Genomic DNA, 230,686 nt, shown 5'->3' on the forward strand with positions numbered 1-230,686 from the left:
GACGTCTCCTTGTTCTGCTGGCTGGATGGGTTCCCGTGAATCGGGCGATGGAGAACATCCTAACGACGCATTGACATTGACGGATTTGATAGTTGAAATGAAATCATTTACGCCGCAAATGGGTCGCCAACATGGTCAATATCCCCACCGAGCTCCTCAGGACCTTCCTGAAGGCCGTCGACCTGGGAAGCTTCACGCGCGCCGGAGACGCCGTCGGACGTACGCAGTCGGCGGTCAGCCTGCAGGTTCGGAGGCTCGAGGAACTGCTCGGGGCGGAACTCTTCGTGCGCGGCAGCCATCGCATGAAGCTCACCGACGAAGGCAGCACGCTGTTGGAGTACGCAAGGCGCATCCTCGCGCTGAACGATGAAGCGGTAAGCAGCCTGCGCCGGCCCAAGGTCGCGGGCAGCGTGCGGCTCGGGGCGCCGCACGAATACACGGCATCCCTGCTACCGGTGATCCTCGGCAAGTTCGCCCAGGCCCATCCCGGCGTGATGCTCGAAGTGACCTGCGACCTCAGCAAGAACCTGCTGGCGCGTCAGGAAAAGGGCGAGTTCGATATCGTGATCGCCCTGCATGACAATCCGATCACGGGCGGCGGCACAAAAGTTCTCACCGAGCCGCTCGTCTGGATCACCAGCGTCGACCACGGGCGCCACCAGCGGCGCCCCCTGTCGTTGGTCGTCGCCCCGCCCCCCTGCATCTACCGCAACCGCGTGCTGCAGACACTCAGCCGCCTCGAGCGCCCGTGGCGCATCGCCTACACAAGCTCCAGCTACAGCGGGATCATTGCCGCAGTGCGCGCCGGCCTGGGTGTGACCCTGCTCGCGGCCAGCACCGTCCCCGAGGGCGTGCGGGCGCTCGAGGAACGCGACGGATTTCCGTCCATGGGCGAATTGGACGTGCGCCTGCACATGGGACCGGAGGGCGCGACCGAGGCAACACGTTGCCTCGCCGACTACATTGCGACGAGTTTCTCAACGCCGTAGGTGATGCAGGCCGACTCCGACCACAAGCGAAGATTCAACTTCTCCGAAATGCAGCCATCTGAACGGCTGTTGCAGCCTGAGACCTGCCTGACGAGCTGCGCGAACAATTCGGCCTGAACGGCCGTTGGAGGTTTTACGCGGAAGCGGACGTTGAGCTGAACCATACACCGGTAAGCCGCCAGTCGCCTTGCTACGCCACGTATTGGGTACGACGGGCAGCTTCCTGAGCGCTCCCAATGTTGGCCAGCGCCTTGGCGAGCTCTCTGTCCGGCCAATCGAAGACCGTCGAATTTCAGCTCAACAGCGGTCATTGACTTTCGCCGTGCCGGCTCCTCGCCCCAAATGGAGTGGGCCCCTGGATCGGCATGGCGTGACCGCATGCTAAACAATGACCGAACGGCTGGGCGCAACGTCCGAAAAGTCAGAACGAATGACAATGAGGACGTCTACAGAGAAATCAATGTACCGTATGCGATAATGCAAATATTATGCCGATAAGCTTGGAGGAGAATATGACAGTAGTCGTCTTATGGTATCGAAAATCCCTCGGTGAGTTGTGGTGCGCAGCTGACACAAGGATATCTAGAGGAGGCGGGACTGCTACGGACGGAGGGCCAAAAATTCTGCCAATACCGGTGGTTTGCCATAAGAGCGAAGGCAATAAAAAGTGGAATTCATTTAGACGTTATAACTTTGGCTTTGCATACGCTGGATCAACTCTGTCGGCAATTAGCACGCACGCATTGGCGACCGCGTGCACACAGAATCTTGCCGCAAACCGAGGCTATGAGAAGCCGGTTACGCTGAAAGCAGTGGCAGAGTTATTTCAGTCCGTTGGCGAGCATTACATTTGTGACATGTCGGCGCGACTAGGCGTCTCGGACAACAACAAGTCATATTTCTTTGACGCACTGGTTTTTGGCTTCTGCCCAGTCGAGCGAGTGTTTAAGGCATATATGCTTGTATCGAATATCGCTACAGGGACGTTTAGAATGCTGCTAGCGGAGATGCTGATAGGGCCAGACCGCTATCATTCAATCGGAAGCGGTTCAACCGCGTTCGAAAAGCTTCATGTAGAATTGGAGCAATTCCACCATAATCCCGGGGTATTGACGACTTTGGAGGAAATGCTAAAGAGGGAGGTCCAGCCGGACGTTGGGGGCCACCTACAAATTGGCGTGAGCAAAACAACCGGCTTTCGAATCATTCCAGTTCTTAATAGAGGGGACGGACCTGGAAAGGCATATGTTAGTTTTTTGGGGTGGGACACAACTTCTGCAAGAATGTTTGAGGGGTATTCCGTTGGGTACGAATCCTGCGGAAATTTTCAGTAGTAATCTGTGTTTCGGTCTCTTCAGCTCTGGATCGAGTGCGATAGCGCTGTTTTTCAATTTCTTCCGCTTATCCAAGAGATTGGATGTCTGGTTCTGACTCGTCCAAACAACTGGATTGTGTCGGCTGCCGTCCGCCGGGTGTAGCAACTCAACGGCTGTTTGCAAACTCAAGCTGTCCGCCAGGCCGTCAAGAGGCGAACTTCCTGCACTACGGACCAGAGTAGTCAGAAAGTTGCCGTCCAGCCTCTTCAGGGCTCCGTCCGTGCCCGACCCGAAAGTGACATTGGCCGTCTCGGTGCTCCAGCGGCAGGTGACTGCGTGGAACCGCCGTGCAGAGCGGGGGGCATGCAACGTATTGCATGAGTTCCGACGAAGGTGAAAAGGGCGGGACTATGCATCGACCGCACCAATGTATCGCCGTGCATAACGATTGCCGAGGCTGGTCAGGATTTCGTAGCCGATGGTCCCCGCCCGCCCGGCCATCTCGTCCACGCCGTTCAGCGGGTCAGCCAGATCGATCAGTGAGCCCTCGCCCAGTCGTCCGGCCGGCACTTCGGTAACGTCTATGGTGATCGTATCCATCGAGACATTGCCGACGATGGGCAGACGAATGCCCTCGAAGCCGGCATGGCCGCGATTGCTCAGGCTACGCAGGTAACCGTCGGCGTAACCGACCGCAACCGTGGCGATACGCGATGGCCGCGCGGCTCTCCAGGTGTGCGAATAACCGACCGCCGTTCCGGTTTCGATGCGGCGGGTTTGCAGTACCTTACCCTGCAGCCGGATGACCGGGCGCATCGGATTTGGCTGCCCGGCAACAGGCGCAACGCCATACAAGGCAGCTCCCGGGCGTGCCAGATTGAAATGGAAGTCGTTGCCGAGAAAGATGCCTGACGAGTTGGCCAGGCTGGCCCTGGCGGCCGGCAGACGTTGCAGTGCGGCGCGAAAATTCGCCAGCTGGATCATGTTGGCCGGGTTGGCCTGATCTTCGGCGCTGACCAGGTGGCTCATGATGAATTTCAGTTCAATGCCCTGCAGGCGCCCGTGATCGGACGCGACAATCGCGAGTTCGTCTTCCGACAGACCCAGGCGAGCCATGCCGCTATCGACCTGAAGAACGCCCGGCAGGACAGTATCCAGCTCCCTGGCAAGCTTTTGCCAGGCCGTCAGTTGCGGCAGGCTGTTGAGGACAGGCACGAGACGATGCCTGACGAATTCGCCCTCGGCGCCCGGATGAGCCCCGTGCAGCACATAGAGGGCAGCATCGGTAGGCAGGAAGGGGCGGAGTTCGATGGCCTCGTTGAGATGGGCAACAAAAAAATGACGGCACCCCGCGCCGTAAAGGGCTGGCCCGACCTGTATTGCCCCGAGGCCGTAGGCATCGGCCTTGACGACAGCGGCGCACGCGGCAGCGCCAAGCCTGCCCTTGAGGCTGCGCCAGTTGTCGCAGATGGCATCGAGATCGATGCTCAGCAAGGCGCCCGCCCGCGTTTGGTGTTGATCGGACATGTTCAGGTCCTTGGAATGTCATCGATGACGTCTTGTGGCCTTCTTCCCCCGACGCTCGCCGCCGGGGGAAGAACGACCGAGCGGCGCCTGATCAGGCGGCGGCGCCAGAGAGCGCCGGCTTTGCCTGCTTGCCCATGCGATAGCCGATACCCAGCAAGGCGAACCACACCGGCGCCACATAGAGCGCCACACGGGTACCCGGGTCGAGGGCCAGGAGGGCGCCGACGGCGACCATGAAGGCGACCACCACCCAGTTCATGTAGGGCGCCCCCGGCATGCGGAAGGACACCGCCTTGGCCTGCCCGGCAGCGACCGCCTTGCGGTAGCCGAGGTGGGCGATGACGATGATCGACCAGGTCCACAAGGCGCCGATCAGCGAGACGCTGGTCACCCAGGTGAAGACCTCCTCCGGTACGAGGTAGTTGAGGACCACGCCGATGCTCATCAGGGCCGCCGAAAAGGTGATGGCGTTGGCCGGCAGATGATTGCGGTTGACCTTGCCAAAGGCCTTCGGCGCCTGGCGGAACTGGGCCAGCGTGTAGAGCATGCGGCCGGTGCTGAAGATGCCGCTGTTGCACGACGAAGCGGCCGCCGTGATGACCACGAAGTTGATCAGACTGGCCGCGCCGGGAATGCCAATGCGCTCGAAGACGAAGACGAAGGGGCTTACGCCGGGCTTGAGTTCGCTCCACGGCACCAGGGCCATCATGACGACGAGGGCGCCGATGTAGAAGGCCAGGATGCGCCAGATGATGCTGTTGGTGGCGCTCGGCAGGACCTTCTCCGGATTCTGCGCCTCGCCGGCGGTGACGCCGATCAGTTCGACACCCTGGTAGGCGAACATAACCATCTGCAGGGTCATCACGACGCCGAGGATGCCGAAGGGCATGAAGCCCTGGTAGCTCCACAGGTTCGAGAAGCTGGCGGTGCGCCCAAGCGGCGTGATGTCGAAGAAGATGATGGCCAGACCGATCACGATCATGGCGACGATGGTGACGACCTTGATCAGGGCGAACCAGAACTCCAGTTCGCCGAACAGCGCGACCGAGATGCGATTGACCGCGTACAGCACACTCAGGGTGATCAGCGCCGGTATCCATTGCGGCACATCAGGGAACCAGTAATGGACATAGACCGCGACCGCCGTGATCTCGGCCATGCCGATCGTTACCCAAGTAAACCAGTAGGACCACCCGGTTGCAAAGCCGGCGAAAGGCCCGACGAATTCCTCGGCATAGGTGGCGAAGGAGCCGGCTACCGGACGGTAGAGCAGCAATTCGCCGAGGGCACGCATGATGAAGAATATGATCAAGCCGCCGAGGGCATAGCTCAGCAACAGTCCCGGACCTGCCACCGAGATGGCCCGCCCAGCGCCGAGGAACAGGCCTACGCCGATGGCGCCGCCGATGGCGATCATCTGGATATGCCGGTCCTTCAAGCCGCGATGGAGATCCCTCGCTTCGTGCGCCCGCTCTTCGGCAAGCAGTGTTCTTACATCAGTCATGAAAAACTCCTTTCAGTCCGGCGCCGTAGGGACGTGTTCCACCCTGCCGGCGCCCAGCATTTTCGATCCGGACCCGCCGGATCAGACGATGGGAAGAAGTATCAGCCCAGGCGGGCGACGACCTCGATTTCGACCTTGGCGTCGCGTGGCAGACGTGCGACCTGAACGGTCGAACGCGCCGGCTTATGGCTACCGAAACGACGCTCATACACGGCATTAAGACGCGCGAAGTCGTTCAGGTCCTGGACGAAGACCGTGCTCTTGACGACCTGGTCGAGCGAGGCGCCGGCCGCCGCCAGCACGGCCGACAGGTTGTCGAAGACCTGTTCCGTCTGAGCCTCGATATCGAGATCGAGCAGCTGGCCACTGGCCGTGAGTGGGATTTGTCCCGAGCTATACAGCCAGCCGTCGACCACGATGGCCTGGACATACGGGCCGATGGCTTGCGGCGCGGCTGATGTTTCAATGACTTGCATTACTTCGTCTCCTCCGTGCTGTGATTGGGGTGGTTTTGATCAGGCGTAGCGGGCGACACTGAGGTCATCGACAGCGATTTCAGGAGTCCTGCCACTGAACATGTCGGCAATGACCCGGCCGGTGCCGGCCGCCATCGTCCAGCCCAGCGTGCCGTGGCCGGTGCTGAGCATCAGGTTGTCGTACCGGGTCTTGCCGATGATCGGCGTGCCATCCGGCGTCATCGGCCGCAGGCCGGTCCAGAACTCGGCCCTGGCGACATCGCCGCCTCGCGGAAAGAGGTCGGTAACGACGAATTCCAGCGTCTTGCGTCGACCGGCATCGAGATTGAGGTCAAAACCCGATAACTGGGCCGTGCCACCGACGCGGATACGATCGCCAAGACGCGTCACGGCGACCTTGTGGGTTTCGTCCATGATGGTGGATTCCGGCGCCATGGCAGGATCGGTGATAGGCACGGTGATCGAAAATCCCTTGACGGGATAGACCGGGATGTCGATGCCGAGCGGCTTGACGATCTGTGTCGAATAGCTGCCCAGGGCCAGCAGATATTGATCGGCGACGAGCGTGCCGGCATCGGTACGAATACCGGTGATCCGCCGCCCGTCATGCTGAATGCCGGTGATCGTGGTGCCGAAGCGGAATTTCACACCCAGGCCTTCCGCCATCCTGGCGAGGTTCTGCGTGAACTTGAAACAGTCGCCAGTTTCATCGCCTGGCAGACGCAAGGCGCCGACAAACTTGTCCTTGACCATGGCCAGGGCCGGCTCGTACTCGAGGTAGCCGGTGCGGTCCAGCACCTGGAACGGAACGCCGTACTCCTTGAGGATATCGATATCCTTGCCGATGCCATCGAGCTGCTTCTGGGTCCGGAACAGTTGCAGGGTGCCCTGGCTGCGTTCGTCGTAGGTGATGCCGGTATCGGCTCGCAGCTGCTTCAGGCAATCGCGGCTGTATTCGGCAACCCGCACCATGCGGCTCTTGTTCACCTGGTAGGCGGCCTCCGTACAGTTGCGCAGCATGGCCAGGCCCCAGCGCCACATGGCCGGATCGAGCATGGGCTTGATGACCAGCGGGCTGTGATGCATGAGCATCCATTTGATCGCCTTGACGGGCACACCCGGACCTGCCCAGGGGGCGGAATAGCCGGGCGAGACTTCGCCGGCATTGGCGAAGCTGGTTTCCAGCGCCGGCCCGGGTTGCCGGTCGATGACCGTGACCTGGTGCCCGGCCCTGGCCAGATAGTAGGCTGCGGTGGTGCCGATGACTCCACTGCCGAGGACGAGGACATGCATGCTGCTTCTCCTTTCCATTATTTCGGTCGATTGCATGACCCATTAGGAATACGAGCAAACTAGCAACGCCCGTGCCATATTTTTTATTTGTTTAAAAACAAATACTTAAAACAAAGCCTATCTCTCAGCGCATCAAACTGTATTTATTTCAATACGAAAAATCTCAAACCGGCCCGGATTTATTCATAAATAGTTTATTTATCAGCATATTAGATCGAATGTATTGTTTACGTTACACTGTATAGAACTAAATACAGGCTGCGGAATGCGTATTGACGTCTTCTTCTCCGACCGTGTCGGCATTGCCCAGGAAGTCCTGGCCGAGCTCGCCCGGCGCCGGCTGAACGTGACGGCGGTCGAAGTGGAGCCGCCGCACATCTACATCGAAGCGCCGGCGGTCGACGCCGCCGGGCTCAGCGAATTGCGTACCCAGTTGCTGCAGGTCGCGGGAGTGCGCGCCATCGAGCCGGTCGGCATGCTACCTGGCGCACAGCGCCGGCTGTACCTCGATGCCCTGCTCGCCTCGCAGCCCGATCCGGTATTGGCGGTCGACGAATCCGGCATCGTCGTCGTCGCCAACAGCGCTGCCGTGGCAGCCAGCGGCATCGGCGAGGGCAGCCTGATCGGCAGTTCGATGCAGGACCTGATCGGCAACCCGGCTCTGCTCGGCGAGTTGATCGACGGCGGCTACCATCTTCCGGTTTGCGAAATCGTCATGAACGGCGAGCCCTACATGCTGGAGACCATGCCACTGCATGAAACCGGTGGCCGAGTCGCCGGAGCCGTGATGACGCTGCACGCGCCGAGCCGCATGGGCGAACGCCTAAGCGCCCTCCATAACTACGACGCCGGCGGCTTCGATGCCATACTCGGCAGCTCCCCGGAAATAGAACAACTCAAGCAGCGCGCCGCGCGCATGGCGATGGTCGATGCGCCGCTACTGATCACCGGCGAGACGGGCACTGGCAAGGAATTGCTGGCCCATGCCTGCCACGCCGGCAGCGGGCGCAGCAGCGAACCCTTCTTTGCCCTGAACTGCGCCGCCCTGCCGGAAAACCTCGCGGAGAGCGAGCTCTTCGGCTATTCCGCCGGCGCCTTCACCGGCGCCCTGCGCGGCGGCAAGCCCGGCTTGCTTGAACTGGCCGATGGCGGCACGGTATTTCTGGATGAAATCGGCGAAATGTCGCCCTACCTGCAGGCCAAGCTGCTGCGCTTCCTCAACGACGGCAGCTTTCGTCGGGTCGGCGGCGATCGCGAGGTCAGGATGAATGTACGCATCATCAGTGCAACCCACCGCTCGCTGGAGGACATGGTGAGCAGCGGCCATTTCCGCCAGGACCTACTCTTCCGCTTGAACGTCCTCAGTCTGCATGTGCCGCCCTTGCGTGAACGCCCTGGCGACATCCTGCCACTCGCTCAGTTTTTCCTGAGCCGTGCCTGCGCCCAGGCCTCGCGCCCCCTCATGCGGCTCACCCAGGCGGCCTGCGCCGCCATGCTCAGCAACCCTTGGGTCGGCAACGTCCGGCAGTTGCAGAATGTGATTTTCCGTGCCGTGACGATGACCGAACGGACCATCATCAACGTTGACGACCTGGAACTGGCCCAGGTTGCGACGCCTGTGCAGTCTGGCGAAAGCACTGACGTCACCAGCCTGGACCAGGCGGTCGCGGATTTCGAGAAGAGCCTGCTGCAACGCCTGTACCGGGAGTTCCCGTCCAGCCGCCGCCTGGCCAAGCGGCTCGGCACCTCGCATTCGGCCATCGCCAATCGCCTGCGACGGTACGGAATTTCCTAACTGCCTGCAGTATGGGTGAGCTCGTCCGGCGGGTTTCCGATTCGAGCGGCCAGCTGAATGTCGGCACGAGCGGAAGGACGAATGACGGTAGTTGGCCGATACGCCCCTGCCAGCATCGATCCCGCAAGCGGCCGCCCGTCGCTCCGAAGGCTTTCTGCGAGCGGCCGCCGGCGCGGTCAGATCTTGATCTGCTCAGAGATCTCCAAGGCATCATCGACCTCGATGCCAAGGTACCGGACCGTGGACTCGAGCTGGGAATGGCCAAGTGGGAGTTGGACGGCCCGCAGGTTCTTCGTCCGTTTGTAGATGAGCGTCGCCTTCGTCCGGCGCATCGAATGCGTGCCGTAGGCCGCAGGATCCAGACTGGCCGCCGTCACCCATTGTGCGACGATCCTTGCGTACTGTCGGGTGGACACATGCGGCGAGTCATGCAACCGACTTGGGAAGAGGAAGTCTTCCGGCTTCAGCTTCGCCTTCTCGATCCATTTCGCCACCGTCGTTCGCTTCGGCTCTGTCAATCGCGAACGCGAAGGCTGACGAGATCACATCCACGCAGCTTGCTGTCGATGGTCAGATTGAACATCGCCAGATCGCGAACATGGTGGGCGTTCTGAAGGTGAATGCGGATCGCCCAGATGTCCTTGGGTTTCAGCGGCGCCTTCTGACCCACCAGCTTTCCCTTGTTCCAAGGTTCCCGATGCTCGTAGGATTCCATTTCAGACTCCTTGGCTGTTAATCGGAACCCGATTGTTACCGGTCGGCCGCGCGGAGCGATCCGAGTCATTCCAACAACGACCAACCGCTGATGGACTACTCCGAGATACTGGCGCAGCTGAAGGCGGCCTCCGCCTTCGATCTTTATCGGCTTCGGGCAGCGATCGATCGTGCGCTCGACGAGCCGGCCTGGGTGGTCGCAGTCCAAGCTCGGCTCCATGTTGGGCAAACCGTGGAGTACTTTGACCCACAGGCAAACGCTTCGCATGTCGGGCAAGTTCTCGAGTTACGGCCCAAGCAAGCTGTCGTGCTCGACAAGACGACGGGTCAGCGCTGGCTGATCTCCTATGCCGCGATCAATCTTGATGGTGCCGACGTCGAGATCCGCGAAAAACCGCGACAGGGGCTCGGCCGCAACGAAGTGGCCATACCCTCCAACGCGGGCGGCAGCGCGATCAGACGTCCGGGCTCCAGCGGCTGGTTACGGGCGCTATGTCGATAGAGTCGTAACGGCCAGCAGCGGTCTGCCATTGGAGCGGTCAGTGGAGCCGCGGCTGTGCTCTGACACCCGCTGTTCAGACCGCTGCTGCGCTCCCCCCTGCCAGCATACTTCATACAGGAGTTTCACCGCCATTCATTGGCCAGCGTTTGATATCAACTGACCTTACAGATATTATCTTTTTTTGATAACTTCTGTAATATTGGTATAGCCATGGATCCCGTTCGTAACCCATACGCCCCAGGAGCCGGCTCTCCGCCGCCTGAGCTAGCCGGCCGAGACGAGTTGCGCCGAATCGTCCGAATCGCGCTGCAGCGGATTCGGATCGGCAACCCGGCTAAGAGTGTCCTCATGGTGGGGCTTCGGGGAGTCGGCAAAACCGTACTCCTCGAACGGATACGTGTCGATACTGAAGCCGACGGAATGCAAACCGTCCGCATGGAAGCCCCTGAGGGGCGGTCATTGCCGGCGCTCCTGGCCCCTCAGTTACGAGTCGCTCTGTTGCGGCTGAGCCGAGTCGAAGCCGCAAAGGACGTGGCGAAGCGAGGGCTAAGCGCCCTGGCGGGTTTTGCCAAGGCTTTGCGGATCACATACCAAGACATCGAGGTCGGCCTCGATTTCGAACCGGAACCCGGACTTGCCGATAACGGCGATCTGGAAGCCGACTTGGCAACCCTTCTGGAACAGGTTGGGATCGCCGCGAAAAAGGCCGACACGGCAGTGGTAATGTTCATTGATGAACTGCAGTACATCAATGAAGCGCAATTCGCGGCATTGATTTCTGCGCTGCATCGGTGTGCCCAACTGCGCTTGCCGGTCATGCTCGTTGGCGCGGGTCTCCCTCAGCTACGGGAACGAGCCGGCAGTGCGAAATCCTATGCCGAACGGCTTTTCGATTACCCGGAGGTCGGCCCACTTGGCAGCGCGGATGCACGCAAAGCTTTAGAATCACCGGCCGAGGCTCTGGGCGTCAAGTTCGACGACGAGGCGGTCAGGGCAATCATCTCTCATACGCGGGGCTACCCGTACTTCCTGCAGGAATGGGGAAAGCACGCTTGGGATTTGGCCGATGCCAGCCCTATTACGCTGTCCGATGTGGAGCGAGCCAGCAGTGTGACCATCGCTGCCCTTGATGAAAGCTTCTTCCGGGTGCGATTCGACCGCATGACGCCGCTGGAGCGCCGTTACCTTAGAGCGATGGCCGAACTAGGGCCTGGACCGCACCGCTCCGGCGATATTGCCGCCGTCCTTGGCCGAGAGGTTTCGGCCCTTGCCCCCACACGAGGGAAGATTATTAGTAAGGGGATGGTGTGGAGCCCATCTCATGGAGATACGGCCTTCACCGTCCCTCTCTTTGACGAGTTCATGAAGCGGATCATGCCGGGGGACTCCTGGCGGAACGAATCGGCATAATACGTGACGCTGCCCGGACTTTGGCCACATCTGCCGGCCGCGGGACGGGTCCAGGCGTTGGCCAGATCGACGTTGATCAGTGCCGGCTTCTTGCCCTCACACGGACCATCCAGTTCCTCAACGCCTTAGATGGCGCTCGAAGAGCGCCGCGAGCGGCTTCGCGGCGACGCTCAGGGGCACACCACGCAGACTCAGGATTCCCAGCGACATCGGCGGCGGCAGCGGCTCGACCGCAAAGCGCTGCAACCCGACTCCGAACAGCGGATCTTCGATGAGCTCGACCGGCCCGAAGCCGACGTGGTCCGTGCGGCGCATCAATTCGAGCATCAGCGTCGGAGATGCGCAACGCACGGTATCGGCCGGCAATTCGATGCCATTCGCGGCGAGCCAGCGCACGAGGTGATTGCCCTGACTCGCCTCCGCCAGGTTCAACACCCAGCTTGCGGCACGCAGTTCCTGCCAGTTCCGCGCCTGCGCGAGGGGATGGCCGATGCGGCCGGCTGGGGCCGCGGGCACCTCCGCCAGCGCCTCGAAGCTCACCTCGTAGGGCAAATCCTGCGGATTCGCCAGCGCCACCGCGAAATCGAGGCGCCCTTCGATGAGCCCGGGGAGCACGCTCGTCAAGAGCCCCTCGTCGAGCGTCAACGCGGCGTCCGGCTGCACCCTGCGGAACTCGTTCAGCACACGCGGCAGCACCTTCGCTGCCACGAACGGTGTCAGCGCGATCGCGATGCGGGCCCCGGCACCGCCGCGCAATAGGCGCACCTCCTCGCGCGCCTTTTCCAGCGTCGCGATCGCCAGACGCGCCCGCACCAGCAGTGCCTGGCCGGCGGGCGTGAAGGCAATGCCCTTATAACTGCGCGTCAGCAGTTCCGCGCCGACGTCTTCCTCCAGCTCACGCAGCGCCTTGGTCAGCGCGCTCTGGCTGAGATGCATCGCCCGAGCCGCGGCGCGGATTGAGCCCGCGTCGGCCACCTGCACGAGCGCCTTGAGCTGATGGTCCTTCATCGCGGGAGGTGATCACCGTTGGTTGTCATTACGGAAAAACTACCGCCTTCCATCGTTCACCGCAAATCCTATTATCGATTCATGAATACCGCACACCGATTCCTCCCTGACGAAGCCGCGATGAAGACCTGGCGGCGCACGATCCATCAGAACCCCGAACTGGGCTTCGACGAGTTCGCGACGAGCCGGCTGGTGGCCGACTCGCTCGCGAAGTGGGGTTTCGAGGTCCATACGGGCATCGCGACCACTGGCGTCGTGGGCACGCTCAGTTGGGGCAAAGGCGGGAGCGACGGTGGCCCGCGGCTCGGCCTGCGCGCCGACATGGACGCCCTACCGATCCAGGAAGAAACCGGTCTGCCGTGGGCAAGCCGCAATCCCGGTCATATGCACGCCTGCGGCCACGACGGCCACACGGCGATCCTGCTCGGCGCGGCAGAACTCTTCGGGCGCCTGCACCGCGAAGGCCGCATGCCGGGCAGCGGCACGCTCAATCTGATCTTCCAGCCGGCCGAGGAACTGGGCGGCGGCGGCGGCGCGAAGCGCATGATCGAGGAAGGCCTGTTCGAGCGCTTCCCTTGCGACGCGTTTTTCGGGCTGCACAACTACCCGGGCGTGCCCACCGGTCACTTCCGCTTCCGCACCGGCCCCTTCATGGCCTCGTCGGACAAGGTGCTGATCCGCTTTGACGGGAAGGGCGGGCACGGCGCGCTACCTCATATGGCCATCGATCCGACACTTCCCGCGGCGGCGACGGTGCTCGCGCTCCAGAGCATCGTCGGACGCAATGTCGATCCGGTGGACATGGCAGTGATCAGCGTCGGGCGCATGACGGCGGGCAAAACCTACAACGTCATCCCGGAGACGGCCGAACTGGAACTAAGCGTGCGGGCGCTGCGTCCCGAGGTGCGCGACCAGCTGGAAGAGCGCATCGGCGAACTCGCCCGCGGACAGGGGGCGGCCTACGGCGTCGGGTGCGACATCCGCTACGAGCGCGGTTATCCGGTGCTCGTGAACAGCGCCGCCGAAACGAGCCTCGCGGTTGAGGCCGCGCGCGAGGTGGCGGGCGCGGCGCAGGTCGACGACGACGCCGCGCCGCTCTCCGGCAGCGAAGATTTCGCCTTCATGCTGCAGCAGGTGCCAGGCTGCTACCTGCTGATCGGCAACGGCGACAACGGTTTTGGGGGCGGCGAGCACCTCGGCCCCTGCAGCGTGCATAACCCGCACTACGACTTCAACGACGCCTGCCTCGCACCCGGCGCCGCCTTCTGGGTGGCACTCGCGAGGCGCTTCTTCGGCGACTGAGCGGCGCACGGCGTCGGGAAGAACGGCAGCACAAAACCACAAGAGGAGACAGGCAGAATGAGCAGCAACAAGGCAGCCCCCCGTACCATGCAGATCGTCGCGGCCGTCATCGGCAACGCTTTGGAATGGTATGACTTCATCGTCTTCGGCTTCCTCGCCGTGGTGATCTCGCGTCTGTTCTTTCCGGCTGACAGCGAATACAGCTCGCTGCTGATGGCAACGGCGACCTTCGGCGTCGGCTTCTTCATGCGTCCGGTCGGTGGCATCCTGCTTGGCATCTATGCGGACCGCAAGGGGCGCAAGGCCGCGCTGCAACTCATCATCGGCATGATGACGGTGGCGATCGCACTGATCGCCTTCGCTCCCCCATACGCGGCGATCGGGGTTGCCGCACCGCTGCTGATCGTACTCGCGCGCCTGCTGCAGGGTTTCGCGACCGGAGGGGAGTTCGCGAGCGCGACCTCCTTCCTGATCGAGAGCGCCCCACCCAACCGCCGTGGCCTCTATGGTTCGTGGCAGATGTTCGGACAGGGTCTCGCCGTGTTCTGCGGGGCAAGCGTCACGGCACTTGTCACGCGCAACCTGTCGCCCGAGGCGCTCGACGCGTGGGGCTGGCGCATCCCCTTCATGATCGGCCTGCTGATCGGCCCGGTCGGCTTGTGGATCCGTCGCCACCTGGAGGAAACCGAGGCCTTCCTCGAAGCGCGCCAGGCTCCCGCTGAAAAGCAGTCGCTCGGCCGCATGCTGCGCAACCACCTGCGTGAGGTCTTCGCGGTGATGGGCGTCACCGTCTGCGGCACCGTCGGCTTCTACGTGATCCTCGTCTACATGCCGACCTTTGCCACCAAACAGCTCGGCATGGCGCTCTCCGATGCCTTCACCACCCAGGTCATCGCGGTTGCGCTGCTGACCGCCCTGATGCCGGTGTTCGGCGCGCTGTCGGACCGGGTCGGCCGCAAGATCCTCGTCGTCATCGCGACGGCGGGCCTGCTTGTCGCCTCCTACCCCCTGCTCTCGTGGGTCCATGCCGCCCCCTCGTTCGAACGGCTCGTCACGATGCAGATCGTGCTGTGCGTTCTGCTCGCGGTCTACTTCGGGCCGATCTCGGCGGTGATGGCCGAACAGTTCCCTGCCGGCGTGCGCTCGACAGGCCTCGCGCTCGCCTACAACGTCGCAGTGATGGTCTTCGGCGGCTTCGCGCAGTTCATCGTGACCTGGCTAATCCACACCACCGGAATCGCGATCGCCCCGGTGTTCTACGTGATGTTCGCCTCGGCGCTCGGCTTCGTTGCCGCGCTCTTCCTGACGGACCGCACGCACGTGGCGCACCTTGCGGCGGTCGATGAACAAGGCGCGGCCGAAAACACGGCGCGCCCGACGGGCGCTACAGCGATCAAACGGACGGCGCACCAGGCCGCATAAAGCGACAGGGCCGGAGCTTGCGGGCCACCGGCAGTACTTGCGTCCGGAGTGCTCGCGGGACGACATGCCTAAACGCGTCCTCAGGCGCGGAAATGGGTGCGGGCGAGGTCGGCGATTCGGTCGAGCGCCGGCGAGCTGCTGCGTCCGGGAAGCCGGACCAACGCGTAGCTGCCGGCCAGCACGGCCGGCATGACGCCGAGCGGCACGAGGCCACCGGACTCGATCTCGGCGCGCATGATCGCCACCACACTTAGCAGGACGGTGTCGCTGTGTAGCACGACTTCGCGCTGGATCTCGTAGCTGTCGCACCGGTAGGTGATCAGCCGACTCGGATGGGCCCGGGGGCCGAAGGCAGCGACCAGCTGGCGCGCGAGCGTGTCGCTGACCGCCGAGCAGGCGATCGGATAACGCAGCAGGTCGTCGAAACCCACGCGCGGCATCGCGAGCAGCGGATGCCCGCACCGGCACATGAAGTCGCCCGGAAGCCTGGCGAGCGGTTCGATGTCGAGACCGCCGGGGTTCACGATGTCTGTCGCATCGACCACGACCATGTCGAGCTTTTCCGCGTGCAGCTCGTCGAGTAGTTGCGGCGTGCGGCCCATGACGATGTTCACGCGCAGCTGAGGACGCTCGTGGGCGAGCGCGATGAGGCAGGGGCGGACCAGCATCGAGGCGGGCGTCGGGCTGACGCCGAGCCCGATCTCGCCAAATTCGCCGGCGCGCGCCAACGCCAGTTCGCGTTGCAGCTCGTTCTCCTCGAACAGTACCCGGCGAGCGCGCTCGGCCAGTGAGCGGCCAAAGACGGTGAGCTGCGTCCTGTGGCCGACGCGGTCGAACAGCGGCGCGCCGAGATCCTGTTCGAGCGCCTGGATGCTGCGGCTCAATGCCGACTGGCTCAGGTGCACCACTTCTGCAGCGCGATGGAAGGTGCCGTGCTCGCACAGGGCGATGAAGTGCTTGAGTTTTCGTGTGTCCATACCGCCCCCCGCCTGACGATGCGTAGTTTGCATCAAATTAATGATAATTATGCGCTTGTGTAATCAAACCTCGATTTCCAGAATTCGCTCACACAAACACATAAAGCCCAATGAGGCAGGAGACGAGCATGGACGAGACGACAATCCGGGCGGGCGCAGGCGGGGCGCCGGAAGCAGCTCAGGGCATGGGGCGACGGGATTTCCTGCGTCGCGCTGGCCTGTTATCGATGGCGGCAATGGTGCCAGGCAGTTTCGCCGGCGCGGGCAAGGCGCTCGCGGCGGGCGGAGGGCGCGCAGCTTCCGACATCGTCATGGCCGATGCGCTCGAGCTGTCGGGCTGGATCAAGGCACGCAAGGTTTCGTGCCGCGAAGTCATGAGTGCTTTTCTCGACCACATTGATCGCATCAATCCGACCGTCAACGCCATCGTCTCGCTGCAGGATCGCGGAGGCCTGCTGAAACAGGCTGACGAGCGCGACGCCCAGCTCGCGCGAGGCCAGTACCTCGGCTGGATGCACGGCATGCCGCAGGCGCCGAAGGACCTCACCGCGACGGCCGGCATTCCGACGACGCAGGGCTCGCCGATCTTCAAGGACTACGTGCCGAAGCAGGATTCGGTCATCGTCGAGCGGGTGCGCCGCAATGGCGCGATCCTGATCGGCAAGACCAACACGCCCGAATTCGGCCTCGGCTCGGTCTGCTACAACAACGTGTTCGGCACGACGCGCAACGCCTACGACCAGAGCCGTAACGCCGGCGGCAGCAGCGGCGGCGCGGCGGTGGCGCTGGCAACGCGGATGCTGCCGGTGGCCGACGGTAGCGACATGATGGGCTCGCTGCGCAACCCGGCTGCGTACAACAACGTGTTCGGCTTCCGGCCCTCGCAGGGTCGAGTGCCGTTCGGACCCAGCGGCGAGGTCTATTTCCAGCAGATGGGCTACGAAGGGCCGATGGGGCGCACGGTGCGCGATCTCGCGCGGCTGCTGTCGGTGCAGGCCGGCCACGACGCGCGTCTGCCAATGTCGATCGACCAGGATCCGGCGGTCTTCGCGGCGCCACTGGAGCGCGATTTCCGCGGTATGCGCATCGGCTGGATGGGCGACTACGGCGGCTATCTGCCGATGGAGCCGGGCGTGCTCGCGTTGTGCCGCGAGGCGCTGAAGGGCTTCCAAGCGATCGGCTGCCGGATCGACGAAGTCGTGCCCGACTACCCGATGGAACAACTGTGGCAGACCTGGCTGACGCTGCGCCACTTCACGATTGCCGGCCTGGCCGGCGGCCTCTACGCCGACCCCGCCAAGCGCGCGCAGATGAAGCCCGAGGCGGTGTGGGAGATCGAGGGCGGGCTCGGGCTCACCGGGGCGGAAGTATGGAAAGCCAGCGCGCAGCGCAGCAAGTGGTACGACGCGCTGCGCAAGCTATTCGAGACCTACGACTACCTCGTGCTGCCAAGTGCTCAGGTCTTCCCCTTCGACGCCGGCCTGCACTGGGCAACCGAGATCGCCGGCAAACGGATGGACACCTACCACCGCTGGATGGAGATCGTCGTCGGCGGCACGCTCGCCGGCCTTCCCATCCTCAATGTTCCTGCCGGCTTCAATGCCCAGGGGCTGCCGATGGGCCTGCAGGTCATCGGCAAGGCGCAGGCCGACCTGGCCGTGCTGCAGATCGGCCACGCCTACGAACAGGCGACGCGCTGGGTTCAGACGCGCAAGCCGACGCTGATCTAAGCCGCACTTTCCGACGACCGCGAAGCGACCGGCACGGCCCGCAGGCCGTTGCCGGCGGCCGCGTGCGTCTCCGGATTTACCACGCAGTACCGACAACAAGACCACATGAAAAGGAGACAACCATGCGACACAGACTTGCGCAGGGAGCGACGTGCGCCGCGATCAGCGTGCTGCTCGGCGCAGCGACGTCGGCCCGGGCTGGCGACGAGGTGGGCGAGCTCAAAGCCTTGATCCGGGGCCTGCAGGCCCAGATCGACGAGCTCAAGCAGGCCAAGGCGGCATCCCCGGCCGCGGCGCCGGCGGCGCCAGAAAAGAAGTACGTGGAGACCGGCGACCTGCCGGGTTCGTTCAAGATGCCGGGCAGCGACACATCGATCAAGGTGTACGGGCATGCACGCTTCGACTCCACGTACGACTTCAAGGGGCGGCTGTCGAACATCAACACCGTCGGCTGGGCCAACAGTCTTTTCGTGCAGCCGCAGGACCACACGGCCGCCGGCAGCCGTCACGACCAGACTTACGTGACCGCGCGCGGCTCGCGCTTCGGCCTGCTGGCGTCGACGCCGACCGGGACCGAGGCGGGACCGGTGCTCGCGAAAGTCGAGGCCGATTTCGATGGCCGCAACGACCTGGGCGGAGAAACGCAGACGACCGCACGCTTGCGCGAAGCCTATCTGAAGGTTGGAGGCCTCCTCGTCGGCCAGAGCTGGAGCACCTTCGTGGACCTGCGCGCCGTTCCCGAACTCGTCGAGTGGAACAGCACCGGCATCGTGCCGACGATCCGCCAGGCGATGGTGCGGTACACGAAGCCGCTGGACGAGCGTTCGCGTGTCGAACTCGCGGTGGAGAACTCCATCGGCAATAGCTGGGCGCGCACGCCGAAGGCCGATTTCGACACCTCCTACGATCTGGTCGCCCGTTACGACCACGATACCGATTGGGGCCATTTCTCGCTGCGCGGCGTGACGATGGAGTACAAGAACGACCGCCACTTGAAGCGCGGCTACGGACTCGCGGCGAGCACGCGTGCGAACCTCGGTCCGCGTGACAGCGTCGTACTGCTGGCGGCCGGCGGTGACGGCATCGGTCGCTACATATACAACGGTCTTGTGCAGCAGGCAGTCGAAACGCCGAACGGCATTCGTCTATGGGATGCCTGGGGGGCGCACCTGGGCTACACGCACGTGTGGACAGACACGCTGCGCAGCACCGCCGCTTTTGCCTACACGCACTTCCAGCGCGACGACGCCGCCAATGCGGCCCAGCTCGCGGCGGTCGGCGGTGTGAACTCGGATTTCGCGCCGAATCGCACGCTGCGGCAGGTCTTCCTCAACACGTTGTGGAATCCTTACCGCAGCGTCGACGTCGGCCTCGATTACACCTTCGGGCAGCGCGAGACATTCCAGGACAGCAAGGGCACGATCAGCCGGCTGAGCGCGATGGTCCGCTACCGCTTCGAGTAGGCATTCGCTTCGCCTCCAATCGGCGGGGGCGATCGGTGAACAAGATCGCCCTTCGCACCACGCGCATGAAAGATGAACCCGATGCTGTTCATCAGCAGTTGCGCGGCGAGAATCGAGGTCGTGCCGGTCGGGTCGTAGGCCGGTGCAACCTCGACGAGGTCCATGCCCACGATGTTGCCCCGGCTGCGTTTGGCGAGCGCCTGGATGATCTCCAGCACTTCGTAGTACAGGAAGCCACCATGACTCGGCGTGCCGGTGCCCGGTGCGATCGAGGGATCGAAACCGTCGATGTCGATCGTGATGTAGTACGACACGCCCTCCGGGATCTTCGCGAGCACGCCTTCCGTCCCGAGCCGGCGCACGTCGCGCACCGACAGGATCTGCGATCCGGCTTCGCGCGCGGCCATGTAGTCGTCGCGGTTCGACGAGGAGACGTTGCGGATGCCGATCTGCGTCATGCCGACAATGTGATCCATCTCGGAGGCGCGCCGCAGCGGGTTGCCGTGCCCGTAGCGCACGCCGTGGCGCTCGTCGACGAAGTCGAGGTGGGCATCGACGTGCAGGATGTGGATCGGCCCGCGGCCCTCGAAGGCCTTGATCACCGGCGCGTGGATCGAATGGTCGCCACCCAGCACCAGCGGCATCGCGCCCTTCTCGAGAATCTTGCGCACGGCGAGTTCGATATTCGCGTTGCTCTTCGCCATGTCGGTGTGGACGATGTCCGCGTCACCGACGTCGGCGATGCGCACCTCGTCCTGCGTGAGGTACATGACATCGTCTTCGAAGTCGTACGCGCCGGAATGACCGAACGAGAACAGCGTCGACGCCTCCCGGATGCCGCGCGGCCCGAAGCGCGCGCCCGAGCGCCATTGCGTGCCCATGTCGTTGGGCGCGCCGAGCACCGCGACGTCGGCGTCGAGTTGCTCCCAGTCGAGGCACGGGGGGGACTTCGCGAAGGTGCAGTGGCCGACAAACGGCAGGTTGAGGCGGCCGGACTCATACGAATTCTTTGACATGTTGTGTCTCCTGTCGAAGCTGAGGGGGTGTCAGAAGTTGTATTTCAGGCCGAGCACGATCGTGCCGCGGCCGAGGTTGCGGGAGTCGCCGGTCATGCCGGCGCCCGGGTTGTAGAAGGAGTGGTGCGCGTTGGTGGTCATCAGCGCGATGCTCGGCACGAGGCCGTTGAAGTCCTTCGAGAGCGTCAGCGCGACGTCCGCGTAGCTCGCATCGCTGGAGAAAGGGCCGCTGATGTACTGGTAGCCGACGTGCGGCACGAGGGTGTAACCGTCGCCGAGATCGAGCGTTGCGCTGAGCTCCGCGTACCAGCTCTTGCCGCTGTCGGGAATCGCGAGGAAGTTCTTGCTCACCGTGCGGCTGAACTTCAGTTTCGCGACACCGTAGCTGAGGCCGGCATAGAGCTCGGTGGTATCGGCGCCGGGGTGGAGGTTGTTGTCCGGAAAGATGTAGCGCAGGAAGCCGACATCGTATCCGAGCCCGTCCACCAGATCGCCGGCATAACCGCCGTACAGGTCGAGCTCGTAGTCGGCGTTGCCGCCGGGGATGTCCTTGATCCATTGCGTCGTCGACGCGAAAGCGCCGAGGTAGAGGCCGCCGTTCGTGTAGTCCGCGCCGGCCTGAGCGGCCGGATTGAAGCGGGACTGCGACAAGCCGCGGGCGCGGTACTCGCTGACGCCGGCGACATTCAGGATCAGATCGGCATGCGCCTGACCGGCGGCAAGAACGGCAGCAAAACCCAGTGCGCGGGCGATGATTCGGAGGTTCATGGGAAATTTCCTCGGATCTTGGGCGTAGTGATCCCCCCGGTGACGCTCTGGCCACCGTCGGGGTACGGCGATGAGTGGGATCAGCGGATGCGGATCAGCAGGCGACGCGGCGCATCGGATTTCGAGTGCGCTGCTGCGTCTCCCAGCCCTCGACGAGGCCGACCGGCGCATCGTCGGACGCGAGCATCCGGCTTCCTCGCACGAGATCGGCGGCGCGCTCGGCGACCATGATCGTCGGCGCGTTGAGGTTGCCATTCGGCTCGGTCGGGAAGACCGACGAGTCGATCACCCGCAGGCCCTCGACGCCGCGCACGCGCAACTGGGAATCGACGACGGCCATCTCGTCTTCGCCCATGCGGCAGGTGCCGCAGGGATGCATCGTCGACTCCATGTTCTCGCGCACGAAGGCGTCGATCTCGTCGTCGGTCCGAACATCCGGCCCCGGCGCGAGTTCCTCGCCGCGGTAGCGGTCCATCGCGGGCTGTCCGACGATCTCGCGCGTCAGACGCACGCAGCGGCGGAAGCCTTCGCGGTCGGCTTCGTGCTCCAGGTAATTGAAGCGGATTTCCGGATGCACGTAGGGATCAGCTGACGTGAGCTGGACATGGCCGCGGCTCTTCGGTTTGTTCGGCCCGGTCAGGACCATGAAACCGTGCCCCTTGATCGGCTTGTGCCCGTCGTAGCGCATCGCTGCCGGCAGGAAGTGGAACTGGATATCCGGCCAGCGCAGCCCGGGCGCGGAGCGGATGAAGCCGCCCGCCTCGAAGTGATTGCTCGCGCCCAGACCGTCGCGGAACATCAACCAGCGCGCACCGATCGCCGCCTTGCCCATGAGCCCCATCTTGCTGTTGAGCGTGATGGGTTCCTTGCATGCCCACTGGATATAGATCTCGCTGTGGTCCTGCAGGTTGGCCCCGACGCCGGGCAGGTCATGATGCACCGCGACGCCGGCACGCTGCAGCACCTCGCCGGGCCCGATGCCGGAGCGCTGCAACAGGTGCGGCGAACCGATGGGGCCGGCCGAGACCAGCACCTCGCGCCGAACGCGCACCGTCTGCACGCTGCCGTCGACCTCGTAACGCACGCCGACCGCGCGCTTGCCTTCCATGACGATCTCGCGCGTCATCGCATGCGTCACCACCTTCAGGTTCGGACGGCTCATTGCCGGACGCAGGTAGGCATTCGCGGTCGACCAGCGCACACCGTCCTTGACGGTCATGTGCATCGCGCCGAAGCCTTCCTGCATGTGGCCGTTGCAGTCCTCGGTCTTGATGTAGCCGGCCTGTGCGCCCGCCTCCACCCAGGCGCCATACAGCGGATTCACCATGTTGTTGCCGTTGTTGGTGTGCAGCGGCCCGGAGCCGCCGCGGTAATCGTCCCCGCCGAACTTGAAGTGCTCGGCACGCTTGAAGTACGGCAGGCAGTTGCGGTATCCCCAGCCTTCCGCCCCCAAGGATTCCCACTCGTCGAAATCGCAGGCATGGCCGCGGATGTACACCAATCCGTTGATCGACGAGGAGCCTCCCAGCACCTTGCCACGCGGGCAATGCAGGCGGCGGCCCTGCAGATGCGTCTCGGGCGCGGTCTCGTAGTGCCAGTTGTAGCGGCGGGTATTCATCGGCAGGGAGAACGCGCTGGGCATCTGGATGATGACGCTGCGGTCGCTGCCGCCGTATTCCAGCACCAGCACCGTGACGTTCGGATCCTCGGTCAGCCGGGCGGCCAGAACACAGCCAGCCGAGCCCGCGCCGACGACGACGTAGTCGAATTCATTCATGATCGTTTCCATTCAAGGGTCGTGAGGCGGCGCGCTTACCAACCTTCACCGGTGGTAAACCAGGGGGACGTCTTCTCGATATGCCGGATCACCCGCTCTTCCCTTTCGAGATCGAGCGTCAGGCAAGCGATGTAGTACGCCACGCCGGAAACGATCAAACCCACCAGCCATGCCATGTCGACGCTGCCGATCATCCTGGCGAGCGGGCCGACATACACTTCTTCGGTACCGTTGAAGATCGTGAAGAACGGAATCATCGCGACGAAGCCGATCACGTACGCGATCAGTCCGCGGCTGCCCCAATGCCCGTAGAGGTTGTCATCGGGCAGGAAGAAGTGCGGGATCGCATAACGCCCTTTGCGCACGAAGAAGTAGTCGGTCAGGTTGACCGCCGTCCAGGGCACCAGGAAATACAGCATCACCACGAGGTAGATGTTCAACACCGACAGGCCGGAGCCGGAGGTGTAGATACTCATTGCCACCCCTACCTGCAGGAACACCACCGCGAGGATTGCCCATACGCGAACCTTCACGGTCGGCGTGATCTTCCTGAACGAATCGATGCCTGTGATTGCCGTGAGCTTGGCGCTGTAGATGTTCATCGCGATCACCGGCAAGAAGGCGAGGATCGTGATGGCGACGACGACCGAGCCCAGTTGCGGAGCCACGTTCGCGCCGACGCTGTTGAGCGCCACCAGCACATCGGTCGCATGCAGGTGCTCGGCAAGCCAGCCGCCGACCGCGATCATCCACGCTCCCGAGATCGAGGCGCCCAGGAAGACGGCCGCGATCAGCTTGCCACTCGGCGTGTTCTTCGGCAGGTAGCGGGAATAGTCCGATACGTAAGGCGCATAGGCGATGTTGTAGCTGGCGCCGGCAGCGAATTGGGCGACGAACCCCGTCCAATCGAAACCCAGGGGAGGAGCGGCATCAGCGGCCTCCGCGACAGCGCCCGGTGCATCCTGGATCCATCCCATCACCACGGCGACCGTGACCAGCCCGTACAGCGGCAGCGACAGGTACAAGGACCATTTGAAGGTCTTGTGCATCCAGTCGTGGCCCATGATGGCGAGTAAGGTTGCCGGCACCGACACGGCGAGCGCCACCTGCATCGGCCCCCACTCGAACAGCGTGTTGAGCCCCTGCATCATCAACACGAGGTTCACGATGTTGAAACCGGCGAACACGAACAGCGTCGCGAACAGCACCAGCACGACACCCCGATACCCGAACTGTGCGCGCGACTGGATCATCTGCGGCAGACCGAGATGCGGCCCCTGCGAACCGTGGAACGCCATGAAGAGCGTGCCGAACATGATGCCCAGCGTGCCGGCGATCGTGGTCCACAGGGAACTCAGGCCTACGCTCGGCCCGACAAAGCCGATGGTCATCGTGAAGAACGTGAAATTGCCGACGAACCAGAACGGTCCCTGCGCGGACAGCTTGTCCGTTCGCTCATGGTCCGGGACAAAGTCGATCGAACGGCCTTCGACTTCCAGTCCGCCGCGATCCTGAGGCGTCGATTCTCTTTGCGAATCTGACTTCATTTGATGTCTCCTCTAACCTTCTTATAGTTTGGTTTTCATCTGTACGTCAGTGCATCGTCGGACCTCAAGGCAAGGTGATCCACACCGCCTTCGTCTCGGTGAGGAAGTCGAGCTGCTCCGGCCCGAGGTCGCGCCCGAATCCGGACTGCTTGAAGCCGCCGAAGGGCATCGCCGGGTCGAGGGTGCTGTGCGCGTTGACATAGACCGAACCGGCCTTCAGGCGCGGGATCAGGCGATGGACGCGGCCGAGGTCGTTCGAATAGATCGCGGCGGCCAGTCCAAAGGGCGAGTCGTTCGCCTCGGCAACCGCCACCTCGAGATCGTCGAAGGGAGCGGTCACCAGCACCGGCCCGAAGATCTCCTCGCGCACGACGCGCATGTCGCTGCGGGTATGGGCGAAGATCGTCGGCTCGACGTAGCAGCCATCCTGCGGCCGACCGCCGTAGGCAAGCTCTGCGCCCTCGGTGATCCCGGCGTCGATGTAGCTGGCGACGCGGCGTTTCTGCTGCATCGACACCAGCGGGCTGATGAAGCATTCCGGATCCAGCCCGGGCGCCATCTTCAGCGTGCGCGTGACTTCGATGAGCTCGTGCATGAAGGCGTCGTGAACGTCGCGCTGGACGTAGACTCGCGTGCCCGCGTCACACACCTGCCCGGAATTGAAGAACACGCCGTTCGCAACTGCGCGCGCCGCCGCCTGAAGGTCGGCATCCTCCAGCACCAGCACCGGCGACTTGCCTCCGAGCTCCAGCGTCAGTCGCTTGAGGGTGTCGAGGCCCGCCCGCCCGACTTCCTGCCCGACCGGGGTCGAACCGGTGAAGCTCAGCTTGTCGATGCCGGGATGGCGGCACATCGCAGCCCCAATGTCCCGGCCGGAGCCCGTGACGATGTTGATGACACCTGGAGGGAAGCCCGCCTCCTCGACGAGTTCGGCAAAACGCAGCGTCGACAGCGAAGTCAGCTCGGCCGGCTTGACGACGACGGTGCAACCGGCTGCCAGCGCCGCCGCGAGCTTCCAGGCCATCGTCTGCAGAGGGAAGTTCCAGGGCACGATCGCGCCGACGACGCCGACCGGCTCCTTGCGCGTGAAGGCGACGTATTCGCCCGGCAGCGCAGCCGGCTCGACGGTGCGGCCATGCAGCTTCGTGGCCCAGCCGGCGAAATAGCGGAAGGTGTCGATCGTGCCCTGAACGTCGACGTCACGCGCACTGGTGACCGACTTGCCCATGTCCACCGACTCGATCTCGGCAAGCTCCGTCGCGTTCGCCTCGATCAGGTCAGCGAGCTTGTGCAGCAGGCGTTCGCGCGCCAGCGGCTTCATCGTGCGCCAGGGGCCGGAGTCGAAGGCTGCGCGGGCGGCGGCGACAGCACGGTCCAGGTCCGCCACGGTGGCGAGCGGAATCCGAGTGATGCAGCCGAGCGTGGAGGGCTCGATCACGTCGGCGATGGCGCCGTCGCTCGCGGCCATCCACTCGCCGTTGATGTACATCTTCTGCGTCTTGCTCAGGAATCGTTGCGCGCCGGGTGAAACCTCGTAGCGCCGCAGATAGGCTTCGACGATGCTGTCCATGCGTTGTCTCCGTGATTGTGCGCACTCTGGTCGGTGCGCTAGGTTGGCCCGGGGGTCAGGCATGGACGGACTATATTTCCGGGCTTGTTTCGGAAAAATAGTCGCGACAAGATGTTCAAATCGGAACTTCCGATGCAATCCGGGGAGGTGAAATGAAGCAGCTCCACGACGTCGATCTGAAGCTGGTGAGGGTTTTTGTGGCGGTGGTTCGCCATGGGGGTTTTTCGGCTGCTCAGGCGGCGCTGAACGTGAGCCAGAGCACGATCAGCGAGCAGATGACGACGCTGGAAGCGCGCCTCGGGCTGACGCTATGCGAACGCGGACGGGGAGGCTTCCGCCTGACCGAGCACGGCCACGCGACTTACGAGGCGGCCCAGCGTCTGCTGCTCGCGGTGGAAAGCTTCTGCATGGACACGAGCGTCCTTGCGCAACGCATTTCCGGACGCCTGCAACTGGGCCTGATCGACAACACGGTGACGGACGAAGCTTCGCCGCTTCCGGCCGCATTGCAGCGCTTCCTCGCGCTCGGCCACGACGTGCAGATCGACATCTACATCGGCAGCCCGGCAGAACTCGAAGCGCGCGTGCTCGACGGCCGCCTGCACGTTGCCATCGGCCATTTCCCCTTGCAGGTGGCGGGGCTCGATTACACGCTGCTTTACGACGAAGCAGACGGCCTGTTCTGCGGCAAAGGGCATCCGCTCCATGCCGCAGAACAGGAGAGCGACGCACAGCAGGAATTGATCTCCGCCAGCCGCGTCGCTGCCCGCGCCTTCCTGCAGGAAAGAGATCTGCGCCTGCTCAACGCGCGCGTAGCGTCGGCAACCGTGGACAACGTCGAGGCGCAGGCGATACTGATCCTGTCGGGGGCCTATATCGGTTTTCTGCCCCTGCACTACGCGCAGCGCTGGGTCGATTCAGACCGCATGCGCCGACTGCGTCCGCAAAGCCTTGAGACGAGATGGCCATTTACGGTGGTGACCCGCCGGGGGATGGCGATGCCGGCCTTGCTGCGCGCCTTCATCGATGGGTTGCGGTTCGCAGGAACCGCAACCGGTTAGAAGTCACGGTATGCGCGGGGAGATCACGCGCCCCCAGGGACTTTTGCCCCCGGGGTTGCTCAGCGGCTGCCGAATACCAGCGCTGCGTTGGTGCCGCCGAAGCCGAACGAATTCGACAGGACGGTACGAATCGGGCGCACCTTCGCGAGGCCGGGCACGAGGTCCATGTCGCCGAATTCCGCCGGGGGCGCCGCGAGGTTCAGGGTCGGCGGGGCAAGCTGGTCGCGCAGCGCGAGGATCGACAGGATGGCTTCGACCGCACCGGCCGCGCCCAGCAGGTGCCCCATCGCAGATTTCGTCGACGACACCGACAGCCCATCCTCCGCGTGCCGGCCGAACACATCGCGGATCGCCCGCAGTTCGACCAGGTCGCCAAGCGGGGTCGATGTTGCGTGCGCGTTGACGTAGTCGACCTCGTCGGGAGCGAGGCCCGCCCAGGCGAGCGCCGCCCGCATCGCGCGCGCCGCGCCGTTGCCATCCTCGGGGGGCGCTGCGATGTGGTAGCCGTCGCCGGACAACCCGTAGCCGAGCACTTCGGCATGGATGCGCGCGCCGCGGGCACGCGCGTGCTCATAGTCTTCCAGCACCACGACGCCACTGCCCTCGCCCATCACGAAGCCGTCGCGCTCGGCGTCCCACGGGCGGGAAGCGTCGTGCGGGCGGTCGTTGAAGCCGGTCGACAGCGCACGGGCCGCGCAGAAGCCCGCGATGCCCAGCCGCGATACCGCGGCCTCGGTGCCACCGGCGACCATCACGTCCGCGTCGCCCAGCATGATCATGCGCGCCGCATCGCCGATGGCATGGGCGCCGCTGGCGCAGGCGGTCGCGACGCCATGCGTGGGCCCACGCAGGCCGTGACGGATCGCGATGTGGCCGGCGGCAAGATTGATGAGCGTCGAGGGAATGAAGAACGGCGAGATGCGCCGCACCCCTTGTTCGCGCAGCGTCACCGCCCCGTCGGAAAGCGCCGGCAGGCCGCCGATGCCGGAGCCGATCAGCACGCCCGTACGTTCGCGCGCGTCCTGCGTCTCAGGTTGCCAACCCGCGTTGTGCAGCGCCTGATCGGCTGCACACAGCGCGTACATCGCGAAGAGGTCCATCTTGCGCTGGTCCTTGACCGGCACCCATTCGTCGGCACTAAACCCGCCGTCGGCGCAGCTGCCCTGCGGCACCAGACCGGCGATCTTCGATGGCAGGTCGGATACGTCGAAGCGGTCAATCCCGCCGATACCCGACGCTCCCGACAGCAGCCGCGACCAGGTCTTTTCGACCCCCACGCCAAGCGGCGTCACCAGCCCCATTCCGGTCACCACCACGCGCCGCAACACCCTCGGACCGGCTCCCGCGTTCGCCATCTGCTTTACCCTTGCGTATGAGTTTGCTACGAAGGGGCCGCGCCACCCCGCGGCCCCTTCCCGTCGCTCGCGGCGCCGGGATCAGCCCTTCATCGAATAGAGGTAATCGACGCAGCGATCGACCGACTCGACGTCCGCGAACTTGGCGTCGATGTCGAACAGGTTCCATTCGACGGCGCCCGGCACGCGGTCACCGATGCACTCGCGCACGGCGATCGTACGGAAGCCTTCGGCAAGGCCGTCGCACAGCGTCGTGCGCACGCAGGCCGAAGCGGTCACGCCGGTCACGAGGATGGTGTCGACACCGGCGGCGCGCAGGAAGCCCGCGAGGTAGGTGCCATGGAAGGAGCTCGCGCGCTTCTTGATCAGCACCTGCTCGCCCGCGATCGGCGCGATGCGCGAGTCGATCGCCCAGATGTTCTCGTCTTCCTGATTGACGACGTCGACCGGGATCTTGTTGTGCCACAGGCCCATGTCGGTGTGCGGATTCTTGCGGTCGGTGACCTGATAGCAGGTCGTCACGTGGATCACCGGGTGGTTGTTCTCGCGGCAGGCCTTCAGCAGGCGCTGCACGCCGGGGATGATCTCGTCGTCGATCTTCTCGCAGGTGAAGGGGTTGCCGGGACGGGTCCAGGCGTTGGCCAGGTCGACGTTGATCAGTGCCGGCTTTTTGCCGAAACCCACACGGCGCTGGAAGCCGCGCTCCTGATACAGCTTGGTGGCTTGGGCAAAGGCTTGCTTGAGCATCGCGTTCAGTTCGTTATCCATTTGAGCTTCATCTCCAGTCGGTGTCTATCGTTTCGGTTGCGACAAAGATGTCTTTGTCTGGAGAAATACTAGCGGATACTATTGACTCGTCTATTTACAATTAATCGCCTATTATTGCGTTTCATGAAAGCACATTCGAGCAACCCACCCGGAGCAATCCCCCCATGCGCTTCGAACTTCGCCACATGCGGGCCTTTGTCGCGGTCGCCGAAGAGCTGCAGTTCCGCCCCGCGGCCGAGCGGCTGTACATGACGCAATCAGCGCTCACGCGCACCATCCAGCACCTCGAGGAAGCGGTCGGCGCGGAGCTGCTGTCACGGACCACGCGCGTCGTGCAGCTCACCGAGGCCGGGCGCACCTTCCTCTACGAATGCCGGCTCGCGCTCGGTCACATCGAGAAGGCGTCGCTCCTTGCGCAGGCCGCGGCCGACGGCAAGGTGGGCTACCTGCGCATCGCCTACATGGATTTCGCGATCAACGGCAAACTGCCCGCGATCATCGAAAAATTCCTGAGGACGCATCCCGGCATCAAGGTCGAGCTGTTCCACATCCCCAGCTCGAAGCAGAAGGAGGCGCTGCTCGAGTCGCGCATCGACATCGGTTTCCTGATTGGGCCATTCGAGTCTCCGACGATCAGCCAGCTCGCGGTCACACGCGAGGAGTTGGTCGTGCTGCTGCCGGAGGCCCATCCGCTCGCCGAGAAACCCGCGATCTCGATCCGGGACCTCGTGAACGAGAAATTCATCCTCGGCTCGAAGGATTCCTGGGAGGCCTTTCGGGCGCATTTCTTCGCGCTCTGCCACGCCGCGAACTTCTCGCCGGTGGTCGCGCAGGAAGCTTCGACGAGCGACGGCATCTTCGGCCTCGTCGCGGCCAATATCGGCGTCGCGCTATACACGCGTTGTGCCGAGAACATCCAGCGCAAGGGATTGGTGATCCGCCCGCTGGTGGGGCGGCAAAAGACGCTGGAAACCCTCGCGTGCTGGCGCAAGGACATCCTGACGCCGACGGTCGAGCGCTTCGCGCAGTTCCTGCACGACAACGCCGACGAGTTCGGCATCGCGCAGGAAGCCTGAGCGGAAACGGAACTGCACCGGGGCGGCCGACGTCGCCCCGGTGCAGTGGTTGATCACGCTACCCCGGCTAGAACTTCACGACCATCATGATGTTCGGAAAGCTCTCGTTGAGCCCTTCAATGCCGTACTTGTTGCGCCAGTACTGGTACTCGGTCCCGACGTAGATCGCATCGCGACGTCCCGACACCAGCTGGCCCAGATCAAACCGCAGCTGCGGCTGGCACAGCGTCTGATTGACGGTGCCCTGCCCGCGCGCACCGATGAAGTCGCAGAAGCCCTCGAAGCTCCACTGCGTGCCGCCGATGCTGAACGGCAGGCGCCACACCGGGGTCACCTGATAGCTGTTGCGATAATGGGTCTGCACGCCGTTGAACTGCGAGCGGTCGTCGTAGGCGAGCAGATCGACGTTCAAGTAGCTGAAGCCGGGCACGGTGAAATCGAGCGTCACGCCGTACAGCAGGATGCGCGTGCCCGCACCGCCGGTTGTCGCGCCGGCGTTGACGCCGGCGGTCAGGCTGACGTCCTTCAGCACGCTGCCGCCGAAAGTCGCGCCGGTGGTCTTGCCGAGGCTCAGGTAATGGTAGTACTCCCCGTAGATGTCGTTCGCACGCGGCGCGTTCTTCGTCCCCCAGTAGGAATCGATGAAGAAGTAGTTGCGTCCGTAGGCATAGCCGCTCACGTGTTGCAGCGTGATCGTCGTCTTCGTGACTTCGTCGTGAATGCCCGGATCGCGGAAGCGGGTGCCGTTGAGCACCTGCACGTCCGTCTCGCTCCACTCCGAGGCCACGGCGGAACCGAGATGACCTGCGATGACAAACGCAAGAATTCCGCCAATGACGGCTCCGACGCGACGAAGTCCGATCTTCCCTGAAAGCTGTTTCATGTCACATGTCCCTAGTGTGATTCAGTGATGTTGTAGTTATCTGCTTGTGTTACTGCCAATGCGCCACGGCGCCCCCGGTCAAACCCTCTCGACCGCGAGGCCACGGCTCAACCCGGCGGTCTCCGGGGCCATCAACAGCCGGTAAGTCCCCATGGACAGGAACAGCCCCACGAACCACGCGTAGTTGTAGAGCTCCGTGAAGAACCCCGGGACATCGGCAAATGCCACGGGAAAAGCGGCGTGGAGGAATCCCGGCAGGTTTGGCAGGACGCCGATGGCGAATGCGATCAGCGCCGACACGTTCCAGCCGTTCCGGTACGCGTACCGCCCGTTCAAGTCGAAGAGATCGTCGACATCGAGCCGCGTGCGGCGGATCAGCCAGTAGTCGGCCAGCATGATTCCCAGCACCGGCCCGAGCAGCGCGCCGTAGCCGATGAGCCAGGTGAAGATGTAGCCCTGGGTGGATTCAGCGAGTTTCCACGGCATGATCACGATGCCGATGACCGCCGTGATGTAGCCGCCCCGAGCAAAGTTGATGTGCCGGGGAAAGATGGCGGCGAAGTCATAGGCCGGTGCGACGGTATTGGCCGCGAGGTTCACGCACAGGGTATCGAGGGTGATGATCGCCAGGCCGATGGCCACCGCGATGCCTTCCATCCGGCTCGCCAGATCGACGGGATCCCAGATCGCCTTGCCGTAGATGACGACGGTGGCCGAGGTCACGGCGACGCCGACGAAGGCCAGCAAGGCCATCGGGATCGGCAGGCCGACCGCCTGACCCACGTAGTGCTCGCGCTGGGATGCGGAAAAGCGCGTGAAGTCGGGGATGTTCATCGCCAGCGTCGACCAGAACCCCGCCATCGCCGTGAGCGAGGGCCAGAATACCGCCCAGAACTGACCCGCCTTCGGGCCGCCGGGAGCGAATTGGGACGGCGCCGTGAACATCTGGCCGAAGCCGTCGGCCTTGTCGTAGGCCCACCACAGCAGCGCGAGCACGATCACGACCTTGAGGGGAGCGGTGAAGGTCTCGATCTTCCTCACCGACTCCGGCCCCCGCGCGATGAAGTAAAGATGCAGCGCCCAGAAGATGAAGAAGCACGTCAATTGCCCCGCGTTGACGCCGGCCCACGCCATCTTCGGCCCGTCGAGCGCCCCGCCGCTCAGGAGATTGCCGATCGCATAGATGGCGCTCCCCCCCACCCAGCACTGGATGCCGAACCAGCCGCAGGCGACGAGCGCCCGCAGCAGGGCCGGCAGCTTGTTGCCCTGCACGCCGAAGGACGATCGCACCAGCACGGCGAAAGGCACGCCATAGCGGGCGCCGGGATGACCGATCAACAGCATCGGCACCAGCACGATGGCATTGCCGGCGAACACGATCGTGACCGCCTGCATCGCCGACATGCCCTGGTCCATCAGCCCCGCCGCCAGCATGTAGCAAGGGATACACATGACCATGCCGATCCACAGGGCGGCGTAATCCTGCCAGCGCCAGGTCCTGTGAGCCGGGTCGGTCGGCGCGAGATCCTCGTTCCAGATCTCGGACTGGGTGTTGTTGTTCATGACGCAACTCCTCCTCGATGACTCGATATTTGTTGGAATGACGAACAAAGGCCTGGGGGCCTGCGCCGGAACACGCGCGCACGCCTCCCCACCCGGCCTTGCGGCCGGGTGTGATGGAGCTACTGACTAAAGGGAGGGAACTGCCGCGCCTGTCAGGCCGGTGCGGTCACGGACGCTTGCGGGGAAACAAGCATCTGCCGCTCCAGGCGGAGCAGCGTGCGGTGGGACTGGGTGGCCGCCGCGTCGAGGACGAGGTCTTCCGAAATGATCACGCCATAGACTTTGCGGGCGTGCTCGAGGGTGCAGAAGTCGTCCATCACGTCTTCCAGCACCTGGCGGGCCGGACGATCGAGCGGGTCGCCGTAGCCGCCGCCGCAGGGCGCGTAGTACGACATGCCGCCGCCTGCCGCCACGCGCAGGTTCGAAAACTTCGCGTAGGTGTCGTACTTCGTACCGTTTGCGTGGAAGATCTCGACCCGGCCTGCGACGCCGTCGGTGCCGCCGAATGCGCCCCAAGGCACGTCGTGATGGCGCTCGGACTCGTGCGTGATCGCGCCGTCGGTGAGCAGGCGCTGCGTCTTGACGACCCCGATGCCGCCACGGAACTGCCCGGCCCCGGGCACCACGTCGTCGCGCAGTTCATAGCGGTCGCACACCATCGGCAGGTGCATGCCGAGGTCCTCGATCGGGTTGTTGCGCGTGTTGGCCATCAGGTTGTCGATCGAGTCCGGACCGTCGGAATGCGGCCGGCCGCCGTAGGCGCCCTCATTGACTTCGAGGAACACCCAGTAGTCGCCGTCGGGCTTGATGCCCGAGTAGGCCGCGAAGGACAACGTCGCCGAGTTGCCCGCGGTGACGCGCTGCGGGATCACCGGCGAGAGTGCCTTGATGATGAGGTCGATCATGCGGTTGCACTGCGTGAAGCGCGCTTCGGCCGCCGCCGGATAGATCGGGTTGAAGATCGACCCTTTCGGCGCCGTGACCTTGATCGGGCGGAAGGAACCCTCGTTGGGCGGCAGCTTCACTTCCATCAGCGCGGTGTCGGTCAGCATCGCGCGGAAGGCGCAGTAGCAGGCCGGCTTCGTCGAACCCTCGAAAGGCACGTTGAAACCGGTCGGCACCTGGTCCGCCGAGCCGGTGAGATCGACCTCGACGCTGTCGCCGGTGACGCGCACGCAGACCTTGATCGGCAGACGCTTGTCGCGGTTCGCGCCGTCGTCGTCGAGATAGCCCTCGGCGAAGTACTCGCCGTCGGGAATTTCCGCGATCCGGGCGCGCATCATCGACTCGGTGTAGTCCATCAGCTGGTTGGCCGCGCCGAACACCGTCTCCTTGCCGTAGGTGTCGAGGAGCTCCTGCATGCGCTGCGCGCCGAGCATCGCCGACGCGATCTGCGCGTCGATGTCGTCCTTGGTCTGCTTCGCGGTGCGGCTGTTGTGGCTGATGTACTGCCACAGGCCCTCGTTGCGCTTGCCGCCCTCGTAGAGCTTGATGCCGGCGAAGAGCATGCCCTCGGCGAAGACGTCCGGAATGTCGATGATGAGGCCCGGGGTCGCCGCGCCGATGTCGACGTGGTGGGCGGTGTTCGCCGCAAAGGCGACGAGCTCGCCGCGCCAGAATACCGGCACGACGATGCACAGGTCGGGACTGTGGCTCGATCCGTAATAGGGGTGGTTGTGGATGACGACGTCGCCCTCGTTCCACACGCCGCCCTGCAGGCATTGGTTGATGCCCCGCAGGTAGGCCGGGATCGAGCCGATGTGCAGCGGCGAGCCTTCGGATTCGGTCAGCGTGTTGAACTGCAGGTCGAAGAGGCCCGCGCCGATGTCCTGCGACTCGCGGATGATCGACGAGAAGGACATGCGATACAGGACGTGGCCCATCTCCTCGGCGATGGTGTGCAACGCGCCGCTGATGACCTGCAGGGTGATCGGATCGACCTTGGTGCTGGACGGATTCATCTGGTTCTCCTTAGACGCGCTGCGCATTGATGTGGATGTTGCCCTTGGCCGACACCTTGGCCACGTAGCCCGGGGGCACCAGCGTCGTCGAATCGTGCTGGACGATGATCGCGGGACCGGAAAGCTGGTGACCCGCTTTCAGCTTCTTGCGGTCGTAGCGCGGCGTCGCGTAAGTTTTCCTGTCATCGAAGATCGTCGGCCGCTCGTACATCAGGGCCGCATCGAGGCTGCTCCCCGCGGCATCCTCCAGCGCCGGCCACGCGAGCGGGCGCGTGCGGGCGATGCCGATGATGCGGATCGTCACGATCTCGACATCCACGTCATCGAAGGCCCAGCCGTAATCCCGCTTGTGCTGCGCCTGGAAGCTCGCCTTGACCGCGGCGAGCTTCTCCCCGTCTAGCCGGCCGTCGGGGATATCCGCGCGCAGCTCGAAACCCTGCCCGTGGTAACGGCACTCGGCGATGCGCACGAAGTGCTGGTTGTCGGCGGGTACGCCGTCATCCTCGAGGCGCTCGCGGCACAGCGCAGTCAGGTCGTCGATCACGCAGTTCAGCTTGTCGAGCGCGGGCTGCTCCACGTTCTTCAACACGGTCGGAACAGAGCGCATGAACTCGTATTGCATGTCGGTGACGAGCAGCCCGATCGCGGCGGTGATGCCAGGAGCCGGCGGCACGATCACCTCGCGCGCCGACACGGCCTCCGCGAGTGCCACGCCATTGAGCGGACCGGCGCCGCCGAAGGGCGCGAGCGCGAACTTGCGTGGGTCGTAACCCTTCGCGACCGAATTCGCGCGGATCGCGAGCGACATGTTGGAGTTGAGGATGCGGATGATGCCCAGCGCGGCCTCTTCGACAGTGAGCCCGAGGGGCTCTGCGACCTTCGTGCGGATCGCTTCACGTGCGAGCTCGGCGTCGATCTGGATGCCGCCGCCGAGGAAATGGTCCGGGTCGAGACGCCCGAGCACGACCTGCGCATCGGTCACCGTCGGCTCCGTGCCGCCCTTGCCGTAGCAGGCCGGCCCGGGATCGGCACCCGCCGAACGCGGCCCGACGCGGAAGGCGCCGCCTTCGTCGATGTACGCGATCGAGCCGCCGCCCGCGCCCATCGTCGCGAGGTCGATCATCGGCGCGAGGATCGGATACGCACCCACGTAGGTATCGCGCGGGTTCATGATCTTGACCTTGCCGTCGGGGATCGTGCTGAAGTCCGCCGACGTGCCGCCGATATCGACAGTGATGATGTTCTTCTCGTCAGACAGCGCGCCGGCCCAGCGTCCGCCCATCACGCCCCCGGCAAGCCCCGACATCAGGATCGAGACCGCCTCCTTCGAACACTTCTCGACTGTGGACACGCCGCCGTTCGACTGCATGATCCGCAGGTGCGCCTTGATGCCTGCATCGAGGAGTTTCTGTTCGAGGTTCTTCAGGTAATGCGAGGTCTTCGGGCCGACATAGGCATTCATCGCCGTCGTCGAGAAGCGCTCGTACTCGCGGATGACGTTCGCGACTTCGGACGAGCACGACACGTACGCGTCGGGCAGCACCTCCTGGATGATCTCCTTGGCCCGGCGCTCGTGGGTATCGTTGAGGAAGGAATAGAGGAAGCAGACGATCACGGACTTGATGCCGCGCGCCTTGAAGAGCTCGGCCGCGGCGCGCACTTCGTCCTCGGCCAGCGCCTGGGTCACCTCGCCGTGCGGCGGCATGACGCGTTCACTGATCGCGATGCGGTTGCGGCGCTTCACGAGCGGCCGCGACTGCCAGGGCACGTCGAACTGCAGCGAGAAGTTCTCCGGCCGCTTGTGCCGGCCGATGTGCAGGATGTCGCGGAAACCGCGCGTCGTCAGCATGCCGACTTCCGCGCCGTTGTGCTCGATCGTGATGTTGGTCGCGACCGTCGTGCCATGGACGATCATGCGCACGTCGCTGGGATAGATGCCGCCGATGCGGCAGATCTCCAGGATGCCGCGTAGCACGCCCTCGGACTGATCCCAGGGCGTGCTCGGCACCTTGTGAACATAGACGCGATTGGCGCCCCGGTTCTCGCCTTCGATCTCGAGAACGAGGTCGGTGAAAGTACCCCCGACATCCACTCCGATTCTTGCCATAACTGTCTCCTTCATTCCTTGGTTATTGCGTTTTCGTCTCACCCAGGGGTGGTGGGCTACCGCTTTCCAGATGACTCCCCGTGCTGCAATGGGTGGATTGATAGGGAATCGCGGCTTGAGCTGGATACTAGGCGCCAGATTCTTGTCGGTCTATTGAGTGTTTTCTGGCGACTATTACCATGCTGATCAATAGTCTATTTCGCAATGCAGTACGCAGCCGCGCCAGCATTTATCCAGGCGGGATGCTGCGTGTCCCCGGAGGGGGACGCTCTGGCGCGATGGGATTGGCGGATGGGGGAAGCGACGTCGAACCGGCTGACGTCAACGAGGGCGCGAGCGACAGTGCTGCGGTGCGGAAATTGTTCCGCCAAACGGAAGCGGAAGAGCGAGCGCGAACAGCGACAGCAGCGATTCGGAGGCTGTATTCGGATGCCCGAACCGGTGAAAGCCCTTCGCGTCTCCAGGCCGGAAGAGGCGTTCCGCCGTCGGCCCCACCCGACGCGCCGCGGGCGTCAGGCCGCGCGGCGGCCAGCCGCCATCACCCCACGATCGCGATGCTTGGGGTGCTGACCCCGGGGTGAGTTACGAAGCGGTCGAACCGACCGCCAGACCTCACGAATTCGTGCGGCATCGTTGAGGCTGAAGAAATGCAATCCCGACGCCCCGAGCGACAACAGCCGCTCGTACGAGCGGCTCATGATCTCGATGCCGAAGGCTCGAATCGATGCCCTGTCGCCGAAGGCCGCGAGTGCGCCACGGGCTTACAAGGGCACGACGGCGATCATCCAGCCACGCTGTCGAAGGCCTTGCCGTCACGCACCTTCGCGTACATCAGCGCGATCAGCGCCACCACGGCAGCGGCGACGAGGTACCACGCGGGGGCGAAAGCATTGCCGGTCTGCTTGATCAGCCAGGTGCACATGAAGGGCGCGGTGCCGCCGAAGATCGTGTTCGCGAGATTGAAGCTGAAGGCGAAGCCGCTGTAGCGGATGCGCGTCGGGAACATCTCGGCGAGGAAGCACGCGAGCGTGCCGTCGTTCATCGCGAGCAGTGCGCCGAAGGCGATCTGCACGCCCACGAGGGTCATGAACTCGGCCCCGGGCAGCAGCTTGAAGAGCGGCACGCTGGCACCGATGAAGACCAGGGAGGCGACCACGAGCATCGCCTTGCGGCCGACGCGGTCCGACAGCGAACCCATCGCGAAGATGAAACCGATGTAGGTCACGAGCGAGATCGTCGCGGCCAGGAAGGAACTCGACTCCGACAGGCCCTGCTCGGTGCTCAGGTAGGTCGGCATGTACGACAGCAGCACGTAGAAGCCGACCGCATTCAGGCACGCGACCCCCAGCGAGACCAGCACCGCGCGGCGATGAGGGCCGAGCAGCTGGCTGATCGGCGCGGCCTCGTGCGCGTGATGAGTCGTCGATTCCATCTTGCGGAACGCCGGCGTGTCCTCCAGGTTGTTGCGGATGTAGCGCCCGATCAGGCCGAAGGGCGCGGCGAGGAGGAAGGGCAGACGCCAGCCCCAGTCGTGCAGTTGCTCGGCAGTGAGCCACGAATGCATCCCCGCGACCAGCAGCGACCCGAAGAGGAGGCCCGCCGCGGTACTCGCCGGCACGAGGCTCGTGTAGAAGCCGCGGTGCTCGGGCGGCGCATATTCGGCGATGAAGGCCGATGCGCCTGCATACTCGCCCGACGCGGAAAAGCCCTGGACCATCCGCACGAGGAGCAGCAGGACGGGCGCCCAGATGCCGGCGGTGTCATAGCCCGGCAGGAAGGCGATGGCGACGGTCGATGCGGACATGATCAGGATCGAAAGCGACAGCGCCTCCCGGCGCCCGACGCGGTCCCCGATGTGGCCCCAGATGATGCCCCCGATGGGGCGGATGAAGAACGAGATCGCGAACACCGCGAACGTCGACATCAGCGCGGTCGTCTTGTCTTCCGACGGGAAGAACACCGACGCGATGATTGTGGCGAGATAGCCGTAGGCCGCATAGTCGAACCATTCGACGAAGTTGCCGATGAAGCTGCCGGCGGCGGCGCGGCGTAGGACTCGTTGTTCCTCAGATGTGTTGGTGTACGGTACTTGCAGCGTCGCTTCTTGCGTTGCCATGGATGTCTCCTCCGGTATTCGACCGTTGCCGTTTCGCTTCGGCACGGCCGGTCTCCTCGAATATTTGTTTTGGTCCCCGAAGCGGGGATAGAGTCGGCGCGGCCCTCTTACCGCGCCGGAAGTTCAGTGGTGGAAAAAGTGCGCGGCAGCGGCAGGCCACGAGGCGACGACCGAGTCCCCGGGCTGCACACCGAGCGCGTCATAGGTCCGCTCCGGCAGGATGACCTTGAGGTCGTCGTCGATCCCCGGTACATCGAGGAACAGCGTGACCATGTTTCCGACGAACTTGTGGCTCAGGAAACGCGCCCGCACATGGTTCTCGTGCTGCGGCGCGTCGCCGATGGCGATATGGTCGGCATTGACGTAGAAATCCGCCTGGGCCCCGTTCGATGCGGCAAAGCCGCCACGCGACACCGTCATGCCGCCGGTGGGCGTATTCAGGCGAATCGACTGGTCGCCGGTTTCGGCCACGCTGCCGCGCAGGATCGTCACGTTGCCGATGAACTCGGCGACGAAACGGTTGGACGGATGGCGATAGATCGTCTGCGGCGAACCGATCTGCTCGACCTTGCCGCGGCTCATGATCACGACACGGTCGGCCATCGAGAAGGCTTCGGTCTGGCTGTGCGTGACATACACGAAGGTGATGCCCAGTTCGCGCTGCAGCGAGCGCAGCAAGGCCTGCATGCGTACGCTCAGATGCGCGTCCAGTGCGCTCAGCGGTTCGTCGAGCAGCAGGACCTTCGGCTCGGTGACCAAGGCGCGCGCAAGGGCGACCCGCTGCCGTTGCCCGCCGGAGAGCTGCGTCACGTTCCGGCTCGCGAACTCGCTGAGTTCCAGCTTCTGGAGCCAAGCCAGCGAACGGCGGTCGCGCTCGGCCTTCGCCACGCCACGCATCTTCAGGCCGAAGCCGACGTTGTCGAGCACGCTCAGGAAGGGAAACAGCGCGAGGCTCTGCCACACCAGCGGGAGCTCCCTTCGCCACGGAGGCAACCCCTTCTGCGAGCGCCCCTCAAGGCGGATCTCGCCCGTCGACGGCTCCTCGAGCCCTGCCAGCATGCGCAGCATCGTCGTCTTGCCGCAGCCGCTCGACCCCATGATCGCCAGGAACTCCCCTTCGCGAATGCTGAACGAGGTCTCCGTCACCGCGGTGTAGTCGCCGAATCTCTTCGATACGCGATCGATCTCTACCAGTGCTTCACTCATGATGAGCCTCACAAAGACAATCCGTTGTTGGAAGCGAGGGCCGCCGCCGGCTGTTCGGGGCCGTTGTCGGCGGCAGCGCGCTTCGCCTTTCCGATGCCGGAAAACCCCATGCCGATCGCGACGAGCAGGATCGAGGAGCTGAACACCGCCGTGCCGATCGCGTTGATCACCGGACTTACCTGCCCTTGCAGGAACACCAGCACGCGCACCGGCACCGTCTCGTTCAGGCCGGACACGAACCACGCGACCGCGAACTCGTCGAAGGACACCGCAGCCGTGATCAGGAAGGCCGCGAACAGGCTCTGCTTGCAGAACGGGATCACGACATGCCACAGCGTCTGCGTCGGGGAGGCGCGCAGGTTCCATGAGGCCTCTTCGAGCGCGCCGTCCATCTGTGCGAGACGCAGGCGGATCATCGCCATCGCGAACGGCAGCGCGATCACGACGTGGCTGATCAGCACCGCACCGATCTCCCCGGCAAGATTGATCCGCGAGAGGTACGACAGCATGCCCAGGCCCATAATCACCGCCGGGATCGTCGGCGGCAGCAGCATCAGCAGGCTGAACAGCGACTTCCCGCGGAAATTGAAGCGGAAGTCGCAGTAGGCCGCGCAGAAGCCCAGCACCGTCGATAGCAGCGCGACGGGCACCGACACCATCACGCTACGCTGGAAGGCCTCGATGACCGATGGATCGCTGAAGGTTCCGCCGTACCACTCGGTCGTGAAGCCCTGCAGCGGCAGCGACGGAAAGCGGTCGGCATTGAAGGAAAAGACCAGGCTGGCGGCGATCGGCGCCAGGATGAACAGGAAGGTATAGGCGGTGTAGGTCCAGCCGAACCAGCGGGCAATTCGTAGCATCACTTCCGCCTCCCGTAAGCCAGTCGGACCGCGGCGAGGGATGTCGCGACCAGGGTCAGGATCATCACGACCGCGACGACCGCCGCGCGCGGCCACTGCTGGCCGGACTTGGTGGTGTCGATGATCAGGTTGCTCAGCGTGGGAGGGGCTCCGCCGCCGAGGTATGTCGGCGCGACGAAATCGCCGAACGCGAGGATGAACGCGAACAGCGCGCCCACGACGAGCGAAGGCTTGCCGAGCGGGATGATCACGCCGAAGAGCGTCCGGACCGGGCCCGCGCGCAGGTTGTGGGCCGCCTCGATCAGGCTGCGGTCGATCTGCGCCAGTCCCATCGTCTGCACCAGCGTCACCAGCGGCAGCGCGAGCGTCACGTACCCGACGAGCGAACCGAAATCGGTGTTGAGCATCGGCAAGGGGGCGACCCCGACCAGCCCCAGCAGCGCGTTGACGATGCCGTTGTCGGACAGGAAGGCCTGCCACGAATACACGCGGACGAGGTAACTCGTGAAGAACGGCACCACCAGGAACATCAGCGCGAGCTTGCGCGTACGCTCCGACACCGTGAACGCCAGACTGCAGGCGGCGGGAAAGGAACAGCAGGTCGTGACGACCGCCGCCCCGAGCGCCAATGTCCAGGTATGTCCGTAGGCCGACCAGAACGAACTGCGGCTCAGCATGAAGTCCCAGTTTTTGAACGTCATGTCCGGTTCCAACCGGAAATTGACGACGCTCCAGAACGAGATGACGAGGAGAAAAAGGAGCGGTAGCAGGAAAAACGCCAGCTGCCACAGCAGGGGTGGCAGCAGCAAAGGCCACCGCCGATGACTGGTGTGCGACATGGTGAGGACTCCGGGAGTCACCCCGGGCAGACGCAAACGCCTGCCCGGTGAAGGGCAAGGCTCAGGCTTTTTCCTTGTACTCGGACCAGAAGTCGTTCCAGTCCTCGATACGCTGCTGCACCGGCAACTGCCGGAAGGTGATCTTCCCGGAGCGGATGTCGTCCATCACGCTATGCCCCTGCAGCACCATGCCCTGCCGCCGCGCTTCCGCGGGATCGCTCTGCGCCAGCAGTTCCCAGCCCTTGCGGTTGGGAATCAGCGCCGGATAGGCCGCCATCTTCGCCGACTTCACCTGCCCCTGTGCCGACGTGATGTACTGGATGAAGGCATTCGCGAGATCGCGGTTGCGCGTGCCCTTGCCGATCGACAGTGATTCGGTCCATTGCAGACCGCCCTCGTCCGGTACCACCGAACTCACTTTGGCGCCGGCGCGCGCCAGCGTGCCGGTGATCCAGTCGCCAATGCCGCACGCTAGGTGGAGTTGGCCGTTTTTGAGGCCGCTGAAGGTGCCGCCGTAATCGAAGAAGCCCGCGACCTGCGGACGCAGCGACTTCAGCACGGTTTTCAGCTTCGCGAACTGATCCGCCTCGAGCTTGTAGGGCGCCTTGTGGCCGGCGTAGAGGCTGACCTCCCCCATGTTCGGCAGATACCAGTCGAAATGTCCGACCTTGCCCTTGTAGGCCGGATCCCAGTACACCTTGAACGAACGCGCCTTGCTTTCCGGCACCGCGTCGGTGTTGTAGGCGACTCCCAGGAATCCGAAGCGGACCATCACCGCATACAGGTCGTTGCCGTCCCAGTGCCCCGGAAACTTCTGGAACTCGGGGAAATAGTCGTCGAACGTATAGTCTTTTGCATCGAGGCGCTCGAGATAGCCCGCCTTGCGCAGCTGCGGCACGTACTCCGCATCGGACAGGATCAGGTCGTAGGTGCCGGCCGGCGACTGCGAGATCAGCGCGAGCATGTTGTCGCCGCCGGTGTAGTACTTCGGCTTCACCTTGACGTTGTGCTTGGCTTCGAACTCCGCGACGACGTCCGGCTCGGCATGGCCGTACCACGCCAGCATCGTCAGGGTGCGCGGCTGGCCGGCCGCGGTTTGCGCGCTACTCGGTACGGAAACCAATGACAGCGGCAACGCGCTGCCCACTGCCAGGGCGCTTCCACCTTGCAGCAACCGACGGCGGACTGGGGACTGCAGGGTCTTGTCTTCGTCTTTCATGGCGATCTCCTTTGGTACGAGCGGCTCGGACGGCCGCCCGGAGGAAACTCAGAAGTTCCAACGCACCTGCAGCGTCGGCGTGGTGCGCGAGTACGTACCGCCGCCTTCGCCGGCCGTCTTCTTGTACGTCGCGTACTCGTGCCGGTAGCCGATGTCGAAGTGCTTGTTGAGCTTCAGCCAGAGGTCGGGCTGAACGAAGACCGTGGTGTCGCGATCACGGTTGTTGAAGTTGACCAGCAGCAGCGGCGACCAGGTGAACTTGAGCCCGCCGACCTCGAACGGCAGCATCGCGAATGTGCGCCAGAACAGGGTCTGAATGGTCTTTCCCTCGTCGCCGGTGAAGCGCGCGCTGCGCGCGTAGAAATCGGTTTCGAAGAAGCTGAAGCCGGGCACCTTCAGATCGAAGGCAACGCCGAAGTTGTTCGCGTGGAAGTTCGCATAGGAACCGCGCTCCAGGCGCGCCGCAAGATTGACGTCCTCAATGAAGCCGAACGAGAGCTTCGCGCCGGTCATCTTTGACAGGCTCAGACGCGGATTCCACACGGCGAAGTATTGGTCCTTGGTCTGCTCACCGAACGAGCCCGCGCCAAACCCGAAGAAGGTGCCGACTTCCTTGCCGTGATACGTGTCGACAAAGAAATAGTTGTCGCCGTATTCGTGGACTCCGAAATGCTCGAGACGCACCGTGGTCAGCTTCTCGTCCGCAGTGCCGGTGCCGAAGACCGGGTCGAACTTGGATTGCGTCGTGTAGCCCACGGTCACATTTGTGTTCTGCCAGCTTTCCGTCGCGAAGGCACTTTGGCTGCCCGCCATCCCGAATGCAACACAGCAACTGGCAATCACGGAGGTGCCAGATTTCCGTCCAATCTTTTTGCTGCTCATCCGCTTTCCTTTGGTCTGAATTCATCGTTTTCATTAGAATTTTTTGGCCTGCACGCGAATCGGTTTGCGCGATTTCCTCCTCTCTTTTTCGAATCCCGTTGAGGCAAGTATGGAAATGGTCGGGACCGACCAATTTCCTGATATCGACAAGCCTTATCGTGCTGACGACATCGAACGGATATTCCGAAAACAATGAGATAGCGCGATGTAAACGGCAATCGGCCCTGCCAGCGTCATCACCAGACGCCGGCAGGGCCGATTTCAATTCAGCGGCTACGCCGGAAAGGCGGACCGCAGTGGGATCACTCGAAGGCGTGCATCAATTCCCCGATAGCAAAGGTATTTCAACTCAGGCTCGGCTCCTTGCCACTTGTAGCCCTGCTGCTTGTACCCTTTCTGCATGTCCCCTTGCAGCTTGTGAGTAACGCAGCGCGTACCGCCGGCCCAGCAAGTAGTAGAGAATTGCAGAGCTTAGGCCACCGGCGAGCCAGGAGAGATCGACCCCACCCATTGCCACGGCAATGGGGCCTTGAAACAGCGGAATGATTCCGTACATGAAAAGGTAGGTGCATCCCAGACCGCCAAAGAATGCCACCATCGCCGCCGGATTGAATTTGCGCATGTGCCCGGATTCCGGCCCCTCGAAGAGGAAGTCGAAATTCTTGGTATTGCGTTCAAAGACGAAGCAATGCACGGCCATAATGCCGCCCCAGGCCGCGACCCATGCCACGATGGAGATCAACCACGAATCAAGCGCGTGTGCGAAGTTGTCCTGTTTCATGAAGAACATGACCGCCAACATTGCGAAGACGCCAACCATGATCGACAGCTTGTGCCTGGAGATCTTGATATCCATGGCTTGAGCCGCCACGCCAAATGTATAAAGGTTGATGATGTTGGTCGCAATTGGGCCGTGAATGACGAGCGCCAGCACAGGGATCGCGAGTACCCCGAAGTTGGAGACGATCAGTGCCCCGGGGTCAGCGCTTCCACTCTTCGTTGCCAGGGTTGCGCCCAGCACGCCCAACCACACCACCGGGATAAATTGACCGAGCGTACTGGCAAGATAAAGGCGCGTCTTGCACACAGAGGTCGAAACAAAGCGCGAATAGTCCGGTGCATAGGTGAACCAGCCAATGCCCCAGCCAATGCCGATAGCGGTCATAACAGCACTCATGGCTGCGAGCCGCGGCATGCCGGTCAGCACCTTGCCTTCGGGTCCTGCGTAGGCCCAATTAATATCGAACTGAGTCCAGGCAACAACGCTCATCGCCACCAGCACCAACACCGTAGGTGGCACAGTCCATTTTTCGAAGGCTGCAATTGCCTGATAGCCGATGTAGCAAATGACGACTTGGGTGGTCATGATGGTCGCTGCGGTTGACAGACGCCACCAGAAATTTTCTGCGGTCGGATCCACCCAGCCAAGTTGGCCGAAGAGTGCCATCACCAGATCAAGAATGATCCAGGTATTCACCGCTGACCAGCCGACTGCCAGCGATGCTTGGATGGCGGCCGGCAGGTAGGCCCCGTACCGACCGAAGGCGGCACGGGAAAGCACCATTCCGGTGACGCCGGTTCGTTGCCCAAGCAGCACAAAGGCGCCAAAGCCAAGCATTCCAAGCAGGTTGCCGGCCACCAGGACCGTAATCGTGTCTGCGAGCGAGAGTCCGAGATTTATCCCGAGTGCGCCCAGAATCCAGTTGATGGGCGCTACGTTTGCCCCCGACCAGATCCAAAATTGCCCCCAAACCGATTTGGTTCTCCGATGCTCGGGGATCGGTTGCAGCATCTCTTCAAGGTCAGCTGCATCGCTACCATGGTTAGTCATTTTCTGTGTCTCCAATAATTCTTATAACTCGCGTGCTGAGTCTGGACGAGACCGCCCCGCGGCATTCATGACCACAATGAACTTCGGTCGACCTCCCTGATATAAAACGGTGGCGCAGTGTCGCCGGCGTTCAGTCGAAGGCGCGCGCCAATTCGCGGCTGATGCCGTCGACGCAAACTTTCAGCAGCGTCTCGCCATGCTGCGCGCTCGCACGTTTCGCCGACGACAGACAACCGGAGGCAGGTGTCCATTCCGGCTTGACCGGGAAGAAGTCATACGGAGGAAACTGCGCCGGCGCGTGATCGCAGACCTTCTCCATATCCACCAGGTGCGGATGCAGATGGAGCATCAGCGAGGTTTCCAGCACGCCGCCGTGCTCAACCGCCCAGCCCGGGAAGTCGCCCTCGTAGATGGCGTCGATCGCCTCCTGCGTGACGAAATCCCAATACGAGAGAACCACTGTGGAGAAATCGCGGATGCCATCCCAGCGCAATTCGCGTTGGGCCAGATCAACCCCTTCGACGATGAATGCTGAATTCTCGTAATGGCCATTGACGAGCACCGTCCGCCGTACGCCATGACGTGCAAGTTCCTTCAGGACATCACGGATTGTCGAGGTTACGGTGAGGCCATCCAGACTCGTCGTCCCCGGCATGTGGTTTCCGCCACCACTCTTCTGTTGCGACTTGTAGCCGTAGGCGATCGGAGGTGCGACGAGCGCGCCGATGCGGTCGGCAACGCGCTCGGAAATCGCAGTCGGGAGCAGCACGTCCGGGTTCATCGACATGTGCGGGCCATGCTGTTCAAGCGCCCCGACTGGAATCAGTACAGGCGTATTGCCGTCACGGACTAGTGCATCGTATTCGGGCCACGCGAGTTCGGAAATGTGAACACTTTTCATCTGGTTATCTCCTTGATTTGTGTCGCCCCTTTGGCCGCCGTGCCGAGGTGGTCGTCCGGACTCCCTCATGCGGGGCCGGCGCGCCGGCCTCGCATGAGGGAGTTATGCTGCTTTAGCGCTTGATGATGTTGTGCTCGGGACCGTAGGCGAAGCCGGTGATGTTATCGGCGCCGTCCTCGGTCACGACGAGGATGTCGTGCTCGCGGTAGCCGCCCGCACCGGGCATGCCTTCGGGCAGCATGATCATCGGCTCGATCGACACCACCATGTTCGGCTCGAGCACCGTCTCAATGTCCTCGCGGAATTCGAGGCCGGCCTCACGGCCGTAGTAGTGCGACAGCACACCGAAGGAGTGACCGTAGCCGAAGGTGCGGTATTGCAGCAGGCCGTGCTCGGCGAAGATTTCGTTAAGCTGCGCGGCGACATCGCAGCAGCGCACGCCCGGCTTCACGAGCTTGAGGCCGGCCTCGTGCACCTTGACGTTCACTTCCCACGCCTTCAGCGAAGCGTCGTCGCAGTGGTCGAAGAACATCGTGCGCTCGAGCGCCGTGTAGTAGCCCGAGATCATCGAGAAGCAGTTCAGCGACAGGATGTCGCCCTTCTGCACCTTGCGCGTCGTCACCGGGTTGTGCGCGCCGTCGGTGTTGATGCCGGACTGGAACCAGGTCCAGGTATCCATCAGCTCCGAATCCGGGAAGCGCTTCGCGATCTCGCGCACCATCGCCTGCGTCGAGGCGAGCGCCACTTCGTGCTCGGGCACGCCTTCATGCACCGCCGCCGCGAGCGCCGCTCCGCCGACGTCGCACACCTGCGCGCCGTGCTTGATCAACGCGATCTCCTCGGCTGACTTGACCATGCGCATGCGCATCGTCGGCGCGCCGATATCAGTCAGGGTCACGGCGGGCAGTGCGGCCTTGAGCTTTTCCAGGCGCTCGAAGGGAATGTGGTCGTATTCGACGCCGACGCGGCCCTTGTTTGGGATCTCCTGCTGGATCGCGCGGAAGTAGTTGTCGCGGCGCCAGTCGGTGTAGACGATGTTGTAGTCGCCCACCGTGCGACGCCACGGCTGGCCGCCGTCGATGTTGGCGCTGATCGAGACGACCTTGTCCTGCGTCACGACCAGGCCGTAGGGGCGGCCGAAGGAGCAGTAGAGGAAGTCGCTGTAGTAATTGATGTTGTGCATCGACGTGAACAGCACCGCATCGATGTCATTGGCCGCCATGTACTGGCGCAGCTTCGCCTGACGATTACGGAACTCCTGTTCCGAGAAGGTGTGCTTCACCTTTTCGCCGTTTTCGATGCGCAGCAGATCCTTCATGTCCTTGATGGACTGAATGCCGGTGACCAGATTCGTCATTTCTTAACTCCTCGAGTGGTTGTCGTCTCCACGCTTGCCGTCGCGCTGTGACTGCGCGCCGACAACGTGAACCCATGCTAAAGAACGACGTCTGTCCGGAATTTCCGCCCCCCGACGGAGAATTTCGTGAAAACGACTTCCACATGTCGACGTACTAATCGCAAAAAAAACCCTCCGGCCAACAGTGCGCCGGAGGGGGTGCGTACGGTCGAGAGCGACCGCGAGGGAGAGATCAATCGATCAACGGCTTGTTGGCAAAAAATCCTAGGGACCGGGTGAGGTGCCGCCTTTCCTGAAAACGACGCGGATTTTCCTGAAAACGACTTCGGCGGCCAGCGAATCAGGACTCCTTCGCCGCCTTTTCGGGATCCGTCGTCTGGCGCCGCCGCTCCGCACTCGGCGAGATGCCGAAACCGGTGTGGTAACGGTGGGAGAAGTGGGCGAAGGAAACGAAGCCGCAGGCCATCACGATGTCGGCGATGGGGCGGTTCGTTCGGGTCAGGAGTTGCCGCGCGCGTTCGAGGCGGATCTGCAGGTAATACTGGCGCGGTGTGCAGCTGAGCGTGTCGCGGAACAGGCGTTCGAGCTGCCGGGCCGAGAACTGCATATGCTCGGCGAGTTCCTCCATCGACAGCGGCTCTTCGATGTTGCATTCCATCAGCTTGATCGCCTCGACGAGCTTCGGGTGCGACGCACCGGACACGTCGCGCAGCGAGGTCTTCTGCCGCTCGTCGGGACCGCGCAGCTCGTAGATCAGGAGTTCCGCGACCGACGAGGCGACCTTGCGCCCGCCACCGCCCAGACCGATCAGGTGGAACATCATTTCCACCGGGGCGATGCCGCCGCTGCACGAGCAGCGGTTGCGGTCGACCTCGTAGAGCTTGTTCGACACCACGAGGCGCGGGAAACGGTCGAGCAGCGCGTCCATGTCTTCCCAGTGGATCGTGCTGCGGTAGCCGTCGAGCAGCCCGGCACAGGCAAGAAAGTAGCTCCCGGTATCGACCCCGCCCAGCGGCACGCCCTTCGCCGCCAGGTTGCGCAGCCACTGGATGATCGGCTCGTTGCCGGAGGTCGGGATCGGGTTCGGGCCGATCACGAACACGCCGTCCAGGTCGGTGGCGGCGGTCGCAGCAAGGTCGGGCTGCACGCAGATGCCGGCACTTGAACGTACCGGCTGGCCGTCCATCGTCAGCGTAACGAACTGGTAGAGGGTACGCCGGGCGACCATGTTCGCGAGCCGCAGCGGATCGACCGCTGAGCCGAAGCCGATCAGCGTGAAATCGGGCACGAGCAGGAAGCCGAAGCGGATCGGCGCATCGCCGCCCCGCCCGGACCAGTAACGGGCACTGTTGTCAGGAAGAAGTTTGCTCATCGTCGCGTTGCAGGAAGCGGTTCCGGATCGGGGAAAGCCAGGGCGGGGGCGGCGAACTCGCGGGCCGCTGCTCTACGCCTATGGTAGTACGACGGTGCACAGACCGTTGAGGAACACACAACGCTCGATCGTCACGATCCGCGTCCAGCCACTCCGAAGTTACGCGGGGCGCAGGAAGGTCACTTGTCTGCACACGACAAAAGGATGCGATTTCAATCCGGCATGAGATCGCAGCGGGCAAGCTGCGCCCTTCGAGCAAGACGTCAGCCGGTCAAGCCACGCAGGACCGACGCAATCACCGCCCCGTCTCCGCTGTCGTCCTCCTCCCACCCATGTCAGGCGTCCTCGGCCCGTTGACGAGCACGGCTTCGATCCGATCGTGCCGGTGCAGGCCGGTCCGAGGTCGTCGCACAAAAGATTCACGAAGAGTTCAATGTGGCGAGTCGCAACAACATCCGTGTTGCGCGGGAAAGGCACACGAGGTCACTTCACGGCGATGACAACGTGCGCCTGGATCTTTCCATCGACGGCGCCGGTCCCGAAGCGCCCGGCAATGCTTGCCGCCGCGACCTCGGTGGCTTCGTCCAGACGCGAGGCATCGCGAGTTTCTATCTCGTTTCTCAGAGGTGTTCCCTGGCAGTAGGCAATCGCCGGCAGACGGAATGAGGTGGCGTGACTGCGTGCAGCAACCGTGTCGAATCGGGGCGGTTCGCTGAATCCGGCCCTCGCCAAGTCCCGCTCGATGACCTGCCGGTCGTGGTAGCCATGCGGCGTGCGCGCGAGGAACCGTGGCGGGTCTTCGGGGAAGACGGCTGCCAGCGCAGTCGTTACGACGTCCGCAAACTCATTTTCGGCGATATGGTCCCAGACGCTGAAGATGAAGACGCCACCCTGCCTGAGCACCCGACGTGCCTCGGCGAAGGCTTTGGACTTCTCCGGAAAGAACATGGCACCAAACTGGCAAACCACGGCATCGAAGGAGTCGTCTTCGAAGGGTAAGCGCATGGCATCCGCATGGCGCCAGTCGACGGGCCGCTTGGTGCCCACGACCAAAGCGTGGTCGAGCATCGCCTGGTTCAGGTCCGTTGCAACGATGTCGACGGTTTCCGGCAGTGTGGCAGCCAGTGCGCGCGTCACCACGCCCGTGCCGGCCGCGATTTCGAGCACACGGGAAAGGGACGTTACGTCCAACCGCCCCACCAAGTCGGCGGCATAAGGTTCGAAAATGAGCGGCACCAGCCACATATCGTAGAACCGTGGAATGGACCCCGCAAAGAGCTTGTCCTTGTCAACATCAGCCACGTCTTGCCCCGATTCGATACGTTCCGGATCCGGTAGACAGGCCGGGCAAGGGCTTGGTTCTGACCGGCGGCTGCGTTTGAACCGCAACAACTTGGCCGAACCCGCTGTTCAATATCTGCGATCTGCGAAGCGAGCTGCAGCAATGCGTGTCCGCTTCGACCGCCAGCACTCCGCGACCTCTTGACCCAATCGGGTACCGAAAATACAATACTTCAACGAAACTTGAATCGTTGAAGTATTGTGTCGACCATTCAAAAAGATCAGGTCCTGCGCGTCTTCGAGGCGCTCTCCTCCGGCGTGCGGTTGGACGTTTTTCGTTTGCTCGTGCAGGCGGGCAATGGCGGGCGCGTGGCCGGCGAGATCGGCGCAGCGCTGGACATTCCGCCGACCAATCTGTCTTTTCATCTGAAGGCGCTGGTGCAGGCGGGGCTGCTCTCCGTCGAGCAGGAGGGGCGCTACCAGCGCTATCGGGCGAGCATTCCCCTGATGCTGGACACCATCGCCTACCTCACCGCGAATTGCTGCGGCGACCACCCGGAAGAGTGCGCCGAATATCGTGACCGCGTGCCGGCGCTGGACGGCTTCCTTCCTCCCCTGAGCTGTTCTGCCGACGGAGGCTGCAAGAAATGAACGTGCTGTTCCTTTGCACTGGCAACTCGTGCCGCTCGATTCTCGGCGAGGCCACCTTCAATCATCTCGCGCCGGCAGGCTGGAAAGCCATGAGCGCCGGGAGCAAGCCCGCCGGATATGTGCATCCGCGCTCAATCGCGTTGCTGGCCCGTGAGGGCCTCCCGACCGAGGGCTACTACAGCAAGTCATGGGACAAGCTGCCGGCTATGCCGGACATCGTCATCACGGTGTGCTCCAGTGCGGCGGGCGAAACCTGCCCCGCCTACCTTGGACCGGTATTGCGCACCCACTGGGGTGTCGAGGATCCGGCTCACGCGACCGGCACGGACGAGGAGATCGACGCCGCGTTCATGGACGCCTACCACATTCTGCGCGCCCGCATCGAAGCCTTTCTGGCCCTGCCGCTGGAAGAGCTGAAACAGGACCGTGCCCGACTCAAGGTCGAAATGGATCGGATTGGTACGCTGATCAAGTGATCCCGAAGCTACGGTGGCCCCCTCGCGTTGATGTTCATCTGAATTTTTCAAGGAGTCTCACGATGAAAACCATTCAGGTTTTTGACCCTGCCCTGTGTTGCAGCACCGGCGTCTGTGGTGTCGACGTCGATCAGGCGCTGGTCACTTTCTCGGCAGACGTTGACTGGGCCAAGCAGCACGGCGCACGGATCGAGCGTTTCAATCTTGCCCAGCAGCCGATGGCCTTCGCCCAGAACGCCACCGTCAAAGGGTTTCTGGAGCGCTCGGGGCAGGAAGCCTTGCCCTTGACGCTCGTCGACGGTGAGGTCGCGCTGGCCGGGCGCTATCCGACGCGGGCCGACCTGGCGCGCTGGAGCGGCATCGCGGTCCAAACGGAGGTCAAGCCGCAAAGTGGCGGGTGCTGTTCGGGTAGTCGTTGCTGCTGAGCAGGAGACGGCCATGCGCTTCCTTGACCAGCCTCCGCGTTACCTCTTCTTCACCGGCAAGGGCGGCGTTGGCAAGACCTCGCTCGCGTGCGCGACCGCGATCCACCTCGCCGGCTTGGGCCGCAAGGTGCTGTTGGTGAGCACCGACCCGGCTTCCAATGTCGGACAGGTGTTCGAGCAGGCGATCGGCAACGCGTTGACGCCGATCACTGCCGTATCCAATCTCACCGCGCTGGAGATCGACCCGCAGGCGGCAGCCCAGGCGTATCGTGACCGCATCGTCGGCCCGGTGCGTGGGGTGTTGCCTGACGACATCGTGCGCGGCATCGAGGAGCAGCTCTCTGGCGCGTGCACCACCGAAATCGCGGCCTTTGATGAATTCACCGGCCTGCTGACGGATGTATCGCTCACCTCCGGCTTCGATCACGTGATCTTCGATACCGCACCGACCGGCCACACGATCCGTCTGCTGCAGTTGCCGAGGGCATGGTCGGGCTTCCTCGAAACGAATACCGAAGGTGCTTCCTGCCTGGGTCCGCTGAACGGGCTGGAGAAGCAGCGCGAGCAGTATGCGGCGGCGGTCGCCGCGCTGAGCGATCCCGAACGGACCCGTCTGGTGCTGGTCGCCCGTGCTCAGGCCTCGACGCTGCGAGAAGTCGCGCGCACGCACCGGGAGCTCGCGGCGCTGGGACTCACGCGTCAGTTCCTCGTGATCAACGGCGTGCTTTCCGACGACGGCGCGACGGACGACGCGCTCGCCGGCGCAGTACTGCGCCGCGAGGCTGCGGCTCTGAAGTCGCTGCCCCAGGCGCTGCGCGACCTTCCGACCGACCATGTGCCGCTGATGCCTTTCAATCTGGTGGGACTCGCTGCCCTGCGCGCGCTTTTGGGCAGCGCCGAGGCGCGGGCTGCAGTGCCAGCCGCTAACGAGGTGGCCGGGATGCCGTTGCTACCGACCCTCGCCAACCTCGTGGACGGTATCGCCGCCGACGGCCACGGGCTGGTGATGCTGATGGGCAAGGGCGGCGTCGGCAAGACCACGCTCGCCGCGGCGATTGCGGTGGAACTCGCAAAGCGCGGCCTGCCCGTGCATCTGACGACGTCCGACCCGGCGGCGCACCTCGCCGAAACCCTCGACGGTTCGCTGGAAAATCTCGCCGTGAGCCGCATCGATCCGAGTGCCGAGACCGAGCGCTATCGTCAGCATGTGCTCGACACCAAGGGCAAGGACCTCGACGCCCATGGCCGCGCGATGCTCGATGAGGACCTGCGCTCGCCCTGCACCGAGGAAATCGCGGTCTTCCAGGCTTTCTCGCGCATCATCCGCGACGCCGGTCGCAAGTTCGTTGTGATGGATACCGCCCCGACGGGCCATACGCTGCTGCTGCTCGACGCGACCGGCGCCTATCACCGCGAGATCGCGCGCCACATGGACAAGAGCGGCGTCACGCACTTCACGACGCCGATGATGCAGTTGCAGGACCCGAAGCAGACCAAGGTGCTGATCGTCACGCTGGCCGAGACGACGCCCGTGCTGGAAGCCGCGAACCTGCAGGCGGATCTGCGCCGCGCGGGCATCGAGCCGTGGGCCTGGGTCATCAACAACAGCCTCGCCGCCGCGAACACGGAGGCCCCGGTGCTGCGTCGGCGTGCTGCGGAGGAATGGCCACAGATCGCAGCGGTGCGCCAGCGCCACGCGCAACGCGTTGCGCTGGTGCCGATGCAAGCCGCGGAGCCGGTGGGCGTGCCGCGGCTCCTGGCGCTGGCCGAAGGTGACGTGGCGCATAAGTAACACGCGGACAATCCAAAGCCGTTCCGCCTTGAATGGATATATCAGCAAGGAAACTAGATGTCGGTTCAGTGCGAAGTCACCGCCAAGCGCGCCGCCGCGGCGCCGATGAGCGTCTTCGAGCGTTATCTCACCGTATGGGTGTTCCTGTGCATCGTCGCCGGGATCGCCTTCGGCCAGATGGCGCCCGGCCTGTTCCAGGCGATCGGCCGGATGGAGATCGCGCAGGTCAATCTGCCGGTCGGCGTGCTGATCTGGGTGATGATCATCCCGATGCTGATGAAGGTCGATTTCGGCGCGCTGCACGAGATTCGCGGCCATATGCGCGGCATCGGCGTGACCTTGTTCGTGAACTGGCTCGTGAAGCCGTTCTCGATGGCGCTGCTGGCGTGGATCTTCGTACGCCAGTGGTTTGCGCCCTGGTTGCCGGCCGAGCAGGTCGACAGCTACGTCGCCGGCCTGATCCTGCTTGCCGCCGCGCCCTGCACGGCGATGGTCTTCGTGTGGAGCCGACTCACGAACGGCGATCCGATCTTCACCCTGTCGCAGGTCGCGCTCAACGACACGATCATGGTGTTCGCCTTCGCGCCCATTGTCGGCCTGCTGCTGGGCATCTCGGCGATCACGGTGCCGTGGGACACGCTCTTCACGTCGGTCGTCCTGTACATCGTGATTCCGGTCGTTCTGGCGCAGATCGCGCGCAAGGCACTGCTCAAGCGCGGGCAGGCGGCCTTCGACGCCGCGATGGAGCGCATCGGGCCGTGGTCGATCTCCGCGCTGCTGGTGACGCTCGTGCTGCTCTTCGCCTTCCAGGGCGAAGCGATCCTCTCGCAGCCGCTGGTGATCGCGCTCCTGGCGGTGCCCATCCTGATCCAGGTGTTCTTCAACTCGTCGCTCGCTTACCTGCTCAACCGCGCCGTCGGCGAGAAGCACAACGTCGCCTGCCCGTCGGCGCTGATCGGCGCGTCGAATTTCTTCGAGCTCGCGGTGGCGGCGGCGATCAGCCTGTTCGGCTTCGAGTCCGGCGCTGCGCTGGCGACGGTGGTCGGGGTGCTGATCGAGGTGCCGGTGATGCTGCTGGTTGTGCGCGTCGTCAATGCCAGCAAGGGATGGTATGAAGCGGGCACGGGGCCTGCCCTGCTACGAGACCAAGGGCGGGTCCGCTAAGGGCGTGCCACCGCCTCCTGCGTTCACGGGATTTCCGACATCGGTGCTGATGACCTGGTCGGCAATCTCGCCGATGACGGCAACGATCGAACGAGCCTATTCCTTTCACATTAGATGTGCGTCATCTAGATTGAAGCAGAGGGACAAGGTCGGGAGATTGAAATGGACGCGATCGGACAGATTCTGGCAAGTTTCAGGAGCACGTTGCCGGCCGGTAGCAAGACCGCTGAGGCGATCGACCGCGGCGCAGGACCCGAGGAGATTTCCGCCTGCGCCAGCACGGAGGGGTTGCATGCCTTGGCCGGGGCGCTGTTCGAGGCCTGTGAGGAGCATCTCGACGCCGGTTCGGAACCGGCTCCGCAAGGGGCGGTGATCGACATTGTTGCCGCACGGCTGCGCGAGTTTCGCGAGCAACTTCCCGAGGACAGCGCGACGGCGCGGATGATCGACCGCGGCGCGAGCCTTGAGGAGATCTCCGAGGCCGCACAGCAGGAGGGGCTGGATTCGCTCGCAAGCATGCTGTTCGAGGCCGAGCGCGAGGCCGGTAGCAAGGGGTGAGCCCGGGCAGGCTGAGTACCTCCGTGCCTCAGCGACGGGGAGTTCAGGTCTGCGCGGAACATCCTGGACGGCCTCGATCGTAGGATCAGGGCCCCGGACCTCCAGCAACCGAGGTCATTATCGTGTCGGGCTCCCCTTCTCTGCGTCCGGTGCCGCAATGCCTAATCGGCGCATCTTCTCCCACAGTGTCTTGCGCGTGATGCCGAGGGTTTCAGCGGTGCGCGTCATGTGCCACGCGTTGCGGTCGAGCATCATCTCGAGATAATCCCGTTCGCAGGACATGAGGTATTCGGCGAGCGAGGGAGACACCGCCGCGCCGCTTTGCGCCGCCTCCAGACCCTCGCCGAAGAAGGCCTCGGCTCCGAGCAGCGGCCCGGGCGACAGGAGGCAAGCGCGTTCGACCGCGTGCTTGAGTTCACGCACGTTTCCCGGCCACGAGTAGGACATCAACGCCTGCTCCGTGCGCGGGTCGAGACGGCGCCGCTGGTCCGGATGTTCGTGGTTGAAGGCCTCGAGGAAGTGACGCACAAACCAGTGGATATCCTCGGGGCGTTCCCGCAGCGGCGGTATGCGCAGGTGGATCACGTGCACCCGGTAGTAGAGATCCTCGCGGAAGGAGCCGGCGTCGACCATGGCCTTGAGGTCCTGATGCGTGGCGCAGACGAGCCGGAAGTCCACCGTAATCGGCGCCTCGCTGCCAAGGCGGCGCAACTTGTGCTCCTGCAGCACGCGCAGCAATTTGACCTGCATATGCACCGGCATCTCGCCAATCTCGTCGAGGAACAGGGTGCCGCCCTGGGCCTGTTCGAAATAGCCGCGCTTGGCCTTGACCGCGCCGGTGAACGCACCTTTCTCGTAGCCGAAGAGTTCGGCCTCCAGCAGAGGCTCTGGAATCGCCGCACAATTGACCGCGATGAAGGGGGCGTCGGGCTTGCCCGCATGACGATGGAAGAACTGAGCGACATGCTCCTTGCCGACGCCGGATTCGCCCGTGATGAGCAGCGCACTCGCCTGTCGCGCGAGGCGTGGCAATGCTTCGGCAATATGGCGCATCGCGGGCGACACGCCGAGCGCATCGGCGTCGAATTCCCCCGTTCCGGCACCGCCATATTCCCGAGCCAGCGCTTGCACCTTGGCGACGACTGCATCCGGGTCGAAGGGTTTGGTCACGTAATCGGCCGCCCCGGCCTTGAGCAGTTCCACGGCGCGATCGATCGAGCCGAAAGCGGTCATGAACAGGAAAGGCGGCAGCATCGGCAAGCGCGCGCTGAGGTCCAGGAACAGGTCGCCTCCACTGCAATCCGGCAGGCGTATGTCGCTGACCACGACCGCATAGCGTCGCGTCGCTAATGCCTCGACGGCCTCGGCGCCCGTCCGATGCCAGTCGACGTCGAACCCCTCGAGCCGGAACCGCTCGGCGAGCGACTCGCCCATGATCTCGTCGTCTTCAATCAGACACAGTCGCGGAAGTGCTTCTTGCGCCTTGGCCATAGGGGATCTCGATGGTGAAGGTGGTGGCGCCGGGCTCGCTTTCGACCGAGATGGTGCCGTCGAGTTGTTGCACGATCTGATACACGATCCACAGGCCCAATCCGTGGCCTTTTTCACCGTGTGTCGTGAACGGTTCGAAGAGGTAGGGCAACGCCTCGTGCGGGATGTGCTGACCATCGTTGAATACGGCCAACACCAACAACTCGTCGGCTGCGCGGGCGCTGAGGCGGACGGTTCCACTGTCACCCGCTGCGGCAACGGCGTTGAGCAGCAAATTGAGTACGATCTGACGCAAGAGCGTCGCGGGCAACGGGAGTGAGTTGTCCAGATTGTCATCAATCAGTACCCGCGCCCCGTGGGTGTGGGCTTCCGCTTCAACGAGAATCTGCAGGTCGTTGATGTCCTCAGGTGCAAACGGGCGGTCTTCAACCTTGGCCTCCACGAGCAGCGCCGCGACGGTATTGCGAATCTGCGTGAGGCCGCGCTCGAGCAGCGACAGCGCCTTTGCGGCGAGCGGATCGCCTTCGCCATGCCGTTTGTAGGTGTTGATCGCGGTGAGCATGCCCGCGAGGGGGTTGTTGATCTCATGGGCGATGCCGGCCGTCAGGCGCCCGATTGCGGCGAGGCGCTCGGACACCAGCATCTGGCGTTCCAGTTCCTGCTTGTTGTGCAGTTCGCCGACCATGCGGCGGAAGGCCTCGCCCAGTTGCCCGATTTCGTCCTGGCTGTGCGGCAGGTCCGCAAGCCGGGCCGACTCCAGTTCGAGCGGTACGCGGTTCATCGCTTCGGCCAGCTTGAGCAGCGGTAGCCCCGTCCGCCGCGCCCAGAACCACGAAATCGGCAGGATCACCACCAGGACCAGCAGGGTGACCAGCGCCGCGCGTCCGACCAGGCCCAGGAACCGCGGCAGAAAAGGCGTGCGCGTGTAGCCGAGGATGACGTGACCCAGCGCGACACCGTCGGCAATCAGCGGGGACATCACGAAGTAGATGGGAGAATCGGGCGGTTCGAGCACCCGCTGCTCGGTCGGTGCGCCGCGGGAAAGCTCGGCCCGCAGCAAACCGTAGGCGCCCCCGCGGCTCGCGGCGCTGCTGCCGATCGGAAACTCGCGGGGGCGGGTCGACACGAACACGCGATAGTCGGTATCGGTCACGAGCACCACTTCGGCCTGCAACTCGGGCGCGGAGGGGTTGGGCTGGTGAGCGGTCTGGAGAATTTCATAGGCGCGCCAGACATCGTCGTGCAGCACCGGCATCACCAGTGTGTGAGCGAGCACCCGGCCCATGCTCCGCGCGTGGCCTTCGAGATTCTGTCGGATTTCGTCATATTCCCGTGCCACGAGGGCGCCGGTGACGGCGACCGCGGTCCCGAGCACGGCCATCATCGCGCGAAGCGGGATCTTCCAGCGCAGCGACAGATCGGACAGGGACTTCATTGGCGCTCGACCCGTGCAGCCATGCGCGCGATCTCGGCGAACAACGCCGGTTCGCCGCGCGTGAAGCCGTCCAGATGGAGGCGGCGGAGGAGTTCCTCGCCCACCGGATCGTTCGCCATGCCGAGCAGGGTTGCCTGAAATCTGTCGAACAGCTCTCGCGGGATATCCGCCCGCGCGACGAACGGCGGATGGCCGAGCTGCGGCGAGCGTTCGATGATGCGGGTCCTGCGCGTCAACTCGGGACGAACCTCGGCCAGCGTCTCCCACACATAGCCATCGACCGCGCCGCCATCGGCCAACGCAACGCCCACCGCTTCCACGACCTTGCGGTGCGCCCACGTGAAGAACGTGCGCGAAAAGAAATTGGCGGGGTCTTCCTTGCGCGTCGTGAGCAGGTAGCGCGGGTAGAGGTAGCCTGAGTTGGAATCCGGATCGGAATACGCGAAGACCTTGCCGCGCAGATCGGTGATCGAGGCCGAACGGGTATCGTCGGCCGGCACGATGATGTAGGAACGGTAATAGGGGCCGCCCCGCCACAGGGGCACGGCGAGCAGCTTCAGTTCGCGCTGATGCTGCACGAAGGGGAAGCCGCAGAGCCACGCGAAGTCGAGTTTGCCGGTGCGTACCAGATCGACCACTTCACGATAGTTGCCGCGCTGGATGAAGACCACGGCATGTCCGAGCTTGACTTCGAGCCAGCGACGCCAATCCGTCAGGAAACTCATCTGGTCATCGAGGAACACGGGCGTCAAACCGATGCGGACAGGATTGTCCGTCGCTCGTGCCGGCAATGCCGACATCGCAGCCAGACCCGCCGCGCAGGCTAGAAACCGCCGCCGTGAGTGAAGCATCACCTGTCGATTGCCCCTGTCCATGGCATGGATGATATGCGCCTGCTTCCGCGCCTTCCAGTGCGTCGGGAACAGGCGTTACGGCGGCGTAGCACCTTGCGCCGCAGCAATTCCGGCAAGTGTTACGTCGGCGTAACGATTCCAATAATGCATGCCGAATCAAGACGATGATGAAACCCTACTGCTGCAGTGGATTTAGGTTCCGCAGGACGGCAGTGGCGCGAATGTTGCGATTCCAACAAGAAAATGCACGGGCGTAAGGCGCCTTCGCCAGCGTGCGTTCGCCGCGGAGGTTCGACGGTCGGCTGGGACAAAGGCGGCTATATCGGAGGAGGCAATACGCATGAGCGACGAACTGAGGGTCTCGCCCATCGAGACCAGGGAAGTACCGGGCAAGCGCCGCTTCGCCATGGTGGTGGATACCCGCCGCTGTATCGGCTGCATGGCTTGCCAGGTCGCATGCAAGGCCGAGTACGACACGCCGCTGGGCGTCAATCGCACGTGGGTGCCCTACAAGGTCGTCGGCAAGTACCCGAACGTCAAGAAGCAGTTCCTGCCGCGGCTGTGCAATCACTGCGACGATCCCCCGTGCGTGCGCAATTGCCCGGTCGGAGCCACCTACAAGCACGAGGACGGCGGCTTCGTCCTGCAGCGCTATGAGCGCTGCATCGGCTGCCGCAGCTGCATGGCAGCCTGTCCGTACAACGCACGCTTCATGCTGCCATCGCACCGGACCTACACGCCGATCACCAACGTGGTCGACAAGTGCACCTTCTGCTTCCACCGCGTCACGCAGAACCTCGTGCCGGCGTGCGTGCAGACCTGTATCGGGCGTTCGCGGGTGTTTGGCGATCTCAACGACCCCACCAGCGAGGTTTCCTACCTCGTGGCGAAGAATGCGACGCAGGTGCTGCGCCCCGAGGAGGGGACCAAGCCGCACGTGTTCTACATCGGTGCGGATCGCAACCAGACCGAATTCGGCCGCGATGCCTACCGCAAGCCCGACGTCATGGAATTGCAGCGCGACGCGTTCAAGCGCCACTTCAACATCTGAGGGGAGAATCATGGGTGATTACGTCTGGTTCCACGATGTGTCGTGGCATGCGACCTACGCGATCTATTTCTTCGTCATCGGCATCTGCGCCGGCCTGTCTTTCCTGTCCTACGGATCGTGGCGTACCGAGGCGCTGCGTCCCTTGCGCGAGAAGGCGGCGTACGGTTCTTTCGCGTTGCTGGTGGTGGGAGGGCTGCTTCTGATCGGCGATCTGTCGCAGCCGCTGCGCTTCCTCAATATCCTCAACCCGGCTTACCTCAACTTCACCTCTCCCCTGGCCTGGGGCGCGTTGAACATCGTCGCCTTCGGTATCGCGTCCGTGCTGTATCTGGCGGCGCTGAAGCAGGGGAGCCAGGCGCGGGGCAAGGTGCTGGCAACCGTAACGGCGCTGCTCGCGTTGGGACTGCCGATCTATACCGGCTACGACCTGACGGTGCACCAGTCGCGCCCGGTGTGGAACACGCCGGTCATGCCGGTGCTGTTCGTCGCGCTCGCGATCGCCTCGGGCTCGGCGGTGGGCGCGATCCTCGCGGGCGCGAACGAATCGGCGCAGCGGCTACTGCGCGAATACCTGCTGTGGTCGACCGCTGCGGTGGGCGTGATCCTGGTGTCCATCCTCGGCACGACCAACTACGGCGGCGCCGCGCAGGAACTCACCTTCATGATCCTCACCACCGGAACGATGGGCCTCATCTTCGTCGGCATCGGCATCGTCGTCGGCACAGCGGCGCCGATTGCGTTGTTGCTCGCGCCCTTCGGGCGGCAGCAGGTGGGGGTCGTGGTCGCCGGTGTGCTGGTGCTCGCGGGCGGCGCAGCCTTGCGCTATGCGCTGTTGATGGGTCCCCAGCAACTGCAGACGCTCTACTGACCGGTTCGGCAAGGAGACGATGAAATGGAATTCCCGAAAATCACCCGCCGCACCTTCCTCAAGGCCAGCGCCGGCACCACCGCGGCGGCCGCAACCGCGCCGCGCCTTCTGCATGCGATGGAGAACGAACTCGGTGGCAAGGACTTCGATCCGGTCAATGCGGCCGAACGCAAGGCGATTCCGATCAACTGCCACGTCTGCAATATCCAGGACGGGGCCATCGCCTATGTCGAAAATGACCGGGTCGTGAAACTCGAAGGCAATCCGGAGCATGTTTCAACCCGCGGCCGCTTGTGTGCCAAGGGCAACTCCGGCATGTGGTACAGCTACGACCCGGATCGCATCCTGTATCCGCTCAAGCGTGTCGGTGCGCGCGGTGAAGGCAAATGGAAGCGCATCACCTGGGACGAAGCCCTCGCGGAAGTCGCGCAAAAGCTCGATGCCGCGCTCAAGGAAGACCCCAACACGATCATGATGAAGTACGGGCGCAACCGCACCGGTGGCACGCTGGATCGCTTCATGCAGACGCTGGGCTCGGCGACGGTCGTGAATCACACCTCAGTGTGCGAATCCTCGAAGAAGGTCGGCATGGAACCGACCTGGGGGCCGGACATCGAAACGCCGGACTTCGCCAATGCGAAGTACGTGCTCAACTTCGGCTCGAACGTACTGGAGGCGGCCTACTTCCACAACCCGCTGTCGCAGCGCGTGACCGAGGGGCGCATCGACAACCAGATGAAGATCGTCACCTTCGACGTGCGGCTGTCGAACACCGCAGGCTTCTCGGACGAGTGGATTCCGGTGTTTCCGGCCACCGACGGTGCGGTGGCGCTGTCGATCGGTCACGTGATCCTGCGCGAGGATCTGCAGGACAGCGATTTCATCAATACCTGGACCAACGTCACGGTCGATGAACTGAAGGCGCACTACGCGCAATACACGCCCGAGTGGGCATCGAAGATTTCCGGCGTGCCGGTGGCAACGATCGAGCGCATCGCGCGCGAGTTCGCCACCACCAAGCCGGCGACGCTCTTCACCTACCGCGGCCCAGCCAAGCACCTGTACGGCTCCTACAACGAGAAGGCATGCATGATGCTGCCGATCATGACCGGCAACGTCGAGAAGCGTGGCGGCTACTGCCTGCCGCGCGGCATGGGCTGGCCGCAACCGGAACCGCAGCCGGGCAAGCCGGTGAAGGCGTCCTATCTGGCGCATCCGCCGGACTATCCGCTGGCGGCGCACAAGGTCAGCCACCTCGTGCCCTTCTGGATCGCCGAGGGCAAGCAGAAGATCAACGTCTACTTCACCTACCAGGACAACCCCGTCTATACGAACCCCGGCTCGATGGCGGTATGGGGCAAGTTGTACAAGGACGAAAAGCTGATTCCCTATTTCGTCTCGATGAGCCCCTTCATGGGCGAGGAGACGGCGCTCGCCGACCTGATCCTGCCCGACTGCCCCTATCTCGAGCGCTGGGAGCCGGAATCGATGCCCAACTCGCTGTGGCCGTGGCTGGGAATCCGGCAACCGGTGCACAAATCGCTCGGCGAATCGCGCGAGAACCGCGTGATGCTGCGCGACATCATCTGGAAGCTCGACCCGGACGGCTCCCGCGGGATGAAGAAGTTCTGGGACTTCAAGGATGGCGAGGACTACATGCGCCACCACTTCGACAATGTGCCCGGGCTCAAGGAGGCCGGGGGCCTCGACTTCCTGAAGAAGCATGGCGTGTGGCCGATCTACGGCAAGCTGGACCCGCGCACCGGCAAGGTCACCGACAAGACCGGGCGCGAGATCCAGGCGGAGTATGGGCTGTACCGCAAGGAGCTGTCGGCGGCCGACATGGAGGGCGCCATGGTCGATGCGCGCGGGCTGATCACCAAGAATGGCAAGGCGATCGGCATCCGGCGCAACGGCAAGAACCATGTGGGCTTCCCGACCGGCAACCGCCTGATCAATGTGCGCGTCGACGAATGGGCCGAGTACGGCTTCAACCCGATGCCGACCTTCAAGCGCATTCCGTGGCATGAAACGATGTCGGACGACGAGATGATCCTGTCGACCTTCAAGCTCAACGTGCACAAGCAGTCGCGGACTGCGGCGGTGAAATGGCTGGCGGAGATCGCGCACAGCAACCCGGCGTGGATGAATCCGGAAACGGCGAAGAAACTGGGGGTGAAGACGGGCGACCTGGTGCGGATCGAGAGCGCCGTGGGCTACCTCGTGACCAAGGCCTATGTGACGGAAGGCATCCATCCGAAGGTGGTATCGATCCCGACCGGTTTCGGCCATTGGGAATATGGACGGCTGGCAACGCTCCGACTCAAGGACAAGAAGGGCGACGCCAGCCACGGCCAGGACGACCCCGATCTCAACAACGTGTGGTGGGACGACCGCGGGGTGCATCCCAACAACATCATCCCGGTGGTGGCCGACCCGATCGGCGGCTCGCAGGGCTGGTTCGACACGGTCGTCAAAGTCACCAAGGCCGGGCCGAACGACAAGTACGGCGACACGCAAGGCGACTGGGACAAGCACGTGGCGGCCTTCAAGGAGACCATGCGCTATGCCTACACGGGGGACCTGCACCGCAAGATGCACCCCGAGATGGCGGCCTGGGCAGGCCCTGACAGCGTCAAGAAGAAGGCGCCGGGCGGGCATTGAGGCGATTGAGCAGAGCCCATTGACGATGGCTACCCGGCCCGCGCTCGACGCGGGCCGGCATGGATTGGAGATCCCATGCTGAAGACCTTGTTCGCACTCGAAGACGAAGCGCTGGCGGCCGAGTTGCCGCGGCCCGCTCCCACTGCAGCGGAGGCGCGCGACGAATGCCTCGCGCGTGCCCAAATCTATCGCCTGCTGTCGGCCGTGTTCGTCGAGGAACCCAGCCGCCAATTCGTGGCGGCGTTGCGGGAGCCGGACGCCTCCGGGGCGCTCGCGTCGGCGGGGGTGGTTTTTGACGGCGACTTCACCGCGAGCGACCTCGATGCGCTCGTCGAACGCCTGTCCTGCGAATACACGACGCTGTTCGCAGCCTCGGGTGGCTTCCCGCCCGTCGAATCGGTACGTCTGACCGGGCGCTACAAGCAGGAGCCGCATTTCCAGGCCGGTCAGACCTATGCGCGCTGCGGATTCGCACTCGGGCGCGGGCGTTTCGAAATCTTCCCCGATCAGCTGGGGGCCGAGCTGATGTTCGTCGCGGAGTTGCTCGAACGTGGCGCGGCCGCGTTGGACGCCGGCAATCCCCGTGAATTCGCGAGCCTCGAGCGTGAAATCAAGCGCTTCTGGACGCTGCACCTCGGCCGCTGGGTGCGCGGCTACGGGCGCTTGATTGCGCGCGCGGCCGAGCATTCCTTCTATCGCGAGATGGCGCGTTTCCTGACGGGCTTTGCCGACGAGGAGATCGCCGCGATGCGGCTGCGCATCGAGGATCTGGACCAGGGCCGCGAGGTGGTGCCGAAGAGCGATATCCGGGTCGAGTTCAACCCCGACGAGCCCGTGTGCAATGGCTGTGCGTCAGGGGAGTCGGCGGCCGGCAGCCGTCGACCGGCAAGCGTCCATCCTCTGCACGATCTGCGCTGAACCCGCCGGAGAGCCCATCATGCTGCTCGATCTGCAATCCCGCCCCATCCTGCCACCGGATCGCCAGGTGTTGTCGGAACTTGACTGGAGCGAAATCGCCGCGCTGTGGAACCGCAACGAACTCGGCGCGCTGCACGATCTGCTCAACGAACGCTGGTCGCGCCTGATCCGCAATAGCGTCCTCGGCACCGCCGACCCCGAAGCGGAATTTCTGCAGGCGCTCGCCTTCGCCACGCTCGCGCTGTTCTTCACCCAGAACCGGAATCAGGCAGGGGCCCTGATCCTGCTCGACGACGCCTTGCTGGCGCTGGCCAAGTACCGGCCGCAATTCCTGGGGGTGCAGGTCGATCCGATCGTCGGCACGCTTCAGGAGATGCGGCCGTTGATCGCGTCGCTGGGACCGGATGCCGAGAACCCGTCCTTCCCCTTCGTGTATGCGAAGTTCGAATACGGTCGGTGCGCGCCATGAGCCTGCAAGTCCGCTGCCTGGCCGAGTGCGGTGACTTGCCGCTCGCCGTCGACCCGGCCGATACGTTCCTGTTCGATGGCGGCCGGTTCAACGCGGACGCGGCGGCATGGGGTGGGGTCGTCCTGCGTGCGGAGGATGAACGCCGTGCGGTGATGCTGCTGGAAGCGGGCGTGGGCAAGGTTTTCGTCGGCGAGGCCGCCCTGCGCGACGCCGGCGTCGTTGAGCGACTCGTTGCGCGATTCGGTGGCGAGCGGGTCGGTGTTTATGTGCCGGCGCGGCGCATCGAAGTCGGATGGTCCTTCGATACCACTTCGAACGCGGATTTCAGCGTCGTGACCCCTTCGCAGTGCGAGCCCGGCTGGGAAATCCTGCGCGCCGACCGGAGCCGCACCGGGGTGCGGGCCCACTGGTGGATCGCCGAGATGATGAAGCGCGGTGTCGCCGCCGCACTCGTGCAAGTGGATCTGCGCGACGACGCAGACCTCAACCTGTGCGCCGGGCTGATGGAGGACTTCGGCGCGCGGATCTGGCTGGGCCCACTCGAGGACGCCGAGCCGGAACTGGGTGACTGGATTGCCTACGGTCACGTCTCGCAGCTTGTTCTTGCGCCGGCACTGTCTGCAAAGCAAGAGCTGCTGCGTGCCGCCATGTCGGCCGAAAGCGACGTCGCGGGCATTTCGGAGGCTGCATGATGCATTCGGTTCAGCGACTGGCGACTGCGATCGGCATCCTATGCAGTTCAGGCATGGCGGCTCCCTGTCATGCCGAGGCGTCGCTGCGCAATGAAACGCAGTTGCAGTTCGCGCTGCGGTCCGGGGCTCCCTGTTGCGTGATCGACGGCCGCTCGGAGATGCAGCGCAAGCAGCGGCAATTGCCGGAAGCGCTCGTGTATCACAAGGGCCTGAAGATCAATCCCACCGCCACGGTGGTGGTGGTCGCCGATAGCGATGCGCAGGCGCTCGCGATAGCGAACACGCTCGCCAGTGCACATCCGGGCAAGGCCGTGTTTGCGGTCGAGGGAGGGGTTGGCGCATGGGAGGCCGTGGCACGGGCCCTGGACGCCGACCCGCCCGGCGGTTCAGCGTCCCATTTCGTGATTCCGAAGAACACGTGCGAGCAGGGTACGCCCCTGCAAGAGTTGCGGACGAGTCCCAAATGAGTATCGCGTATCCGCAATTCCACGCCAGCCGCTGTACGCGTTATCGCTTCCGCTACAGTGAGTGCAACCGCTGCGAGGAGGCCTGTCCGCACGCGGCGATCACGCTCTCCGACGAAGGGGCCAGGCTCGATCCGACGCGCTGCCAGAACTGCGCGCTGTGCGTCAGCGCATGTCGGACCGCCGCCTGGCAAGCCGAAACCTTCAAGCCGATCGAACTGCTGCGGCAGGCGATCAGGCAGGAGACGTTTTCTTTCGCATGTGCGCCTTCGGGGTTGGCGGCGGACGCGGTCGTGCCCTGTCTGGGCGCAATCGACGCGGTGACGCTGGCGTATCTGGCCAAACGGCATATCCCGGTGACTCTGCACGGGGCCGGCCAGTGCACCGGTTGCACGCATGCGCCGCGCGGCGCGGAGCAGCTCGCGTTGAACCTCGAGGGATGCAAGGTGCTGATGGCCGCCGCAGCGCCGCAGGACTCGGCGTGGGCGCTTCCGACCGTCGCAAACGACGCTGCGCCGGAGCGCATTCGCGCGCGCCCCGATTTTGTCGCAGGCCGCCGGCAGCTATTCCGCCGCCTGCTCGGCCGCGGCATGGATGAGGTCGCGCAAAGCGCCGCAGCAATTGAGGTTTCACGGCCGATTGTCGACAAGGCAATTCGTGCCAGTGCCTACGTCCTTCCTGAACAGCGCGAGTTGCTGCAGATCGTCTGCAATACCCGCGATGGGCAGGCCTGCGACGTGCCATTGCATGACGCGCTGCCGCTGATGGGGCTCGAACTGCGTGCCGGCTGCAGCGCATGCGAAGCCTGCTTCCGTGTGTGTCCCACCGGGGCGATCCAGATCGACGAGAGCCCGGCCCATTGGCAACTGCAGTTCGTGGCCGACCGGTGCGTCGGCTGTCAGGTTTGCCTCGAGGTCTGCCAGCCACGCGTACTCGACGCTGAAGCGGCATTCGATGCGCGACCGGAGAGGCCCGCGCGGATCCTGCACACCCTGTCCAAACAGCGCTGCGCGCGCTGTGACCGCCATTTCGTGTCACCGCGCCCCGAAGAGACCTGCCCGATCTGTCGCGACGACGAGGATGCGTTCGACGCAATCTTCGGCTGATCAGAAGCAAGGAGAATGTCCACATGGAATGGGAATTCAATGCAGAACAGGTCGTGAAGGGAAACGTCGCCTATGGCCTTGAGCACTTCCGGCGCGACCTCAATGAGGAAGTGCGTTTGAACATGGCGCTGGCCGACGAATTACAGCATGCGCGCGCCTTCAATCTGATTTACGACATGTGCTACGCGCTGGCCACTGATCGAAAGCTGGACCAATTCCTTTCGACCTATGCGTACGACCCGCCGACCTGCCAGTTCCTGCGAGAGATAGAGCCGCAGATCAAAGGCAACGTTGAAATGCTCGGCGCGATCCTGCAGCGGATGATCATGGATGGCGTTGAAGCAGGTATGTCAGTGGATTGCGCGGTCGGGGAGGCCGCCAAGAAGCATCAGGCAGCGGCTGCTCCGACGGTTCGATCGTGAGTGGTCAAATCATCGATATCATGGAAGCCGTCATAGGACCGCTACCTCGCGAATTGCTGCCCTGTTGCAGGCTGAGGGCGATTCGACTTCCAGCTCGACTTCGAAGGCAGGGCGGACCTCTCCCGCGGGATGCAGGAGCTGCCCGCCTGAAAACGGCCCTCGGTACGGACTCCTCAGTTCGGACTCCTTTCCGGAGAACCGAGGAGTTCGTACAGCCAGTCGTGCACGAGCGTCGTCACCTTTTCCGGTTGCTCGAGCGGGGAAAGGTGGCCGCACTCCTCGATGCGCACAAGCTGCGCCCCCGGGATGCCCTCCACGATCTCTTCGTGCACCTCGGGCGGCGTGAGCTGGTCCTGCTCTCCGCAGATCACGAGCGTCGGGCACCGGATGGCAGCGAGGCTAGCGCGGCTGTCCGGGCGCCCGATGATCGCGCGTTCCTGGCGCACGAAGACCTCGCGCCCCAGTTCGGTCGCCATCGACTGGAACATGCCGCCCACCTCGGGTGTGTTGGCGTGATCCGGGTGCGCCATCCGCGCCAGCAGCTTCTCGATGACCGCGGGGAAGTCGGTTTCGGAGAGCTTGATCAGCTCCTCACGGCCTGCCGTGGCCTCAGGAGTGTCGGGGCGGGCAGTGGTGCTCAAGAGCGCCAAGGCCCGCACCCTTTCCCCTGCCTGGCGCATGATCTCGAACGCGACGTAGCCGCCCATCGACATCCCGAGAAGCATGAACGGCCCCGCCGGCGCCTGGGCCAGGACGTCGGCGGCGAGCGCGGCAATCGAGTCCGAACGCGTCAAGTCGCCGACCGTCACGGCCACCAGGTTCGCCAAGCCGCCGGCCTGGTGCGCGAACAGGTTCGCGTCGTTGAGCAGGCCGGGCAGCATGATGAGGTTCGTTTTCTCCATAGCTATAACCTGCCCATTAGCCACAGGATGAGCAGGATCAGGACCACAAGGCCCAACCCGCCGCTGGGGGCGTATCCCCAGCCCCGACTGTAGGGCCAGGTCGGAATCGCGCCGATCAGCGCGATGACCAGGACGATCAACAGGATTGTTCCGAGCGTCATTTCATTTCTCCCGATCTACAGCCGTGCAGTGTCGCCACGGCCCAGGGTTTATCGGGCATGCAATCCTCGTTCCCGGGCGGCGCCTGCCGATCTGAGCACAAGGGTGGAAAATTTTGCTCCCATGGCGATCCCGGAATTCACCACCGCGACTTGCGGCTCTCGGGGCTGTCGGCATGGGTGCTCAGAAATTCACGCAGGTGATCAATGAAGAACGAGACCTTCGCGGACAGGTTCAGTCGCTCGAGATAGACGGCATAGATGTCGGCTGCAGGCGTCTCGTAGTCGGGCAGCAGGTGTTCCAACCGCCCGCTGCGCAGATATTTCGCGACGTCCCACTCCGCACGCATCAGGATGCCGAGCCCGTCGAGCGCCCAGTTCAGGGCGACCTCGCCGTCGTTGGTGCTGAGCTTGCCGCGGACCTTCACCGTTTCGCCCTGCTTGCCGCGGCTCAGCCGCCACATGCCGTAGGCCGACTCGTTCTGCCGCAGCACGATGCATTCGTGACGGGCAAGATCCGCCGGGCTTTCCGGCCTGCCGTGCGACTTCAGGTAGAGGGGCGACGCACACAGCAGCCGGCGGTTGGCCGCGATCTTCTTCGCGATCAGCCGTGAATCGGGGATCTCGCCGAAGCGGATCGCGACGTCGATGGCCTCGTCGGGGAGGCTCACCGGACGGTCGGTGAGCTGGAGCTGGACTTCGACGTCGGGGTAGCGCTTCGTGAAGGCCGAGATCGCCGGCCCGATGTAGGAGCGCCCGAAACCCAGCGGCGCATTCACGCGCAGCAGGCCCTTCGGCACCGCGCGGCTGCCGGACACGAGGCTTTCCATTTCCTCGATGTCGCCGAGGATGCGCTGCGCGTTCGCGAAGTAGACCTCGCCTTCGTTCGTCAGGCTCAGCCGGCGCGTCGTGCGGTTCAGGAGTCGCACGCCGAGGCGTTCCTCAATCTGCGCGAGGCGCTTCGTCACCGCCGGCGGGGTGAGGTTCATCTCGCGCGCGGTGGCCGCGAGGCTCCCCTGCTTCACCAGCAGGCAGAAGAAAGCCAGCTCGGAGTTGGGATTCATCGCGGATCCATTATTAACTCAAAGGAAGCAATGTATTAACTTTTGATCGATTCTATCAATAATCAAAGTCCTTACTCTCCTCCCTGCGTAATCCCACACAGAAATCATTACGGAGGAGACTCAGGTGGATCTCGATATCGAAAAACGCACATTGCGCCGGATCACTTGACGAATCGTGCCCTTCATCATGCTGTTGTACTTCATCGCCTACATCGACCGGGTCAACATCGGCTTCGCCGCCTTGACCATGAAGGAAGATCTGGGCTTTACCGCGTCGATCCTCGGCTTTGGCGCGGGCATCTTCTTCTGGGGCTACTTCCTGTTCGAAGTGCCCTCCAACATTGTGCTGCACAAGGTCGGCGCGCGTCTGTGGATCGCCCGGGTCATGGTGACCTGGGGGATCATTTCGGGCGGCATGGCCTTCATCGAGGGGCCGACCAGCTTCTATGTGATGCGCTTCCTGCTCGGGGCTGCGGAGGCGGGCTTCTTCCCCGGGATCATCCTGTATCTCAGCTATTGGTTCCCGGCCCGCCATCGCGCCGGCGTGACCGCATTCTTCATGGCTGCGGCACCGATCTCCACCGCGCTGGGCTCTCCGATCTCCGCCGCGCTGCTGGAAATGAACGGCTTCATGGGCTTCCAAGGCTGGCAGTGGATGTTCATCCTCGAAGCCATTCCCGCCCTGATCCTCGGCGTGCTCGTCTTCTTCTACATGACCGACAAGCCCGAGCAGGCGAAGTGGCTGAAGGACGACGAACGCGCCTGGCTGGTCAAGGCCATGAACGAGGAAAACGCCAGCAAGGCGGACAACGCCAAGCACGGCATCCTCAGCGGCCTCGCCAATCCCAAGGTGCTGGCGCTGGCGATGATCTACTTCGGTACGTCCGCCGGTCTCTATACCCTCGGCATCTGGGCGCCGCAGATCATCAAGCAGCTCGGGGTGTCATCGATGACCGTCGGCTTCCTCAATGCCATCCCGCCGATCGTTTCGGTGGTGGCCATGGTCCTCTGGTCGCGTCATTCCGATCGCACCGGCGAGCGCACCTGGCACGTCATCCTGGCCTGCCTGGCAGCGGCGACCGGCCTCGTGGTTGCCGGCGGCGCCAATTCCATCGTCGGCCTGATTGCCGCGCTGACCCTGGTCAACATCGGTATCAGCTGCGCCAAGCCGCCGCTGTGGAGCATGCCGACCACGTTCCTGTCCGGCGCCGCGGCCGCCACCGGCATCGCCACCATCAACTCGATCGGGAACCTCGGCGGATTTGCCGGCCCGGCGATGATCGGCTGGGTCAAGGACCAGACCGGCAGCTTCACAGGCGGCCTGTACTTCGTCGCCGGCCTGCTCGTGCTCTCGGCCTTCCTCACCCTGATGCTGGCCCGTTCCCAGAAGCCGCAGGCGGTGACCGCCCAAGTGGCCACGCACTGAAACACCCCCCAACCCCAACAGATTCTCAGGAGCACAACATGGATAAGGAAGCCGCAGTTCAGTCCCTGACGGACACGATGGCCAAATTCACGTCCTACATCGGCAAGCGTCTGCCGACCGACGTGAAGCAGAAACTCGCCGACCTTCGCACCCTGGAAACCAACCCGCTCGCGAAGGCCATCTACGACTCGATGGACGAGAACCAGCAAGCCGCCGACAAGCTCGACCGGCCAAGCTGCCAGGACACTGGCGTGATCCAGTACTTCATCTCCGCCGGCGCGAAGTTCCCGCTGCTGGGCGAGCTCGAAGAGATCCTGCAGAACGCGACCCTCGGCGCCACGACGCTGGGCCCGCTGCGCCACAACGCCGTCGAGACCTTCGACGAGAAGAACACCGGCACCAACACCGGCTCGAAGATTCCCTGGCTGGATTGGGAGATCGTACCGGATTCCGACACCGCGACGATCGACGTGTACATGGCCGGCGGCGGCTGCACGCTGCCGGGCAAGGCGACCGTGCTGATGCCGGGCCAAGGCTACGAGGGTGTCACCGAATTCGTGTTCGACGTCATCACCTCGCGCGGCGTCAATGCCTGCCCGCCGCTGCTGGTCGGCGTGGGCGTGTCGACCTCGGTCGAGACCGCGGCGCGGCTGTCGAAGCGCGCGATCCTGCGGCCGGTCAATTCGAAGAACCCCAACGCGAACGCCGCGCTGATGGAAGAGCTGCTCGAAGAGGGGCTTAACGAAGTCGGCATCGGCCCGCAGGGGCTCACCGGAAACAACAGCGTGATGGGCGTGAACATCGAGTCCTCCGCCCGCCACCCCTCGACGATCGGCGTCGCCGTCTCGACCGGCTGCTGGGCGCATCGCCGCGGCAAGATTCGCTTCAACGCCGACCTGTCCTACGAAATCCTGTCCCACGAAGGAGTGGTGCTGTGAAAAAGATCCTGCAAACCCCGATCCGCGACGAAGATCTCGAATCCCTGAACGTCGGCGATGTCGTCTATCTCACCGGCCACCTCGTCACCTGCCGCGACGTCGCCCACCGGCGCCTCATCGAGCAGAAGCGCGAGCTGCCCGTCGATCTGAAGGGCGGCGCGATCTTCCACGCCGGCCCGATCGTGCGCAAGAAGGACGACGGCAAGTTCGAAATGGTCTCGATCGGTCCGACCACCAGCATGCGGATGGAGAAGTTCGAGCGCGAGTTCATCAAGCAGACCGGCGTGAAGCTGATCGTCGGCAAGGGCGGCATGGGCCCCGAAACGACGGCGGGCTGCCAGGAAGGCAAAGCGGTCCATGCGATCTTCCCCGGCGGCTGCGCGGTGCTCGCGGCAACCAAGGTCGAGGAGATCGAGCGCGCCGAGTGGCAAGACCTCGGGATGCCGGAAACGCTGTGGGTCAACCGCGTGAAGGAATTCGGGCCGCTGATCATCTCCATCGACACTAAGGGCAACAACCTGATCGAGAAGAACAAGGAGAGCTTCAACGCGAAGAAGGCGCCCGTGATGGAGAGAATCTTCAGTCAGGTGAAGTTCATCAAGTAAGGGGCGCGGGAGGGGACGACGACTGGTGGCGGATCGCGGTATGCTTCATGCGTTGGCCCAAAATTCAATAGAGAGCTTCCAGATGAAGAAAACCCTGCTCGCCGCCGCGCTCGCAACACTTCCGCTGTTTGCCGGCGCGGTCGATCTCAACATCAACGTCCCCTCCGTTCGCATCGACGCCCCGGGCGTGTCGATCACGTTCGGCGCCCGCAACGAGCGCGGCTACTACTGGGACGGCGGCGAGTGGCGTGACCCGGTTTACTGGCGCCGTCACGACGGCCCCCGCGGCGAAAAGTATTACACCGGCCGGGGCAAAGGGGCGCACCACGACGGCGGCTTCTGCCCGCCGGGGCAGGCCAAGAAGGGCAACTGCTGATACTCGGCACCATCCCAACGGAAAAGGGCGGCTCAGTGGCCGCCCTTTTCTTTTGACGATCTCGGCCCGGAAAGGCTTATTCGAACAGCTCGTCACCAACCCCGAGGATTGCGGCGTCGCCGGTCGTCACCACTTTGCACCAAGCGTCGGCCTGGGTCAGCAGTTGATCAGCGTAGAAGCCGGCGGTCGCGATCTTGTTCCGATAGAAGCGCTGGTCGCCCTCTTCCTTGTCGAGGTGGGCGGCCGCCGCCAGGGCTGCCCTGCCCATCATCCAGCCGCCGCAGACGACGACGGCGAGATTGAGATAGGGAACGGCCGCGGTCAGCGCGGCGGAAGCATTCGACCTGGCGTTGCCCAGCACCCACTCGGTGGCATCGGACCACGCCTGCGCCGCGGCCAGCAGATGGCGGCCAATGGCGCGCAGTTCCGGCCGCATGGAAGCCAGCAGATCCTTGGCTGTGCCACGCACTTCGCCGAAGACGACCTTGGCGGTCGCGCCCTGATCGCGCATCAGCTTGCGGAAAATCAGGTCGTTGGCCTGGATGCCGGTGGTGCCCTCGTAGATCGTCGTGATGCGGGAATCGCGCCAGTGCTGCGCGGCACCGGTCTCCTCGATGAAGCCCATCCCGCCATGCACCTGGATACCCAGCGAGGTCACCTCGACCGCCATCTCGGTGCCGCCGCCTTTGACCACCGGAATCAGCAGTTCGGCCAGGAACAGGTCGCACTTCCTCTGCTCCGGGTCGGTGCCGGCGTGAGCACGGTCGAGCAGCCCGGCAGTGAAGTAGGTGATGGCGCGGCAGGCTTCGACGCGCGACTTCATCAGCATCAGCATGCGGCGGACGTCCGGATGCTTGTCGATGGTGACGAGCGCCTCGCCCGTCACGGCATCCCTGCCCTGCTTGCGTTCGCGGGCGTAGCCGAGAGCCTGCTGGTAGGCGCGCTCGCCGAGGGCGACGCCCTGCAGGCCGACGCCCATGCGGGCTTCGTTCATCATGATGAACATGTATTCCAGGCCGCGGTTCGCCTCGCCCAGCAGATAGCCGACCGCACCGCCGTTGTCCCCGAAGGCCATGACGCAGGTCGGGCTGGCGTGGATGCCGAGCTTGTGCTCGATCGACACGCAGTAGGCGTCGTTGCGTTCGCCGAGCGAGCCGTCGGCGCCCACCAGGAACTTCGGCACCAGGAAGAGCGAGATGCCCTTCACGCCGGCCGGGGCGTCCGGCAGGCGGGCGAGGACGAGATGGACGATGTTGTCCGTCATGTCGTGGTCGCCATAGGTGATGAAGATCTTCTGGCCGAAGACGCGGTAGCTGCCATCGGCCTGCGGCTCGGCGCGGCTGCGGATCAGGGCCAGGTCGGAACCGGCGTTCGGTTCGGTCAGGTTCATCGTGCCGGTCCACTCGCCGGAAATCATCTTCTCCAGGTAGATGGCCTTCAATTCGTCGCTCGCGCAGGTCAGCAGGGCGGCGACGGCACCGCTGGTCAGCAGCGGGCCGAGCGAAAAGGACAGGTTGGCGGACGAAACCATTTCCTTGACGGCGATGCCGATGGTTTCCGGCAGTCCTTGCCCGCCGTACCCCGTCGGCGAGGCCAAGCCGTTCCAGCCGGCTTCGCAGAAGGCCTTGTAGGCTTCCTTCCAGCCCTCGGCGGTGATCACGCCTTCCGGTCCGAGCTTGCAACCCTGGGTGTCACCGCTGCGGTTGAGCGGAGCCAGCACGCCGCTGGCGAACTTGGCCGCCTCCTCGAGGATGGCATCTGCCATGTCGGGCGTGGCTTCTTCACAGCCGGGAAGCGCTGCGATGGCGTCGAGACCGACGATTTCGTCCATCACGAAACGCATGTCCTTCACCGGGGCGATGTAATCGCTCATGGGGTTTCCTCTTTATATTTGTGTGTTCAGAGACGTTCGAAGATGCCGGCGGCACCCATGCCGGTGCCGATGCACATGCTGACCATCCCGTACTTGCCGCCGGTGCGGCGCATGCCGTGCACCAACGTCGCCGTGCGGATGGCGCCGGTGGCGCCGAGCGGGTGGCCGAGCGCGATCGCGCCGCCCTGCGGGTTGATCTTCGACGGATCGAGGTCGAGCTCCTGGATCACGGCCAGGGCCTGTGCGGCAAAGGCCTCATTCAGTTCGATCCAGTCGAGGTCTTCCTTGCGGATGCCGACTTGCTGCAGCACCTTCGGAATTGCCACGATCGGCCCGATGCCCATGATCTCCGGCGCCACCCCGCCGACGGCAAAGCCGGCGAAGCGGGCGAGCGGCGTCAGGTTGTGTTCCTTCAGGACCTTCTCCGAGACCAGCATCACCGCACCGGCGCCGTCGGACATCTGCGAGGCGTTACCCGCCGTGACCGAGCCCTTGGCGTGGAAGACCGGGCGCAGCTTGGCAAGCTTCTCGATGGAAATGTCCGCGCGTGCGCCTTCGTCGTCGGTCGGCGTGCGGTCGCGCTGGCGGACTTCGCCGGTTGCGAGATCGGGCTTGTAGTCGCGCACCGTGAAGGGCGAGATCTCGGCCTTGAAATGGCCGGCGGCAATCGCGGCGCAGGCCTTGCGATGGGACGCTTCGGCAAAGGCATCCTGCGCCTCGCGGCCGATGCCCCACTGCTGCGCGACCTTCTCGGCGGTCAGGCCCATGCCGTAAGCGATGCCGAGGTTTTCGTCGGAGAAGAAGGCCGGGTTGGGCGTCACCTTGTTGCCCATCATGTTCGACATGACGCTCATCGACTCGGTGCCGGCGGCGATCATCACGTCGGCGAGGCCGAGACGGATCTGATTGGCGGCATCGGCCACGGCCTGCAGGCCGGAGGAGCAGAAGCGGTTGATCGTCATGCCCGGGACGGTATTCGGCAGGCCGGCGAGCAGCGCGCCGATGCGGGCGACGTTCATGCCCTGCTCTGCTTCGGGCATGGCGCAGCCGACGATGACGTCACCGATACGGGCCGGATCCACGCCCGGCACCTGTGCAACCACCGAGCGGATGGCGTGGGCCAGCATGTCGTCCGGCCGGGCGTTCCTGAACATGCCGTTGCGCTTGGCCACCGGCAGACGGGTCGCGGCGACGATGTAGGCGTCCTGAATCTGTTTGCTCATTCGAGTTTTCTCCTGGGCCGGATCAATTACGGAGCGGCTTGCCGGTATCGAGCATGTGCTGGATCCGGGCCTGGGTTTGGGGGTTCTTCAGCAGGTCGATGAACAAGCGGCGCTCGACCGTGAGCAGCCACGCCTCGTCGACCAGGCTGCCGGCATCGACTTCGCCGCCGCACAGGGCGACCGCCGCGGCGCGGGCGACCTGGTAGTCGTAGGCGGAAATCATGCCGCCGTCGCGCATGTTCACCAGCGTCATCTCCAGCGTCGCAATGCCGCCGCGGCCGGCCACCGGCACCGCACGTGCGGTGGCGCGGGGTGCGTAGCCGGATTCGGCCAGCGCACGGGCTTCGCGGATCGCCACGTAGAGCAGCTCGTCGGGGTGGAACAGCATGGTGTCGGTCGCACGGGCGAAGCCGTAGTCCACCGCTTCCGCGGCGCTCTTCGAGACCTTGGCCGTGGCGATGTTCATGAACGCCGGTTGCAAGAAGGCCATCAGGTCGCCCGATGTCCCGGCACGCGCGGCCCATTCCGCCGCCTGCAGCGCGAATTCCTTGCAGCCGCCGCCGGCCGGAATCAGGCCGACACCGGCTTCGACCAGGCCCATGTAGCTTTCCAGCGCCAACACGCGGCGCGCCGCATGCAGAGCGAACTCGCAGCCGCCGCCCAGGGCCATGCCCTGGACCGCCGCCACCACCGGCACCGCCGCGTACTTCAACGTCTGGCCGGCCTGCTGGAAGGCGGCGACATAGTTGTCGAGCTTCGCGAAATCGCCGGCCGCACACGCCTCCGCCACCTGCGCCAGGTTGGCGCCGACCGCGAAGGGCGGCTGGTGCCAGATGACCAGGCCGGCCAGACTCTGCTCGGCCTGGCGCACGGCCGCCACGACGCCTTCCACCACTTCGGTGCCGATGGCATGCATCTTGGACTTGAAGGAGAGGATGCCGATGCCGGCATCGACCGCTGGCAGGCGCCACAGGCGGACGCCGTCGTTCTCGAACAGCGTCTCGCCGGATTGCTCGGGCGACAGCGAGCCGTCGCCGAGAACGCTGTCCGGGTAGAGTTGGCGCTGGTAGACCGGCAGCGCGGAGCGCGGCACGTAGACCTTGCGGCGCGGCGACCACGAGCCTTGCGGCGTATGCACGCCGTTGCGTCCGTCCAGCACCCAGGCCGGCAGCGGCACGTTGCTCATCGTCTCGCCGGCAGCGATATCGGCGGCAATAGCCTGGGCGATGTCGGTCCAGCCGGCGGATTGCCAGATCTCGAACGGCCCCTGCTCCCACCCGAAGCCCCAACGCATCGCGAGGTCGAGATCGCGGGCATTGTCGGCGACGGCCTCGAGCTGCACCGCGGCGTAGTGGAAGACGTCGCGGAAGATCGCCCACAGGAACCGCGCCTGGGGATCCTTCGAGGCACGCAGTGCGGCGAAGCGGCTGGCGGGGTTCTTGTCCTTGAGGATGGCGGCCACGTCGGCGCTGAGTTCGCCGCTCGAGGGGCGGTAATCCTGCTGGCCGACGTCGAGCACGTGGATGTCCTTGCCGACCTTGCGGAAGATGCCGCCCTTGGTCTTCTGGCCCAGGGCACCCTTCTCGATCAGCTGTTCCAGCCAGGCCGGCGCATTGAAATGGCGATGCCACGGGTCGTCGGGCAGCGTGTTGTGCATGGTGCGCACGACATGGGCCAGCGTATCCAGGCCGACGACGTCCGCCGTACGGTAGGTGGCACTCTTCGGACGGCCGATCTTCGGCCCGGTCAGGAGGTCGACCACATCGAAGCCGAGCTCGAAGCGCTGGGTGTGATGCATCACCGCCAGGATCGAGAGGACGCCGATGCGGTTGGCGACGAAGTTGGGGGTGTCGAGGGCGCGGATCACGCCCTTGCCGAGACGGGAGGTCAGCCAGGTCTCGAGCGCATCGAGTGTGCCCGCATCGGTCGTGCGCGTCGCGATGATCTCGACCAGGCGCATGTAGCGCGGCGGGTTGAAGAAATGGATGCCGCAGAAGCGCGGACGAACGTCGGCCGGCAGCACCTGCGACAGCGCGTCGATCGACAGCCCTGAGGTGTTGGAGGCGACGATGGCATCGGGCGAGATGTGCGGCGCGATCTTGCCGTACAGGTCGTTCTTCCAGTCCATGCGCTCGGCGATCGCTTCGACGATCAGGTCGCAGGCGGTGAGCTGGGCGAGATGCTCATCGTAGTTCGCGGCCGAGATCAACTTCAGCGCCGTCTTGTTGGCGAGCGGCGCCGGTTCGAGCTTCTTCAGGCCGTCGATGGCCTTCTTGACGATGCCGTTCTTGTCACCTTCCTTCGCGGGCAGGTCAAAGAGGACGACCGGCACGCCGGCATTCGCAAAATGGGCCGCGATTTGTGCGCCCATGACGCCAGCCCCGAGCACCGCGACGCGGCGAATATGGAATTTCCGTTCTTGCATGAATGGCTCCGTTGAGTGTCCCCGCCCTGCGGACTCGCTTCAAACTATCTTCTTGAAAACGCTTCGATTCTACGGAGCATCGACACGAGTTTCGTTTGCCGGACAGGCCGATTTACTTGCATAATCGGCCAACCTTTCCTGCAATTGGCTGCGCATGACAATGCCGACATCCACCACGATTCCGATCGATTTCGTTCGGGAATTGCTGACCGCCGTGCCGGATCCGGCACGGCATGCGGCCTACCTTGCGTCAGCGGGAATCGCCCCCGCGCTGATGGACGAATCCTCCGCGCGGGTCACGACCAACCAGTTCTCCGACTTGTACCGGCTACTGGCGCGCGAACTCGACGATGAACTGCCCGGCATGTTCTCCCGTCCCGTGCGCGGGGGCGCGCTCAAGCTGCTTTGCCTCAGCATGCTCGAAGCGCCCAATCTTCGAGTTGCGCTCTATCGGCTGAGCTGCTTCTTCCGATTGCTGATCGATGACATGAGGATCCAGATCACGGTCAGCCACGACGTCGTCTGCGTCGCCCTGGTGCCAGCACAAGGGGCTGAACCCGCGCGGGTTCTCGCGCAGGAAATGATGCTCAAGGTCGTTCATGGGGTGACGTCCTGGCTGGCCGGAAAACAGCTGCCCCTGGAGAGGGCGGACTTTTGCTATCCGCCGCCGCAACACGCCTCTGCCTACGCGTATCTATTTCCGGGTCCGGTTTTCTTCGACCAGGCGCGCACGGCTCTGTATTTCCGGATCGGCAACCTCGACGTGCCGACCCGTCGCAACAAGCGGACGCTCACCGAATTTCTCAGGCGAGCCCCTGCGGACTGGCTGTTTGTCTCATCCGCCGAGCGCGTGATCAGCCATCGCGTCCGGGAGTACCTCGAGAACCATCTCGAAGGCGCGACGCCCATCGACGAGGTCGCCGACGTGCTCCATTGCTCGATACGAACGCTGTCGCGACGGCTGAGCGTCGAGGGAACGTCCTACCAGGCGATCAAGGACGAATTGCGACGCGATGTGGCGATTCAGCTGCTGACCAAGACCGCGACGCCGGTCGCAGTGATCGGAGCCCGGATCGGGTTCGACGATCCGACGACCTTTTACCGGGCCTTCAAGAAATGGACCGGCAGCACACCGGGCGCCTATCGCCCGACGTGAGGTTCAACGGATCATTCTGTCGGAGCGAAGCCGTAGTACGAACCATAGGCGGAGGGAGCAGGCGCGTAGGCGGCAACCTTGATCGAATCGGTCACGGTGACCTGGTTGGTGAACCCGTCAACCCCGCCTTCTTCTCCCTGCCAACGTTCCTCGACTTCCTTGTCGCTCAGACCAATGAGCTTGAGGTTTTCGTCGAGGCGCTCCGAACGGTATTCGAAAGCCGTGTCATGGGCGATGAACAGGGTGTGGGGACAGGCCGTGATGCGTGTCTCGTCCGTTGGGTCGGCGCCCATGACGCGGGTGCCGCAGAAGGGACAGTGCACGGGCGTGTAGTAAAAGGTTTTGAGTTCGGTTCGCTGAATGGCGTTGTTCATCGCGTGCTCCTTGTGGCTCGGAAATGGCTGGCCCTGGCCCGGCAGCAAATGCCGCCGCCAGAGAGAGCGCCGCGGGAATCAGGCGATCTGGATACTGCTCGCTTGCTTGCCCTTGGGACCGCTAGTGATGTTGAAACTCACCCGCTGGCCTTTGGCCAAGGTCTTGAAGCCGTGGGAATTAATTGCGGAAAGATGAGCGAAGAGATCTTCGCTGCCGCCAGAAATCGCTGCAGTGCACAATACGTGCCATTGCATCAAATAGCAAACGGATTGCTGAACGCCATCCACAACGCGAAGCGGTCACGCCTGTCCGCGTATACCATCTCGGATGGGCATCGGAGCGCACAATAGTCTGGTCTGCGCCAATCGTCATGACAGCCACTCAACTTTCCTGCGGTCTCCTGGTCATCAACGAACTAGGCGAACTTCTTGTCGGTCATTCGACGGGGAGTCGCCATTGGGACCTACCCAAGGGGCTCATCGAAGAGGCAGAGGATCCGGCCAATTGCGCGCTGAGGGAGGCCCGGGAGGAATTCGGGCTCATGTTCGGTCCTGAGCAGCTCGTCGACCTGGGTCGCCACGCCTACTACCGCGGGAAGGACCTGCACCTTTTCACCGTTCGCACTTCCTCTGCCGAGACTCGCCCGGACCAGTGCAGGTGCACCAGCTACTTCGATCACTATGCAACGGGCAAAAGGGTGCCGGAAATCGATGGCTTCGCCTGGGCAGATGATGTGCAGTTGGACGGCTGGCTGGCAAAGAACATGCGCAGGCTGCTTCTCGAAAACGGTTTGTTGGCCCGCGCCCGTATACTGGCGGGAATCGGTCAATAATGACACTGCAATTCTCGGCGCGCGAGTAAAACCCGCGCCCCGCCTCACCGCCGCAACTCGAAATACAAGGCCCGAATCATCCGCTCTGCCTGCCCGAGATACCCGCGGCCGAAGAGGTTGAGGTGGTTCAAGACGTGGTAGAGGTTGTAGAGCGTCTTGCGCTGCTCGTAGCCTTCCGCGAGCGGCCAGGCGGTGCGGTAGGTGGCGTAGAAGGCCGACGGGAAGCCGCCGAAGAGTTCGCTCATCGCGAGGTCGGCGTCGCGGTCGCCGCGGTAGACGGCGGGATCGAAGATCACGGGGCGGCCCTGGACGTCCATCGCGGCATTGCCGTTCCACAGGTCGCCATGAAGCAGGCTCGGGCGCGGACGGTAGTCGAGGAACAGGGCCGGGACGCGTTCGAGCAGGTGGTCAGCTTCGCGTCCGATGGCGCCGGCGTAGCCCGTGGCACGGGCCATTTTCAGTTGCGGGATCAGCCGGTGGTTCACGAAGAAGTGGGCCCAGCCGTCGTCCTGCGTATTGCTTTGCGGGTTGGCGCCGATGAAGTTGTCGCGGGTCCAGCCGAAGTGCTCGCCGCTGTCGCGATGCAGTTCCACCAAGGCTTCGGCGAAGCGCTGCCCATCGCCGGCGTCGGCAAGCGGGCGCATTTCGATGTGCTCGAGCAGCAGGAAGGCTTCGTCTTCGGTGGCGCCCCAAGCCAGGGAGCGCGGCACGCGGAAGGCATCACAGGCACCGAGCGCGGTCAGGCCGTCGACTTCGGCCTCGAACATCGGCAGCGTGCTCGCATCGTTCAGCTTGAGGAAGTAGCGGCCGCCGCCGGCCCTGACTTCGAGGGCGCGATGGATGCAGCCCCCACCGATGGCGCGAAGCTCGGCGCCGGAAAAGTCGATGCCGCTCGCGGTCTTGAGAGCCTTCGCGAGTTCGGCGCTCAGCGTTGAGGAATGCTCCACCGAAGATGCCTCGTTCGTAGGTGAAAAAGGGTGCAAGAGATTCCGAATGATCCCCTCTTGCAAAAGGATTGGGCAAGCGACGCGCCCGACGAGGCGGGTGGCGTCAGGGCGCGTCGCGTCCGCCGTCCGGTCCCGAATCCTCCGCCAGATTCCGTGCGTACTGACCGCCCTCCCCGCGCCAGAAATCGCGGTCGGCGGCACGCACGCGTTGCGCGGCGTGCTCCATGTGTTCGGCTGCCGCCGCGCGGGCGGCATCGGGGTCGCTGGCGGCAATCGCGGCGACGATCTTTTCGTGTTCGGACATGACCTGGCGGGCGAAATCCTCGCGCCGCGCCTCGTTGGCGCGTGTCACCTTCACGGCCGAGCGGATCGGCTGAGCGAACATCTCGATGAAGCGCACCCAGTAGGGATTGCCGGTCGCCGCGGCGATCGTGCGGTGGAAGCGCGCGTCCTCCTCGACGCCGTCCGAGCCGGAGGCGACGGCCTCGGCGATGCGGCGTAGCGCGTATTCGATTTCGGCGAGCTGACCGGGGCTGCGGCGCACGGCGGCGAGCGCTGCGGTTTCGGCTTCGACACCGCGCCGCACTTCGATCAGGTTGAGGAGCGCCTGGATGGACTCGTCGGTCAGGCGATCGCCGCCGAAGGTCTGCGCAGCGTCGGCGTTGCAGACGAAGGCGCCGCTGCCCTTGCGGGTTTCCAGCAATCCATCGGCCTTCAGGATCGCGATCGCCTCGCGGATGACCGTGCGGCTGACGCCGAAATGCTGCGCCATCGCCTGCTCGGAAGGCAGCCGCGTACCGGGCGGCAGGTCGTCTTCACGAATCTTGGTCAGCAGCCGCTCCGCGACGCGCGAGGCAAGACTACCTGTCGCAAATCCGCCCGCATCGCGAACGCCGGGGCGCGTCGCAGGGAAATTGCCGTCCATTGCCTCTTCTCCAATCCCAAAGCTGTACGACAACTCTACAACTTGCATCGATAAATTCAATCTTGACTTCCATGGGATCGTTTTATAACCTGCAAACAGACAGCTTTAATACAGCTTTGTGACAACTAAGACCCGGAACGGGCGAGCGGGAAACAAGGCTGAAGGCGGTCCATTCCACACATAAGAGGAGACAACGCGATGAGCAATTCCGCCATGCAGGCGGCCGTGGATGCGGTCGATGTCCTGCCAACCGCATCCGCCGACGACGAGATTTCGATCTATCGCAAGGTGACCTGGCGCCTGCTGCCCTTCCTGATGCTGTGCTACGTCGTCGCCTACCTGGACCGGGTCAACGTCGGCTTCGCGAAGCTGCAGATGCTGAGCGACCTGCAATTCAGCGAAACCGTGTACGGCCTGGGCGCCGGGATCTTCTTCTTCGGCTATTTCCTGTTCGAGGTCCCGAGCAACATCATCCTCCACCGCGTCGGCGCACGGGTCTGGATCGCCCGCATCATGATCACGTGGGGCCTGATCTCGGGCGCCTTCACCTTCGTCCGCACGCCCGAGATGTTCTACTTCATGCGATTCCTGCTCGGGGCTGCGGAGGCGGGCTTCTTCCCCGGCATCATCCTCTACCTCACCTACTGGTATCCGGCCGAACGCCGCGCACGCATCATCGCGACCTTCATGACGGCGATTCCGCTGTCGGGCGTCGTCGGCGGACCGCTCTCGGGCTGGATCATGGAGTCGTTTGCGGGTACCAACGGCCTGAGCGGCTGGCAGTGGATGTTCGTGATCGAGGCCGTCCCGGCGATCCTCCTCGGCGTTGCCGTCTTGCTCTACCTCGACAACGGCATCCGCTCCGCGAAATGGCTGAGCGAAAACGAGAAGCGCGTGCTCGAGCACAACGTGTCGCGCGATGCGCACGGCAAGGCGCAGCACCATTCGCTGCGCGCCGTGTTCGCCGACCGCCGCGTGTGGCTGATGGCCTTCATCTACTTCTGCTGCGTGATGGGGCAGTACGGCCTCACCTTCTGGATGCCGTCGCTGATCAAGGCGGCGGGCGTGAAGGGCGTGCTCAACGTCGGCCTCTTCACCGCGATTCCGTTCTCGACCGCCGTCGTCGCGATGATTCTTTTCGGCCGCAGCTCGGACAAGCACCGCGAGCGCCGCTGGCACCTGGCCATTCCCATGCTGCTCGGCGCGGTCGGCCTGGTCGGCAGCACGCTCGCCAGCGGCCAGACCAACGTCGCGATCGCCTTCCTGTCGCTCGCCGCGGCCGGCGTGATCACCTCGGCGCCGCTGTTCTGGAGCCTGCCGACCGCCTTCCTCGGCGGCGTGGGCGCCGCGGCCGGTATCGCGGCGATCAACTCGGTCGGCAACCTCTCCGGTTTTGCGAGCCCCTTCCTGATCGGCTGGCTGAAGGACCTCACGCAGAGCACCGACATCGGCATGTACGTGCTGGCCGGCGTTCTCGTGGCCGGTGCGATCACGGTGCTGAACGTGCCGGCGCGGCTCGTGAATCGCTGATTTGAAACCATAGGAGCAGCAAGAATGAATCAGACAATTCGCAGGGTCGGCGTCATCGGCCTGGGCGCCATGGGGATGGGCGTCGCCCAGTCCCTGCTGCGCAACGGCTTCGAAGTCCACGCCTTCGACGTCCGCGCCGAGGCACTGCAGAAGATCGCCGACGCGGGCGGCCACCCCGCTGCGACGCCGGCGGCGCTGGCAGCCACGGTCGATGCGATGCTGATCCTGGTCGTCAATGCGCAGCAGACCGAGGACGTGCTCTTCGGCGAGAACGGCGCGGCGGCGCGTCTCGCCCCGGGATCCGTCGTGATCGCGAGCGTGACGGTCTCGCCCGAGTTCGCCGAAGCCCTCGGCGAACGGCTCGGTGCGATGGGCCTGCAGTTCATCGACGCACCGGTCTCCGGCGGCGCAGCAAAGGCCGCAAGCGGCCAGATGTCGGTGATGGCCGCGGGCGCGCCGGCCGCCTTCGAACGCTGCGAGGCGCTCTTCCAGGCGATCTGCGCGAATCTCTACCGCCTGGGCGACAAGCCTGGACAGGGCTCCAAGGTCAAGATGATCAACCAGCTCCTCGCCGGCGTGCATATCGCCGCCGCCGCGGAGGCGATGGCGCTGGGCCTCAAGGCGGGCTGCGATCCGCAGGCGCTGTACGAAGTCATCACGAACAGCGCCGGCAGCTCGTGGATGTTCCAGAACCGCGTGCCGCACATCCTCGCGGGCGACTACACGCCGCTGTCGGCGGTGAATATCTTCGTGAAGGATCTCGGCATCGTCCTCGACTACGCGAAGAAGAGCTTCTTCCCGCTGCCGCTGTCGGCGACCGCGCACCAGATGTTCCTGCAGGCCTCGGCGGGCGGGCATGGCGGTGAGGACGACTCGGCGGTGGTGAAGATTTTCCCCGGCATCGAATTGCCGGCCGCCAAGGAGCACTGAAATGGCCGTCCTGCTTGGATGCATCGCGGACGACTTCACCGGCGGCACGGACCTCGCGGGCATGCTGGTCAAGGCCGGCATGCGCACCGTCCAGATGATCGGGGTGCCGCAGGGCCCGCTGCCTGAGGATGTCGACGCCGTTGTGATCGCGCTGAAGTCGCGCACCTGTCCGGTGGACGAGGCGGTCGCCGACTCGCTCGCCGCCCTCGCCGCACTGCGCGCCGCCGGTTGCCGGCAGTTCTTCTTCAAGTACTGCTCGACCTTCGACTCGACCCCGCAGGGGAACATCGGCCCCGTCGCCGAAGCCTTGATGGCCGCGCTCGGCACCGATTTCACGATCGCCTGCCCGGCCTTCCCGGCGAATGGCCGAACGATCTACCAGGGTCATCTCTTCGTCGGCGAACAGCTGCTGTCGGATTCGGGGATGCGCCGTCATCCGCTGACGCCGATGACGGATGCGAACCTCGTGCGCGTGCTGCAGCAGCAGGTGAAGGGCCGGGTCGGATTGGCCGCACAGGCGACGGTGAGCCGCGGCGCGGAGGCGATCGTGGCGCGCTTCGACGAACTGCGTCGTAGCGGGCACGCCTTCGCGGTCGTCGACGCCCTCGCCGACCAGGATCTGCTCGCGATCGGCGCCGCCTGCACGGACCTGCCGCTCGTCACCGGTGGATCGGGCATCGCGCTGGGCCTGCCGGAGAACTTCCGCCGACGCGGTTTGCTCGCGCCGGTCGAATCGGCCGCGCTTCCGGCAACCGGTGGCCTGCGAGCGGTCGTCGCCGGCAGTTGTTCGATCGCGACCCTTGGCCAGGTAGCGGCGATGAGCGCGCGTCATCCGGCCTTCAACGTCGATCCGATCCGACTCGCGCGCGGCGAGGACGTCGCCGGCGAAGCACTCGCGTGGGCGACCGACCGCATTCGCCGCGAACCCGTGCTCGTCTATGCGACCGCCGCCCCCGAAGCGGTGCGCGAGATCCAGGAGGCACTGGGCGTGGAACGCGCGGGCAGTCTGGTCGAAGACACGTTGGCACGCATCGCGACCGGTCTCGTCGACCTGGGCGTGGGGCAGATGATCGTCGCCGGCGGCGAGACGTCGGGTGCAGTCGTGAAGGCGCTCGGCGTCAGCGGCCTGCGCATCGGGCCGGAGATCGATCCGGGCGTGCCCTGGACGGTCGCGATCCACGACGACACGAAGCCGCCCCTCGCGCTGGCGCTCAAGTCCGGCAACTTCGGCAGCCCCGACTTCTTCCTCAAGGCCTGGAACGCCCTGCAATGAGCGCCGCGATCTCCATCCACCGCGACGAGAACCGCCTGCGCGAGGAGATCGTCGAAGTCGGCCGCTCGCTCTTCGACCGCGGCCTGACGGCCGGCAGCAGCGGCAACATCAGCGTGCGGCTCGACGACGGCTGGCTACTGACGCCGACCAACGCCTGCCTCGGCCGCCTCGATCCCGCCCGGCTGGCGAAGCTCGACTGGAACGGCCGCGTCGTGAGCGGCGATGCGCCGTCGAAGGAAGCCTTCCTCCATCGCGCGATGTACGAGGAGCGCCAGGGCGCCGGCGCCATCGTGCATCTGCACAGCACGCACTCCGCGGCCGTCTCCTGCATGTGCGGCCTGGACCACGCGGACTGCCTGCCGCCGCTCACCGCCTACTACGTGATGAAGATCGGCCGCCTGCCGCTGATTCCCTACCACCGCCCCGGCGACCCGGCGCTCGGCGATGCGATTCGCGGACTCGCGGGCAGGCACAGCGCGGTGCTGCTCGCCAACCACGGCCCGGTCGTCTCCGGGCGCTCGCTCGAAGCGGCCCTTTACGCCACCGAAGAACTGGAGGAGACCGCCAAGCTTTTTCTCCTCCTCCGCAACATCCCGACGCGGCCGCTGGATGCCGCACAGATCGAAGAACTGAAGTCGACCTTCGGGCTCGACCTTTGAACCGAGGATCCCTATGCCCCGATTTGCCGCCAACCTGACGATGATGTTCACCGAAGTCCCCTTCCCCGAGCGCTTCGCGCGCGCGGCGAAAGCGGGCTTCAAGGGCGTCGAGTTTCTGTTCCCTTACGACCACGCACCGGCCGAGGTCGCCGTCTGGCTGCGCGAAAATGGCCTCGCGAACGCCCTCTTCAACCTGCCACCCGGCGACTGGGCGGCCGGCGAACGCGGCATCGCAGCCCTGCCCGGCCGCGAAGAGGAATTCCGTGCGAGCGTCGCCACCGCCCTGCGCTATGCGCTGGCGCAGGGCACGCCGTGCCTGCATGCGATGGCGGGACTCGTCCCGGCGGGCGCCGATCGCATTGCCTTCCGCGAGACCTTCATCGCCAACCTGCGCTACGCCGCACGCGAACTCGCGGCCCACGGCCGCACGCTGCTGATCGAACCGATCAATCCGCGCGACATGCCCGGCTACTTCCTCAACAGCCAGGCCGAGGCGCATGCGATTCGCGAAGCGGTCGGCGAGCCGAACCTGAAGGTGCAGATGGACTTCTATCACGCGCAGATCGTCGAGGGCGATCTCGCGACGACCTTCCGCAAGTACTTCGCCGATATCGGCCACGTGCAGATCGCGAGCGTGCCCGAGCGCCACGAGCCCGACGATGGCGAAGTCAATTACACCTATCTGTTCCGTCTGCTCGACGAGCTCGGTTACGCCGGCTGGGTCGGTTGCGAATACCGGCCGCGCGGGAAGACCGAAGACGGCCTGGGCTGGCTCAAGACGATCGCACTCTGACAAGGACACCAAGATGAAAGTCGTGATAACCGGCGGGGCCGGATTCCTGGGCCAGCGCCTGGCCCGTCGACTGCTGCAGCGTGGCACCCTCGTCGGCGCCGAAGGCCGGGAACAGGCCATTCGCGAGATTGTGTTGCTGGACGTCGTCGCACCGCAGGACGTCTCCGACCCCAGGATCAGCGTCGTCACCGGCGACATCTCCGACCCGAACGTGCTGGCCCGCGCGATCGACCGCGACACCACTGCCGTCTTCCATCTCGCAGCCGTCGTCAGCGGCCAGGCGGAAGCGTCCTTCGACCTCGGGATGCGCATCAATCTCGATGCGTCCCGCGCGCTGCTGGAGACCTGCCGCGGGCTCGGGCAGCGGCCCAAGGTGATCTTCACGAGCTCGGTCGCGGTCTATGGCGGTGCGCTGCCGGCTGTCGTCCGCGACGACACCGCACTCGACCCGCGCTCGTCCTACGGCGTGCAGAAGGCGATCGGCGAGCTGCTGCTGAGCGACTACAGCCGCCGCGGCTTCGTCGACGGCCGCGTGCTGCGCCTGCCGACCATCAGCGTGCGGCCCGGCAAGCCGAACCAGGCGGCGTCGAGCTTCGCGAGCGGCATCATCCGCGAGCCGCTTTCCGGAGAAGAAGCGATCTGCCCCGTCACGGCAGACACGCGGCTGTGGCTGCTGTCGCCGCGGCGCGCGATCGAGTGCCTGATCGCCGGCCACGACCTCTCGGCCGACGCGCTCGGCGACCGCCGCATCATCAACCTGCCCGGGATTTCGGTGAGCGTCTCCGAGATGGTGGCGGCCCTCGAAACCGTGGCCGGCCCCGAAGCCGTCGCCCGCATCCGCTGGCAGCCCGACGCGACGATCCAGCGCATCGTCGGCAGCTGGCCGGGCGCCTGGGATACTGCGCGGGCCGGGCAGCTGGGGCTCGCGGGCGATCCGGACTTCGTCAGCATCGTGCGCGCCTACGTCGAGGACGACCTGCCGGCCGCGGTCGGTACTTCGACACTACGCGCGGCTTGAGACCGAGGAAACTGCGTCGGCGATTGCCGGTCGGAATCACGGGAATGCCGTGACGATATCCGGCATGTGTACCGCTTCAATCTGAATAGGAAGGCGCACGAATGAAGAAGCCCACAGTTGCTTTCATCGGCCTCGGCGCCATGGGTGCCCCCATGGCCCGCAACCTGATCGCCGCCGGATTCGCGGTCACGATCTACAACCGCAGCCGCGGCCCGGCCGAGGCGTTCGCCGCCGAAGGCGTCCGAATCGCCGCGTCGCCCGCCGACGCCGTCGAGCCCGGCGGCATCGTCGTCACGATGCTCGCCAACGACGCGGCACTCGAAGCCGTCACCCTCGGAGAAGACGGCTTTGCGGCGCGCCTCGGCGCCGGCGGCATGCATATCTCGATGAGCACGGTCTCGGCGGAGACTTCGCGGCGTCTGGCAATCGAGCACGCCAAGCTTGGGAGCAAGCTTCTCGCCGCGCCGGTCTTCGGCCGCCCGGAAGCGGCGGCGGCACGGAAGCTCTGGATCTGCCAGTCCGGCTCCGACGACGCGAAGGAGCGCGCGCAGCCCGTGCTCGCCGCGCTCGGCCAGAAGATCCACGATTTCGGCACCGATCCCGGCGCCGCGAATGTCGTCAAACTCTCGGGCAATTTCCTGATCTTCTCCGCCATCGAAGCGCTCTCCGAGGCGCTCGCGCTCGCAGAAAAGAACGGCGTCGACCGCGAAGTCCTCGTCAGCTTCTTCGGCGAGACCATTTTCAACTGCCCGATCTACCAGAACTATGGCCGCATGCTCGCGCAACGCAGCTACGAACCGCCCGGTTTCAAGCTCGAACTGGGCATGAAGGACATGCGCCTCGTACGCAACGTCGCCGAAGACGCCCAGGTCCCGATGCCCCTGGCGGACCTGCTCCACGCCCGGCTGCTGACGGCCCTCGCAAAAGGCCGCGGCGGGATGGACTGGATGGCGATCGAGCTCTCGTCGTCGGAGGATGCCGGACTGACCGGAACCTGAGGATCGGCGCGCAGTCCCAAGGGCGTGCCATTCACCGAGGTTTCCAGATGATCCGCTTCCTGATTGCTTGCCTCCTGGCGGGGGCCATTGCAATCCCCGCCATGGCGGCGCTCAAGGAGGGCGACAGCGCGCCGGACTTCCGCGCCCAGGCCTCTCTCGCCGGCAACGCCTTCGACTTTTCGCTGAAGGAGGCGCTGAAGAAAGGCCCGGTGGTCGTGTACTTCTACCCGGCCGCCTTCACCGAGGGATGCAACATCCAGGCGCATGAATTCGCGGTCCACCACGACAAGTTCGTCGCGGCCGGCGCGACCGTCATCGGCGTGTCGCTCGACGACATCTCCCGCCTCAACGCATTTTCGGCCGATCCGCAATACTGCGGCGGCAAGGTACCGGTCGCATCCGACGCGGACGGCCGCATTGCCAAGTCCTACGACTTGCGCATCGTAAAGATCCCGGTTTCGATCAAGGATAGCCGGGGCGTGGCCGTCGATCACGGCTTCGTCGAGCGCACCACCTTCATCGTGACGCCGGACGGAAAGATCGCCGCGACCATCGGCGGCCTCGCCCCGCAGGACAATGTCGCGAAGGCGCTGGAGGCCGTGCAGAAGCTCTCGGCAAAGCGGCCGGCGATGTGATGCCCGCCGGCTAGGTCACGACGCTGCCGGCCGCTTCGCCCTCAGGGAGATGAATGACGCCGGTATTGTAGTTGTACTCGAAGACCTCGCCGTAGCGCCCCCATTCGATCGCCACCCGCAGGGCACGCTCGGCTTCTGCTTCATCCAGGGTGTAGCGTAAGAGCTTGAGGAACAGGTCCTGTGGCAGGTCGCCGCTCGCATCCTGCTCCAGGCCGTGGCGGATGTAGGCGATGAGCGGGACATGCGAAAGGAGCTGCTGTCCGAAGAGCTCCTGCCGCAAGGTCTTCGTGCCGCCGATGTAATGCTCACCCAAGGAAGTGATCGTGATGTCGCCGTGGGCCAAGTGCGCAAAACCGAGCAGCGCCAAGGCATGGCTCGCCTCCAGAAGTTCATCGTCGGTAAGTTCGGCCTCTTCGGCGAGCTGCGGGAGGTCCGCACGGCCGTGAAACGGCTCGTCGGCCAGCAGCTCAAGCAGTCCTTCGATGCGGGCCACGTCGGCCACGGGCAGCCGGTCGCCGATACCCAAGGGCGTTTCCCTTTCCGCAGGTTTCCCGGTCCGGGCCGGCCGTGCCGTCATGAGCCCATAGACTTCGTCGACCAGGGCCCGCAGGTCAGGGCTGGCCACGTCTCTGGGACGCTCCAGACTGACCGCCAACTCGGCCCGCACGCGCCCCGGATTGCTGCCGAAGATCAGCACGCGGTCGGCCATGGTGACGGCCTCCTCGATGTTGTGGGAGACGACCAGGATCGCCTTGGTCGGCATCTCGCCGCTTTCCCACAAGCCCAGGATGTCCTCCCGCAGGCGCTCGCCGGTCAGTACGTCGAGGGCCGAAAAGGCCTCGTCCATCAGCAGCACTTCCGGTTCCAGCACGAGCGCGCGAGCGATGCCCACCCGCTGGCGCATGCCGCCCGAGAGTTCCCGCGGCAACGCGCCCTCGAAGCCGGACAGGCCGATCAGCTCGATGGCTGCCTGTGCGCGGCGCGAACGCTCTTCGGGCCCCATCCCGCGCGCTTCAAGGCCCAGTTCGACGTTCTTCTGTACGGTCAGCCACGGGAACAGGGCGAAGGACTGGAACACCATGCTTACGCCTCGGGCGGGCCCATGGAGCGGCAAGCCCCGGTACAGCACCTCGCCTCCATCGGCGCTGATGAGGCCGGCCATGATCCGCAGCAGCGTGGACTTGCCCGATCCGGACTGGCCCAGCAGTGCCACGATCTCGCCTTCCCGCAGCGTGAAGTCCACCCCTTCGAGCACTGCACGGGCCGTTCCATCGGTCGACCGGAAGGACTTGCCGACGGATTTGAGTTCAATGATCGGGGTGCTCACCGGCGTTCCTCAGAAATGCAAACGATCCTCGGCCATGCGATAAAGCCGGCGCCAGACGAAGTGGTTGAAGGCCATGACGAATATGCACATCACACCGATACCCAGGGCAATGCGCGGAAAGTCGCCCGTCGCCGTCATTTCCGCGATGTAGCTGCCGAGGCCGTGGGCTTTCAGCGTCGTGTCGCCCCAGGTGACGTACTCGGCAACGATGCTGGCGTTCCAGGACCCGCCGCTCGCGGTGATGGCGCCCGTGACGAAACTGGGGAAGATCGCAGGCAGCAGGTATCGGCGCCACTTGAGCCAGCCCGTCAGGCTGAAATTCTGCGCGGCGTAGCGCAGTTCAGTGGGGATGGTCGATGCCCCGGCGATCACGTTGAACAGCAGATACCACTGGGTACCGAGGACCATCAGCGGCGACAGCCAGACGTCGGGATTCAGTTTGAAGTGCACGATCCCCAGCACGGCGACCGGGAACATCAGGTTGGCGGGGAAGGCAGCAAGGAATTGCGCGACCGCCTGGACGCGCTCCGCGAGGCGCGGATTGAGACCGATCCGGATCCCGATCGGCACCCAGACGAGGGCCGCGATCAACATCAGCACGACCACCCGCATCATCGTATAGAGGCCGAGAACGAAGACGTGCCCGGCTTCGCCCCAGCCCACTTCGGTGTGGATGAAGCGCAACAGCGACCAGACGGCGTAAAAGACGGCGGCTGCGATCACCGCATCCCAGATGCGTTCGGGCACCATGTTCGCCGGGCGCGGCCTCGCGCGGATCGACGTACCGTCATGGCCCATGCGGAAAACGGTCAGCGAACGCTCCAGCAACGCGACGAACAGCTTCACGATGCCCTGGGTGCGCTCCGTGCGGCGCAGCCAGGTGAGCAGCCACGAGTCCTGGGCGGAGTCGCCCCCCGTTTCCTCGAAACGGAACTTGTCGGCCCAGGCGAGCAAGGGGCGGAAAAACAGCTGGTCGTAGAGCAACACGCCCACCAGCATCGCGCCGATGGCCCAGGCGATGGCATGAAGGTCGCGGGCTTCGATTGCAAGCGCGATATAGGACCCGATGCCCGGCAGTTTGATGCTCTGGTTGGATACCGAGATCGCCTCGGACGCCACGACGAAGAACCAGCCCCCCGACATCGACATCATCATGTTCCAGAGCAGGCCTGGCATTGCATAGGGCAGCTCCAGCCGCCAGAAGCGTTGCCAGGGAGACAGCTGGAATACGCGAGCCGCCTCCGACAGCTCCGCCGGTACCGTCCGAAAACCCTGGTAGGCGGAGAAGGCCATGTTCCAGGCCTGGGAGGTGAAGATGGCGAAGATTGCCGCGCATTCGACGCCCAGCAGGTTGCCCGGGAAGAGCGCGATAAAGCCGGTGACGGTGATCGAGAGGAAGCCGAGTACCGGGATCGACTGCAGGATGTCGAGCAGGGGCACCAGCACCTTTTCCGCCGCGCGATACTTCGAGGCGAGCGCGGCGAAGACACAGCTGAAAACCATGGAGGCCGCGAGTGCGATGAACATCCGCAGCGTCGTGCGCAGCAGGTAGTAGGGCAAGACCGAGGGAGCCAGGCTGAGAGGGATCGCCTCGCCGAGCTGGTAGGGGCGGGCCATCTGTTGGGCGCCGTACGCCACCAGCACCAGCGCGGCGAGCACGAGGGGCAGCAGGGCCCAATCCCAGCGATTGCCGCCGGCGTCGACCACTTGGCGCGGGAAGAACAGCAAGTCTTTGATCATATATCGGAATCCGGCCAAGTTTCGGCGCGCAAGACAGCGCGCGTAATCTAGCAGCAAACCTGCGGGGTCCGAATTAAGAATATTAAAGATGGGGCAAGGCCATCCTCCAGCCGGGCAAGACCTCGCCCCGCTGACCTCGCGGCCGCTTTGTAGTAGCCTTGACCCTTTTTCGCCGATCGGGCGTCGATTTGGTCATGGCGCAAGGTTTGCCGCGTTCGCACTTCAATAGTTCCCGGCTGGTTCGTGCGCTGACCGACCTGTCGGTCGCGGACGTGCCCGAGTCGAAGCAGTCCTTCGCCGAAAGACTCGGCCAGTGGCTGGACTTCACCGATGCGCTCTCGCTGTACTCCGCGCTGAACGCCGGCGCGGGCGACCTGGAGCCTTCCTCGGCGGTCGCGCCCGCGGGCCGGGCCCTCGTCCGGAACCAACTCACCCGAGTGCGGGCCGCCCTGCTGGATTCGATCCTCATGGACGGCGTGTCCCGACCCGGCAAAGCGCGCATCGAACTCCCCATCCCGACCCCGAACGACTCCGTCGAAAGCGCGGCCGACTTCGCGCCCTACCATCGCTACTATCTCGCGCACCAGCGGGACATGAGCGCGAATATCGGCTCCCTGCGGGCAACGGTACGCAACGCAATGGCCAGGCAGTCGGCCAAGCTCAAGCGGCTCGCGGCCCTCGATGCCGTGCTGGACAAGGCGCTGGAAGTTCGCGAGCGCAGTCTGCTGGCGACGGTGCCGACGCTGCTGGGAAAGCGCTTCGAGCACCTGTACCAGTCGCACCAGGCGACTCGGGCGGAAGCGCAAACGGCAGACGACCCGATGCAATGGATGCAGCCGGGCCGATGGCTCGCAACGTTCTGCACGGACATGCAGGCCGTGCTGCAGGCGGAACTGGATCTTCGATTGCAGCCGGTCGCAGGACTGATCGCTGCCTTCGACACTGAGGTAACGAGCAAGCAATGAACCGAAAAATCTGCGTGGCGGCCTTCCTCATCGGCTTGGCCGCCGTTTGCTGGGTGGGGGCTGGCTACATCGGCTCCGGCCTGCTTCCGCTGACGATGACCATGATCATCGCCGCCGTCTACGTGACGGGCTCCGTCGAGATGCTGCGCTTTCATCGGGCTACCGACGCACTCGCCCAAGCCCTGAAGTCGATTCCGGAAGATCTGTCGCACCCGGGCGAATGGCTGGCCAAACTCCCCGCTTCGCTACAGAACCCGGTGCGCCTGCGCATCGAAGGCGAGCGCGCCGGCCTGCCCGGCCCGGCGGTCACGCCCTATCTCGTCGGACTGCTGGTGCTGCTCGGCATGCTGGGCACCTTCCTCGGCATGGTCGTGACCCTCAACGGCGCGGTCCTCGCGCTGGAAAGCACCACCGACCTGCACACCATCCGCGCGGCGCTGGCCGCGCCGGTCAAGGGCCTCGGGGTCGCCTTCGGTACCTCGGTCGCGGGCGTCGCGGCGTCCGCGATGCTGGGCCTCATCTCGGCGCTGTGCCGGCGCGAACGGCTGCAGACGGCGCAATTGCTGGACACCAAGGTCGCGACCGCACTCCGCGGCTTCTCGCTCGTCCATCAGCGCCAGGAGACCTACAAGGCGCTGCAGTTGCAGGCCACGGCGCTGCCCGAGATGGTCGGTACGCTGCAGGCCATGATGGCGCAGATGGACCGCCAAAGCCGCGAGCTGAACGAGCGCCTGGTCGCCGAACAGGAGCGCTTCTACCGCGAAGCCAAGGGGATGTACTCGGAGCTCGCGGGTTCCGTCGACAAGTCCCTGAAGACGAGCCTGACCGAAAGCGCCCGCCTGGCCGGCGAGACGATCCAGCCTGTCGTGACGGAAACGATGGCGGGCATCGCGCGCGAGACGTCCGCGCTGCAGGAACGTGTCGCCGAGGCCGTCCAGACACAGCTCGCGGGCATCTCGGAACGCTTCGACACCAGCGTCACCAAGGTGTCGGACACCTGGACAGCCGCGCTCGCCAGTCACGAACGCACCGGCGAGAACCTCAACCGGCAGTTGCAGGGCGCGCTCGCGGCCTACACCGACACCTTCGAGCAGCGTTCGGCTGCCCTGCTCGCCTCGGTCGAAGGCGCGCATGCGGGGCTCCGCGCGGATCTCTCGGCCACGACGACGGCGATGGCGCAGGAGACGAGTGCGCTGCACGCCAGACTCGCCGACACCGTCGAAACCCAACTCGACGGCGTTGCGGCCCGTTTCGACACGGCCGTCGGCACCGTAACGAACACCTGGTCCGCGGCGCTCGCCAAGCACGAAAGTACGAGCGAAGCCCTCACCGCCGCGATGCACAGATCGCAGGACGCCTTCACCGCGACCTTCGCGGAACGCTCGGCGACCCTGCTCGCCACGGTCAGCGAAACGGCTGCCCGTCTGCAGGCGGACCTGGCGGCCAAGGACGAAGCGCGCCAGACCGCCCTCGCCCGGATGCTGGAAGCAATGGCCGCATCGCTGCAGCAGGAATGGCAACAAGCCGGCGCACACACACTCGCCCAACAGGAACAGATCACCAGGACGCTCGGCGAGACCGCCCGCGACATCGCCGCGTCTGCCCAGGCGCAGGCCACGAACACCATCGACGAAGTCGCGCGCCTTATGGAGACCGCCGCGGAGGCCCCACGCGCCGCCGCCGAAGTCATCGGCCAGCTGCGGCACGAACTCTCCGCCAGCATCGCCCGCGATAACGAGCTCCTCGCCGAACGCAGCCGCATCATGGAGACGCTGGGCTCGCTGCTCGACGCCATCAATCACGCCTCCACCGAACAGCGCACGGCGATCGATGCGCTCGTGGCCTCCTCGACGACAATGCTCGAACACACCGGCAAGCGCTTCACGGCAAGCATCGACGCCGAGTCCGCGCGGATCGCCGACGTGGCCGGCCAGATCACCGGCGGCGCCGTCGAGGTCGCGAGCCTGAGCGAAGCCTTCGGGCTCGCCGTGCAGCTTTTCAGCGAATCGAACGACAAGCTGATGGGGACGCTGCAGCGCATCGAAGGCGCCCTCGACAAGTCCATGGCACGCAGCGACGACCAGCTCGCCTACTACGTCGCCCAGGCGCGCGAAATCATCGACCTCAGCATCATGTCGCAACGCCAGATCGTCGAAGACCTGCAGCAGATTTCCGGCAACCAGGCGGCCGCGGCCAGCGAGGTGTGACGATGGAAGACATCGACGCCGCCATCGAGCATTCCACGCCCGTCTGGGCCGTCTTCGGCGACCTGATGTCGGGGCTCCTGGGCGCCTTCGTGCTGATCCTCGTCGGCGTGCTCGGCGTGCAGCTCGAACTGGTGACGAACCTCGAAACCGAAGTGCAGAAGCGCCAGGTCGAGGAGCAGCGGCGCGAGGCGCTGGAAAAGGCACTGGCCGTGCCGCTCGCAGCCGGCCGCGTGACGCTCAACAACGGTCGCATCGGCATCAGCGGCAGCGTGCTCTTCGCGCTCAACTCCGACGAGCTGCAACCGGAAGGCCGGCAACTGCTCAAGAGCCTCGCGCCCCCGCTCGCCGCCTACCTCGGCACCCGCGACGAAATGCTGATGGTGAGCGGCTTTACGGACGATCGCCCCGTGCGCGACACCAACCGCCAGTTCGCCGACAACCTCGAACTCTCCGCCCAGCGCGCCCTGACCGTGACCCGCGCCCTGATCGACGAAGGCATTCCCTCCTCGTCGGTGTTCGCTGCGGCTTTCGGCGCGGAACAGCCGGTCGCTTCCAACACGGATGCCGAAGGTCGGTCTAAAAACCGGCGCGTGGAAATGGCGCCTGTGCCGAAATCGGGCAAGTCGGACAGCCATGGCTGAGATTGGGCAATCGGACGCTGCGACGGTCAGCGCACTGCCGAGCGCCGAGCCGGAGGCGATGATCGATGCCTTGCGCGCCCGCAGCGCCGAGCGCTTCGACCCCGTCGGCTTCCGCTTCATCGAGGCCCTGGCCCGACGCGCGTCCGCCTATCGGGACGACGCGCGACGCGTACTCGCCCTCAGGCTGGCGAAAGCGGTGATCGAATATCGCGAGCGCTTCGATCGCTCCGAGCGCGAAGCCGAGGAAACGCTTGCCCGCGGCGCGGCGGAGCCTCCCGAGCCCCCCAGAAACTGCAGCCCTTTGGCCGCGTTGCTCACCGAAATCCGGCAAGCGACTGCAGAAGGAGCGGCGGGCGGACCTGCGGAGGCGGGCAACCCCATCGTCGAACGTCGAAGCGAGCTGAAATCCCTCAGCTATTTCCGCAGCACCTGGTCGAAGCTCAGCCTGAACCGGCAACTTTCCCAGTCCTTCGCGCAGGCCCCCGAAAACGCCGGTCCGCTCAACTCGCACTTCCTCGTGCTGCAGTCGCTCAAGCAGATGCGCGACATCTCCCCGCAATACCTCGAGCAGTTCATGTCCTACGCCGACACCCTGCTCTGGCTGGATCAGGCCGAAAGCAACCGCGCCCCGACGCAGAAGAATGCGGCGCGCGGCGAACGCGGCAAGAAACGGAAACCGGCCCGCGGCAGCGCCGTGTAGCAGCGCCCAGGCCGGCGGCTTACGGAGCAACAAACTGCCTCAAATTCCCGGCATCGCCAGGAATCCCGGCAGTTCCTTGATCCGACCGATCCACTGGCAGATATGGGGATAGGACTGGAGCGACACGGCGCCCTCCGGCGCCAGGGCCACATAGGGGAGAACCGCGCAGTCGGCGATCGTGGGCCGCTCCAGGGCCAGCCAGCGCCGGCGGGCGAGATGGGCGTCGATGAGGGGCAGGATGCGGGCCGAACGCTTCAAGGTATCGGCCTTGTCGATGGCGTAGCCGAACTTGTCCACCAACCGGGCAGCGCCGGGGCCATTCTGGATTTCGTTGGCCGCGGTGGACAGCCACTGCATCACCTCCGCCATGCCTGCCGGATCCTTGGGCAGCCAGGCCTCGCCGCCGTACTTGCTGGCCAGGTAGACAAGGATGGCCTGGGAGTCCCGCAGGACCACCTCCCCGTCCTCCAGGATGGGAATCTCGCCCCAGGGATTGAGGTCGATGAGAGGAGGCCGCTTGTGCTCGCCACTCAGGAAATCGACGGCGACGATCTCCAGGGGAAGCCCTGCCAGGGCGGCGAAGAGCCGCACCTTGTAGCAATTGCCGGACAGTTCCAGGTCATACAGTTTCATTGCGCGCTCCTTTGTTGATGGGGGTGTTCAGGTTCGGATAGCCGGGATCGCCATTCCGCTTCGGTGTAGCGGGGCGTGATGTGCTGTGAGCAGTTCCAGTCGAAGGCCTCCACCTGGATCAGCACCAGGCGCTCGACGGTGCCCTCCCCTCGCGCCGGCGCCAGCCGGGCCAGCAGCTCGGGATCGGCCTGCGTCGCGTCGATTACCCGAGCCCGGCCAAGGATCTTGAGGCGGCGGCGGTTGGGGTAATCCATCAGGATCAGCGCCAGGCGCCCGTCGTGCCCCAGGTTGCCGACGCTGACATACTGCCGGTTGCCGCCGAAATCGGCGAAACCGATAGTAGTCGGGGCCAGGACCTGGAGAAAGCCGACCGGACCGCCCCGGTGCTGGACGTGCGGCCAGCCGGTCTCGCTCACGGTGGCCAGGTAGAAGCTGTCCCGGGCGGCGATGAATTCCCTTTCCCGGACACCCAGTTCCAGCCGTGGATCGGCCGCCGCCGCTCTCTGCAGCTCACTGCCGTTGTAACGGCGCTGAGCCGCCTTGACGCTGGGGGTGAAGACGATTTCGGCAAAGCGGTGGCGCATGGAAGTCTCCCCGGGAGCAGAGGCAAGCCTCACGATGGGTACATCCTCATCCATTCCAAATCGGCAATAAATAGGCTGATTCGCATAACACTGCTGCGATTTCCGGTTTAATATCCTGGCATGGACAAGCTCCGGGCCATGGCCACTTTCGTACAAATCGTCGAGGCAGGCAGCCTCTCCGCCGCCGCCGGGCGCCTGGACGTTTCCCTCACTGCCGTGGTGCGCAGCCTGGCCGGGCTCGAGCGAGCGCTGGGGGTGCGCCTCCTCAACCGCACGACCCGACGCATCGCCCTCACCGACGAAGGGAGGGAATATTTCGAGCGCTGCCGGCGCCTGTTGGCCGAAGTCGAGGAAGCTGAAACCTTCCTGTCGGCGCGCCAGGCCAAACCTGCCGGCAAGCTCGCGGTCACCGCGCCGGTGATGTTCGGACGCTTGCACGTGGGGCCGGTGGTCACCGGCTTTCTGGCTGCCTATCCGGAGATACGGGCCGACCTGATTCTCCTTGATCGGGTGGTGGACCTCCTGGACGAAGGCATCGACGTGGCCATCCGCATCGGCCAGTTGCCCGAATCCTCCCTGGTGGCCATTCCCCTGGGCGCCACCCGCCGCATCGTATGTGCCAGCCCGGAATACCTCCATCGCCACGGCATCCCCGCCATCCCGGCCGATCTCGTCGGCCATCGCTGCGTCCGCTTCACAGGGGTCACGCCGGGGGCAGAATGGGAATTTGGCGGCAAGAGCGGGACCGTACGGGTCGCCGTCGCCGACACTCTGGCCACCAACCAAGTGGACGCTGCCCTGGATGCATGCCGGCAGGGGCTGGGGTGCGGATGCTTCCTGGCCTACCAGGCCCGGGACCTGGTGGCCTCCGGCCAACTCACCCGCATCCTGGCGGACTTCGAGCCCGCACCCGTGCCGGTCAACCTGGCCTATCCCCATTCCCGGTTGCTCTCTTCCCGGGTCCGTGCCTTTGTCGATTGGGCGGTGCCTCGGCTAAGGGCAGCGCTTGCGGAGGACTGAGCAAAGGTTCCTGGTTCAGCCACCTCTGCCCGGCATGTGAAGCGTCGGGAGCAATTTTTTTGTCCGGTGGTACCCTAACGGGCAGAGGCCGGGGAGGCAGAGATGACGACGCTGGAACGGTTCAACTGTCTCAGCCACTTGCTGGGAACGGTGGCGGCGGTGGCAGGCACAGTCTGGCTGCTGACGGCGGCTCCTCCGGGCGATCCCTGGCGGCTGATCAGCCTGAGCATCTATGGCACCTCATTGATCCTGCTCTACGCCATCTCGTCCCTGTCTCACGCCCATGACGGCAGCCGCCGCGGCACCCTCACCCGGCTGGACCACTGCAGCATCTATCTGCTCATCGCCGGCACCTACACCCCCTTTACCCTTGTGACCCTGCGCGGCCCCTGGGGCTGGTCCCTGTTCGGCGCGGTGTGGGGTCTGGCCCTGCTCGGCATCCTCATCGATCTGCGGTGGAAACCGGACAAGCGCATCCTGCCGGTGGTCATCTATCTGATCATGGGCTGGCTGGTGGTGTTTGCCATCAAACCACTGCGAATATTGATGGATCCTGTGGGCTTCGGTCTGCTGGTGACAGGTGGACTCGTCTATACGATAGGGGTGCCGTTTTTCGCCTTGGGCCGCTACTGGCCCATGCTCCACGGGATCTGGCACCTACTGGTGCTGGCCGGCAGCCTGCTGCACTACCTGGCGATTCTCTGGTACGTGGCGCCGGGATAGTTCCACCCCACAATAGTTCTCCCCCCATGCCCCAGACCCAAACCAAGCATCGCCCCTCCACCGGCCAGAATGTCCTGCCCAGCCGCGTCCGCCGCGCGCTCTGGCGTATTCTGCCGCTCATCGGGGGCCTGCATGCCTACATCGGCTGGCGTCTGCTGCCGGCCCTCGACCTCAACACCACCAGCTTGGTGCTGACCGCTGGCGCTCTGGCGCTTTCCTCCTGCCTTGTGCCGCTCGGCCTGCTCGGTCGCTTCATCGTGGCTGATCAGGTCTGGGCCGACCGGTTCACCTGGCTGGGCAGTCTGGCGATGGGCTTGTTTTCCTCGGTGCTGGTGCTGACCGTGCTACGCGATGCCGTCCTGCTGGCCGCCGATGCGCCGTCACTCACCGAGCCGACGGCAATGGCGGTCCTGGGGCTGGCGAGCCTGTTCACGCTCGTCGGCTATGTCAATGCACGACGGGTGGCCCGCGTCGTCCGCGTGGATATCCCGCTGGCCAATCTGCCGAAGGAACTGGCCGGATTCACCATCGTCCAGCTCAGCGACATTCACGTCGGGCCGACGATCAAGCGCGAATACGTCCAGGCCATTGTCGACCGCGTCAATCAACTCGATGCCGATCTCGTCGCCATTACCGGCGATGTGGTCGATGGCAGCGTCGAACAATTGCGCGACGATACCGCGCCACTTGGTGGCCTGCAGAGTCGACATGGCAACTATGTCGTGACCGGCAACCACGAATACTATTCAGGAGCGGAGGCCTGGATGCGCGAGTTCGAGCGTCTCGGACTGCGTGGGCTGCACAACCGCCACGAGGTCATCGCCCACCATGGAGCCCGCTTCGTACTGGCCGGAGTGACCGATTTTTCGGCCGCCGCCTTTGACGCCGTGCAGGCCAGCGATCCGGTTGCGGCGCTAGCCGCCAGCCCGCCTGATCTGCTGCGCATCCTCCTCGCTCACCAGCCACGCTCGGCAACCGCGGCCGAAGCAGCCGGCTTCGATCTCCAGCTTTCCGGCCACACCCATGGCGGCCAGTTCTGGCCCTGGAATTTCTTCGTGCCCTTGCAGCAGCCCTTTACCGCCGGCCTGCACCGCTTCGGTCGACTGACGGTCTACACGAGTCGTGGCACCGGCTACTGGGGACCGCCCAAGCGCTTCGGCGCGCCTTCGGAAATAACCGTGCTGCGCCTGACCACGGCCTGACTGCTCGGCACAGGGGGCGGGAAATTACCGCGTCCGCGCGCCCTTCACGAACTCAAGTGAGGCGCGAAACAATTCGATATCGCGCTCGTAGTCTGCCGCGTCGGCCCGGTTGATTTGAATCCACTCCCTCGAACTCGCCATGCCTCCGGGTTGAAACGGAACGACGTCGCCCCGCGAGAACTGCAAGTCGATCGCGGTGGCGGCAGGCACGCGTAGTCCGACGCCGTTGCCGCTTATGCAGGCAAACATCTTGTCGTCGACAAAGTAGGCGTCAAGTCCGCTAATTTTCTTTGCTTTGACGCCAGGAAGCTTAAGAAGGACTTCATCGATCTGCGACTTTCGGCTGGCATCTGGTGCGAGAGTATTCAAGAGGTCTCCGTCGAGTGTCATGGCAAAAAGGGGGAATCATGCCGTGTGATACGCCAGATCCAGCGGGACTGCAAGCGAATCATGTCGTCCGGTGCTATCCAGTAGGCCCAAGACATCGGGTCTGAGCTTGCGCCCTCAGTCGAGGTGGCAGGCGGGCTCGGGAGCGTCCTTGCATCGGCAGCCTGCCTCGCGAGCGATGCGGTGATGGAGAGTCTTGAAGCGCTCTTGCACGACGTCGTCGAAAATCGGATCCGCCGCGAAGTGAATGGCGGAATCGACCAGGAACCAGTCTTCATCGTCGAGCAGGACGGCGAGTCGCGGGAAGATTTCTCGCTCCTCGACATCCATGTGATATCTCAACAGGGCAAGGTAGTTACGGACATCCGACTGCAAGGTCGCGCGCGCCATCATTGCGCCCTCCGCTGCCGCGCGCAGATCGGCAGACAGAGCCTCGCTGCTCGCGGATATCCCCCTGTGCTGGTTGGCGAGTTCGTCGATCACGGGAGCAATCCCCGGATCACGGGCGAGCAACCGCCGGAAGGCGACATCTTCACGCGGATGATGGAAGCGATCGGGATACTGCGTCATGTAGTAGACGATGTCCGACATGAGATCGTAGTCCGGCCTTTCGCTGCGGATGAAGGTTTCAATCAGGGATTCGAGCAGATCGAGCAGCTTGTAGTAGTTCGCGTGCTCGACGTGCCATCTGGCGATATGTTCTGACATGATGATCTCCTGCAGTCGCTGGGTCCGATCCCGACATCCCGCGCGCCGCTGGACGCTGCACGGATTGGTTCGGTGCGACTCGATACTAGGGACGGCTCCAGCGGGAGGAAATGACTTTTGTCAGTCGGGCACGCGCCCGGCCTTCGTCGGCCGACGCGCCTGTTACGACGACTCGCGCACGAGCGCGAGCCGGATGCGCTCGATCGCATGCGAGGGGCTCAACCCTTTGGGGCACACTTCGGTGCAATTCATGATCGTGCGGCAGCGGTACAGGCGATAGACGTCGTCGAGGTAGGCGAGCCGCTCCGCAGTGGCCGTGTCGCGGGAGTCGGAAATGAACCGGTAGGCCTGCAGCAAACCCGCCGGGCCGATGAACTTGTCCGGATTCCACCAGAAAGATGGACAGAAGGCGCTGCAGCACGCACACAGGATGCATTCGTACAACCCGTTCAGCTTCTCGCGCTCGGCGGGCGATTGCAGGCGCTCGCGCTCGGGAGGAGCCTGGTCGTTGATCAGGTAGGGCTTGATCGAATGGTAGTGCGCGAAGAACTGCGTCATGTCGACGACGAGGTCGCGGATCACCGAGAAGCCGGGCAGCGGGCGCAGCACGACCGGCTCCTTGAGGCCCGCCAGGGACGTGAGGCAGGCCAGCCCGTTACGACCGTTGATGTTCATCGCATCGGACCCGCACACCCCTTCGCGGCAGGAACGCCGGAACGACAGGCTGTCGTCGATCGTCTTAAGGCGCATCAACACGTCGAGCAGCTTCTTCTCGCCCGCGGCGGGCGCCACATCGTAGTCCTGCATGCGGGGCCGCGCATCGGCTTCCGGATTGAAACGGTAGACACTGATCCGCATCCGTCACTCTCCTTCGGCGCTCAGGTGCCGCCGCCCAGATGGCTCGCAACCGTCAGCAGCACGCGGATGACGATTGCCGACAGCAGCACGGCGACGAGCGCGAGCAACAGCAGCCGCAACGCCGGCGCGTGAATGTAGTCGAGGACGATATCGCGCACGCCGATCCAACCATGCAGGCTCAAGGCGGCGAAGAACACCACGATCAGTACCGCGCCGTGCGTGCTGGTCGCCAGCGAGAGCCAGAGTTCATAGGTTAGCGGCGGACCGGTCAGCAGCGTTGCCGCGCCCAGTGCGAGCAGGACCAGCAGCACCAGCGCCGTTACGCGCTGCACTAGCCATGCCCGCTGCCCGAGGAAAAGCCTCACGACAACCACCTTGCCGCATAGCCGAGCGCGATGAGCCCCGCCCCGACGATCACCGCCCAAGCGCTGGTGCGCGCCTGCGCGAGGCGGCTTCCGATGCCGACGTCCATCAGCAAATGGCGCACACCGGCGAGTAGGTGGTTTGCGGCCGCCCACACCAGAACGACGAGGAACAGCCCTCGCCACGGAGCAGACAGGAGGTCCCGCACCGCGGTGAACTCGGCCTCGCTGCGCAGCGAGCGATCGAGAGTGAGCGCCAGGGCAGGCAGGGCGATCACCAGCAACACTCCGGATATGCGATGCCCGATCGACGCGATCGCGCCGATGGGAAAGCGGATCTGCAGCAGGTTGAGGAACTTCGGTGCAGCCTCCGGCCGTGTCACGTGGCCCTCCCGGCGGGATTCAGCGCTTGTCCACTGGAATATAGAAGGGGCTGGAAAAGAATCAACAAGAGCGAATCTTTGCCCATCGTCTCGACGCCCAGCTGGTTCAAGGGGCTGACCCAACACGACTGGGAGCAATTACGCTGAGGCGGCCGCCACGCCCCCCAGCGCTTCACTCATGTAGTCGATGAAAAGCCGCACTCGGGCCGGAACCATCCGGCTCGACGGGCGAACCGCGTGAAGCCCGAAGGGCTCCGGATGGCAGTGGGCCAGCACTTGGCGCAGCCTGCCATCCGCCAGCGCGTCCTGCACCACGAAGTCCGGCAGCAGCGTGATGCCCATCCCCTGGATGGCGCACTCCTTGAGCACTTCGGCGTTGTTGGCGACGAGGTTCCCATGGATCTGGAGCCTGTCCGCCGGGACGCCGAAAACCGCCCCCCAGTCCTCGCGCGATCCCCGCTGGCTGTACTCCAGACAGCAATGACGGGACAGGTCCTGCGGGGACTCCGGCACCCCGTGCGCCTCCAGATACGCAGGCGACGCACAGAACACGCGGGCCACAGGCGCGATGCGTCGCGCGATCAGCGTGGAGTCGGCCAGCGTGCCGATTCGTAGCGCCACATCGATCCCTTCGGCGACGAGGTCCGTGTAGCGGTCTTCAAGGAGCAACTGGATCTTCAGGTCCGGATGGCGCTGCATGAATGCCGGCAGCAGCGGGGCCAGCCGCTGAATGCCAAAGCTCAGGGGCGCCGCCACCCGAATCAGCCCCGACACCCGCTCGCGGCCGACGCGAACGCGCTCCTCGGCCTCCTCCAGCATGTGGAACACATTCACGACGTCCGCATAGAACTGATGCCCGGCTTCGGTCAGGTCGATGCGCCGCGTCGTCCTGCGGAAGAGCTGGATGCCGAGCGCCTGCTCCAGCGCGGCCACCCGCCGGCTGATTGCAGCCGTACTGGTCCCCATCTGCTCGGCGGCGCGGCTGAAGCCACCCGCGTCCGCGACGGTGATGAAGCTCTTCAGTGTGGGAAGGTCATATTGTTGCATTCAACGTAACTATCTTTTGTATTGCGCCTCATTTATTGCGCCAGTGTAAATCCATAAGCTTCTTTCCAACAAACGACCTCACCCCACCACCGAAGCAAGCAGGAGAAACCACCATGTCCAAGCCCACCCTTCTCATCATCGGCGCAGCCGGCAACAACGGCACTGCAACCCTCGACGCACTGGTCCGCAAGCACAAGGACCGCTTCGTGATCCGCGCCGGCGTCCGCTCGCAAGCCAAGGCCCGCGAACTCCAGGACCGCTTCCCCGGCATCGAAACCGCGATCCTGGATCTGGACAAGCCCGCGACGCTGGCCCCCGCGTTCCAGGGCGTCAACAAGCTCTTCCTGATCATCGGCAACGTCGAGAACCGCGAAGAGCATGCGACGAATGCGATCGACGCCGCTGTCGCCGCCGGCTCGGTCGAGCACGTGCTGTTCTACTCGGTGGTCGGCGCCGAATACGAAGCGATCCTCTTCGCGCGCCAGTTCCGCTTCGGCGAGAAGTACCTCGAAGCCTCGGGCCTGAAGTGGACGCACCTGCGCACGATCTTCTTCCAGGAAAACTTCGTCGGTTGGGCGGACGGCATCAAGCAGGGCGCCTTCTACTTCGGCATCCGCGACGGCCGCTTCGCGCCGCTCAACGTCGGCGATATCGGTGAAATTGCCGCCAACATCCTCGCTACCGACGGGCACGAGGGCAAGGCCTACAACATCACCGGCCCGGAGCTCCTGTCCGGCCAGGACTTCGCCCGTGTCTTCTCGAACGCGACCGGCAAGCCCGTGCAGTTCGTCTCGCCCGACCAGGCGACGACCCTCCAGTCCCTGCTCGGCTCCGGCTGGCCCGAGTGGCAGGCGAAGGGGCTTGTCGAGCTCTTCAATCTCTTCGCCGACAACCTCGCCGCAGTCGTGTCGCCCGACGGCGAGAAGCTGCTCGGACGTCCGCTGACGCGCCTCGCCGATTACGTCTCGGCGAACAAGGTCGCCTTCATCTAAACCCGGCGCGAGGCCGCCGAAAGGCGGCTTCCTGCTCCCCCTGCGTTCGAAGCCAGTTCGGGCAGCATGCCGACCTGCTGGTACAGCGACATGAAGTCGTAGCAGTTCCAACCCTCCTGGATCTGCCCGTTCTGGATTCGCGCGATCGAAACGCCGTGGATCTCGATCGGCGCATTGGACGGGGCGACGCCGAGCCCGGGTCCGGCATGTGTCCCCGTGACGGCACAGTGGCAAGCCACCATGTCGCCCTCGCAGATCGTGCGCATGATGCGGATATTGATGTCGGGAAAAGCCACCCGGAAGGCGCGGAAGAAGGTCTTGAACCCTTCGGGGCCGCTCACCGGCTCCCCGTGCGCAGCCCCCAGACCGTGGACCGTCGCCGTCGGCGACATCAGCCGGTCGATCACGCTCTCATCGCCGTGATTCCACACCCGCTCGAACCACTCATGAATCAGCTCCCGGTTGGCATCGCTCATTTCCGCCGCCCCTCGTATCGATGACTTGAAGACGCCCGCTTCGCACCAAAGCGGTGGTCTTTCCAACGTTCTAGTATCGTCGGCAGCCGCAGGCAATGCCTACACGGATCCTTACGTGTTCGCCTACCGGTCACCCGTGCCCCAAGACAGCAGAAATGGTAATATACGGAACGTATACAAACCATACATAAGGCAAGGTCGTGGGAATCGTCAAGATCTCCGAGCAGATGCATGAGGCGCTGCGTCGGACCAGCGGCGCGCTGAGCCGCTCCATCAACAGCCAGGCCGAACATTGGCTGCGCGTCGGCATGCTCGCGGAGCTCAATCCGACGCTGAGCTACACCGAAATCTGCCAGCTGCTAATCCAGGAAGAAGAGGCGCAAGGCGCATCCGGAGCCCCTTCCCGACTAGCGAACTTCAGCAAGGTGGCATGATGGTAAAGAAGCGACAGATCCCGATCCGCTCTCAGGCCGAGATCGAGATGTCCCGGCGCGCCGGCGCGCTCGCGGCCGATGTATTGCGCATGATCGGCGAACACGTTCGGCCCGGCGTCACCACCGACGAGCTCGACCGCATCTGCCACGACTACATCGTCAACGTACAGAACGCGATCCCGGCGAATATCGGCTATCACGGCTACCCGAAAACGATCTGCGCCTCGGCGAACCACGTCGTCTGCCACGGCATCCCGTCCCCGAAGCGCCTGAACAACGGAGACATCCTCAATATCGACGTCGCCGTCATCAAGGACGGCTGGTACGGCGACACCAGCCGCATGTACTTCGTCGGCAAACCCGGCGTCCTCGCCAAGCGCCTCGTCCGGACGACCTACGAAGCGATGCGCGCCGGCGTCCTCGCCGTCCGCCCCGGCGCGACGCTCGGCGATATCGGCCACGCCATTCAGACCGTCGCCCACCGCGAAGGCTTCACCGTCGTCCGCGAGTATTGCGGTCATGGCATCGGCGACATCTACCACGACGAACCGCAAGTCCTCCACTACGGCCGCCCCGGCACGGGACTCACGCTCGAACCCGGCATGGTCTTCACGATCGAGCCCATGATCAACGCAGGGCGCGCTGAGACCAGGCAATTGGCCGACGGCTGGACGGTCGTCACCAAGGACCATTCGCTGTCTGCGCAGTGGGAACACATGGTCGCGGTAACGGCAGACGGGTTCGAGATCCTTACGCCTTGGCCGGAGGGGTATGGGGAGTATCCGGCGATCGAAGCCGCTAGCCGCCAGCCTGCGCACGCTGAGTGAGCGCCAACTCGGGCCGCAAACGTTTCCCTTTCTTCTGGTACAGCATGATGGGTACACAGCGTTTGTCGTCATGGTAAATGCCAACGCAATCGAGGCATTGGAAGCAGGCCTCGTAACGGATTTCACCGCTGGGCTCGATAGCGTCGTAGTCGCACACTGCCTTGCAGCGTTGGCAGGGCTTGCCGCATTCGGCCCGGCGATTCAGCCAGTCGAAGCGGCGCAGCAGTCCGCCGAGTGACATGGCGCCGCCGAGCGGACAAAGAAAGCGGCAGAAGAACTTGTAATAGAAGGTCCCGGCGACGAGCAAGACGGCGGCATAGGCGATGAACGGCCAGGTGCGGTCGAAGCCGAGCGTAATGACTGTCTTGAACGGCTCCACCTCATTCAGCGTTTCTCCTTCGGTCGGTAGCCAAAAGGCGGCGCCGAGCAGGCCGGCCAGGATCAGGTAACGTCCAAATTCCAGGCGCCTCGCAACGCTCGGCGGAATCCGCAGGCGCGGCACGCCCAACCGACGCGCGAGCCGGCCGACGAACTCCTGCAGGGCGCCGAACGGGCATAGCCAACCGCAGAAAGTCCCGCGGCCCCAGAAGACGAAGCTGATCACCGTGAACGCGATCAACAGCAAGGAAATCGGGTCGTATAGGTAGCTTGCCAGGCCCAACCCCGCCTTTAGCGTCTTGATCGCGCCAGTGATCTGAACGATGGACAGTTGCCCCTGCGCGTACCAGCCGATATAGAGCAGCGTGTAGGCCAGGAAGCCGAGGCGAAAGAGGCGTAGCCGGCGTTTATCGAGCGAAATCCAGCGCGGTCTGGCGAGGACGATGCTGAGCACGATCAGGGACGCGGCCAAGACCGTCAGGTCGACCCAGCGATTTTTCCAGGCCAGCAGCCACTCCGGTAGCGGTTCGGGTGGGTAGGCGAACAGGTTGGCCGGGGGGACGTAAGAGAGGGCGAGTTGCCTGGTGATCACGGTGGGCAGGACAGTCCCTTTGGCGCGGCTGACCGTCAGCATCAGCTCGACCGGGCTGGCCGGGTCTAGGCTGGCGGCGGCATTGACGCCGAACAGGCGCGAAGCATTGAGTTCAGGCGGACCGGCAATGTCGTGGGGTTCGAAGTCCTCGTCGCGCAAGTCATAAAACATTCCGTTCTGGCTCATCGCCAGTCGAGGCGACGGGGCTCCCGGAATGAAGTTGTCGTCGAGGATCGAATAGCGCCCCGCCGATGCAATCCACCACAGGTGTCGCTTGTCGAAGTTGCGTTCCATCACGGCCGCGTACTGCGCATCGCCGAGAATGGCCCGCCCGATCGTCGGCGCATTCAGGTAGGCGACGTAGAGATCGACGAAGACTTCATCCGGATGCGCGAGGGCCGTCTCATCGACATTGGCCCCTTCCGTGCCGGCGAAGAGTTTCTCGACTTCGGCATGGGTCACCCGAACGCGGCCGACCATGCCCTTCCGCAGCATTTCGGCAAAACCCACCGGGTCATAAACATCGGGCCGCACCTGCGCCGACGGACCGTGTTTCTTGCGGTCGGCAAAACCGAGCTTGGCACGCGCCACCTCGCTGGCCGCACTCAGCACCGCCTGGTTGACGATGCGGATCGAGGTGGTCGCCTTGGAGATGCCATCAAGCGTCGCGATGCCATTGTTGCTGGCATGGCCGGTGCGGTTACGGGCTGCATCCATGGCAATCAAGAATGGTTGATGGATATTGCGGCCGATATATTGGGCGATGAATTCGCGCAGCGGCGTATCGCCCAGGCCACCCAGATCGCGAAAGGTAAAGACCGGTTCGCGTTGGCGCAGCAGTTCAACGTCGATGAAGTTTCCCTTGCGATCGATCGAAACCAGGAAATTCATCGGCGTCCCTTCGAAGCCGGGGAGAGGCGCCAGGTCGATCGACTCGAAGACGTAGCCGACTGGCCCGGCCTCCTGTTCCAGCGCGCTGGTTAAGGGCCAGGCGGGTATTTCGGTCAGTTTCTCCTGGACCTGGTACGGGCGACCGAAACGGCGTTCGATGTCTTCCTTTTTCAGATCGCCCGCCAGCGTTAAATGACTTGATAACAAGATCAGTGCCGATATCGCCAAACGCTGCGCCGCCCGGTTCAAGCCGACCGAGATGCCATGAAACATGGGGTTCTCCGATGGTTTCAGCCGATCGCCGGCCGTTGGGCTGCGATCATCGCTGTGCACCCGATCGGGGCCTAGGGCAAATTGCCCGAGATATGACGGGCTAAGAAACCGCCGCGTCATCCACCGCAACGACAGGCAAAGCGCCCGAACGATCCCGGGCAGATTCCCCTATGGCAGGCATCCGACCATACGTTTAATAACGATGGCATCAGCCGATAACCCAGTCAGAGAGAGATATTCCGGATGTCTACCTATAATTTCGACGATCGCGCCGTTCGCTGGAACCGCTTTGGCGACTTTGTGCCCGCCTTCCACTACACCATCCTCGATCTGGACGAGAAAAGCCGGGTCGTCGATGTGCTGTTCAAGTTGCCCGCCAACGAGCAGATCCTTTTGCACCGTCATCACGCGCTCAACCACACCTTCGTCGTCCAGGGCGAACACCGGCTCTATGAAACCGATGGCAGCCTGCGTGAAGCGCGGCCGAGCGGCAGCTACACCGTTTCACCCGCCAGCGAGAAGCCGCACCGGGAAGGCGGTGGCGAACAGGACGCCATCATCCTGTTCAGCATCCGCCCCGGTGACAACGAAGTGCTCTACGAACTGCTCGATGACGAACAGAATCCGCTCGGGACGATCACCTTCCAGACGCTGGTCGAGCTTTACCAGGCGCAGCAGGCGAGCACGCCCGGCTGAGAATCGCCGCCGGAAAAAGGCTCAGATCAGGCCGAGCTTGAGGGCGGCCCGGGTCAGTTCGATATCGCTACGCACGCCGAGCTTGGCCTTGATCTGGTAGTGGCAGTTCTGCACCGTCTTGGCCGTGATCGACAGGCGGCTGCCGATCTCCTCCGGGCTACAGCCGTCGAGCAGCAGACGCAGTATCTCGAACTCCCGCGGCGACAGCTCGGCGAGGGGGTCGGCGGCCTGATTGACGAGCGCCAGCGCCAGTTCGGGAGCGATGTCCGGGCTGATCGTCTGGCGCCGCGCCGCCACCTGGTACACCGCGTCAAGCATCACCTCCGGCGGGCTGCTCTTGGTGACATAGCCAAGCGCTCCCGCCCGCAGCGCTTGCGTCGCGAAAATCGGCTCGCGATGCATCGTGAAGACTAGAATGCGCACGCCGGCATCGCGTTGAATCAGCCGGCGGATCAGCTCGACGCCACCCATGTCCGGCAGGCCGAGATCGAGCACCACGACATCGGGCTCCAGCAGCCGATGCTGCTCGAATGCGTCCCGGGCCGTGGCCGCTTCACCGACGATCGTCAGATCCGGCCGGGATTCCAGCAGACGGCGGTACCCCCCGCGCACGACCGCGTGATCATCGACCAGAAGCAAGCGGATCTTGTTAAGCATCATTGTTCCTTTGCGTACTCAGCGCCTCAGCCGGAAACTCGGCCCGCACCCGCATTCCCTTGGGCGACCGCGCGGTGATGGAGAAGTGGCCCGCGAGCGCGGCGACCCTTTCGTTCATCCCGAGCACGCCCAGCCCGCTGCCGGCGCTGGCTGGCCGGCCTTCGCCGTCGTCTTCCACGCAGAGGATGCAGCGGCTCGTCTCGCGGCTCAGCCGCACCGTTACCTTCTTGGGTTCGCTGTGGCGCACGGCGTTGGTCAGGCTCTCCTGGATGATTCGGTACAGGCTGACCGTCAGATCATCCGGCAAATCGTCGATTTCCCCGTCGATCAGCAACTCGAAAGTGCAGCCAGTCAGGCGCCGCTGCCAGCCGCCCACCAGCTGTTCCAGCCCGGCGCGCAGACCGAACTCCTCCAAACCGACTGGTCGCAACTGGCTCAGGATACCTTGCAGGGATTCCAGCATGTGCGCGGTCACTGAGGCAATGGACTGGGCGGCGGGCAGCAGTTCGGGCTGACGTTCGCGCGTCTGTGCCGTGATGAAAGCCGTCTCGGCACCGATCGAGGTCAGGCATTGGCCGAATTCGTCGTGGAGTTCCCGCGCCAGGTGACGACGCTCCTCCTCGCGCACGGAGAGCAGGCGCTGGGCGAGCTGACGCTGCTCGGCCATCGTCTTCTGCAGGCGCCCGGTCAGGTGGTCGAAACCGGCGGCAATGCGGTGCAGTTCGATCAGCCGCGGGCGTGGCATGCGGGCAGCAAGGTCGCCCGCTTCCATCCGCCCCAGCGCCGCCAATATCTGCTCGGTCGGCAGGAGGGCGCGACGCACCGGCAGATAGACCAGCAGGTTGAGCAGCAGGATGCCGAGTGTCATGCCGAGCACCGTGCGGATCTGCTGCCACACGGCCAGGGCTTCGCTGTCCAGATTAGGCGTAACGACGAACTCGCCGACGGCAAACCCCGGATATTGGCCAATCCTGCCGCGGTACTGAATCTCCGGGCCGATCAAATGGCCGAGCACCCAGTGCACGAGGCGCGGCGGCGCCGATTCCTCGCCGAAACAGCGCTGAACGATCGGTTGCTTGTAGATGTCCTCCACCGCCACGCAGATCCCGAGCAGTTGCCCGATATCGTCCAGCGAGGCCAAAGCCAGTCCTGCCAGGCCTTGCTGGAAAGTGCCCCGCGGCTGGACGGCTTCCCCGGCAATCAGGCGCTTCACCGTTCCGCCGGTGTGGGCAATATGCAGGCGTATGCGTTCTCGAGCCTGATAGAGCACGAACCCGCTGGCGAAAACACCGATGGCCAACGCGAACAGCGTGACGCGTCGCAATAGATGGTGTTTGAGATCGATCCCGTTTTCAAACGCTGTCGGCGGAGGGTCGTCTGAAAAATCTTGCGGCATGGCTGCTACTTTTCTCTTCCGAATGGTTGGGCAATTTGCCGGAACGCCAGACGGAGAATGCCTGCTTGCCGGCGCACACGCTATCGGAATTGATCAGGACAAATCCCATACAATGCCAGTCCGCACCCCCGGGCATGAGAACAAGATGAGATTCAACCTGAAGGTCCCCTTCGCCGAAAAGGATCAAGCCAAGAAGCTCGGTGCGCGATGGGATGCCGGCCGAAAAATCTGGTACGTCGAGGGCAAGGAAGACATGGCGCCGTTTTCCGGATGGTCGCCCACTCCTCACGCTGCTTCGGTCGCCGACGTACAGACTCAGCAAAGCAAAGTCTACGTGGGCAGCGAGTACGTCGAGCAGCCGCGCGTGTGCGATTGCCCTCCGTGGGAGGAGTGCGACAAGTGTCGGCCCCTGTCCTTGTCAAGCCAGGGTTGAGGGGACGAGGACATGGAAGTCGTAGCGGTAATCGACTTTGAAACGACCGGACTGTCGCCGGCACAGGGGGATCGCGCAACCGAAATTGCCGCGGTGATTCTGGAGGGCGGCAAGGTCGTCGACCGATACCAGAGCCTGATGAACGGCGGCGTCCGGATTCCGTCCTTCATCGAGTCCCTGACCGGAATCTCCAACGAAATGATTCGTCGTGCGCCGCCGGCCGCGGAGGTCATGCGGGAGGTGTCGGATTTTGTCGGCGACTATCCCTTGGTTGCCCACAATGCTTCTTTCGACTGCAAATTCTGGGATGCCGAACTGGGTCGAATTCAGAGAACGAGGCAGCAGGAATTCGTCTGCTCCTTGCTGCTTTCGCGCCGGATCTTTCCGCTGGCGCCGAGCCACAAGCTGGGAGCCTTGGTCGAGTATGCGAATCTACCGGTCGCAGGCCGATATCACCGGGCTTTAGCTGATGCGGAAATGGCGGCCAGTCTTTTTCAGCGACTGAAGGATGAACTGCGCGACCGTCACCAGGTGAACAAGGTTTCTGTCGAGCTTCTTCGCAGGATTCAACGCGCGCCCAAGAGCCAGTTGAAGAAATGCATCGCACGCGAACAGAGTGTCTGATCGCGCGAGGGATGGCATAGCGGGCGTAAAGGAGCTATCCCCGTTCAGGCTACCGGCCGCATGAAGATCCAGTTGCGGTTGGTGGCGATGTCGGGTGCCTTGACCAATTCCCAGCCTTGGGCTCCGAGCTTGTTCAGTTCGGCCGCCACCACTTCGGTGTAGGCTTTCAGGCGGTCACGTTCCCGGCTCCCGAAAGGGCGGGCAACGTCTTCGGCCATATCGTGGAGGTCGCTGCGGACCAAGTATTCAAAGTGCTGCATCGGACGGCGGGCCTCATGAATAAAAAGCGTTAATTTCGGTGCAAAACTCGCCGGCCTCGCCGGCTTTCCCGCTCAATGCGGAATCAGCGGCACGTAATCGTTCGCGTGCTTCTTCGCCTGTTTCGCTTCCCGCTTTTCCTTCGGGGTCAGGAGAGGTTGCTTCTTCTCTTCCTTGTTGCTTTGCCTTTGTTTGCCCATGATGCTGCTCCTGAAAAGTACCGACGGAAGCCGGTACAAATTCAGTATAGGCTTCTGCCTGTCGCGAAACCGGATTGCAAAAGATAAAGTTGGCGCCGGCACGTCCCCTCACGAATTCCGCGCTGCCATCCCCTTGGCTGCAGCCTGACCAGAGCAAGGATTCACTCAGGCGGACAGCAACGCCGCAACCAGTTCGCTCAGGTCGGCGTATTCCGGATGCCGCTTCTCCGTGTGAGGCCACGGCTTCTGTTCGCGATTGATCCACACCGCCTGCATGCCGGCATCGCGCGCGCCCAACACGTCGAGCACCGCGTCGTCGCCCACGTGCAGCACCTCGTGCGGCTGCACACCGACGGCCTCGGCCGCGACCCGGAAGATGCGGGGATCGGGCTTCGACACGCCCACCTTGAGCGCGGAGACGCTCGCCACGAACAGCGGTGCCACCTCAAGGCGCGACACGTCGGCGTTTCCGTTGGAGATACTCACCAGCGGGTAACGCGCCGCCAGGAATTCCAGCGCGGGGAGCGCATCCGGATAAAAGCTCACGTTGTGGCGTTCGGCGAAGAAGACCTCGAAGGCCGCCCCGGCCAGCTGCGGGTCCTCCCCCGCATTGGACAGCGCCAGCCGGATCGACTCGCGCCGCAGCGCCGTCATGTCATGCGCCAGATCCGGCCGCTCCCGCCCCACGGCGTCGCGGATCTCGCGCAGCGCCTGGGGGCTCGCGTACATCGCGGCCGTCAGCGGAGCATTGCTTGCGAGCCATTCATGGAGCACCTGCTCGGCCCGGTCGATCGTCGGCCAGATCGGCCACAGCGTGTCGTCCAGGTCCAGCGAGATGGCTTTGATTTGTTTCAGGTTCAGCATGTAGGAGATGGTACCCGATAGGCGGGGAGTTCTCCTGTTCTTGGCGCGTCCTCAGTAGGCCCGATTCCGGCGTATCCGTTTCAGGCGCTCGTCGGCGAACTGTGCAACTTCAGGAGCCAGCGATCGCTCTCTGGAACGCTTCGCGTCGCGTCGGACCTGGAAACACGTTCCGGCGACTTCAGGTCTCGGTGCCGGCGATGACTCTCTCGATTCTTCGATCTGGCACAAGCCACATGGCCGCCACGAAAACATACAGCGCCAACGACAGCCATCCTGCCTCAAACGATGCACCAATGGCCGCCAAATAGATGACGGGCGACAGCTTCCCCTTCCAGTCCGCGCCGACAGCACGCTTGAGGATGGACGTGGCCCCCTCCACGGCGATGATGCATCGCTGCAGGAGCGCGTACGCAATTGCAGCCATGAGCAGCACGAAGCCGTAGACCGCACAAGGAAGTTGAGCAAAGTGGTTCTCGCCCATCCAGCCGGTCGCGAAGGGCAGCAGCGAAAGCCAAAAAAGCAGATGGAGGTTCGCCCATAGCACGCCGCCGGAGATTCCCTTTGCCGCGTGCAGCAGGTGATGGTGGTTGTTCCAGTAAATGCCGACGTAGATGAAGCTCAGGACGTAGCTCAACACAACAGGCATGAGCGGCGCCAGGGAGTCCAGATCAGCGCCATGTGGAACCTTGAGCTCCAGCACCATGATCGTGATGATGATCGCGAGAACACCGTCACTGAACGCTTCAAGCCGGCTCTTGCCCATCGCTGCCCCTCTGAAATCCAGTTATCGCACCGTCACTGTGCAACGATTTTTCGGTAACTTGCCGCCCCACCGCGCCTCAGGCTACCACTTGTCATGGCGATCCCGACGCTCCTGACGGTAGTTCGTAACCTCCAGGCGAACGCCATCCGGGTCGGCGAAGAAGCTTGCCCAGTAGTCCGGCGCATACTCGGTATAGAGCTTCGCCTCCGATGCCTCGACGCCAAGCGCGCGAAGTCGGTCGGCCACCGTTACGACGTCCGCGACGGAGTCGACGCGAAGGCAAAAATGATGGAGCCCGGGGGCATAGGAGTCGTAGCCGGCGGAACTTCGGGATGGACGGAGAACAAAACCGAAATGGCGGTTGAAGTACTGGATGTGAGGATCGCCGGCCAAAGAGAATTTGTTCTTCCGGAAGCCAAGCGCATCGATCAAGACGCGATCATAGAAGGCTTCAGAGCGTTGAAGGTCGGACACCGTGATGTAGATGTGGTCGATTCCGGTAACTTCAGTCATGGCGTGCTCCGCGAATAAGAGGGCTCAGGCCGCAAGCTCAATGTCCGGGAGATTCGCAAGCACATGGTCATAGCTTTCATAGCGCTCAAGAACCTCCACTACGACAGGCAGCGGTTCTGCCCAGATTTCCGGGAAGTCGCGTTCTTGCGGCTCTCTTATAGGAAACGCAAGCACTTCCACGGGAGGGCAAAACTGAGCACTGACGCCCGGCTTGTTGCCTCTGGCGTCAATCCTGTACCAACCAAAGTCCTGGAGATAGACGGCATTCAAACCGTGTAGACAGTATGGGGCGCCACTATCTCCAACCGACAGGCGCTGATAGCAGAGCCCCGCCGGAACGCCATTTGCGCGAAGTAGGGCCGCGAGCAGATGGCTCTTGGCATAACAGTAGCCTGTCTTGTGGCGTAGTACATCCGACGCTCTGCACGTGACCGGGTTGAGCTTGAAGTCGGAACTGTGCCGAATCTCGTCCCTGACGAACTCAAAACACCGACGGACCAAGTCCTGTTCGGAGGTCGTGCCGCGCGCCAGACTACGAGCGACTGCCGAGATGTTCGCGTCCTCGAAGTCGATGTACTTGCTTGGGGATAGGTAGCGATGCATGCGTTTCTTGTGGTTGTTGGACTGAGCCACCGCGGCGGCAGATGCCAACGAGATTGTATGCAGCGATCCTGCAGCGTCAATCCTTCAACATCAATGCTTCGGGCGACCGAGAGGCGGACGGTTCTTGCGATAGGAGTTCTTCAGTACGATCTTTCCGTCTCGAAACGTGAAGAGATCGCAACCATGGACTTCGACACGAGTGCCGTCCGCCCGCGTTCCCGTAAACGTCCACTCGGACACTCCCCTGTCCCCATGAACAAAATGGCGCGCGTTGCCCCAGTGTGCATCGGGGAAGGTTGCCCAGACTTCAGCAAAGCCAGCCCGCACTGCCTCACGGCCTTCGTATCGGGTGCCGCAGATGTCCGGGCCCGCCGAGGCTTCAAAGACACAGTCATCGCTCATGAACGACATGAGGGCATCGACGTCGTGGCGATTCCACGCATCGGCAAAGGCCTGTAAGAACGCGGTGGTGACTTCTGCTATCAGTTTCGACATGACTTAACCCCCTTCGGCGTGCACACCGAGGATGATGATCCTGTAGTTGAGGTAACGGGCGGCCGGACGCAGGCGACTCCAGGACTGACCACCATCCAGCCCCCGACGGCGAAAAGGCGCCCCGCTTACCGGACGTCCCGCTGACCGTAATGTTGAGACTGATCGCTCATCATGGCAAACGGGGTCACACCCACGCGAATTGACACCGATAACACTGCCGGCTCTCCCGTAGGCGCTGCGCGGCTTCATCGCGCAGCGTCCAGCGACCGAAGGGAGCGAGGTCGAGCGCAGGGTTATACGTCACGGTTTGATTGGCTGCATCAAGTGGGCAATGGCACCCGTAGGGTCTGCCACAATACAAACCCTGCCAACGTCGGGAACCTCATGTGGGGGTACTACAACACTTCCCCCAAGCATCGGCGCCTGCTTTGCGCATTCATCGACGTTTCCGACGGCGATATAGGAATGCCAAAATGATTTGCCGCTCGGTGTCTGAATCGCCCCGGGTTTCGCGGAGGCTCCAACTCTTGAGAAGATGGAGCCATGAAGAAGACGACGAAGTTCTCCCCCGAAGTGCGCGAGCGGGCCGTGCGCATGGTGTTCGAGCAGCGCGACCAGCATGGATCACAGTGGGCGGCGATCGAATCGATCGCGGCCAAGATCGGTTGCAGCGCGCAGACGCTGTCGAACTGGGTGCGCCGGTACGAGCGGGACACCGGGCAGCGTGATGGGGTCAGCACTGCAGAGGCGGCCCGCATCAAGGAGCTCGAGCGCGAGGTCCGCGAGCTGAAGAAGGCCAACGAGATTCTGCGCCTTGCCAGCGCGTATTTCGCGCAGGCGGAGCTCGACCGCCGCAACAAGTGATGAACAGTTTCATCGACACGCACCGCGAGCGCTTCGGGGTCGAGCCGATCTGCAGGGTGCTGCAGGTTGCCCCGTCGGCCTATCGTCGCGCGGTAGCCCGTCGGCGTGATCCCGCCTTGCGCTGTCTGCGAGCCCGTCGCGACGAGGTGCTGGAGGGGCACATCGAGCGGATCTGGGAGGCGAATCTGCAGGTGTATGGAGCGCGCAAGGTATGGCGGCAGTTGCAGCGGGAAGGCGTCGAGGTCGCCCGCTGCACGGTTGAACGGCTGATGCGTGCCCAGGGTTTGCGCGGTGCAATGCGCGGAAAGGCGCTGCGGACCACCCGCCCGGATTCGATTGCGCCGTGTCCGCTCGATCGCGTCAATCGCCAGTTCGTCGCCCAGCGCCCAAACCAATTGTGGGTGTCCGACTTTACGTATGTCTCGACCTGGCAGGGGTTCGTGTACGTCGCCTTTGTGGTCGACGTCTTCGCCCGCTACATCGTGGGTTGGCGCGTCAGTCGATCCATGCAGACCGAGTTCGTCCTCGACGCCCTGGAGCAGGCCCTGTGGGCTCGTCAGCCTGAACGTAATGCCTTGGTCCATCACAGCGATCGCGGTTCCCAGTACGTCTCGATCCGATACAGCGAACGTTTGGCAGAAGCGGGCATCGAGCCGTCGGTCGGCAGCCGTGGTGATAGCTACGACAATGCCCTGGCCGAAACCATCAACGGCCTGTACAAGGCCGAAGTCATCCACCGGCGAGGGCCTTGGAAGAGCGTTGAAGCGGTCGAGTTGGCCACCCTCGAATGGGTCTCATGGTTCAACCATCACCGCTTGCTTGAGCCGATCGGGTACATTCCTCCCGCCGAAGCCGAGGCAAACTACTACCGCAACCTCAGCGAGCAGGCGGTCGCCGCCTGACTCAAACAAAACGGCCTCCGCGAAACCCGGGGCGATTCAAACTGCCAAGACGGAGGCAGTTGGAGGTGAAGAGGGCGCAAATGAAGAATGCCAATGTCGTCTGCCAATACAACTAGCGGAAGGCTTAGCAGTGTTGCAAGAATTACAGCAAATAGGCGATGCATATTCATGATGGCTCTAACGTAAAAATAACCGGACGGAAAAAGCGCAGCTTTTTACGGTCCGGTTGATTTTATTGTTAGGGTTAAGTGTCAGTAGCATTTGTTGATCGCAAATTCGTCAGGATATTTCTTAATTTCAAGCACGATAAAACCACCCCCTTTTCTAAAGGTTACCTCGCAAGTCGCCGAAGGGTCCCTAGTGCAGGAGAACTCTGGGTGCTGACTGTATTCGACCTGATTTGCATGTTTTGGGATGTCAGGAGACCACCCTTTATCCTGAAGTATTTTCTTTGCGGCTCCGTATTCGATCCCATCCACGTCGTCACAGAGGTCAATTCCAGACCAATGCGCTTCGGCGTTTGACGCAATAAGCACTATCAATGCCAAGCAAATTGGTGCCATTGGCGTGTCGATAAAGTACGCTCGCATGCTTGCCCTAACTTTATTGTTAGGGTTAAGTGTCAGTAGCATTTGTTGATCGCAAATTCGTCAGGATATTTCTTAATTTCAAGCACGATAAAACCATCCCCTTTTCTAAAGGTTACCTCGCAAGTCGCCGAAGGGACCCTAGTGCAGGAGAACTCTGGGTGCTGACTGTATTCGACCTGATTTGCATGTTTTGGGATGTCAGGAGACCACCCTTTATCCTGAAGTATTTTCTTTGCGGCTCCGTATTCGATCCCATCCACGTCGTCACAGAGGTCAATTCCAGACCAATGCGCTTCGGCGTTTGACGCAATAAGCACTATCAATGCAAAGCAAATTGGTGCCATTGGCGTGTCGATAAAGTACGCTCGCATGCTTGCCCTAACGTAGAAGTGAGGGGCAGCCGGAGCGCGAAGCGCGGAGGGAACCAAAAGTGTAGCTTTTGGCTGTCCGCTCGACTGCCGGGTTGGGCATCAGTCGGCACACAGTTTTTCAACTCTGCCATGTTCAACGCGCAAATAGCAGCCCCACTCGTTCAGATATGCCGAGCAAACACCGTGAGCATCGCTCCCCACGGCCACGCCCTTTTCAGCAAGGCAAATGCCTTCGCATTGATCGGATCCAGTGCACACCTTTCCGGAATCCTTCGCTTTTACGTCGCAGACTTTGGGTTTCCCTGGATATGGCAATCCTAGCGTCGTCCAGTTGCCCCCAATGGCAGCACAGTCCTCCTCCGTATTTGGGACTGATGGCTTTTCAGCGAGGCATGGGACAGCGATAAAAGCCAACGCGAAAGCCGCGCCTAGCGTAAGTGCAGGTCTATTCATGATGCCCAACGTGTTGTAGACAGCAATAATGATGTATATGCTGGCGAATTGCCGCATAATCCAGAATGCAAGTCACCGTACACCGCTGATTTCATTCTTCTTTACATGAAAGGGCCAGACTTATACGTCAATCATACACGGCATCATCCGGAAATTGCTTATTGCATGGGGCACGCGGCCGGAATTGTCCCTGCGTCTCTCGGATGGCCCCCTTCAACCGACCGGCGGCTGCAGGACGATGACCGCCATCCCTACGAGCGCAATGGATGCTCCGCTGGTATCCCACGCCGTCAGCGAAACACCGAACGATAACGATGCATCGCCCGTCTGTCCTTCGCCAATGGTCTGTGCTTTGAGAAGGCTTGCCCGCGGCGTACTATCGACCGCTTCCGGAAGCCATTCCAGCGATCTCCGTCCTCGAGAGGCTACATGCTGACTTTTCAACAATTCATCGGTTTTCTTCTTGCCGCCATCCTGATCACGGCGTCCCCGGGGCCCGACAACCTGATGGTGCTCAGCATGGGGATTTCCAAGGGCCGGCGGCAGGGGATCGCCTTTGGGCTGGGATGCGCGCTGGGTTGCCTGAGCCATACGGTCCTGGCGGTCGTTGGCGTGAGCGCACTCATTGCCGCGTCGCCAACGGCTTTCACCTTGCTCAAGGTGTGCGGTGGCCTTTACCTGATCTGGCTGGGCGTCAATGCGTTGCGCAGTCTGGGTGGCGCCGGGGTAGGGGCCGTGAAGTCAGATGAGACATCGCTGTCGAAGTTGTTCCTGAAGGGCGTCTTCGCGAATGCGATCAATCCGAAGGTGGTGCTGTTCTTTCTTTCATTCCTGCCGCAGTTCGTCATTCCGGCCAATGGCAACGTCGGCTTGCAGATGGCCCTTCTGGGCGTGACGTTTACCGTCCAGGCCGCCGTGCTGTTCGGCGTGCTGGGCTATTTTTCCGGTGCGATCGGCCTGTGGCTCAATGCCAAGCCGAAAGCGAGCGCGATCCTCGACCGCGTCGCCGGCACGGTGTTCGTTGCATTGGGCTTGCGGCTGATCGTTAACCGCTGATCGGCCGCGGAACTCGCGGGTCAGCCGGCGTAATTCGCCGGGACGAAGACCTGGCCTTCCATGAGGCGCCGAGCGCTGCGGCTCATGCTGGCCTTCTCGACCTTCCATTCGCCCTCCGCTTCCGACGCGGCGGCGCCAACGGTCATGGTCCCGGAGGGGTGGCCGAATCGCACTTCGTCGCGGCGACCGCCCTCCTCAAGCAGCCGGGAAACGACCGTCCCGCGGATCGCCGCCGCGACGGCGATGGCAACGGCGCCGGTGCCGGTCATGGCGTGGTGCAGCTTTCCCATCGAGAAGATGCGGGCGCAGAGGTCGATGTCGTCGGCCTTCACGGCCTTGCCACTGGAAGCGATGTAGGCGGCTGGAGGCGCGACGAAGGCGAGCTTGGGGGTGTGCGGGCGCTTCTCGGTGGCTTCCGCGGCGGTCTTCGCGAGGCCCATCGCGACGGTCGCATGGGCACGGACGGCTTCGCAGCGCGCCAGCACCGCTTCGTCATGGTTGATGTCGGGCTGAAGTTCGGTGCCGCGGAAACCGAGGGTCGCCGCGTCGACGAAGATCGTGGGGTTGCCGGCGTTGATCAGCGTCGCTTCGACCCGGCCCACGCCCGGCACGTCGATCGTGTCGACCATGCGGCCGGTCGGAAACATCGCTCCGCCCTCCCCGCCCTCATCCGCCCCGGGCTCCAGGAACTCCAGCTTGATTTCGGCTGCGGGGAAGGTCACGCCATCGAGTTCGAAGTCGCCGATCTCCTGCACTTCGCCGTCGGCCATCGGTACGTGCGCGAGGATCTTCTTGCCGATGTTGGCCTGCCAGATGCGGACGACGGCGACGCCGTTGGGCGGCACTTCGACCAGCCCGCGCTGAATCGCAAACGGACCGACGGCGGAGGTGAGGTTGCCGCAGTTGCCGCTCCAGTCGATCACCGGCTTCTCGATGGAGACCGCGCCGAAAAGGTAATCCACGTCGCAGTTCTCGCGGCGGCTGCGGCTGACGATGACGACCTTGCTGGTGCTGGAGGTTGCTCCGCCCATGCCGTCGATGTGCTTGCCGTAGGGATCGGGGCTGCCGACGACGCGCAGCAGGAGGGCGTCGCGGAGCGCAGGGTCGGTGCGCGTTTCGGCGGGGAGATCGTCGGACGTGAAGAAGAGGCCTTTGCTGGTGCCGCCCCGCATGTAGGTGGCACGAATCGCGATCTGGCGTGGAGTTGCGGTCATGAGTCTGCCTTGTTGAGGTCGTTCGCGGCGATCACGGTACCGTCAGCGCGGACTGGCCTCAAGAGGTGACGGGTCGTTGAATGATTCAGGCCAGCCAGCCCTGGCTTCGTATCCAGGCTGCTAGTTGCCCGGCGCGTGCGGCGTCTCCGGCGAGCTCGGCGCGCAGCGCGTCTTCGGCGGTGGTCTGCTGCGATGCTCGGGCTTGGAGCGCGCGCAGCAACGGGGCGAGCTTCACGCCGTTCAGGTGCCAGATGCCGAGGGGGTTGTCGGGGGTGACGACGACCTCGTCCTCGACGATCCGGCCCTGGTCCACGACGGGCCGGCGCGCGATGTGCACCTTGTCCGGCGAGGTTTCGGCGTGTATCGGCTCGGCGTCGGGCCAGCCGCGCCGCGTCCGCCAGAAAGGATGCCCGGGCCATTGCGATTCCTGCTCGTAGAAATCGCGGCCGATGCGGGCGAAGCGGTAGAAGAGGTTTTCGATGCGCTCGCGGTGGAAGCGCTGCGCCAACGTGGCGGCAGCAGGTTCGTGCAGCAGGGTGGCGACGACTGCGGGGGCCTGCAGCGCCGACGAGAGCGCCTGGAAGATGCCGTTCCCCGACAAGGGGTCGACGGCCATCGCGGCGTCGCCGACGCGAATCCAGTTGTCGCCGACGACGGCTTCCTGCAGTACGGGGGTACTGGTCCGCGCATGCGGCTCGCCGATCGGCTCGGCGCCTTGCAGGAATGGGCGTGCGGCGTCGATCGCTTCGAAGCGCGCGCGGCAGAACTCGCCGAGTGCCTTCTTCGGCGGCAATGCAGCGCTCGCCACGTCGAGGGTGATCTGCAGATAGCGACGACCGTCGGCGAGCGCCGCCATCCACGCCCAGCCATCGGCGCAGCTCTCGACGGCCGAACGTGCCGCACCGGCCGGCCCCTGCCAGTACTGCAGCAAGGAAACGGTCTCCGCACCGCGCACGCGCGCCTGTCCCGTGCTCGGCGCGGCACGACCGCGCGCCTCGACGATGAAGTCGGCTTCCAGGGTCTGCAGCGCGCCGCCCTGCTCCAGCTGGACGAGATGGCCATCGGGCGAGGATGTGCAGGAGACGATCCGGGCGGACATGACGCGCACGCCGGCGTTCCGGGCGTCCTCAAGTGCGGCGAGATCGAAGCGCCGGCGGTCGACGAGGCTTTCGGTATTGGCCTGAGAGAGCACGCCGTTCCACGTCACGCAGCGCGGCGAAGGCGACGCGAAGCACTGCAGCGCCCGGGCAAAGCCGGCGTTGCGCAGCGCTTCCAGGACGCGTGCGGAGACGCCTTCCACCGCGGCAAAGCGGCGTGGTTCCCCGATCAGCACCACGTCCTCGCCCGCGCGCTGTAATCCCATGGCGACCGCGACCCCGGCGGGACCTGCGCCGAGCACGACGATCGGCCGCGCGTTCATGTTGCGGACTGCCATGCGCGCGCGGGGCTGCGAGTCATCCCGCCGGGCGGTCGGGACAAGGAGAGAATAGCCATTTCGATGAAGGACACGAAGCGCGACGGCATTGGCCGATTCTAGGAGCCGCAGCCAGGAACCGATAGCCTGGATCGGCAATGGCAACGCGTCACGAGGCGCATGCTTCTGCCAACCGTCCGGGCGCTATCGCAACTCCCCGAGCGTCACCTCATACACCTTCTTTCGTTTGTCATACTTGACGCTATAGCTCGACGGGTAGGCGCCGGTCTTCGTGTAGGCCGCGGGCCGTACCACGGGGGCCGAGTAGGATTGTTTCGAGCGGAGGAACGCGAGCGTCGCCATCGGCTCGATGAACAATTGCTGCTTGTTGTAATAGCCGTAGATCAGCGTAACCGTGAATGGCTGGCCGTTGAATTCGGGCGCCTTGGGATCGATCGCGTGCGCCCCCATTTGAGCGACCGCCGTACCCGGTGGCATCACATAGCCGGCCGGCATCAAATCGGCGGGCGGCTGTTGGCCTGGATCGCCCGATTCGCTTTCGCTGCCGAACGTGATGCGCATTTGCTCTTCGTGACTCACGAAGTAGAAATGGAAGTCGAAATGCTGCACGTCGTACACGTGCGGGGGCGGGTGGCCCGCCGACTCCCAGTTGACGACGACATGATCGACGACCGTCTTCGGGCCGGTCGTCGGCATCGGCAGCAGATAGGGAAAATTGGGACTGGCGCCGGCGGCCGGCGTTGGCAATCCCACCAGCGCGGCGGCGCCGAAGACGACACCGATCGAAGCGAGCCCGCCCTCGGCGTCGGTGCGGACAATGGTATGGGCCGAGCCGTGGCCGAGCCGCACGGGCGAGCCTTCATAGCTTGCTGCCTTCGTCTGGGCCATCGCCCACGGGGAGAGTAGCGCGGCGGCGATCGTCGCAATCGCCACCATCGGAGGCCGCCGGACTTGCACACGTGCGCGAATCATGATCACTCCCCCTTTTGTTTCAGCCGGTCGATTGCCTCGGCGGGAACGACTCGTGGTTCCCGCCTCGGCGTTTCAATCTAGCCCAAGGAGCGAAGACTTCAACGCCCTTCCGCGAATAAGCAAGCGGGGATGGGGACTCAATGCAGGATGGTCCGCTCGCTCGCGGCCTGCCGTGTTGCATATGCGTCGCGTGCCGGCGTTCCGGTCTCGAGGAAGGACTTCACCCGCATCAGGTCTTCGTCCAGCTCTGTCTTGGCGTCCCGCCCGAAGAGCCGCGCGACCGCGTGGCCGGCAATTCCGGCCCTCGGCGTGTAGCTCATCGACACGCGCAAACGCGTCCCGGCGCCGTCGGGCTCGAAGTCGATGCATCCCTCGCTTTCGACGGCAGCGCCCGGCAAGGTGCGCCAGACGAGGCGCCGGTTCTCGTCGCGCTCGACGATCTCGGCATCCCATTCGACGGGACGCAGCGGGCCAGCCACCTTCCAGTGCCAGCGGTTGTCGCCCGTCATCTGCACGGCCTCGACGTTGCGCATGAACTGCGGAAAGTTTTCGGGGTGGTTCCAGAACGCGAAGACCTGCTCGGGCGGGGCGGCGATCAAGAGTTCCTTGTCGAGATGCACGCTGCGCGTTCCCCGCCGTCCGGCAATCTCGCCCAGGCGCTGGTTCGTCACGGAACGGGCGAACAGGGCACCACCTGCCAGCGTGCCCAGCGCACCGATCGCCCGGCCACGCGACAGGCTCAGCAGAGCCGTGAGGATCCCGGCGCCACCGGCCAGCATGCGCAGCGACGGCGACCAGTTCTCGGGCACGCGCGACCTGTGCCGGCCGACCTCCACCCCTTGCAACGCGGAGATATTGCCCGGCTCGTCATGGACATCGAGCCGGTCGTCGACTTTCGTGACGCCGCGCACGCTCCACGCCGCCGCCATCAGCTTCCCCACCTCCTCGGCGAGGATCGGCCCTTCGAGCACGATCGTGCCGTCATCGCTCGCGCGCACGTGGATTCCGTGAGGATTCGACACGGCGCGACCGATGCGCGCACGCACTCGCCCTTCCAGCCGGGGGATCGAGAGCTCGCGGTCTGCCGTCATGCGCGAGCGCAGCCGCGCGGCAAGGCCACGGCTACGATTGACGCCATCCCGCCACGCCACTTCGGCCACGCGTCCGACTTGCGTGCCGCCGCTGCGCAGCTTGTCCGTGACGACGGCGCGCCGTCTTCGGCCGGCCTGCGGATCCAGCAGATACATCGTCAACATGCCGAGGCCGGCGACGCCGATTGCGGTCAGCGCTCCGTACTTGCCACCCATCACCTCTCGTTTCATGGCGCACCTCCTTGCGTCGGGAAGGCAAAAATTTCATCGACTTGCAAGTTCTCGCCCACAGCTCCGCGGACCCCGGCCGGCGGCCGGCGTGCGCTGCGTTGGCCCCCGGTCAAGGCTCAAGGGATCATTTCTGACTGGGAATTGCCAACGCAGCAAGCAGCGTTCCCGGCACGATCAGCTACGGCAATCGATGGCGTCTCGGCGCCCGAATCCCGCGGAGTTATCGATGAAGAAGAGGCGCTCGGGTTCGAAGCGGTACCAGCGGACCTTGGCGAGCGCCTTCACGATGGCTGCGGGTGCTTGAGCGAGCTTGCCGACAACCGGGTACTTTGCGCCATAGAGTTCGCGCGCCCGCCTCTCATCGTCGCCGCCGATTTCGACCGCAAGGCCTTCGGCCTGGATACCCTTGATTTGCGGCCAGTCGGCGCAATCTTCCTGAATCGTGATCGCGATCCGTCCGTCCCACGCGATATTGCGGCTGTGACGGGTCGTCGGGGCGGAGAGGAAGTAGAGCCGGAATCCGTCGTTCACATAAAACACGGCAGCAGCCCAGACGCCCTCCTCGCCCTGGGACGCGATCGTCATCGAATGGTGGGTTTGCAGGTAGTCGAGAACGCGCGAACGCAGCCCGCCGTCCATCACGCCTCGTCTCCGACCTCGTCCTCGTGCAGTCGCTTGAGCCGGTAGGCGAGCTGCGGCCGCGTGAGGCCCAACATGCGCGCCGCAGAGGAGAGGTTGCCGCGCGCCCTGTCCATCGCGGCTTCGAGCAGCATCGCCTCCAGTTCGTCGAGCGTCATTTCGCCGCCGCAGACCGCGTCGCATAGCGCACGGGCGGGCTTCGAGCCGCCGAGATCGAGCTTGCCGTCGGGCGCGAGCCCCAGCTCTTCCGCCCCTTCCTCGACGCGCGAGAGAAACAGGTGATCGATCTCGACCCGACCTCCATTGGGCGCAAGGATCACGCCCCGCTCGACGGTGTTCTGCAACTCGCGGATGTTGCCCGGCCAGGCATAGCCGACGAGCGCCTTCTTCGCCTTGTCGGTAAAACCTAGCAGCTTCTTGCCGTTGATCGCCGCGTATTTTTCGAGGAAGTGCTTCGCGAGCGGCGAGATGTCGTCGCGGCGTTCGCGCAGCGCCGGAATGTTGATCTGGAAGGCGTTGAGGCGGTAGTAGAGGTCGGCGCGGAAGCGTCCTTCCTTGACGAGCTGGGCGAGGCCGGCGTTGGTTGCGGCGACGAGGCGGACGTTGATCTTGCGCACCTTGTCGTCGCCGAGGCGCTCGACCTCGCCTTCTTGCAGCACCCGCAGCAGCTTGCTTTGCGCGGTGAGCGGCAGATCGCCGATCTCGTCGAGGAACAGCGTGCCGCCGTCGGCGCGCTCGAAGCGCCCCGCGCGCGAAACTTGTGCGCCCGTATAGGCGCCCTTCTCCACGCCGAAAAGCTCGGACTCCACGAGATCATGCGGGATTGCCGCGCAGTTGATCGCGACGAGCGGCTTGTCGCGACGGCTGCTCATCTCGTGCAGCGCGCGTGCGAAGAGCTCCTTACCGACGCCTGTCTCGCCCAGCAGCAGGACCGTGATCTGGCCCCCGGCCGCCTGCTTCAGGAGCTCCAGCGCCTGACGGAAGCCCGGTGAATTGCCGATCATGTCCGCCGGGAGGTTCTCCTTCTCGGCGATCGTCGAGCGCAGTTGCACGACCTGGGTCTGCAGGTCGATGAGCTGATCCACGATCGGGTCCGGCGCGAAGTAGCGCATGTGCTCGTCGGCGTCGCCCCATTCCTCGATGGGCTTGCCCACGATGCGGCAGCTCTCGTCGCCCATACCGGCGCATTCGACTTCCTTGTACAGGATCGAACGCCCCATGAAGGCCGACGAGTAGCCGCAGGCATAGCCGATCTGCGTCCAGCACACGGGTTCGTGATGCTTGCCGAAGTGACGCCGGTGCGACTGCCCTTCCCACGAGTTGATCCAGCGGAATTCGCAGTGAAAGCGGCCGGCCGCCCGATCGACTTCGACCCGCAACGGGATCACGCCGACGATGCCTTCCAGCGAATGCAGCTGCGGGCCGGTCATGAAGGCGTCCGTCTCGCTGAGCTCGGGCATGCGCGTCCGCACCAGCTCCGCGTCCCGCACGCCCGACGCATACCCCATGCGCAGCAGCAGGCCGCGGGCGCGCGTCATGCCGAGCGTATCGATCAGCTCCTTGCGAAGTGACGACTGAGCCTCGGCGTGCACGAGCAGCATGCGGTGCTCGTGCAGCCAGATCTGGCCGGTATCGGCGCAGAAATGGACGCGTGCACGCAGGTCGTCCGCCTCGATGCACGGCTTGCTCTGGGCCCTGGTCATTGCCTGGTCCTCATGTGCTGTCTCCTCCTGGATCGTTCCTTCTACGCGCCGTCCCCGCCGTGCGTATTGACACATATCAAACGATTTGAAGTCCTGCTTTTTGTGGCAAATCGCGCGCTTCCGGCACGGAATTTACCAAATGATCACTTCACCTTCCGCGAGGGCCGAAACCTCATCAAATGATCAAACGGCGCAGGAGCCGGACGGGGCCGCAATGCCCATCGTTGCTGGGAAAAACGGGCAATTTGGATGGCTATTTTCCGCATCTGCGTCATTGGCCCGGATGCCGCACGGACATGCATTTTCCGGCCTTTGAAAATTCCATATACATATCCATTTGCTGCGCCGCGTGATGACGCGGTGGCACAGCGCTTGCGATTGCTGTCCGGCAACCGGTCGCGAAACGAGCCCGGCCAAACCGAAAAACGACACAGCACGAAGGGGACGCACGATGAAGTTTCCTGTTCCGCACGACGTGAAGGGCAAGACGATTCCGGGGACCGAAGGTTGGGAGCGGATGTATCCGTATCACTACCAGTTCGTCACGGACGATGCCGAGCGCAACCAGTACGAGAAGGAGACGTTCTGGTTCTACGACGGATTGCACTACCCCGAGCCGCTCTACCCCTTCGACACGATCTGGGACGAGGCCTGGTATCTCGCGCTGTCGCAGTTCAACAATCGCATCTTCCAGGTGCCGCCGGTGCGCGGCGTCGACCACCGCATCATCAACGGCTACGTCTATATCTCGCCGGTGCCGGTCAAGGACCCGGACGAGATCGGCCGGCGCGTGCCCAACTTCATGGAGCGCGCGGGCTACTACTACAAGAACTGGGACGAGCTCGAAGCGAAGTGGAAGACGAAGATGGAGGGCACGATCGCCGAGCTCGAGGCGCTGCAGATCCCGCGCCTGCCGGAGGTCGAGGACCTGAGGGTGGTGACCGACGGGGTCGGTGAATCGACCGCCTACCACCTGCTGAAGAACTACGACGACCTCATCAACCTCGGCATCCGCTGCTGGCAGTACCACTTCGAGTTCCTGAACCTGGGCTATGCGGCCTACGTGTTCTTCATGGACTTCACGCAGAAGCTGTTCCCCAGCATCCCGCTGCAGCGCGTGACGCAGATGATCTCGGGCATCGACGTGATCATGTACAAGTCCGACGACGAGCTGAAGGAGCTGGCGAAGAAGGCGGTCGCGCTGGAAGTCGATGACATCGTGACCGCGCACCGCGAATGGGCCGACGTGAAGGCCGCGATGGCTGGTCGGCGCCACGGCGACGAGTGGCTCGCGGCTTTCGAGAAGGCGCGTTACCCGTGGTTCAACATTTCGTCCGGCACCGGCTGGTTCCACACGGACCGCAGCTGGAACGACAACCTCAACCTGCCGCTCGATGGCATCCAGACCTACATCGGCAAGCTGCGCGACGGCGTGGCCATTGACCGGCCGATGGAGGCCGTGCGCGCCGAGCGCGACCGCGTGACCGCCGAATACCGCGACTTGATCGACAACGACCAGGACCGCAAGCAGTTCGACGAGCTCCTCGGTTGCGCCCGCACCGTCTTCCCCTACGTCGAGAACCATTTGTTCTACGTCGAGCATTGGTTCCACTCCGTCTTCTGGAACAAGATGCGCGAAGTGGCCGCGATCATGCAGGAACATGGCGTGATTGCCGAGATCGAGGACATTTGGCTGTTGCGCCGCGACGAGATCAAGCAGGCGCTGTGGGACATCGTCACGGCGTGGGCGACGGGCGTGACGCCGCGCGGCACGAAGACCTGGCCCGCCGAGATCGAGTGGCGCAAGGGCGTGATGCAGAAGTTCCGCGAGTGGGCGCCGCCGCCTGCGATCGGTATCGCGCCGGAGGTGATCCAGGAGCCCTTCACGATCGTGTTGTGGGGCGTCACCAACAGCTCGCTGTCGGCGTGGGCCTCGGTGCAGGAGGTCGCCGATCCGGACAGCATCACCGAGCTGAAGGGCTTCCCGGCGAGCCCCGGCACCGTCGAAGGCAAGGCGCGCGTATGCCGCAGCGCGGAGGAGATCCGCGACCTGCAGGAAGGCGAAATCCTCGTCGCCCCGACCACCTCGCCGTCCTGGGCGCCCGCGTTCGCGAAGATCAAGGCCTGCATCACCGACGTCGGCGGCGTGATGAGCCACGCGGCAATCGTGTGCCGCGAGTACGGCATGCCGGCGGTCGTCGGCACCGGCCATTCCACTCGCGTGATCAAGACCGGGATGACGCTGCGCGTCGATGGCTCGTCCGGCCTGGTCACCATCGTCCAGTGAAGAGGGAAACAGCATGGGAAGCGCTTTGATGGCCGAAGAAGTGCGCCTCGCCCCCGGCATCGACAGCCGGGCGCCGAAGGTGTGCATGTTCGAGGACTGCAACAAGGACTCCGTGCCGCTCGTCGGCGGCAAGTGCTCGTCGCTCGGCGAACTGATCAACGCGGGCGTCCGGGTGCCGCCGGGCTTCGCGGTGACAACCGCCGGCTACGCGCAGTTCATGCACGAGGGCGGCATCCAGGCGGAGGTCAATGCCCTGCTCGAAGGGCTGGATCACGACGACATGGACAAGCTGGAGGCCGCCTCCAGCGCCATTCGCGAAATGATCGAGTCGCGGCCGATCTCGATCGAGCTGGAGGACCTGATCGCCGAGGCATATCGGAAGCTGTCGGTGCGCTGCTACCTGCCGGCGGCGCCGGTCGCGGTGCGCTCCAGCGCGACGGCGGAGGACCTGCCGGGCGCGAGCTTCGCCGGCCAGCAGGATACCTACCTGTGGATCCGCGGCGTCGACGAGGTGATCCGCCACGTGCGCCGCTGCTTCTCCAGCCTCTATACGGCTCGCGCCATCGCCTACCGCATCCGCATGGGCTTCCCGCACGAGCAGGTCGCGATCAGCGTGGGCGTGCAGAAGATGGCGAACGCGTACACGGCGGGCGTGATGTTCACGCTTCATCCCTCGACCGGCGACCGCTCGGTGATCGTGATCGACTCGAACTTCGGCTTCGGCGAATCGGTGGTGTCGGGCGAGGTGACGCCGGACAACTTCGTCGTCAACAAGGTCACGCTGGACATCATCGAGCGGACGATCTCGACCAAGGAGATCTGCTACACGGCCGACCTCAAACTGCAGCGTTCGGTGGCGATGGAGGTGCCGGCCGAGCGCCAGAACATCCAGTCGCTGATCGACGACGAGATCACCGAGCTCGCGTGGATGGCGAAGAAGATCGAGAAGCACTACGGCCGTCCGATGGACATCGAGTGGGCGATCGACAAGAACCTGCCGGTGGGCGGCAACGTGTTCGTGCTGCAGGCCCGCCCCGAGACGATCTGGAGCAACAGGCAGAAGGCGCCGGCGACGACCGGGGCGACCTCGGCGATGGATTACATCGTCTCGAACCTGCTCGTCGGCAAGCGCCTGGCCTGAGGAGGACACGACCATGATCGTACGCAACTGGATGCAATCGAACCCCGCGGTGCTCGGCAGCGACACGCTGCTGTCGGAGGCGAAGCGGATCCTCTCGGAAACCAACCTGCACGCGTTGCCGGTCGTCGATGACGGACGACTGCGCGGGCTCGTGACCCGTGCTGGCTGCCTGCGCGCCGCGCACGCCGCGCTGCGCAGCCAGAGCCCCGACGAGCTCAACTACTTTTCGAACCACGTGAAGGTGAAGGACGTGATGGTGCGCAACCCCGCCACCATCGATGCCAACGACACGATGGAGCGCTGCCTGCAGGTCGGCCAGCAGTACGGCGTCGGGCAATTGCCGGTGATGGACGGCAGCCATGTTGTCGGGATGATCTCGGCAATAGAGATGTTCTCGCTCGCGGCGCATTTCCTCGGCGCCTGGGAGCGCCGCAGCGGCGTGACGCTCGCGCCGACGCGCATCGGCCCCGGGACGATTGGCCGCATCGCCGACATCGTCGAAGGCACCGGCGCGGAAGTGCACGCGATCTACCCGATCAGCCTCGGCCCGAAGGGTGTGGCGAGCGGCGACCAGGAGCGCAAGGTCATCGTCCGCTTCCATCACGCAGACACCGCCGAAGTCACGCGAGCACTCACTGCGGCCGGCTACGAGGTCATCGAGTCGGTCCAGGCCACGCACTGATCCCCGCCATTTTCAAATCCCGCTTTTCCGCCAAGGAGTCATCCGAATGGATCTGAGATATTTCATCAACCAGTGCGCCGAAGCTCATGAACTGAAGCGCGTGACGACCGAAGTCGACTGGAATCTGGAGCTGTCGCACGTCTCGAAGCTCACCGAGGAGAAGAAAGGCCCGGCGCTGCTGTTCGAGAGCGTGAAGGGCTACGACACGCCGGTGTTCACGGGCGCCTTCGCGACGACCAAGCGCCTCGCGATCATGCTCGGCCTGCCGCACGACCTGACGCTATGCCAGTCCGCGCAGCAGTGGATGAAGAAGACGATCACCTCCGAGGGCCTGATCAAGGCGAAGGAAGTGAAGGACGGCCCGGTGCTGGAAAACGTGCTCGCTGGCAACAAGGTCGACCTCAACATGTTCCCGGTGCCGAAGTTCTTCCCGCTCGACGGCGGGCGCTACATCGGCACGATGGTGTCGGTGGTGCTCCGCGACCCGGAAACGGGCGAGGTGAACCTCGGCACCTATCGCATGCAGATGCTCGACGACAAGCGCTGCGGCGTGCAGATCCTGCCCGGCAAGCGCGGCGAGCGGATCATGAAGAAGTACGCCAAGATGGGCAAGAAGATGCCTGCGGCGGCGATCATCGGCTGCGACCCGCTGATCTTCATGGCCGGCACGCTGATGCACAAGGGCGCGTCTGACTACGACATCACCGGCACCGTGCGCGGCCAGCAGGCCGAGTTCCTGATGGCGCCGCTGACGGGGCTGCCGGTGCCGGCGGGCGCGGAGATCGTGCTGGAAGGCGAGATCGATCCGAACAACTTCCTCCCGGAAGGTCCGTTCGCCGAGTACACCGGTTACTACACCGACGAGCTGCACAAGCCGATCCCGAAGCCGGTGCTCGAGGTGCAGCAGATCCTGCATCGCAACAACCCGATCCTGTGGGCGACCGGCCAGGGCCGTCCGGTGACCGACGTGCATATGCTGCTCGCCTTCACGCGCACGGCGACGCTGTGGACCGAGCTCGAGCAGATGCGCATCCCCGGCGTGCAGTCGGTGTGCGTGCTGCCCGAATCGGCCGGGCGCTTCTGGACGGTGGTGTCCGTGAAGCAGGCCTATCCGGGGCATTCGCGCCAGGTGGCCGACGCGGTGATCGGCAGCAACACCGGCAACTACGGCATGAAGGGCGTCATCACGGTGGATGAGGACATCGCCGCCGACGACCTGCAGCGCGTGTTCTGGGCGCTGTCCTGCCGCTACGACCCGATGCGCGGCACGGAACTCATCAAACGCGGCCGCTCGACGCCGCTCGACCCGGCGCTCGACCCCGACTCCGACAAGCTCATGACCTCTCGCATCCTGATGGACGCCTGCATTCCGTACGAATGGAAGCAAAAGCCGGTCGAGGCGCGCATGGACGAGGAGACGCTCGCGAAGATCCGCGCGCGCTGGCACGAGTACGGGATCGGCATCTGAAAGGGAATCGAAGACATGGAACAGGCCAAGAACATCAAGCTGGTGATCCTCGACGTCGACGGCGTCATGACCGACGGGCGCATCGTGATCAACGACGAGGGCGTCGAGTCGCGCAACTTCGACATCAAGGACGGCATGGGCGTCGTGGTGCTGCAGCTGTGCGGCGTCGAGGTCGCGATCATCACGTCGAAGAAGTCCGGCGCGGTGCGCCATCGCGCCGAGGAGCTGAAGATCCGCCGCTTCTATGAGGGCATCAAGAAGAAGACCGAGCCCTACGTGCAGATGCTCGAGGAGATGAACATCTCCGACGCCGAGGTCTGCTACGTCGGCGACGACCTCGTCGATCTGTCGATGATGAAGCGCGTCGGTCTGCCGATCGCCGTCGGCGACGCGGTCGCGGACGTCAAGGAGGCCGCGGCCTACGTGACGACTGCGCGCGGCGGGCACGGCGCAGTGCGGGAGGTCGCGGAGCTGATCCTCAAGGCACAGGGCAAGTGGGACGCAGTGCTCTCGAAGATCCACTGATTCACGCAGACGACATTCACCAGCTAGGAGATCGACGTGGGAAAGATTTCGGCACCCCGCAACAACCGCGAATTCGTCGAGGCGTGCGTCAAGTCCGGCGACGCGGTGCGCATCAAGCAGGAAGTGGACTGGGACAACGAGGCCGGCGCGATCGTGCGCCGCGTGTGCGAGCTCGGCGAAGCCGCGCCCTTCATGGAGAGCATCAAGGACTACCCGGGCTTCAGCTACTTCGGCGCGCCGCTGTCGACCTATCGCCGCATGGCGATTGCGCTCGGCATGGACCCGGCTTCGACCTTGCCGCAGATCGGCGCGGAATACCTCAAGCGCACCAACAGCGAGCCGATCGCGCCGGTCGTCATCGACAAGCGCGACGCGCCGTGCAAGGAGAACATCCTGCTCGGCAAGGACGTCGACCTGTGCAAGCTGCCCGTGCCGCTGGTGCATGACGGCGACGGCGGGCGCTACGTAGGCACCTGGCACGCGGTCATCACCAAGCATCCCGTGCGCGGCGACGTGAACTGGGGCATGTACCGCCAGATGATGTGGGACAGCCGCACGATGTCGGGCGCGGTGTTTCCGTTCTCGGACCTCGGCAAGACGCTGACCGACTACTACCTGCCGCGCGGCGAGGGCTGCCCCTTCGCGACCGCGATCGGCCTGTCGCCGCTCGCCGCGATGGCCGCGTGCGCGCCCTCCCCGATCCCTGAACCGGAGCTCACCGGCATGCTGGCGGGCGAGCCGGTGCGGCTCGTGAAGTGCGAGACCAACGACCTCGAAGTCCCGGCGGACGCCGAGATCATCATCGAGGGCATGATCCTGCCCGACTACAAGGTCGAGGAAGGCCCGTTCGGCGAATACACCGGCTACCGCACCAGCCCGCGCGACTTCCGCGTGACCTTCCGCGTCGATGCGATCACCTATCGCAACAACGCGACGATGACGATCTCGAACATGGGCGTGCCGCAGGACGAGGGGCAGCTGCTGCGTTCGTTCTCGCTGGGGCTGGAGCTGGAAAAGCTGCTGAAGAGCCAGGGCATCCCGGTGACCGGCGTGTACATGCACCCGCGCTCCACGCACCACATGATGATCGTCGGCGTGAAGCCGACTTACGCCGGCATCGCGATGCAGATCGCGCAGCTCGCGTTCGGCTCGAAGCTCGGCCCGTGGTTCCACATGGTGATGGTGGTCGACGACCAGACCGACATCTTCAACTGGGACGAGGTCTATCACGCGTTCTGCACGCGCTGCAATCCGGAGCGCGGCATCCATGTCTTCAAGAACACAACCGGCACGGCGCTCTACCCGCACGCGACCCCGCACGACCGCAAGTACTCGATCGGCTCGCAGGTGCTGTTCGACTGCCTGTGGCCGGTCGATTGGGACAAGACCAACGACGTGCCGACGCTCGTGAGCTTCAAGAACGTCTACCCAAAGAACGTGCAGGAAAAGGTCCTCAATAGCTGGGCCGATTACGGCTTCCGCGGCACGAAGAAATAAGGAGCGGTCATGGCAAACAAGTGGGAAGTGTTCGTGATGGATCTCGGGGAGCTGGCCGAGGGCAAGGAGCTGGAGCTGACGATCCGCACGCTCAACGACGGGCTGCACAAGTACACCTACCAGCGCGCGAAGGTGGAGGTGTCGAGCAAGCTCGACCAGTTCCCCGACAGCCTGCAGGTGCGACTCGGGCGCGGGCAGCTGAGTGATCGGCGGTTCTCGATCCGCGTGATCGAGCGCGTCGAGCGCATGCCGGCGCGGTATCTGTAAGCAGTGCAAACCGGGCGGGCCGCGTGCCTGCCCGGCCCGATTTTCATCATCGAACGGAACAGCGAAACAATGGCCTACCCCGACCTGCGCAGCTTCCTGGACGACCTCGGTGACGACCTGCTGCACGTGCGCGAGGCGTTCGACCCAAAGTTCGAGATCGCGGCCGTGCTGCGCAGCCTGCCGGCGGACGCACCTGCGGCGCTGTTCGAGAACGTGCGCGGATACCCGGGCGCGCGCGTCGCCGGCAACCTCTTCGGCGGACGCCGCCGCGTCGCGCGCGCCTTCGGCACGACGGAAGACCGCCTCGCGCAGACCTGGCTGGACAACAAGCAGCGCGCGATTGCGCCGGTTTCCGCAAAATCCGCGCCGGTGCAGGAAGTCGTGCATCGCGCGCCGGACGAGCTGCTGTCGCTGCTGCCGGTCCTGACGCATCACGAGAAGGACGGTGCGCCGTTCATCACGACGGGCGTCGTGCTATGCACCGACCCTGCGACCGGACGTCGCGGCATGGGCATCCATCGCATGATGATCAAGGGCGGCAATCGTCTCGGCATCCTGCTCGCGAACCCGCCGCTGTCGCAGTTCCATGCCAATGCCGAAGCGAAGGGCGAGGCGCTCGACGTCGCGATCGCGCTGGGGCTCGAGCCCGCGACGCTGCTCGCATCCGTCGTGCGCAGCGGGCCGCTGGGGCCGGACAAGATGGCCGTCGCGGGCGGGCTGCGCGGCGATCCCGTGGAGCTCGTGCGCGCGCTGACCGTGGATGTCGAAGTCCCCGCGCGCGCCGAGATCGTCATCGAAGGCCGCATCCTGCCGGGCCTGCGCGAACCGGAAGGTCCGTTCGGCGAAAACACCGGCTACTACTTCTCGAACGTCAGCCCCGTGGTCGAAGTCACGGCCGTCACGCACCGCGACAACTTCATCTACCCGGGCCTGTGCCCGTGGTCGGGCGACGTCGACACCCTGCTCTCGCTCGCCGCCGGTACCGAGCTGCTGGGCCAGTTGCAGACCATGGTCGCGGGCGTAGTCGATCTGGACCTCACCGGCGGCACAGCCGGCTTCTCGGCCGCGATTGCAGTGAAGGGCTGTCCGCGCCACGAAGTGCGGCGCCTGATCATGCTCGCGCTGAACCTCGACAAGCGCCTGAAGACCGTCACGGTCGTCGATGACGACGTGAACATCCGCGACCCGCGCGAAGTCGCGTGGACCATGGCGACGCGCTACCTGCCCGAACGCGACACCGTGATCATCGGCGGCGCCGAAGGCTACGTCATCGACCCGTCGTCGGCCGGCACCAGCGCCGGCTCCAAGGCCGGCTTCGTCGCAACGCGCGGCGCCGGCCCCGAATTCGACCGCATCACCCTGCCCGCTGCGGCCCTCGCCAAGGCGCAGGCCCTCCTCGCAACGCTTCGCAATTGATGGAGACACGCACCATGAGAATCGTCGTCGGCATTTCCGGAGCAAGCGGTGCGATCTACGGCATCCGCATCCTCGAAGCCCTCAAGCAAATCGGCGTCGAGACCGACCTCGTGATGTCGGATTCGGCCAAGCGCACGATCGTGTACGAGACCGATTACTCGATCAACGACGTCAAGCGCCTCGTCTCCTGCGTGCATGACAACAATGACGTCGGCGCGTCGATTGCGAGCGGCTCGTTCAAGCACGCCGGCATGATCATCGCGCCCTGCTCGATCAAGACGCTCTCGGCGGTGGCCAACTGCTTCAACACGAACCTGCTGATTCGCGCGGCCGACGTCACGCTCAAGGAGCGCCGCAAGCTCGTGCTGATGCTGCGCGAGACGCCGCTGCACCTCGGCCACCTGCGTCTGATGGCGCAGGCGACCGAGACCGGCGCAGTGCTGGTGCCGCCGCTGCCGGCCTTCTACCACCGGCCCAAGACGCTCGACGACATCATCAACCAGTCGGTGACCAAGGTGCTGGACCAATTCGACCTCGACACCGACCTCTTCGGCCGCTGGACCGGCAACGAGGAGCGCGAGCACGCCAAGTCGCGGCAGGAGCAGCCGGCATGATGACCGACACAACCCGGATCGAGCTCGAGGGCCACGTCTGCCCGGGGCGGGGCGAAGCCGCAGGTTTCACGTCGCTGGAATGGGTGATCGTCGAATTCCGCAAAGCACTCGGCTTCATCCCCTGGCCCGGCACCTTCAACCTGCGCATGCGCGGCGCGTCCTGGGATCGCGCACGACGACGCCTGCGTGCAACCGCCGGTATCCCGATCGCCCCCCGGGCCGGGTTCTGCGCGGCGAAGTGCTTCGGCGTGCACATCGCCGGACACCTCACGGGCGCGGTTGTCTTTCCGGCAATGCCCGACTACCCCGACGACAAGTTCGAGATCGTCGCCCCGCTGCCAATTCGCGAAACGCTCGGCCTGCAGGACGGCGATCTCGTCAACCTGAGCCTCGATCTCGCCACGTCTGCCCGCCGCGGCGGACTGCCGGCCTGACCCTTCAAGGAGAAACGCGATGGCCCCGAAGTTCTGCCCGCAATGCAGCACGGCGCTGGTCCTTGGGAAGATCCACGGCCGCGAGCGCGAGACCTGTCCCGCCTGCGGCGAAACCTTCTTCCACAAGCCGGCGCCCGTCGTGCTCGCGGTGATCGAACACGACGGCAAGCTGGTGCTGATCCGTCGCAATCTTGACCCGCTCGCCGGCTACTGGGCGCCACCGGGGGGCTACGTCGAACTGGGCGAATCCCTGGAGGAGGCCGTCATCCGCGAGGCGCACGAGGAGACCGGGCTGGAAGTAGTCGTCGACGGGCTGATTGGCGTGTACTCGCAGGCGGACGTGCGCGCCGTAATCCTCGCCTTCCGCGCGCACTCGATCGGCGGCCAACCGGTCGCGGGCGACGACGCCGGGGAGATCCGCCTCGTCGCCCCCGGACAACTCCCGGTGCAGCGCACGCCCGAAGGTGCACCGCCGATCGATCGCTGGTTCTACGACGTTATTCACGAAGTCACCGCACCATGGAAATGGGGGCGCCAAGGCGCCAGAACAATGATGAGGAGATAACGATGATCGCAGCGACGCCTCACCTTTCGGGCTGAGCGCCCGGCGCCCGCGCGACGCGGGCTCGACCACAGATCCGCAGCATCCGCCCGTACGGCAATGCCTCCTCCCAAACCCGGACGGCATCGCCGCGGGACGGTTCGTCCAGAATTTCGAGGAAGACAGTCATGGCGTATTTCGATCAGTCCACCGAAACCCTCCCCCGCGAAGAGCTCCGCGCGCTGCAGTTGCAAAAGCTGCAGGCGATGATGGCCGAGCTGTGGGGCAAGAACCGCTTCTACAGCAACAAATGGAAAGGCGTCGGCGTCGAGCCGCGTGACATCCGCACCCTCGACGACCTCGCGCGCCTGCCGCTGACAACCAAGTCCGAGCTGATGGAAGACCAGGCGGCGAACGGCCCCTTCGGCACCAACCTGACCTATCCGATCGAAAAGTACACGCGCCTGCATCAGACCTCCGGCACGACCGGCGTGCCGCTGAAGGTGCTCGACACAGCGGATTCGTGGGACTGGTGGGCGAAGTGCTGGGCGCACGTGCTGGCGGGCTCGGGCGTCAACGCGACCGACCGCGTCTTCCTCGCCTTCGCCTTCGGGCCCTTCATCGGCTTCTGGGCGGCACTCGAAGGTGCGCGCAAACTCGGTGCGGTGATGATTCCGGGCGGAGGCCGCGATTCGCTGCAACGCCTCGAACTGATGCGCGAAACGGGCGCGACGGTGCTGTGCTGTACGCCGACCTACGCGCTGCGCCTGGCCGAGGTCGCGCGTGAACATGGTTTCGACATGAGTTCGCTGGCGATGAAATCGACCGTCCACGCCGGCGAACCAGGCGCGAACATCCCCTCGACGAAGCAGCGCATCCAGGAAGCCTGGTCGGCAAAGTGCTTCGATCACGCCGGAGCCTCGGAGATCGGCGCGCACTCCTTCGAATGCGAGAAGCAGCCCGGCGGCACGCACCTGATCGAGTCTGAGTTCATCGCCGAAGTCATCAACCCGAAGACCGGCGAAGCGGTGAAGCCGGGCGAGCGCGGCGAGCTCGTCATCACCAACCTCGGGCGCTGGGGCTTCCCGCTGATCCGCTACCGCACGGGCGACCTCGTGGAGGTCAATCTCGATCCCTGTTCCTGTGGCCGGAGCTTCCTGCGCTTCCAGGGCGGCATCCTCGGGCGTGCCGACGACATGGTGACGGTGCGCGGCGTCAACGTCTTCCCGGCAGGCGTCGAGAACATCATCCGCAAGTTCACCGAGGTCGACGAGTTCCGCATCACCGTCAGCAAGGTCAAGCACATGGACGAGATGGACATCGAGGTCGAGCTCTGCGAAGGCGCCGACCCCGCCGTCGTGCATTCGATTGCCGAACGCCTCGACTCCGTGCTGGCCTTCCGTCCCCGCGTGCATAACGTCGGCCGCAACATCCTGCCCCGCTTCGACATGAAGGCGAAGCGCTTCCATGTGAATCGAGCGGCCTGAGCCGGCTTCGTAGCAAGCAACAGCATCACATACAAGAAACCAAGGAGGAGGAAGCATGACACTCAAGCAGATCTGCGTGGCGGTGGCCCTGACGGGAGCGATAGCGGGCAGCGCGTCGGCGAAGGAAGGTGCCGACCAATATCCGCACGGCGGCGAGAACTGGTTCGCGGGCGCCTTGCCCCCGCCGGGAGACTACTTCCTGAACTACTTCGGCTACTACAACGCCGACAACCTGCGCGACGGCGACGGTCACAAGGTCGACCACACCGGCGTCACCGCGTGGTTCGACGCGCTGCGCTACGTCAAGGTCACGAACACGCAGATCCTCGGCGGCAACTGGGCGATGCACGCGATCGTGCCGCTCGTGCACCAGAAGGTCACCCTGGGCGACAGCAAGACGGTCAGCGGATTGGGCGACATCGTGTTCTCGCCGCTGGTCATTTCCTGGCATGCCGGCAATTGGCACTGGGCCGCGGCCCTCGACATCTACGCGCCGACCGGCGAGTACAAGTCCGGCGATCCCAGGAAGAGCATCGGCGCGAACTACTGGAGCGTCGAACCGGTATTCGCGGCGACCTGGCTCAATGAGGCCGGCTGGGAGGTCTCGGCCAAGCTCATGTACAACATCAAGGCGAAGAACAGCGACTTCCGCCCCGCACCGGGCGCACCGAAGATGGAGTACGAGTCCGGCGACGAATTTCACATGGACTACCTCGTCGGCAAGCGCTTCGGGCCGTGGGGCGTGGGCCTCTCGGGCTACTACGTGAAGCAGACGACGGACGACAAGCTCGACGGCGACACGCTTTCGTCGTCGCTCGGGCCGTGGTCGTCGGGACGCAAGGGCCAAGTGTTCGCGATCGGCCCGAGCGTGAGCTACACAACCCAGAGCGGCACGATGCTGATCGGCCAATGGCAGCATGAAAGCGGCGCCGAAAACCGCTTCCAGGGGGACAAGGCCTGGTTCCGGCTGATCATGCCGTTTTGAACGAGGCCTTTCTGGCTCAGCGCCGGGAGCGCGAACATGTCGCGCCCCGTGCGCGACGTGTTCGCGCTACATGCCCGGATAGAGCGGCCCCTCTCCAGACTGCGGCACCGTCCAGTTGATGTTCTGGGTCGGATCCTTGATGTCGCACGTCTTGCAGTGCACGCAGTTCTGCGCGTTGATCTGCAGGCGCGGCCCGGCCTCCTCGCGCACGATCTCGTACACGCCGGCCGGGCAGTAGCGCTGCTCGGGGGCGTCGTACTTGGCGAGGTTCACCGCGATCGGCACTGAGGGGTCCTTGAGCCGCAGATGGCAGGGCTGGTCTTCCTCGTGGTTGGTGTTCGACAGGAACACCGATGACAGACGGTCGAAAGTCAGCACGCCGTCCGGCTTCGGATAGTCGATCTTCGGGCATTCGGAGGCGAGCTTGAGCTTGTCGTGGTCGGACGAGTTGCGCAGCGTCCAGGGCGCCTTGCCTTTGAGGACCTTCTGGTCGAAGCCGAAGAGGAATGAGCCCATCCACAGGCCCTTCTTCATGTACGGCTTGAAGTTGCGGGTCTTGTGCAGTTCGTCGAAGAGCCAGCTCGAACGGAAGGCTTCCGGGAAGGCGGCGAGTTCGTCGCGAGCGCGTTCCTGGCCGAGCGCTTCGAAAACCGCTTCGGCGGCGAGCGCACCGCTCTTGATCGCGGCGTGACTGCCCTTGATACGCGCGGCGTTCAAGAAACCTGCGTCGTCACCGATCAGCGCACCGCCCGGGAATACGAGCTTTGGCTGACTCTGCAGGCCGCCCGCGGCGATCGCCCGTGCGCCGTACGCCAGACGCTTGCCGCCTTCGAGAAATTGGCGGATCTCGGGGTGCGTCTTGTAGCGCTGGAATTCCTCGAAAGGCGAGAGATGCGGGTTCGTGTAGTTGAGGCCCACCACGTAACCCACCGCAACTAGATTGCCGTCGAGGTGATAGGCGAAGCCGCCGCCGTAGGTGTCCGAAGGCAGCGGCCAGCCGGCGGTGTGCACGACGAGCCCCTTCTGGTGGCGCTCGGCCGGCACTTCCCACAGCTCCTTGATGCCGATGCCGTAGGTCTGCGGATCGATGCCGTTTCTGAGGTTGAACTTCGCCTCCAGTTGCTTGCCGAGGTGGCCGCGACAGCCTTCCGCGAAGAGCGTGTATTTCGCGTGCAGCTCCATCCCCGGCTGATAGGCGGGGCCCTGCTCGCCGTCGCGCGTGACGCCCATATCGCCGGTCGCGACACCCTTCACGGCGCCGTTCTCGTCATACAGAATCTCGGCACCGGCGAAGCCGGCATAGACCTCGACACCCAGCGCTTCAGCCTGCTCGCCCAGCCACTTCACGACGTTGCCCAGACGCACGATGTAGTTGCCGTGGTTGAGGAAACAGTCGGGCAGCAGCTTATTGGGGATGCGGCGCCCGCCGGTCTCGTTGAGGAAGATCACGCGGTCTTCCGAAACCGGCGTATCGAGCGGCGCCCCCCTCTCCTTCCAGTCGGGGAGGAGTTCGGTGAGGGCGCGCGGGTCCATCACCGCGCCCGAGAGAATATGCGCGCCGATCTCGGCGGCTTTCTCGATCAGGCACACCGAGAGTTCACGCCCGGCGTCGGCGGCGAGTTGCTTCAGCCGGATCGCCGCAGCGAGTCCTGCCGGACCGCCACCGACGATCAGGACATCGAATTCCATCGATTCGCGTTCCATACACATCATCCAGTAATCAGCGATATTCACCGAGCCGCAATGACCATCGGCTCCTGCGGGCGAACGCCCAATAAAAGAAAAGGCCTATCCGGCCGACCCGACCGGATAGGCAAAAGCGACCGACGCTCGAGGGAGAAACGGGAGAGGGAGCGCGCCGGTCGAGGAGACTCTGGGAACATCAGGCCTCGGCCAGCTGTTCCGCCGGCACCAGCCGCTCGGCTGACTGCACGGTGTTGTGGACCAGCATCGTCACCGTCATCGGGCCGACTCCGCCCGGCACGGGTGTGATGTAGGAAGCTTTCTGCCGCACGCCTTCGAAGTCGACGTCGCCGACGAGCCGCCCATCGGGCAGGCGGTTGATGCCGACGTCGATCACCACCGCGCCGGTCTTCACCATCTGCGGCAGGATCAGGTTCGGCCGGCCAGCCGCCACCACGAGGATGTCGGCGAGGATCGTCAGCTGCGCCAAGTCGCGCGTCTTCGCGTGGCAGATGCAGACCGTCGCATCCTTCTGCATCAGCATCAGCGCCATCGGCTTGCCGACGATGTTGCTCGCGCCGACCACGACGACGTTCTGGCCTTCGACGGGGATGTCCTCGTATTCGAGCATCTTCTGGACGCCGTACGGCGTGCAGGGTGGAAAGATTGTGTTGCCGAGGACGAGGCCGCCGACGTTATAGAGATGGAATCCATCGACGTCCTTCTCCTGCGAGATCGTCTCCAGCACGCGACGGACGTTGAACTGCGGCGGCAGCGGCAGCTGGACGAGGATGCCGTGGACCTCGGGGTCCGCATTCAGGCTGCGGATCAGCGCTTCGACCTCGCGATCCGGCGTGTCGGCGGCGAAGCGATGCACCGTCGACTTGAGGCCGACCTCGGTACAGGCCTTGACCTTGTTGGCAACATAGACCTGCGACGCGGGGTTGTCGCCCACAATGATCACCGCCAGGCCGGGCTGGATGCCGCGCGCCTGCAGCGCTGCGACGCGCTCCCGACACTCCTCGCGCACCTGGCGTGCGACCGCGTGTCCATCGATTATCTTCGCGACCATCTTTGTCTCATCTCCGTGTGTGGCGCCCCGTGCGGCACTTCGCGAAGCGCATGGTAGGGCCAAGCAGAAACGGACAAGCGGCCGCGGACGACTAGCGCATACCTGAATGCGACCATTCGACAAACGCGGATTTGCCCAACGCCGAGCGACCTATATGCACCATGTCGCCGCCGTGCAAAGGGGCGTCGCCCCCGTGGCGGGCCCGGCAAGACCCCTTGACGATAATTGGCATTGCCGGCAGCGGGCGGCCCGATCGTGGCCGTGCGCGCTCCCGCATTCCCTATCCTCAGGAGATATCATGGACGACCAAGTAGCGGCAGCGCCGCGCTCCCGACGCGCCGGCGGGCGCGAAGCCAAACGTGCTGCACGCTCCGGGCGCGCGGTCGCATCGGTCCCGTACATCACGCGCAAGATTCCCTACTTCGAGGTTGTGGACGAGGAAGGGCTGGCGACGATCGAGCGCAACGCCGACATCATCCTCGAGGAAATCGGCATCGAGTTCCGCGACGACCCCGAGGCGCTCGAAATCTGGAAGGCCGCCGGCGCCGAAGTCACCGGCGAGCGCGTGCGTATGCCCAGCGGCATGTGCCGGAAAATCATCCAGGCCAACGCCCCGCGCGAATTCATTCAGCATGCGCGCAATCCCGAGCGCAATGTCGTCATCGGCGGCAAGAATACGGTCTTCGTGCCGGCCTACGGCTCACCCTTCATCCGCAACCTCGACGACGGGCGCCGTTACGCGACGATCGAGGACTTCCGCAACTTCGTGAAGCTCGCCTATCTCGCGCCCTCGCTGCACCATTCGGGCGGCACGATCTGCGAGCCGGTCGACCTGCCGGTCAACAAGCGCCACTTCGACATGGTCTATAGCCATGTGAAGTACAGCGACAAACCGTTCATGGGCTCGGTCACCGCGCCCGAGCGCGCCGAAGACAGCATCGAGATCGTCAAGCGCCTGTTCGGCGACGATTTCACGGACCCCACGACCGGCCGCCCGAAAACCGCGCTGATCAGCCTCATCAACGCCAACTCGCCGATGACCTTCGACGCCACGATGCTGGGCGCGGCCAAGGTCTACGCGCGCGCCAACCAGGCCTGCATCGTCACGCCCTTCATCCTGTCGGGCGCGATGTCGCCGGTCACGGTCGCCGGCACCGCCGCGCAGACGCTCGCCGAGTCGATGGCGGGGATGGCCTTCATCCAGCTCGTCAACCCGGGCGCACCGGTCGTGCTCGGCAGCTTCGCCTCGTCGATCTCGATGCAGTCGGGCGCGCCCACTTTCGGCACCCCGGAACCCGCGCTGGTGCTGTACGTGATGGCCGCGCTCGCGCGCCGGCTCGGTGTGCCCTTCCGCTCCGGCGGTGGGCTGTGCGGCTCCAAGATTGCCGATGCGCAAGCCGCATTCGAAGCCGCCAACACGCTGCTGCCGACGAGCCTCGCCGGCGTCAACTTCGTGCTGCACACGGCCGGCTGGCTGGAAGGAGGGCTGTCGATGGGCTACGAGAAGTTCATCATGGACGTCGACCAGGCGGGCATGATGCACACCCTGCTCGCCGGCGTGGATCTTTCCGAAAACGGCCAGGCGATGGACGCCATCCGCGAAGTGGGCCCCGGCAAGCACTTCCTCGGCTGCGCCCACACGCAGGCGAATTTCGAGACCGCGTTCTACCGCTCGCCGATCGCCGACAACAACAGCTTCGAGCAGTGGGAAGTCGAGGGCCGCCAAGACCTCGCACAGCGCGCCAACACCCGCTGGAAGAAGCTGCTGGCCGAGTACGAAGCGCCGGCGCTCGATCCGGCCATCGACGAGTCGATTCGCGACTACATCGACCGCCGCAAAGCATCGTTCCCCGACTCCAACATCTAAGGGGCCATCGGCTCCCCGCTCCGCCTCACGGAGCGGGGAGCGCCGCGGACGTGCGCCCGAAACCCAGGCGCCCTCCCCGCCCCTCATCGGAAACAAAAATGAGCGCGCCCCCGTCAATTCACTGACGGGGGCGCGCGCCGGCTTTAGGTTAGCCGCAGGTCGATCGGCCTTACAGAACCCCGAGGTGGCTCTTCACCGCGGGCAACCCATCGCCTCCTTCGAACGTGGTCACCCCCGTCAGCCAACTGTCCAGCACGTTCGGATTCTTGCGTAGCCAATCCTTGGCGGCCGCGACCGGATCCACCCTGTCGAGGATGAGCCCCATGATCTGGTTTTCCATCGGCAGCGAAAACTTGAGCTGCGACACCAGTTTCGCGGCATTCGGGCACTTGTCCGCATAGCCCGGCCACATCGCCGTATAGATCGTGGCGCCCCCAAGATTCGGGCCGAAATACTTATCCCCGCCGGTCAGATAGGCGAGCTTGAACTTTTCGTTCATCGGATGCGGCTCCCAGCCCAGGAACACGATCGGCGCTTTCTGGCGGACGGCCCGTTGCACTTCGACCAGCATGCCGGCTTCCGAGGACTCGACGAGTTTGAATCCGCCCAAGCCCATCTCGTTCTTTTCGATCATCTTCTGGATCAGCGCGTTGCCGTCGTTGCCAGGCTCGATGCCATAGATCTTGCCTCCGAGCTCGTTGCGGAATTTGGCGATGTCCGAGAAATCCTTGAGACCGGCTTCGGCCAGGTAGGCGGGAACGGCAAGGGTGTATTTCGCGCCGGTCAGGTTGCCCGGTTCAAGCACCTTGATCGATCCATCTTTCAGGAAGGGTTCGATCATTGGCGTCATGCTGGGATTCCAATAGCCGAGGAAGACGTCGATGTTCTTCTTCTTGATCCCGGAGAAGGTGATCGGGACCGAAGCGATCGTGTTGGTCGGCTTGTAGCCGAGCCCCTCCAGCACGGTCGTCGCAACGGCCGTCGTCGCAGCGATATCCGTCCAGCCTACGTCCGCGAACCGCACCATGCGACACGACGCCGGATCCGCGGCCGCGGTGACTCCGGACGCGGTGGCAAACAGAGCAGCGGTACCCAGCATGCAGACGTTCTTGAAAGTCTTCGTAGTTATCATTTCTTGTCTCCTCAAAATACCCTTCAATGAGCGCCGCCCTCAAGCCGCAGGGCGACGACCCCGCCGATAATGAGCGCGACACCAAGACCTTTCTGTGGCGTCAATCCTTCATCAAACAACACGATCCCGATCGCAGCGATCATGGCGGTGCCCGCGCCCGCCCAGATGGCATAAGCGATCCCGACCTCGATCGTTCGCAACGCCTTGCTCAGACACGCGAACGACATGGCGTAGAGCGCAAACATCAGCATCGACGGTCCGAGGCGGGTGAATCCTGCAGAGAGCTTCATCGAAGTGGTTGCCGCCACCTCGAGCAGGATCGCAATCGTGAGCAGCGCCCAGTTGTTCATGAGCCTTCAAAACGTCCGGCCGATGGTCACGTAGACCTGGCGGTCGCCCGGGCTCGAGAACGACCCGTCGCCTGACACGGACAAGGTGTTCTTGTGCTTGTAGTAATCGTTCACCTTCGGCATGCCGGTGAAATTCAGGCTCGCGCTCCAGCCCTTGTCGAAGGTCTTCGTCAAGGAGATCTTGTAGTCCTCGAAGTCGAAGCTCGAGAAGTTCTTCACCTGCTCACGCCCGTAATGCAGAAGCAGACCGTAGCCGCCGCCGAAGTCATAGTTGAAATTGGCGTCCACGTAGCCTGAGCCCCGGCTGTGCCGGTCGTTGCCGATGAAAAGGGTGTCGCTGTTGTAGCCGAAGTAGTCCTTTGTGTAGGTATACCAATAATTGAGGGTAAACCACTTCCAAGTCGCACCGATGAGCACCTCGCCGTAATCGTATTTCGTGTCCTTCAGGGCGAACGGGGGCTGCAGCTTGGCGCCAGGGTAGAGGTAATAGTAGAGCTGCGCCTTGTAGGAGACGTCACCTACAGTTCCACCATAGCCCGCATAGAGGTCCCATTCCATGAAGCCATCCTGGATCCATTTCGGACTGACCGTGGACATCCAGGTGCCGGCAAAGAAGCCGCTCGGATGCGAGTAGTCGAAGCCGCCCTGCAGCGCCGGCCGGCCCCATGTCTGCTGGAACCCGCGAGACACATATTGGGATGCGAGGGTCACATTGGCCGTCAGCGCGTCGCCCGTAGCGGCTTCGACTGGCGGAAACGGTTGTGTGGCGGGGCCGTCGGCGGCGGAGGCCGTGCCGGCAGCCGCCAGGGCGGCAAAGACGATCGGAAGCAAACGCGGCGGTTGAATGGTGCTCACAGGGGTCCCCTCGATTGTGAAAGCTGTATGCGGCGTCATCAGTTCGGATACATCACGAAGCGCGCGATGGTCCATGCGCCATCGTCGCCGCGGCGCAAGATCTCGGTCGTGCGCAGCTTGAGCGTCGCCGTCCGGCCACCCCCCTTCGGCGTCTGCGTCAGTGTCCGGTTGGAGCGCACGACTGCCATGTCGCCGGATCCCGAGATTTCCTCCAGCTCGTTGCTCCATACGTCGTCGATGCCGTCCTTCTCATAGGACAGCGCCAATCCCGCCTTCAGCGTGTCGTAGTCGTAGTCGGGCGCGCCCTGGAAAACGCCGACCACATCGTCCGAATACATCGACATGCAGCGATCGAGGTTGCGCTCCGAGCACGAGGTGAGCCAAGCGTCGATGGCATTCCTGATTGCATATACGTCACCGGTAGGCAGCGCCGCCGACGTCTGCGCCTGTGCTGCGGACGCTGCGCCAAACACCGCCATCCCTCCAACCAAAACCTGCCTGATCAATCTCCGCATTGTTTCCTCCGTGAGCAAAGCATCTTCGACCTATGGTGCTGTGAGAACGACTGTACCGGCTGGACGGTTCATGGTCAACACCGTCCGGACGGTATATCACTTAAGTTAAAAAAAACGGATGGGCTCTATGCGCGTACCGGCCGCCCCCGCACCGGGGAACCGCCGGCCGTGAAGTACCCCGCCTTGCTGCGCGGCAAAGGTTTGCGGCCGCGGATGCGGTCGGCGATCTTCTCGCCGATCATGATGGTGGTGGCGTTGAGATTGCCGGTGATGATCATCGGCATGATGGATGCATCGACGACGCGCAGTCCCTGCAGACCATGGACGCGTCCCTGTCCGTCAACCACCGCCATGTCGTCCTCGCCCATCTTGCAAGAGCAGGAGGGATGAAAGGCGGTCTCCGCCCGCTCACGCACGAAGGCGTCGAGCGCGGCATCGCTCTTCAGGTCGATGCCCGGACTCAGCTCGCGGCCGCGATACGGATCGAGCGCCGGCTGGTTCATGATCTCGCGGGTGATGCGGATCGCGTCACGGAACTCCTGCCAGTCCTGCTCGCTGCTCATGTAGTTGAACAGGATGCTCGGGTGTTGGCGCGGATCCTTCGACTTCACATGGATGCGCCCCCGGCTCGGCGAGCGCATCGAGCCGACATGGGCCTGGAAGCCATGCTCCTTCACCGCATTGCTGCCGTTGTAATTGATCGCGACCGGCAGGAAGTGGAACTGGATGTTGGGCCACTGGAACTCCGACCGGCTTCGGATGAAGCCGCCGGCTTCGAACTGGTTGCTCGCGCCAGTCCCTGTGCCCCCGAACAGCCATTGCGCGCCGATCGCAGGCTGGTTCCACGGCTTGAGCGCGGGATACAGCGACACCGGCTGTTTGCAGGCGTATTGCAGGTACATCTCGAGGTGGTCCTGCAGGTTGGCGCCAACGCCCGGCAGGTCGTGGACCACTTCGATATCGAGGCTGCGCAAGAGCGGCGCGGGGCCGACCCCAGAGCGTTGCAGGATCTGCGGCGAGGCGATGGCGCCGGCGCATAGCAGCACCTCGCGGCGCGCGTGCACCGTGGTCGGGTGCGTGTCGGCGCCCTTCAGATAGGCGACGCCAATGGCGCGCTTGCCGTTGAAGAGAATCCGGTCGGTGAGCGCGTGGGTCACGATGGTGAGGTTTGGCCTGTCGCGCGCCTGGTCGAGGTAGCCGCGTGCGGTGCTCGAGCGCCGCCCCGCCGGGGTCACCGTGCGGTCCATCGGCCCGAAGCCCTCCTGCTGGTAACCGTTGAGGTCGCTGGTCCGCGGGAACCCTGCCTGCACGCCGGCCTCGACCATCGCATGGAACAGCGGGTTGTTACCCTGCTTCGGCGTGGCGACGCAGACCGGGCCGTTGGCACCGTGATAGTCGTTGGCGCCGATGTCGCGCGACTCGGCCTTGCGAAAGTACGGCAGGCAGTCGCGGTAGCTCCACTTCTCGAGCCCCTTGGCCTTGGCCCAGTTGTCGAAGTCCAGCGCGTTGCCGCGGATGTAGCACATGCCGTTGATGAGCGAGGAGCCGCCCAGACCCTTGCCGCGCCCGCACTCCATGCGCCGGTTGTTCATGTGCGGCTCGGGATCGGTCTCGTAGGCCCAGTTGTAGCGGCGGCCCTGCAGCGGGTAGGCGAGCGCCGCCGGCATTTGCGTGCGGAAGTCCAGGCGGTAGTCAGGGCCACCGGCCTCAAGCAGCAGCACGCTGACGTCGGCATCCTCGGTCAGACGGGCGGCAAGCACGTTGCCGGCGGAGCCGGCGCCAATGATGATGTAGTCGAATTCGTTTGCCATTGGCATGTTCGATTCCTTGTCCGTGCTCGCTCAGTACGGGCAGGCGACGTCGCCCATTTCCACGTAAACGCTTTTGAGTTGCGTGTAGTGCTCAAGGGCCGCCAATCCGTTTTCGCGGCCAATCCCCGACTGCTTGACCCCGCCAAATGGAATTTCCACGGGGGTGATGTTGTAGTTGTTGATCCAGCAGATCCCCGCCTGGAGTTGCGCGACGACGCGGTGGGCGCGCGCAAGGTCGCGCGTGAAGACGCCGCCGGCGAGCCCGAATGGAGTGGCATTGGCGCGGCGGATCACGTCCTCTTCGTCGGAGAATTTCAGCACCGACATGACCGGCCCGAAGATTTCCTCGCGGACGATTTCGCAGTCATCCATGCAGTCGGCGAATATCGTGGGCTGCACGAAGAAGCCCCCCGGGAGGCCATCGACGCGGGCCCGTCCGCCACCGGCTACCAGCCGTGCGCTGCGCTTCCCGCTTTCGATGTACTGGAGCACGCGGTTCATGTGGGCTTCCGAAATGAGCGCGCCGACCTGGGTTTGGGGATCGAGAGGGTCGCCGATCTTCATCGCGCGCGTCCGTTCGGCAAGTTGCTCGACGAAGGCGTCGTAGGTCGCCTCATGCACGAAAACCCGTGTCCCGTTGGAACAGATTTCGCCCTGGGTGTAGAAGTTGGCCATCATCGCCGCCGACACCGCATTGCGCAGATCCGCGTCGGCAAACACGATCAGCGGCGACTTGCCGCCGAGTTCCATCGTCACGTGCTTGAGCGTCGCGGCGGCATCCGCCATGACCCGCTTTCCAGTGCCGATCTCGCCGGTGAGCGAGACCTTGGCCACGGAGGGGTGGCGCACCAGCAATTGCCCGGTGCGCGCATCGCCCTGCAGGACATTGAACACCCCCGGAGGCACCCCTGCTTCGGTGTAGATCTCGGCAAGCTTCGCGGCAGTCAGCGGGGTGAGTTCCGCCGGCTTGAAGATCATCGCATTGCCGCACGCGAGCGCCGGAGCGGACTTCCAGCAGGCGATCTGGATCGGGTAGTTCCACGCGCCGATACCGACGCAGATGCCGAGCGGTTCGCGGCGGGTGTAGGCGAACGCGCCCTTGAGCTGGTGGTGCTCGCCATGCAGGGAGGCGGCCAGCCCCGCGTAGTATTCGATGCAGTCCGCGCCGGAGAGGATATCCACGGCCTCGGCTTCCTGCATCGGTTTGCCGGTGTCGAGCACTTCGAGCTCGGCGAGCTCGCGGTTGCGCGCGCGCAGGAGCTGAGCGGCCCGATTGAGAATGCGGCCGCGTTCGGCGCCGGTCATTTCGGACCACTGGGCGAAGCCTTCGGCGGCGCTCTGCACCGCGTGCTCGACCTCGGGCGCGCCGGCCTGCTCGACGCGGCACAGCAGTGCGCCGGTAGCGGGATTGATGTCGTCGAACGTTTCGCCGGAGGCGTTCGGCAGATACCGGCCGCCGCTGTAGCTTTGCTGGATAGGTGCAGGCGTCATCATGGTTTCGGTTCCGGATGGTGATTCGGATTCACTGTCGTCATATCGGATGGCCTTACTGTACCGTCTGGACGGTTTAGTGTCAACACCGTCCAGCCGGTATATAGTCTTGCCAATTTCAGTGACTTGAGGTCTCGTTTTGGCATCAGAAGACGCGGAAAACACTCGCACGCGGATCATCAAGGCCGCCGGATCGGTGGTGCGTACCAAAGGGGTGGCGCGGATGATCCTGACCGAGGTGGCGGAAACCGCGGGCGTGAGCAAGGGCGGATTGCTTTACCACTTCCCCACGAAGGAAGCGTTGATCAAGGGGATGCTGTCCTACGCCATCGAGGTGTTCGAATCAGCGGCCGAGCGCCACTGCGCGGAGGACAGTGAGCCGGGGGCGTGGCTGCGCGGCTACATCATGGCCACCTTCGCCGAACCCGGCACGGAGACGCACGAGGAGTCGCTTGCCTGGGCAGCGATCATCGCCAGCGCAGCCAACAACCCGTCCTTGCTCGCGCCGTTCCAGGAAGCACTTTCGAAGTGGGCAACCCGGATTGCGTCAGACGGCGCTGATCCGGTCGCAGCACAGGTCATCCGCCTGGCGGTGGACGGGCTGTGGTTTCAGGAAGGAATGGGCCTGCGTCCGCTCACCGAGTCGCAGCGCAGTGCGTTTGTCGCGCGCCTGCTCGAATGGAGCCGGACGGTGGCGGTCGCGTAGCGATTCGAAAACGCCCCCTCGGCTTTAGGTTAAAAGCAGGTCGCTTCAAGGCAAGCAGCCGGCCCTGCAATGACTACCCTGCCCTCTTGACCGTGGACTTCGGCGCAAGTGAGGAGAGGGTATGTCGTATTTCCTGGGTATCGACACAGGGGGCACCTACACCGATGCGGTGCTGGTGGATGAAACCCACCAGGTGGTGGCGGCGGCCAAGAGCCTGACCACCCGCCATGACCTCACCGTCGGCATCGGCGCCGCGCTGGGACAGCTCCCGGCCGAGCGGCTGCGGGCGGTGCGCCTGGTCTCGCTATCCACCACCCTCACCACCAATGCCGTCGTCGAGGGCAAGGGGGCCGCGGTGTGCGTGCTGCTGGCCGGTTACAACGAGCAGCAGGTGAGCGCCAGCGGCTTGCGCGAACTGCTCGGTCCCGATTCGGTGGTCCTCCTCGCCGGCGGGCACGACGCCGGCGGCCTGGAGCGCGAGCCCCTGGATGAGGCGGCGGCGCGGCAGGCCATCCTCGCCAACCGCGACAAGGTGTCGGCGTTTGCCGTATCCGCCCTGTTCGGCGTACGCAACCCGACCCACGAACTCAAGCTGCGCGACATGGTGCGGGCCGTGACCGGCAAGCCCGTGACCTGTGGTCACGAGCTCGCCTCCAGCCTGGGCGCCCCGCGCCGGGCGATGACCGTCGCGCTCAACGCCCGCATGATCCCCCACGTGGAGCACCTCATCGACTCGGTGCGGCACATCCTCGCCGAGCGCGGAATCGCCGCGCCGTTGATGATCGTCAAGGGCGACGGTTCCCTGATCAATGCCGAGAGCGCCCTGCAGCGGCCGGTCGGGACCGTGCTGTCGGGACCGGCGGCGAGCGTCATGGGGGCCTGCGCGCTGAGCGGACTTAGCGACGCCATCGTCGCCGACATGGGCGGCACCACCACCGACATCGCCGTGGTTCGCAACGGCCAGCCGGACCTCAGCTTCGACGGGGCGCTCATCGGCGACTGGCAGCCGATGGTGGAGGCGGTGCGGGTGTATTCCATCGGGCTCGGCGGCGACAGCGAAGTGCGCTTCAACGGCGGCGCGGGCATGGTGATCGGCCCTCGCCGCGTGGTGCCGATGAGCCTACTCGCCGATCAGCACCCGCAGGTCCTGCCGCGGCTCGAATGGCAACTCCGCGAGAGTCCGAATCCGCGCCACAACAAGTTCGTCCTGCGCCTGCAGCCCGACGCGCCCCTGCTCAGCCAACTCCCGGCCGACGAACGCCGTGCCTGGGACGCGCTGGCTGCGGGGCCGATCGAGCTCGACCGGGCCACCCAGGAGGACCGTCCTCTGGCCCGCGCCCTGGCGCGGCTGGAGCGTAAGGGACTGGCGATCTACAGCGGCTTCACGCCCTCGGACGCCGCCCACGTACTGGGGCTTACCGGGCACTGGAACAGCGCGGCGGCCACCCTGGCGGCCAGGATCTGGGCGCGTCAGATGCGATGGGTTTATGGCCACGGCGGCTGGGCGGACGGCGATGCCATCACACCGAGCCGCGAGGTGGTCCAGCACGTCACGGAGAGCATCGGCCAGAGGCTGATCGAGGCCGGCCTGCACGACGCGGGACGACTCGACGAGGATCGCTCGCGCAAGCTCGCGCGCCTACTCGCAGAGATGATCCTCGGCGCCGGCGACACCGAGACGCCAAACTCGCTGTTCGCGCTGCGCTTCGCTCCGGAACTGCCGGTGGTGGCCGTCGGTGCTCCGGCGGCGAGTTACTACCCCGAGGTCGCGCGGCGCCTTGGCATCGGCCTGCATCTGCCCAAACACGCCGAAGTGGCGAACGCCGTGGGCGCGGTCATGGGCAAGGTGACGCAGCGCGTCCACCTCAGCATCACCCAGCCCGCGCGCGGAACCTTCCGCGTCTACGCGAAGGACGGGCCGCAGGACTTCCCCGAGCTCGGCGCGGCGATCGCCCAGGCCGAACGGCTCGCGGTCGCCGAGGCCGAGGCGCTCGCGCTCGAGGCCGGCGCGGCCGTCGTGGAGACCACAGTGAAACGACGGGACAACAACGTGAATCTCGATGTCGACAGCGATCTCTTCTTCGAGACGCGCATCACCGCCACCGCAACCGGTCGACCGCGGCTCGGCGCAATCGGGGAGACGCTGCTGCAGGAAGCCACAAGCGCCATGGCCTGAGGCCGAACGGCACGGTGTTCCTACGCGGCAGCAGCAGTTGCTGCTCGAGCATTTCCAGACCGGACATTCGCAGGTAGAACCGACGCCCCGCAAGCGGCCATCGGGTCGTCGCCTGAACGCATAGTCCGGAACGACGGCTTGGAAACTAAATCACTCGCTGCATACGGGATGGTTAGAGAATTGCTCCCCGGCAATACCGCCATTTTAGAGACGCACTCATGTCGTCTTTGCATCAACCCCTGAACTGGGACGGCCACTGCTGATGAGGGGAAACGTCGAGGCGGTCCCGTGTAGACGATCCCGACCAGTGGCGTCGCGCGCTGACGAGTTCCCGAATTTCGCCCAAAGACTGGTCAAAATACCCAGTATTGCTATCGTTTCCAACAAGGCATCGAGCATGGTTTTCTCACATGGGATCAAGGGTGCAGCAGTGCCGGGGCATAGGTTTTCACGAAGAAGGCCAGCGTGATGCAGGAGGTGGCAAGCAGCGTGATGGCACGGATGACGGCCGCTGGCGCGCGGCGCCCGATATGTGCGCCGCCGTATCCACCGATGATTGCGCCCACCAGCATGGTCAGGGTTTCAGGCCAGCGCACTGCGTCAGCCGCGACGAAGGCGAGTACAGCCACGACATTGGCCGCACTGACCAGCAGCGTACGCGGCGCCTGAAGGTGCTTCAGGTCGCAGCTGTCTACCAGTCCCCACATCGCCATCATCATGATTCCGACCGCGCCGCCAAAGTAGCCGCCATAGACGCCAAGCGCGAACTGGAGCGCAAGCACCGCGTGCGGGTGAATATGCCGACGTGTGCGCAATCTCTCGCCGATGCGTCGCCCGAACGCAAGCGCGATGGAAGCGACCAACAACAGCCACGGCAGCACGAACGTGAACGCAGCGGACGACGTCTGCAGCAACAACAGCGCCCCGAGCAAGCCGCCGCACAGCGTCGTCGCCAGAAGCGCACGCAGCGACACGGCGCCGACCGGTCGCAGTCCGTCGCGATATGCCCAAGCGCTGGCCAACCCACCCGGAAACAGCGCGACGGTGCTCGAAGTATTCGCCTGTACCGGAGGCACGCCCGCGGCGATCAATGCCGGCAAACTGACGAATGAGCCCCCTCCTGCCAGCGCATTCATCCCGCCAGCGACCATTCCTGCAGAAAAAACCAGAATCATCGCGCTCATGGAGACGATATTAGGCCCCCGACCGCGGTCCCACAATCTGGCAATTCCGGTGCTAAACTTCGGACATTCCGAAGGCAATAGAGCATGGCCATGCGCTTCGATCTAATCGATATGCGGCTTTTCCTGACCGTGGTGGAATGCGGCAGCCTCACACAAGGTGCCCGCATGGTGCACCTCGCGCTGGCGTCGGTCAGTGAACGCATTGCCGGCATGGAAGCCGCGTTGGGTGCGCCGCTGCTGGAACGCAACCGTCGTGGTGTGCGTGCCACTGCCGCAGGCGAGGCCCTGGTACGGCATGCCCGCTCGATCCTGGGCCAGGTCGAACAGATGCGCGGGGAACTGCGGACCTACGCCACAGGCCTGAAAGGCCGCGTCAGGTTGCTGTCCAACACCGCCGCCATGGTCGCGTTCCTGCCCCCGCAGCTTTGCCGATTCCTGGCAGCTCATCGCGACCTGTCGATCGACCTGGAAGAGCGGCCCAGTGCGGAGATCGTCCAGGCTCTGATGGACAGGCGTGCCGATTTGGGCGTCGTCGCGGACATTACGGATCTTGGCATGCTGCAGACACACCTGATCGCCAGCGACCGACTCGTCGTGGTCGCCAGCCGCGCTCATCGCCTGGCCCGGCAATCGAACGTGGCCTTTGGCGATATCCTCGACGAGCCAATTGTTGGCATGGCTGATACGGCGCTCGAAACGCATCTCGCGGAACGCGCATCGCGCCTGGGGCGCCAGCTCGACTACCGCATCCAACTGCGCAATACCGAACATGTGGCGATGCACGTCGAAGCAGGTATCGGCATTTCAATCCTCTCCGACGCACTGGCCAGGACCCTGCGCCGCGACCTGGTCATCCTGCCGCTGTCGGAAGCCTGGGCCACACGGCAGCTCTACCTCTGCGCGCGCGACTTCTCCGCACTGACTCCGCATGCAGACTTGCTTGCGCAGCAACTGCTGCAGCCCATGCCATAGAGGTGAGCAGAGCCGAGTGCCCTGCGCCAGGCTAGATTTGCAGGCTGCGCCAGCTTCGCCGATCATGGCAGCCGACTGAGTCGAGGCCGCCATGGACAAGCCCAACGCCCCTTCCTGCGAAAAGAACCGGGAACCGATTCTTGACGTGCTGCGCCAGCACTTCGCCGATCGTCACCATGTGCTGGAAATCGGCAGCGGCACCGGCCAGCACGCCATCTTCTTTGCCGAACACTTGCCGCACCTGACCTGGCAAACTTCGGATCGCGCGGAAAATCTGCCCAGCATCACTGCATGGCTGGACGAAGCCGCCCTGCCTAACACCCCGCCCCCTCTGCGACTCGATGTGCAGGAAACTTGGCCGGTCCGGCGCTACGATGCGATTTTCTCGGCCAACACCCTGCACATCATACCCTGGGCCGCCGTCGAGTCCCTGTTCGTGGGCCTGACCGGCATCATGGCTCGCGACGCCAAACTGGCCATCTACGGCCCCTTTAACTACGGCGGCCAATTCACCAGCGACAGCAACGCCAGTTTCGACCGCTGGCTCAAGGAAAAAGCCCCACACCAAGGAATACGGGATTTCGAAAAGGTGCATGCCCTCGCGCAGGGAGCCGGGCTGGAACTGCTTGAGGATCGGGCCATGCCGTCAAATAACCGCTGTCTGGTTTGGCAGGTAGTGAGTGGTGTTGAGTTTGGGTGAGTAGCGGTTGTCGGCCAGGCGGCGGCAAAGTAGCAGATTGCTGATTGTGGTGTGGTTTGGTGCTCCAAGGGCAGCCCATCTGCTCTGTCAAATCACCTGTCAGCTCTCATCCGGCATGACCATGCGCATGGGCCGAGTCCCGATCTTTGCCCCGGTGACTTCATCCACGGCCACCGCTTTGATTTCCGTTCCCGTTTCAGCGTCGAAAAACTGAACCAACTTGCCGCCGCCCCGGTATTGGCGCCCCCAGGCGCCAATCATGAAGAGCACCGGCAGGAAATCGCGCCCGGCAGCGGTCAGTAAATATTCCTCCCGCGGCGGGTGCTCCGAGTAGCGCCGTTTCTCCAACAAACCCTCCTCCGTCAGCGTCGCCAGCCGGCGGGTCAGCATCGTCGGGGCGATACCCAGGCTTTTCCGGAATTGGTCGAAGCGCGTCAGGCCGGCATGGGCATCCCGCAGGATCAAGATGCTCCACGCGTCACCAGCGAAAGCCAGGCTGCGCGCTATCGGACAGGGGTCATTGGAACAATTTTCTTCGTGCATACTAGTTTGATAGTGACTTACTTTCAAATTGGTAGTAATGTGCATTTCAATTTGATAGTAACACCTTGACGACAGGCAATCCACCCCGCACGGAGAGTTGATTCATGGGCAAGAACGATATGAGTATCACCTTGGCGACGGGGGCATCTTCAGGCATCGGCAAAGCCACGGCGGCGCGGCAGAAGGGTAATGTGAAGTGGAAAGATGTTCCGACCCGCACGATTGATGTTGGCGGCGTGCCTTTCGCCTATCGGGAACTCGGTCCCGATTCCGGCGTCCCGGTGATCTTCCTGCACCACCTGATGGCCGTACTCGATGACTGGGACCCGCGGGTTATCGACGGCATCGCCGCAGAGCGTCGGGTGATCGCGTTCGACAATCGTGGGGTCGGTGCCTCGGGTGGATCGGTACCGCCCACCATCGAGGAAATGGGGCGGGATGCCATTGCCTTCATTCGGGCCCTGGCACTCAAGCAGGTCGACCTTCTCGGGTTCTCCTTGGGCGGTGGCGTCGCGCAAATGATTGCATTGCAGGCCCCCGAGCTCGTGCGTCGGATGGTCCTTGCCGGAACGGGACCTCGGGGCGGCGGCGGTATCGACGAGATCAACAGAATTGCTGTCATCGCTTACCTCAAAGCGGCACTCACGCTGAGCGATCCGAGGAATTTCCTGTTCTTCCCCCGCACCCCGGAGGGCAAGTGCGCCGCGAAAGATTACTTCTCGCGGCTCAAGGAACGCACCAAGGACCGCGACAAACCCATTTCCCTGCAGGCCCGGCGGGCCCAACTGAAAGCCATCCAAACAGCGGGACTGAGCGCGCCCGACGACCTCTCGGTCATTACGCAACCCGTTTTCGTCGCCAACGGCGACCGCGACCTCATGGTCGACAGCAGCCTTTCGGCCGACATGGCTCGCCGTCTGCCGAATGCTCAGCTGACGATCTATCCGGATTCCGGGCACGGCGGCGTCTTTCAGCACCACCGGGCCTTTGTCCCGGCGGTTCTGGACTTCCTCGCCGACTGATCTGATCCGACAAAAAATGAAAGGCCAAAGATGAAAACTCAAACAATGAAAGCGCTTACCTTCAAACGCTATGGCAAGTCACCCGAGATCGGGTTCGCCGACGTTCCCCGGCCCACGCTGAAGGCCGACGAATTGCTCGTACAAGTCCACGCTGCGAGCGTGAACCCGGTCGACAACATGATCCTGACGGGAATATTCAAACCGGTCCTGCATTTCCAGCTTCCAGCCACGTTGGGCAGCGATCTGGCCGGCGTGGTGACGGAAGTCGGCAGCCGCGTGACCCGTTTCAAGCCTGGCGATGCCGTCTTCGCCAACATCTTCGACCTGGGCACGGGCGCTATCGCCGACTTCGCAGTAGTACCGGAGAGCCTTGCCGCGCTGAAACCGGCCAATCTGGATTTCGTGCAGGCGGCATCGATCCCGATGGTCGGGCTCACCTCCTGGCAAGCACTCAAGGAGCGCGCGAATCTTCGCGCCGGCCAGAAGGTATTCATCCCGGCTGGCTCCGGCGGTATTGGCACGTTTGCGATCCAACTGGCAAAGCACCTGGGCGCCAAGGTGGGCACGACCACCAGCACGGGCAATGTCGAACTGGTGCGCAGCCTTGGCGCTGACGAGGTGGTCGACTACAAGAAGCAGGAATTCGAAAAAGTGCTGCACGGGTACGACGCGGTGCTCGGCACCGTCAAGGGTGACGCGATTGAGAAATCCCTCGGCATCCTCAAGCCAGGGAGCACGATCGTTTCTCTGGTCGGGCCGCTGGATGCAGCATTCGCTCGCGCTCGACGGCTCAACTTCGTCCTGACGTTCGTATTCGGCTTGATGAGCCGCAAGATCATGCGCCTGGCGAAAAAGCGGGACATCACCTACTCATTTCTCTTTGCGCGCCCCGATGGCGCTCAACTTACCGAAATCAGCAAGCTCCTCGAGACGGAGCGCATCCAGCCCGTGATCGACAAGGTATTTCCGTTCGAGCAGGCAAAGGATGCACTTGCCTACCTTGCCCAAGGGCACGCCAAGGGAAAAGTCGTTATCAAGATGTGTTGAATATGAAATTGCCGGGAAGCAAACCGGCCAAGACAGGTAGTTAACTTTTAGGACACAAAACCATGACCCCATCTACAAGAATCGCTGTTATCACGGGTGCTTCTTCCGGCATCGGATGCCGTCTACGCTGATCGCCTGGCTCGGCGCGGCTACAACCTCCTGCTCGTCGCGAGGCGCGGAGACCGTCTGCAGAATCTCGCCGCGAAACTAGAGCAGGCTTACGGCACCAAGGCTGAAACGCTCGTCGCCGACCTTGAAAAAGAAGCCGACCTCGTCGCTCTCGAAGCTGTTCTCGCGGGCAATCCGGCCATCCATCTATTGATCAACAACGCCGGCATTGCCAGGCTGAGCCCTATTGCCGAGACGCCGATGAAAGACTCCTTGTCGCAGATCGCATTGAACATCACGGCCCTGACCCGCTTGACGCATGCCGTACTGCCCGCCTTCAAAGAGCGCAACGAAGGCGTCATTATCAATATTGCCTCGGCATTGGCGCTCCAGGCGATGCAAACCGGCAAGCCCGCACCACGACTCCTCGCACTTTGACCGAAGAAGGGCGAAGCGCCCTTCGTCCAATTTTCCCCATCAACGACATGATCTGAACTCGACACCAAGGAAAACTTTTATGAGCACCACGCTATTCACGCCCACCCAACTCGGCGGCTTGTCGCTGAAGAACCGCATCGTCATGGCGCCGCTGACGCGTAGCCGCGCGATCGGGAACCTGCCCAATCCCCTGATGGAGCAGTATTACCGCTTGCGTGCGGATGCTGGACTAATCATCACCGAAGGAACCTCGCCTTCCCCCAACGGGCTTGGCTATGCGCGCATTCCCGGGCTGTTCAACGAGGAACAGGTGCAGGCCTGGCGACGCGTGACCGATGGCGTCCATCAGGCAGGTGGCAGGATTTTCGTGCAGCTGATGCATACCGGGCGCGTCAGCCATCCCGCGAACATGCCGGCCGGCGCCAGCGTTTTGGCGCCCTCGGCGGTCGCCGTTCCGGGCGAGATGTGGACTGACGTGGACGGAATGCAGCCGCATCCCGTGCCGAACGCAATGAGCGAGACGGACATCGCACAGAGCATCGCCGAATATGCGGCCTCGGCCAAACTGGCCATGCAGGCCGGTTTCGATGGTGTCGAGCTGCATGCTGCGAATGGCTATCTGATCGACCAATTCCTCAATACGGCCTCCAACCAGCGCAACGACCACTGGGGCGGCAAGGTCGAAAACCGCATCCGCTTCGCCGTCGAAGTCGCCAAGGCAACCGTCACCGCCGTTGGCGCCGAGCGCGTCGGCATGCGAATCTCGCCTTATGGCGTATTCAACGCCCAGGTGCCGGATGCAGATATGGATGCTTTGTACTTGCGTTTGATCGACGCATTGAATGCGCTCGGCCTGCTCTACGTCCACGTCGTGGATCACAGCGCCATGGGGGCGCCTAAGGTCAGTCCCGAATTGAAAGCCAAGATCCGTGCCGCATTTAAAGGGCAATACATACTCTCTGGCGGCTACGACGTGGCGCGAGCCGCTGCCGATCTCGACGCGCAGCGTGGCGACCTGGTGGCTTTCGGTCGCCCGTTTATCTCGAATCCGGATCTGGTATCCAAGCTCAAGTCAGGCCAGGAGCTGGTGGCCCCCGATTTCTCTACCTTCTACACGCCGGGAGAAAAGGGCTACACCGATTATTGATGAACGCCCGAGCCCTGCTGCGCATTTCTCATGCATCGATCAGGATCCCGTGAAATGCGCACCCTGGCCACGGGTCCGGCTATAGACTGAAGTGACAAGCGGTCATTGACCGCCACAAGCAGGTGAGCGGCAGATGACCGATGCATTGCCGCCCGAGGCCGGCGTCAGACTCAAGGTCAGCACTGGCCGAGCAGCCAACCGTGATTCCACGACATGGCGCCCTAAGCTCCCCTGACTACAAGCAAGAACTCCCGGATGCGCAAAAAAAAGGGAACGGGCCGAAGCCCGTTCCCTTTGTTCCGGAAGACTTCCTTCAACCGCTCAAGCGGCCTTAGAAGTAATAGCCGATGCTCGCGTTGAACCGGGTTCCAGTGGTGTTGGAGGACCCGCCCGCCGCCAATGCATCGCCGAAGACCGGCGACATATAGGGCTGATTCTTGGCGCGCGCGACGTCGAGCATGATCCACCAGGCGCCCGAGCCGAATTCGACGCCCGTGACGTTTTGCCAGCTGCGGTCATATCCCGATGCGGACTTTCTCAACTGGCTCCAGTCGTTATAGACGCGGAAGCTGCTGAAGGGGCCGATCGAGCCGGGGATCTTGTAGCTCAGGCTGACGATATCGATGTTGCCCTTGGCCGCCATGCGGTTGGTGAAGCCGTAGGAACCGATGATGACGCAATCGTTGTCGCAGGCGCTCCACCAGTTGCCATCGACCGAACCGTTGCCGGAGAACTTGTTGCGGTAGTTGATGGTTTCGAGCTTGACGCCGAAGTTGCCGAATTCGCCGGTGTAGTGGACCGCCTGGGCATTGCGTCGTCCGCCGGAGAGCGACGAATCGGTCGCAGCCAGTTCGCCGCTCATCGCGGAAACCCCGAACTCCGATTTGCCACCACCCATCTCGAAGGCGTAGGCGAAACGGGCGACGAAGGTGTTCCGCTCCTCGCGTCCGTACTGCTTCATCAGGTGGTTGCTGTAGCGCAGCGAATCCCGTCCGTCGAGCACCGACATGTTGTCGGCGTCGCCGAGGAAATGCCCGCCGTCGGACGGGAAGAAGGCCAGCGTGGTGCTCAGACCGCCATCCTGGCGCAAGTACTTGATGCCCGCCGCGTAGGTATCTTCGTAGCCGGCGTAGTAAGCCATCGATTCGAAGAAATTGTGCGAAGCGTATTTCAAGGCTCCGAACGGCACGATGTCCTGGCCGACGTGGATTTCGCTCTTGTCGGCGAAGCGGAAGCCTCCCCACAGGTACTCGTTCATCAGCAGGCTGGTGCCTTCACTGGCACCGGTCTGACGCGTCGAGTAGTGGTAATAGCGCTCCCGTCCGGACGAGAGGAATTGGCCGTCGTCGTAGGTGTAGCCGAGGCGGATGGTGTCGAACTCGAGCGTGCCCTTGCGGTCGGGATTCCAGCTCAGGTGCTCGAATCGGATTCTGGCTGCGCCGTCGAACTTGAGGGGAGAGTCGGCAACCTGTGCCAGGGCCCCCGAGGCCGACAGGGCGAGACAGATGCCCGCTGCAATGGGACGTAAGGCGGTTTTGAAGCTCATGGCTCCTCCATGACAGAGCCGCCTGCCGGCGGCCCCTTTTCTGATGGTTATGTGTGCCGTTTTCAGGCGAAAAACGTCCCCCGCGCGTGTCGCCACGCGTGTGTGGTACCGCCAGGGGATTTTGTGGTGGGCTGGATGACGCCGGGCTGGCGTCACCCTCCCCGGCCGCGACCGGCCGAGGCGAAACTCGTCGTGCCCGTCGCCGGCTTAGCGCGCGGCGGTGTTGTTGATTGCCATGGCTTCATGCAGCCACTGGTCGACCATTTGCGGATGCGACTGGATGTAGGCGGTCGCTTCCTTGTCGAAGGACGTGTCCTTGGCCTTCAGCATGATGGCCTCGAGGTCCGCCAGGGGGATCTTGAAGTTCTTGATGAAGGCGGCGGCCTTCGGGAAGTCCTTGGCGAAGCCCTTGCGCCCAACGGCATGGATCGCCTCGTCGCCGCCCAGGGTCTTCTTCGGGTCCTCGAGGTAGCGCAGCTTGTACTGGGCGAACATCCAGTGCGGGTTCCAGGTGGTCGCCACGATCCATTCGTTGCGCTTCGTGGCGCGATCCACGGCGGAGACCATCGCCGCGTCCGAGGCGGTCACCAACTGATAGCCGTCGAGAGCGTACTCCTTGACCGTTGCACCGGAGGCCCGCATCAGGCCGGAGCCGGCGTCGATGCCCTGGATTCGCTTGTTGAACTTCTCCGCGATGCCGGGCTTCTTCAGATCCTCGATCGACTTGACCTCGCTCACCGGGACGTAGTCCGGCACCACCCAGCCGAGACGGGCCTGGTCGTAGAGGATGCCGAGATCTTCGACCTGGTCGGAGACCTTGTCCCAGTACGACTTGTGGGTCAATGGCTGCCACGACATCAACATCACGTCGAGATTGCCCTTGGCCACACCGTTGTATTGGAGCCCGATGTCGGTCATCACCAGCTCGACCTTGTAGCCCAGCTTCTGCTCGAGCAGCTGCTTGGCAATGTTGGTCACGGCCTCGGCGTCGGACCACGCCGTCCAGCCGACGCGAATCGTCTTGCCCTCCGCGTGGGCGGCCATCGGCGTGGCCGCAACGGCGGTGATCGCCAGTGCAGCGGCCATCTTGCGAAAGGCCTGCTTGACTGTTGTAAACATTGACTCTCCTCCTTCTTCAGCACTTGGCTTGGGTATCGTTTGTGCCGCGTATTGCCGAAACTACCCTCCCCCTGCGGCATTGCGGGGCGGGCGACAATCCTGAAGAGTGGGTCGGCGGTTCTGTGATGTAAGCAAGTTTAAGGGGCCTACCAAGGGCCTATTTATCCAGAGCGACCTCGATCGGCCTAGTTGCGGCGGGGTTTCTCAACGAACGGCGCGACGTCCGGCGCGGCGTCCCCGGGGCGCCTCTGCAGCCGTTGCCGTCGGCATTTCCGGAAGCGTCACCGCGGCGCGGAGCGTCTCGTAGGGATCGGTGCGATGAGGGATCGCCATGGCGTCGACGAAGAGCGCCTGGAAGCGCGGTTCGACGGCGGTCTCGATCTTCTCGACGCGGCGCACCAGGTTCTCGATCTCGCGGCGCGCACGGACATCGACCAGGGCCATGCGGGCGCCGGTGCCCGCCGCATTGCCCGCAGAGCTCACGTGGTCGAGGCTGCAGTCGGGAATCAGGCCGAGGATCATCGCGTACTTGACGTCGATGTGGCTGCCGAAGGCGCCGGCAAGGCGGATGCGATCGACGCGCTCGATTCCTGCCCGTTCCATCAGCAAACGGACGCCGGCATAGAGGGCGGCCTTGGCGAGCTGGATCGCACGCACGTCGTTCTGCGTGATGCACAGCGGCGCCCTGCCCTCCGCGCCCGCGACGAGCTCGTAGGCATAGGTGCGCCCGTCCTGCCGCACCCGCGCATTGCGCTCGGCAAGCGCGCCATCGATGGTGCCGTCGGGGAGGACGATGCCGGCAAGGTACATCTCGGCGATGACTTCGATGATGCCTGAGCCGCAGATCCCGGTGATGCCCGTGCCGGCGACCGCCTCGGCGAATCCGGCTTCGTCGGACCACAGCTCGCAGCCGATGACCCTGATGCGCGGCTCGAGCGTGACGGGGTCGATGCGCACGCGTTCGATCGCACCCGGCGCGGCGCGCTGCCCGCAACTGATCTGCGCGCCCTCGAAGGCCGGCCCGGTCGGGCTCGAACAGGCGAACAGGCGCCTGCGGTTGCCCAGCACGATCTCGGCATTGGTGCCGACGTCGACGAGCAGCGTCATGTCGTCCGAGAGATCCGGCCGCTCCGCGAGCAGCACGCCCGCAGTGTCGGCGCCGACATGGCCGGCGATGCACGGCAGCACGTAGGCCCTCGCCCCGGGGTGAAACGCGAGCCCGAGCTCGGCGGCGGGCTGGGTCACCGCGCGGTCGACGGCGAGCGCGAACGGGGCGCCGCCGAGCTCGACGGGACTGATGCCGAGCAGCAGGTGGTGCATGATCGGGTTGCCGACGAAGGACGCGTCGACGATGTCTTCGCGCGCGATTCCGGCGTCCCGCGCGACCTCGTCCGCCAGCGCTTCGACCGCCGCCCGTACCGCGCCGGTGAGTTCCTTCTCGCCGCCCGGATGCATCATGACGTAGGAGACCCGGCTCATGAGGTCTTCGCCGAAACGGATCTGCGGATTCATGCGCCCGGCCGCGGCGATCACTTCGCCGGTACCGAGCCGGCACAGGTGGGCCGCGATGGTGGTCGAGCCGACGTCGACCGCCAGGCCGTAGACTTCCTCGCGCCGGCCGGGCCAGATGCCGATGAGGGTTCGATGCGGCAGATGCACGGCCACGGTCGCCACCCAGGCGCCCGCCCGCAGTGCGGGCTGCAGTTGCGGCAGCACGGCGGCATCCACGGCGAGGCCGGACAGGCCGTGCTCGAACTCCAGCGCATCCTCGAGACGGGTGAGATCTCCCGAAGGGCTATGCATGTCGGGCTGCTGCACTTCCACCGTGTAGAGCCGCACCGCCGGCTCCGTTTCCACGGTGCGTGCGTCGGCCGCCTTGCGCACCACCTGGCGGTGAACCTGGCTCGCGGGCGGCACGTCGACCACGACGTCGCCGAGCAAGCGGGCCGTGCAGGACAGGCGCCGACCAGGCGCCAAGCCCCGTTCGTGCTCCTCGGTCACCAGCGCCGAAAGGTGGTCGGCACAGCTCGTCACGCCGTGCTTGGGGTACTCGCCCTCGCAAAGCTCGACCTGGCAGCGCCCGCACTGCGCGTTGCCGCCACAGGCGGATTCGATGTCGACGCCGAGCGAGCGCGCGGCGTCGAGCACCGTCGTGCCGACGGGAAAGCGGCCCCGTCGGCCGGACGGGGTGAAGACGACAAGTTTGTCGCCGGTCACTGGATCGCCTTCCGGGCGGGGCCGCTCGTTCATGCGCTTGCCACCGTCGTGCCCTCGGCCGGCGCACCTTCGCGACGGCGGCGGCCGCCTTCGCGGCGACCGCGCGCACCGTCGGAGCCCGGAGCGGGCTGCTCGCGGAAGCGGCGGATCCAGCGTGCGCAATCGGGGTCGTGGCCCATCATGACGTCGGCCGCCATGCATGCCTTCACGATTTCAGTGTGCAGCGGGTTGGTGATCGCCGAGGTCATGCCAGAGGCGATCGCCATGGTCAGGAAGGCTGCGTTGATGCCCTCGCGCTGGGGCAGGCCGAAGCTCACGTTGGATGCGCCGCAGGTGGTGTTCACCTTGAGCTCGGTGCGCAGGCGGTGCACCAGCTTCATCACCTGGACACCGGCGAGATTCACCGCGCCGATCGGCATCACCAGCGGGTCGACCACCACGTCGCAGGCCGGGATGCCGTAGTCGGCCGCGCGCTCGACGATCTTCTTGGCGATGCGGAAGCGCTCGTCCGGATCCTGCGAGATGCCCGTCTCGTCGTTGGAGATGGCGACCACCGCGGCGCCGTATTTCTTCACCAGCGGCAGCACCGCCTCCAGGCGGTCTTCCTCGCCGGTGACCGAATTCACCAGCGCCTTGCCCTTGTAGACCGCGAGCCCCGCTTCCAGCGCCGAAACCATCGAGGAATCGATGCACAGCGGAAGATCGGTGATCCCCTGCACGATCTGCACCACCTTGGCCAGGATACCCGGCTCGTCGGCGAGCGGGATGCCGGCGTTGACGTCCAGCAGGTGGGCGCCGGCCTCGACCTGCGCGATGGCGTCGGCCACCACGCGGCTGAAGTCGCCGGCCGCCATTTCGGCGGCGAGAATCTTGCGGCCCGTGGGGTTGATACGTTCGCCGATGATGGCGAACGGACGGTCGAAGCCGATCGCAATTTCCTTGGTGGCAGAGCTGATGATCGTGTCGGTCATGATGCGGTCCTATGCAGTTGAAGTTTGCGGTCGCGGTCCGGGTACCACGGCGTGCGTCCCGCGAGCACGCCAGAACGTTCGATGATTTCGGGCACCGACTCCTCCTGGCGGTAGGCCATGAGGTGCACGCCGGAGACCCCCTCGATCTCGCGGATCTCCTGGATCAGGTCGACGCACAGGCGGCGTCCCTCCTGGGCCTGGTTCTCGGCGCCCGCCATGCGCTTGATGACGCTGTCGGGGATATGGATGCCGGGCACGTTGGTGCGCATCCATTCGGCCGCCTTGGCCGAGCGCAGCGGACCGACGCCGACGAGGACGAAGACTTTGTCGAGCAGTCCCAGGTCGCGCGCGTGGCGCATGAAGACCCTGAGCCGGGGGACGTCGTAGCAGTACTGGGTCTGGATGAACTGGGCACCGGCGGCGACCTTTTTCGCCAGGCGATGCGGCCGCCATTCGTAGGGCTGCACGAAGGGGTTTTCCGCCGCGCCGAGGAACACCCGCGGCGCGTAGGCGAGCTTGCGGCCGCTCTGGAACTGGTGCTCGTCGCGCATCTTGCGGCCGATCTCAAGCAGGCTCATGCAGTCGAGATCGAACACGGGCTTCGCCTGCGGGTGATCGCCGGACTGCACGCCGTCGCCGGAGAGGCACATGACGTTGCACACGCCCATCGCCGCGCCGCCGAGGATGTCGCCCTGGATGGCGATGCGGTTCTTGTCGCGGCAGGAGATCTGCATCACCGGCGCATAGCCGATGCGGGTCAGCAGCGCGCACACCGCGACGCTCGACATATGGCAGTTGGCGCCGCTGCCGTCGGTCGCGTTGATCGCGTCGACATAGCCGTCGAACACGCGAGCGCGGCGGTAGACCTCCTCGGGATCGGCGGAGTCGGGCGGTTCGAGCTCCGTCGTCACCGCGAAGGAGCCTGCGCGCAGCACGCGCTCCAAGCGGCCCGGCGAGGTATGTCCGGGGAGAATCGGCAGCGGATAGCCGGGTACCGGCTCGTCTTCGAAGATCATGCCTGCACCTCTGCCTTGCGCGCCGCGGCACGCTCGCGCGCGACCTTGAGCCACGACGAACGCCCTTCCAGGCGGCGATCGACCGGTTTCTGCACCACGTGGATCTGCTGCCCGGTGATGTGCATGCGCCGGCTGCCGGCAAAGGCCTCGACCCACACACATTTCATGTCGGGCCTGACTTCGCAGTGGCCGTTTGCGCGCACGCCGCCACAGGGGCCGTTTCGCAGGTTCTTGGGACAGTTCATCGAGCACGACATCCCGGTCGAGCTCAAGGCGCACTGCCCGCACATCTTGCAATCGAAGAGGAAGCCCTTGACCGAGCGCTCGAAGGCCGCGACCGGCTTCTCCATCCGCTGATAGCCGATGCGCGACCACAGCGGATCGAGCGCGACGAAGGCCTTCTCGAACAGGGTGTAGAAGATTTCCAGGCCGCGCGCGTGACGCACGGACCAGCGCCGAACTGCGTACATCATTGTTCTCCTGGTTGTTCTACAGCGCTGCGGGCGGCAAGTTCGTCGATGCCCCTGGCGCGGATCAGCCGTTCCAGATCGGCGTCGCTGTATTGGCCTTCGAGCCGTGCAACTTCCTGCCGGACCTCGTCGTCGATCTCGTCGCCGCACGCCCGCTCGCGACGCTGCCAATCGGCGAGATAGGCGTCGGAGCTGCCGCGGCCGGCGCGCATCGCGGCCCGATCGACCGCCTCCTGGAAGCGGGACGAGAGCTGGACCTTTGCCGTCTGACGCCCCCGCTTGGCCAGCACCTGGGCTGGAATGTCGCGCCACGAAATGACGATCAGGCGTGCCATGTGATCACTCCCTCATTGGCCTGCTGCAGACTCGTTTCGAGCCCGCCGTAGCCGACGTGCCGGTATTCGAATGCCAACCCCAGCTTCTGTGCCGCGACCTGTGCCTCTGCGATCAGGGCCTCGTCGGCGCGCTGCGCGAGATACACCAGTCGCCGGTAGTTGCCGAAATACAGCGGGGCGAGCTCGGGATTGCGATCGAGGCCGAGTCCGCGGATGACGAGGCGCTCGAAATGCCGCAGCAGGAAGTCGGTGAGATAGAAGCTTCCCGGCTCCGCGTCGGCCAGCGCCGCGAACACGGCGGGTCCGGCGTAGAACTCGTAGCAATGCGCACCGGGGATGCGCTCGACGCCATACTCGTCGAGCACCCGGTCGAGTTCTCCGCCGGTGCCGCAGTCGCCATAGGCGACCAGCGTCGAGCGATAGCGCCCGCGATTGGCCTCGAGCTTGGCGCGCACCGCCCCCGGGATGCGATCCGGGAAGTTGTGCAGCTCCGCCGGCAGGCACTGGACCTCCAGCGACGACCACGCGTTGGCCTTGCGCAGCGCGACGATCTCGTGCGCGAGGGCGCCGCAGGCGAGCACCAGCGTCGCCTCCTCCGTCGTGCCGCGCTCGGGCGCCATCGCCGTGGGACCGTCAGGCGGCCGCGCGCTGGGCGCGGCGGTCGGCGATCAGCGTCTTGGCGGTCTCGACCGCGACTGCTGCGTCGCGGCAATAGCCGTCCGCCCCCACCGCCTCGCCGAAGGCCTCGTTGAGCGGCGCGCCGCCGACCAGCACGATGTAGTCGTCGCGGATGCCCTGCTCCTTCATCGTGTCGATGACGACCTTCATGTAGGGCATCGTCGTCGTCAGCAGCGCGGACAGCCCCAGGATGTCGGGCTTGTGCTTCTCCAGCGCCTCGAGGTAGGTCTCGACCGGGATGTTGATGCCGATGTCGATCACCTCGAAGCCGGCGCCTTCCATCATCATCGCCACCAGGTTCTTGCCGATGTCGTGGATGTCGCCCTTCACCGTGCCGATGACGATCTTGCCGATCGGCTCCGCGCCGGTCTCGGCCAGCAGCGGCCGCAGGATTTCCATGCCCCCCTTCATCGAGCCGGCGGCGAGCAGCACCTCGGGCACGAAGAGGATCCCGTCGCGGAAATCGACGCCGACGATGCGCATGCCTTCGACCAGCACCTCATTGAGGATCCGATCGGCTCCCCATCCGCGGCTGAGGAAGATGTTGGTCGCCTCTTCGACTTCCTCTTTCAGCCCGTTGTAGAGATCGTCGTGCACCTGAGCGACGAGTTCGTCATCGTCCAGACTATTAAGGTCCAGGTCGTCTTCGAAATCCTCTGCCATTTTCGTTCCCTTTTCGCGGTGGGGTTTTTGGGACAGTTGCCGCCCGGCGGCCACTGATCTGCGGCGAATGTTAGGCGTCCCCCTACCCCGCGGCAGACCGAGGCGCGACGCATGCATGCCCAGCCGCGACCTGCCGGCCGCGAGCGAAAACGGTTCGTGAAGGGGAGGTCGCGACGACAGAAGCCCTCGTCGCATGCGGGACAATCCCGGGCGGGTGCACTCCATAAACTCGGCGCGGCACGGTTCGAGAACGACTCGACCGGCCATTCACCATCCGGGGGAGCACTCCAGACATGAACATCAAATACGACCCGCAACGGCAGTACATCCTGACCGCGTCCTGCCCGAGCCGTACCGGAACGGTCGCCAAGGTGTCCGGCTACCTCGCCGAGAATCGCTGCTACATCATGGACATGCAGCAGTTCGACGACGTCCTGACCGATCGTTTCTTCCTTCGTGCCACCTTCCAGGGCGACGCCGATGCGACGCCCGAGCTGGACCATCTGCGCGAAGGCTTCCTCCCCATCGCCCGCGACGAGGAGATGGAATGGGCCATCCACGAGGTCACGCGCAAGCCGCGCGTGCTGCTGATGGTCTCGAAGTTCGACCACTGCCTCGACGACCTTCTGTACCGGACGCGGACCGGCGAACTCAAGATGGAGATCACCGCGATCGTGTCCAACCACCCGGATCTCGAGGGATTGGCGCGCTGGCACAACATCCCCTACATCCACCTGCCGGTCACGAAAGAGACGCGCGCCGAGCAGGAAGCCCGGCTGCTGGAAATCGTCGACGAGACGCAGAGCGAGCTCGTGGTGCTCGCGCGCTACATGCAGATCCTGTCAGACGATCTCTGCCGGAAGCTGCGCGGGCGCGCGATCAACATCCACCACTCCTTCCTGCCCGGCTTCAAGGGCGCGAAGCCTTACCACCAGGCGCATGCCCGCGGCGTCAAGCTCACTGGCGCCACGGCGCACTACGTCACCGCGGATCTGGATGAAGGGCCGATCATCGAGCAGATCGTCGAACGCGTCGACCACACGTTCACGCCGGACATGCTCGCCGCCACCGGGCGCGACTCGGAATGCAAGGCACTCGCCAACGCCGTGCGCTTCCACGTCGAGCACCGCGTGTTCCTGAACGGCGACAAGACGGTGGTGTTCAAGTAACAAGAAAAGGGCGCCGGCGAACCCGCCGGCGCCCGGCACACCGCCTACTAGTTAGTGCTGCACAGCCAGCAGGGTTGCCGACGGGAGGACCGGTGTCCTGCGAATCTGTACCCGTTCGGCGCTCGGGGGATAGCCGAAGAGACTGCGATAGCACTTCGAGAAGTGAGGGGGCGACTGGAAGCCGCAGGCGATGGTGATGTCGAGGATCGACATCGAGGTCTGGAGCAGCAGCTCGCGCGCGCGGCGCAGCCGCAGGTCCAGGTAGTACTTCGTCGGCACGCAATTGAGGTAGCGCTTGAAGAGGCGCTCGATCTGTCGGCGCGAGATGCCGATCTCGTCGGCCAGTTCGTCGAGCGACAGCGGCTCCTCGATGTTCGCCTCCATCAGCGACGCGACCTTGAGCAGATTCTCGTGACAGGAGCCGACCTGCGACTGCAGCGGCACGCGCTGGCGGTCGTTGTCGTCGCGAATGCGTTCGACGATGAACTGCTCGGAGATCGCGGACGCGATCTCATGTCCCAGATGCTCCCGGATGAGGTGCAGCATCAGGTCGAGCGGCGCCACGCCGCCGGAACAGGTATAGCGGTCGTAACTGATCGAGAAGAGCTTTTCGGTGAAGCTGATGCCGGGAAATTCTTCGAGGAGGCCCGCCATGTTCTCCCAGTGGATGGCCACGCGATGCTTTTCGAGCACGCCGGCCTTGGCGAGCGCGTAACTCCCGGTGCACAAGGAGCCGATCGGAATGTGGCGCTGCGCGAAACGGCGCAGCGCGGCCAGCAGCGGAGGCGTGACGGCTTCCTTGACCTTGATGCCGCCGCACACGAAAACGATATTGACCGGCCCCATGTCATCGAGCGCCACCGTCGGCGCCATGGACATGCCATTGCTGGCGATGGCCGGCTGGCCGTCGAGCGTGACGATCGACCACTGGTACACCTCGCGCCGGCTCAGGTGGTTGGCCATGCGCAGGGGCTCGATGGCGCTCGAGAGCGCGATCATCGAATAGTTATCGAGCGTAACGAATGCGAAACGATACGTGGGTGCTGCCGTCGTTGCTTCCAACATCGAATTGTCTCCTTCCAGCCCATTTTCATCGACCGGGAGGGATGCAATCCGGCGCGAACTGTCGCCGGCGCTCCCCCCGAAATTCTTCTTTTATGGGCGCATCTTATGCCCAAGGGTGGGCCACCCTGTTCCAATTGCGACATACTTCGTTCGATATACGCCAAATATAGACTGAACGCGTTGTCTGCGCGCGTCTCGCGTTGTGCAGGTGCGACCGCTCCTGGGGTGATGGCTTGTCTGAAAGCGACGGGGCGAAAGTCGAAGTTTCGAGGCCTGCCGAAAAGGCGCGAGGGGCGCCGCCACAGGGAATCCCCCGCGGTGGCGCCCCCCGGCGCAAGGCTGCGGACGCTGTCGTCAGGCCTTCTTCTGGCGCTGCACGCCGAAGCTCTCCGTGATGCGGTCGAGAATGATCGCGAGCAGCACGACGGCCAGCCCGGACTCGAAGCCGAGGCCGATGTCGAGCCGCGCGATACTCGTCAGCACGTCGTTGCCCAGACCGCCGGCACCGACCATCGACGCGATGATCACCATCGACAGCGCCATCATGATGGTCTGGTTGATCCCGGCCATGATGGAAGGCAGGGCGCCGGGAATCTGCACCTTGAACAGCAACTGGCGCGCCGTGCAGCCGAAGGTGATGCCCGCCTCGACCTGTTCGCTGTTGACCTGCCGGATGCCGAGATTGGTCAGCCGCACCACCGGCGGCATCGCGAAGATCACCGTTGCCAGCACGCCGGGCACCTTGCCCAGACCGAACAGCATCGCCGCCGGAATCAGATACACGAAAGCCGGCATGGTCTGCATGAAGTCGAGGCTGGGGCGCACGAAGGATGCGGCGAGGTTGCTCTTCGCCGTCCAGATGCCGAGCGGCACCCCGACCAGCAGGCTGATCAGGGTCGCCGCAATCACCAGCGCCAAGGTCGCCATCGTCGCGTCCCAGAAGCCGGTGCCGATGATCACGACCGCGGCAGCGGCACAGAACAGGGCGAAGCGCCACCCGACGCGCCAGAACGCGATCCCCGTCAGCACCGCGGCCAGCACCCAGCTGGGAACGAGCAGCAGCCCCTTCTCGACGAGTTCGGTCAGGTTTCCGACGACCGAGCCGATCGCGCCGAAAGCTCCGTGATCGTTCTCAAGCAGGAAATTGATCGCTTTATCGGCCCACTCGCCGATCGGCAGAAAGTCACGCATTGGCCGTCTCCTGGACCATGTTCCGCAGCAGGATCGTCTGGGTTACGGCGCCGAGGTAGCGCCGGTCGCCGTCGATGATCGGGAGCGGGTAGGGATTCTTGACGATGTGGCAGATCAGCTCGTTGATGCGGGTATCGCCCGAAATCGGCTGGATGTCGTCGAGCAGCGCCTGCTCGAGCGACATCTTTCCCTCTTCCAGGCAACGGTGCATCGAATCGATCGACACGGTGCCCAGCACGCGGCCTTCCTTGTCGACCACGAAGCTGTAGTTGCGTCGCATCTGCCGCAGGCGGCCGATCGCCGACTCGAAGCCGGCGCCGATGTCGGTCGGCGCCTCCATGACCAGGACCTCGTCCTGGAGCGCGACATCCTTGGCGGTGAGGTAACGCTTCACATCCACGCCCTTGAAGAAGGCGCGCACGTAGTCGTCGGCCGGATTGCGCAGGATGTCGTCGGGCGTGCCGATCTGCACCACGCGCCCGCCTTCCATGATGGCGATGCGATTGCCGATGCGGAACGCTTCGTCGAGGTCGTGCGAGACGAAGATGATGGTGCGCTTGTGCTCCTTCTGCAGGGTCAGCAGCAGTTCCTGCATTTCGGTGCGCTTGAGCGGATCGAGCGCCGAGAAGGCTTCGTCCATCAGCATCAGCGACGGGTTCACCGCCAGCGCACGCGCCAGGCCGACGCGCTGCTGCATGCCGCCGGACAGCTCGGCGGGGCGCTTGTGCGCGAAGGCCTTGAGGCCGACCTCGTCGAGCACCTCCATCGCCCGCATCTCGCGCTCCTTGCGCCCCACACCGGCGATCTCGAGCCCGAAGGCCGTGTTGTCGAGCACCGTGAGATGAGGCAACAGCGCGAAGGACTGGAACACCATCGCCATGTCGCGCCGGCGCAATGCGACCAGTTGGGCCTTGCTCATGGTCGCCACGTCGACGCCGTCGACGAGGATCTGGCCGGCGGTCGGCTCGACGAGGCGGTTCAGCAGACGGATCAGCGTCGACTTGCCCGAGCCCGACAGGCCCATGATGACGAAAATCTCGCCCTCGTTGACTGCGAAATTGGCATCCTGCACCCCGACGACCATGCCGGTCTGCTTGAAGATGTCGTCCTTGTGTTGGCCCTTGCGGAGCATCTCCATCGCGACTTCGGGTGTTCGTCCGAAGATCTTGTAGAGGCCCTTGGCCACGATCTTTGCTTTCATATGCCTACCTCTCCCCTCTTCCACATCAGGCGGAACGCCGAACACGGCGCCCCGCCCAGCAACCAGCGTCGATGCTCACGAGCTTAGCCGTTCGGCAAGCTCAGGGAGCGCTTCGTGGAGGTCGGCTACGAGCCCGTAGTCGGCGACGTTGAAGATGGGGGCTTCCGGGTCCTTGTTGATCGCGACGATCACCTTGGAGTCCTTCATGCCGGCCAGGTGCTGGATGGCACCCGAGATGCCGACCGCGATATACACGTCGGGGGCGACGACCTTGCCGGTCTGGCCGACCTGGTAGTCGTTCGGCGCGAACCCCGAGTCGACCGCCGCACGCGACGCACCGACCGCGGCGCCGAGCTTGTCGGCCACCTTGTCGAGCAGACCGAAGCCGCCGGCGGAACCGACACCGCGCCCACCCGAGACGACGATGCGCGCCGAGGTGAGTTCGGGACGGACGCTCTTGGTGAGCTCCTGCGACACGAAGCTCGACAGGCCGGCATCGATGGCACCGCCAACCGTCTCGACCGAGGCGCTGCCGCCCGTGGCCGCGGCCGGAGCGAACTTGGTCGTGCGCACCGTCACCACCTTGATGGGATCGCGCGACTGCACCGTCGCCAGCGCATTGCCCGCGTAGATCGGCCGCTCGAAGGTCGAGGCGTCGAAGACCGCGCTGATCTCGGAGATCTGCATCACGTCGAGGCGCGCTGCGACACGCGGCATGACTGCCTTGGCCACGCTGCAGGCCGGCGCGAGCAGATGGCTGTAGCCGCCGGCCTTCACCGCCGAGGCGATCACCGGCGCGAGGTTTTCCGCGAGCTGATGGGCAAGCGAGGGATCGTCTGCGACCAGCACCTTGGACACGCCCACGACTTTGGCCGCCGCTTCGCCCGCCGCGCCGCAGCCGGACCCGGCGACGAGCACGTGGACCTCGCCTCCGATCTGCACTGCGGCGGTGACTGCGTTCAGCGTCGCCGACTTGAGTTGGGTGTTGTCGTGTTCGGCAAGTACGAGGATGCTCATTTATGCGACCTCCACCAGATCTTTCAACTTGGCCGCGAGTTCGGCGGCCGAGGACAGCTTCACGCCGGCATGGCGCTTGGGCGGTTCAACCACCTTGAGGGTGGCCAAGCGCGGCGAGAGATCGACGCCGAGCGAATCAGCCGTGACGACGTCGAGCGGCTTCTTCTTTGCTTTCATGATAGCCGGCAGCCCCGGGTAGCGCGGCTGGTTGAGGCGCAGGTCGACCGTCAGCACCGCCGGCAGGCGGACCTTCGCGCGCTCGAGGCCGCCGTCCACCTCGCGCGTGATGGCGGCACCGCCACCGTCCAGCTCCAGACCGGACACGAAAGTGCCCTGCGCCCAGTCGAGGAGCGAAGCGAGCATCTGCCCGGTCTGATTGCAGTCGTCGTCGATCGCCTGCTTGCCGACGAAGACGAGCTGCGGTCCTTCACGGTCGACCAGGGCCTTAAGCGCCTTGGCCACCGCGAGCGGCTCGGTCTCGCCATCGGTCTGCACGAGGATGGCGCGATCGGCACCCATCGCAAGGGCGGTGCGCAGGGTGTCCTGGGCCTTGTCGGGGCCCACCGACACGGCGATCACCTCACTCGCCTTGCCGTCTTCCTTGAGCTTCACCGCCGCCTCGACGGCGATCTCGTCGAAGGGGTTCATCGACATCTTGAGATTGGCGGTGTCGACTCCGGTGCCGTCCGCCTTTACGCGCACGCTGACGTTGAAATCGACGACGCGCTTTACTGCTGCGAATATCTTCATGGTCTCCTCACTCTCACTCTGTCAGGGTCGTGACCCGCTTTGACCTGATCACGCCACCGCGTCGGCGCGCAGCTTGGTGTTCTCGGGGTCGAAGGGCGACTCGGGCACCACTGTGACGCGTTTGCGCTCGCCGAGGATCTGGATCTCGAGCTCGGTGCCGACCTCCGCGTATTGCGGCTTCACGTAGGCGAGTGCGAGGCTCTTGCCCAGCACGTGGCCGTAGTAGCCCGCAGTCGCGCGGCCGATCACCGCCCCCTTGGCGTTGAAGATCGGCTCGTTGCCGAGCGGGTCGGCGTCGACCACGTCATGCACTTCCAGGGTCACGAAGCGATTCGGCACCCCTGCGGCGAGCTGCCTTTCGAGCGCGGCGCGGCCGATGAAGTCGCCCTTGTCCATGCGGACGAAACGGTCGAGACCGGCTTCGAACGGCGTGTTCTCGCGGGTCAGGTCCGTGCCCCACATGCGATAGGACTTCTCGATACGCAGCGACTCCATCGCGCGGATGCCGACCATCCCGATCCCGAACTCGCGCCCGGCGGCGAAGAGCTGGTCGAAGATGTGGTGGGCGTACTCGATCGGGAAGTGCAGCTCCCAGCCGAGCTCGCCGACGAAGTTCACCCGCAGCGCATAGACATCGGTCGCCATTCCGACTTCGATCACCTGGCTCGTGAGCCACGGGAAGCTCTTGTTGTCGAGCGGCGAATCGGTCAGCTTCTTCATCACGTCGCGCGACTTCGGCCCGGCGACCACGAAGCAGCCGCGGCTGCTGGTGATGTTGCGCAGGACCACCGAGCCGTCGGCCGGCAGGTTCTTCTGCAGGAAGTCCGAGTCGAGGCGCTCTGCCGCACCGGCACTCACGACATAATAGTGATTGTCGGCGATCTTGGTGATCGTGAACTCGGCGTGGATGCCGCCACGCTTGGTCAGCGCATGGCACAGGGCGATACGGCCGATCTTGCTCGGCACCTTGTTCGCGACCAGCGAATCCAGCCAAGCCTCGGCACCCGCACCGATGACTTCGTGCTTCGTGAAAGCGGTGAGGTCGATGACGCCGACCTGCTCGCGCATGATGCGGCATTCGTTGCCGACGTGCTCGAAGTAGTTGGTGCGGCGGAAGCTCCACTTGTCATGGCGCTCGACGCCCTCGGGGGCGTACCAGTTGGCGCGCTCCCAGCCGTAACGCTGACCCCATACCGCGCCCATGCGGTCGAGCTTGTCGTACACCGGGCTGGTCTTGAGGGGACGGCCGTCCTCGCGCTCCTCGTCCGGGAAATGGACGGTGAACACGTTGCGGTAGGTTTCCTCGTTCTTCGCGATCGTGTAGCGCTTGCTGGTGTAGGCACCGAAGCGGCGCGGGTCGACCGCCAGCATGTCGATGCCGGGCTCGCCTTCGACGATCCACTCGGCGAGCTGCCAGCCCGAGCCGCCCGCGGCGGTCACGCCGAAGCTGTGGCCTTCGTTCAGCCACAGGTTGCGCTTGCCGAAGGCCGGGCCGATCAGCGGGCTGCCGTCCGGCGTGTACGAGATCGGACCATTGACGATCGTCTTGATGCCGCAGGTCTCGAGGGCGGGCACCCGCTTCATCGCCGCTTCGACGTGCGGCAGCAGGCGGTCGAGATCGCCTTCGAACAGGCTCTTGCCGAACCAGCCCGGCACCCCGTCGGCGAAGCGCGCCGGCGCGCCCTTCTCGTAGGGGCCGAGAATCCAGCCGTTGCGCTCCTCGCGCAGGTAGTACTGAGCGTCGGACTCGCGCAGCACGGCGAGCTCGTTGCCGCCGGCTTCGCGATAGGCCTTCAGCTCCGGCGACTCGTCATAGACGATGTACTGGTGCTCGACCGGGATCGCCGGCACGTTGATGCCGAACATGCGGCCCATCTGGCGCGCATAGTTGCCGGTGGCGCAGACGACGTGCTCGCAGGTGATGTCGCCCTTGTTGGTGGTGATCTTCCATTCGCCGGAGGCGAGCTGCTGCACGCCCAGCACCTCGGTCTGCTCGTAGATCTCCGCGCCGCCCATGCGCGCGCCCTTGCGCAGCGCCATGGTGAGGTCGACCGGAGCGATATGGCCGTCGTCCGGGTGATACAGGGCGCCGATGACCTTCTCGGTATTGACGCCGTCACCCAGGTCGATCAGCGGCCACAGTTCCTTGATCTGCGACGGGCTGATGACCTCGAAGGGCACGCCGATGGTATTGGCGGTGCCGCAGTATTTGAGGTACTCGTCCATCCGGTCGCGATTGGTCGCGAGGCGCAGGTTGCCGGTCACATGGAAGCTCACCTCCTGGCCGGTTTCCTCGGGCAGACGCTTGTACAGGTCGACCGAATACTTGTGGATCTGGCCCACCGTGTAGCTCATGTTGAACAGCGGCAGCAATCCGGCCGCGTGCCACGTCGAGCCTGCCGTAAGTTCGGTGCGCTCGAGCAACACCACGTCGGACCAGCCCTTCTTGGTCAGGTGGTACAGCGTGCTGACGCCGACAACACCCCCGCCGATCACAACTACGCGCGCATGTGCTTTCATCAATCGTGTCTCCCACTATAAGTCTGTGCGCCACCATCGGCGCTGCTTCACCCTGCGTCCCTTGCCGCCAGACTGCCGGGCTTGCGGACGGGAAAAGTGTAGGAGGACAGGAATTCGGCGCAGCTTCCAATTGCGACCGCCAAAAGCGGAAATGCGCCAAACGGCGTTTGCGGAATCGATATTCGAAAAAGCCGCCGAAAAGCGGTTGTCGCAGCCAGGAAGGAATGGGTCGCAACGCAAGGCGGAACGCGGGTCCGCCCTTATGCACCATCACATCGCGTTACACAAAAACAAGGACACTGGATTCATGAGCGCTCACGAAATCGTCGGCCTGTTCGGAGTCGCGTGCTACCAGATCGCATATTTTGCGATCCAGCTCGGCCGCATTGACCCGAACGACGGCCGCATCGTCGCACTCAACGTGCTCGGGCCGGTCACGCTTCTCTATTCCTTGATGCACGACTTCAACCTGCCGTCGTTCGTCGCCCACCTCGTCTGGGTGACGATCACCCTGGCGGGTTTTGTCAAGTCCCGCCTGGGACGGGTATCTCGCACCTGATCCCGATGCGCCGCTCGGGATCTACGGCGTCGGCATCGGGCTTAGCGCCGCAGGACGGCCACGCCCTGCCGGCGTCCGCTCAGGCGCAGGCGTGCGAAGCGGCGGGTTGCTGCCGGGTGAGCCGTGCGGGAGACGTCGCCTCCTCGCGCAGCACGTCGGCGACGGTGTGGAAGGAACCGAAGACGACGATCCGGTCGTTCGCGCTGTCGACATTGGCGAGCGCGTGACGGTAGGCGAGCGCCGGGGTCGCGAATTCGTCGATCGGCGCGTCCACGCCCTGGACACGCAGCGCCTGTGTCAGATGGGCGGCGGTCGCGCCGCGCGGTTCGTGGATGTCGGCCACGAGCCATTTGTCGATACGGCCCTTGAGCACGCCGATGACAGCCTCGATGTCCTTGTCGGCGAGCATCGCGAACACGGCCGTGGTTCGTCCGCCGGTCTTCGAGCATTCGAGGTTGTGGGCGAGCGCGGTGGCGGCATGCGGATTGTGCGCGACGTCGACGATCACGCTCGGGGCGTGGCGCAGGATCTGGAAGCGGCCGGCAACCGTGGCGTTGAGGAGCCCGCTGCGCAACGCGGATTCGGGAACCGGCAGGCGGTCGTGCAATGCGTCGAGGGCGGCGATTGCCGCACTCGCATTGGATAGCTGGAAAGCGCCCCGCAACCTGGGGTAAGGCAGCACCACCGCGTCGGCGCCGCTGCGCTGGAAGCGCCAATTGAGCCGCCGCGTGTCGTAGCCGAAATCGCGCCCGATCTCGCGCAGGTCGGCGCCGATCGAGGCGGCGTGGGCGCGAAGGCTCTCGGGCGGCACGGCGTCGGCGCAGATGGCCGGCTTGCCGCCGCGAAAGATGCCGGCCTTTTCGAAACCGATCGCTTCGCGCGTGTCACCGAGATAGGCGACGTGGTCGATGTCGACGCTGGTGACGATCGCGCAGTCGGCATCGAAGGCGTTGACCGCGTCGAGCCGGCCGCCGAGGCCGACTTCGAGAATGGCGACGTCCACACCGGTCTGCACGAACAGGGTCATCGCCGCCAGCGTGCCGAACTCGAAGTAGGTCAGCGCGAGATCGCCGCGCGCCCGTTCGACCTCGGCAAAGCTCTCGCGCAACTCGCGGTCGCTCGCCTCGCGGCGGTCGATGCGCACCCGCTCGTGATAGCGCAGCAGGTGCGGCGACGTGTAGCAACCCACCCGGTAGCCGGCCTCGGCGAGGATCGCCTCCAGCATCGCGCAGGTCGAGCCCTTGCCGTTGGTGCCGCCGACGATGATGACCGGGAAGCTCGGCGCCAGGCCGAGCGCGCGCTTGACCGCATGCACGCGTTCCAGCCCCATGTCGATCACGGTGGGGTGCAGGCGTTCGATATGGGCGAGCCAGTGGCTCAGCGTCTTCGGATTCATGGTCTCGGCTCCTTGCGTCGGCGTCGCCCGGCTCCGCGGAAGCGGGAGGGCTTGCGGTGATTTAACTGCAGCCGGTACATCGGGGCTGGTCCGCGCGCGACATTGCAATGTTTGGGGACGTCACCGCCCGCGCTGCGTGGCCTCCAGCCGCCGACCCAGTTGCACGACGCGTTCGTGGACCCGCACGTCGTTCACGCTCAGGGCCAGCTCCAGGCAACGCTGAAAGTCATCCGGGCTCACCTCCGCCCCGCAATCGACCGCATGCTCCAGACGCTTCACCGACAGCCGCCGATGGCCGAGCCCCAGGCTGTGGCGCAGCAACTGTAAGGCGATGACGGCGGCCTCGTCCGGGCCCACCGCCATCTTCATCGCATGCATCAGTTTTCGGGTGTCCTGTCGGCACATGGCAAAGACATTCAGTCGAGTTCGACGAGCAGATCCTTCGCTTCGACGCGGTCGCCGCTCGCGACGTGCACGCGGGTGACGACGCCGTCGCGCTCGGCCGCGACCATGGCCTCCATCTTCATCGCTTCGAGCGACACCAGCGGGCTGCCCCTCGTCACCCGCTGACCGACCCGCGCCGCCACGGTGACGACCGCGCCCGGTATCGGTGCGCCCACGTGGCCAGGGTTGCCGTCCTCGGCACGCGGATGCCGGCGGACGACCTCCGCGCCGGCACGCTTCACGCGCACGAGCCGGGGCTGTCCGTTGAGCTCGAAGAAGACTTTCACGCGGCCTTCGTCGTCGGTCGTCTCGCTGCGCGCGGTCTGGCGGATGTAGAGTGTCTTGCCGCGGTCGATGTCGACCGCGATCTCCTCGCGGTCCCGCAAGCCGTGCAGGAAGGCCGAGGTCGGCAGCACCGAGACGTCGCCGTAGCGCTGGACGTGCTCGACATACTCGCGGAAGACTTTCGGGTACAGCAGGAAGGACGAGAGTTCGTTCTCACTCGGACGACGGCCGAGCAGTGCCTCCAACTCGGCACGCGCGGCGTCGAGGTCGACGTCGGGCAGGAAATCCCCCGCGCGGCCCGCGAGCGGCGCCTTGCCTTTCAGAACCTTGCGTTGCAGTTCGGCAGGGAAGCCGTCCGGCGGGAAGCCGAGCTCGCCGCGGAAGAGCGACACCACCGAATCGGGGAAGGCGATTTCCTTTTCGGGCGAGAGCACGTCGGCTGGGCTGAGCTGGTTGGCGACCATGAAGAGCGCCATGTCGCCCACGACCTTCGAGGTCGGCGTGACTTTGACGATGTCACCGAAGAGCCGGTTGACGTCGCCATAGGCCTTGGCGACTTCGGGCCAGCGATGCTCGATCCCGGTCGCCCTGGCCTGCTCGCGCAGGTTGGTGTACTGCCCGCCGGGCATCTCGTGGCGATAAACGTCGGAAGCCGGTGCGCGCAGATCGGGCTCGAAGGGCGCGTAGTGGCGCCGCACCGCTTCCCAGTAGTGCGACAGCGACTGCAGCGCGTCCTGGTCGAAGCCGGGGTCGCGCGCGGTGCCCGCCAGCGCTGCGGCGATCGCGCCCAGGTTCGGCTGCGAGGTGAAGCCGCTCATCGCATCGAGTGCGCCATCGACGGCATCCACGCCCGCCTCGACGGCCGCCAGCGCGCTCGCCGCGCTGATGCCGCTGGTATCGTGGGTATGGAAGTGGATCGGCAGGCCGACCTCCTCCTTGAGCGCCTTCACGAGCGCGCTTGCTGCGCGCGGGCGGCAGATACCCGCCATGTCCTTGATCGCGAGGATGTGGGCGCCGGCCTTCTCGAGCTGCTTCGCGAGCTCGACGTAGTAGTGCAGGTCGTACTTGCCGCGCGACACATCGAAGAGGTCGCCCGTGTAGCAGATCGTCGCCTCGCACAGCGCGCCGGTTTCGCGCACCGCGTCGATCGCGACGCGCATGTTGTCGACCCAGTTGAGCGAATCGAACACGCGGAAAAGGTCGATGCCGGTGCCGGCCGCCTGGCGCACGAAATGGCGCACCACGTTGTCGGCGTAGTTGGTGTAGCCGACCGCGTTGGAGGCGCGCAGCAGCATCTGGAAGAGGATGTTGGGCACCGCCTCGCGCAGGCTCGCCAGGCGCTCCCACGGGTCCTCCTTGAGGAAGCGCAGCGCGACGTCGAAGGTCGCCCCGCCCCAGCATTCGAGCGCGAAGAGCTGCGGTGCGAGGCGCGCGTAATGCGGCGCAACCGCGAGCATGTCGGCGGTGCGCATGCGGGTGGCGAAGAGCGACTGGTGCGCATCGCGCATCGTGGTGTCGGTGACGAGCAGGCGCGGCTCTTCCTTCATCCAGCGCGCGAAGCCGTCCGCGCCGAGCTCGCGCAGGCGGTCGCGGGTGCCGGGCGGGACCGGCGTGGCGAGATCGCACGCAGGCGCCTTCGGACGCGGCAGAATCAGCTCCGGTGCCTTGCGCCCGGCCATTTCGGGATTGCCGTTCACCGCAACTTCGGCGAGGAAGTCGAGCAGCCGGGTGGCGCGGTCGCGGCGCGGCGTGAAGTGGAAGAGCTCGGGCGTCTCGTCGATGAAACGCGTGGTGCATTCACCCGACTTGAAGAGCGGGTGGGCGATGACGTTCTCGAGGAACTGCAGGTTCGTCGACACGCCGCGCACGCGAAACTCGCGCAAGCTGCGATCCATGCGCCCGTTGGCTTCGGCGGCGGTGTGCCCCCAGACCGTCACCTTCACCAGCAGCGAATCGTAGAAGGGGGTGATCACGGCGCCGCTGTAGGCGGTGCCGCCATCCAGGCGCACGCCGAAGCCGGCCGCGCTGCGATACGCGGTGATGCGGCCGTAATCGGGCGTGAAACCGTTTTCCGGGTCCTCGGTGGTCACCCGGCATTGCAGCGCATGGCCGTTGAGGCGCAGTTCGGCCTGCATCGGCACCACGTCCGGTTCGCCGATGCGCCCGCCTTCGGCGATGCGGATCTGCGCCTTGACGATGTCGACCCCGGTGACCTGCTCGGTAACCGTGTGCTCGACCTGGATGCGGGGATTCACTTCGATGAAGTAGAACGCGCCCGTGTCGGCGTCCATCAGGAACTCGACCGTCCCCGCGTGGGTGTAGCCCGCCGCATCGGCGAGCTTGAGCGCGAGGCCGCACACTTCGGCCCGTTGCGCCTCGTCGAGGTAGGGCGCCGGCGCCCGCTCGACGACCTTCTGATTACGCCGCTGAACCGAGCAATCGCGCTCGAACAGATGCACGCGGTTGCCGTGAAGATCGCCGAGGATCTGCACCTCGACGTGGCGCGCGCGGCGGACCAGCTTCTCGAGGTAGACCTCGTCGTTGCCGAAGGCCGCGAGCGCCTCACGGCGGGCGACCTCCATCGCCGGCAGCAGCGCCACCTCGTCCTCCACCACACGCATGCCGCGGCCCCCGCCGCCCCAGCTTGCCTTCAGCATCAAGGGGTAGCCGACGGCGGCGGCTTCCCGCTTCGCCGCCTCGGGGTCGTGCGGCAGCGCTCCGGTCGCCGGCACGACCGGCACGCCGGCCGCCTGCGCCAGCGCGCGCGCCGCCACCTTGTTGCCCAGCGTGCGCATGATGTCCGCATCGGGGCCGATGAAGACGATTCCCGCCCGCGCACACGCCTCGGCGAACTCCGGGTTCTCCGAGAGGAAACCGTAGCCCGGGTGAATGGCGTCGACCTTGGCTTCCTTCGCCACCCGGATGATGTCCGCGATGTCGAGATAGGCGCCGATCGGCTGCCGCCCTTCGCCGACGCGATAGGACTCGTCGGCCTTGAAGCGATGCAGGGCGAAACGGTCCTCGTCGGCGTAGATCGCTACGGTGCGGATGCCCATCTCGCTCGCCGCACGGAAGACGCGGATGGCGATTTCACTGCGGTTGGCGACCAGAAGGCTGCGGATCGGCTTGGTCATGGCCGGCGAGGAAGGCGCGGAGCAGGAGGAAGTCATGCGTGTTTCAGGCTCGGGTGCGGCGGCGGCGGATCGACACGCCGACGCTGTCGGCGACGTCGAAGATGCCGGGTTTGGAAACGTGGACCGCGACCGACAGCAGCTCGAAGTCGTCGAGGAGCGTGTCGGCGACGTTCTGCGCGAAGGCTTCGAGGAGCTCGCAGCGATTGAGCATCGCGTGGCGGCGTACCGCGGCCACCACCGCGCCGTAGTCGACGGCGTCGTTCAGGTTGTCGCTGAAGCACGCACGCGAATGCGTGAGGCCCAGCTCGAGGTCGATGACCAGCGGCTGCGGCGCGTGACGCTCGTGCTCGTAGACGCCGATCAGCGCCTCGACACGCAGGCCGCGCAGGAAGATCGTGTCGTCCCCGGCGAGCGGCGGCGCGCTGAAGGTTGCAGTGCGCAAGGGGCGGGCCTTGCGCGGGGCGGGCGCCAGAGCCGGCGCCTCCGTCGTTTCAAGCTTCATTCGAATACTCCGGATCAAGGGGACTGCCACCTTCGTCGCAGTCCCCGGCGACACAATCGGTCAGCGGCCCCGCTTTAGCGGGAAGCTACGAACACGCCGAACTCCTCGCTGGCGTCGAGCACCCAGCGATAGAGGTAGTCGGCGAAGCTGCGCCGGATCACCAGCTCCCAGCGCTCCTCGCCGACGCGGCGCACGATCGCCGAGGCCTTGGCGAAGGTCGTGCTCACGCCCTTGCCCACCGGGAACTGGCTCGGATGCACGTCGTAAGCCATCGACTTCATCAGCACCTCGCGTACCGCCCGGCCGGAGAGCTCCAGCACGGTCTGGCCACCGCTGACGATCATCACGGCGAAGTGGCCGGTGAGCGCAGTACGCAGGCGCATCTCGGTCTCGTGCTCGCGCCCGGCGGGTACGATCACGAGCCACTCGTCGGGCGACATCCACTGGATGCTCACCCCGCGCTCCGTGTCCATCGAGAGCAGCCCCATGCCCTGCGGCAGAGGCAGGCCGAGGACCTGCTCGACCCCGCCGCAGAAGGCCGCGTCGGCCGCGTTCCCGCGCAGCACGAGATGGCCGAGGAAGGCATGCTCGCGCACCACGACACCGGCCTCTTTCGCCGAACCGACGGTCTGCACGGTGACACGGCTCATCGCCAAGGGTGATTCGGCCTTCACGACCACTGCCGCCGGATTGACATTGAAAATCGCAAGATCAGACATGCTGACGCTCTCCCTTGGGATCGTAGAAGACCGGGCTCACCACCTCGGCCGCGTGAATGGTGCCGTCGGCCATCGGCATATAGACGGTCTGACCGATGCGCTGGCTGCCGCCCTTCACGAGGGCGAGCGCGAACGAATGGCCGAGCGTCGGGCTGAAATAACTGGAGGTGACGTGGCCGACCATCGGCATCGGAATCCGCAGCACCTTGTCGAGCACGATCTGCGCGCCTTCCTGCAGCACGAGATTGCGGTCGAGCGGCTTCAGGCCGACGAGCTGCTTGCGGTCCTCGCGCTTGGTGTCGGGGCGCGACAGCGCGCGGCGGCCGATCCACGAGTACGGCTTCTTGTAGCCGACGCACCACTGCATGCCGAGGTCCTCGGGCGTGACGGAGCCGTCGGTCTCCTGGCCGATGATGATGAAGCCCTTCTCGGCGCGCAGCACGTGCATCGTCTCCGTGCCGTAAGGCGTCAGGCCATACTTCTCGCCCTTCTCGAAGAGCGCCTTCCACACGTGCATCGCATGGTTCGCCTGCACGTTGATTTCGTAGGAGAGCTCGCCCGTGAAGGAGATGCGGAAGACGCGCGCCGGCACCCCAGCGACCGTGCCTTCGCGCCAGTCCATGAAGCCGAACTTTTCCTTCGAGAGGTCGATGTCGGTGAGCTCGGCGAGGAGCTTGCGAGCATTCGGGCCGTTGATCGCCATCGCCGCCCAATGGTCGGTGACGGAGTTGAAATAGACCTCCAGCTCCGGCCACTCGGTCTGGTGCCACAGCTCCATCCAGTCGAGCACACCCGCAGCACCGCCGGTCGTGGTCGTCATGTGGAAGTGGTTCTCGCCCAGGCAGGCGGTGACGCCATCGTCCATGATCATGCCGTCGTCCTTGCACATCAGGCCGTAGCGGCACTTGCCGGGGTCGAGCTTGGTCCAGGCGTTGGTGTAGAGGCGGTTGAGGAACTCGCGCGCATCCTTGCCCTGGATCTCGATCTTGCCGAGCGTCGAGGCATCGAGGATGCCGACGCCCTCGCGCACGGCGCGGCATTCGCGCTGCACGGCTTCGTGCATCGTCTCGTTGCCGCGCGGGAAGTACCACGGCCGCATCCATTGGCCGACTTCCTCGAACTTCGCGCCGTTCGCAACGTGCCACGCATGGAGCGCGGTGTAGCGGCGCGGATCGAAGAACTCGCCGCAGTGGCGGCCGGCGATGGCGCCGAAGGTGATCGGCGTGTAGTTCGGGCGGAACACCGTCGTGCCGGTCTGCGGGATCGTCTGCTTCAGGCAGCGCGCCGCGATCGCCATGCCGTTGATGTTGCCGAGCTTGCCCTGGTCGGTGCCGAAGCCCAGGCCCGTGTAACGCTTGACGTGCTCGATCGACTCGAAGCCCTCGCGCGTGGCGAGCTCGATGCCGGCGGCGGTGACGTCGTTCTGCTGGTCGACGAACTGCTTGGGGGCACGCATCGCGGGTTTGACGTGCGGCACCTGGTAGAGCGCGACCGCCCTGCCCTCGCGGATGTTGCGGATCGCCGGCACCGTCATGCTCGGGCTCTCGAAACCGCAGGCCATCAAGGCGCGGCTTCCGGCCTCAAGACCGTCGACGAGCGCTTCGGCGAGCGGCATCCTGCCGTTCACGCCTCCCACCGGCACGAGCCCCTTCACATCGCCCGGCACGAAGCCGAGGATGTCGTCGCGCCATTCCGGACGGACGCCGGAGTGAGCGGCCAGATGCACGACCGGGCTGTAACCGCCGGAAGTCGCGATTGTGTCGCAGGCCAATTCCTCGACCGCACCGTACACACGGAAGCCGACGGAATCGATGCTGGCGACGAGCGCGCCGGAAACGCGCTTCTCGCCGCGCGCTTCGATCACGGCACTGCCGGTGATGATGCGGATGCGCCGCGAGCGGGCCTCATGGACCAGATCGCCCTCGGGGTTGGCTCGGGCATCCACGATGGCGGCGACCTCGCGGCCGGCATCGTGCCAGTCGAGCGCGGCACGGTAAGCGTGGTCGTTCGACGTCGACAGCACGAGGCGCTGCCCCGGCGCGACGGCGAAGCGCCGGATGTAGATCGAGACGGCGCCGGCGACCATGTTCCCCGGCACGTCGTTATTGGCATACACCAGCGGACGCTCGTGCGTGCCGGTGGCGAGGATCACCTGCCCGGCGCGGACCTTGTGCATCCGGGCGCGCGCACGGCGACGGCCGTTGAGCAGCGGTGCGGTGTCGGCGAGGTGCTCGGTGCGGCGCTCGTGCAGCGTGACGAAGTTGTGGTCGTGATAGCCGTTCGCGGTCGTGCGCGGCAGCAGCAGCACGTCGGGCATCGTCGCGAGTTCGGCGACCACTGCGGCGGCCCATTCGGCGGCCGGGCGGCCATCGATCAGCTCGCGGGAATCGAGGAGCGAACCGCCCATCTCTTCCTGCTCGTCGCACAGGATCACACGCGCACCGGCGCGGCCGGCGGCGTAGGCAGCGGCGAGCCCCGCCGGGCCGGCACCGATCACCAACACGTCGCAATGGCGGTTGATGTGGTCGTAGATGTCCGGATCGCGCTCGCGCGGTGCGCGGCCGAGGCCCGCCGCCTTGCGGATGTACTTCTCGTACTTCGGCCACATCGAGGCCGGCGACATGAAGGTCTTGTAGTAGAAGCCGGGAGGCATGAAGCGGCCGCCCATCTTGCCGATCACGCCCATGACATCGCGGTCGACGTTCGGCCAGCCGTTGGTGCTCGTCGCCACCAGGCCGTTGTAGAGCGCCTGCTGGGTCGCCCGCACGTTCGGCACCTGCGCCGCCTCGCGCTCGCCGAGCTGGAAGATCGCATTCGGCTCGTCCGCGCCGGCGGCAACAATGCCGCGCGGCCGCGAGTACTTGAAACTGCGGTTCACCACGTCGACGCCGTTGGCGAGCAAGGCCGAAGCGAGCGTGTCGCCGGCGAAGCCCTGGTAGCTCTGACCGTTGAAGGTGAAGCGCACCGGACGGCTGCGGTCGATGCGTCCGCCGCTGGAAAGACGGTTGCGTTGACTCATTTCCCAGCCCTCCGGCTCGTCGCGTCGATCGAGGGCTGCTCGCCCGGCTTGTAGGTTTCCAGGATTTCGTAGCTCACGGTGTCGCGGGTGGCGTTGAAGAACTTGCGGCAGCCGGCGGCGTGGAACCACTGCTCGTGGTGCAGCCCGCGCGGATTCTTGCGGAAGAAGAGGTAGTCGCCCCAGGCCTCGTCGCTGGTGGTCTCGGGGTCCAGCGGACGCGCGATGTGGGCCTCGCCCTTGGGACGAAACTCCTCTTCCTCGCGATACTCTTGGCAATGAGGACAGTAGATATGCAGCATGTTCCCTGCTCCTGTCAGTGCGCGACGCCGGCGGCGCCGTGCTCGTCGATCAGTTTTCCGGAGATGAAGCGGTCGATGGAGAACGGAGCCGCCAGCGGATGCGCCTTGCCCTTGGCGAGGGTGGCCGCGAACACGTTGCCCGAGCCCGGCGTAGCCTTGAAGCCACCGGTGCCCCAACCGCAGTTGAAGAAGAGGCCGCCCACCGGGGTCGCCGAGATGATCGGGCAGGCGTCCGGCGTCGTATCGACGATGCCGCCCCATTGGCGGTTCATCCGCACCCGCGAGAACGACGGGAAGAGCTCGACGATCGCCTCCAGCGTGTGCTCGATGGTCGGGTAGCTGCCGCGCTGGCCGTAGCCGTTGTAGCCATCGATGCCGGCGCCGATGACGAGATCGCCCTTGTCGGACTGGCTGACGTAGCCATGCACGTGGTTCGACATCACGACGGTGTCGAGCACAGGCTTCATCGGCTCGGACACCAGCGCCTGCAGCGGATGCGACTCGAGCGGCAGGCGCAGGCCGGCCATCTTCGCGATCACGCTCGAATTGCCCGCGGCGACGACACCGACGGTCTTCGCGCCGATGAAGCCGCGCTTGGTCTCGACCCCCAGCACCTTGCCGCCGCTCGTGCGGATGCCGGTGACTTCGGTCTGCTGCAGCAGATGCACGCCGAGCGCGTCCGCCGCCCGCGCAAAGCCCCAGGCCACCGCGTCGTGGCGTGCCACGCCGCCGCGAGGCTGCCAGGAGGCGCCGATCACCGGGTAGCGGGTGCTGCGCGAGCAATCCATCAGCGGGACGATCTCCTGGATCTGCTTCACGTCGAGCACTTCGCCGTCGATGCCGTTCAGGCGGTTGGCGTTCACCCGGCGATGGATGTCGCGCATGTCCTGGAGCGTATGGCCGAGGTTCATCACGCCACGCTGCGAGAACATCACGTTGTAGTTGAGGTCCTGCGACAGGCCCTCCCACAGCTTCATCGCGTGCTCATAGAGCCAGGCGGCCTCGTCCCACAGGTAGTTCGAGCGGACGATGGTGGTGTTGCGCGCCGTATTGCCGCCGCCCAGCCAGCCCTTCTCGACCACCGCCACGTTGGTGATGCCGTGCTCCTTGGCGAGGTAGTAGGCCGTGGCGAGGCCATGACCGCCGCCGCCGACCACGATCACGTCGTACTGGCTGCGCGGCTCCGGGTTGTGCCAGGCCCGCTGCCAGTTTTCGTGGTGGCTGAGACCGTGTTTCAGGAGTCCGAATCCCGAATAGTGCTGCATCTTCTATCTCCTCGAATCCAGGCAGGGCGAACCGGCCCGGACCGCTATGACCCTCACCCGAGAGTCGCCTCGTTTCTCTTCAACACTCGATGACGTTCACCGCCAGACCGCCGCGGGACGTTTCTTTGTATTTGTCCTTCATATCCCGACCGGTGTCGCGCATCGTCTTGATCACCTTGTCGAGAGACACGAAGTGCTTGCCGTCGCCGCGCAGTGCCATTCGCGCGGCGTTGATCGCCTTCATCGAGCCCATCGCGTTGCGCTCGATGCACGGCACCTGGACGAGGCCGCCGACCGGATCGCAGGTGAGGCCGAGGTTGTGCTCCATGCCGATCTCGGCCGCGTTCTCGACCTGCTCCGGGGTGCCGCCCATGACTTCCGCCAGCGCGCCGGCCGCCATCGAGCAGGCCACGCCGACCTCGCCCTGGCAGCCCACCTCGGCGCCGGAGATCGACGCGTTCTCCTTGAACAGGATGCCGATCGCCGCCGCGGTGAGGAGGAAGCGCACCACCCCGTCCTCGGTCGCGCCGGGGATGAAGCGGTAGTAGTAATGAAGGACGGCGGGGACGATCCCGGCGGCGCCGTTGGTCGGCGCGGTGACGATCCGCCCGCCCGCGGCGTTCTCCTCATTCACGGCGAGCGCGTAGAGGTTCACCCAGTCCATCGTCGTCAGCGGATCGCGCAGCGACGCCTCCGGCGCGCTGGAGAGCTTGCGATACATCCCGGCGGCGCGGCGGCGTACCTTCATCCCGCCCGGAAGGACCCCCTCTTCCTCGCAACCGCGACGCACGCAGGCCTGCATCACCTGCCAGATGTGGAGCAAGCCGTTGCGCGTCTCCGCCTCGCTGCGCCAGGCCTTCTCGTTTTCCAGCATGAGCTGGCTCACCGAGAGCTCGTTCACCGCGCACTGGGTCAGCAGCTGGTCGCCACTGTGGAAGGGATACGGCAGCTGGGTGCTGTCTTCAACGATGCGGTCGGCGCCCGCCGCCTCTTCATTGACGACGAAGCCGCCGCCCACCGAGTAATAGACGCGATTCGCGAGCTCCGCGTCGCCTTCGCCGAAGGCGATGAGCCGCATGCCGTTCGGGTGGTACGGGAGGCTCTGGCGACGCAGGAAGACGAGATCGTTCTTCTCGTTGAACTCGATCTGGTGCAGCCCTGCGAGCGAGAGCGTGCGCCCCTCGCGAATGCGCCCGAGGCGGGCATCGATGCTGGCCGGATCGACGAGATCCGGCGCCTCGCCTTCGAGGCCGAGCAACACCGCCTTGTCGCTACCGTGGCCCTTGCCGGTAGCGCCGAGCGAGCCGTAGAGCTCGGCGCGCACGCGCCGCACCTTCGGCAGCACGCCGCTGTCCTTGAGACCGGAAACGAAGGTCAGCGCGGCGCGCATCGGGCCCACGGTATGGGAACTCGATGGTCCGATACCGACCTTGAACATCTCGAAAACGCTGATAGCCATGGCGTTGCGCCCCTGGGTTGCTTAGCGGGTGGCCGGATAGACCGGGAAGCGCGCGCACAAGGTCTTGGCCTTCTCACGCACAGCAGCGATCACGGACTGATCTTCGATGTTGTCGAGGACGTCGCAGATCCAGTGCGTGAGTTCCTTCGCCTCGGCTTCCTTGAAGCCCCGGGTCGTGATCGCCGGTGTGCCGATGCGGATGCCGCTGGTGACGAAGGGCGACTGCGGGTCGTTGGGCACGGAATTCTTGTTGACCGTGATGTGCGCCGCGCCGAGGGCCGCGTCCGCCGCCTTGCCGGTCAGCCCCTTGGCGACGAGATCGACCAGGAAGAGGTGGTCGTCGGTGCCGCCCGAAACGATCTTGTAGCCGCGCTCGATGAACACGGCGGCCATCGCGCGGGCGTTGTTGAGCACCTGCTGCTGGTACTCGCGGAACTCGGGCTGCAGCGCCTCCTTCAGCGCGACCGCCTTGGCGGCGATGACGTGCATCAGCGGGCCGCCCTGGATGCCGGGGAAGACGACGGAGTTGAGCTTCTTCTCGAGCTCTGCATTGGCGCGAGCCAGGATCAGGCCGCCGCGCGGGCCACGCAGCGTCTTGTGGGTCGTCGTGGTGACGACATCGGCGAAGGGGATGGGGTTGGGGTAGAGACCCGCGGCGACGAGACCGGCGACGTGGGCCATATCGACGAAGAGCTTCGCGCCCACTTCGTCGGCGATCGCGCGGAAGCGCTTCCAGTCGACGACGCGCGAATAGGCCGAAAAGCCCGCGACGATCATCTTGGGCTTGCACTCGCGGGCCAGCCGCTCGACCTCTTCGTAGTCGATCTCGCCGGTCTGCTCGTTCAGGCCGTACTGCACCGAGTTGTAGGTCTTGCCGGAGAAGTTGACCTTGGCGCCGTGGGTCAAGTGACCGCCGTGGGCGAGGCTCATGCCGAGCACGGTGTCGTGCGGCTCGAGCAGCGCCATGTAGACGGCGGCGTTGGCTTGCGAACCGGAGTGCGGCTGGACGTTGGCGTAGTCGGCGCCGAAGAGCTGCTTGGCGCGGTCGATGGCCAGCTGCTCGACCACATCGACGTGCTCGCAGCCACCGTAGTAGCGCTTGCCCGGATAACCCTCGGCGTACTTGTTGGTCAGCACGCTGCCCTGCGCCTCCAGCACGCGCGGGCTGGTGTAGTTCTCGGATGCGATCAGCTCGATATGTGATTCCTGGCGCGAGAATTCCGCGTCCATCGCGGCCTTGAGCTCATCATCGAAACCTGCGATGCGATCGGTCATTGCGAACATCGGTTCTGTCTCCTTTCGGGGTTGTCTTGCCGCCGCAACCGAGCAGAGCGCGGCGGGTGGCTTCGTAATGGAGACAGATGTTAGGAAGTTCGCTGATAGGGCTATTGCCTGTAACCGTCACGCGCTTACTCAATTGGGACAACAGGACTCGGCGGTCGAAGGGGCATCAACGATGCTGCAACGCACGATGACGCGGCTCGACGAACCCTGCCGGGCAAGCAGGGACGCCGAGACGCGATGGACGGGGAAATGCGGAGGATTCAGAGCCGGAAACGCCCCACCATGACGTGGAGCTCGTTGCTCAATTGCGCCAACTCGACGCTGGACGCGGCAGTGCCTTCCATCGTCGCGGCCGCCTGATCGGCGCTGGTCCGGATGCTCTCCATGCTCCGATCGACCTCGGCCGCGACCGAACTTTGCTGTTCGGCCGCAGCGGCGATCTGCTGGTTCAAGCGATGGATGGCCGCGACCGCCTCGGCAATGCTGTGCAACGCACCTTCGGTCTCGCCGACGTCGCCAACCGAGAGCCGCACGAGTTCGCTGCTGATGGTGATCTGCCGTACCGAATCCTGCGCGCTTCGCAGCAAGGCACGGACGAGATCCTCGATCTCGACGGTCGATTTCTGCGTGCGCTGCGCGAGAAGACGCACCTCGTCGGCGACCACGGCGAAGCCGCGCCCCTGCTCTCCGGCGCGGGCCGCTTCGATTGCGGCATTGAGCGCAAGCAGATTCGTCTGTTCGGCGAGCCCCTTGATCACGTCGAGCACGGCGCCGATGTTTTGCACCTCGCCGTGGAGGATGCCCATGCTGTCGCTCGCCGAAGTCGCCGCTGCAGCCAGTTGCTCGATGCGCCCGATGCTGTTCTTCACCACGTGTCGGCCGCTCTGGACGGCGGCGTCCGCCGATTCCGCGGCCGATGCCGCATCTTCGGCGCTGCGCGCGACCTCGTGAACGGTCGTCGCCATCTCGCTCATGGCCGTCGCCACCTGCTCGGTTTCCGCTTTCTGGCTGCTCACTTCAGCGTTGCTGCGCTCGGCCGCGACGGAGAGACTTTGGGCTGAATCCGCAATCCTTCCGATTCCGGCTTGCAGGCCCCCGACGATGCCTCCGAGCGCCGAAGACATCCGATCCATGGCGCGCATCAGTTGCCCGACCTCGTCCGCGCCCCGGACATCGATTTTCTCCGTCAGATCGCCATCGGCGATACGGTCGGCCACCCGGATCGCGTTGCCGAGGCGACGGACAACCACGCGCGTAATCAGCGCCGCGGCGCCCAGCCCGACCAGCAAGGCTGCAGCCGAAGAGATCAGGATGAAACCGCTGCTGGCGGCGAGGTGATCCCGCATTGCGTAAGCCTGCTGCCCGTAGGCCTGGTCAACCTGCCGCAACACGTCATCGGCGCGCGCCCGCATCTGCGCGTGGACCTTGCGTTCCTGCGCCAAGAGGCCGGTGTACTCCTTCAGTCTGTCTGCGAAGCCGCCGAGATGGGACTTCGCCTCCACCAGCACGCCGCGGTAGGCCGGATCGCCGCCCGCCGCATCGAGGAGCTTCGCGATCACGGCCAAGGCCTGGTCGGTCTGCGCGATCGTCATTGCGCCCTCGCCCGCCGCCGCGTCGTCCTTGCGGCTCTGCTCCAGGCGGACACGGGCTTCGTTGATCGCCTGAAGCGCCAGACGCGCGACCTCGCCGAGTTCTCCGGCCTGTCCCACCAGGCCGGCACCCTCGCGCCCGTGCGACGCCTTCAGGGCCGACAAGCCATCTTCCATGAACTGGCCACGGACCAGATCGAGCGTACCGGTCACGTTCTGCACCGACCAGGCGGCCGATTCGAGGGCGAGATCCTTCTTCTGGGAGAGATCCACGAACTGGTCGAAGGCCTCCCGGTAGCCGCGCACGGCGGCATCCACCTCGTCCATCGCCGCCGCGTTCGCCGGAGAGCGTGCTCTCAAGGCTTCGCTCGAAGCGAGAATGCCGTCGAGGCTGCCGCGCACCGCATCCGCGGACGCAGCATCGCCCGTCAAAGAGAAGCTCCGCTCCTCCACGCGAACCCGCAGCGCGGCATCGCTGATCTGCGACATCTGCTTGAGCAGATCGAAGCGCCGGTCGGCCGCCTGCATCGTGCTCACGGCGATCGCAGCCACCATTCCAGTGAGCAGCAACACCAGACCGAAGCCGCATGCGAGCTTCTTCGCCAGGCTCAAATCGGCAAATTGCCACTGCACCCCCCGCTGCACTCCTCCTCTACGTTCCACGTAAACCCTTTTCCCGGTGCTACGGTTATCGATCCAGAACCAGATCCGACAAGGGTTTGCTGCAGCAGGGCAGGAACATGCCCTGGTCGATCTCGCGCTGGCGGATGCCACCGCCATGCTTCATATCGACGCTACCCGACGTCAGCTTCGACTTGCAGGTCCCGCACATGCCCTTGGTGCAGGAAACCGGCAGGCGGAGCCCTGCGGCACGGGCCGCCTCGAGCACGGTCTGCTCCGGCGCGCAACGCACCGAGACTCCGCTCTTCGCGAACTGCACGTCGAAGCCTTCGGCGACTTCCGTAGCGACAGCCGGCGCTGCCTCCTCTTCGGCCGCGGCGCCGAAGTTGAAGCTCTCCTCGTGGTAGCGCCGCATGTCGAATCCCGCAGCCTCGAGCAGCGCGCGCACGGCAGCCATGTAGGGCTCGGGACCGCAGCAGAAGATCTCGCGCTCGGCAAAATCCGGGGCGATGGCACCGAGCAGCGACTGCGTCAGGCGACCGGTGGGAGCCGCCCAGTCGGGCTCGTCACCCAGCTGCTCGCACACGAACGCCGTCCGGAAGCCCGGCTGGTTGATCGCGAGGAGACTCAGCTCGCGGCGGAAGACGATGTCTTTCGGCGTGCGCGCGCTGTGCACGAAGACGATGTCGCAGGGTTCGGCCAGATCGTGCACGCTCCGCGACATCGACATCAGCGGCGTCACGCCGGAACCGCCCGACAGGAACAGGTACTTGGCCGCCGGATGCAGACTGGCGGAAAACTCGCCGGACGGCCCCAGGGCACGCAGGCTCATGCCGGGCTGAAGATGGTCGTGCAGCCAGTTCGACACCTTGCCGCCGGGAACCCGTTTCACGGTGATCGAAAGGGTGTCGGGGCGGGTCGGCGGCGAGGAGATCGTGTAGCAGCGGTTGATCGCTTCGCCATCGATCTCCAGTTCCAGCGTGAGGAACTGACCCGGCAGGAAGCGGAACAGCACCGGGCGCCGCGCGCGGAACAGAAAGGTGACGACGTCATGCGTCTCCTGGCGCCGCTGGCTGCACACCAGCTCATCGTCCTCGTCGCTGTTCCACAACGGCGGCAAGCCGCACCAGGCATCCGCCGCAAAGCGGTCGTTCGGGGCATTCATGTCCTGATCCTCAGCTCAGCCCAGCGCCGCGCGCAGCCGCTCGATGTACCAGTTGGCGAACTTCTCGACCAGCGCCTCGGTGTAGGGCGAATACGGGCCGGGCTCAAAGGCGGGGCTCGCGGCACCGCGCTGCGACATCTCGACCAGCGCGCCGTCCTGGCGATTGGTCGCCTTCCACACCTCGGTGAGCTTCTCCAGATCGTAGTCGCGCCCTTCCACCGCATCCTTGTGGACCAGCCACTTGGTGCGCACCAGGGTGTGTTCGGCATCGATCGGCAGCACGCTGAAAGTGACGATGTGGTCGCTCATGAAGTGGTGCCAGGAATTCGGCTGGGTCCAGAACGACAGCCCGCCGAGCTTGCGGTCGGTGAAATCGGCCAGCAGCTTCTCGCAGGCCACGCGCGCGTCCATCGTCTGCGACTCCCCCGCCTTGTCGAGCGGCAGGCGCTGCGTGCGGAAGCCGGTGACACGGCTGTCGAGCATTTCGATCTCGGCCGACTTGAGGCCCGCCGCTTCCCAGCGCGCATGCTCGCGCTCGATGAGGTCGTAGAAGCCCTGCACCGCCTCGGCATTCGCCGGCGAAGGCTGGTAGCCGAAGCCGAACTCGTAGATCGAGCTGGTGAGCTCCGGGTGATTGCTGACGCAGTGGTAGCACTCGCGGTTGTTCTCCATCGTCAGCTTCCAGTTGCCGGCTTCGACGTAGTCGTCCTGCATCACCACCTTGCAGTCGGCGATACGATGTGGAGCGATGTAGGGCTCCATCGCTGCGCGCATCTCCTCGAAGTCGGCAGGCGGCTGCTCGGCCAGACAGATGAAGATCAGACCGGCGAGATTGCCGACGTGCACGGGCTTGAGGTTGTGGCGACTGAAATCGAAGTCCTCGCCCATGTGCTCGTTGTGGATGAGCTTGCCGGACAGGTCATAGGTCCATTGGTGATAGGGACAGACCAGGTTGCCGACGCTGCCCTTGTGCTCGTTGCAGAGCTGGGCACCGCGATGGCGGCACACGTTGTGGAAGGCGCGCACGTTCATGTCGTCGTCGCGCACGACCACGATCGACGCACGGCCGAGCTTGACCGTGAAGTAGTCGCCCGGCTCGGGGATGTCCGGCTCCACCCCGACGTAGATCCAGTGGCGACCGAAGATCGCCTCCATGTCGAGATCGTAGATTTCGGCCGCGGTATAAAACGGCGCTTCGAGGTTGTAACCGGGCTGACGGGCGAGAATCAGCTCTCGCACAGGGCTGGATATCTTCATGTTCTCTCCGCTGGTCTTTTAATGATTTAGTGTTCGACGGGAGGATGTTGGCGCAGCTGCACCGGCGCCACTTATGCACTGCCGACGCAAGTCTCCTCGATTGCGACATCGCGCCGCCCGCGCGCTCCGCCAGCGAAGTGTTCCGATCTTGTCTATTTTGGAGTAAGCCCTTCAAGGGACATGGTTATGAACAGACCCTACGTCAAGACCGAGCGCTTGGTGGCGGTATTCATCCTGGGCACCCTGCTGTTCAACTACCCACTGCTCGCCCTGTTCAACCGCCCCATCATGGTCGGAGCCATTCCGCTGGTCTTTGCCTATGTCTTTGTCGCCTGGGCGCTCGTGATCGGCCTGCTCATGCTGATCATGGAGAGCAAGTAGAAACGTGCCGGCCTGGATCATCATCCTTGTCGGAGCGCTCTATCTGGGGCTGCTCTTCCTGATCGCCTATCGCGGCGACAAAGCGGCCAGTGCGGGACGAAGCCTGATCGCCAACCCTTACGTGTATTCCCTGTCGCTCGGCGTTTTTGCCACCGCGTGGTCCTTCTACGGCAGCGTCGGGCGCGCAGCCGAAAGTGGGATCGAATTCCTGGCCACCAACCTCGGCCCGACGGTCATGATCACCCTTTGGTGGGTGGTGCTGCGCAAGATCATCCGCGTCGCGAAGGAAAACCGCATCACCTCGCTGGCCGACTTCATTTCCTCTCGCTACGGCAAGAGCCAGGCGGTGGCTGCGCTGGTCACCCTGATCGCGGTGATCGGTGTCACCCCTTACGTTGCGCTCCAACTGAAGGCCATCGATATCAGCTTCCACCTGCTGCGCGGATACCCCCAGATCCTCACGGCGGTGCCCGCGCCCAAGAACGTCTGGAGCGACACGGCATTTCACGTCGCCCTCATCCTGGCTGCCTTCACCATCGTGTTCGGGACGCGCACGCTGGATGCGTCGGAGCGCCACGAAGGTATGGTCGCGGCGATTGCCTTCGAATCGCTGGTCAAACTGGCTGCCTTCCTCGCCGTCGGCGTCTTCGTCGCGTGGGGCATGTACGACGGCCTCACGGATATCTTCACGCGCGCCGCCGCAGTGCCTCAAATCGCCCGGGTGTTCACCATCGACGACGGCTCGGCAGGCCGCCCAAGCAATTGGGTCTCGCACTTTTCCGTCGGCTTTGTGAGCCTGCTGGGGATCATGTGCCTGCCCCGCCAGTTCCAGGTCGCGGTGGTCGAGAACGTCGACGAAGCGCACCTCATCAAGGCGGTCTGGCTCCTGCCGCTCTATCTCTTCCTGTTTTCCTTGTTCGTCCTGCCGATCGCCTTCGGCGGACTCCTGCACTTCGGTGCAGGGGCCGTAAACCCCGACACCTTCGTCCTCACCCTGCCGATGTCCGCCGGAAAGGAAGGGCTCGCGCTGCTCGTGTTCCTCGGCGGGCTCTCGGCCGGCAGCGGCATGGTCATCGTCGAGACCATTGCCCTGTCGACGATGGCCTGCAATGACCTGGTGATGCCCGGCCTGCTGCGCATCAAGGCGCTGCGCCTGTTCGATCGCGCCGATCTCTCCGGGCTGCTGCTCGCTATCCGGCGCATTACCATCGTGATCGGGCTACTGCTCGGCTACGCCTACTATCGACTGGCGGGCAACGCCTACGCGCTGGAGCAGACCGGCGTCATCTCCTTCGCCGCCATCTCCCAGTTCGCGCCAGCGCTGCTGGGCGGCCTCTACTGGAAAGGCGCCACCCGGAACGGTGCCCTCGCCGGCATTACGGCCGGTTTCCTGGTTTGGGTCTACACGCTCCTGCTGCCGGCAGCCGCCCGTTCCGGCTGGCTGCCGATCGCTTTCGTCGAGGAAGGACCATTTTCGATTGCGCTGCTCCGGCCGCTTGCCCTGTTCGGTCTCGAGGGGCTCGACGAGATCAGCCACACATTGCTGTGGAGCATGCTCGCCAATATCGGCGCTTATCTGGTCGTGTCGATCATGAGCGACCAGAGCGCCATCGAACAGACACAGGCCGCGGCCTTCGTCGATGTCTTTCAGTCGGAGCGGCGTGTCGGCGAGAACTGGCGGGTCAGCGGCTCACTGCCGGACCTCCATGCGCTGATGTTGCGGATGCTTGGCGCCGACGGTGCCCAGCGCGTGTTTGCCGAGTTTGCCCGCCGGCGCGGCCTGGACTGGCCACGGGAAATCGATGCCGAGCTGGCCAGCCAATGCGAAGCTCAGCTTGCGGGGGTCATCGGCGCGGCCTCGGCAAGAGTCATGCTCGCTTCGGTCGTGCAGCACGAATTCCTGCGCGACAGCCTCACCGGCCTGCCCAACCGCGCGCTGCTGGTGATGCGGATCGGCGATGCACTGGAGCGACACCGGCTCAAAGGCGGCGGCTTTGCCCTGCTCTTCGTCACGCTGGACCGGTTCCGCCTGATCACCGACAGCCTCGGCGGCGCCGCAGGCGACCAGATGCTGCTGGCCGTGGCGCAATGCCTTGGTGCGGGGCTGCGCGTCGGCGACACGATCGCCCGCATGCCCGGGGAGAGTTTCGCCATCCTTCTCGACGAAGCCCATGACCCTGGCGAGGCAACCCGCTTTGCCGACCGGATCCAGAACGACCTGAGCGCAGGCTTCAACATCGAAGGGCATCAACTCTTTACCTCCGCAAGCATTGGCGTCGCACTCGGTCATCCGGGCTATAGCAGCGCGGAAGATCTGCTGCGCGACGCCGAAACCGCCGCCCACGGCGCGTCCCGGCGCGGCGGGGCATGCCACGAGGTGTTTGCCGCCGACATGCATGCGCGCGTCGTGGCCCTCCTCGAAATGGAGACCAAGCTGCGCCAGGCGGTGGCCGGCGGCGAAGAATTCCGGGTCTTCTACCAGCCCATCGTCTCGCTGCAAACGGGCCGGCTGGCGGGGTTCGAGGCGCTGGTGCGAATGCGCCGCCCCGACGGCACCCTCGTGCCACCGAGCGAATTCATTCCCCTCACCGAGGAGACCGGCCTCATCGTCTCCATCGGACGCTGGGTGCTCGCCGAAGCCTGCCGCCAGATGCGGGAGTGGCAGCAACGCCATCCGCAATGTCTGGCCATGCAGATGAGCGTGAATCTCGCCGGGCGGCAGTTTGTGCAGAGCGATCTGAGCCAGCAGATCGAAGCCGTGTTGTCCGAGACCGGCCTCGACGTCAAAAGCCTCAAGCTCGAAGTCACCGAGACGGTCATCATGGAGCACGCCGAAGCGGCGACAGCCATCCTGGAAAAGCTGCGCAATCTGGGCGTGAAACTGCTGATGGACGACTTCGGCACCGGCTTTTCGTCGCTCTCCTATCTGCACCGGTTTCCGGTCGACACCTTGAAGATCGACGCATCCTTCGTGCGCCGCATGGACGCCGACCGCAAGGCGGCCGATATCGTCGACACCATCGTCGCCCTGGCGCGGACCCTCAACATGGATCTCATCGCCGAAGGGATCGAGACCGCCGAGCAACTCGCCCGGCTGCGAACATTGCAGGTCGAGTACGGGCAAGGCTACTACTTCGCCAAACCGCTCGATGCCGGGGAGGCCGAGGCGATGATTGTTGCGCGGCCAAGCTGGTAGCGCGGGCTCCCCTTTTCCGGACCCGCCATGCTTTCCGGCAGCTATGACTTCGCGACTGCGCATCTACGGCAAGCACCTAAACTAGGAAATCAGGATCGGCTTTCGCGGCGGGAACTCCCGGAGGCCGGGTTTTCTTCTTCAGTAGCCCCTTTCCCAAGGAGGCAATGCGATGAAAGATGCAGCGATCAGAGTCGGCGTCGTTACGGACCAATCGGGTCCGCTGTCGGTGATGGGCATTGCCAACGCCAACGTAGCCAGGATGGTCATCAACGACATCAACGCCCAAGGCGGGCTGCTCGGTCGGCAGATCGACCTGTACCTCGAGGACAGCGCAACGACCGACAGCGTGGCCGAGGCGAAGGCGGCCAAGCTCGTCGAGCAGGACAAGGTCGACGTCATCCTCGGCGGGATCTACAGCTCGACCCGGCAGGCGATCAAGCGCGCGGCCGTTGAAAAGGCCGGCAAGCTCTATATCTACCCGGAGCAGTACGAGGGGCAGGAATGCCATCCCCTGATCTTCTGCACCGGCCCGGTGCCGGCGCAGCAGCTCGAACCGACGATTCCCTGGCTGATGCAGCAGACGGGGGCGAAGAAGTTCTACCTGCCATCGGCCGACTATATCTGGCCGCGCATCATGAACAAGAAGGTCCGTGAACTGGTCACCGCCAACGGCGGCCAGATCGTCGGCGAGGAGTACTTCCCGCTGGACCATGCCGACTACGCAAGAACCGTCGACAGCATCATGTCGACCGGTGCGGAGGTGGTCTTCAATACGACCGTTCCCCCCGGGGTTGTGCCGTTCCTCGATCAGCTGCACCGGGCCGGTTTCAAGAAGCGCGGCGGAATACTGATGTGCACCTACTTCGAGGAGAACATCCTGCCGCTGTTTCCGGTCGAGCATGTGGACGGCCTCTACGGCTGCCTCGACTACTATCAGGCGGTCAGCGATCCGTTCAGCAAGGAACTGCTCGATCGGTACAACCAGCTCTACCCCGGTGGCGCCAAATTGACCGGGGGCAGCGCGGCCACCGGCATGTATCGGGGCCTGAAACTGTGGGAGGCCGCAGTGAAGGAGGCGGGCTCGCTGAAGCAGGAAGACGTCATCAAGGCGCTCGACCATGCGACGATCGCCGAGGGGCCGGGCGGCCCGGCGCAAATGGTGCCGGGCCAGCATCACGTCCGGATGAACATGTACGTCGCCCAGGTGAGCAACGGCAGCTTGAACGTCGTCAAAGACCTCGGGGCATTCGATCCGAAGGAGTGCCTGCAGGGTGTGAAGTAGAAGACCAAGGAAGGCAACGAGCCGCCTGCTGCTCCGGGAACTCGTCACGTACAATGCAATCCGAATTAAGCCCCTCTCTCCCGGAACGCGATGAACTCGAACTTCCCTCGCCTGTTCACCGCCGCCATCGCCCTCGCGATGACTGGTTTCGCCCACTCGGCCATCGCCCAGGAAGCTCACGCCGCGACGGCCGCCTCTGCCTGTCTCACGCCCGCCGCCTGGCACAGCCTTGACGGCAAACGGCCGCGCGTCGCGGCCCCCGTCGCCCTGCTGGCGGAGATGGCGAAACGCGACGTTGTCCTGCTGGGGGAGCACCATGACGAAGACGACCATCACCGCTGGCAAGCGCAGGTGCTGGCCGAGCTTCATATCCAGCGCCCGAACATGATCATCGGTTTCGAGATGTTCCCACGCCGGGTGCAGCCGGTACTGGACCGCTGGGTGGCGGGCGAACTCACGGTCAAGGATTTTCTGGATCAGTCCGAATGGGGCAAAGTATGGAACTGGCCGGCGGAAATATATGTGCCGCTGTTCGAATTCGCCCGCATCAACCGCATCCGCATGGTGGCGCTGAACGTCGACGAATCGCTTAACCGTGCCATCACCCAGAAAGGCTGGGACGCGGTCCCGCCGGCCCAGCGGGAAGGCGTCGGTCGCCCCGCGGCACCGGTCGAAACCTATCGCGATCAACTGTTCGAGGTGTATCGCGAACACGCTGCACATAGAGGCAAGGATGGCGCGAAGGTGGCGCAAAGCGATGCGGCCTTCGGCTATTTCGTCGAGTCGCAAACCACCTGGGACCGAGCCATGGCAGAGGCGCTGGCCCGAGCCCTGAACGCGGGCCCGGCGACGGACAAGCCCCTCGTCGTCGGCATCATGGGCAGCGGCCATCTCCGCTTCGGCCATGGCGTGCCGCACCAGCTGCGCGATCTCGGCGTCACCCGTATCGGCACCCTGCTGCCCCTGCCGGCCGACTTCGATTGCGACGAGCTTCGCACCGGCCTCGCGGACGCCGTGTTCGCGCTGCCGACCCATGCGGGGACCAAGCCGGAACCGCCGCGGCTCGGCGTGCGCCTCGAAGAGGAAGGCGGCGGCGTGCGCATCGCCGACGTCACACCCGGCAGTCTCGCCGACAAGACGGGCCTGAAGAACGGCGACCGTTTGGTCGAAGTGGCGGGACGCCCGGTGAAGCAGACGAGTTCAGTGATCGCATCGGTGCGTGGGCAGCCGCCCGGCACGTGGCTTCCAATGCGCGTAAAACGGGGCGACGAGACGCTCGACTTCGTCATCAAATTTCCGCCCGCGCCATGAAGGCTGTCCTGCTCCCTATCCTTCTCCTCTTCACGTCCGCGGCGCGGGCCGCCTCGCCGAGTCTGGAACTCGCAGTCGAACTCGATCCCGGCACTCACCACCTCGCCGTGCAAGCCGACGTCGCGCCAGCCTCCCACGACTTCCGTTTCGAGCTGCACGAAACCTTGGAAGTGAGCGCCGCAACCGCGAACGGCAAACCGCTGACCGTCCGCCCCGCCGGCCGCCACGGTCCGATTCGCGCCTGGCAAGTGACGCTGCCTCCCACTGCGGACAAGCTGCATCTCGAATACGCCGGCACCCTGCCCGCCCTGGACTCCAAGCTCGATCATCGCGACGTGCTGCAAGGCCTGTCGCCAGCGGCGTCGACGGACGGGAGCTTCCTGCCGTCCGGAGGCGCCTGGTATCCGCGGCCGTCAGCGCTGTTCGCCTACCGGGTGACGATAACCGTGCCGGGGGACCAGCGGGCATTGGTGCCCGGACGGCTGCAGTCCGAGGAAATGCCTTCCGACGGAGCGGGCCACGGGTCTGGCAGCGGGTCTGACCATTACCGGGCGCGCTTCGAATTCGCCCAGCCCGCCGAGGGCATCGACCTCATGGCGGGCCCCTGGGTCGTCCGCGAGAAGATGATGGCGCGGGCGTCAGCGGAGCCGGTGCGCCTGCGCACCTACTTCTTCCGCGATCTGGATGCCATCCCCGACCTTGCCGATGGCTACCTGGACGACACCCAGCGCTACCTCGAGCGCTACGAGCAGGAGATCGGCACCTATCCGTTCACCGAGTTCTCGGTGGTGGCGAGCCCCCTGCCGACCGGCTTCGGCATGCCAACGCTGACCTACCTCGGCGCCGACGTGCTGAAACTGCCCTTCATCCGCGCCACCTCGCTCGGCCACGAGGTGCTGCACAACTGGTGGGGCAACGGCGTCTACGTCGATTATGCTCACGGCAACTGGTCGGAGGGACTGACCACCTTCATGGCGGACTACGCCTACAAGGAATCGGAGTCCGCCGAAGCGGCACGCGCGATGCGGCTCGGATGGCTGCGCGATTTTGCCGCCGTGCCCGCCGGCGATCAGCAGTCGCTGGCCGACTTCCGCTCCCGCACCCATGGCGCTGCGGCGGCGGTGGGTTACGGCAAGGCGGCGATGTTGTTCGTGATGCTCCGCGACACCATCGGCGAGGATGCCTTCCGGAGCGGCATCCGCGCCTTCTGGCAAACGCAGAAGTTCCGCGCTGCGTCCTGGAAAGACCTGCAAGCGGCCTTCGAGCGCGCCTCGGGCCGGTCTCTGGATGGCTTCTTCAGACAATGGGTCGACCGTCCCGGTGGTCCTGCGGTCAAGATCGCCGCAGCCGACGCCCGCCGCTCAGCGGGCGGCACGCGATTGACGCTCACGGTAGCGCAGAACGCCCCCGCCTATGCCCTGCACCTTCCGGTGCAACTTGTCTTCCCGGACCGCGAGGAGATGCGCTGGATCGACGTCGAGGGGGAACGCCGGGCGGTCGCGATGGATGTGGGAGCGATGCCCACGGGCGTGCGCCTGGATCCCGAGCTGCAGGTCTGGCGCATGCTCGGGCAGGAGCAGTTGCCGCCCATCCTGCGCCAGTGGATCATCGCCCGCGCTCCGCGCCTGGCGCTGGCCTCTGCTGCGCCCGATGTGCGCGAAGCGGCCGCCACGCTGGCCCAACGCCTGTTCGAGGTCAAGCCGCAGGCTATCGCGTTGGGCGACATGACCAAGGGAAGCGAGCCGGTGCTACTGGCTGGTCTGCACGCAGACGTGGATGCGGCACTGAAGCAGGCCCACCTGCCGCCGCGGCCCGAACGCCTAGGTGGTCGCGGCAGCGCCCAGGTATGGACCGTCTCGGTCCCGGACGGCGCGCCGGTGGCCGTGGTTTCGGCGCGGGACGTGGAATCACTGCGAGCACTGCTGCGCCCTCTGCCTCACTACGGCGCGCAGAGCTGGTTGGTGTTCGAGGATGCGCGGCTCGTCGAGCGCGGCGTATGGCCCGCTCCTGCCCAACTCATTCCGGTGCGGGACGCGCCGTAGGCCGTTTCGTTTTCCAATCGATGCGAACAGCAGATGCTAACGATAGGCCGTGCGCTGATAACCCTACGCTACGGCTCGACGAGCCGTCGTTGGGCCTCGCACCGATCTGCGTCGAGCGCATCTTCCAGATTCATCCGCGAGCTCAACACCCAGCGCGACATGACGATCCTGCTCGTCGAGCAGAACGCGCACCACGCGCTGCGCGTCAACCATCGCGGCTACGTGCTGCAGCATCAACAAATCGTGCTCGCGCCCGGCGGCGCCAATCTCGACCGCTAGGATAGTCGGCACTGATTCCCGCGCTCTCCAACGCCGGGTTTCACACAGCGAGGTAATCGCATTGAATCGCCCCGGGTTTCGCGGAGGCTCCAACTCTTGAGAAGATGGAGCCATGAAGAAGACGAAGTTCTCCCCCGAAGTGCGCGAGCGGGCCGTGCGCATGGTGTTCGAGCAGCGCGACCAGCATGGATCACAGTGGGCGGCGATCGAATCGATCGCGGCCAAGATCGGTTGCAGCGCGCAGACGCTGTCGAACTGGGTGCGCCGGTACGAGCGGGACACCGGGCAGCGTGATGGGGTCAGCACTGCAGAGGCGGCCCGCATCAAGGAGCTCGAGCGCGAGGTCCGCGAGCTGAAGAAGGCCAACGAGATTCTGCGCCTTGCCAGCGCGTATTTCGCGCAGGCGGAGCTCGACCGCCGCAACAAGTGATGAACAGTTTCATCGACACGCACCGCGAGCGCTTCGGGGTCGAGCCGATCTGCAGGGTGCTGCAGGTTGCCCCGTCGGCCTATCGTCGCGCGGTAGCCCGTCGGCGTGATCCCGCCTTGCGCTGTCTGCGAGCCCGTCGCGACGAGGTGCTGGAGGGGCACATCGAGCGGATCTGGGAGGCAAATCTGCAGGTGTATGGAGCGCGCAAGGTATGGCGGCAGTTGCAGCGGGAAGGCGTCGAGGTCGCCCGCTGCACGGTTGAACGGCTGATGCGTGCCCAGGGTTTGCGCGGTGCAATGCGCGGAAAGGCGCTGCGGACCACCCGCCCGGATTCGATTGCGCCGTGTCCGCTCGATCGCGTCAATCGCCAGTTCGTCGCCCAGCGCCCAAACCAATTGTGGGTGTCCGACTTTACGTATGTCTCGACCTGGCAGGGGTTCGTGTACGTCGCCTTTGTGGTCGACGTCTTCGCCCGCTACATCGTGGGTTGGCGCGTCAGTCGATCCATGCAGACCGAGTTCGTCCTCGACGCCCTGGAGCAGGCCCTGTGGGCTCGTCAGCCTGAACGTAATGCCTTGGTCCATCACAGCGATCGCGGTTCCCAGTACGTCTCGATCCGATACAGCGAACGTTTGGCAGAAGCGGGCATCGAGCCGTCGGTCGGCAGCCGTGGTGATAGCTACGACAATGCCCTGGCCGAAACCATCAACGGCCTGTACAAGGCCGAAGTCATCCACCGGCGAGGGCCTTGGAAGAGCGTTGAAGCGGTCGAGTTGGCCACCCTCGAATGGGTCTCATGGTTCAACCATCACCGCTTGCTTGAGCCGATCGGGTACATTCCTCCCGCCGAAGCCGAGGCAAACTACTACCGCAACCTCAGCGAGCAGGCGGTCGCCGCCTGACTCAAACAAAACGGCCTCCGCGAAACCCGGGGCGATTCACATCTTGGCAACTCGGCGGCCTATGCAGTACGAATGGCACCCCCCGCTGCTCCTGCAACACCACCGGCAACTGAAAGCTGGTCGTTACGGGGGCCACAAAGGTCGGCCACCCACGCGCCCAACGCTCAAAATCCGCCGCTCAGCCTAACAGCTCAAGGACAGTAGGTCTGCCGAAGCCGCAATACCGACGGCGATACGTGCGCCGTAGTGATATACGTCATATCTCTGCGGACTGCTTGCATAGAAATGATCGTTTGGGAGGCTCGGTCGCCGGAAATGGAATTTTGACATCAAGCGCCTCAGCAACGCGTCGAACTGCTCCATTGACCTTCAGTACGCGCAGTTCATTGAGATGTTTCTCCATCTCCAAGTAGCCTAGTCGCCCCAGTGTCCACCCAACGGGAATGGGGTATGCAGCTTCTCCCACATCAAATTTGATACATTCGCCCCCGAGCGTCCCGACAGTTGTCACCAGTCGTCGTTTTGCAATTTCTGCGCGGCGATGACGAACCTGTTCGAAGGTTGAAATCGATTGCAACGCCCCGAAAATTCCGCTGTTATGTTTCCGATTAACAAGCACTGCCGAGTCGTTGTTCGGCTTATTTGATACTACGAGTAGGATCAGCTTTATCTTTCCTCGCAGTTCCTTATGAGTACGAACTAACCGGTCGATCATTTTTACGTAATCGTCCATAGTTTCTGCAGCGCTGTTGTCGTAATAGCCTCCATCAACAGCCATCGACGCTTCGCTCTTATCGTGCGGTATTTCGGCCGGGTTACTAATTCCGGGAAAACGGGCACTGTGATACGCGGCATTCAGAAGCGAAATGCGTTCCGACGAATCAAGCATATCAAGCGCACCGTTTTTCTCCGACTCCTCGGAAAGTCTTGCGGAGGACGCAACTAACGGTCGGCCCGACTGTGCATCGGTACTACCCAAAATAAGCAACGGACCGTCGACAGTTGAGAATTTAGCTAGATCCTCGGTTAACCATCTTGCGGTTCCAGCGGGGGTACTTGCCAACACCGCCTCTTCGAACCTATCGGGCTTCGAAAAATTAGTTAAGCCTAGTTTGTCGATCAACCACTGAGACAACCATCCCCCTGTGGCAGGTCCTACAAGATCAGTGGACATCGAAAGAGGGCCTTGCTGATTGTTGCTTAAGCACGCATCACGATTATTGAGAAGGTCGCATGGATCCGTACTTGTTCGCTGGAAACCCTCCACAGCGGATATGAATGAGGCAGCACCGAGACTAGCCCCCGAAATACTGGATACCGCGTAGAGATGCGAATAGAACGAAGGCAGGATGTCATACAACGACTCGAGCACGTTGTAGGTCCAGTATGCTGCTCGTACACCACCCCCCTCCGCAATAACCAACACTACAGGATATGGATTTTCAACTGTACCGCTGGAAATTCGACGCGCAATCCATCGCAGGAAATGCGTTTCCGCGCTCGGTCGCTCAAATGTAATGGCTGGAGCAGGAGTTGAATGGGTAACCGAAAAGTAGCTACTGGCAAACGCAACCATGACCGTAGCGAATACAATGCCACGAAATATCTTTCCCGAGGCCGCCCGAACAGCTGCCATTAGAACCAGAAGCCATCCCATAATCGGCAAAAATAACGCCAGGGCAGCCATCAGTACATTCGCCCTTCCAACAGCAACTTGTACTCCCGTCAACACCACGATCCACATCATTAGGAAAGCAGCAGCTATTAACCAAGGGGGTATCCGATTAAGCCAGCCGGCAGGGGCTAAGGCAGACAAAATGAGGAAGATGACGCTAAAAGCAGTTAGAACTGAGAAGGCGGTTTCTCGACTCTTGCGAAGACGGAAAACAAACGCCCCCATTGTCAGGGCGAGCAGCAGAATAATTTCCAAGGTCAGAGTATCGAGATATTGGCCGAAAAATCCCCCATAGGAAGGTAGATCGTGAGCTAAGAATGGTGCAGTGGGAATGGCGCTCATTCCGACAAAGCTTGAAAGCATCCAAACACAAGGATCGAGCCGCCATGCGACAACCATCATGGACAAGGCCCCGCCCACCGTGATCAATATCAGGTCGAATTGAGTTATGTCCAGATAGAAAGCTCGGACGAGTTCCTGCGCTTGGCCAATTTCAAGATAAAGTAAGATATTTAGCGACCACGGCAAGGCCCAAATCGGCCAAGAGTTGCAGAAACGGCTAATAATCCGTCTCGATGAACGCCGCAATCTGCTCCCACAGCTGTTTTTCCCGAGTAAAAGGGCAGTCGACGGAATCGGATTTTGTGGCTTTAGAAGAGTCATGAATTTTTTGGGATTGAGATAAATCGCCTTGAGACCAACTGATCTCTAAGCATCCTCGGATTCGGTTCATTCGAACTGACAACGAATCGCGAGAACGGGCTTCAGAGGCTTAATTGAGCCATCATCGTGCTTCCGCCATGGCGCAACCATCAGATATTTTGACGTAACTCTCAAATGAATCCGTCGGCCGACGACGTTCTCGACAGCAGGGAACCCAAGTCCGGCTGTTGCTGTCGGTGCGGTTGGCTCCTGCGAACAGCCGGTGGAGTACAGGTGCTGACATTGCCGGGTTAAATAAGTTTGTTGTAACAGCAGGGAAAAACGGTGCTCGCCCCCTTTGTAGCCCTTCAAGCCCTGACGGCTTGAAGGGCCGATGACAAAAGCAGCTGACGTACTAAACCACTGCTCGTTTGCGAGTGCTCTGCCTTAGTAGACCTCGGAGGGTGGGCGATTCATACGTAAGACGATTAGCCGTCGCAAACAGAAAGCAAATTCGACTGAACTGCTGACGAAAAAATCGAACTAATGCCCCTCGCCTTAGTCCCTAAAATCTCAACTCTAAATCTCGCCCGAGTTAGGGCAACATATACTCGCTGATGGGAGGTGTAGCTCAAGAAACTTTGGCTATCGTCATAGGTCGGCCCACCCTTTGGCGGAACCCGACCGCCATCCACTCCAACCAATATCGCCGCGGCGAATTCAAGACCACCGACAAACTCAGGAGCTGTTAGAACGAATCTACCTGACTGTTTCGCTCGATTGACCGCTTCGAGATCCCCCCGGCTCTTTATTACTTCCACAGGTTTATTCCCCGCCCTTGCCCGGTCCTGCAATTCCTTGAAGATATCATCACCAAATGCGATAACTACGACGTCCGCCTTTGTTACCTCCATGTCTCTCGCAAGCGCATCAGCTCGCATAAACGTATCCGCAAGCATTGTCTCGTCCGAGCTGTATTGGCGCAGCACTGGCTCCGCAGTCTTTCGTTCCTCTTCTGCAGTGAAAGTGCTAAGCGCCGACGTCAATGGGTTGTGAAAATTTGTAAACAGAGTTGCACCAGATGACGTTACCGAAAACGCCAAATTTACGATTTCTGGTGAACACCGAAATATTGAATTTACGGGCGTTGGTGCAGACTCTCCGACCGTAGCATCCGGATCAAAGGCGAGGTCGAACGACTCGTTGGTCCACCCCCTGTCACCTAAGGCCTGCGACTTGTCCACGGAATACGCGATTGGTTGACTCGCCTCATTCCTCGTTAGACGATGGAATACAGACAGTTCATTCAAATTGAATAGATGAGTTTCGTCTATGAAGACGCTATCATATCCCTCGCGAGTTCTCCTGCGACGCCAAATTGGCGTATTTAACTGAGATATCGCACTGAGAACCACGTCATCCGTATCAAATTGTGCCGACGAAACCAACTCATGCTGGTACCGCTCGTACATCAAAAAGACGAAAGTACGGTCGCCTTCAGTTTCGATCGGCAATCCAACCTTAAGCTTCTTTAGTTTCTTGTATTTATTCAAGTCCTGATCGGCCCGACCCTTAATCTGGACGCTTATTTCATGCCGCAGCATTTCGGCAAGGACCCAACGATCAGTCGTTACAATAAGGTCTGCAAACGCCTGCGACAAGAAGGGCTTATGGGAATCAAATTCATTCCTCAAGACGCTATCAATCGCCTCTCTGGCATATAGCGCCTGAACCATTTTCGACTCATATGCATCACGGTCAACGAGTTCGGACTCAGAAATCTCTTGATGAAGGAGATGCGCACATAGATTCTGTAGCGTGGTAACACGGAGAGTCTGCGGGGCGCCAATAACATCGCCCGCCCGGTCAATAAAGTTATCTTGATCATTAATAGCAAAAAGATTGTCGATTGCCTTCTTAGTAGCTTCGCTATGCGCGATGAAAAGTGCCCTATGGTCGACATTGGCGTCCCTCGCATCGCGAAGACATTTAAGGCACTTCAAGACTAGACACAGCGTCTTCCCCGTCCCTGCTGGCCCCTCGATTCGGTGAGGAACATCCAGGGGTCTGTTAACGAATTCGGCCTGAGCAGTTGTCAAAACAGGGCGCCAACCTTCTAGACCCGCCTGAAAGAGAGGACGTGAATGGCTTTCTTCTCCAAGTTGAGTAACTGCTAGCGCTTTCCCTCCCGGTTGGGAGCCCTGTCGAATTTGGGCGAGAGAGTCGTCGGCGGTCTTGTACGCAACGTCTTTGGCGTCACCAGCTTTTCGGAAATTGGTGACTCTAGCGACCTCGGCTGTGCCTTCCCCCTCCTGATCCGAAAATTTGTACACCAGTAATGCAGAACCTTGCTCACGCTTGCTCCGTCGCTTTTCATCCGGTTGTCTTTCAATGACAACCCTTAGCTCGGTTTGCATTCCAATCGGATAAGGAAAAACAACCGCCTTACCATGACCAAGAACCCGTTCATGGGAACTTGGCTTGAGGTTATCCCAAAGCTTGATTGCAAACCGCAACGTCTTCTGCAAGACAAGCAGAATTCCGTTATCGTCAAGCTTGAATAGTCTTGGAATTTCTTCCAAATCGAAAACAATGTAGTTCAACTCCCTCGAGGTAGGTGCCAGGATAAATCCTCCGTCTCCAACCCTAAGAGCCATGACCTTGGAGCTGAGCGGCAGAGCCGATATTTCTGCACGCACGAAAGCCGCAAGAAGCTTCCCTAAGTCAAACTCCGCAGACTGCAAGGTCCGCTCGGAAATTAACTCCTGAGTCGCCACCCGGTCTAAATATAAAAATTTCATTTCAACCTCAAAATTTTTTCATCAAGCATTTCTTGATGTCATCAAAGTCATTATCTTTCACGCCTATCCTGGAAAACAGGAGCGCGAAATTCTGCATAAGATGTTCAATCCAAGGTGACTTTAATTTTCCCACCGGCAGGGCCATGTCATCTTCATTCAAAATCCGAGGACAAATCGACCCACAGTTGCTATAAGCTTCCTTCCAAACATCAAATGGCAACCCGCCCGCAATCAGTTTTGCTACATCACTTGGAATGTGATGAATCTCTCTTAACAGGACAACATAGTCACCGTTCTCATCCGAATATGTTTCAAGATTTCGCAATAGATAATATCCATTGAGGCGATGAGAAGCCAATTCTTTGATAACTGCATCCGTCTTTGCTTGGTTCTGAGTCAAATAATTTTTAAGCCTACCCCAGTCGGAACAGTCGGCCTTAAATCCTCGAGTCTCATCAATCTGCTGAATGCATTTCCGAAATTTATCGCATTGAGATTTGCGAGCTCGTTCTTCTTCGTGAGGCCGAAAATGCGCGTCATATATAGCCTGCTCGGAATGCGTCTTTAAGAGTGTTTGGGATAGATTGGCGTCTTTTAGATAGTTCCGGAGGGTATTGGAAATATCGGCCTCCACACGATCGAGAACTATGGAGGCGCCATCAACGAGAAGCCACACTGCCAAGGGAACTACGGGCACATAGGTAAACACAGGGGTCTTCTCTTGGGCTGCATCACACCGCGCAGTGATTACTAACCCATAGACCTTTCCGCCCTTATAGTTTTCGGCATAAGCGCACGAGAAGATGGTCCCTTGCGTAAACTCATTCATCCTTGGCGCGTCAAACATCTGTATTCCTGATGGCTATGCAGTGAGCAAGACTAACATTCTCCGACGGATTAGGGGAATAAGGTTGTGCCGTGAGCACGGCGGGCCGTCGCAAGATGTCGGTAGTTAAGAACTGAACCTTTCGCGAGCTCATAGGCCAGTTGCGAGGCTCGCCGTAGGCCGAGCTATACGCAAAGGTCGTCTGGTAAAACTCCGACCAAACGACACGCTCATTTGGCTACTCAGCGTTGACAACGACCCGCAGTTCCTTGCTGGTGAATTCGGCAGGCAATAGCGTTATTCTCAACACCGCTACGCCATGTCGCTACGATTCGCCTCGCTCGCGACCGGCTTCTGCGCCTGCACACACTGCCCGACCTCATCGAGTTCGCGCAACAGCAGCTCCTTCAATTCCTCCCCCACGGAGCGACACCCTCCAAGATCGTCAGCCCCGCCCTCGCCTCCAACATGCGCAACTGCTCCCCGCTAGCCACCAGACCCAGCATTTCACAAGCTCCGGCGAGTTTATGCGCAAGCTCCTGCACTTCGAACAAATCCCCCTGCTCCAGTGCCGCAGCGATTTGCGACAGCACTTCAGCGACCTGCTCACGCAGCGGGCGCAGCAGCTTCATGACTCGCGAATTGCCGAATACCCGGGCGGTCAGAAGGCGCGTATCTACTGCACCGGCCGGAACGGCGGGCTCTGTCACGCCCTGTGCATCGGCGAGCGTCCGCAGAAGGTGCTCGATTCGGACCGGTTTCGCGACGACGGCATTCATGCCGTTCGCGAGATAGTGGCGAACTTCCTCGGGGCTGACTCTGGCGGTCAGCGCGATGATCGGGGTGCGCGCATTCAGATTGCCGGCATCGCCACGGATGTGGCGGCTAACCTCGCTGCCGCTCATCCCCGGATGGATGTCCATCAGGATCGCGTCGAACCCCTGCTGTCGGGCAGATTTCGAACGCGTGCGCGCCGTCCGGCGCGGCGCAGACAAAATGTCCCGCATGTTCGAGCAGCCCGCCCAGTACCTGACGATTCACTTCGACGTGATCGACGAGGAGCAGGCTCAGGCTTGGCAGCTTCGCGGGGATGATCGATGCAGTCCCGCCGGCATCCAGCGACGAAACCTGTAGCGGTAACTCGAACCAGAAGCGGCTCCCCTCACCGGGTGCGCTCGTCACACCGATGGTTCCGCCCATGCTATCGACAGGCGCGATTCGCCGCCTCTGCCGCTTCCTTGGCCGTCTGCAGGCCGCGCGTGCGCTTGTCGACGATCTACTTGAGCTGGTCGCGGCTGTATCGCAGTTGCTCGTGCGCCTTTTCGCGGCGGCTGATGTCTTGGCGGATCGCCAGCTGCATGTCGTTGAGGGCGGCAACCACCGCCTCGAATTCGTCCGGCACCGCGGCGGGCGGACGGGCGAGCTTCAGGGGCGCGTTGAGCCGCCCTTCGCCCAGCTGTCTGGCGAAACGCGCCATGCTTTCGAGGTGGCGGGTCACCAGCCGCTGGAAGACGATGACCAGCGCGGCGGCGATGAGCAGGATGGTGAGCGTCTGGCTCAGGAAGATTGTCAGGCCCGTCCAGCTAAGGCATGCGTAGCCCCCCGCCCGGTCGGTTTGAACGACCAGGCGCGCGAGGCTTCGATCTCCTTCGGGCGCGGCGGGGACGAGCTCGAAACTATGATCGATCGGCGTGATTGCACAGCGCCCGTCGGGGACTTCGAAAGGCGACAAGAAGTCCACGCCGTCGAGTCGCACGCCGGAGACGTCGGGAAAGTCCGACCACGAGCACTTTCGCTTCGCCGGCCAAGCCGTCACACTCCTACACGCGGGATGAGGCGGGAATACGAAGCCCGGATCCGATGTCGGCGATACGCTGCCAGTCGTTGCGACTGAAGTAGTGAATTCCCGGCGCCCCAAGCGCGAGCAACCTCGCGCATAAGCGGCGCACCACATCCACGCCGAACGCACGGATCGACTCGGCGTCATCGCCGAAGTCCGCAACACGGCGACGAATCCACGTAGGGATCTCGATGCCGTGGGCGTCGGAAAAGCGCAGCAGGCGCGAGAAGCTCGCCACCGGCATGACGCCCGGTACGACAGGCACGTTGATGCCCTGCCTTGCGCAGCGCTCGAGGAAATCCTCGTAAGCGTCCGCATTGAAGAAGAACTGCGTGATCGCGGCATTCGCACCGGCCTCGATCTTCGCCTTGAAACATGCGAGGTCATGCTCGGCGCTGCGTGCCTGGGGATGGGTTTCCGGATACGCCGCGACGTCGATGTGGTAGCGCGATCCGGTCTCTTCCCGGATGAATCGCACCAGTTCGACGGCGTGCGGGAACGCGCCGCGGCCGGGCAAGCCCGACGACGGGTCGCCTCGAAGCACGACGAGGCGGTGTACGTCGAGCGCTTCGTACTCGGCCAGCAGGGAGCGGATGTCGTCGCGACTCGCTCCCGCGGCGGAAATGTGCGGCACGGCGACGCCCCCGGCCGCGCGAACAAGCTGCAAGGCTGCAAGCGATGCCTCGCGCGTGCAGCCTCCGGCGCCGTAGGTCACGGAAATGAATTCGGGGCCTTGCGCGACGAGCCGTCGGACGGTGTCCGCGAGGCGTAGCCGGCCCTCAGAAGTCTGCGCCGGAAAGATTTCAACGCTGAAAGGATAATCTGCGCTCATTCCGGGTTCTCTGTGTGGTTGGAGGCACGTTGCGATCCTAGCCCCGTTCAGCGAAACACGACGGTCTTGTTGCCGGCGAGGAAGACGCGGTGCTCGATGTGGTATTTGACGGCACGCGCGAGGGCGAGGCATTCGGTGTCGCGCCCGACGGCGACGAGGTGCTCGGGCCGGTAGGTGTGATCGACGCGCTCGACGGCCTGCTCGATGATCGGCCCCTCGTCGAGATCGGAGGTCACGTAGTGGGCGGTGGCGCCGATCAGTTTCACGCCGCGCTCGTGCGCCTGGTGGTACGGCTTGGCGCCCTTGAAGCCGGGCAGGAAGGAGTGGTGGATGTTGATGGCACGGCCCGAGAGCTTGCGGCACAGATCTTCCGACAGCACCTGCATGTAGCGGGCGAGCACGATGAGGTCGGTGCCGGTCTCGGCGGCGATCTCCATCAGGCGGGCTTCCTGCGAGGCCTTCGTCTCCGGGGTCACCGGCAGGTGATGAAAGGGGATGCCGTGCCACTCAGCGAGCGGGCGCAGATCGGGATGGTTCGACACGATCGCCGGCACGTCCATCTTCAGCTCGCCGGTGCGATGCCGGTACAGCAGATCGTCCAGGCAATGGTCGAACTTCGACACCATCAGCAGCACCTTCGGGCGCGCCAGGGTGTCGTGCATTTCCCATTCGAAGTCCTCTTCGGCCTGCGGCAGTTCCTCGCCGAAGACGCGCTTGAGCTCGTCGAATGACGGTGTGCGCTCGGGGGTCGTCGAAAACACCGTCCGCACGAAGAAGCGCCCGGTCAGGATGTCGTCGAACTGGGCCATCTCCATGATGTAGCAGTGGCGCTCGGCGAGAAAAGTCGAAATGCGCGAGACCGTGCCGATCACGCCCTTGCAGCTCGCTTTGAGTACGTAGATGTTCTTGCCTTCCGTCATGACTGACATTGCGTGTCTCCTGAATCCACCACAGAAGAATCTAATCTTCCGGCTGATCGTCGCTTGCCTGATTGGGACAGTCTGCAGCCAGCGCACGACATCCGTCGTCGCGGCGGATCGCGCAGGGGGAGATCCGAAAATCTGCTGTATATTTTTTGGCGGCCCAGGCACAAGCAGACAATTGGAGACGGATATGGGTGACAAAGCGCGCCAAGCCCCGCGCAGCTTCGACAGCGGCTTACGACATAGCAATCAGGCCTACTTGCAGGGCCAATTGTCCGACGATGCGCACCCGCCCATCTGTCGCCGGATCGCGTTCGTGCTGCTCGAACATTTTTCGATGATGGCCTTCACCGGCGCCGTCGACGCGATCGTGACGGCCAACCTGGTCAGCCACAAGCCGCTCTATCGCTTCGAAACGTACGCCCTGGAGGGGGCCACGGTGCGCAGTGACCTGGGCATCAACATTTCGGTCGATGGAGCCCTGCCCGCGCTGGACGCCAACGATCTCGACATCCTGATCATCTGCGGCGGCTTCCGCTCGAAGCTGGAACCCGGACGTCCGGTCCTCGAAAAGCTGCGCGAGGTGGCGAGGCGCCGGGTGATCCTGGGCAGCCTGTGGAACGGCAGCTACCTGCTTGCACACGCAGGCCTGTTGGACGGCTATTCCTGCACCGTGCATCCGGACAGCCGCGCCGGCCTCGAGGAGCTGCGCCCGCAGGTCAGGCTCCTGCCGAATCCATTCGTGATCGACCGCGATCGCATCTCGTCCGCCGGGGCCAACAGCGCCCTGGGCATGATGCTCGCGGTGATCCGGCATCACCACGGCGAGGAGATGGTGCGTGGCATCGAGGAGATCCTCTCCTGCGACCGGACGCTCGACGATCTGCCTGACAGTCCGATGCCGACCCTGGTGGATAACCCGACCTTTCCCGATGTGCTTCAAAACGTGCTGCAGCTGATGAAGAGCAATATCGAGGAGCCCTTGAGCATTGACGATCTGGCGCTCCACGCAAAGACCTCGCGGCGCCAGATCGATCGTCTGTTCCAGCGCTACATGAACACGACGCCGTCACGCTACTACCTCGAAACCCGCCTCACTCGCGCACGGCGCCTGCTGCAGCAGACCAACGAGCCGATTACCACCGTTGCGATCGCCTGCGGCTTCACGAGCGCCCCCCATTTCAGTCGCTGCTACCGCGAGTTCTTCGGCATGTCACCTTCGCAAGTCGGCCGTAGGCGTCCCTGAAACGCTTCCCAAACGACTTTGGCGGTGGATATACTTTGATGATGGGTGCCTGCCTCCACGGTCGTGGAGCGGGTGAAACGGGAAGCCGGTGACTCTTGGACGACAAGACATTCCGGCGCAGCCCCCGCTGCTGTAAGCCTGACGACTCCGCCTCAAGCCACTGTGCAATGCACGGGAAGGCGGCCGGAGAAGACTGAGGGCAAGCCAGAAGACCGGCCCAGATGAATTGTTGCGATTCCCCGGGGTAACGGGAATGCATCTGATGACTGGCACCCGGTCCGTCTGTCCACCGCCATTCTTCCGACCTGCAAGACCTTTCCCCTCCGTACACCGTTTCGCTGTTTACCGGAGCTCTCCATGCTTTACCACGGTGGCCGCGTCATTGCCGCGTCCCTTCAATACGGCATTCCTCCCGCGGAATGGCTCGACCTTTCGACCGGCATCAACCCGCGCGGCTGGCCGGTGCCGAGCTTGTCGCCGGCCTGTTGGCAGCGCCTGCCGGAAGAGGATGACGGTCTCGAAGCCGCCGCAGCAACGTATTACGGCAGCGCGCGCCTGCTGCCTGTGCCGGGGTCGCAGGCCGCCATCCAGACGCTGCCCTCTCTCTTCCCGCGGGCCTCGGTGGCCGTCTTGGGACCGCTCTACAACGAGCATCCCCAGGCCTGGACGAAGGCCGGGCACGAGGTCCGGCACATGGCATATGCCGATCTGGCGCAAGCGCTCGAAGCCGAAACTCCGGTTGTCGTCTTATGCAATCCGAACAACCCGACCGCCGGGTCGCATCCGCGCCCCGCCATCCTGGGCGCAGCCAAGGAGCTCCAAGGTCGGGGCGGCTGGCTGGTGGTGGATGAGGCTTTCGCCGACCCTCTGCCCGCGGATAGCGTTGCCGCCCTGGCCGGCAGTGCGGAGGCACCCAACCTGATCGTGCTGCGTTCTCCGGGGAAATTCTTCGGCCTGGCCGGCGCGCGGGTGGGTTTCGCATTCGCCGCGCGGGAAATCCTTGTCCGGCTACGCGAGATCATCGGCCCCTGGGCCGTCGCCGGGCCGTCCCGTGAGGTCACCAAGCAGGCGCTTGCCGATCGCAAGTGGCAGGCAGAGACGCGAGAGACGCTTTTGGCCGAGGGGCGGCGCCTGCAGCAACTCCTGGCGCCGCTCGGCCAGGTCGCCGGAACGCCGCTGTTCGCCACGGTCACGACCGACCGGGCCCATTCGCTGGTCAAGCACTTTGCCGAACGGGCCATTCTCGTCCGCCATTACGATCCTCAGCCGCTGGTTCGATTCGGGCTGCCGGCCAACGAGATCGACTGGCAGCGCCTCGCCGTGGCAATTTCGGAATGGCGGTAAGCAGGTCGAACATGAGCCCGTCTTGAGGCGACGCCCTTCAGAGAGGGCATCGCCTCGCGGACCCGACTGATGTTGGCTAGATCTTCGTCACGAACGTGCGCGCATGGTAGAGCGGCACCAGACTCAACGCGAAAATGACGATCAATGCGAGCGTGTCCGCTCCCGGATACCCCCAGAATTGCGACATGGTCCGTCTCCTTGTCCTGCGGTTGAATAGGTTCAAAGCAAGCCTGTGTCGGCCATTCGCTGGCGGCCGAAATCGCTCAGGGCGAAGCGGAAACGCATCTTGTCGCTGTATGCGTCGAAACGCTCATCGAGGCTCTTGACCAAGCCTCCTGAATAGAGGTCGGTGAGGATGACGCGTATTGACCCGTGCCAATAGGGGCCGTCCTTGCCGTATTCCGCACATACCGCGGTCGCGATCTCGTTGTCCCAGATCCCCTCGGTCTGGGCGATGAGTTGCAGGATGTAGCCTTTGATGTGAACCCTTGCCATCTGTCATCTCCTCGCTTCGAGTCCTTGCGTATTCACAGGGCGCGCACGACTTCGAGCACGTCGCTCTTTTCCGTGTACATCAGGAAGGCGCCGCCCACGACCAGGGCGAGGCCGACCAGGAAGTTCCAGGCCGGAAACTGCAGGGTGAAGACGGCCAGGAAGACCACCGCGAAAGCGCCGTAGAGTGCAGCGATCGCCTGGCCCCGGCCGACGCCGATCAAGGGGAAGGACTTGTACCACGACACGTAGCAGAAGCCGAAGGTGATGCCGGCGAGCAGCAGCCACGTGAGCGCCTTGAGATTGAAGGCGGCGAGGATCAGACCGATAACGTCGGCATCACCGAACAGGGCCAACGCGGGTAGCACGAGGCAGGACCAGTAGAAGACTTCGGCGGCGAAGCGGACGGTAATGCCGCAGTCTGGATCGGTCACGTCCAACGCCCGGCCGGCGAGCGCTCCTTCGATGCCCCAGCCCAGCGCCGCCATGGCGCCGCCGAGATAGCCGAGCCACGACACCTTGCTCGTCGAGGCGTTGGACAGCTCGCCGAGGATGCCCGGGGCGTAGATCGCGATCCCTCCGCCGACGATCACGAGGATACCGAGCGCGGCGCGCATGGTGATCCTTTCCTTGTACCAGGCGCGGGCAATGGTGGCCCCGACGATGGGATACAACAGCCCGGAAATCGCGGCAAACACTGCGCCGACGTAACCCATCGCCAGGAAGGAACCGAAAATCGCCATCGGCCCGCCGAAGATCGCGGCCGCGAAGTACCACTTGGAGATCTTGCGCACTCGCGTCGCGGTCCTGACGAAGTCGCCGAACTTGTCCAGCACGACCAGCCAGAGGAAGAGGAAGAGCAGCACGGCGCAGGCGTTGAACGTGGTGATGACCGCGGCGGCGGTCAGGAACTGCCGGGTATCGTTCATGTCGATCGCCGCGAACGGCTGCTCCTGCCAGATCGCCGCACCCGGCACGTACCACGCCCCCCAAAGCACCGCGCACCACAGCGCCCAGATGAAACCCCAGCGGATGCTCCGGGCGCGAAAGGCGGCTTTCGCATAAATTGCGGACGTCATGACTCCTCCTTGTTGTTTGATACGTGCCGAACAGGCGGCACATTGGCCTTCGTCTCCATCCGTTCTCGCGACGCGCGGCGGGAACGTGTGAGGGAATTATTGGAAGAGCCGGAGGGCGCGACAATGCTCCAAAGGGGCATACCCACAAGTAGGCATGGGGAAGGCGTGCTTGATGCAGAAATGAATGCGGCGGCCGGCGCCAAGGGGGCGCGGGCCGCCGCGTGTCGCGCAGGTCAGCTCAGGTCAGGATGCCGAGCGCTGGCGGGCGTCCTCGCACTGGTGACGCCAGACCACGGCTTCCAGGCGGGAATGAAGATTGAGCTTGTACAGCACGTGCTTGACGTGCACCTTGACGGTGCCGACGCTGATCCCCAGCTGGCGCGCGATGGTCTTGTTGCACATGCCTTCGGCGAGGAAGTCGAGCACCTCCGCCTCGCGTGCCGTGAGGTCGGCTTCGGTGGCCGGCATCGGCTGCCCGGTCGCCACCGCCTCGATGAGGCTGCCGGTGACCGCCTCGCTCAGCACCGCGGCTCCCGTGAGCGCCTTCTTGAGCGCAATACAGAGCTCATCCGGCTCCATGTCCTTGAGCAGGTAACCATGGGCACCAGCCCGCAGCGCGGCGACAACGTCGCGCTGATTGTCGGACACGGTGAGCATGACGAAGCGGGCTTGGACGCCGCGTTCGCGCAGCATCGTGAGGGTGTCGATGCCGTTCATGCCCGGCATGTTGAGGTCGATGAGGACGACGTCCGGCTTGAGCCGCTCCGCCATCTCCACCCCTGCCGCCCCGGAACCGACCTCCCCGACGACGCGGAAGTCGGATTCCATCTCGATCAACTGCGCAATGCCTTTGCGGAAAAGCGCGTGGTCGTCCACGATCAGGACGGTGTGACTGGTCTCCACCACTGTCGGTCTCCAATGTCGTTATCGTCGCCTGTGCCGGCGACTTATTTACTGCCCGGCGATGGTACTCCGTCTTCACTGCCCTGTCCGCGGCGCCGTGCTCACCGTTCCAGGATCGTAGGCTTGAAGCGCACCGTGACGCGGCAGCCGCCCTCCGCCCGGCGCTCGATCGACAGCGCGCCGCCCAGGCTCAGCGCGCGCTCGCGCATGATCGTCGTACCGTGGTGGTTGCGGGTGTCGACCACCGGATCGAAGCCTTGGCCGTCGTCCTCGACCGTCACCGCGGTCAGGCCGTCATTGAGCAGGGACAGCCGCACCGTGGCCTGGGTGGCTCCGGCGTGACGCACGACGTTCGACAAGGCCTCGCGAACGATCTGCACGACATGGAACTCCTCGTTGACGTCGAGCCGGCAGGCGCCCAGGCGGTTGTCCAGCGTCATCGCCACGCTGCTGCGGGCGCCGTACTCGTCCAGTGCTTCTTCCAGCGCCGCCGCGAGGCCCCCGGCGTCGATCTGCATGCGGAAGGTGTTGAGCAGTTCGCGCAACTTGCGATACGCGCCATTCAGGCCCTCGCGCACCTCCTCCGCCGCGCCCGCCACCTCCTCGGGTCGTGCGCCGCGCTGGAGCAGCTTCTGCATGCGGGTGACCTGGATCTTCATGTAGGACAGCGATTGGGCGAGCGAGTCGTGCAGCTCGCGGGCCATCGAGGTGCGCTCTTCGATGAGGGCGATGCGCCGGCCTTCCTGATTGCGCCGACAATGGGCGATCGCCATGGCGAGGTGCTTGCCCACCAGCTCCACCACTTGCAACAAGGACGAGAGGCTTTCGGGTTCGTCTCGCCCGATGACGAACAAATGACCGTAGCGTGTCTTGCCGTCACCCAGCGGCACCGCCAAGCCCTCCCACAGCGGGCCGGCCTGCACTGCTCCCGCCGGCAGCAGCTCGAACATCTGGTAGCGCCCGGCGACCGGCAAGGCGCGGAGCTGTTCGAGCTGGGCCCAGCCGAGCTCGCCGGCGTGGATCGCCGGCGGAAGTTGCATGGACTCGCGCACCTCCTCGTTCAGGCACACCCCGCAAACCCTCGCGCCGAGCGCCTCCTGCACGATCTGCGACAGTTTCGTCAGCGCCTGCTGCCCCGGTGCCGGACCCGCAAGTTCGGACATGACGCGGTCCAGCAACTGCAGCCAGCGGTCGGGTGGCGGGGCGTGCGCATGACCGTTGCCGGCGGCCTCGCGGGCGGCCTGCTCGATGCCGCGGCGGCGCAGGCGGACACCGAGCCCGGCGCCCCCCAACGCAACGATGAGGAGAGCCATGCGCACCGCGATATCCACGCGCAGGTGACGGCGCAAGGCCTCGGCTACGGTGAGCGTCGCCGTCTCGACGAGAGGCAGGGCACTGGACACGTTGTCGAAGGCATCTGCCGGCACCGCGTCCGGCAGATCGATGCGAAACGGAAGGTCCGCGAGCAAGGCACGGCTTTCCTCCAGCCACTCGCGCGCGGCCGCATTGTGCGGCTGCGGCGGGAGCGCGGACGCACGTTCCTGCAACTCCGCGGCACCGGCGATGAAGCGCACGGCGTGATTGGTCCACGCGGCGGTGAGGATCGGCTGCGCCAGCAGGAGCATCGCTGCACCGGCCGCCACCGCCATCACGACTATCCAGGGCAGCGACCACGCGCCTTGCGGCGTCGATCGAAGCCAGTATGATGGCCAGGCGCGGCTGGAATCTATTCGATCGAACATCATCGTTCCACCTACGGAGAGTCCTGGAGGACAGCTCATGCTGAGCCTATGGCTGTATCTTGTCGGCGCCGCCACCGCCTGTGCATATGCGCTCGGAGCGAGCATGGCGTGGATACCGGCATCGCCCGCGCTCGCGGTGGCAAGCCTGACGGTCGCGTCGATATTCATATTTTCGGCAGAACTGTGCAACCGACGCGCGCATATGCAGGCCGCCGGCCGCGCGTCTCTCCCGGCGGCGCCTCTCGCCCAGGACGATCACTCGCTGGTCGACGGGATCGACGACATCGTCTTCCAGACCGATACGGATGCCACGCTCACCTTCCTCAACCGCTCCTGGAAGGACATCACCGCCCTCGATACGCGCGACTGCGTGGGGCATTCGTTCTTCGACTACGTCCACCCGGACGACCAAGCGCTCAATCGCGAGCAATTGCTCAAGGTGCTGCAGCCCGGGCAGGAAACCTGCCGCTTCGAGACCCGCCTGATCTGCCGCGACGGCCGGCAGTGCTGGGTGGACGTGCGTCTCAAGCCGCGTCACGGACGGCGCGGCGGGATCAACGGCGCCACCGGGATCATGACCGACATCAACTCGCGCAAGCGCGCCGAAGACCTGCTGCGCGCCCGCGACCGCAGCCTCTCCACGCTGCTCGATCACCTGCCCGGCATGGCCTTCCGCTGCCGCAACGATCGCGCGTGGACGATGGAGTTCGTCAGCGACGGCTGCTTCGAGCTGACCGGCCACGAGGCGGTCGATCTCCTCGATCACGCGTCCTACGACCAGTTGATCCACCCCGAGGACCGCGCCTACGTATGGGACTACGTGCAGAGCCAGCTTGCCCGCCGCAATGCGTTTCATCTGCGCTACCGCATCCGCACGCGTGAAGGCCGCGAGCGCTGGGTCGAAGAGCGCAGCCGTGGCGTGTTCGCCGGCAACGGTACGCTGCTCGCGATCGAAGGTTTCATCTCCGACATCAGCGACCAGAAGCGCGACGAGGAGCGGGTTACGCGGGAATCGCTGCGCGACGCGCTGACCGGACTGAAGACGCGCGCACTGCTGGGCGAGTTCATTACGGCCGCCTTCGAGGCCGAGTCGGCGGCGGCGCGTCCGTTCGCGCTGCTGTGCCTGGACGTCGACAATCTCGCGCGCATCAACGAGCGCCACGGCCGCGATATCGGTGACAAGCTGCTGAGAAGCGTCGGGCAGCGGCTTAGCCGACTGTGCCGGGCGGGTGCGGCAGTGGGACGCAACCGGGGTGAGGAGTTCGGCATCCTCGTTCATCTCGGGCAGCCACTCCCCGACGGGCGCCTGCCGGCCCTGCCCGATATGGCGGCCTTCGTCGGCGCCGATGCGGGCGAGGAGCATGTGTCGGCGGTGATCTGCGCAGCCGCATGGGCCGAGGCCATCGCGGCCCTGCTCGACGCGCCATTCGAGATCGATGATGCGGCGATCTCGGTCGGCGCCCGCATCGGCATTGCGCTCAGCATCGATGGCTCGCACGACGCCGACGCGATGTTCCGCGACGCGGGCCGGGCAGTCTGCACCGCGCAGTCGCAGATTCCGAACAGCGCTGTGCGCTACGCGTTCGCCGGCGCCCAGTCCCAGCAGATTGCCCAGGTTTGGCGCCACGCCGCAGGCGAATTGCCGCGCTAACCGCCCCCCCACGCCCCCTAGAACGAGCGCGACAACCCCACGATCCAGTGCCCTTCGCCGAGGTCTTTGCCGTCGGCCACCCATAGGCTGCTGTCGGCATTGGTCTTGGTATAGGCCAAAGACGCGGTCCACCCGGCACCGAAGGTCTTCGCGAGGCTCGCCCGCCAGTCGGTGTAGCTGAACGCGCTGTAGCTGCGCACGCGTTGGCGGCCCACGTGAAGCCCCAGGACGACGTCACCCGGCAAGGGCACCTTGGCGTTGAGCTCCAGGTATCCGCTGCCGCGCGAGCTGCCGCCGCCCATCGAGTCGTGGTTGAAGCCGAAAAAGTCCGTCAGTGTGTGGGAATACTTCAGCGTGAGCCATCGCCAGCCGACCGACCCATAGGCCTCCAGGGTGTTGTAGCTCTCGTTGGTACCGGGGAGCTTCGGGTGCTCGGGGTAATAGAACTGAAGCAGGCCGATGTCATAGCTCCAGTCATCCACAGTACCGGCGTAGCCGCCGTAGAAGTCCACCTCCAGACTCGCGTCGTTGATGGCGTCGCTGCTCACGTTGGTTCCCCACACCCCCGTATAGAGGCCGCTGGCGTGCGCGTAGTCGAAGCCGCCCTGCAGCGCGGGATGGTTCTGCGTATAGGTGATGCCGCGGAACACATAGTTGCTGACGAAGCCGACGTTGCTCGTCACCGTGTGCGGGCTCGCCGCCTCTTCCGCGTGGCTGGCCGGGGCGGTGAGGCCCGCAGCGCAGAAGGCGAGACAACCGATCGCGCGCCGCGGCAAATGCTGAATCTTCATTGAAGTCCCCCTGAGGGGGCTTTCGCCCCCGTGATGCTCAGAAATGGTTGCGCAGTTCCTGACCGATCTCGAAGATGTCGCCGACGATCCCGTACCGGGCGATCGTGAAGATCGACGCCTCGGGGTCGGTGTTCACCGCGACAATGGTCTCGACGTGCTTCATCCCCGCCATGTGCTGCACCGAGCCGGAGATGCCCATGGCGACGTAGAGCTTGCAGGCTGCCGCCGTCTTGCCGGACTGGCCGACCTGCCGGGCCTTCGGCAGCCAGCCCGCATCGGCGATCGGCCGCGAGCAGCCGAGCGTCGCGCC

The 230,686-nt window shown here is 64.2% G+C and carries 206 protein-coding genes, 4 pseudogenes, 1 riboswitch and 2 other annotated features (1 of these 213 cut by a window edge); of the genes and pseudogenes, 88 read left to right on the plus strand and 122 right to left on the minus strand.

The features are described from left to right. Positions 1–131 precede the first annotated feature (131 nt). Positions 132–989 (plus strand): LysR substrate-binding domain-containing protein, encoded by an 858-nt coding sequence (locus tag AZKH_RS22865; protein WP_015451661.1) that lies wholly within the window; start codon positions 132–134, stop codon positions 987–989. 1,724 nt (positions 990–2,713) lie between these two features. On the opposite strand, the gene alr is transcribed toward AZKH_RS22865, so the two are convergent. The 4 genes from alr to AZKH_RS22885 form a co-directional block, all read right to left on the minus strand. After that, entirely contained in the window at positions 2,714–3,832 is a 1,119-nt protein-coding gene (gene alr, locus AZKH_RS22870) for an alanine racemase (RefSeq protein ID WP_015451663.1), read from the minus strand. A 91-nt stretch (positions 3,833–3,923) separates the two neighbouring features. Then, positions 3,924–5,336 carry an amino acid permease gene (locus AZKH_RS22875; protein ID WP_015451664.1) on the minus strand — a complete coding sequence of 471 codons (1,413 nt, stop codon included), beginning with the start codon at positions 5,334–5,336 and terminating at the stop codon, positions 3,924–3,926. Between the two features lie 101 nt (positions 5,337–5,437). Further along, positions 5,438–5,812 carry a RidA family protein gene (locus AZKH_RS22880; RefSeq protein ID WP_015451665.1) on the minus strand — a complete coding sequence of 125 codons (375 nt, stop codon included), beginning with the start codon at positions 5,810–5,812 and terminating at the stop codon, positions 5,438–5,440. A gap of 39 nt (positions 5,813–5,851) precedes the next feature. Continuing rightward, on the minus strand, positions 5,852–7,105 hold the full coding sequence (locus tag AZKH_RS22885) for a D-amino acid dehydrogenase (RefSeq protein ID WP_015451666.1): 1,254 nt from the start codon (positions 7,103–7,105) through the stop codon (positions 5,852–5,854). A 265-nt stretch (positions 7,106–7,370) separates the two neighbouring features. Here AZKH_RS22885 and AZKH_RS22890 point away from each other — a divergent pair, with 265 nt between their 5' ends. Next, on the plus strand, positions 7,371–8,900 hold the full coding sequence (locus AZKH_RS22890; protein WP_015451667.1) for a sigma-54-dependent transcriptional regulator: 1,530 nt from the start codon (positions 7,371–7,373) through the stop codon (positions 8,898–8,900). A 176-nt stretch (positions 8,901–9,076) separates the two neighbouring features. On the opposite strand, the pseudogene AZKH_RS22895 reads toward AZKH_RS22890, so the two are convergent. After that, positions 9,077–9,615: pseudogene (locus AZKH_RS22895) on the minus strand (tyrosine-type recombinase/integrase). Between the two features lie 90 nt (positions 9,616–9,705). On the opposite strand from AZKH_RS22895, the gene AZKH_RS22900 reads away from it, so the two are divergent. Next, a complete protein-coding gene (locus AZKH_RS22900) occupies positions 9,706–10,116 on the plus strand; it encodes a hypothetical protein (protein ID WP_015451670.1) in 411 nt (136 codons plus the stop codon). 210 nt (positions 10,117–10,326) lie between these two features. Next, positions 10,327–11,526, plus strand: a complete 1,200-nt coding sequence (locus tag AZKH_RS22905) for an ATP-binding protein (protein WP_015451671.1) — start codon at positions 10,327–10,329, stop codon at positions 11,524–11,526. A gap of 117 nt (positions 11,527–11,643) precedes the next feature. Here AZKH_RS22905 and AZKH_RS22910 read toward each other — a convergent pair whose 3' ends face one another. Further along, a complete protein-coding gene (locus AZKH_RS22910; protein WP_015451672.1) occupies positions 11,644–12,534 on the minus strand; it encodes a LysR substrate-binding domain-containing protein in 891 nt (296 codons plus the stop codon). Positions 12,535–12,615: 81 nt separating this feature from the next. Between AZKH_RS22910 and AZKH_RS22915 the strand changes: the two genes are divergently transcribed. Both AZKH_RS22915 and AZKH_RS22920 read left to right on the plus strand, forming a co-directional pair. Then, on the plus strand, positions 12,616–13,836 hold the full coding sequence (locus AZKH_RS22915) for a M20 aminoacylase family protein (RefSeq protein WP_041657866.1): 1,221 nt from the start codon (positions 12,616–12,618) through the stop codon (positions 13,834–13,836). A gap of 57 nt (positions 13,837–13,893) precedes the next feature. Further along, entirely contained in the window at positions 13,894–15,258 is a 1,365-nt protein-coding gene (locus AZKH_RS22920) for an MFS transporter (RefSeq protein ID WP_015451674.1), read from the plus strand. An 80-nt stretch (positions 15,259–15,338) separates the two neighbouring features. On the opposite strand, the gene AZKH_RS22925 is transcribed toward AZKH_RS22920, so the two are convergent. Then, positions 15,339–16,235 (minus strand): LysR family transcriptional regulator, encoded by an 897-nt coding sequence (locus AZKH_RS22925; protein ID WP_015451675.1) that lies wholly within the window; start codon positions 16,233–16,235, stop codon positions 15,339–15,341. A 128-nt stretch (positions 16,236–16,363) separates the two neighbouring features. On the opposite strand from AZKH_RS22925, the gene AZKH_RS22930 reads away from it, so the two are divergent. Further along, positions 16,364–17,965: an amidase gene (locus AZKH_RS22930; protein WP_015451676.1), complete on the plus strand. Its 1,602-nt coding sequence runs from the start codon at positions 16,364–16,366 to the stop codon at positions 17,963–17,965. 122 nt (positions 17,966–18,087) lie between these two features. After that, positions 18,088–19,428, plus strand: a complete 1,341-nt coding sequence (locus AZKH_RS22935; RefSeq protein WP_015451677.1) for a DcaP family trimeric outer membrane transporter — start codon at positions 18,088–18,090, stop codon at positions 19,426–19,428. Here AZKH_RS22935 and speB read toward each other — a convergent pair. The 5 genes from speB to AZKH_RS22960 all read right to left on the minus strand — a co-directional run bounded on the left by speB (position 19,413) and on the right by AZKH_RS22960 (position 26,106). Further along, positions 19,413–20,444 carry an agmatinase gene (speB, locus tag AZKH_RS22940; RefSeq protein WP_015451678.1) on the minus strand — a complete coding sequence of 344 codons (1,032 nt, stop codon included), beginning with the start codon at positions 20,442–20,444 and terminating at the stop codon, positions 19,413–19,415. The genes AZKH_RS22935 and speB overlap by 16 nt on opposite strands. 30 nt (positions 20,445–20,474) lie before the next feature. Next, a complete protein-coding gene (locus tag AZKH_RS22945; protein ID WP_015451679.1) occupies positions 20,475–21,212 on the minus strand; it encodes a TorF family putative porin in 738 nt (245 codons plus the stop codon). 94 nt (positions 21,213–21,306) lie between these two features. Continuing rightward, positions 21,307–22,989 (minus strand): choline dehydrogenase, encoded by a 1,683-nt coding sequence (gene betA, locus AZKH_RS22950; protein WP_172642507.1) that lies wholly within the window; start codon positions 22,987–22,989, stop codon positions 21,307–21,309. 35 nt (positions 22,990–23,024) lie between these two features. After that, positions 23,025–24,536 carry a cytosine permease gene (locus AZKH_RS22955; protein ID WP_015451681.1) on the minus strand — a complete coding sequence of 504 codons (1,512 nt, stop codon included), beginning with the start codon at positions 24,534–24,536 and terminating at the stop codon, positions 23,025–23,027. A 64-nt stretch (positions 24,537–24,600) separates the two neighbouring features. Continuing rightward, entirely contained in the window at positions 24,601–26,106 is a 1,506-nt protein-coding gene (locus AZKH_RS22960; RefSeq protein ID WP_015451682.1) for an aldehyde dehydrogenase, read from the minus strand. Between the two features lie 152 nt (positions 26,107–26,258). Between AZKH_RS22960 and AZKH_RS22965 the strand changes: the two genes are divergently transcribed. After that, positions 26,259–27,167 (plus strand): LysR family transcriptional regulator, encoded by a 909-nt coding sequence (locus AZKH_RS22965; RefSeq protein WP_015451683.1) that lies wholly within the window; start codon positions 26,259–26,261, stop codon positions 27,165–27,167. A gap of 59 nt (positions 27,168–27,226) precedes the next feature. Here AZKH_RS22965 and fabF read toward each other — a convergent pair whose 3' ends face one another. Continuing rightward, complete coding sequence (fabF, locus tag AZKH_RS22970) at positions 27,227–28,492, minus strand: beta-ketoacyl-ACP synthase II (protein ID WP_041658002.1); 1,266 nt, start codon at positions 28,490–28,492, stop codon at positions 27,227–27,229. 111 nt (positions 28,493–28,603) lie between these two features. After that, positions 28,604–29,290, minus strand: a complete 687-nt coding sequence (locus tag AZKH_RS22975) for an isochorismatase family protein (protein ID WP_015451685.1) — start codon at positions 29,288–29,290, stop codon at positions 28,604–28,606. A 164-nt stretch (positions 29,291–29,454) separates the two neighbouring features. Here AZKH_RS22975 and AZKH_RS22980 point away from each other — a divergent pair, with 164 nt between their 5' ends. Then, entirely contained in the window at positions 29,455–30,366 is a 912-nt protein-coding gene (locus AZKH_RS22980; RefSeq protein WP_015451686.1) for a LysR family transcriptional regulator, read from the plus strand. Between the two features lie 67 nt (positions 30,367–30,433). On the opposite strand, the gene AZKH_RS22985 is transcribed toward AZKH_RS22980, so the two are convergent. The 15 genes from AZKH_RS22985 to AZKH_RS23055 form a co-directional block, all read right to left on the minus strand. Continuing rightward, complete coding sequence (locus AZKH_RS22985) at positions 30,434–31,249, minus strand: DUF5020 family protein (RefSeq protein WP_015451687.1); 816 nt, start codon at positions 31,247–31,249, stop codon at positions 30,434–30,436. A 78-nt stretch (positions 31,250–31,327) separates the two neighbouring features. Then, entirely contained in the window at positions 31,328–32,812 is a 1,485-nt protein-coding gene (locus tag AZKH_RS22990; RefSeq protein WP_015451688.1) for an NCS1 family nucleobase:cation symporter-1, read from the minus strand. A 152-nt stretch (positions 32,813–32,964) separates the two neighbouring features. Continuing rightward, on the minus strand, positions 32,965–34,773 hold the full coding sequence (locus tag AZKH_RS22995) for a hydantoinase B/oxoprolinase family protein (RefSeq protein ID WP_015451689.1): 1,809 nt from the start codon (positions 34,771–34,773) through the stop codon (positions 32,965–32,967). A 10-nt stretch (positions 34,774–34,783) separates the two neighbouring features. Beyond that, positions 34,784–36,880, minus strand: coding sequence for a hydantoinase/oxoprolinase family protein (locus AZKH_RS23000; RefSeq protein WP_015451690.1), 2,097 nt, complete (start codon positions 36,878–36,880; stop codon positions 34,784–34,786). A gap of 781 nt (positions 36,881–37,661) precedes the next feature. Continuing rightward, complete coding sequence (locus AZKH_RS23005) at positions 37,662–38,996, minus strand: MFS transporter (protein WP_015451691.1); 1,335 nt, start codon at positions 38,994–38,996, stop codon at positions 37,662–37,664. Between the two features lie 123 nt (positions 38,997–39,119). Next, entirely contained in the window at positions 39,120–40,202 is a 1,083-nt protein-coding gene (locus AZKH_RS23010) for an ABC transporter ATP-binding protein (protein ID WP_015451692.1), read from the minus strand. A gap of 8 nt (positions 40,203–40,210) precedes the next feature. After that, positions 40,211–41,062 carry an ABC transporter permease gene (locus AZKH_RS23015; RefSeq protein WP_015451693.1) on the minus strand — a complete coding sequence of 284 codons (852 nt, stop codon included), beginning with the start codon at positions 41,060–41,062 and terminating at the stop codon, positions 40,211–40,213. After that, complete coding sequence (locus tag AZKH_RS23020) at positions 41,062–41,901, minus strand: ABC transporter permease (RefSeq protein WP_051071804.1); 840 nt, start codon at positions 41,899–41,901, stop codon at positions 41,062–41,064. The genes AZKH_RS23015 and AZKH_RS23020 overlap by 1 nt, the downstream gene beginning before the upstream one ends. A 61-nt stretch (positions 41,902–41,962) precedes the next feature. Beyond that, a complete protein-coding gene (locus AZKH_RS23025; protein ID WP_015451695.1) occupies positions 41,963–43,120 on the minus strand; it encodes a spermidine/putrescine ABC transporter substrate-binding protein in 1,158 nt (385 codons plus the stop codon). A gap of 48 nt (positions 43,121–43,168) precedes the next feature. Beyond that, positions 43,169–43,882: a hypothetical protein gene (locus AZKH_RS23030; RefSeq protein WP_231874585.1), complete on the minus strand. Its 714-nt coding sequence runs from the start codon at positions 43,880–43,882 to the stop codon at positions 43,169–43,171. Positions 43,883–44,351: 469 nt separating this feature from the next. Next, complete coding sequence (locus tag AZKH_RS23035) at positions 44,352–45,833, minus strand: cytosine permease (protein ID WP_156822291.1); 1,482 nt, start codon at positions 45,831–45,833, stop codon at positions 44,352–44,354. A 130-nt stretch (positions 45,834–45,963) separates the two neighbouring features. Then, positions 45,964–46,734, minus strand: coding sequence for a creatininase (locus AZKH_RS23040; protein ID WP_015451698.1), 771 nt, complete (start codon positions 46,732–46,734; stop codon positions 45,964–45,966). A 112-nt stretch (positions 46,735–46,846) separates the two neighbouring features. Next, positions 46,847–48,091 carry a M24 family metallopeptidase gene (locus AZKH_RS23045; RefSeq protein ID WP_015451699.1) on the minus strand — a complete coding sequence of 415 codons (1,245 nt, stop codon included), beginning with the start codon at positions 48,089–48,091 and terminating at the stop codon, positions 46,847–46,849. A gap of 340 nt (positions 48,092–48,431) precedes the next feature. Then, a complete protein-coding gene (locus AZKH_RS23050; protein ID WP_015451700.1) occupies positions 48,432–49,463 on the minus strand; it encodes a GlxA family transcriptional regulator in 1,032 nt (343 codons plus the stop codon). A 483-nt stretch (positions 49,464–49,946) separates the two neighbouring features. Continuing rightward, positions 49,947–50,765 carry a class I SAM-dependent methyltransferase gene (locus tag AZKH_RS23055; protein WP_015451701.1) on the minus strand — a complete coding sequence of 273 codons (819 nt, stop codon included), beginning with the start codon at positions 50,763–50,765 and terminating at the stop codon, positions 49,947–49,949. 249 nt (positions 50,766–51,014) lie between these two features. Between AZKH_RS23055 and AZKH_RS23060 the strand changes: the two genes are divergently transcribed. The 6 genes from AZKH_RS23060 (at position 51,015) to AZKH_RS23085 (ending at position 55,810) form a co-directional block, all read left to right on the plus strand. Next, a complete protein-coding gene (locus tag AZKH_RS23060) occupies positions 51,015–51,395 on the plus strand; it encodes a helix-turn-helix transcriptional regulator (protein WP_041658011.1) in 381 nt (126 codons plus the stop codon). Beyond that, complete coding sequence (locus AZKH_RS23065) at positions 51,392–51,871, plus strand: arsenate reductase ArsC (RefSeq protein WP_015451703.1); 480 nt, start codon at positions 51,392–51,394, stop codon at positions 51,869–51,871. Before AZKH_RS23060 ends, AZKH_RS23065 begins: the two co-directional genes overlap by 4 nt. Positions 51,872–51,933: 62 nt before the next feature. Further along, positions 51,934–52,296: an arsenite efflux transporter metallochaperone ArsD gene (gene arsD, locus AZKH_RS23070; protein WP_015451704.1), complete on the plus strand. Its 363-nt coding sequence runs from the start codon at positions 51,934–51,936 to the stop codon at positions 52,294–52,296. 13 nt (positions 52,297–52,309) lie between these two features. Beyond that, positions 52,310–54,088, plus strand: coding sequence for an arsenical pump-driving ATPase (gene arsA / locus AZKH_RS23075; RefSeq protein ID WP_015451705.1), 1,779 nt, complete (start codon positions 52,310–52,312; stop codon positions 54,086–54,088). Between the two features lie 57 nt (positions 54,089–54,145). Continuing rightward, a complete protein-coding gene (arsB, locus tag AZKH_RS23080) occupies positions 54,146–55,252 on the plus strand; it encodes an ACR3 family arsenite efflux transporter (protein ID WP_015451706.1) in 1,107 nt (368 codons plus the stop codon). A 162-nt stretch (positions 55,253–55,414) separates the two neighbouring features. Then, on the plus strand, positions 55,415–55,810 hold the full coding sequence (locus tag AZKH_RS23085) for a hypothetical protein (RefSeq protein WP_015451707.1): 396 nt from the start codon (positions 55,415–55,417) through the stop codon (positions 55,808–55,810). A gap of 117 nt (positions 55,811–55,927) precedes the next feature. Here AZKH_RS23085 and AZKH_RS23090 read toward each other — a convergent pair whose 3' ends face one another. From AZKH_RS23090 to AZKH_RS23100, 3 genes are read right to left on the minus strand one after another with little or no spacing between them, the layout of a single operon-like run. Then, positions 55,928–57,301 (minus strand): sigma-54 dependent transcriptional regulator, encoded by a 1,374-nt coding sequence (locus tag AZKH_RS23090; protein WP_041657871.1) that lies wholly within the window; start codon positions 57,299–57,301, stop codon positions 55,928–55,930. Then, positions 57,258–58,736 carry a sensor histidine kinase gene (locus AZKH_RS23095; RefSeq protein WP_015451709.1) on the minus strand — a complete coding sequence of 493 codons (1,479 nt, stop codon included), beginning with the start codon at positions 58,734–58,736 and terminating at the stop codon, positions 57,258–57,260. The genes AZKH_RS23090 and AZKH_RS23095 overlap by 44 nt, the downstream gene beginning before the upstream one ends. Beyond that, entirely contained in the window at positions 58,733–59,587 is an 855-nt protein-coding gene (locus AZKH_RS23100) for a PhnD/SsuA/transferrin family substrate-binding protein (protein ID WP_369795122.1), read from the minus strand. Before AZKH_RS23100 ends, AZKH_RS23095 begins: the two co-directional genes overlap by 4 nt. A 343-nt stretch (positions 59,588–59,930) precedes the next feature. Here AZKH_RS23100 and AZKH_RS23105 point away from each other — a divergent pair, with 343 nt between their 5' ends. From AZKH_RS23105 to AZKH_RS23145, 9 genes are all read left to right on the plus strand, one after another. Next, entirely contained in the window at positions 59,931–60,641 is a 711-nt protein-coding gene (locus AZKH_RS23105; RefSeq protein ID WP_015451711.1) for a 4Fe-4S dicluster domain-containing protein, read from the plus strand. Positions 60,642–60,651: 10 nt separating this feature from the next. Further along, positions 60,652–61,509, plus strand: coding sequence for an NrfD/PsrC family molybdoenzyme membrane anchor subunit (gene nrfD / locus AZKH_RS23110; protein WP_015451712.1), 858 nt, complete (start codon positions 60,652–60,654; stop codon positions 61,507–61,509). Between the two features lie 24 nt (positions 61,510–61,533). Beyond that, the gene (locus AZKH_RS23115; RefSeq protein WP_015451713.1) at positions 61,534–64,173 is read left to right on the plus strand and encodes a molybdopterin-dependent oxidoreductase; all 2,640 of its coding nucleotides are present in this window, start codon (positions 61,534–61,536) and stop codon (positions 64,171–64,173) included. 75 nt (positions 64,174–64,248) lie between these two features. After that, positions 64,249–65,091 carry a molecular chaperone gene (locus AZKH_RS23120; RefSeq protein ID WP_015451714.1) on the plus strand — a complete coding sequence of 281 codons (843 nt, stop codon included), beginning with the start codon at positions 64,249–64,251 and terminating at the stop codon, positions 65,089–65,091. A gap of 19 nt (positions 65,092–65,110) precedes the next feature. Continuing rightward, a complete protein-coding gene (locus AZKH_RS23125) occupies positions 65,111–65,560 on the plus strand; it encodes a hypothetical protein (protein ID WP_015451715.1) in 450 nt (149 codons plus the stop codon). Beyond that, positions 65,557–66,252 carry a hypothetical protein gene (locus tag AZKH_RS23130; protein WP_015451716.1) on the plus strand — a complete coding sequence of 232 codons (696 nt, stop codon included), beginning with the start codon at positions 65,557–65,559 and terminating at the stop codon, positions 66,250–66,252. The genes AZKH_RS23125 and AZKH_RS23130 overlap by 4 nt, the downstream gene beginning before the upstream one ends. Next, positions 66,249–66,719 (plus strand): hypothetical protein, encoded by a 471-nt coding sequence (locus AZKH_RS23135; protein WP_015451717.1) that lies wholly within the window; start codon positions 66,249–66,251, stop codon positions 66,717–66,719. Before AZKH_RS23130 ends, AZKH_RS23135 begins: the two co-directional genes overlap by 4 nt. Next, on the plus strand, positions 66,716–67,822 hold the full coding sequence (locus AZKH_RS23140; RefSeq protein ID WP_015451718.1) for a 4Fe-4S dicluster domain-containing protein: 1,107 nt from the start codon (positions 66,716–66,718) through the stop codon (positions 67,820–67,822). The genes AZKH_RS23135 and AZKH_RS23140 overlap by 4 nt, the downstream gene beginning before the upstream one ends. 23 nt (positions 67,823–67,845) lie before the next feature. Continuing rightward, entirely contained in the window at positions 67,846–68,244 is a 399-nt protein-coding gene (locus tag AZKH_RS23145; RefSeq protein WP_015451719.1) for a hypothetical protein, read from the plus strand. A 173-nt stretch (positions 68,245–68,417) separates the two neighbouring features. Here the strand turns inward: AZKH_RS23145 and AZKH_RS23150 are convergent, their stop codons facing one another. The 3 genes from AZKH_RS23150 to AZKH_RS23155 all read right to left on the minus strand — a co-directional run bounded on the left by AZKH_RS23150 (position 68,418) and on the right by AZKH_RS23155 (position 70,368). Continuing rightward, on the minus strand, positions 68,418–69,146 hold the full coding sequence (locus AZKH_RS23150) for an alpha/beta fold hydrolase (protein WP_015451720.1): 729 nt from the start codon (positions 69,144–69,146) through the stop codon (positions 68,418–68,420). A 2-nt stretch (positions 69,147–69,148) separates the two neighbouring features. Then, positions 69,149–69,307 carry a DUF3309 domain-containing protein gene (locus AZKH_RS27030; RefSeq protein WP_015451721.1) on the minus strand — a complete coding sequence of 53 codons (159 nt, stop codon included), beginning with the start codon at positions 69,305–69,307 and terminating at the stop codon, positions 69,149–69,151. A 137-nt stretch (positions 69,308–69,444) separates the two neighbouring features. Then, positions 69,445–70,368 carry a LysR family transcriptional regulator gene (locus AZKH_RS23155; RefSeq protein WP_015451722.1) on the minus strand — a complete coding sequence of 308 codons (924 nt, stop codon included), beginning with the start codon at positions 70,366–70,368 and terminating at the stop codon, positions 69,445–69,447. Between the two features lie 172 nt (positions 70,369–70,540). Here AZKH_RS23155 and AZKH_RS23160 point away from each other — a divergent pair, with 172 nt between their 5' ends. The 4 genes from AZKH_RS23160 to AZKH_RS23175 all read left to right on the plus strand — a co-directional run bounded on the left by AZKH_RS23160 (position 70,541) and on the right by AZKH_RS23175 (position 73,713). Further along, entirely contained in the window at positions 70,541–71,794 is a 1,254-nt protein-coding gene (locus AZKH_RS23160; protein WP_231874607.1) for an MFS transporter, read from the plus strand. 38 nt (positions 71,795–71,832) lie between these two features. Beyond that, positions 71,833–72,732 (plus strand): L(+)-tartrate dehydratase subunit alpha, encoded by a 900-nt coding sequence (ttdA, locus tag AZKH_RS23165; RefSeq protein WP_015451724.1) that lies wholly within the window; start codon positions 71,833–71,835, stop codon positions 72,730–72,732. Next, positions 72,729–73,337: a L(+)-tartrate dehydratase subunit beta gene (gene ttdB, locus AZKH_RS23170; RefSeq protein WP_015451725.1), complete on the plus strand. Its 609-nt coding sequence runs from the start codon at positions 72,729–72,731 to the stop codon at positions 73,335–73,337. Before ttdA ends, ttdB begins: the two co-directional genes overlap by 4 nt. An 82-nt stretch (positions 73,338–73,419) precedes the next feature. Then, a complete protein-coding gene (locus AZKH_RS23175) occupies positions 73,420–73,713 on the plus strand; it encodes a DUF2502 domain-containing protein (protein WP_015451726.1) in 294 nt (97 codons plus the stop codon). A 76-nt stretch (positions 73,714–73,789) separates the two neighbouring features. On the opposite strand, the gene AZKH_RS23180 is transcribed toward AZKH_RS23175, so the two are convergent. The 3 genes from AZKH_RS23180 to AZKH_RS23190 are packed head-to-tail and all read right to left on the minus strand — an operon-like array spanning position 73,790 to position 79,234. Further along, a complete protein-coding gene (locus AZKH_RS23180) occupies positions 73,790–75,586 on the minus strand; it encodes an acyl-CoA dehydrogenase (protein WP_015451727.1) in 1,797 nt (598 codons plus the stop codon). Between the two features lie 26 nt (positions 75,587–75,612). Next, positions 75,613–76,809 (minus strand): acetyl-CoA C-acyltransferase, encoded by a 1,197-nt coding sequence (locus tag AZKH_RS23185; protein ID WP_015451728.1) that lies wholly within the window; start codon positions 76,807–76,809, stop codon positions 75,613–75,615. Positions 76,810–76,831: 22 nt separating this feature from the next. After that, positions 76,832–79,234 carry a 3-hydroxyacyl-CoA dehydrogenase/enoyl-CoA hydratase family protein gene (locus AZKH_RS23190; RefSeq protein WP_015451729.1) on the minus strand — a complete coding sequence of 801 codons (2,403 nt, stop codon included), beginning with the start codon at positions 79,232–79,234 and terminating at the stop codon, positions 76,832–76,834. 160 nt (positions 79,235–79,394) lie between these two features. On the opposite strand from AZKH_RS23190, the gene AZKH_RS23195 reads away from it, so the two are divergent. Continuing rightward, entirely contained in the window at positions 79,395–80,390 is a 996-nt protein-coding gene (locus AZKH_RS23195) for an AraC family transcriptional regulator (protein WP_231874587.1), read from the plus strand. 11 nt (positions 80,391–80,401) lie between these two features. Here the strand turns inward: AZKH_RS23195 and AZKH_RS23200 are convergent, their stop codons facing one another. Continuing rightward, a complete protein-coding gene (locus AZKH_RS23200; RefSeq protein WP_015451731.1) occupies positions 80,402–80,764 on the minus strand; it encodes a hypothetical protein in 363 nt (120 codons plus the stop codon). 78 nt (positions 80,765–80,842) lie between these two features. Then, positions 80,843–80,980 (minus strand): annotated as a pseudogene (locus AZKH_RS27035) (cold-shock protein); the annotation flags it as partial. A gap of 155 nt (positions 80,981–81,135) precedes the next feature. On the opposite strand from AZKH_RS27035, the gene AZKH_RS23205 reads away from it, so the two are divergent. Then, positions 81,136–81,597 (plus strand): NUDIX hydrolase, encoded by a 462-nt coding sequence (locus AZKH_RS23205; RefSeq protein WP_015451732.1) that lies wholly within the window; start codon positions 81,136–81,138, stop codon positions 81,595–81,597. 44 nt (positions 81,598–81,641) lie between these two features. On the opposite strand, the gene AZKH_RS23210 is transcribed toward AZKH_RS23205, so the two are convergent. Both AZKH_RS23210 and AZKH_RS23215 read right to left on the minus strand, forming a co-directional pair. Next, positions 81,642–82,544: a fructosamine kinase family protein gene (locus AZKH_RS23210; RefSeq protein ID WP_015451733.1), complete on the minus strand. Its 903-nt coding sequence runs from the start codon at positions 82,542–82,544 to the stop codon at positions 81,642–81,644. 103 nt (positions 82,545–82,647) lie between these two features. Further along, positions 82,648–83,469: a FadR/GntR family transcriptional regulator gene (locus AZKH_RS23215; RefSeq protein ID WP_015451734.1), complete on the minus strand. Its 822-nt coding sequence runs from the start codon at positions 83,467–83,469 to the stop codon at positions 82,648–82,650. 198 nt (positions 83,470–83,667) lie between these two features. Between AZKH_RS23215 and AZKH_RS23220 the strand changes: the two genes are divergently transcribed. The 8 genes from AZKH_RS23220 to AZKH_RS23255 all read left to right on the plus strand — a co-directional run bounded on the left by AZKH_RS23220 (position 83,668) and on the right by AZKH_RS23255 (position 91,305). Beyond that, positions 83,668–84,999: an MFS transporter gene (locus AZKH_RS23220; RefSeq protein ID WP_015451735.1), complete on the plus strand. Its 1,332-nt coding sequence runs from the start codon at positions 83,668–83,670 to the stop codon at positions 84,997–84,999. Between the two features lie 24 nt (positions 85,000–85,023). Further along, complete coding sequence (gene ltnD, locus AZKH_RS23225) at positions 85,024–85,929, plus strand: L-threonate dehydrogenase (protein WP_015451736.1); 906 nt, start codon at positions 85,024–85,026, stop codon at positions 85,927–85,929. A 1-nt stretch (position 85,930) separates the two neighbouring features. Further along, the gene (gene otnK / locus AZKH_RS23230) at positions 85,931–87,202 is read left to right on the plus strand and encodes a 3-oxo-tetronate kinase (protein WP_015451737.1); all 1,272 of its coding nucleotides are present in this window, start codon (positions 85,931–85,933) and stop codon (positions 87,200–87,202) included. Next, positions 87,199–87,861: a 3-oxo-tetronate 4-phosphate decarboxylase gene (otnC, locus tag AZKH_RS23235; RefSeq protein ID WP_015451738.1), complete on the plus strand. Its 663-nt coding sequence runs from the start codon at positions 87,199–87,201 to the stop codon at positions 87,859–87,861. Before otnK ends, otnC begins: the two co-directional genes overlap by 4 nt. A gap of 13 nt (positions 87,862–87,874) precedes the next feature. Beyond that, positions 87,875–88,654, plus strand: coding sequence for a 2-oxo-tetronate isomerase (gene otnI, locus AZKH_RS23240; RefSeq protein ID WP_015451739.1), 780 nt, complete (start codon positions 87,875–87,877; stop codon positions 88,652–88,654). A 13-nt stretch (positions 88,655–88,667) separates the two neighbouring features. After that, positions 88,668–89,672, plus strand: coding sequence for a D-erythronate dehydrogenase (gene denD, locus AZKH_RS23245; RefSeq protein ID WP_015451740.1), 1,005 nt, complete (start codon positions 88,668–88,670; stop codon positions 89,670–89,672). A gap of 101 nt (positions 89,673–89,773) precedes the next feature. Further along, complete coding sequence (locus AZKH_RS23250) at positions 89,774–90,670, plus strand: NAD(P)-dependent oxidoreductase (protein WP_015451741.1); 897 nt, start codon at positions 89,774–89,776, stop codon at positions 90,668–90,670. A 47-nt stretch (positions 90,671–90,717) separates the two neighbouring features. Continuing rightward, complete coding sequence (locus tag AZKH_RS23255; RefSeq protein WP_015451742.1) at positions 90,718–91,305, plus strand: peroxiredoxin; 588 nt, start codon at positions 90,718–90,720, stop codon at positions 91,303–91,305. Positions 91,306–91,315: 10 nt separating this feature from the next. Here the strand turns inward: AZKH_RS23255 and AZKH_RS23260 are convergent, their stop codons facing one another. Continuing rightward, the gene (locus AZKH_RS23260) at positions 91,316–92,632 is read right to left on the minus strand and encodes a nitrate/sulfonate/bicarbonate ABC transporter ATP-binding protein (RefSeq protein ID WP_015451743.1); all 1,317 of its coding nucleotides are present in this window, start codon (positions 92,630–92,632) and stop codon (positions 91,316–91,318) included. 9 nt (positions 92,633–92,641) lie between these two features. Next, entirely contained in the window at positions 92,642–94,372 is a 1,731-nt protein-coding gene (locus AZKH_RS23265; RefSeq protein WP_015451744.1) for an ABC transporter permease subunit, read from the minus strand. Between the two features lie 194 nt (positions 94,373–94,566). Here AZKH_RS23265 and AZKH_RS23270 point away from each other — a divergent pair, with 194 nt between their 5' ends. From AZKH_RS23270 to AZKH_RS23285, 4 genes are read left to right on the plus strand one after another with little or no spacing between them, the layout of a single operon-like run. Next, entirely contained in the window at positions 94,567–95,337 is a 771-nt protein-coding gene (locus tag AZKH_RS23270; protein ID WP_015451745.1) for a DUF3348 domain-containing protein, read from the plus strand. Next, positions 95,334–97,544 carry a DUF802 domain-containing protein gene (locus AZKH_RS23275; RefSeq protein WP_015451746.1) on the plus strand — a complete coding sequence of 737 codons (2,211 nt, stop codon included), beginning with the start codon at positions 95,334–95,336 and terminating at the stop codon, positions 97,542–97,544. The genes AZKH_RS23270 and AZKH_RS23275 overlap by 4 nt, the downstream gene beginning before the upstream one ends. Positions 97,545–97,546: 2 nt before the next feature. After that, entirely contained in the window at positions 97,547–98,185 is a 639-nt protein-coding gene (locus tag AZKH_RS23280; RefSeq protein ID WP_015451747.1) for an OmpA family protein, read from the plus strand. Next, a complete protein-coding gene (locus tag AZKH_RS23285; protein WP_015451748.1) occupies positions 98,178–98,885 on the plus strand; it encodes a DUF2894 domain-containing protein in 708 nt (235 codons plus the stop codon). The genes AZKH_RS23280 and AZKH_RS23285 overlap by 8 nt, the downstream gene beginning before the upstream one ends. Before the next feature lie 39 nt (positions 98,886–98,924). Here the strand turns inward: AZKH_RS23285 and AZKH_RS23290 are convergent, their stop codons facing one another. Next, positions 98,925–99,518 (minus strand): glutathione S-transferase family protein, encoded by a 594-nt coding sequence (locus AZKH_RS23290; RefSeq protein WP_015451749.1) that lies wholly within the window; start codon positions 99,516–99,518, stop codon positions 98,925–98,927. Beyond that, a complete protein-coding gene (locus AZKH_RS23295; protein WP_015451750.1) occupies positions 99,515–100,102 on the minus strand; it encodes a pyridoxamine 5'-phosphate oxidase family protein in 588 nt (195 codons plus the stop codon). Before AZKH_RS23295 ends, AZKH_RS23290 begins: the two co-directional genes overlap by 4 nt. A gap of 138 nt (positions 100,103–100,240) precedes the next feature. Between AZKH_RS23295 and AZKH_RS23300 the strand changes: the two genes are divergently transcribed. The 3 genes from AZKH_RS23300 (at position 100,241) to AZKH_RS23310 (ending at position 103,047) form a co-directional block, all read left to right on the plus strand. Continuing rightward, positions 100,241–101,122, plus strand: a complete 882-nt coding sequence (locus tag AZKH_RS23300; RefSeq protein ID WP_231874588.1) for a LysR family transcriptional regulator — start codon at positions 100,241–100,243, stop codon at positions 101,120–101,122. A gap of 102 nt (positions 101,123–101,224) precedes the next feature. Continuing rightward, on the plus strand, positions 101,225–101,845 hold the full coding sequence (locus AZKH_RS23305; protein ID WP_015451752.1) for a hemolysin III family protein: 621 nt from the start codon (positions 101,225–101,227) through the stop codon (positions 101,843–101,845). A 26-nt stretch (positions 101,846–101,871) separates the two neighbouring features. Next, complete coding sequence (locus AZKH_RS23310; protein ID WP_041657876.1) at positions 101,872–103,047, plus strand: metallophosphoesterase; 1,176 nt, start codon at positions 101,872–101,874, stop codon at positions 103,045–103,047. Positions 103,048–103,071: 24 nt separating this feature from the next. Here the strand turns inward: AZKH_RS23310 and AZKH_RS23315 are convergent, their stop codons facing one another. The 6 genes from AZKH_RS23315 to AZKH_RS23340 all read right to left on the minus strand — a co-directional run bounded on the left by AZKH_RS23315 (position 103,072) and on the right by AZKH_RS23340 (position 106,792). Further along, positions 103,072–103,416 (minus strand): hypothetical protein, encoded by a 345-nt coding sequence (locus tag AZKH_RS23315; RefSeq protein WP_041658017.1) that lies wholly within the window; start codon positions 103,414–103,416, stop codon positions 103,072–103,074. Positions 103,417–103,551: 135 nt separating this feature from the next. After that, a complete protein-coding gene (locus AZKH_RS23320; RefSeq protein ID WP_015451755.1) occupies positions 103,552–104,142 on the minus strand; it encodes a hemerythrin domain-containing protein in 591 nt (196 codons plus the stop codon). 162 nt (positions 104,143–104,304) lie between these two features. Continuing rightward, positions 104,305–105,000, minus strand: a complete 696-nt coding sequence (locus AZKH_RS23325; protein WP_015451756.1) for a succinate dehydrogenase iron-sulfur subunit — start codon at positions 104,998–105,000, stop codon at positions 104,305–104,307. A gap of 20 nt (positions 105,001–105,020) precedes the next feature. After that, a complete protein-coding gene (gene sdhD / locus AZKH_RS23330; protein WP_015451757.1) occupies positions 105,021–105,365 on the minus strand; it encodes a succinate dehydrogenase, hydrophobic membrane anchor protein in 345 nt (114 codons plus the stop codon). After that, a complete protein-coding gene (gene sdhC / locus AZKH_RS23335; protein WP_015451758.1) occupies positions 105,362–105,745 on the minus strand; it encodes a succinate dehydrogenase, cytochrome b556 subunit in 384 nt (127 codons plus the stop codon). Before sdhC ends, sdhD begins: the two co-directional genes overlap by 4 nt. A 138-nt stretch (positions 105,746–105,883) precedes the next feature. After that, the gene (locus AZKH_RS23340; protein WP_015451759.1) at positions 105,884–106,792 is read right to left on the minus strand and encodes a LysR family transcriptional regulator; all 909 of its coding nucleotides are present in this window, start codon (positions 106,790–106,792) and stop codon (positions 105,884–105,886) included. Positions 106,793–106,905: 113 nt separating this feature from the next. Here AZKH_RS23340 and AZKH_RS23345 point away from each other — a divergent pair, with 113 nt between their 5' ends. Next, positions 106,906–107,784, plus strand: a complete 879-nt coding sequence (locus AZKH_RS23345) for an SDR family oxidoreductase (RefSeq protein ID WP_015451760.1) — start codon at positions 106,906–106,908, stop codon at positions 107,782–107,784. Here the strand turns inward: AZKH_RS23345 and AZKH_RS23350 are convergent. After that, a complete protein-coding gene (locus tag AZKH_RS23350; RefSeq protein ID WP_015451761.1) occupies positions 107,781–108,260 on the minus strand; it encodes an ester cyclase in 480 nt (159 codons plus the stop codon). The genes AZKH_RS23345 and AZKH_RS23350 overlap by 4 nt on opposite strands. 200 nt (positions 108,261–108,460) lie before the next feature. Between AZKH_RS23350 and AZKH_RS23355 the strand changes: the two genes are divergently transcribed. Beyond that, positions 108,461–108,694: a ParD-like family protein gene (locus tag AZKH_RS23355; protein WP_015451762.1), complete on the plus strand. Its 234-nt coding sequence runs from the start codon at positions 108,461–108,463 to the stop codon at positions 108,692–108,694. Then, positions 108,694–109,521 carry a type I methionyl aminopeptidase gene (map, locus tag AZKH_RS23360; protein WP_015451763.1) on the plus strand — a complete coding sequence of 276 codons (828 nt, stop codon included), beginning with the start codon at positions 108,694–108,696 and terminating at the stop codon, positions 109,519–109,521. The genes AZKH_RS23355 and map overlap by 1 nt, the downstream gene beginning before the upstream one ends. Here map and AZKH_RS23365 read toward each other — a convergent pair. Beyond that, positions 109,493–111,655: a 4Fe-4S binding protein gene (locus AZKH_RS23365; protein WP_015451764.1), complete on the minus strand. Its 2,163-nt coding sequence runs from the start codon at positions 111,653–111,655 to the stop codon at positions 109,493–109,495. The genes map and AZKH_RS23365 overlap by 29 nt on opposite strands. Positions 111,656–111,898: 243 nt before the next feature. On the opposite strand from AZKH_RS23365, the gene AZKH_RS23370 reads away from it, so the two are divergent. Further along, entirely contained in the window at positions 111,899–112,351 is a 453-nt protein-coding gene (locus tag AZKH_RS23370; RefSeq protein WP_015451765.1) for a hypothetical protein, read from the plus strand. A gap of 21 nt (positions 112,352–112,372) precedes the next feature. Here the strand turns inward: AZKH_RS23370 and AZKH_RS23375 are convergent, their stop codons facing one another. Together AZKH_RS23375 and AZKH_RS23380 are read right to left on the minus strand one after the other, a co-directional pair. Further along, positions 112,373–113,008 carry a response regulator transcription factor gene (locus tag AZKH_RS23375; protein ID WP_015451766.1) on the minus strand — a complete coding sequence of 212 codons (636 nt, stop codon included), beginning with the start codon at positions 113,006–113,008 and terminating at the stop codon, positions 112,373–112,375. After that, a complete protein-coding gene (locus tag AZKH_RS23380; RefSeq protein ID WP_015451767.1) occupies positions 113,001–114,404 on the minus strand; it encodes a sensor histidine kinase in 1,404 nt (467 codons plus the stop codon). The genes AZKH_RS23375 and AZKH_RS23380 overlap by 8 nt, the downstream gene beginning before the upstream one ends. Positions 114,405–114,549: 145 nt before the next feature. Here AZKH_RS23380 and AZKH_RS23385 point away from each other — a divergent pair, with 145 nt between their 5' ends. Further along, positions 114,550–114,837, plus strand: a complete 288-nt coding sequence (locus tag AZKH_RS23385; RefSeq protein WP_041657879.1) for a DUF5710 domain-containing protein — start codon at positions 114,550–114,552, stop codon at positions 114,835–114,837. 12 nt (positions 114,838–114,849) lie between these two features. Then, a complete protein-coding gene (locus AZKH_RS23390; RefSeq protein ID WP_015451769.1) occupies positions 114,850–115,461 on the plus strand; it encodes a PolC-type DNA polymerase III in 612 nt (203 codons plus the stop codon). Positions 115,462–115,505: 44 nt separating this feature from the next. On the opposite strand, the gene AZKH_RS23395 is transcribed toward AZKH_RS23390, so the two are convergent. The 8 genes from AZKH_RS23395 to AZKH_RS28050 form a co-directional block, all read right to left on the minus strand. Further along, on the minus strand, positions 115,506–115,721 hold the full coding sequence (locus tag AZKH_RS23395) for a hypothetical protein (RefSeq protein WP_015451770.1): 216 nt from the start codon (positions 115,719–115,721) through the stop codon (positions 115,506–115,508). Positions 115,722–115,734: 13 nt separating this feature from the next. Then, positions 115,735–116,031 (minus strand): hypothetical protein, encoded by a 297-nt coding sequence (locus AZKH_RS27360; protein WP_172642508.1) that lies wholly within the window; start codon positions 116,029–116,031, stop codon positions 115,735–115,737. Positions 116,032–116,084: 53 nt separating this feature from the next. Next, on the minus strand, positions 116,085–116,783 hold the full coding sequence (locus AZKH_RS23400) for an HAD family hydrolase (protein ID WP_015451772.1): 699 nt from the start codon (positions 116,781–116,783) through the stop codon (positions 116,085–116,087). Between the two features lie 178 nt (positions 116,784–116,961). Then, entirely contained in the window at positions 116,962–117,546 is a 585-nt protein-coding gene (locus AZKH_RS23405; RefSeq protein WP_015451773.1) for a TMEM175 family protein, read from the minus strand. Between the two features lie 81 nt (positions 117,547–117,627). Then, the gene (locus tag AZKH_RS23410; protein WP_015451774.1) at positions 117,628–118,059 is read right to left on the minus strand and encodes a VOC family protein; all 432 of its coding nucleotides are present in this window, start codon (positions 118,057–118,059) and stop codon (positions 117,628–117,630) included. Between the two features lie 24 nt (positions 118,060–118,083). Then, positions 118,084–118,662 carry a transglutaminase family protein gene (locus AZKH_RS23415; RefSeq protein ID WP_041658020.1) on the minus strand — a complete coding sequence of 193 codons (579 nt, stop codon included), beginning with the start codon at positions 118,660–118,662 and terminating at the stop codon, positions 118,084–118,086. 90 nt (positions 118,663–118,752) lie between these two features. Then, positions 118,753–119,157, minus strand: a complete 405-nt coding sequence (locus AZKH_RS23420) for a nuclear transport factor 2 family protein (protein ID WP_015451776.1) — start codon at positions 119,155–119,157, stop codon at positions 118,753–118,755. Positions 119,158–119,457: 300 nt separating this feature from the next. After that, positions 119,458–119,778 carry a VOC family protein gene (locus AZKH_RS28050; protein ID WP_369795123.1) on the minus strand — a complete coding sequence of 107 codons (321 nt, stop codon included), beginning with the start codon at positions 119,776–119,778 and terminating at the stop codon, positions 119,458–119,460. Here AZKH_RS28050 and AZKH_RS23430 point away from each other — a divergent pair. Beyond that, a protein-coding gene (locus AZKH_RS23430; protein WP_156822060.1) for an IS3 family transposase occupies positions 119,701–120,923 on the plus strand; the annotation gives its coding sequence in 2 pieces (ribosomal slippage) (positions 119,701–119,983 and positions 119,983–120,923; 1,224 coding nt in all). The genes AZKH_RS28050 and AZKH_RS23430 overlap by 78 nt on opposite strands. Further along, positions 119,979–120,095, plus strand: a sequence feature (AL1L pseudoknot). It overlaps the preceding gene by 117 nt. Before the next feature lie 1,843 nt (positions 120,924–122,766). Then, positions 122,767–123,393 carry a LysE family translocator gene (locus tag AZKH_RS23435; RefSeq protein WP_015451780.1) on the plus strand — a complete coding sequence of 209 codons (627 nt, stop codon included), beginning with the start codon at positions 122,767–122,769 and terminating at the stop codon, positions 123,391–123,393. A 20-nt stretch (positions 123,394–123,413) separates the two neighbouring features. Here AZKH_RS23435 and prpF read toward each other — a convergent pair whose 3' ends face one another. From prpF to AZKH_RS23465, 6 genes are all read right to left on the minus strand, one after another. Further along, positions 123,414–124,607: a 2-methylaconitate cis-trans isomerase PrpF gene (gene prpF, locus AZKH_RS23440; RefSeq protein ID WP_015451781.1), complete on the minus strand. Its 1,194-nt coding sequence runs from the start codon at positions 124,605–124,607 to the stop codon at positions 123,414–123,416. Positions 124,608–124,692: 85 nt separating this feature from the next. Continuing rightward, positions 124,693–126,042: an NAD(P)/FAD-dependent oxidoreductase gene (locus AZKH_RS23445; protein ID WP_015451782.1), complete on the minus strand. Its 1,350-nt coding sequence runs from the start codon at positions 126,040–126,042 to the stop codon at positions 124,693–124,695. A 183-nt stretch (positions 126,043–126,225) separates the two neighbouring features. Further along, complete coding sequence (locus tag AZKH_RS23450; RefSeq protein ID WP_015451783.1) at positions 126,226–126,978, minus strand: DUF5602 domain-containing protein; 753 nt, start codon at positions 126,976–126,978, stop codon at positions 126,226–126,228. A gap of 173 nt (positions 126,979–127,151) precedes the next feature. Then, positions 127,152–128,336 carry an SRPBCC family protein gene (locus AZKH_RS23455; RefSeq protein WP_015451784.1) on the minus strand — a complete coding sequence of 395 codons (1,185 nt, stop codon included), beginning with the start codon at positions 128,334–128,336 and terminating at the stop codon, positions 127,152–127,154. Positions 128,337–128,510: 174 nt separating this feature from the next. Next, positions 128,511–128,975 (minus strand): pyridoxamine 5'-phosphate oxidase family protein, encoded by a 465-nt coding sequence (locus AZKH_RS23460; RefSeq protein ID WP_015451785.1) that lies wholly within the window; start codon positions 128,973–128,975, stop codon positions 128,511–128,513. Continuing rightward, a complete protein-coding gene (locus AZKH_RS23465) occupies positions 128,975–130,678 on the minus strand; it encodes a sigma-54-dependent Fis family transcriptional regulator (protein ID WP_015451786.1) in 1,704 nt (567 codons plus the stop codon). The genes AZKH_RS23460 and AZKH_RS23465 overlap by 1 nt, the downstream gene beginning before the upstream one ends. 451 nt (positions 130,679–131,129) lie before the next feature. Between AZKH_RS23465 and AZKH_RS23470 the strand changes: the two genes are divergently transcribed. The 13 genes from AZKH_RS23470 to AZKH_RS23530 all read left to right on the plus strand — a co-directional run bounded on the left by AZKH_RS23470 (position 131,130) and on the right by AZKH_RS23530 (position 144,022). Then, positions 131,130–132,965 (plus strand): PEP-utilizing enzyme, encoded by a 1,836-nt coding sequence (locus tag AZKH_RS23470; RefSeq protein WP_015451787.1) that lies wholly within the window; start codon positions 131,130–131,132, stop codon positions 132,963–132,965. 13 nt (positions 132,966–132,978) lie between these two features. Further along, positions 132,979–134,106: a PEP/pyruvate-binding domain-containing protein gene (locus AZKH_RS23475; protein ID WP_015451788.1), complete on the plus strand. Its 1,128-nt coding sequence runs from the start codon at positions 132,979–132,981 to the stop codon at positions 134,104–134,106. 13 nt (positions 134,107–134,119) lie between these two features. Continuing rightward, entirely contained in the window at positions 134,120–134,788 is a 669-nt protein-coding gene (locus tag AZKH_RS23480; protein ID WP_015451789.1) for a CBS domain-containing protein, read from the plus strand. A 46-nt stretch (positions 134,789–134,834) separates the two neighbouring features. Further along, positions 134,835–136,256, plus strand: coding sequence for a phenylphosphate carboxylase subunit beta (ppcB, locus tag AZKH_RS23485; RefSeq protein ID WP_015451790.1), 1,422 nt, complete (start codon positions 134,835–134,837; stop codon positions 136,254–136,256). 15 nt (positions 136,257–136,271) lie between these two features. Beyond that, positions 136,272–136,781 (plus strand): phenylphosphate carboxylase subunit delta, encoded by a 510-nt coding sequence (gene ppcD, locus AZKH_RS23490; protein WP_015451791.1) that lies wholly within the window; start codon positions 136,272–136,274, stop codon positions 136,779–136,781. Between the two features lie 36 nt (positions 136,782–136,817). Further along, entirely contained in the window at positions 136,818–138,278 is a 1,461-nt protein-coding gene (gene ppcA / locus AZKH_RS23495) for a phenylphosphate carboxylase subunit alpha (protein ID WP_015451792.1), read from the plus strand. Between the two features lie 9 nt (positions 138,279–138,287). Then, complete coding sequence (ppcG, locus tag AZKH_RS23500; protein WP_015451793.1) at positions 138,288–138,545, plus strand: phenylphosphate carboxylase subunit gamma; 258 nt, start codon at positions 138,288–138,290, stop codon at positions 138,543–138,545. Positions 138,546–138,614: 69 nt separating this feature from the next. Further along, complete coding sequence (locus tag AZKH_RS23505) at positions 138,615–139,961, plus strand: UbiD family decarboxylase (protein ID WP_041657882.1); 1,347 nt, start codon at positions 138,615–138,617, stop codon at positions 139,959–139,961. 14 nt (positions 139,962–139,975) lie between these two features. Then, the gene (locus AZKH_RS23510) at positions 139,976–140,575 is read left to right on the plus strand and encodes a UbiX family flavin prenyltransferase (protein ID WP_015451795.1); all 600 of its coding nucleotides are present in this window, start codon (positions 139,976–139,978) and stop codon (positions 140,573–140,575) included. Next, on the plus strand, positions 140,572–141,009 hold the full coding sequence (locus tag AZKH_RS23515) for a DUF120 domain-containing protein (RefSeq protein ID WP_015451796.1): 438 nt from the start codon (positions 140,572–140,574) through the stop codon (positions 141,007–141,009). The genes AZKH_RS23510 and AZKH_RS23515 overlap by 4 nt, the downstream gene beginning before the upstream one ends. Before the next feature lie 19 nt (positions 141,010–141,028). Then, complete coding sequence (locus AZKH_RS23520) at positions 141,029–141,574, plus strand: NUDIX domain-containing protein (protein WP_015451797.1); 546 nt, start codon at positions 141,029–141,031, stop codon at positions 141,572–141,574. Between the two features lie 164 nt (positions 141,575–141,738). Further along, complete coding sequence (locus AZKH_RS23525; protein WP_015451798.1) at positions 141,739–143,037, plus strand: phenylacetate--CoA ligase family protein; 1,299 nt, start codon at positions 141,739–141,741, stop codon at positions 143,035–143,037. A gap of 55 nt (positions 143,038–143,092) precedes the next feature. Beyond that, positions 143,093–144,022, plus strand: coding sequence for a transporter (locus tag AZKH_RS23530; RefSeq protein WP_015451799.1), 930 nt, complete (start codon positions 143,093–143,095; stop codon positions 144,020–144,022). A 66-nt stretch (positions 144,023–144,088) separates the two neighbouring features. Here the strand turns inward: AZKH_RS23530 and AZKH_RS23535 are convergent, their stop codons facing one another. Together AZKH_RS23535 and folD are read right to left on the minus strand one after the other, a co-directional pair. Then, on the minus strand, positions 144,089–145,726 hold the full coding sequence (locus tag AZKH_RS23535; RefSeq protein ID WP_015451800.1) for an electron transfer flavoprotein-ubiquinone oxidoreductase: 1,638 nt from the start codon (positions 145,724–145,726) through the stop codon (positions 144,089–144,091). A 178-nt stretch (positions 145,727–145,904) separates the two neighbouring features. After that, a complete protein-coding gene (gene folD / locus AZKH_RS23540; protein ID WP_015451801.1) occupies positions 145,905–146,777 on the minus strand; it encodes a bifunctional methylenetetrahydrofolate dehydrogenase/methenyltetrahydrofolate cyclohydrolase FolD in 873 nt (290 codons plus the stop codon). A 298-nt stretch (positions 146,778–147,075) separates the two neighbouring features. Between folD and AZKH_RS23545 the strand changes: the two genes are divergently transcribed. Beyond that, positions 147,076–148,644, plus strand: coding sequence for a trimethylamine methyltransferase family protein (locus AZKH_RS23545; protein WP_015451802.1), 1,569 nt, complete (start codon positions 147,076–147,078; stop codon positions 148,642–148,644). A 169-nt stretch (positions 148,645–148,813) separates the two neighbouring features. Here AZKH_RS23545 and AZKH_RS23550 read toward each other — a convergent pair whose 3' ends face one another. The 6 genes from AZKH_RS23550 to betB all read right to left on the minus strand — a co-directional run bounded on the left by AZKH_RS23550 (position 148,814) and on the right by betB (position 154,801). Further along, a complete protein-coding gene (locus tag AZKH_RS23550; protein ID WP_369795124.1) occupies positions 148,814–149,776 on the minus strand; it encodes a choline ABC transporter substrate-binding protein in 963 nt (320 codons plus the stop codon). Positions 149,777–149,799: 23 nt separating this feature from the next. Next, on the minus strand, positions 149,800–150,126 hold the full coding sequence (locus AZKH_RS23555; RefSeq protein ID WP_015451804.1) for a multidrug efflux SMR transporter: 327 nt from the start codon (positions 150,124–150,126) through the stop codon (positions 149,800–149,802). 6 nt (positions 150,127–150,132) lie between these two features. Continuing rightward, positions 150,133–150,981 (minus strand): TorF family putative porin, encoded by an 849-nt coding sequence (locus AZKH_RS23560; protein ID WP_015451805.1) that lies wholly within the window; start codon positions 150,979–150,981, stop codon positions 150,133–150,135. 38 nt (positions 150,982–151,019) lie between these two features. Continuing rightward, positions 151,020–151,460: a DUF4440 domain-containing protein gene (locus AZKH_RS23565; RefSeq protein ID WP_015451806.1), complete on the minus strand. Its 441-nt coding sequence runs from the start codon at positions 151,458–151,460 to the stop codon at positions 151,020–151,022. Positions 151,461–151,621: 161 nt separating this feature from the next. Further along, entirely contained in the window at positions 151,622–153,307 is a 1,686-nt protein-coding gene (gene betA, locus AZKH_RS23570; RefSeq protein WP_041657885.1) for a choline dehydrogenase, read from the minus strand. Positions 153,308–153,337: 30 nt separating this feature from the next. Next, positions 153,338–154,801: a betaine-aldehyde dehydrogenase gene (betB, locus tag AZKH_RS23575; protein WP_015451808.1), complete on the minus strand. Its 1,464-nt coding sequence runs from the start codon at positions 154,799–154,801 to the stop codon at positions 153,338–153,340. 220 nt (positions 154,802–155,021) lie between these two features. Here betB and AZKH_RS23580 point away from each other — a divergent pair, with 220 nt between their 5' ends. Both AZKH_RS23580 and AZKH_RS23585 read left to right on the plus strand, forming a co-directional pair. Continuing rightward, positions 155,022–155,504: a TetR family transcriptional regulator gene (locus AZKH_RS23580; RefSeq protein ID WP_231874589.1), complete on the plus strand. Its 483-nt coding sequence runs from the start codon at positions 155,022–155,024 to the stop codon at positions 155,502–155,504. A gap of 121 nt (positions 155,505–155,625) precedes the next feature. Next, positions 155,626–157,680 carry a hydantoinase/oxoprolinase N-terminal domain-containing protein gene (locus AZKH_RS23585; RefSeq protein WP_015451810.1) on the plus strand — a complete coding sequence of 685 codons (2,055 nt, stop codon included), beginning with the start codon at positions 155,626–155,628 and terminating at the stop codon, positions 157,678–157,680. A gap of 416 nt (positions 157,681–158,096) precedes the next feature. Here the strand turns inward: AZKH_RS23585 and AZKH_RS23590 are convergent, their stop codons facing one another. Further along, positions 158,097–158,864, minus strand: a complete 768-nt coding sequence (locus tag AZKH_RS23590; RefSeq protein ID WP_041657887.1) for a sulfite exporter TauE/SafE family protein — start codon at positions 158,862–158,864, stop codon at positions 158,097–158,099. Positions 158,865–158,954: 90 nt separating this feature from the next. On the opposite strand from AZKH_RS23590, the gene AZKH_RS23595 reads away from it, so the two are divergent. Then, positions 158,955–159,836 carry a LysR substrate-binding domain-containing protein gene (locus AZKH_RS23595; protein WP_041658028.1) on the plus strand — a complete coding sequence of 294 codons (882 nt, stop codon included), beginning with the start codon at positions 158,955–158,957 and terminating at the stop codon, positions 159,834–159,836. 91 nt (positions 159,837–159,927) lie between these two features. After that, on the plus strand, positions 159,928–160,536 hold the full coding sequence (locus AZKH_RS23600) for a DUF938 domain-containing protein (RefSeq protein ID WP_015451813.1): 609 nt from the start codon (positions 159,928–159,930) through the stop codon (positions 160,534–160,536). Positions 160,537–160,635: 99 nt separating this feature from the next. Here the strand turns inward: AZKH_RS23600 and AZKH_RS23605 are convergent, their stop codons facing one another. Then, a complete protein-coding gene (locus tag AZKH_RS23605) occupies positions 160,636–161,079 on the minus strand; it encodes a helix-turn-helix domain-containing protein (protein WP_041657889.1) in 444 nt (147 codons plus the stop codon). Between the two features lie 104 nt (positions 161,080–161,183). On the opposite strand from AZKH_RS23605, the gene AZKH_RS23610 reads away from it, so the two are divergent. The 4 genes and pseudogenes from AZKH_RS23610 (at position 161,184) to AZKH_RS23625 (ending at position 164,841) form a co-directional block, all read left to right on the plus strand. Beyond that, positions 161,184–162,101 (plus strand): alpha/beta fold hydrolase, encoded by a 918-nt coding sequence (locus AZKH_RS23610; RefSeq protein ID WP_015451815.1) that lies wholly within the window; start codon positions 161,184–161,186, stop codon positions 162,099–162,101. Between the two features lie 45 nt (positions 162,102–162,146). Further along, positions 162,147–163,148 (plus strand): NADP-dependent oxidoreductase, encoded by a 1,002-nt coding sequence (locus AZKH_RS23615; RefSeq protein WP_015451816.1) that lies wholly within the window; start codon positions 162,147–162,149, stop codon positions 163,146–163,148. 62 nt (positions 163,149–163,210) lie between these two features. Further along, positions 163,211–163,655, plus strand: a pseudogene (locus AZKH_RS23620) (SDR family NAD(P)-dependent oxidoreductase); the annotation flags it as partial. Between the two features lie 118 nt (positions 163,656–163,773). Further along, a complete protein-coding gene (locus AZKH_RS23625) occupies positions 163,774–164,841 on the plus strand; it encodes an alkene reductase (RefSeq protein ID WP_015451818.1) in 1,068 nt (355 codons plus the stop codon). Between the two features lie 331 nt (positions 164,842–165,172). On the opposite strand, the gene AZKH_RS23630 is transcribed toward AZKH_RS23625, so the two are convergent. The 9 genes from AZKH_RS23630 to AZKH_RS23670 all read right to left on the minus strand — a co-directional run bounded on the left by AZKH_RS23630 (position 165,173) and on the right by AZKH_RS23670 (position 173,856). After that, positions 165,173–166,387: a hypothetical protein gene (locus AZKH_RS23630; RefSeq protein WP_015451819.1), complete on the minus strand. Its 1,215-nt coding sequence runs from the start codon at positions 166,385–166,387 to the stop codon at positions 165,173–165,175. Between the two features lie 207 nt (positions 166,388–166,594). Then, positions 166,595–167,506, minus strand: coding sequence for a glycine betaine ABC transporter substrate-binding protein (locus AZKH_RS23635; protein ID WP_015451820.1), 912 nt, complete (start codon positions 167,504–167,506; stop codon positions 166,595–166,597). A 204-nt stretch (positions 167,507–167,710) separates the two neighbouring features. Beyond that, positions 167,711–169,756 (minus strand): ASKHA domain-containing protein, encoded by a 2,046-nt coding sequence (locus tag AZKH_RS23640; RefSeq protein ID WP_015451821.1) that lies wholly within the window; start codon positions 169,754–169,756, stop codon positions 167,711–167,713. Further along, complete coding sequence (locus AZKH_RS23645) at positions 169,753–170,694, minus strand: dihydropteroate synthase (RefSeq protein ID WP_015451822.1); 942 nt, start codon at positions 170,692–170,694, stop codon at positions 169,753–169,755. The genes AZKH_RS23640 and AZKH_RS23645 overlap by 4 nt, the downstream gene beginning before the upstream one ends. Beyond that, positions 170,691–171,710, minus strand: coding sequence for a methylenetetrahydrofolate reductase (locus AZKH_RS23650; RefSeq protein ID WP_015451823.1), 1,020 nt, complete (start codon positions 171,708–171,710; stop codon positions 170,691–170,693). Before AZKH_RS23650 ends, AZKH_RS23645 begins: the two co-directional genes overlap by 4 nt. Continuing rightward, entirely contained in the window at positions 171,707–172,273 is a 567-nt protein-coding gene (locus AZKH_RS23655; protein ID WP_369795134.1) for a methylenetetrahydrofolate reductase C-terminal domain-containing protein, read from the minus strand. The genes AZKH_RS23650 and AZKH_RS23655 overlap by 4 nt, the downstream gene beginning before the upstream one ends. Then, entirely contained in the window at positions 172,180–172,515 is a 336-nt protein-coding gene (locus AZKH_RS23660; protein ID WP_015451825.1) for a virulence factor, read from the minus strand. Before AZKH_RS23660 ends, AZKH_RS23655 begins: the two co-directional genes overlap by 94 nt. Next, complete coding sequence (locus AZKH_RS23665) at positions 172,503–173,135, minus strand: DUF1638 domain-containing protein (RefSeq protein ID WP_015451826.1); 633 nt, start codon at positions 173,133–173,135, stop codon at positions 172,503–172,505. The genes AZKH_RS23660 and AZKH_RS23665 overlap by 13 nt, the downstream gene beginning before the upstream one ends. Positions 173,136–173,148: 13 nt before the next feature. Next, the gene (locus tag AZKH_RS23670; RefSeq protein ID WP_015451827.1) at positions 173,149–173,856 is read right to left on the minus strand and encodes a corrinoid protein; all 708 of its coding nucleotides are present in this window, start codon (positions 173,854–173,856) and stop codon (positions 173,149–173,151) included. Between the two features lie 293 nt (positions 173,857–174,149). Between AZKH_RS23670 and purU (AZKH_RS23675) the strand changes: the two genes are divergently transcribed. After that, the gene (gene purU, locus AZKH_RS23675) at positions 174,150–175,025 is read left to right on the plus strand and encodes a formyltetrahydrofolate deformylase (protein ID WP_015451828.1); all 876 of its coding nucleotides are present in this window, start codon (positions 174,150–174,152) and stop codon (positions 175,023–175,025) included. A 51-nt stretch (positions 175,026–175,076) separates the two neighbouring features. Here purU (AZKH_RS23675) and AZKH_RS23680 read toward each other — a convergent pair whose 3' ends face one another. The 6 genes from AZKH_RS23680 to AZKH_RS23705 form a co-directional block, all read right to left on the minus strand. Beyond that, positions 175,077–176,090: a GlxA family transcriptional regulator gene (locus AZKH_RS23680; protein ID WP_015451829.1), complete on the minus strand. Its 1,014-nt coding sequence runs from the start codon at positions 176,088–176,090 to the stop codon at positions 175,077–175,079. Between the two features lie 354 nt (positions 176,091–176,444). Then, the gene (locus AZKH_RS23685) at positions 176,445–177,281 is read right to left on the minus strand and encodes a proline/glycine betaine ABC transporter permease (protein WP_015451830.1); all 837 of its coding nucleotides are present in this window, start codon (positions 177,279–177,281) and stop codon (positions 176,445–176,447) included. Further along, positions 177,274–178,482, minus strand: coding sequence for a glycine betaine/L-proline ABC transporter ATP-binding protein ProV (proV, locus tag AZKH_RS23690; RefSeq protein ID WP_015451831.1), 1,209 nt, complete (start codon positions 178,480–178,482; stop codon positions 177,274–177,276). Before proV ends, AZKH_RS23685 begins: the two co-directional genes overlap by 8 nt. 75 nt (positions 178,483–178,557) lie before the next feature. After that, a complete protein-coding gene (locus AZKH_RS23695) occupies positions 178,558–179,499 on the minus strand; it encodes an electron transfer flavoprotein subunit alpha/FixB family protein (RefSeq protein WP_015451832.1) in 942 nt (313 codons plus the stop codon). Further along, the gene (locus AZKH_RS23700) at positions 179,500–180,249 is read right to left on the minus strand and encodes an electron transfer flavoprotein subunit beta/FixA family protein (RefSeq protein ID WP_015451833.1); all 750 of its coding nucleotides are present in this window, start codon (positions 180,247–180,249) and stop codon (positions 179,500–179,502) included. Between the two features lie 48 nt (positions 180,250–180,297). Next, on the minus strand, positions 180,298–182,769 hold the full coding sequence (locus AZKH_RS23705; RefSeq protein WP_015451834.1) for an FAD-dependent oxidoreductase: 2,472 nt from the start codon (positions 182,767–182,769) through the stop codon (positions 180,298–180,300). Between the two features lie 307 nt (positions 182,770–183,076). Between AZKH_RS23705 and AZKH_RS23710 the strand changes: the two genes are divergently transcribed. After that, a complete protein-coding gene (locus AZKH_RS23710) occupies positions 183,077–183,328 on the plus strand; it encodes a hypothetical protein (RefSeq protein ID WP_015451835.1) in 252 nt (83 codons plus the stop codon). Positions 183,329–183,407: 79 nt separating this feature from the next. Here the strand turns inward: AZKH_RS23710 and folC are convergent, their stop codons facing one another. From folC to AZKH_RS23775, 13 genes are all read right to left on the minus strand, one after another. Then, positions 183,408–184,724, minus strand: coding sequence for a bifunctional tetrahydrofolate synthase/dihydrofolate synthase (folC, locus tag AZKH_RS23715; protein ID WP_015451836.1), 1,317 nt, complete (start codon positions 184,722–184,724; stop codon positions 183,408–183,410). Positions 184,725–184,844: 120 nt separating this feature from the next. Beyond that, positions 184,845–185,102 (minus strand): hypothetical protein, encoded by a 258-nt coding sequence (locus AZKH_RS23720; RefSeq protein ID WP_156822294.1) that lies wholly within the window; start codon positions 185,100–185,102, stop codon positions 184,845–184,847. 38 nt (positions 185,103–185,140) lie between these two features. Beyond that, the gene (locus tag AZKH_RS23725) at positions 185,141–188,623 is read right to left on the minus strand and encodes a pyruvate carboxylase (protein ID WP_231874590.1); all 3,483 of its coding nucleotides are present in this window, start codon (positions 188,621–188,623) and stop codon (positions 185,141–185,143) included. A 7-nt stretch (positions 188,624–188,630) separates the two neighbouring features. After that, positions 188,631–189,089 (minus strand): dihydroneopterin aldolase, encoded by a 459-nt coding sequence (gene folB, locus AZKH_RS23730; RefSeq protein ID WP_015451838.1) that lies wholly within the window; start codon positions 189,087–189,089, stop codon positions 188,631–188,633. Positions 189,090–189,163: 74 nt separating this feature from the next. Continuing rightward, positions 189,164–189,808 (minus strand): sarcosine oxidase subunit gamma, encoded by a 645-nt coding sequence (locus AZKH_RS23735; RefSeq protein WP_015451839.1) that lies wholly within the window; start codon positions 189,806–189,808, stop codon positions 189,164–189,166. Further along, positions 189,801–192,827, minus strand: coding sequence for a sarcosine oxidase subunit alpha (locus AZKH_RS23740; protein WP_015451840.1), 3,027 nt, complete (start codon positions 192,825–192,827; stop codon positions 189,801–189,803). The genes AZKH_RS23735 and AZKH_RS23740 overlap by 8 nt, the downstream gene beginning before the upstream one ends. Beyond that, positions 192,824–193,126, minus strand: a complete 303-nt coding sequence (locus AZKH_RS23745; protein WP_015451841.1) for a sarcosine oxidase subunit delta — start codon at positions 193,124–193,126, stop codon at positions 192,824–192,826. Before AZKH_RS23745 ends, AZKH_RS23740 begins: the two co-directional genes overlap by 4 nt. Positions 193,127–193,140: 14 nt before the next feature. Beyond that, on the minus strand, positions 193,141–194,391 hold the full coding sequence (locus AZKH_RS23750) for a sarcosine oxidase subunit beta family protein (RefSeq protein ID WP_015451842.1): 1,251 nt from the start codon (positions 194,389–194,391) through the stop codon (positions 193,141–193,143). A gap of 79 nt (positions 194,392–194,470) precedes the next feature. Continuing rightward, positions 194,471–195,850, minus strand: coding sequence for an L-serine ammonia-lyase (locus AZKH_RS23755; RefSeq protein WP_015451843.1), 1,380 nt, complete (start codon positions 195,848–195,850; stop codon positions 194,471–194,473). Between the two features lie 21 nt (positions 195,851–195,871). Then, positions 195,872–197,134, minus strand: a complete 1,263-nt coding sequence (glyA, locus tag AZKH_RS23760) for a serine hydroxymethyltransferase (RefSeq protein WP_015451844.1) — start codon at positions 197,132–197,134, stop codon at positions 195,872–195,874. Positions 197,135–197,394: 260 nt separating this feature from the next. Continuing rightward, on the minus strand, positions 197,395–199,368 hold the full coding sequence (locus tag AZKH_RS23765) for a methyl-accepting chemotaxis protein (RefSeq protein WP_041657895.1): 1,974 nt from the start codon (positions 199,366–199,368) through the stop codon (positions 197,395–197,397). Between the two features lie 43 nt (positions 199,369–199,411). Beyond that, positions 199,412–200,509, minus strand: coding sequence for a hybrid-cluster NAD(P)-dependent oxidoreductase (locus AZKH_RS23770; RefSeq protein ID WP_015451846.1), 1,098 nt, complete (start codon positions 200,507–200,509; stop codon positions 199,412–199,414). Between the two features lie 15 nt (positions 200,510–200,524). Then, positions 200,525–201,766 (minus strand): aromatic ring-hydroxylating dioxygenase subunit alpha, encoded by a 1,242-nt coding sequence (locus AZKH_RS23775; RefSeq protein WP_015451847.1) that lies wholly within the window; start codon positions 201,764–201,766, stop codon positions 200,525–200,527. 186 nt (positions 201,767–201,952) lie between these two features. Between AZKH_RS23775 and AZKH_RS23780 the strand changes: the two genes are divergently transcribed. The 7 genes and pseudogenes from AZKH_RS23780 to AZKH_RS23810 all read left to right on the plus strand — a co-directional run bounded on the left by AZKH_RS23780 (position 201,953) and on the right by AZKH_RS23810 (position 211,589). Then, positions 201,953–202,147 (plus strand): hypothetical protein, encoded by a 195-nt coding sequence (locus AZKH_RS23780; RefSeq protein WP_015451848.1) that lies wholly within the window; start codon positions 201,953–201,955, stop codon positions 202,145–202,147. A gap of 253 nt (positions 202,148–202,400) precedes the next feature. Continuing rightward, positions 202,401–205,343 carry an EAL domain-containing protein gene (locus AZKH_RS23785; RefSeq protein ID WP_231874591.1) on the plus strand — a complete coding sequence of 981 codons (2,943 nt, stop codon included), beginning with the start codon at positions 202,401–202,403 and terminating at the stop codon, positions 205,341–205,343. 169 nt (positions 205,344–205,512) lie between these two features. Further along, positions 205,513–206,625 (plus strand): substrate-binding protein, encoded by a 1,113-nt coding sequence (locus AZKH_RS23790; RefSeq protein WP_015451850.1) that lies wholly within the window; start codon positions 205,513–205,515, stop codon positions 206,623–206,625. Positions 206,626–206,715: 90 nt separating this feature from the next. Further along, entirely contained in the window at positions 206,716–207,936 is a 1,221-nt protein-coding gene (locus AZKH_RS23795) for a ChaN family lipoprotein (RefSeq protein ID WP_015451851.1), read from the plus strand. Continuing rightward, entirely contained in the window at positions 207,933–209,978 is a 2,046-nt protein-coding gene (locus AZKH_RS23800) for a M1 family metallopeptidase (RefSeq protein WP_015451852.1), read from the plus strand. Before AZKH_RS23795 ends, AZKH_RS23800 begins: the two co-directional genes overlap by 4 nt. 24 nt (positions 209,979–210,002) lie before the next feature. Beyond that, a pseudogene (locus AZKH_RS27055) lies at positions 210,003–210,257 on the plus strand (ABC transporter ATP-binding protein); the annotation flags it as partial. 112 nt (positions 210,258–210,369) lie between these two features. Beyond that, positions 210,370–211,589 (plus strand): IS3 family transposase gene (locus AZKH_RS23810; RefSeq protein ID WP_156822295.1). Its coding sequence is split into 2 segments (ribosomal slippage): positions 210,370–210,658 and positions 210,658–211,589, totalling 1,221 coding nucleotides; the frame shifts between segments, so codons are not numbered across the junction. Further along, positions 210,645–210,761 (plus strand) — a sequence feature (AL1L pseudoknot). It overlaps the preceding gene by 117 nt. A gap of 256 nt (positions 211,590–211,845) precedes the next feature. Here the strand turns inward: AZKH_RS23810 and AZKH_RS27365 are convergent. The 8 genes from AZKH_RS27365 to purU (AZKH_RS23835) form a co-directional block, all read right to left on the minus strand. Then, a complete protein-coding gene (locus AZKH_RS27365; protein WP_172642512.1) occupies positions 211,846–213,792 on the minus strand; it encodes a patatin-like phospholipase family protein in 1,947 nt (648 codons plus the stop codon). Positions 213,793–214,394: 602 nt separating this feature from the next. Next, entirely contained in the window at positions 214,395–216,707 is a 2,313-nt protein-coding gene (locus AZKH_RS23815; protein ID WP_015451856.1) for a UvrD-helicase domain-containing protein, read from the minus strand. Between the two features lie 7 nt (positions 216,708–216,714). After that, complete coding sequence (locus AZKH_RS27065; RefSeq protein WP_015451857.1) at positions 216,715–217,554, minus strand: hypothetical protein; 840 nt, start codon at positions 217,552–217,554, stop codon at positions 216,715–216,717. A gap of 386 nt (positions 217,555–217,940) precedes the next feature. Further along, positions 217,941–218,456, minus strand: a complete 516-nt coding sequence (locus AZKH_RS23820; RefSeq protein ID WP_172642513.1) for a response regulator — start codon at positions 218,454–218,456, stop codon at positions 217,941–217,943. Next, positions 218,419–218,733, minus strand: a complete 315-nt coding sequence (locus AZKH_RS27485; protein WP_172642514.1) for a hypothetical protein — start codon at positions 218,731–218,733, stop codon at positions 218,419–218,421. The genes AZKH_RS23820 and AZKH_RS27485 overlap by 38 nt, the downstream gene beginning before the upstream one ends. A gap of 76 nt (positions 218,734–218,809) precedes the next feature. Continuing rightward, positions 218,810–219,274 carry a HAMP domain-containing protein gene (locus AZKH_RS27490; protein WP_369795135.1) on the minus strand — a complete coding sequence of 155 codons (465 nt, stop codon included), beginning with the start codon at positions 219,272–219,274 and terminating at the stop codon, positions 218,810–218,812. A 79-nt stretch (positions 219,275–219,353) separates the two neighbouring features. Continuing rightward, entirely contained in the window at positions 219,354–220,205 is an 852-nt protein-coding gene (locus tag AZKH_RS23830; RefSeq protein ID WP_015451860.1) for a methylenetetrahydrofolate reductase, read from the minus strand. Positions 220,206–220,252: 47 nt separating this feature from the next. Beyond that, positions 220,253–221,125 (minus strand): formyltetrahydrofolate deformylase, encoded by an 873-nt coding sequence (gene purU, locus AZKH_RS23835; RefSeq protein ID WP_041658037.1) that lies wholly within the window; start codon positions 221,123–221,125, stop codon positions 220,253–220,255. 193 nt (positions 221,126–221,318) lie between these two features. On the opposite strand from purU (AZKH_RS23835), the gene AZKH_RS23840 reads away from it, so the two are divergent. Further along, positions 221,319–222,374 (plus strand): GlxA family transcriptional regulator, encoded by a 1,056-nt coding sequence (locus AZKH_RS23840; protein WP_015451862.1) that lies wholly within the window; start codon positions 221,319–221,321, stop codon positions 222,372–222,374. A 26-nt stretch (positions 222,375–222,400) separates the two neighbouring features. Beyond that, positions 222,401–222,610, plus strand: a riboswitch (cobalamin riboswitch). Positions 222,611–222,731: 121 nt separating this feature from the next. Beyond that, positions 222,732–223,718, plus strand: a complete 987-nt coding sequence (gene cobD, locus AZKH_RS23845; protein ID WP_015451863.1) for a threonine-phosphate decarboxylase CobD — start codon at positions 222,732–222,734, stop codon at positions 223,716–223,718. A 219-nt stretch (positions 223,719–223,937) separates the two neighbouring features. Here cobD and AZKH_RS23850 read toward each other — a convergent pair whose 3' ends face one another. From AZKH_RS23850 to AZKH_RS26470, 4 genes are all read right to left on the minus strand, one after another. Further along, the gene (locus AZKH_RS23850) at positions 223,938–224,213 is read right to left on the minus strand and encodes a hypothetical protein (RefSeq protein WP_015451864.1); all 276 of its coding nucleotides are present in this window, start codon (positions 224,211–224,213) and stop codon (positions 223,938–223,940) included. A 32-nt stretch (positions 224,214–224,245) separates the two neighbouring features. Then, positions 224,246–225,289, minus strand: coding sequence for a DMT family transporter (locus AZKH_RS23855; RefSeq protein ID WP_015451865.1), 1,044 nt, complete (start codon positions 225,287–225,289; stop codon positions 224,246–224,248). A 243-nt stretch (positions 225,290–225,532) separates the two neighbouring features. Continuing rightward, complete coding sequence (gene narL / locus AZKH_RS23860; RefSeq protein ID WP_041658038.1) at positions 225,533–226,192, minus strand: two-component system response regulator NarL; 660 nt, start codon at positions 226,190–226,192, stop codon at positions 225,533–225,535. A 101-nt stretch (positions 226,193–226,293) separates the two neighbouring features. Beyond that, positions 226,294–227,841 (minus strand): histidine kinase, encoded by a 1,548-nt coding sequence (locus tag AZKH_RS26470; protein WP_015451867.1) that lies wholly within the window; start codon positions 227,839–227,841, stop codon positions 226,294–226,296. 130 nt (positions 227,842–227,971) lie between these two features. On the opposite strand from AZKH_RS26470, the gene AZKH_RS26475 reads away from it, so the two are divergent. Continuing rightward, positions 227,972–229,585 (plus strand): bifunctional diguanylate cyclase/phosphodiesterase, encoded by a 1,614-nt coding sequence (locus AZKH_RS26475; RefSeq protein ID WP_015451868.1) that lies wholly within the window; start codon positions 227,972–227,974, stop codon positions 229,583–229,585. Positions 229,586–229,602: 17 nt separating this feature from the next. Here the strand turns inward: AZKH_RS26475 and AZKH_RS23875 are convergent, their stop codons facing one another. Both AZKH_RS23875 and AZKH_RS23880 read right to left on the minus strand, forming a co-directional pair. Further along, positions 229,603–230,376: a TorF family putative porin gene (locus tag AZKH_RS23875; protein WP_015451869.1), complete on the minus strand. Its 774-nt coding sequence runs from the start codon at positions 230,374–230,376 to the stop codon at positions 229,603–229,605. 37 nt (positions 230,377–230,413) lie between these two features. Beyond that, a protein-coding gene (locus AZKH_RS23880) for an electron transfer flavoprotein subunit alpha/FixB family protein (protein WP_015451870.1) crosses the window boundary here: on the minus strand, positions 230,414–230,686 show its final stretch. Its footprint extends 687 nt past the window's final position; 273 of the gene's 960 nt are visible here — the last part of the coding sequence; the start codon falls outside the window, past its right edge — the gene reads right to left on this strand; it ends in the stop codon at positions 230,414–230,416.

This window comes from Azoarcus sp. KH32C (genome assembly GCF_000349945.1).
In the GTDB taxonomy this organism is placed as follows: Bacteria; Pseudomonadota; Gammaproteobacteria; order Burkholderiales; family Rhodocyclaceae; genus Aromatoleum.

Bases quoted from the DNA above. Each gene is read 5' to 3' on its own strand.
- AZKH_RS23600 (WP_015451813.1), top strand. From the start codon at position 159,928: ATGGACAAGCCCAACGCCCCTTCCTGCGAAAAGAACCGGGAACCGATT.
- AZKH_RS23295 (WP_015451750.1), bottom strand. From the start codon at position 100,102: ATGCGCCACCGCTTTGCCGAAATCGTCTTCACCCCCAGCGTCAAGGCG.
- AZKH_RS23645 (WP_015451822.1), bottom strand. From the start codon at position 170,694: ATGACCGACACGATCATCAGCTCTGCCACCAAGGAAATTGCGATCGGC.
- AZKH_RS23275 (WP_015451746.1), top strand. From the start codon at position 95,334: ATGAACCGAAAAATCTGCGTGGCGGCCTTCCTCATCGGCTTGGCCGCC.
- AZKH_RS23320 (WP_015451755.1), bottom strand. From the start codon at position 104,142: ATGTCAGAACATATCGCCAGATGGCACGTCGAGCACGCGAACTACTAC.
- AZKH_RS23035 (WP_156822291.1), bottom strand. From the start codon at position 45,833: ATGACTAACCATGGTAGCGATGCAGCTGACCTTGAAGAGATGCTGCAA.
- denD (WP_015451740.1), top strand. From the start codon at position 88,668: ATGAAAGTCGTGATAACCGGCGGGGCCGGATTCCTGGGCCAGCGCCTG.
- AZKH_RS23445 (WP_015451782.1), bottom strand. From the start codon at position 126,042: ATGGCAGTCCGCAACATGAACGCGCGGCCGATCGTCGTGCTCGGCGCA.
- AZKH_RS23595 (WP_041658028.1), top strand. From the start codon at position 158,955: ATGCGCTTCGATCTAATCGATATGCGGCTTTTCCTGACCGTGGTGGAA.
- AZKH_RS23090 (WP_041657871.1), bottom strand. From the start codon at position 57,301: ATGGCCAAGGCGCAAGAAGCACTTCCGCGACTGTGTCTGATTGAAGAC.
- AZKH_RS23125 (WP_015451715.1), top strand. From the start codon at position 65,111: ATGCTGCTCGATCTGCAATCCCGCCCCATCCTGCCACCGGATCGCCAG.
- AZKH_RS22975 (WP_015451685.1), bottom strand. From the start codon at position 29,290: ATGGATAACGAACTGAACGCGATGCTCAAGCAAGCCTTTGCCCAAGCC.
- AZKH_RS23185 (WP_015451728.1), bottom strand. From the start codon at position 76,809: ATGAGCAAACAGATTCAGGACGCCTACATCGTCGCCGCGACCCGTCTG.
- AZKH_RS23525 (WP_015451798.1), top strand. From the start codon at position 141,739: ATGGCGTATTTCGATCAGTCCACCGAAACCCTCCCCCGCGAAGAGCTC.
- AZKH_RS23340 (WP_015451759.1), bottom strand. From the start codon at position 106,792: ATGCAACAATATGACCTTCCCACACTGAAGAGCTTCATCACCGTCGCG.
- AZKH_RS23215 (WP_015451734.1), bottom strand. From the start codon at position 83,469: ATGGACGGCAATTTCCCTGCGACGCGCCCCGGCGTTCGCGATGCGGGC.
- arsB (WP_015451706.1), top strand. From the start codon at position 54,146: ATGTCGGTTCAGTGCGAAGTCACCGCCAAGCGCGCCGCCGCGGCGCCG.
- AZKH_RS22985 (WP_015451687.1), bottom strand. From the start codon at position 31,249: ATGAAACAGCTTTCAGGGAAGATCGGACTTCGTCGCGTCGGAGCCGTC.
- AZKH_RS28050 (WP_369795123.1), bottom strand. From the start codon at position 119,778: ATGCTGGTCGCGCTGCTCGAACACCATGCGCACGGCCCGCTCGCGCAC.
- AZKH_RS23470 (WP_015451787.1), top strand. From the start codon at position 131,130: ATGAAGTTTCCTGTTCCGCACGACGTGAAGGGCAAGACGATTCCGGGG.
- AZKH_RS23450 (WP_015451783.1), bottom strand. From the start codon at position 126,978: ATGGTGGCGATTGCGACGATCGCCGCCGCGCTACTCTCCCCGTGGGCG.
- AZKH_RS23190 (WP_015451729.1), bottom strand. From the start codon at position 79,234: ATGCAAGAACGGAAATTCCATATTCGCCGCGTCGCGGTGCTCGGGGCT.
- AZKH_RS22875 (WP_015451664.1), bottom strand. From the start codon at position 5,336: ATGACTGATGTAAGAACACTGCTTGCCGAAGAGCGGGCGCACGAAGCG.
- AZKH_RS23065 (WP_015451703.1), top strand. From the start codon at position 51,392: ATGAACGTGCTGTTCCTTTGCACTGGCAACTCGTGCCGCTCGATTCTC.
- purU (WP_015451828.1), top strand. From the start codon at position 174,150: ATGAACATCAAATACGACCCGCAACGGCAGTACATCCTGACCGCGTCC.
- AZKH_RS22915 (WP_041657866.1), top strand. From the start codon at position 12,616: ATGAATACCGCACACCGATTCCTCCCTGACGAAGCCGCGATGAAGACC.
- AZKH_RS23820 (WP_172642513.1), bottom strand. From the start codon at position 218,456: ATGGACATCCATCCGGGGATGAGCGGCAGCGAGGTTAGCCGCCACATC.
- AZKH_RS23545 (WP_015451802.1), top strand. From the start codon at position 147,076: ATGGACGACCAAGTAGCGGCAGCGCCGCGCTCCCGACGCGCCGGCGGG.
- AZKH_RS23670 (WP_015451827.1), bottom strand. From the start codon at position 173,856: ATGGCAGAGGATTTCGAAGACGACCTGGACCTTAATAGTCTGGACGAT.
- betB (WP_015451808.1), bottom strand. From the start codon at position 154,801: ATGATGACGCCTGCACCTATCCAGCAAAGCTACAGCGGCGGCCGGTAT.
- AZKH_RS23045 (WP_015451699.1), bottom strand. From the start codon at position 48,091: ATGACGAATCTGGTCACCGGCATTCAGTCCATCAAGGACATGAAGGAT.
- AZKH_RS22900 (WP_015451670.1), top strand. From the start codon at position 9,706: ATGGACTACTCCGAGATACTGGCGCAGCTGAAGGCGGCCTCCGCCTTC.
- AZKH_RS23395 (WP_015451770.1), bottom strand. From the start codon at position 115,721: ATGCAGCACTTTGAATACTTGGTCCGCAGCGACCTCCACGATATGGCC.
- AZKH_RS23130 (WP_015451716.1), top strand. From the start codon at position 65,557: ATGAGCCTGCAAGTCCGCTGCCTGGCCGAGTGCGGTGACTTGCCGCTC.
- AZKH_RS23640 (WP_015451821.1), bottom strand. From the start codon at position 169,756: ATGAACGAGCGGCCCCGCCCGGAAGGCGATCCAGTGACCGGCGACAAA.
- AZKH_RS23040 (WP_015451698.1), bottom strand. From the start codon at position 46,734: ATGAAAAGTGTTCACATTTCCGAACTCGCGTGGCCCGAATACGATGCA.
- AZKH_RS23435 (WP_015451780.1), top strand. From the start codon at position 122,767: ATGCTGACTTTTCAACAATTCATCGGTTTTCTTCTTGCCGCCATCCTG.
- AZKH_RS23830 (WP_015451860.1), bottom strand. From the start codon at position 220,205: ATGAGCGCAGATTATCCTTTCAGCGTTGAAATCTTTCCGGCGCAGACT.
- AZKH_RS23535 (WP_015451800.1), bottom strand. From the start codon at position 145,726: ATGGAACGCGAATCGATGGAATTCGATGTCCTGATCGTCGGTGGCGGT.
- map (WP_015451763.1), top strand. From the start codon at position 108,694: ATGGTAAAGAAGCGACAGATCCCGATCCGCTCTCAGGCCGAGATCGAG.
- AZKH_RS23200 (WP_015451731.1), bottom strand. From the start codon at position 80,764: ATGAACAACGCCATTCAGCGAACCGAACTCAAAACCTTTTACTACACG.
- AZKH_RS23020 (WP_051071804.1), bottom strand. From the start codon at position 41,901: ATGTCGCACACCAGTCATCGGCGGTGGCCTTTGCTGCTGCCACCCCTG.
- AZKH_RS23615 (WP_015451816.1), top strand. From the start codon at position 162,147: ATGAAAGCGCTTACCTTCAAACGCTATGGCAAGTCACCCGAGATCGGG.
- AZKH_RS23025 (WP_015451695.1), bottom strand. From the start codon at position 43,120: ATGAAAGACGAAGACAAGACCCTGCAGTCCCCAGTCCGCCGTCGGTTG.
- AZKH_RS23665 (WP_015451826.1), bottom strand. From the start codon at position 173,135: ATGGCGCCCGAGCGCGGCACGACGGAGGAGGCGACGCTGGTGCTCGCC.
- AZKH_RS23095 (WP_015451709.1), bottom strand. From the start codon at position 58,736: ATGAAGTCCCTGTCCGATCTGTCGCTGCGCTGGAAGATCCCGCTTCGC.
- AZKH_RS23475 (WP_015451788.1), top strand. From the start codon at position 132,979: ATGGGAAGCGCTTTGATGGCCGAAGAAGTGCGCCTCGCCCCCGGCATC.
- AZKH_RS23855 (WP_015451865.1), bottom strand. From the start codon at position 225,289: ATGACGTCCGCAATTTATGCGAAAGCCGCCTTTCGCGCCCGGAGCATC.
- AZKH_RS22925 (WP_015451675.1), bottom strand. From the start codon at position 16,235: ATGGACACACGAAAACTCAAGCACTTCATCGCCCTGTGCGAGCACGGC.
- AZKH_RS23375 (WP_015451766.1), bottom strand. From the start codon at position 113,008: ATGCTTAACAAGATCCGCTTGCTTCTGGTCGATGATCACGCGGTCGTG.
- AZKH_RS23680 (WP_015451829.1), bottom strand. From the start codon at position 176,090: ATGTTGGAAGCAACGACGGCAGCACCCACGTATCGTTTCGCATTCGTT.
- AZKH_RS22955 (WP_015451681.1), bottom strand. From the start codon at position 24,536: ATGAAGTCAGATTCGCAAAGAGAATCGACGCCTCAGGATCGCGGCGGA.
- proV (WP_015451831.1), bottom strand. From the start codon at position 178,482: ATGAAAGCAAAGATCGTGGCCAAGGGCCTCTACAAGATCTTCGGACGA.
- AZKH_RS22890 (WP_015451667.1), top strand. From the start codon at position 7,371: ATGCGTATTGACGTCTTCTTCTCCGACCGTGTCGGCATTGCCCAGGAA.
- purU (WP_041658037.1), bottom strand. From the start codon at position 221,125: ATGACGGAAGGCAAGAACATCTACGTACTCAAAGCGAGCTGCAAGGGC.
- AZKH_RS26475 (WP_015451868.1), top strand. From the start codon at position 227,972: ATGCTGAGCCTATGGCTGTATCTTGTCGGCGCCGCCACCGCCTGTGCA.
- AZKH_RS23780 (WP_015451848.1), top strand. From the start codon at position 201,953: ATGAACAGACCCTACGTCAAGACCGAGCGCTTGGTGGCGGTATTCATC.
- AZKH_RS22905 (WP_015451671.1), top strand. From the start codon at position 10,327: ATGGATCCCGTTCGTAACCCATACGCCCCAGGAGCCGGCTCTCCGCCG.
- AZKH_RS23700 (WP_015451833.1), bottom strand. From the start codon at position 180,249: ATGAAGATATTCGCAGCAGTAAAGCGCGTCGTCGATTTCAACGTCAGC.
- AZKH_RS23115 (WP_015451713.1), top strand. From the start codon at position 61,534: ATGGAATTCCCGAAAATCACCCGCCGCACCTTCCTCAAGGCCAGCGCC.
- AZKH_RS22965 (WP_015451683.1), top strand. From the start codon at position 26,259: ATGAAGCAGCTCCACGACGTCGATCTGAAGCTGGTGAGGGTTTTTGTG.
- AZKH_RS23685 (WP_015451830.1), bottom strand. From the start codon at position 177,281: ATGCGTGACTTTCTGCCGATCGGCGAGTGGGCCGATAAAGCGATCAAT.
- AZKH_RS23635 (WP_015451820.1), bottom strand. From the start codon at position 167,506: ATGTTTACAACAGTCAAGCAGGCCTTTCGCAAGATGGCCGCTGCACTG.
- AZKH_RS23085 (WP_015451707.1), top strand. From the start codon at position 55,415: ATGGACGCGATCGGACAGATTCTGGCAAGTTTCAGGAGCACGTTGCCG.
- AZKH_RS23555 (WP_015451804.1), bottom strand. From the start codon at position 150,126: ATGAACAACTGGGCGCTGCTCACGATTGCGATCCTGCTCGAGGTGGCG.
- AZKH_RS23460 (WP_015451785.1), bottom strand. From the start codon at position 128,975: ATGGACGGCGGGCTGCGTTCGCGCGTTCTCGACTACCTGCAAACCCAC.
- AZKH_RS23365 (WP_015451764.1), bottom strand. From the start codon at position 111,655: ATGTTTCATGGCATCTCGGTCGGCTTGAACCGGGCGGCGCAGCGTTTG.
- betA (WP_172642507.1), bottom strand. From the start codon at position 22,989: ATGAATGAATTCGACTACGTCGTCGTCGGCGCGGGCTCGGCTGGCTGT.
- AZKH_RS23420 (WP_015451776.1), bottom strand. From the start codon at position 119,157: ATGTCGAAACTGATAGCAGAAGTCACCACCGCGTTCTTACAGGCCTTT.
- speB (WP_015451678.1), bottom strand. From the start codon at position 20,444: ATGTCAAAGAATTCGTATGAGTCCGGCCGCCTCAACCTGCCGTTTGTC.
- AZKH_RS23195 (WP_231874587.1), top strand. From the start codon at position 79,395: ATGCCGACATCCACCACGATTCCGATCGATTTCGTTCGGGAATTGCTG.
- AZKH_RS22945 (WP_015451679.1), bottom strand. From the start codon at position 21,212: ATGAACCTCCGAATCATCGCCCGCGCACTGGGTTTTGCTGCCGTTCTT.
- AZKH_RS23505 (WP_041657882.1), top strand. From the start codon at position 138,615: ATGGCCTACCCCGACCTGCGCAGCTTCCTGGACGACCTCGGTGACGAC.
- AZKH_RS23180 (WP_015451727.1), bottom strand. From the start codon at position 75,586: ATGAGCGATTACATCGCCCCGGTGAAGGACATGCGTTTCGTGATGGAC.
- AZKH_RS23175 (WP_015451726.1), top strand. From the start codon at position 73,420: ATGAAGAAAACCCTGCTCGCCGCCGCGCTCGCAACACTTCCGCTGTTT.
- AZKH_RS23610 (WP_015451815.1), top strand. From the start codon at position 161,184: ATGGGCAAGAACGATATGAGTATCACCTTGGCGACGGGGGCATCTTCA.
- AZKH_RS27065 (WP_015451857.1), bottom strand. From the start codon at position 217,554: ATGTTTGACGCGCCAAGGATGAATGAGTTTACGCAAGGGACCATCTTC.
- AZKH_RS23480 (WP_015451789.1), top strand. From the start codon at position 134,120: ATGATCGTACGCAACTGGATGCAATCGAACCCCGCGGTGCTCGGCAGC.
- AZKH_RS23380 (WP_015451767.1), bottom strand. From the start codon at position 114,404: ATGCCGCAAGATTTTTCAGACGACCCTCCGCCGACAGCGTTTGAAAAC.
- betA (WP_041657885.1), bottom strand. From the start codon at position 153,307: ATGGCAAACGAATTCGACTACATCATCATTGGCGCCGGCTCCGCCGGC.
- AZKH_RS23840 (WP_015451862.1), top strand. From the start codon at position 221,319: ATGGGTGACAAAGCGCGCCAAGCCCCGCGCAGCTTCGACAGCGGCTTA.
- prpF (WP_015451781.1), bottom strand. From the start codon at position 124,607: ATGACCGCAACTCCACGCCAGATCGCGATTCGTGCCACCTACATGCGG.
- AZKH_RS23790 (WP_015451850.1), top strand. From the start codon at position 205,513: ATGAAAGATGCAGCGATCAGAGTCGGCGTCGTTACGGACCAATCGGGT.
- AZKH_RS23250 (WP_015451741.1), top strand. From the start codon at position 89,774: ATGAAGAAGCCCACAGTTGCTTTCATCGGCCTCGGCGCCATGGGTGCC.
- AZKH_RS23350 (WP_015451761.1), bottom strand. From the start codon at position 108,260: ATGAGCGATGCCAACCGGGAGCTGATTCATGAGTGGTTCGAGCGGGTG.
- AZKH_RS26470 (WP_015451867.1), bottom strand. From the start codon at position 227,841: ATGGCGGTGGCGGCCGGTGCAGCGATGCTCCTGCTGGCGCAGCCGATC.
- AZKH_RS22995 (WP_015451689.1), bottom strand. From the start codon at position 34,773: ATGAATCCGTCCAGCACCAAGGTCGATCCGATCACCCTGCAGGTCATC.
- arsD (WP_015451704.1), top strand. From the start codon at position 51,934: ATGAAAACCATTCAGGTTTTTGACCCTGCCCTGTGTTGCAGCACCGGC.
- folC (WP_015451836.1), bottom strand. From the start codon at position 184,724: ATGAATCCGAAGACGCTGAGCCACTGGCTCGCCCATATCGAACGCCTG.
- AZKH_RS22930 (WP_015451676.1), top strand. From the start codon at position 16,364: ATGGACGAGACGACAATCCGGGCGGGCGCAGGCGGGGCGCCGGAAGCA.
- AZKH_RS23710 (WP_015451835.1), top strand. From the start codon at position 183,077: ATGAGCGCTCACGAAATCGTCGGCCTGTTCGGAGTCGCGTGCTACCAG.
- cobD (WP_015451863.1), top strand. From the start codon at position 222,732: ATGCTTTACCACGGTGGCCGCGTCATTGCCGCGTCCCTTCAATACGGC.
- AZKH_RS23105 (WP_015451711.1), top strand. From the start codon at position 59,931: ATGAGCGACGAACTGAGGGTCTCGCCCATCGAGACCAGGGAAGTACCG.
- AZKH_RS23565 (WP_015451806.1), bottom strand. From the start codon at position 151,460: ATGGCGGTGTTTGGCGCAGCGTCCGCAGCACAGGCGCAGACGTCGGCG.
- AZKH_RS23280 (WP_015451747.1), top strand. From the start codon at position 97,547: ATGGAAGACATCGACGCCGCCATCGAGCATTCCACGCCCGTCTGGGCC.
- otnC (WP_015451738.1), top strand. From the start codon at position 87,199: ATGAGCGCCGCGATCTCCATCCACCGCGACGAGAACCGCCTGCGCGAG.
- AZKH_RS22865 (WP_015451661.1), top strand. From the start codon at position 132: ATGGTCAATATCCCCACCGAGCTCCTCAGGACCTTCCTGAAGGCCGTC.
- AZKH_RS23735 (WP_015451839.1), bottom strand. From the start codon at position 189,808: ATGTCTGATCTTGCGATTTTCAATGTCAATCCGGCGGCAGTGGTCGTG.
- AZKH_RS23010 (WP_015451692.1), bottom strand. From the start codon at position 40,202: ATGAGTGAAGCACTGGTAGAGATCGATCGCGTATCGAAGAGATTCGGC.
- AZKH_RS23000 (WP_015451690.1), bottom strand. From the start codon at position 36,880: ATGGCAAGAATCGGAGTGGATGTCGGGGGTACTTTCACCGACCTCGTT.
- AZKH_RS23750 (WP_015451842.1), bottom strand. From the start codon at position 194,391: ATGCAGCACTATTCGGGATTCGGACTCCTGAAACACGGTCTCAGCCAC.
- AZKH_RS23300 (WP_231874588.1), top strand. From the start codon at position 100,241: ATGGCCACTTTCGTACAAATCGTCGAGGCAGGCAGCCTCTCCGCCGCC.
- AZKH_RS23135 (WP_015451717.1), top strand. From the start codon at position 66,249: ATGATGCATTCGGTTCAGCGACTGGCGACTGCGATCGGCATCCTATGC.
- AZKH_RS23145 (WP_015451719.1), top strand. From the start codon at position 67,846: ATGGAATGGGAATTCAATGCAGAACAGGTCGTGAAGGGAAACGTCGCC.
- AZKH_RS23625 (WP_015451818.1), top strand. From the start codon at position 163,774: ATGAGCACCACGCTATTCACGCCCACCCAACTCGGCGGCTTGTCGCTG.
- nrfD (WP_015451712.1), top strand. From the start codon at position 60,652: ATGGGTGATTACGTCTGGTTCCACGATGTGTCGTGGCATGCGACCTAC.
- AZKH_RS27030 (WP_015451721.1), bottom strand. From the start codon at position 69,307: ATGACGCTCGGAACAATCCTGTTGATCGTCCTGGTCATCGCGCTGATC.
- ttdA (WP_015451724.1), top strand. From the start codon at position 71,833: ATGGATAAGGAAGCCGCAGTTCAGTCCCTGACGGACACGATGGCCAAA.
- AZKH_RS22980 (WP_015451686.1), top strand. From the start codon at position 29,455: ATGCGCTTCGAACTTCGCCACATGCGGGCCTTTGTCGCGGTCGCCGAA.
- ppcD (WP_015451791.1), top strand. From the start codon at position 136,272: ATGGAACAGGCCAAGAACATCAAGCTGGTGATCCTCGACGTCGACGGC.
- otnI (WP_015451739.1), top strand. From the start codon at position 87,875: ATGCCCCGATTTGCCGCCAACCTGACGATGATGTTCACCGAAGTCCCC.
- AZKH_RS23285 (WP_015451748.1), top strand. From the start codon at position 98,178: ATGGCTGAGATTGGGCAATCGGACGCTGCGACGGTCAGCGCACTGCCG.
- AZKH_RS23385 (WP_041657879.1), top strand. From the start codon at position 114,550: ATGAGATTCAACCTGAAGGTCCCCTTCGCCGAAAAGGATCAAGCCAAG.
- AZKH_RS27485 (WP_172642514.1), bottom strand. From the start codon at position 218,733: ATGGGCGGAACCATCGGTGTGACGAGCGCACCCGGTGAGGGGAGCCGC.
- AZKH_RS23650 (WP_015451823.1), bottom strand. From the start codon at position 171,710: ATGATCTTCGAAGACGAGCCGGTACCCGGCTATCCGCTGCCGATTCTC.
- AZKH_RS23140 (WP_015451718.1), top strand. From the start codon at position 66,716: ATGAGTATCGCGTATCCGCAATTCCACGCCAGCCGCTGTACGCGTTAT.
- AZKH_RS23590 (WP_041657887.1), bottom strand. From the start codon at position 158,864: ATGAGCGCGATGATTCTGGTTTTTTCTGCAGGAATGGTCGCTGGCGGG.
- AZKH_RS23510 (WP_015451795.1), top strand. From the start codon at position 139,976: ATGAGAATCGTCGTCGGCATTTCCGGAGCAAGCGGTGCGATCTACGGC.
- AZKH_RS23270 (WP_015451745.1), top strand. From the start codon at position 94,567: ATGGCGCAAGGTTTGCCGCGTTCGCACTTCAATAGTTCCCGGCTGGTT.
- AZKH_RS23795 (WP_015451851.1), top strand. From the start codon at position 206,716: ATGAACTCGAACTTCCCTCGCCTGTTCACCGCCGCCATCGCCCTCGCG.
- AZKH_RS23050 (WP_015451700.1), bottom strand. From the start codon at position 49,463: ATGAGCAAACTTCTTCCTGACAACAGTGCCCGTTACTGGTCCGGGCGG.
- alr (WP_015451663.1), bottom strand. From the start codon at position 3,832: ATGTCCGATCAACACCAAACGCGGGCGGGCGCCTTGCTGAGCATCGAT.
- AZKH_RS23695 (WP_015451832.1), bottom strand. From the start codon at position 179,499: ATGAGCATCCTCGTACTTGCCGAACACGACAACACCCAACTCAAGTCG.
- AZKH_RS23605 (WP_041657889.1), bottom strand. From the start codon at position 161,079: ATGCACGAAGAAAATTGTTCCAATGACCCCTGTCCGATAGCGCGCAGC.
- AZKH_RS22990 (WP_015451688.1), bottom strand. From the start codon at position 32,812: ATGAACAACAACACCCAGTCCGAGATCTGGAACGAGGATCTCGCGCCG.
- AZKH_RS23520 (WP_015451797.1), top strand. From the start codon at position 141,029: ATGGCCCCGAAGTTCTGCCCGCAATGCAGCACGGCGCTGGTCCTTGGG.
- AZKH_RS23100 (WP_369795122.1), bottom strand. From the start codon at position 59,587: ATGCTTCACTCACGGCGGCGGTTTCTAGCCTGCGCGGCGGGTCTGGCT.
- AZKH_RS23310 (WP_041657876.1), top strand. From the start codon at position 101,872: ATGCCCCAGACCCAAACCAAGCATCGCCCCTCCACCGGCCAGAATGTC.
- AZKH_RS23875 (WP_015451869.1), bottom strand. From the start codon at position 230,376: ATGAAGATTCAGCATTTGCCGCGGCGCGCGATCGGTTGTCTCGCCTTC.
- AZKH_RS23150 (WP_015451720.1), bottom strand. From the start codon at position 69,146: ATGGAGAAAACGAACCTCATCATGCTGCCCGGCCTGCTCAACGACGCG.
- folD (WP_015451801.1), bottom strand. From the start codon at position 146,777: ATGGTCGCGAAGATAATCGATGGACACGCGGTCGCACGCCAGGTGCGC.
- AZKH_RS22935 (WP_015451677.1), top strand. From the start codon at position 18,088: ATGCGACACAGACTTGCGCAGGGAGCGACGTGCGCCGCGATCAGCGTG.
- AZKH_RS23405 (WP_015451773.1), bottom strand. From the start codon at position 117,546: ATGGGCAAGAGCCGGCTTGAAGCGTTCAGTGACGGTGTTCTCGCGATC.
- AZKH_RS22960 (WP_015451682.1), bottom strand. From the start codon at position 26,106: ATGGACAGCATCGTCGAAGCCTATCTGCGGCGCTACGAGGTTTCACCC.
- AZKH_RS23120 (WP_015451714.1), top strand. From the start codon at position 64,249: ATGCTGAAGACCTTGTTCGCACTCGAAGACGAAGCGCTGGCGGCCGAG.
- AZKH_RS23325 (WP_015451756.1), bottom strand. From the start codon at position 105,000: ATGCGGATCAGTGTCTACCGTTTCAATCCGGAAGCCGATGCGCGGCCC.
- AZKH_RS23015 (WP_015451693.1), bottom strand. From the start codon at position 41,062: ATGCTACGAATTGCCCGCTGGTTCGGCTGGACCTACACCGCCTATACC.
- AZKH_RS23205 (WP_015451732.1), top strand. From the start codon at position 81,136: ATGACAGCCACTCAACTTTCCTGCGGTCTCCTGGTCATCAACGAACTA.
- AZKH_RS23740 (WP_015451840.1), bottom strand. From the start codon at position 192,827: ATGAGTCAACGCAACCGTCTTTCCAGCGGCGGACGCATCGACCGCAGC.
- AZKH_RS23400 (WP_015451772.1), bottom strand. From the start codon at position 116,783: ATGCTGAACCTGAAACAAATCAAAGCCATCTCGCTGGACCTGGACGAC.
- AZKH_RS23465 (WP_015451786.1), bottom strand. From the start codon at position 130,678: ATGACCAGGGCCCAGAGCAAGCCGTGCATCGAGGCGGACGACCTGCGT.
- glyA (WP_015451844.1), bottom strand. From the start codon at position 197,134: ATGTTCGCAATGACCGATCGCATCGCAGGTTTCGATGATGAGCTCAAG.
- arsA (WP_015451705.1), top strand. From the start codon at position 52,310: ATGCGCTTCCTTGACCAGCCTCCGCGTTACCTCTTCTTCACCGGCAAG.
- AZKH_RS23410 (WP_015451774.1), bottom strand. From the start codon at position 118,059: ATGACTGAAGTTACCGGAATCGACCACATCTACATCACGGTGTCCGAC.
- ltnD (WP_015451736.1), top strand. From the start codon at position 85,024: ATGAATCAGACAATTCGCAGGGTCGGCGTCATCGGCCTGGGCGCCATG.
- AZKH_RS22920 (WP_015451674.1), top strand. From the start codon at position 13,894: ATGAGCAGCAACAAGGCAGCCCCCCGTACCATGCAGATCGTCGCGGCC.
- ppcG (WP_015451793.1), top strand. From the start codon at position 138,288: ATGGCAAACAAGTGGGAAGTGTTCGTGATGGATCTCGGGGAGCTGGCC.
- AZKH_RS23725 (WP_231874590.1), bottom strand. From the start codon at position 188,623: ATGACTTCCTCCTGCTCCGCGCCTTCCTCGCCGGCCATGACCAAGCCG.
- AZKH_RS23770 (WP_015451846.1), bottom strand. From the start codon at position 200,509: ATGAATGCCCCGAACGACCGCTTTGCGGCGGATGCCTGGTGCGGCTTG.
- AZKH_RS23345 (WP_015451760.1), top strand. From the start codon at position 106,906: ATGTCCAAGCCCACCCTTCTCATCATCGGCGCAGCCGGCAACAACGGC.
- AZKH_RS23745 (WP_015451841.1), bottom strand. From the start codon at position 193,126: ATGCTGCATATCTACTGTCCTCATTGCCAAGAGTATCGCGAGGAAGAG.
- otnK (WP_015451737.1), top strand. From the start codon at position 85,931: ATGGCCGTCCTGCTTGGATGCATCGCGGACGACTTCACCGGCGGCACG.
- AZKH_RS23290 (WP_015451749.1), bottom strand. From the start codon at position 99,518: ATGAAACTGTATGACCTGGAACTGTCCGGCAATTGCTACAAGGTGCGG.
- AZKH_RS23255 (WP_015451742.1), top strand. From the start codon at position 90,718: ATGATCCGCTTCCTGATTGCTTGCCTCCTGGCGGGGGCCATTGCAATC.
- AZKH_RS23265 (WP_015451744.1), bottom strand. From the start codon at position 94,372: ATGATCAAAGACTTGCTGTTCTTCCCGCGCCAAGTGGTCGACGCCGGC.
- AZKH_RS23800 (WP_015451852.1), top strand. From the start codon at position 207,933: ATGAAGGCTGTCCTGCTCCCTATCCTTCTCCTCTTCACGTCCGCGGCG.
- AZKH_RS23705 (WP_015451834.1), bottom strand. From the start codon at position 182,769: ATGAAAGCACATGCGCGCGTAGTTGTGATCGGCGGGGGTGTTGTCGGC.
- AZKH_RS23370 (WP_015451765.1), top strand. From the start codon at position 111,899: ATGTCTACCTATAATTTCGACGATCGCGCCGTTCGCTGGAACCGCTTT.
- AZKH_RS23220 (WP_015451735.1), top strand. From the start codon at position 83,668: ATGAGCAATTCCGCCATGCAGGCGGCCGTGGATGCGGTCGATGTCCTG.
- AZKH_RS23515 (WP_015451796.1), top strand. From the start codon at position 140,572: ATGATGACCGACACAACCCGGATCGAGCTCGAGGGCCACGTCTGCCCG.
- AZKH_RS22885 (WP_015451666.1), bottom strand. From the start codon at position 7,105: ATGCATGTCCTCGTCCTCGGCAGTGGAGTCATCGGCACCACCGCAGCC.
- AZKH_RS23660 (WP_015451825.1), bottom strand. From the start codon at position 172,515: ATGGCACGCCTGATCGTCATTTCGTGGCGCGACATTCCAGCCCAGGTG.
- AZKH_RS23815 (WP_015451856.1), bottom strand. From the start codon at position 216,707: ATGAAATTTTTATATTTAGACCGGGTGGCGACTCAGGAGTTAATTTCC.
- AZKH_RS23775 (WP_015451847.1), bottom strand. From the start codon at position 201,766: ATGAAGATATCCAGCCCTGTGCGAGAGCTGATTCTCGCCCGTCAGCCC.
- AZKH_RS23530 (WP_015451799.1), top strand. From the start codon at position 143,093: ATGACACTCAAGCAGATCTGCGTGGCGGTGGCCCTGACGGGAGCGATA.
- AZKH_RS23585 (WP_015451810.1), top strand. From the start codon at position 155,626: ATGTCGTATTTCCTGGGTATCGACACAGGGGGCACCTACACCGATGCG.
- AZKH_RS23155 (WP_015451722.1), bottom strand. From the start codon at position 70,368: ATGAATCCCAACTCCGAGCTGGCTTTCTTCTGCCTGCTGGTGAAGCAG.
- AZKH_RS23850 (WP_015451864.1), bottom strand. From the start codon at position 224,213: ATGGCAAGGGTTCACATCAAAGGCTACATCCTGCAACTCATCGCCCAG.
- AZKH_RS23630 (WP_015451819.1), bottom strand. From the start codon at position 166,387: ATGAGCTTCAAAACCGCCTTACGTCCCATTGCAGCGGGCATCTGTCTC.
- AZKH_RS23005 (WP_015451691.1), bottom strand. From the start codon at position 38,996: ATGGCAACGCAAGAAGCGACGCTGCAAGTACCGTACACCAACACATCT.
- AZKH_RS22910 (WP_015451672.1), bottom strand. From the start codon at position 12,534: ATGAAGGACCATCAGCTCAAGGCGCTCGTGCAGGTGGCCGACGCGGGC.
- AZKH_RS23305 (WP_015451752.1), top strand. From the start codon at position 101,225: ATGACGACGCTGGAACGGTTCAACTGTCTCAGCCACTTGCTGGGAACG.
- AZKH_RS23720 (WP_156822294.1), bottom strand. From the start codon at position 185,102: ATGCATGCGATGAAGATGGCGGTGGGCCCGGACGAGGCCGCCGTCATC.
- AZKH_RS22880 (WP_015451665.1), bottom strand. From the start codon at position 5,812: ATGCAAGTCATTGAAACATCAGCCGCGCCGCAAGCCATCGGCCCGTAT.
- AZKH_RS23415 (WP_041658020.1), bottom strand. From the start codon at position 118,662: ATGCATCGCTACCTATCCCCAAGCAAGTACATCGACTTCGAGGACGCG.
- AZKH_RS23580 (WP_231874589.1), top strand. From the start codon at position 155,022: ATGATCCTGACCGAGGTGGCGGAAACCGCGGGCGTGAGCAAGGGCGGA.
- AZKH_RS23550 (WP_369795124.1), bottom strand. From the start codon at position 149,776: ATGATAACTACGAAGACTTTCAAGAACGTCTGCATGCTGGGTACCGCT.
- ppcB (WP_015451790.1), top strand. From the start codon at position 134,835: ATGGATCTGAGATATTTCATCAACCAGTGCGCCGAAGCTCATGAACTG.
- folB (WP_015451838.1), bottom strand. From the start codon at position 189,089: ATGAAGCTTGAAACGACGGAGGCGCCGGCTCTGGCGCCCGCCCCGCGC.
- AZKH_RS23455 (WP_015451784.1), bottom strand. From the start codon at position 128,336: ATGAAACGAGAGGTGATGGGTGGCAAGTACGGAGCGCTGACCGCAATC.
- AZKH_RS23390 (WP_015451769.1), top strand. From the start codon at position 114,850: ATGGAAGTCGTAGCGGTAATCGACTTTGAAACGACCGGACTGTCGCCG.
- AZKH_RS23755 (WP_015451843.1), bottom strand. From the start codon at position 195,850: ATGGCTATCAGCGTTTTCGAGATGTTCAAGGTCGGTATCGGACCATCG.